Below are 209,029 nucleotides of genomic sequence, written 5' to 3'. Positions count from 1 at the left end.
TGGCAAGGCAAACCGCTATAAAGGGCCTATAGCTCAGTTGGTTAGAGCAGGGGACTCATAATCCCTTGGTCGCTGGTTCGAGTCCAGCTGGGCCCACCACTCTCCCCTACCCCACCCGGACATTTGCTCCAGACGAAAAAAAGCCGGCAAGTACCGGCTATAAAAATTTTGTCCAACAACACAACAATGCAGATCGTCGCAATGTCTGTTATGGATAATATACGTAGCTAATCAGAAGCGGATCAATAAGTATCTTGCGCAATGCCGGAGCGGTTATCCGGCATCTCTGCCGTTGCCCGGGTTTGTGAAGACGCATAGGCCTCAAACCGGGCAATCAGGCTGGTTGCCTCGGGGGTTGGCCGGACGGTATTGAGCAAATATCCCGGGTCCTGCCCTTCTTCCGCCAGGCCTTTGGCCTGGGTGTTCAGGTAGGCGGTCATGACCGCTTCGGTAAATTCCGGATGAAACTGGACGCCCCAGGCGTGGGGCCCAATCCGAAACGCCTGGTGGGGTTCGCCGTCAGACGTTGCCAGCAGCATCGCCCCGGGTGGAAGCTCCAGAACCGATTGAGCATGGGTCAGATGGGCAGGGAAGGAAGGGGGCAGCTGCCCCAGCAGTGGATCCTGTCGCCCTTCCCGGGTACAGGAAACCTCAAAGGTGCCGGATTCACGGCCCCGGGAACGGAAGCCGACCCGACCACCGAGGGCATGGGCCAGCAACTGGTGACCATAGCAGACCCCGAGTACCGGTACCTGCTGGCGCACCGCCTCATGCAGCCAGGCGGCGGTCTTTTCACTCCACGGTTCCTGGTCCGTCACCATGGCCGGAGAACCGGTCACCACAATGCCCTGCCAGTCTGACGGTTCACCGGGAAGTTGTTCGTGGGTGACATCCGTCACGACTGTTTGCTGGCTCTGTTCCAGCCTCGCACAGAACCAGCGGTCAAAGTCACCGTATTGCTGCCGGATATCCGGGTAGGTCGAACCCGTTTTCAGAATCAACATGCCTGCCATGGACCCAGTGCCCTCATCTCGCGGACTGAATACGGCAATGTAGCATGAACGGAACCTTCGGCGGAGCAGGTCGCCCCTGGTATTGCGCCACTTTAATGGCCTAACTGTTACTCGGGTCATAGCCAGCCATGGCCCCGCCCCCTATTATCAGCAGTCAGTGCGACCGGAGTCAGCCATGGGAATTTATGCCCGGGGCGCCCGTGCACATCCTTGCGGCAAAAAACCGGGGTGAGTGTGTTGGACCAGGTCAGATCAAACAGACCAGTGACCCGGGACGGATGGTGGCTGATTGCCTTGATATCCCCCCTACTGCTTCTGGGTGGCTGGATGCTTTGGCCGGACTCGCCTGCGCCCGCCACCGACTGGACATCATCCGGAGCAGTCTCTGGCCCGCCCCGGGAAACCATCGACTCCCGATTGCCGCCCCAGACCACGACAAACCCGCCACTGGCCAACCAATTGCCGGCAACCGGGACCGGACAGCCTGGCCAGGCCGGAACTGCACCCCCCGAAATCAGCCTGGACCGCCTTCAGCATGCCCTTGCCAATATCGCCGTGGACGAGGACGGCAACCTGGCTCTGGATGAAGTGGCCCTGGCCTCGTTACAGCAGGCGTTCCGGGCGGTGCAGAGCCTGGATACAACAACCATTGACGAGCTCCGGCTTTATGTACAGGCGGGCCTGGCCGGAGAAGCCGGCACTCAGGCGGCCCGGCTGCTTGACGACTATATCGGCTATCGCAACAGCCTTGCTGAAGCCAAAAACGCCTGGGCCGCGGGTGATGACCTGTCGCCACGGCAGCAACTCGAACGCACCATTGCACTTCGCCGGGAACACATGGACCCGGTGACTGCCAGCCAGCTGTTTGCCGGCGAGGAGGCCCATCAGCGCTACCTGATCGCCATGGATGACATCCGATCGGACATGCAGCTGAGTGAACCAGAACGGCAGGATGCCCTTGCCAGGGTCAGGGAAGACCTGCGCAGCGGCCGGCTGCTCGTCGATACCAGCGATGGCCAGGTGACGAGCCGGCTAAGACAACAGCGTGAACAATGGCAACAGCTGGGACTGACAGACGACATGCGCCGTCACCTTGCACGCCAGAGCCTGGGACTCGTGGCAGCCCGGGACCTGGCCGGCAGCGATGCGGAGGACTGGCAGAGTCGTTATGGTCAGTTTGAGCGGGAAAGAGATGCCATCCTCAGAGCTGGCCTGGCGGAGGCAGAGAAACGGCGTCAGGCCCGGGCGCTGGAAGAAAGATATTTTACCCCGGAAGAGCGCGAGGCTGCGGAAAACTGGTTGCCCCGTCACCTTCGGACGGAATCCGTCCGCTGACCACTAGACATGATGTTTATTCCGCATCAGTCTCGGGCATCGCCACCAGCCGGAAACCCGCCACATCCTGCCGTGCCACAAAACGGTTGGAGACCCTGGCGTGCACTGCGTGGAAGTGCCAACTACCTCCGCGGAGCACCTTGTACTCCCCGTCCTGCGGGCCGGCGGGATCAACCTGCCTGCCGGGCTCATAGGCGGCATACCAGTCGTCACACATCTCCCAGGTATTGCCGAGCATGTCGTAAAAGCCCCAGGAGTTGGCGGCGTAGCCCATGACAGGCTGCGGGCCGGATGCCCGTGGAAATGGCTGGCACCCCCGCAGTACGGTGCTGCCGGACACGTTGGCCTGATCAGGCCCGAGGCAATCCCCCGTGTGATAGGGGCCGTTGGTGCCGGCCCGGGCGGCATATTCCCATTCGGCCTCCGTTGGCAACCGGTAATCCCAGTCCGGGTCCTGCTCGGAGAGTTTGTTGATGTACCACTGAATCCACTCCAGGCGCAGGCCATCCACGGGACAGTCGTCGCCACATTCAGGGAAAGCGGAGGGATCACCGTCCACCAGTTCTGTCCACTGGCCGCGGGTTACCGGGGTTGTCTGCAGCCAGAAAGGCTGACTGATGATGACCTCGTGGAGCCTTTCGTCGGGCTCATGGCCAGGGGCGTCCGGGGCGCTGCCCATCCGGAAACGGCCTGCCGGTACAAGGTTGAAGGTCATGCCAAGGGCATTGCTGAAAGACCGGGGCTCAGCACCGTAGCCATCACCGGCCAGCAGCAGAGCCCCGGCCAGCACGCAGACGCACCCGGGCGGGATCAACGGGCCTGACAACATACCCGTGATAGTCCTTAATCCAGCGTATCCAGGATCAGGTCTGCCAGCACCCGCGAACCGGCCTCAGTCGGATGAATGCCATCAGAGGTAATGTAGCGGCTTTCATTACCGGCAAAGGCAGGACGGGTGTCGATGAACTTGACGCCCATCTGCGGATAATTCTCGGCCTTGTAGGTCATGGATACGGTATTGATCTGGTCACGCTCCGGATCGCCCAGGTTGTAGTAACCCAGGAAAATGATCTCATCGATACCATCATTGCGCATATCGTTGTACATGCCGGCGAGGGTCTGCTCGATGCCCATCAGGACTTCCTCAACACAGCTCTCGGTCGTACAGTCGGCCCCGTCACCCAGCAGGAAATCATTACCTCCACCATTCATGATGACCGTCTCAATACCGCTCTTGTCGGCGTTATCGTACTGGTTGGGTATGGTATATCGCCTGCTGCAGATCAGACTGCCGCCATTGACCTGGCACCCGCTGCGGGCATGGGTGTCGATATTCTCGTTCAGGTCCTCTTCCAGGTATTCATGGATATCGCCAGACAGGGCAAAGATGGAATCACCCACAATCATCTTGTCGGCGCTTGAACCGCCGCCACCGATAGACCAGGCGTTGAGGGCCACGCATGAGGCCAGCACCGCCAGCCCGAACCGTTTTACATTGTTGAGCATCACCATGATTCTCCTGCTTGTTGGTCGCTTTATTCTCGCCGCCACGCTTCCGGATGCTGGCTGCGTAACCGCGTTCTCAGGCAGGAAAAGTGTATGGGGTGCACCTCTGAGGTGGCTATGACGTGACCTGCGAAATGCACCGGGTGCCGGACATCAAGGCCCATGACCGGTGCGGGTAACGGGACCCGGATCACAACCCGGTCATCCAGGGTCACGAGCCGGGTGGCGACGACTCAGCCGGACCAGGACCAGGACAATGAGGCCCGCCAGTCCGGCCATCACCGCAAACCATTCAGGCCAGCGGGTGAACCAGGAACGGAACACCTGGCCGGCCGGGGTATAGGGCACATCGATGATCAGCCCAATACGCTCACCGAAAGGGGTAGAGGCAAGGATCCGTCCGGAGGGGGCGACCGCTGTGGAGGGTCCGTTATTGACGGCATGCACCAGGGAAACCCGGCTCTCCACCGCCCTCAACACCGTGGCACCTGCATGCTGCCAGGGCTGCCTGGAATCGCCGAACCAGCCATTGTTGGACAGCACCACCAGCAGCGGGCTTTCCGGCGCCGCCGCCACTGAACGGGCAACATGGCCAGCGAAAGCGCTTTCGTAACAGATCGCCGGTACCAGGTGGACTCCGCCTACCGGAAAGGTCACCCGGTCGCTTCCCGGTGTCAGATTGGCGAAAAAATCACCGAGGTAGTCACTGGCCCAGCTCACCAGCCAGGGAAACTCCCGGGACAGCGGTAGCGTCTCGCCGAAGGCCACCAGCCGATGTTTGCGGTAGCGCCCCGCAAGCTCACCGTCAGCATCCAGGAACAGGGACGAGTTGTATTCCCGGAACCCCTGCCCACTGCCTTGCTGTTCGGCGTCATGGAAAATCAGCGGTACGCCCTGGCGGGCCACACTCCGCCGGAACGCCCCGGGGACATGGTCGACCTCGAAATAGCCCTTGTATCGCGTCTCCGGCCAGATGATGACCTCGGCGCCGGTATCGGCCAGCTGGTGACTGAGGGCCATTTCCGGTGGCCAGGCCCGGCTGTATCCGGGTTCAGGCGCCGGCACCGATGCACTGGGGGACTCGTTGGGCTGAACCAGGCCCACGGCGAGTGTTGGCCAGTGGGCTACCTGGCGATCCCAGCGGTCCAGGGCCCAGACGCCATAGCCAAGCCACGCAAGCAGCGCCAGCATCCCGGCGGCGCCCAGCGCAGGACCGGCCCGGCGGGCGGTGCTCCGGCCCATGGCCCGGAGCACCACTGCCGCGACCAGGGCATTGCTGACCCCGATCATCAGGTCCACCCCGTAGACCCCGGTCAGATCCGCACCCTGGATGGCCACCAAAAAAGCACTCTGGCTTTCGCCAAGCTGCAGCGGGAACAGCACCGGGAACCCGCCGTAAAACATCATGACCAGGACCGGAAACAGCCAAAGGTTGTCCTGACCGGTAAACCGCTGGGACCAGCGCCAGACCAGCATCATAAAGGCGGGCAACTGGGCGGTCAGCAGCCAGAAAACCAACGCCCCGGCCAGTGCGGGGGCCAGGGGATAGTCTTTCAGGCGTTGCAGAAACTCCACCATCCACGGCGTGGCCACCAGGTACATGGACAACCCGGCCAGTAACCCGAGCCAGTAGTGGGCCGCTGCGGAACGGCCATTGACTACCACCAACAAGGGCACAAAGGCCAGCCAGGTCAGCGGGTAAAGGCCGGCGTAGTTATAGGGCAGCGCCAGCATGATCCCGGTGGTCAGCGCGCCCGCTACCGGCCATAGGTGGTCAAGAAGTGGTCGGAGGAATATGGTCATTGCCCCTCCGGATTGTCCTGTCCGGCTACCAGGGCTTCCCGGTGCTGGCGGATCAGGCGCTGTTTCCCAGCTTCGTCCAGGTCGTCTCGCTGCATGACCAGTTGTTGCACCAGGTGCATTTCGGTCATTCGATGGGTCGTGCCATATAGCCGGTTCGCCACGTCCTGGCCAAGAACCGACCGGCGCAGGGCTTCCTGGAAGCGCAGTTGAACCCAGGCGCCTTCCGCTGTGCCCGGACCACCGGGGCTCAGCTCCAGAAGGCTCTGCTCAAGGTGGCGGTACGCCAGGAAATCCGTCAGCACACCGGCAAGGTCCTGTGCAGCACCTTCAGGCAGGCTGGCCCGTAACAGATGGTTCGCCCGGTGGATACCGTCCGCCTGGAATGACAGCGCATTGCTGAGCGCATGGAGGACATCGCCGTAGGCTTCGAACTGTTCGGCTCTGCCGTCTTCCCCCAGGCGCAGGCGGCTGATCGCCCGGTCGACCCGGGCAAAGTCGATCTGTTCACCGGGGGCGAGCCTTTCAGAGCGGAGATACCGCCCGGGACCCGGATCCGGATCGGCCATTACCCCTACCGCGCCCACGCCATTGAACCACCAGGCCAGCAACAGCAGCGCCACCGTCAGCATGGCCTGGGCCATCAGCCAGCGGGGGGCGGGTAGTCGGGCCTGGGATGAGGTGGGCATGGCATGGTCCTTTCGCCAATGGTTCCGGTGCGGTCAGCTGTCCATCATAACCAGTCCGCAAGACCCGGCGGAATGATGAAGTTCACAGCCCTGAGGGTTCCGGGCACACCTCAGGGCAGCGCAAATCCGTTACACTATGGCCTGACCTTTCTTACCGGAGCCTGTGTATGCCCCAGTGGTTGCAGTGGAGCCTGATCGTCCTTGGTGTGGCGGCCATTATCATATTGCTGGTTTTCATCGCCAGACATGCCCGCCAGATCCGCGAGCACCGACGTCAGCAAGAGCGTCAGCGAACGTTCCAGATGGAGCGCCGGCAGAACATGATCGAGAGCATCCGCATTCTGGCCATGGCCATCGAGGAAGACCAGGTGGAGTACTCGGAGGCCTGTCTGCGAATAAAGGGCCTGCTTGACCACGTTGATCCGCGGTTACTGGAACAGCCCCCCTATCAGATCTTTCTCGAGATCCACGACAGCATACAACACATGCCGACACACAGGGCACGCCAGCAGACTGACTCGCACTTTGTTCGAAAAATGGATGAAGAGCGTTTCGCCCTGGAAAAACAGCATGCAGACGCGATACGTCGTGCCGCTACAGCCATTCGGCACCGGGAATTTGATTGACAACCATCACGATTTTGTAATTTTTTGTAACCAGCTGACCTGCCGGCTTTAATTGAAAATCAAACATTTGGTGTGCTTTGTAACCGATAGCATGCTGGACGCGTCAGCTTGTCCGACCGGTCACAGGAAATTTCCGGTCAGTGGACTAAAGTCTAAGTAACCCCCTCAATCAGGTGAGAACAGCAGTCAGCGGTGAAGAAGTGGTTGGTGCGCCAGACTCGGGCGCACCCTGATCTGCAACAAGCGGGTGAGCTTGCCGGCCTCAGGGCCGGCTTTTTTGCGTGCGAACCGGGGGCCTCAGCTGTTGCCCATCATTCCTGCCATCGCCGCGACCGCGTCCTTCGATGCCACCAGGTCATCGAAGGCAAGGGCGGTGCTTTCCGGGTCAAGCCCGAGTTCGCTATAGAGCGCTTCCGGAATGGGTGCACGGGCACCGATTCCCAGGCCCCGCTCGTTCAGTAGCTGGCGGCCCAGCCAGAGCAACCGTGGGTAGGTATCATGCTTGCCGTGGTAGCCCGGGCTTTTCTGATATCGCAGGGCAACGATCACCTCATCCGGCATTCCCCAGTTGTGCATCAGTTCAGCTGCCAACTGCTCCCGGGTAACTCCCAGCAGATGTTGTTCCACCACCGAGGTATCGATATGGGGATTGACCTCCCAGTTGCGGCAGGCCAGCCGGAAATGGGGCGGGAAAACGTGTGCCAGCACCAGGTAACCGAAGTTGTGAAGCAGCCCGGACAGATAGGCCAGCCCGAATATCGGACGTTGCCCCCTGGGCATCATGGTGGCCAGCACTCCCGCCGCCTGGGCCTGCCAGATCGCCTGTTGCCAGTAACCCACGAACCCCTGCGGGTGCTCCTCCGGCTGCTTCAGCGCCCGCCCCAGGGACAGCCCCATGGCCAGGTTCATGACCAGATCGAATCCGAGAATCCTGGACACCGCATCATGCACCGAGCTTACCTGGCCGGCAGCCGCGTAGAAGGATGACGAGGCCCAGCTGACGACCTGCGCAGCCAGGCTGGGATCGCTTTCAACAATATCCACCAGGTCCCCCATATTGGCGTTGGGATTCACCCGCAAATGGATGATGCGCTGTGCGGTTTCAGGTAACGGGGGCAACTCGAGGGTATCTTCCAGCCGTTGACGGATTCTCAGGTTGGTGAAGCGCTCGATAGCCGAGAAGACCTGCTGCTGATCCCTTTCCGGCGACCGTGGTGTGACATCAATGGCGGCCAGGGGAACGCAGAAGGACCGCTCCTCCACCTGCCCGGCCAGTGCGCGGAAGTCGGCCTGATTCAGCGTTATCCGTGCATCGACCCCCACGGGCTCAAGTACCAGGGTTTCGGCCTGGCCAACACGCTGGTCTACCAGGGTGGGCCAGCCGGTCAGTCCCGGCATGGCGGGCAGACCGGGCAGGCCGGTCTGTTTCAGAAAGCGCCCGTAGTCAGAACGGGCCACCAGGCGCAGTTCACGCCCCAGCTGCTTGTTCAGGCCGACCAGGTCAAGCAGGTCATCCTGAAGACAGATGACCTGAAGATGGCCCTGATCATCCGCCAGCAGCACCATGCGTAACCGGGCACCTGAAGCGGGTCCGTTCAAGGCTTCCGGATCGGGAGTGATGGAGGCCTCGTTCAGAAGTTTCCGGACAGCACCGGACATCTCCATGTTTTTCTCCTGCTATGAAACGTGGTTAACCTGTCTGCCAGTGTGGCTCAAAGTGTGCCCGAACGCAGACCGGTTTGGTCAATTAAAGGTAGCAATACGGAATGGCTCCGGATTCAGACGTCACCATAACGAACCCGTTCTCCCAGCCAGCGGCGCACCAGTGCTTCGGTGGCACGGGGGTCCTTCAGGATTTCTGGTGCCATGGTGCGCACACTTTCGATCCAGTGCCGGTCCCGCTCGAAGTCCGCAAGCCTGAACTGCATCATGCCGGTCTGGCGGGTACCCAGCACTTCCCCCGGCCCGCGGATCTCCAGGTCCTTCTCGGCGATCACGAAACCGTCCTGGCTGTCGCGAAGGGCCTGCAGGCGCGCCCGGCCATTCCGGGACAGGGGTGCCTGGTACATCAGCACACAGAAGCTGGCCTGCTCACCCCGCCCTACCCGCCCCCTGAGCTGGTGCAGCTGGGCCAGACCGAGGCGCTCGGGGTTCTCGATAATGATCAGTGATGCATTGGGCACATCCACGCCCACTTCTATTACGGTAGTGGCCACCAGCAGATCCAGCGCACCCTCCTTGAACCGGTCCATGACCGCGGCCTTTTCGGCCGCCTTGAGACGGCCATGAACCAGCCCGACCTGAAGCTCCGGCAGTCTCTCCTGCAGGTATACCGCGGTCGCCTCCGCTGCCTGGCACTGCAGGGCCTCCGATTCCTCGATCAGGGTACAGACCCAGTAGGCCTGACGGCCGGACTGGCAGGCCCGGCGGACTCGCTCTATCACTTCATCACGGCGACTGTCCTGGATGACAATGGTTTCAATGGGTTTGCGCCCTGGCGGCAATTCATCGATCACCGAGGTGTCCAGATCCGCGTAGGCGCTCATAGCCAGGGTACGGGGTATGGGGGTTGCGGTCATGATCAGCTGGTGGGGCGCCAGCCGCCCCTCTGCCCCCTTGTCCCGCAGGGCAAGGCGCTGGTGGACCCCGAAGCGGTGCTGTTCATCCACAATCACCAGACCCAGGCGTTCAAACCGCACATCTCCCTGGAATAACGCGTGGGTGCCGATGACCAGCCGGGCCCGGCCCTCCGCCAGCCGGGTCAGGGCCTCTGTACGGGCCTTACCCTTGACCTTGCCGGACAGCCAGACCATTTCCAGGCCCAGTGGCTCCAGCCACTGCCGGAAATTCTGGTAGTGCTGCTCGGCCAGGATCTCGGTGGGCGCCATCAGCGCCACCTGGGCACCGGCCCCGATAGCCTGCAGTGCCGCCATCGCAGCCACTACGGTCTTGCCAGAGCCCACATCCCCCTGAACCAGTCTGAGCATTGGTAACGGCTGACTCAGGTCCTGGCGGATATCCGCGACCACCCGGGCCTGTGCCGGGGTCAGACTGAAAGGCAGCTGATCAAGGAAACGCTCCGTCAGGTCACCCCCGGGGAGCAGTGCCAGCGCCTGCCGCTGCTGGATCTGCTGGCGTACCAATAGCAGGCTCAGCTGGTGGGCGAGCAGTTCCTCCATTACCAGCCGTTGCTGGGCCGGGTGACGCCCCTCCATCAGCAGGTGCACCGGCGCATCTGCCGGCGGGGCATGAACAAGGGCAACGGCCGCTGTAATATCCGGCAGCTGATAGTCCGAAAGCACCGACGGAGGGAGCCAGTCCGGGATCGGATAACGTTTCAGGTAGGTCAGCGCCTGTCGGCACAGGCTGCGCACCCGCGGCTGCTGTATGCCTTCGGTCAGGGGGTATACCGGCGTGAGTGTCGCTTCGCCCGGCGGGGGCATGGGTGGGGGATTCACCTGGTATTCCGGATGGTAGAACTCGAACCCGGCCCGGCCGGGGCGCACTTCGCCGTAACAGCGCACCCGCGCCCCTTCGGTCAGCTGGTTCTTCTGGGCTGCGGAAAAATGGAAAAAGCGCATAACCACAAAGCCGGTATCGTCCCTGAGCGTCACCTGCAGGCTACGTCGCCGGCCCATGACCATTTCAGAGCGCACGACTTCACCCTCCACCACCCCGGTATCTCCCAGCCGCAGGCTGCCCATGGGGATTATTCGGGTACGGTCTTCATAGCGATGGGGCAGATGGAACAGCAGGTCTTGTAGCGAATGGATTCCAAGTTTGGCCAGGGTGCCGGCAAGGGCGTTACCGACACCCTTTAGGGTGGTGACAGGCAGGTCTTCCAGTGACGCCATAAAGCGACCGTCAGCTGCCGGCAGCCAGGGCCGGCTTCTGCTTTTCTGCCTTCTCGATCACCCGGCACTGACTGGCCGCAAGAGACAGTACGTCAATGGCCTTCGGCCGGGGGAAGGTCACCCGCCAGGCCAGGGCGACAGTGCGGAAAGGCACCGGGGGCGCAAAAGGTCGTACCGCCAGGATATCCTCGTCATAGGGCATTGACGTTGCCGCTGATAGCGGCAATACGGTAATACCCAGGCCGGAAGCCACCATGTGACGGATGGTTTCCAGGGAGCTGCCCTCGGTGACCAGGCTGGGCCCGGCCCCGGTATTCTGTCGCTCGGTCACGGTTTCCACCAGTGGCGGGCAGGACTCGAGCACCTGGTCACGGAAGCAGTGCCCCGGCCCCAGCAGCAGCAATTGCTCACCGGCCAGCTGCTCGGCTGTCAGCGCCGACTCCTTCGCCAGCGGGTGCCCTCCCGGCAACAGGATCACAAAGGGTTCGTCGTAAAGCGGCAGGGTTACCACCTCCGGCTCTTCAAAAGGCAGCGCGATAATGATGGCGTCCAGGTCGGACTGGCGCAGCTTCTGGCGCAAATTGCCGGTATAGTTCTCTTCAATGTAGAGCGGCATCTCCGGCGCGGCCCGGCGAAGCTCCGGCAGCAGATGAGGAAACAGATACGGGCCAATGGTGTAGATCGCGCCGACCCGCAACGGCGAATTCAGCTGGTTCTTGCCATCCTGGGCCATGTCACGGATCACGCCGACCTGATCCAGTACCCGCTGTGCCTGCTCGATGATCCGGTGGCCGGTTTCCGTGACGCGGATGCTGCTTTTGCTGCGCTCGAACAGGGGAACACCGAGTTCTTCCTCAAGCTTCTTGACCGCGACACTGAGGGTCGGCTGGCTGACATGACAGCGCTCGGCGGCCCGCCCGAAATGCTTTTCCCTGGCAAGCGTGACAATGTAACGTAGTTCGGTCAGGGTCATGACAGGCTCCAATTGCTCTTTATGGGCTCAAGCATAAGGATTGAAATAGACTATGGCAATCTCTGCAGACCAGCCCCGCCCCCATGTTCTGGTCGCCGGCTGTGGTGCCCTCGGTGGTGCCATTGCCAGCGCCCTGACCCATAACGCCGAAGTCTGGGGTATCCGCCGCACCGCCAGCGCCATTCCCAAGGGGGTACACCCTGCCCCGGCGGACCTGATGGACAGGGCCTCCCTGGCGAAGGTCGTGCCGGAGGCACCGGATATCATGATCTACTGCCTGACCCCGTCAACCTACGACGACGCAGGTTACCGTGGCGCCTACGTGGACGGCCTGGCCAACCTGCTGGCGGTAACCGACACCAGCAATCTCAAACGGCTGTTCTTTATCAGCAGCACCAGCGTCTATGGCCAGGATGATGATTCGGAAGTTGACGAAACCAGCCCGGTCGCACCCCGGCGGTTCAGCGGCCAGCGGGTCCTGGAAGGAGAGCGGCTGGCCCTGGCCAGTGGTGTTCCCTCAACCGTTATACGCTTCAGCGGAATTTACGGGCCCGGGCGGGGGCGATTCCTGGAGTCCGTCATGGAAGGCGAGCTGAATCCGGATTCACCGGGCCCCTACACTAACCGTATCCATGAGCAGGACGCCATGGCAGCCTGCGTCCACCTGGTGCATCAGGCACTGGAGGGAAAACCGCTGGATGACTGCTATCTCGCCAGTGACTGCGAACCGGTTCGGCTGGACAGGGTGGTGGCCTGGATTCGCCAGCAACTGCCCTGCAAGCCCCCTCTCAGTGACGGTCGGCGAGGCGGCCGCGGAGGCAGCAAGCGCTGCAACAACCGGCGCTTGCTGGCGACAGGGTTCGAGTTCACCTACCCGGATTTTCGTAGCGGTTATCGCCCGATGATCGAGGCGATCAGGCGGGGACGGCTCAGCTGATAACCATCACCGCATCCATCTCCACCGGAACACCCTTGGGCAGGGCGGCAACGCCGATGGCGGCACGGGCCGGGTATGGCTCCTGGAAATAGGTGGCCATGACTTCGTTGACGGTGGCAAAGTTTGCCAGGTCGGTCATGTAGATATTCAGTTTGACGATGTCCTGCAGACCGCCACCGGCGGCCTCGCAGACGGCTTTCAGGTTCTCGAATACGCGGCGGGTCTTGTCCGCAAAATCGCCAGCGACGACTTCCATGGTTTCCGGGTCCAGGGGAATCTGACCGGAGAGGTAGACGGTATCGCCGGCCTTGACGGCCTGGGAGTAGGTCCCGATGGCTTCCGGCGCGGCATCAGTCTGGATAATGGATTTATTGCTCATGTCAGGTTAATCCTGCGTTGCGGTTAAACGAACATGCTGCCGCCGGGGCGATGACGCTGTCAATACTCCCCGGCGGCAATCAATGGTTTGCGGGAATCAGTTTCGGACGCGGCTTATATGGGTAACCGCGCGGATGTTACGCACCCGGCGCATGACCCGTGCCAGGTGACGGCGGCCGTTGACGTGGACCACCAGGCTGACAATGCTCAGGCGGGCGTTCTGCTCTTCCACATTGATGCGCTCAATGTTGCCATCCGCCATGGCAACGGCATTGGCCACTTCGGCAATCACGCCCCGCTGGCGCTCCAGCTCCACCCGTAACTCGACCGAGAATTCGTCGGTGATGTCCTTGGCCCACTTCAGGTGGGTCAGGTGAGCCCGGTCTTCAGAGCTTTCCGGCAACCGGCTGCAGGTATCGCTATGAATCACCAGGCCGTGACCGGAGTCCATGACCCCAACCACCGGATCGCCGGGTATCGGCTTGCAGCAGCTGGCAAAGCGCACCAGCAGGCCTTCCGTGCCGCGGATGGTGACCGGGGTACCCTTGCGGTCGCCCGCCTCGGCCACCGTGCCCACATCAAGCGAACTGGTTTCGGTACCCGTTTCACCGGCCACCAGCTGACGGGCGATCAGGTACGCCATACGGTTGCCCAGTCCAATCTCGCTCAGCAGGTCATCGAAGCTGGCCACCTGGTTATGGCTGACCACCGAACGGATCTGCTCATCGCCCAGTTCGGAGAGCTTCTGGCCAAAGCCATGGAGGGACTTCTTCAGCAGCGTCTTGCCCAGCTCCACCGACTCGGTGCGACGCTGAACCTTGAGCGCGTGCCGGATACTGCTGCGTGCCTTGCCGGTGACCACGAAGCTGAGCCAGGCCGGATTGGGCCGGGCATTGGGCGCTGTAATGACCTCCACAGTCTGGCCGCTTTGCAGGGTCTGGCTCAGGGAGCCCAGGTTTCGGTTGATGCGACAGGCGACGCAGGCGTTGCCGATATCGGTATGGATGGCGTAGGCGAAATCCACCGGCGTCGCACCCGAGGGCAGCTCGAGAATCTTGCCCCTGGGAGTGAATACGTAGATTTCATCCGGAAACAGGTCCGTCTTGACGTGTTCAATGAACTCAAGGGAGTCATCGGCCCGCTCGCGCATTTCCATCAGGCCCTGGACCCAGCGATCCACCCGCTTCTGATTGGCGGAGCTGACCGGTGACTGGTCATGCTTGTACATCCAGTGAGCCGCAATGCCGTCATTGGCGATCTGCTCCATTTCCTCGGTACGGATCTGGATCTCGATATTTACATGCATGCCGAACAGCGTGGTGTGCAGGGACTGATAGCCATTGGCCTTGGGCATGGCGATGTAGTCCTTGAAACGCCCCGGCAGCGGCTTGTAAAGGCTGTGAACCGCGCCGAGGATGCGGTAGCAGTCATCTTCGGTGTCGGTGATGATCCGGAACGCATACACGTCCATGATCTCGTGGAAGGATTTGTGGCGGAACTTCATCTTGTTGTAGATGGAATTCAGGTGCTTCTCGCGCCCCACGATGCGGCCTGGAAGTCCGCGTTCCTGTAGCTTGTCCTCCAGCTTGCCGCGAATGTCTTCGATGATCTCCCGGTGACTGCCGCGCAGCTTGGATACCGCCTTGGAGATGTATTTCGCCCGCATGGGATAAAGGGACGCAAACCCCAGGTCCTCCAGCTCGGTACACACGCGGTGCATGCCGAGACGGTTTGCGATAGGTGCGTAGATATCCAGGGTTTCGTTGGCAATACGCTGGCGCTTCTCATAGGGCATGGGGCCCAGGGTGCGCATGTTATGGAGCCGGTCCGCCAGCTTGACAATGATCACGCGGATATCCCGGGCCATGGCCAGGGTCATCTTCTGGAAGTTCTCGGCCTGGGCCTCGGCACGGGAGCGGAACTCGATCTGGGTCAGCTTGGACACGCCGTCCACCAGGTCTGCTACCGACTCACCAAACTGCTCACTCAGGGCGTCCTTGGGAATGCCGGTATCTTCGATAACATCGTGGAGCATGGCCGCCATCAGACTCTGATGGTCGAGCTTCATTTCCGCAAGAATGGTGGCAACCGCCAGGGGGTGGGTAATGTATCGCTCGCCGCTGCGCCGCATCTGGCCTTCGTGGGCCTGTTCGGCATAATAGTAGGCCCGGCGCACCTGGTTGATGCGGCCAGAATCCAGATAATCTCCAAGCGTGGTCGTCAGGTCTTCGACCGTCCGTTCACGCTCTGCAACAGCAGCCTCTTGCGACACCGCGCCTCCATCAGATTATTCAGGGGGCGGAGATAAAAAAACCCGAATGCGAACATTCGGGTTCTTCCTGTACCCCGCCGGGAAAGCCTGCGCAAATAATTCACGCTCTCCTTTCCACTATAAATCCATCGGGGCGAAATTCAATGGTCTTTTTGTGGCCCCCGGCGTTGCCGGCAGCCTGGAGGAATCAGTCTTCCTCTTCCTCGCGCAGCAGATCACGGGTGACCTTGCCTTCGGCAATCTCACGCAACGCAATCACCGTCGGCTTGTCGTTCTCTTCCGGCACCAGCGGCTCGTAGCCCTTGGTGGCAATCTGGCGGGCGCGCTTGGTCGCCAGCATAACCAGCTGGAAACGGTTGTCGACGTTTTCCAGGCAATCTTCAACGGTAACTCGTGCCATATCTTCCCCGACTGAGTAACGATTAGGAGGTGAATTCCAGCGCCCGGACAACCGGACATTTCAGCAGACCGGCTAGTTTAGCGCCGGGCGATCATAATGTACACAGCTCAAAGGGCTCCGCGCGACTGGGTTGCCAGCTCAGCCGCCGTCTCCGCCCATCAGAGATGACAACAGGCCAGCATGACGGACTTCCTGCCGGTCCATCCGCAGGCGCTGACAGGTTACGATGGACAACAACTGACTGAGCGCATCGGCAAAGTCATCATTGACCACCAGGTAATCAAACTCCAGGGCATGGCGGCACTCTTCCGCGGCCTCCCGCAGGCGACGCTCCACCACCTCCGGCGCATCGGTACCCCGGCCCACAAGGCGCTCCCGCAGTACCTCGGCGGAGGGGGGAACAATAAAGATGCTGACACAATGCGGCATCAGCCGCCGCACCTGGGTGGCGCCCTGCCAGTCAATTTCCAGGATGACGTCTCGCCCCTGAGCCAGCGTCTGCTCGACCCATACCTGGGAGGTGCCATAGTAATTACCAAAGACATCGGCATGCTCCAGGAACTCGTCCCGGCGGATCATGTCCTCGAAGGCTTCGCGAGAGACGAAGTGGTAATTCACACCGTCCTGCTCGCCGGGCCGCATGGGGCGAGTGGTATGGGACACAGAAACGCCCAATCGGGCATCTGCCCGGATCATCTCTCCCACCAGGCTGGTCTTGCCGGCACCGGAGGGCGCGGAGATCACGTACAGGGTACCCTGCTCACCGGTCTGGCTCATGATTCACTGACTCCCGAGAACTTTCTATGGCCGGGCGTCCCGGCCAGAAAGCGGCAAATTATACGGGGTTTGACCTGGCTCCGCATCCCGGGTGGCCGGCAACTGGTAACATTCCCGAAAACCATCGGACAAGTGACGGAAACACCGAATGAAAAAACTGCTGATAGTTATGGACCCGGAGCACAAACACCAGATGGCACTGAGCCGGGGCATCGAACTGGCCAGGGCCACCGGGGCAAGCCTGGAAGTAGTCGCCTTCGCCCACGAATACCTGGAGGCCATCTCCGATGAAACCGAGACGCAGGAGGCCGCCAGAAAGGCCGTCACCGATCAGCGCCAGCGCTGGCTTGAGCAGGTACTGGCACTCTGTGCGTGTGACGACCTGGAGATTGAATCAACCACGGTATGGACGAAACGGATCCATGAATGGCTTATCCGCCGCTGTGCGAGGGCGCCGGTGGATGCCGTGATCAAGACCGGGAACCGGTCCGAGACCTTTCTGTACACTCCGACCGACTGGCACCTGATCCGCGAGTGCCCTGCCCCTGTCATGCTGGTGGCAGAAAACAAGTGGAACAGGGCCCGGCCGATACTGGCCGCGGTGGACCTGGGTTCCGACAAGCCCGCAAAGAAGGCCCTGAACCACCGCATCATTGCCCAGGCAAGGCAACTGGCTGATGCGCTGGAGACCGACCTGCAGCTGGTGCACGCACTGCACACCTCCGTAATCCTGGCTGACATGGACCTGGTGGATACCGAGGCCCGCGACCGCAAGCGGAAAGCGGCCCTGAAACCCCAGGTTGAACACCTCTGCCATACCTGGCACCTGAAACCGGAGCACGTCCACATCGTCTCTGGCCCGGCCCAGAAAGTGATCCCCAGCGTCGCCAACCGGATCAAGGCCGACATGGTTGTTATCGGCACCAGCGGAAAGACCGGCCTGGCGGCCATGGTAATCGGCAATACGGCCGAGAAAGTGCTCACCCACCTGAGAACCGATCTGCTGGCGATCAAGCCGTCCGCGGACTGAGGCGCCGGATCAGCATGGGCAGGTCTGCCTGCCCCTTACGGTGTGTGTTACTCGAGGTTCTGCACCTGCTCTCTCATCTGCTCGATGAGCACTTTCATGTCCACGGCCACGCGGGTGACCTCGGCGTCGATGGACTTGCTGCTGAGGGTGTTGGCTTCCCGATTGAGCTCCTGCATCAGGAAGTCCAGCCGGCGGCCGATGGCGTCACTGCGCTGGAGGGTTTCCCGGACCTCGCTGATGTGGGCTTCCAGCCGGTCCATTTCTTCCGCCACATCGGACTTCTGGGCCAGCATCACCATTTCCTGGCTTAACCGGTCGGGGTCCAGCTCCACCGAGGCCTGACGGAAACGCTCCCGCAGGGTCTGCTCCTGGGCACTGATCAATGCAGGCATACGCTCACGCACCCGGGCTACCAGTTCTGCCATGGCTGACAGGCGCTCATCAAACAGGGGCCGCAGGCGCTCTCCCTCACGCTCCCTTACCTGCACCAGCTCCTCGACGGTGCGGCGGAACAACTCATCCGCAGCAGCCTTCATCGGACTCAGATCCGGCTCTTCCCGGTCGAGTACGCCGGGCCAGCGCAATATATCCAGGGCGCTGATATGGGCCGGGTTATCCAGCAGGCGATTGACGTGGTTGATGGCTTCATTCAGGGACGCCGCCAGGCGGTCGTTCACCATCAGGGCGGTATCCGCATCTTCGGAAGACTGCAGACGCATGCCCACATCCACCTTGCCCCGGCCGAGGGTCTTGCGCAGATGCTCCCGGAAGCCGTTCTCCAGCTCCCGAAGCGCCTCAGGCAGGCGGAAAGAGGGCTCCAGGTAACGGTGATTCACCGTGCGTATCTCGCAGGTCAGCACGCCCCACTCGGCCTGTGTCTGCTGGCGGGCAAACGCTGTCATACTTCTGATCATGGTGGCTCCAGAGTTCTTCCGTAGAATACGGCTTCAGTCTACCAGTTTGGCCGGCGGGAAATCCCGTGTCCGTTCGGCAGGCCGGGCTCAGCCGTCCCGTGTTATACTGCGACCCCTTTTTTCAGTGGCCGTCACTCGTTACCATCCGGCCCCTGTTCATTTCCGGACTCACAAGGATCAGCTATGCGACCCAGCGGCAGACAGCCCGAACAGCTCAGAGACGTGCGGCTCACCCGCCACTTCACCCGGCATGCGGAGGGTTCCGTGCTGGTGGAGTTCGGCGACACCCGCGTCATCTGCACCGCATCCGTGGAAAACAAGGTACCACCCTTTCTCCGCGGCGAAGGTCAGGGCTGGATAACCGCCGAATACGGCATGCTGCCGCGCTCCACAGGCAGCCGCATGGGCCGGGAAGCCGCCCGGGGCAAACAGGGGGGTCGTACCGTGGAAATCCAGCGACTCATTGGCCGCTCCCTGCGTGCCGCAGTCGATCTGGAAGCACTGGGCGAGCACACCATCACCATCGACTGCGATGTTATCCAGGCGGACGGCGGTACCCGAACCGCCGCCATTACCGGAGGCTGCGTTGCCCTGGTGGACGCACTGAACTTTCTGGTGAAGGAAGGCCGCCTGAAACAATCTCCCCTGAAACAGATGGTGGCCGCACTATCGGTGGGGGTCTACCAGGGCACCCCAGTGGTAGACCTGGACTACCCGGAAGACTCCACCGCGGAAACCGACATGAACGTTATCATGACGGACCAGGGCGGATTTATCGAAATACAGGGCACGGCAGAGGGCGCGCCCTTCGTGCAGGAAGAACTGGACAATATGCTGGTACTGGCGAAGCAGGGTATTGAGCAGCTGTTCGAGATTCAGAAGGCTGCGCTGGCGGAATAACCAACCGCCTATTGGCCAGCTAAAGAAAAAGCGCGGCGGGAGAAACCCGGCGCGCTTTTTGATTTTCAGGGGACGGCATTCCCTCAGAATCCGATATCGATATCGTAATCCATGATCAGCGGAGCATGATCAGAGAACCGGGTGGTTTCGTCGATCCAGCCATCCCGGATGGTCTTGCGAATCCCCGGAGTCAGCAGCTGGTAATCGGCACGGATACCCACGTTCTTGCGCTCTCCGCCGTCCCACTCCGGCCACCAGGTGAACTGGTTGCTCTGCTTGTTGATCTCGCGAAAGGCGTCGATGGCACCCATCTCATCAAACAGCCGATCGAGGAAAGCCCGTTCGTGGGGGAGAAAACCGGACACGTCCAGCTGGTGATAGATGGGGCTGGCGTCGGTGACGTGATGGGCAGTCTGCAGGTTGGCGCAGAAAATGAACTGGCGGCGCTTGCGCAGGGTTTTCTGCATATGCAGCCCGAAAGCGTCCATGAACTCGTCCTTGTGATCAAGCACGGTCAGGTCGTTTTCGTCTTCCAGCAGCTCTTCTTCCCGGCCAAGGGCACAGGGCGCCAGTACGCTGGCTACGCTGACGCGATCAAAGTCCGCCTGGATGAAGCGCCCCTCGCGATCTGCCTGCTCACTGGCAAAGCCATACATGATGGCCTTCGGAAAGTGACGGGTGTAAATGCCCACGCCGCCGTGTTCGTTGAGCTCGCCATCGATAAAGTAGGCTTCGTAACCTTCGGGAATCAGGTTGCGGTCCTCAATTTCATAGACCCGCATGCGGTGGTCCTGAACACAGATTACGTCGGCGTCCTGGTCGGCGATCCAGTCAAAGAAGCCTTTTTCAATCGCCTGTTCCAGGCCATTGACGCTGATTGATACTACACGCATACGTATTCCCTGATTCAGTTTGGGTGTATGATACCGGTTTTACACGTTTTTGAAAGAACCAGACCCCGCCAGAAGCCTTGTCATGCACGACTACCAGCGCGATTTTATCGAGTTTGCCATCCACCGTGACGTCCTGCGTTTCGGTGAATTTACTCTCAAGTCGGGACGCACCAGCCCCTACTTTTTCAATGCCGGCCTGTTCAATAGCGGCAACGACCTGCTGTGCCTGAGCGAAGCCTATGCCGCCGCCCTCACCCGTAGTGGGCTGAATTATGACATGATTTTCGGGCCCGCCTATAAGGGCATTCCCTTGGCCACCACCACTGCCATGACGCTGGCCAGGCAAGGCGACAACCGCCCCTGGGCCTTTAACCGCAAGGAAGCCAAGGACCACGGCGAAGGCGGCAATATAGTCGGCGCTCCGTTGCAGGGCCGGGTCCTGATCATTGATGACGTTATTACTGCCGGTACCGCGATCCGTGAGTCCATGGCAATTATCGAGGCCGCCGGCGCGACACCCGCCGGGGTTCTGATTGCCCTGGATCGCCAGGAGCGAGGCCAGGGCGACCTGTCTGCCATCCAGGAAGTGGAACAGAACTACGGCATACCGGTCATAAGCATTATCCGGCTGGAGCAGGTACTCGAATACCTGCAGACAAAGCCCGGGTTCGCCCGCCATGCGGAGGCCATTACAGCCTACCGCGACCGTTACGGCGTCTGATAATTCTGACGCCTGGCCATGCTGTGACACAGAGCGAAGCAACCGGAAACGCATCTGGTATGCTTCCGGACTGTACACATGATGAGACAAGCCACTTGACCGACAAGGGTGTGACCGGTGCCTGCCACTAGACTGACAACCTGCCTCATCGCCGCCAGCTGTCTGGTGTTCGCTTCTCTGGCGGACGCCAGGATGTATCGCTACAAGGATGACAGCGGGCAGCTGGTGATCAGCAACACTGTCCCCCAGGAGGCCTCCACCCGGGGCTACGAAATCCTCAACAGCCAGGGACGTGTGGTGGACAGGGTAGCGCCAGCGCCCACTGAGGAAGAGCTTCGCCGCCGGGAAGAGGAACAACGCCGCCAGAAGCAGGCCGAGGTCCAGCGTGAACAGGACCGGGCCCTGCTGCGACGCTACAGTCACCCGGATGACGCGGTACGTGCCCTGCACCGCAAGATCGGTGAACTGGAGGGGCTCAACCAGCTCAAACGCGGCAACATTTCGGTAATCGAGTCCCAGCTGGACAGCGAACAGTCCAGGGCAGCCAACCTGGAGCGCTCCGGCCGGGAGATCCCGGAGATGACGTTGCAGAAGATCGATCGCCTGGAAGGCCAGATCCAGGACATCGAGAAGGAAATTGAAAACCAGGAAAAGGAAATTCGTCAGATGCGCGAGCAGTACCTCAAGGATATCGAACGCCTGGAGATCATCACCGAACACCAGCGAACCCTGCCCCTGGAGCCACCGAAGGCGGCTGACGAGGCCAGCGCCCGGTAAGCAAAGTCGTCGTTCCCGGGAGCACGAAAGAGCCACCCCTGGAGGTGGCTCTTTGCGTTGGTGACTCGATGACTTCCGGAGCGGACAGCTGACCGGTCAGGCGTTGGTCGTGCTTTTTTCGCTGGCCGTGCTTTTTTCGCCGCTCGCACCCTTGCTGGCATTATCGGAACCGGAAGAGGACCCGGTGGACGAAGCCCGGGGCGTCCCCGAGGTGTTACTGCCCGGACCTGACTTGCTGGTCCTCCCGCCGGACCTGGCCGTCGTTCTGCTGCCAGAGGCTGCCGCCTTGCTGGTCTCATCGGCCGCTTTCGAAACCTGCTTGCCGGTGCTCCTGGCGGTTTTCGAGACATCCGACGCTGTGGACTGGGCACCGCGGGAAACCCGGTTGGCACCTTTCTGGGCCTTGCCGGACACTCTGGTTGCCGTGGACTTCGCGGAGGATGACACTTCCTCGGCCACCTCATCTGCGGTCTTGCTCACGGCACGGGCGGTATCGGCGGTCTCCTTGTCCAGGCGCGCCACCAGGTCACCAGCGAAACTGCCGACCCGGCTGTTGAAGGTACGTAACTGATCAAAGACGGCACCGCTGGCCCCGTTGTAGCGCTTGCGCAGGTTCTTCACCCGGTACTGGCGCACTTCGCTTTCCAGTTTTTCCGCCGCGTCAAAAGGTTTGGCCGCCAGGTGCTTCTGCGCCTTCTCAGCGGCATCAATGCCCTTGTCTACCATGTCCTGAAGCTGTTCCTGCCAGGTTTTGAGCTTGCTCATAACGACCCTCCCTTCGGGTTCGGTGAAATTCTCTCTGACGAAAAAATACAGGCGGGAAGGTACTCCCGACCATCACCCGATCAGGATAGGGAGATAAGTTAGAGTATTCACACTAATCCCGTTGCGCACCGGAAGGTGATTCAGGCCACCCCCACACAGGCATTTGGTGAGACCTGTGGCAATTTACCAAATAGTCACTTGCGAGCTAAGCGCCCTTCCCCATAATCGCGCCATCGTTTTTGCGCAGTGGCATCCCGGGGGGCCGACTTCCCGATTCCGAAAAGCCTGCCTGGCATTCCCTCAGACGGCTCTGAACCAGCAGGTGACATAAAAATCAATGCGAGGATTGCCATGATGTCTTCATACCAGACGTCGACTTCCCGGAATCTGCTCATTGCCCTGACCCTGGTGCTTGCCGGGTGCGGAGACAACAGTTCAGCCGGCAACGATGTGGCAGGCGGCAGCGTCGCTGATCCGGCAGCCCGGGAAACCCGGGACGCGTTTAACGACGACGTCGGAAACTCTGCCAGCCAGAAATACGTTCAGCCTGCACAGGAACCGGACAGGGGGCCGGAAATCGAAAATCCGATTCTGGCTGCCCCATTACCGGTACCCGTGCCGGAAGGGGAAGGACCTGGTGCCGCCAGCGGTGACCATGCCGACCCTGACCGACCAACGGATGACGAGCCCGGAACAGCAACGGAACAGCGCGGCCAGGATGACACCGGGGCGGTGGCGGGGCGCCCGGTCCTGCACTGGGACAGCCCGATGAGCCGGGAAGACGGCAGCAAGCTCTATCCGGGTGAAATCAGCGGCTACAGGGTGTACTACCGGTTGCGACACCAGGACAGATTTCTGTCCCTGGAGCTGGAAGGGCCGGACACCGACAGCCTGACCCTGGACGAATTCGATCCCGGGGCCTACGAATTCGCTGTCAGCACTGTCGATATCAATGGTATGGAAAGCCGCCGGTCAGAGCCGGTCACCGTGGACCTGATCTAATGTCCCGGGGCTCCTCCGCAGAGCCCGCAGTCGCTACCAGCGAAACAGTACCCAGCTGGGAACAAGCAGGGAGGTCTCGTCCTCCCTGATCCAGCCGCCCCCATCAGCGGGCACCAGGTAATAGGCTGGACCCACGTCCGGCACCACCTTGATCTCCCGCAACTGGCCATTGACGCGATACTCGTAGTACACCACGTCCTCGCCGGGCCGGATGATGATCGCGGAGCCATCTGTCTCTGGCTCATACTCCGGAATCACCACAGGCTCATCCGGCAACTGCGGTTTTTCATCCAGGGGTGAGCTGCTCCCATCCTGCGCCAGAACCGTTAAGGGAGCTGCGAGACAAAGAGCCAACAGCGAGATGACGACTGGTTTCATGGTAACCTCTGTGTTCAGATGGGCCGCTGATACGGCACCCAGTCAAAAGCGTTGCACAAGCCACCCAAACCTTCAACAGATTCCGGATTCCCCTTGCCATGAGTCAAACCAAGACGCCCCCCGTTGTCCTTGTCGATGGTTCCTCCTACCTGTTCCGGGCATTCCATGCCTTGCCTCCGCTGACTACCAGCAAGGGCCACCCCACCGGGGCCATCAAGGGGGTGATCAGCATGTTGCGACGCCTGGAACAGGACTTTCCGGGCTCAAAAGTGGTGGTGGTGTTCGATGCCAAGGGCAAGACTTTCCGTCATGAACTCTACGAAGCATACAAGGCCAACCGGCCGCCAATGCCGGAAGATCTGGCGGTTCAGATCAAACCCATCCACGAAATCGTGGAAGCCATGGGACTGCCCCTGCTGATCATTCCTGAAGTGGAAGCGGACGATGTGATCGGAACCCTTGCCACGGAAGCCACAGCCAAGGGGGTGGACGTTGTGATCTCCACCGGTGACAAGGACATGGCCCAACTGGTGAGTGATCACGTTACGCTGATCAACACCATGACGGAGACCCGCATGGACCGGGACGGGGTGGTGGAAAAGTTCGGCATCGCACCGGAACAGATCGTGGACTACCTGGCGCTGGTGGGCGACACCGTGGATAACATCCCCGGCGTGACCAAGTGCGGTCCGAAAACGGCCGTCAAATGGCTACAGCAATACGGCGACCTGGACAATCTCATGGCCCACGCCGGCGAGATCAAGGGCAAGATTGGTGACAACCTGCGGGATGCGCTGGAACACCTGCCCCTGAGCCGGGAACTGGCCACCATCCGCACCGACGTGGACCTGCATTTTGGTATTGAGCAGGTATCGCCGGAGCCGGAACACCGGGAGCAGCTGCTGAAACTGTTCCAGGAATACGAGTTCAAGGCCTGGATTGCCGAATACTCGGGTGAAGGAACAACGAAGACTGATACCACCGCTGATGAATCGGCCGCACCACCGGAACGCCAGTACGAAACCATTCTCACTGAAGAGCAGCTGGATGCCTGGCTGAATGAACTGGGCAAGGCAGAACTGTTCGCTTTCGACACAGAGACCACCAGTCTCCGGTATAGCGAAGCCGAGGTGGTTGGCGTTTCCTTCGCAATTGAACCCGGCAAGGCCGCCTACCTGCCCCTGGCCCACGATTATATGGGTGCACCGGACCAGCTGGACAGGGATGCGACCCTCGCAAGGCTGAAACCGTTGCTGGAAGACCCGAAGCGCAGCAAGGTGGGCCAGAACCTGAAGTATGACAAGAATGTACTTGCCAACCATGGCATCTGCCTGGAGGGCATCGCCGAGGACACCATGCTGGAGTCCTACGTGCTCAATTCCACCGCTACCCGCCACGACATGAACAGCCTGGCGCTGAAATACCTGGGCGAGAAGACCATCAGCTTCGAGGATATTGCCGGCAAGGGGGCAAAGCAGCTCACCTTCAACCAGGTTGACCTGGAGCAGGCTGCGGAATACGCCGCCGAGGATGCCGATATCACTCTGCGACTGCACCAGGTACTGCGCCCCCAGCTCAGGGAAACCGGGCGCCTGGACGCCGTCTACCGGGACATCGACCTGCCCCTTGTACCGGTGTTGTCCCGCATGGAGCAACGCGGCGCCCTGATCAACGCCTCTACCTTGCGCCAGCACAGCCAGGAGCTGGCCGAGCGCATGGCCGAGCTGGAGCAGGAAGCCCACGAGGAGGCTGGTGAAAGCTTCAATCTGGGCTCCACCAAGCAGCTACAGGCGATTTTCTACGACAGGATGGGCCTGCCAGTCATCAAGAAGACACCCAAGGGGGCACCGTCTACCGCCGAGCCAGTGCTGCAGGAACTGGCCCATGAGCACCGGCTGCCACGGCTGATCCTGGAGCACCGCAGCCTGAGCAAGCTCAAGTCCACCTACACAGATACCTTGCCGGAGCTGATCAGCCCCCACACCGGACGCGTCCATACCTCATACCATCAGGCGGTGACGGCGACCGGCCGCCTGTCGTCCTCCGAGCCCAACCTGCAAAACATTCCGGTGCGCACCGAGCAGGGCCGGCGTATTCGACAGGCCTTTACGGCGCCTGAAGGCTACAAGCTGGTTGCAGCGGATTATTCACAGATCGAGCTGCGGATCATGGCCCACCTGTCCGGCGACAAGGGCCTGCTCGGGGCCTTCGAGCGGGGTGAAGACATCCATCGCGCGACAGCCGCCGAAGTATTCGGAGCAACGGTTGATGACGTTACCCCCGATCAGCGCCGCAGCGCCAAGGCCATCAACTTCGGCCTGATCTACGGCATGTCAGCCTTTGGCCTTGCCCGCCAGCTGGAGGTGGACCGCAAAACCGCCCAGGACTACATCGACCGCTACTTCCAGCGCTACCCCGGCGTGCTGGAGTACATGGACCGTATCCGCAAGCAGGCACATGACGATGGGTTTGTGGAAACCCTGGCAGGCCGCCGCCTGTACCTGCCGGAAATCAACGCCCGCAACAAACAGATGCAGCAGGCCGCCGAACGCACGGCCATCAACGCCCCCATGCAGGGAACGGCGGCGGACATCATCAAACGGGCCATGGTCACGGTGGAAGACTGGTTGCTGGCCGAGCATTCTGACGACGCCCGCATGGTGATGCAGGTCCACGACGAACTGATCCTTGAGGTGAAGGAATCCGCGCTGGAGGTAATCTGCCGGGGCCTTGAGGAACGAATGTCCGGTGCCGCAGAGCTGAAGGTGCCACTACTGGTAGAAGCCGGCGTCGGCGATAACTGGGACGAGGCACACTAAGGTCGATAATGTACCGGGGGAAAGCCGCGGCTCCCCCTTTTCCTGTCACCCTCACCGCTGACTCAGTCGTTCTGGATGGACAGCTTGTCGACCGTGTTTGACAGCTGATCGGAGCCTTTGGCATCCGCGCCCAGCTTGATCATCAGGCGCAGATCGTTGGCAGAGTCGGCATGGGCCAGGGCATCCTCGTAGGTGATTGCCCCTTCCGAATAAAGGCTGTACAGGGCCTGGTCGAAGGTCTGCATACCCGACTCGGTGGACTTGGTCATCAGCTCCTTGAGCTTGTGCACCTCACCCTTGCGGATCATATCGGCTACCAGCGGGGTGTTGATCAATACCTCGATAACCGCCCGCCGGCCCTTGCCGTCCGGCGTCGGGATCAGCTGCTGGGCAACAATGGCCTTGAGGTTCAGGGACAGGTCCATCCAGGTCTGGTTGTGCTGGTCCGGATTGAAAAACTGGATAATCCGGTCCAGGGCCTGGTTGGCGTTGTTGGCGTGCAGGGTGGCCAGGCACAGGTGACCGGTTTCCGCAAACTGCACGGCGTACTGCATGGTCTCCCGGGTCCGGATCTCACCGATCAGGATAACGTCCGGCGCCTGCCGCAGGGTGTTCTTCAGGGCCGTCTCGAAGCTGTCTGTGTCAATACCCACCTCACGCTGGGTGACGATGCAACCCTGGTGCTGGTGAACAAACTCGATGGGGTCCTCGATGGAGATAATGTGACCACGGCTGTTGCGGTTGCGGTGCCCCAGCATGGCCGCCAGCGAGGTGGACTTACCGGTACCGGTGGCCCCCACGAAGATGATCAGGCCCCGCTTGGTCATGGCCAGGTCCTTGACGATGTCCGGCAGGCCCAGATCATCCACCTGGGGAATCTTGGTCTCGATGCGCCGCAGCACCATGCCACACAGGTTGCGCTGGAAGAAGGCGCTGACCCGGAACCGGCCGATGCCCCGGGCACTGATGGCAAAGTTGCACTCGTGGCTCTCCTCGAACTCCGCCTGTTGCTTGGAGTTCATGGCGCCATAGACGAACTCCCGGGTCTGCTCCGGCGTCAGGGCGTTCTTGGTGACGGGCAGTACCTTGCCGTTGACCTTCATGCTCGGCGGAACCCCGGCGGTAATAAACAGGTCAGAGCCGCCCTTTTCCACCATCAGCCGCAGCAGTTTTTCAAATTCCATGGGAGTACTTCCAGCGTTTCAGTCAGGTTTGCCTGCGCCGCCCAACCGTTGAGCGACGCCCGATAGTCCGGATCAGAAGTTGTCGGGAATCTTGGCCTTGGCCCGGGCCGCCTCGCGGCTGATCAGGCCCTTCTGCAAGAGCCGTTGCAGGCACTGATCCAGGGTCTGCATGCCCAGGGAGCCGCCGGTCTGGATGGCGGAGTACATCTGGGCCACCTTATCTTCGCGGATCAGGTTACGAATTGCTGCGGTCCCGATCATGATTTCATGTGCCGCTATCCGGCCACCGCCCATTTTTTTCATCAGGGTCTGGGAGACCACGGCCTGCAGGGACTCGGAGAGCATGGAGCGGACCATGGACTTTTCTTCCGCCGGGAATACGTCCACCACCCGGTCAATGGTCTTGGCAGCGGAGGTGGTGTGCAGGGTGCCAAATACCAGGTGACCGGTTTCAGCGGCGGTCAGGGCAAGGCGGATGGTCTCCAGGTCTCGCAGCTCACCCACCAGAATAATGTCGGGGTCTTCCCGCAGGGCCGAGCGCAGGGCCTCGTTAAAGCCCAGGGTATCCCGGTGCACTTCCCGCTGGTTCACCAGACACTTCTTGGACTCGTGAACGAATTCGATGGGATCTTCGATGGTCAGCACGTGCTCGTAGCGGCTGTCGTTGATGTAGTCGAGCATGGCCGCCAGTGTGGTGGACTTACCGGAACCCGTGGGCCCGGTCACCAGCACCAGGCCGCGGGGAACGGAAGCGATGTCCTTGAAAACCTGGCCCATGCCCAGATCTTCCATGGTAAGCACTTTCGAGGGAATGGTCCGGAAGACCGCACCGGCACCGCGGTTCTGATTGAAGGCGTTAACCCGGAAACGGGCCACACCGGGCACTTCGAAGGAAAAGTCGGTTTCCAGGAACTCCTCGTAGTCCTTCCGCTGCTTGTCGTTCATGATGTCATAGATCAGTCCGTGGACTTCCTTATGCTCCATGGGCGGAAGGTTGATCCGGCGTACATCGCCATCGACACGAATCATGGGTGGCAGCCCGGCGGACAGGTGCAGGTCAGACGCGCCCTGTTTGGCCGAGAAGGCCAGAAGTTCGGTAATATCCATAGGGTTCCTCGGAAGGCGGTTCTTTTATGCCCTGGCCCGCTTGGTTTTTTCCAACCCCGGGGTTAACGTGAGCCCCTTATCAGCACAGCCAGCGGCAGTCAGAAAAATACTATGAGCAGCATAGCAGACAACATCCGGAGCGTAACCCGACGCATACAAAAAGCAACAGAGGCGGCGGGACGCGCTGCCGGGAGTGTGCGTTTGCTCGCAGTCAGCAAGACCCGACCGGCCGAGGATCTGCGCCTGGCAGCCGCCGCCGGACAGCAGGCCTTCGGTGAGAACTACCTGCAGGAGGCCCTGGACAAGATCGAGGCCCTGCATGACTTGCCAGAACTGGAGTGGCACTTCATCGGCCCCATCCAGTCCAACAAGACCCGGGCCATTGCCGAGAATTTCCAGTGGGTGCACAGCGTGGACCGGCTCAAGATCGCCCGCCGGCTCAGCGAGCAACGCCCGGGAGACAAGCCGCCCCTGAACATTTGCCTGCAGGTCAATATCGATCAGGAGGAAAGCAAGTCCGGCTGCCATCCGGACGATCTGGCCGGGCTGGCAGTCGCCATGAGCGGATTGCCTAACCTCAACCTGAGGGGGCTGATGGCCATACCGGATCCGGACCAGCCACAAGACAGCCTGAGGGAGAGTTTTCAGCGCCTTGCAAAAGCGCTGGACAGTCTGCGAGGCAATCCCGACGTAGGCGGCTCGCTGGATACCCTGTCCATGGGTATGTCCGGTGACCTGGAACTGGCCATTGCCGAGGGGGCAACCCTGGTGCGGGTGGGTACCGCCCTGTTCGGGCCCCGGGACTACCAGCACTGACCTTTCCGGGTCTGGATTACCGGGCAACCCGTTTCGGACAGGGCCAGCTTGCCGCGCCCCTGGAAGTAAGCGCAGGATTTAGCTGGTATGATTTGCCATCACAACTTTCTGATGCGGAGTGAACTGTGAGTACTTCACCGACGATTGGCTTTATCGGCGCCGGCAACATGGCCAGCGCCATTATTGGCGGCATGCTGGACAGCGGTTTCCGCGCCGGCAGCATCTGGGCCAGCGCCCCGGACGATGAGCACCTGCAGACCATCCGCCGCAAGTTCGGGGTGAGCGTTACCACCGACAACCGCTACTGTGCGCAACAGGCGGATGTGGTGATCCTGGCGGTCAAGCCACAGATAATGGCGGATGTTTGCCGCGATATCGCCCCGGTAGTCCAGAATACCCGCCCCCTGATGGTGTCCATTGCCGCCGGCCTGACCTCCGCGACCCTGGACGAGTGGCTCGGTGGCGGTCTGCCGCTGGTCCGGGTGATGCCCAACACGCCGTCGCTGGTGGGCAAGGGGGCGGCGGGCCTCTATGCCAACGATGCCGTGACCGACGACCAGAAAAAGACCGTCGAATCCATTTTCAACAGCATCGGCAAGGCACTCTGGCTGGATGACGAAGAAATGCTGCATGCGGTCACCGCCCTGTCCGGCAGTGGCCCGGCCTACTTCTTCCTGATGCTCGAGTCGCTGGAAGCCGCCGCTACCGAAGCCGGCATTGAAGCGGATACTGCCCGGGCGCTGGCGATCCAGACCATGGCCGGCGCCGCTGAAATGGCCGCGCGCAGCGAACACGACCCGGCGCAGCTCAAGCGTAATGTCATGTCTCCGGGTGGCACCACAGAACAGGCCGTGCTGACCTTCGAGGACGGCGGCATGCGCGCGCTGGTGGAGAAGGCCTACAAGGCTGCGATGACCCGCTCGCGGGAGATGGCGAAAGAACTGGCTGATCCTGACAGCTGACACGCTCAATCCATACATTGTTCATAACGGAGACAACGCTCCAATGCTCGCTGACATCTTTATCACCGTGCTGCAGTTTGTGGCCATGTTCTACCTCACGCTGGTCCTGCTCCGATTTCTGCTGCAGCTGGCGAGGGCTGACTTCTACAATCCCATTTCCCAGTTTGTGGTAAAGGCGACCAATCCACCCCTGCGCCCTCTGCGCCGGGTCATACCGGGTATTGGCGGCGTCGACGGCGCGTCACTGGTTCTGGCGATCCTGGTGAGTGCCCTGTTCTTCACCCTGCTCTGGGTTGCCAGCGGCTTCCCGCTGACCGGTCTTAACCCCATTGCCCTGCTGGCATGGGCCGGGGTCCATGTACTGGGCCTGATCATCGAGATCTACTTCTGGGCGATACTGGCGGTGGTGATTATCAGTTGGGTGGCACCCCAGAGTAACCACCCAGCCATCATGCTGGTTGCACAGATCACCGAGCCGGTCATGCGTCCGGTCCGCAATATTGTTCCGCCCCTCGGCGGCTTGGACCTGTCACCCATCTTCGTATTCCTGATCCTCAACGTGTTGCGGGTGATGGTAGACCACCTGGGAGCGGCCGTGGGCCTGCCGGTCTGACCCCCCCCGGCTCACTGACCACCGACACCGGATCACAGGAACCGCCCCCTCCATGGCTCCTGTGATCCCGTTAACAGACCTGACAACAAAATCGACATACCCTAGGCTGATCTTTCTGTCATAGCGCCAACTCCACCCAGCACCCGCCTGAACCTTTCCGGAACGGAAACCCGGGCGAGCAGCGAACAGGGTCAGTACCATGAACGGACCAGCCATCCTGGCGAACCAGGTTGAAGCCTACCATCAGTGGAAGAAGGAACTCATCCGGCAGATCAGCCGCTACCGACTCTGGCTGCAGGACAATGACCTCTATTCGGAGGATGTCAGCGAGCGCATCCGCCGGGGCGTGGAGCTACTGATCGAAGACGAGCTCACCATCGCCTTTGTCGGGGAGTACTCCCGGGGCAAGACCGAACTGATCAACGCCCTGTTCTTCGCCGAGTACGGTCAGCGCATGCTGCCCTCGGAGGTGGGCCGCACCACCATGTGCCCCACTGAACTTTTCTTCGACCGTGCCACCGGCAGCAACTATCTTCAGCTACTTCCCATCGAGACCCGCGAAGGCGATCTTTCCCTGCAGGAGCTGCGGCGCCACCCTGAGCACTGGGTCCGTCACGAGCTCAGCGAGGACGACCCGGAGACCATGCGTGCAGTACTGGGGGAAGTCGCACGGGTACGTAGCGTCAGTCCCCAGGAAGCCCGTCACTATGGCTTCAGCGAGTCCATGCTGGAAACAGATACACAGAATCCCGGCCAGGTGCTGATCCCGGCGTGGCGCAGCGCCCGCATCAGCATTCGCCACCCGCTGTTCGAACGGGGCCTGCGGATTCTCGATACGCCAGGACTCAATGCCCTCGGATCGGAGCCGGAGCTGACCGTCAGCCTGCTGCCCTCGGCCCACGCCATCCTGTTCCTGCTAAGTGCTGACACGGGTGTTACCGCCAGTGACATGGCCATCTGGAAGGAACACATCGACACAGAGGATGCCGACCACCGGGCCGGCCGGTTTGCGGTGCTGAACAAGATCGACTCCCTGTGGGACGAGCTTCGGCCCCAACGGGAGGTGCAGGAGAGCATTGAGCGGGTGCGGCACAATACAACCAGCCAGCTGGGCCTGCGGGACGACGAGGTTATCCCCATTTCCGCCAAGCAGGGCCTGACCGCCAAGGCCAGGGACGACAGCAGCCTGCTGGACCGCAGCCAGCTGCCGCGACTGGAACGATTGCTGATCGACCGCATTCTCCGCCAGAAAGAAGAGCTGATCACCCAGAGCCTGATCAATGACCTGCTGGGCATGTTGCAGAACAGCCAGGCTGCCATGCAGGCCCGCCTGCTCAGCCTGGAAGAAGAGCGGCGGGCCTGCTCCGGCCAGGCCGTGGACCGTGAAGCCCTGCGCCGCCTGGCGGACCGGGCCCAGACCGATTACGATTTTTACTACCGCAAACTGATTACCCTGCGCTCCAGTCGTCGGCTGATGCAGTCCCAGGGGGATATCCTGACGAACATGGTCAGTGAGTCCCGCTTCAATGCCCATGCCGCCACCGTTCGCCAGATGATGAGCAAAAGCTGGACATCGGCCGGCATGAGCCAGGCCATGGACCACTTCTTCGAATTGCTGGAAGGCGACCTGCAGAATCTCCTGGCTGAGGGGCGTCTGGCGGAGCGCATGGTGGAGGCCATCTACCGCCGCTATAACGAGGACACCCGCGGCCGGCACCTGGAGCCTATCCCCCTGCGGGCCGGGCGCCACGTCATCGCCATTCGCGAGCTGCGTAAACGGGCCACCCGTTTCCGCCGTGCCCCGGGCAACCTGCTGCGAGAGCAGAAGTGGCTGATCCGCCGTTTCTTCCAGGTGATGGTCACCGAGGCCCGCACACTTCACGAGCGCGTCCGCCGTGACGTGGAGCGCTGGCCGGGGGAGGCACTGCTGCCCATCATGCAGTTCTCCATGGAGCAGAAGCAGTTGCTGGAACACCAGGTGCGCCGTATCCGCGACATGGTCCGCCACGACCGTGACAGCAAGGCCGAACGCGAACGACTGACCAATACCATCAGCGACCTGCGCCGTCAGCTGGAGCTGGCCGACGCCATGCAGCGCCAGATCCGCCGACCGGCACCGACACTCAGCCAGCAGAAAGTGGTCAATATCTCCGGCATTGCCTGAACAATAACCGTCGACAGTGCGGGGACTCCCGGAGCGTTGCCTGAACCCTCTGCCCCGGCACTGCCAACCTCTCCCCCCCGGGCCGGTTGCAGCTCCGACGCCCCCCCTTTAAACTGCATGACCTGTGCCAGCCCGGTTACGGCTGGATTTACGACGAACGATGACCAATCAAGGATTCCACCGCGTCGATGCCCGATTCCCTGCCTTCGGATTCTGTGGGCCTGGTTACCCCGCAAACCCTTCACTTCGACGAGCCGTTGCAGCTCGCCTGTGGCCAGACCCTGAAAAGCTGGGATCTGGTAGTGGAGACCTATGGGACCCTGAACCAGCACTGCACCAATGCGGTGCTGATCTGCCATGCGCTCAGCGGCCACCACCACGCCGCCGGCTATCACTCTACGGATGACCGCAAGCCGGGCTGGTGGGATGCCTGCATCGGCCCCGGCAAGCCCATCGACACCGACCGTTTCTTCGTGGTCAGCATCAACAACCTGGGGGGCTGCCATGGCAGCACCGGCCCCAATACCGTGAACCCGGAGACCGGCGAACTCTACGGCCCGGATTTCCCGGTAGTGACCGTACAGGACTGGGTCAACAGCCAGGCGGTACTGGCCGACCGGCTGGGTATCGACTGCTGGGCTGCGGTAGTGGGCGGATCCCTGGGGGGTATGCAGGCACTGCAATGGAGCATCAGTCATCCTGATCGCCTGAAGCACGCAGTGGTCATTGCCTCAACACCGCGGCTGACGGCCCAGAACATTGCTTTCAACGAAGTGGCCCGGCGGGCCATCACCTCCGACAGCGACTTCCACGGTGGCCGCTACTACGAACACAACACCCTGCCCCGGCGGGGCCTCATGCTGGCCCGCATGGTGGGCCACATCACCTACCTGTCCGATGCCTCCATGGGTGAGAAGTTCGGCCGTGAGCTGCGTGAACAGGCCTACCAGTTCGGCTACGACGCCGAGTTCCAGGTGGAAAGTTACCTGCGCTACCAGGGCGAACGCTTCTCGGAGACCTTTGACGCCAACACCTACCTGCTGATGACCCGCGCCCTGGACTATTTCGACCCGGCCTATGAGACCGACAATGACCTGGTCAAGGCGATGGCACAGGCACGCTGTGAGTTCCTGGTCCTGTCCTTCAGTACCGACTGGCGCTTTACCCCGGCCCGCTCGGAAGAACTGGTCAATGCCATGATCGCCGCCCGGCGCAAGGTCAGCTATGCTGAGATAGATGCCCCCTGGGGCCACGACGCGTTCCTGATCCCGACGCCCCGGTATAACGCCATATTCAGTACCTATATGGCCCGCGTGGCCCGGGAGGTGGGTGCATGAGAGCCGACCTGGAAATCATTCAGCAATGGATCAGTCCCGGCAGCCATATACTCGACCTGGGATGCGGCGACGGCACCCTGCTCCATTACCTTCAGCAGGAGCGACAGACCACCGGCTTTGGGCTGGAAATCAACCCGGACCACATCACCGAGTGCATGAACAAGGGTGTGGCGGTCATCGAACAGAACCTTGACACCCAGGGCCTGTCCAACTTTGATGATGACAGCTTCGACACAGTACTCATGACCCAGGCCCTGCAGGCGGTAAGACGGCCGGATATCGTGCTGGACGAAATGATGCGGCTCGGCCGGGAAGGCATTGTGACCTTCCCCAACTTCGCTTACTGGCGCCTGCGCTGGTATCTGATGTCCCGTGGCCGGATGCCGGAGTCGGAAACCCTGCCCCACAAGTGGTACAACACGCCCAACATCCACCTGTGTACCTTCAGGGATTTTGAGGCCCTGTGCAGGGAGAAGAATTTCCGCATCTGCAACCGCACCGTGGTGGACGGTGAACACCAGGACCGCTGGCTCAGCCGCCTGTGGCCAAACATGCTGGGCCAGATTGCCATTTACCGAATTACCCGGGGAGACTGACCATGAAGCCCATTACCCTGCTGATGCTGCTCTGCCTCGCCCTTGCCGGTCTTGCCGCTCCGGCACTGGCCGACGACAAACAGGTCCGCTTTGGTGACTACGAAATCCACTACAACGTCTTTCCCAGCACGTTTCTCAGCCCGGAGGTCGCTGCCGCCAATAACCTCAACCGCAGCCGGGGCATCGGTGTTGTCAACATTGCCATTATGAAGCGCAGTGATGACGGTTCCCTGAACACCGTGCCCGGCCAGGTGGAAGGTCAGGTTCTCAATGATGTCCGCCAGGCGAAGTTCCTGGCGTTTCGACGGATTCAGGAAGGGGATGCGGTCTACTTCATCGCCGAGTATCAGTACACCGGCGGTGAACTGATGACCTTCCAGATCACCGCCCGCCCAAGCGGCCACGACCGGGAAATGCCGGTGCGCTTTTCCCAGGCTCTGTTCAATGACTGATCCTGACAACGGAGGCACTGTGACACGCCAACTCGTCCTCGCCAGCAACAACCAGGGCAAGCTGCGGGAACTGGGGGAGCTGCTGGCGCCGCTGGGCCTGCAGCCGGTGGCCCAGGGCGAGCTGGGGGTTGGCGAGGCCGAGGAACCGGCCGTCACCTTTGTCGAGAACGCCCTGATCAAGGCCCGCCATGCCGCCCTGGAAACCGGGTTGCCCGCCCTGGCGGACGATTCCGGCCTGGCGGTGGACGCCCTCGGTGGACAACCCGGCGTACGCTCGGCCCGATACGCCGGAGCCGGCGCCAGCGACGAAGACAACGTACAGGCACTGCTGGCGGCCCTGAGGGAGGTGCCGGAGGCCGACCGTTCCGCGCAGTTTCACTGTGTGCTGGTGTACCTGCGCCACGCGGAAGACCCCACCCCGGTCATCTGCCATGGCCGCTGGCCGGGGCGGATACTCGAACACCCCCGCGGTAAAGGCGGCTTTGGCTATGATCCGGTCTTCTTCGCTCCCGAGTTCGGCTGCAGCGCCGCCGAACTGACCCGCGAGCAGAAAAGCAGCGTGAGCCACCGCGGGCGTGCCCTGCGCCTGCTGGTGGAGCAGCTGGGCACCCGCTGATGGCTACCGCAGACGAAGCCGTCCCGGGCAGCCCTTGCCCACCCCTGGGGCTCTACATCCACGTACCCTGGTGTGTTCGCAAGTGTCCCTACTGCGACTTCAACTCCCATGCGTTCAGCGGTGAGCTGCCTGAGCAGGCCTACCTCGACGCCCTGCTGGAAGATCTCCAGCACGACCTTGAGCTGGCTCGCGATCGGCCAGTCGAGACCGTCTTTATCGGAGGCGGGACCCCTTCACTGATGTCCCCGGACTTCTACCGGACCCTGTTCCGGAAGCTCCGTGAGCAGCTCACGTTCAGTCCGGATGCGGAAATCACCCTGGAGGCCAATCCCGGCACTGTTGAACAGAAGCGTTTCCATGGTTTTCGTGAAGCCGGAATAAACCGGCTTTCCATCGGCGTTCAGAGTTTCCAGCCGGAACATCTGAAAAAACTCGGTCGCATTCATGACGACAACGACGCTCACCGGGCCATAGAAGCGGCGCTGAACGCCGGGTTCAGCAACTTCAACCTGGACCTGATGCACGGCCTGCCGGGCCAGACCCCGGAACAGGCCCTGGCAGATCTGAACACCGCCCTCAGCTGGCAGCCACCGCACCTGTCCTGGTACCAACTGACCCTGGAACCCAACACCGAATTCTACAGCCGGCCCCCGGCCCTGCCTGAAGACGATGACCTCTGGGCCATATGGCAGGCCGGACGGGAGAGGCTGCTCGCCGCTGGCTTCCGGGACTACGAGGTGTCCGCCTGGGCCCGGCCGGGCATGGCGTCTCGCCACAACCTGAATTACTGGACTTTCGGGGATTACCTGGCCATCGGGGCCGGTGCTCACGGCAAGGTATCGCTGGTTGACGGCACTATCCGCCGCTACTGGAAAACCCGACAGCCCGACGCCTATCTGGCGCGCATTGGCAGTCGCACTGCCGGAGCCCAGTCGGTGGAAAGGGACGAACGCCCCGTGGAGTTCATGATGAATGCTCTGCGATTGCAGCAGGGTGTGGATGAGTCGTTGTTCACGGCCCGTACGGGTTTACCCCTGACAGTCATTGCTGCAATACTTGCTGACCTGAGGGATCAGGAACTGCTGGAGCCCAACCGCCTGCAAGCCACCGCCCTGGGACGGCAGTACCTGAACAGTGTGCTGGAGCAATTTCTGTCATGAACGACATCGCCAGAAAACCCATCCCCCCCGGCATCCGGTGGGTTGGTGGCATCACCGCCGTCATACTCGTTGCCCAAGTGGGATTCAATCAACCCCTGCAGACCAGTGCCGCCCCCCAGGGCATGCTGAGCTTTCAGCTGGCCACCACCGGCGAGGGCGCCGCGGCCATCGTGGCAAGCTGGGGCGAATCCGTCTGGGCCCAGGCCTCGCTGTGGAGCGGCTTCCTGTTTGCGGCCCTTTATACCATTTTGCTGATCCTGCTCACCAATCATCTGCTGGTGGACCGCCCTGGTGTCCGTGAACGCAAGACCGGCCGCTGGGTTCGCGGGCTGTTCGTAGTGGCCGGGCTGAGCCATGTGGTGGAGTATGCGGTGTTGCTGGCCAATCTGGATGCACCGAGTGACCGCCTCAGCCTGTCCGCCACGCTGTTGGCGCTGGCGAATTACACGGCGCTGCTCGTGGGCCTTGCCGGGCTGGTGGTCATCCGCGCGGCCCGCCGCCACCCACTGAGTCCCTCCGGGGCCTAGTGTCCCGGCCACTGAGGCCCGGCCCCGGCGCAGAACCGGTCAGTTGGTACGGCGATATACCAGGTCCCAGACGCCATGGCCCAGGTTTTCACCCCGCTTTTCGAACTTGGTGATGGGCCGGTCCTCGGGGCGTGGCGAGAATCCGCCTTCGTCCCGGGCGTTAACGAACCCTTCGGATTCGTCCATCACTTCCAGCATGTGTTCCGCGTAGCTCTCCCAGTCTGTTGCCAGATGCAGGATGCCGCCCACTCTCAGCTTGTGTCGCAGGCGCTGAACAAATTCATGCTGGATCAGCCGGCGTTTATGGTGCTTCTTCTTGGGCCACGGGTCCGGAAAGAAGACCATCACCCGATCAATGGAGGCATCCGGCAGGCACAGGTCAATCACATCGTTGGCGTCGATGGCGTAGATCCGCACATTCTCCAGCTTCCGCTCCTCGATTTCCTTGAGTAGCGCGCCGACACCCGGCGAGTGCACTTCCACACCGATGAAGTCCTGCTCCGGTGCAGCATCCGCCATCTCGGCCAGGGAATGCCCCATACCGAAGCCAATTTCCAGGTTCAGCCAGGCCTCGCGCCCGAACACCTCACGGGGGTCGATCACGCCCTGCTCCCGGGTCAGTCCGTAGACCGGCCAGAGCCGGTCATAGGCTTTCTTCTGACCTTCGGTCATCCGCCCCTGGCGAATAACGAAACTGCGCACGCCACGGCGGGTGGTAATGCTTTCACCGTTATCCGGTGTCTTGTCTGAATCAGTCATGGTTTCCCCGGTCTGGTCGATGCAATAACTGGTTACAGTCTACCAGAGCCCGCCGTATTCGTGACCTGCCTGGCCGGTTTCCGGTCCAGCTTGCGATACCCAAGGGCCTCCACCAGGTGCTCCCGGCGGATGCCTTCAGCATCTGCCAGGTCGGCAATGGTTCGTGCCACTCGCAGGATCCGGTGCAGAGCCCTCGCCGACAAGCCCAGCTTTTCCATGGCACCGACGAGCATCCCCTTGCTGTCGTCGTCCACCGCGCAGTGTTCATCGAGGGCCCGCCCCGATAACGAAGCGTTGGCGCCACCCCGCGCCACCGCCCTGGCACGTACCCGTGCCACCCGTTGCCGGACCTGCTCGCTGGTCTCACCAGCAGCACTACTCTGCATCAAGACCTCGCCGCCCTGAACCGGAACCTCCACATGCAGATCAAACCGGTCCAGCAATGGGCCGGAGAGCCTGGACTGATACCTTGCCACCTGAACGGGCGAGCACTGGCAATCGATGGTGGGGTGCCCCTGATAGCCACAGGGGCACGGGTTCATGGCCGCGACCACCTGGAACCGGGCGGGGTAGGTCACCTGGCTGGCGGCCCGGGAGATGACAATCTCGCCGGACTCCATGGGTTCCCGCAGCACTTCCAGCACCTTGCGATCAAATTCCGGCAACTCATCCAGGAAGAGCACGCCGTTGTGGGCCAGGGAGATTTCACCGGGGCGGGGACTGCTGCCACCCCCGACCAGGGCGATGGCCGAGGCCGTATGGTGGGGTGCCCTGTAGGGAGGCTGGCGCCAGCCATCGGCACGGATCGGCAGACCCGCTACCGAATGCACGCTGGCCACTTCCAGCGCCTGCTGATCATCCAGTGCCGGTAAAATCCCCGGTATGCGGCTTGCCAGCATGCTCTTGCCGGTGCCTGGTGGACCGAAAAGCAGCAGGTTATGGCCCCCGGCGGCGGCAATCTCCAAAGCCCGCCTGGGTACATGCTGCCCCCGCACATCCGCCAGGTCCGGAGCTTCGGCCGGGCGACTGGCCGGCTCCATGGCGGCAACCGGGAGCAGCGTGGCAGTACCGGCGAGGTGTTCGCAGACCGCCAGCAGGTGGCCGGCAGCCAGCACGTCGTCGTCCCCGGCCAGGGACGCTTCATCGGCATTGTCCTGGGGCACGAGAATGCGCCGCCCGGCTTCCCGCGCGGCCATGACTGCGGGCAGTATGCCCCGGACCGGACGGAGGGTGCCGTCCAGCGCCAGCTCGCCCAGGCACTCCAGCTCGCCAAGGGCCTCCGGAGGGAGCTGCCCCGAGGCGACCAGGATGCCCAGGGCAATGGCCAGGTCAAAGCGACCACCTTCCTTTGGCAGGTCGGCGGGGGCCAGGTTGATGGTGATGCGGCGGGCTGGAAACTCGAAGCCTGCGTTCATCAGGGCACTGCGTACCCGGTCCTTGCTTTCGCGGACGGCCGTTTCCGCCAGCCCTACGATGGACAGTGAAGGCAGGCCACTGGAGAGGTGAACTTCGACGGTGACAGCAGGCGCACTAACGCCCAACCGCGCACGGGTATGGATGGTGGCGAGCATAGGGTCTTCCCTGACATTCAGTTATTCCCGGCGGGCGGTACTGCCTGTACCGCCCGGGAGTCCGTAAGCGATCAATCCTTCCAGGTTCCGGACACTCCGGAACCGCTTCAGTTATCCGGCTGGCTGACCTGCGCTTCCAGTTCGGCAACCCGCTTTTCAAGCTGTTCCAGCTTCTCACGGGTGCGCAGCAACACGGCCTGCTGGGCGTCGAACTCCTCGCGGGTGACCAGTTCCAGCCGGGAGATCACTGACATGACGGTGGCCCTGGCGTGGTTTTCCACATCCTCCCGGGCGGCCCGGGCCATATCCGGAACAAACTGGCCAAACTGCTGCTGTACCTGTCCTAGCAGGTCACTGGGAATCTTCACCACGTCAGTCTCCACAATTCCAAAGGCTTGCGCGTGCCAACCGGAGTCACGCGTTAACGGCCGGAGAGTGTAACACAGCGTGGTCCCTGCCATACTAGGAGGGTGACCAGCCCTATCGGCCATGGTATCCGACTGATAGCTGGTCACGGCGGATGCACCATTGTGGTTCTTGCCCGACCACGCTGCGCTATAATGGCGCACGGTCTGGACCCATTTTGGTTCACCGCGACATCAAGACACTGATTATTATAGATATTTTTGCGTTGGCACACACGATGCTTTGAACCCCGTACGCAATCCGCACAATTGGTGTGCGAGGTGGCAGCATCCCGAACCCGGTCCATCCACAACGTCGTGGGCAGAAAACCGGGACGGCAAACTCCAAGGAGACAGCAATGAAACTTGTGACAGCGATCATCAAGCCTTTCAAGCTGGATGATGTCCGTGAGGCACTATCCGAGATTGGCGTTCAGGGCGTAACCGTGACCGAGGTAAAAGGCTTCGGGCGTCAGAAGGGGCACACCGAACTCTATCGCGGTGCCGAATACGTGGTGGACTTCCTGCCCAAGGTCAAGGTGGAAGTTGCCATTGGCGACGGCCTGCTGGACCAGGTCATTGAGTCCATTACCAAAGCCGCCAATACCGGCAAGATCGGTGACGGCAAGATCTTTGTAACCGAACTGGAACAGGCCATCCGGATCCGGACCGGGGAAACCGGCGAAGAAGCCGTCTGACCCCGGACGCTTAAGCAGTCAGGCCAACGCAAAAATTTCAATACCTGTTAAGCCTCGTGCGGAGGGCTTTTTATGGAAAACAGTGTCTTTCATTTACAGTACGCTATAGATACCTTCTATTTTCTCGTTTGCGGCGCATTAGTCATGTGGATGGCGGCAGGCTTTGCCATGCTGGAATCCGGACTGGTCCGTGCCAAGAACACCACTGAAATTCTCACCAAGAACGTGGCCCTGTTCGCAGTGGCCTGTACCATGTACCTGGTCTGTGGTTACGCCATTATGTATGGCGGCAATATCTTCCTGAGCGGCATGGGTGACGTGGATGTCGCCGGCGTGCTGGGCGAATACGGCGAGCGGGGCGACTTCGAGGGTGGCTCCATCTACTCCGGTGCTTCCGACTTCTTCTTTCAGGTGGTCTTTGTGGCCACGGCCATGTCCATCGTCTCCGGTGCGGTGGCAGAGCGCATGAAACTGTGGGCTTTCCTGGCCTTCGCGGTGGTCATGACCGGCTTCATCTACCCGATGGAAGGGGCCTGGACCTGGGGCGGTGCCGATGTGTTCGGCATGTACAACCTGGGCGACCTGGGCTTCAGTGACTTCGCCGGCTCCGGCATCGTGCACATGGCCGGTGCCGCTGCGGCCCTTGCCGGTGTGATCCTGCTGGGCGCCCGTAAGGGCAAGTACGGCCCCAATGGAGAAATCCGCGCCTTCCCGGGTGCCAACATGCCGCTGGCTGCGCTGGGTACCTTCATCCTGTGGCTGGGCTGGTTCGGCTTCAATGGTGGCTCGGTGCTTAAACTGGGCGATATTGCCAGCGCCCACTCTGTGGCCATGGTTTTCCTCAACACCAACGCCGCGGCCGCCGGTGGTGCGATCGCAGCACTGATCACCGCCCGCATCATGTTCGGCAAGGCCGACCTGACCATGCTTCTGAACGGTGCCATTGCCGGCCTGGTGGTCATTACTGCCGAACCGTCCACACCGAGCGCACTGGTTGCCACAATCTGGGGCGCACTGGGTGGTGTGCTGGTGGTACTGAGCATTGTCACCCTGGACAAACTGCGCATTGATGATCCGGTGGGTGCCATCTCCGCCCACGGCGTCTGCGGCTTCCTGGGCCTGATGCTGGTACCGGTCACCAATGATGGTGCCGCGTTCAGTGGGCAGCTGATCGGTGCCCTGACCATCTTCATCTGGGTGTTCGTTGCCAGCCTGATCGTCTGGGGCATCCTCAAGGCCGTCATCGGCATCCGGGTCAGCGAGGAAGACGAGTACGAAGGCGTCGACCTTTCAGAATGTGGTATGGAAGCCTACCCGGAGTTCGTCTCCAGCAAGTAACCGGCTCACGGTTGAGCACCCCCGGGCAACCGGGGGCACAGAAACAAAGAGGGCAGCCCGCGGGCTGCCCTCTTTTATTGCACGACCACGACAGCCGGCGTCAGCCTTCCGCAGGCCGCACGGGATCATCCAGGGTTTCCAGCATGAACTGGGGCATGGCCAGAGCCCCGCGGTGCACGCCTTCATTGTAATAGCGGGTCACAAACGGCCGGTCCGCCGCGTCCTCTTCCCGGAAATAGCTGGTATGTACACCCTTGCCTCCCATGGTGCAGCTCCACCAGCCGGTGGGATAGACCGGTTGCGGAAAGGGCAGCGTCTGCACGTGATCAAAACCCGCCTCTTTCATGTCCTGGTGTATGTCACGGATAATGGAGTCCGTATGCAGCAGTGGCGACTCGCTCTGCTGGACCACAATGCCGCCATCACGCAGGGCGATCATGCAGTCACGGTAGAAGTCCAGTGCGAACAGCCCTTCCGCCGGTCCTACCGGGTCGGTGCTGTCGACAATGATCAGGTCCACGGAGCCCGGGGGCTGGTCCCGCATCCACTGGATACCGTCACCAAAGAAGAAATTGGCCCTGGGGTCCTGGTTGGACTCACACAGCTCCGGGAAATATTTCTCCGATACACGGGTGACCCGTTCATCGATTTCCACCTGCCAGGCTTCCTCTACCCCGGGGTGTTTCAGAACTTCCTTGAGGGTGCCGCAGTCACCGCCACCGATGATCACCACCTTTCTCGGGTCCCGATGGGTGAACAACGCCGGGTGCGTCATCATCTCGTGGTACAGGAAATTGTCCCGGCTGGTAAGCATCACGCACCCGTCCAGTACCATCAGGTTACCGAACGTCTCCGTTTCCCACACCTCCAGCTTCTGGTACTGGGTCTGTTCCTCATGCAGCTTGCGCTTCACCTGCAGGGAAAACGCCGTACCCTGGTCCTGGAAGACTTCGGTGAACCAGTTGTTATCCAGTGAACTCATCGTCAAAAACCTCCCGTGATCGTTGGCGCCATTGTAGGGGCAGGTGGCTGCCAGCCAAAGACTTTGTTGATGGCAGGCGGCCGCTTTTGCGGTTCCCATGAGTTACCCATGCGGCCTACAATGGGCGCGCCCGGCAAGAATGCCCCGTCTGCAATTCAGGATACCAGTATGACCCCCAGAACCACCGCCAGCCAGGTCTACAACATCGCCCACTGGAGTGATGGCTATATTGATGTCAGCGCGGGTGGTGACGTCGTGATCCGGCCCCACCGGGGCACTGACGGTGACACCATCAACCTGCCCGAGCTGATCGGCCAACTCAGCGGCAAGGGCACTGCCCTGCCGGTCCTGTTGCGTTTCACCGACATTCTCCATGACCGGGTCAACACCCTGTGCCAGGCCTTCAACGACGTCGCCGGTGAGCATGGTTACCAGGGTCGCTATACCGCCGTTTACCCGATCAAGGTAAATCAGCAGCGGGGCGTGGTGGAAGAACTGCTGCAGGCGCAGCCGGCAGCGGGTAACGGGCAGATTGGCCTCGAGGCGGGCAGCAAACCGGAACTGATGGCGGTACTGGCGCTGTCAACGGCCCGGGGCGCCGTGATCGTATGCAATGGGTACAAGGATCGGGAATACATCCGCACCGCCCTGATTGGCCAGAAACTGGGCTTCCGGGTGTTTATCGTGGTGGAGAAACCTTCCGAGCTGAAACTGATCCTGGCAGAGGCGAAGCTGCTGGAGGTACGCCCGCTGATCGGTGTACGGGCGCGGCTGGCCACCATTGGCAAGGGCAACTGGCAGAATACCGGTGGCGAGAAGTCCAAGTTCGGTCTGTCGGCGGGCCAGGTGCTGGACGTGGTGGAGCGCCTGCGGGCCGCCGATGCCCTGGACTCCCTGCAACTGCTGCACTTCCACCTGGGCTCCCAGATTGCCAACATCCGGGATATCCAGACCGGACTGAGGGAATGCGCCCGCTTTTACAGCGAACTGCGGCACCTGGGCGCGCCTGTGGGTACGGTGGATATCGGCGGCGGGCTGGGGGTGGACTATGAAGGCACCCGCTCCCGCAGCAGCTGCTCCATGAATTACAGCATGCGGGAATACGCCTGGAACGTGGTGCACACCCTGCAGGCCGAGTGCGACCGGTCCGGGGTACCCCATCCGGACCTGATCAGCGAATCCGGTCGCGCCCTGACCGCCCATCACGCGGTGCTGGTCACCAATGTGATCGACCGGGAACAACCGGAAGCCCGCATACCCACAGCTCCCGCCGCCGATGCCCCGGGGCCCCTCCACGACCTCTGGCGGGACTATTGTCATCTGACGGATACCAGCAGCCCCCGCTCCCGTATCGAGATCTACCACGACCTGCTTCATGCCATGGGTGACGTCCATGCCCAGTTTGCCCACGGCGTACTGACCCTGGGCCACCGGGCCGATGCCGAGCGCATCTACACCGCCAGTTGCCGGCAGCTGCAGCAACAGCTCAACAGTGCCAACCGGGCCCACCGGGAAATCCTGGACGAGCTGAACGAGAAACTGGCGGAGAAACTGTTCGTGAACTTTTCCCTGTTCCAGTCACTGCCGGATATCTGGGGCATCGACCAGATCTTCCCGGTACTGCCCATTGCCGGGCTGGAACGGGCCATCAGCCGGCGGGCAGTGATCCAGGACATTACCTGCGACTCTGACGGGCGCATCGACCGGTACGTGGACGGTCAGGGCATCGAAACCACCCTGCCCCTGCCGGAGCATGACGACAGCCAGCCGCTGCTGATCGGTTTCTTCATGACCGGGGCGTACCAGGAAATCCTGGGCGACATGCACAACCTGTTCGGCGATACCCATTCCGTGGACGTCCGGCTGGACGGCAACGGCCGCTACCAGGTCAGCGAGCCCACTGAGGGAGATACCGTGGCCGATATCCTGCGCTACGTGAATTTTGACCCCCAGGCGCTGGTCGAGGCGTACCGGGCCAGCTTTGCTGGCAGCGACCTGCCGGTTGATGAACAGCATCAGCTGTTGCAGGAGCTCGAGGCCGGCCTTGAGGGCTACACCTACCTGGAGGAATAACCTGAGAGCATAAGCAGCCCTCGATCTCACTGAAATTGATCTGAATCAATACGCCGACAACAGATCCGTTCAGCTCACCGTAGCGTAAATCCCGTGACTGACAATCGCTGGACGAGTGCTACAATCATGACGAACAACATCTCAGCTCATGCCGCTGTCAAGGAGCGCCCGGTGACCACACTGGACCAGAAGCCCTCGCGGGCAGAGGGGCGAAAAGACCCCTGGAGCCAGCTGCTCGAGAAGGTCGGCAAGAACCAGGACCGTCAGGCGTACCATGCGCTGTTCGAGCACTTCGCCCCGCAAATCAAGTACTACGCCATGGCCAACGGCATGTCGAGCCACGCCGAGGAACTGGTACAGGAAGTGTTCGTCTCAATTTGGCGTCGTTCCTGCCTTTACGACTGGCGCAAGGCCGCCGCCTCCACCTGGATCTTTACCATCGCCCGGAACCAGCGCATCGACATGCTGCGCAAGATGCAGCGCACCAGCGCCGAAATGCAGGTGGAAACCGAGGATTTGTGGCAGATTCCCGGCGAGAATGAAGACGAACCGGTAACCTCACTGCACAGACTTATGTCCGAGCGCCGGGTGCGGGAGTCTCTCCGCCACCTTCCGGAAGAGCAGATCACGGTGATCGCCAAGGTCTATATGGAGCACAAGTCCCACCAGATGGTGGCTGACGAGCTGGAGATTCCGCTTGGCACCGTCAAGAGCCGGGTTCGACTGGCACTCAACAAGCTCAAGGTAATTTTGCAGGACCAGAACGTATGACCCATCACCACCCCGACAGCCTGATGCTGATGGAATACAGCGCCGGCAACCTGAGTGAGCCCCACGCCCTGTGCGTCCGGCTTCACCTGGACAAGTGCGCGCATTGTCGCAGCCGGGTGGATACCCTGGACAGCCTGGGCGCTGTGATGATGGAGCAACAATCCCAGGTGGCTGTTGAAGCCTCCACCTTTGACAGCATACTGGCCCGTATTGACAGCGAGCCGGCTCCCGAGCCGGCAACCCCCAGGATGCATCGCAGTCCCCTGAGCAAGTTGCTGGGTGACGACCTGAACGGTCTGCCCTGGAAGCGGCAACTTAAGGATGTCAGTGTGCTGGACATCAGTGACCGCTTCCCCGGCCAACAGGATCGGGTGGTACTGCAGAAGCTCTGTGCCGGAGGCAGGGCGCCGGCACACACCCACCGGGGCGATGAGACCACCATCGTGCTGCAGGGTGCTTTCTCCGACAACAAAGGGGTATTCAACCAGTGGGATTTCGTGGTGCTGGGTCAGGACGACGAGCACAAGCCCGTCGCCCTGGAAGGCGATGACTGCATCACCCTGTCGGTGCTGAGCGCCCCCCTGAAGCTGACCGGAACCTTTGGCCGACTGCTCAACCCCTTCATTCGCTGAAGTCTGACCCGGCCGGCAAACACCCGGCCGGGTCCGTGCAATTCCTTTCTTATCTGGTCCGCCCCTTGCTGTAGAATATCCCGCTTTACGACTTTTTCTGGTGTGGCAGTTCCATGAGCACTGATGACTATGCTTTCCGCTTTGGCGGCATTGAGCGACTTTACGGCCGCCGGGCCAGCCTGGCGTTCCGACAGTCCCATATCGCCGTCGCCGGTCTCGGCGGCGTCGGTTCCTGGGCCGCCGAGGCACTGGCCCGCAATGGTATCGGAACGATTACCCTGATCGATATGGACGATGTGTGTGTCTCCAACACCAACCGTCAGCTCCACGCCCTGGAAGGCCAGTACGGCCGCACCAAGACCGACGTCATGGCGGAGCGCCTGCGGGCCATCAACCCCCAGGCGGACATCAGGGTGCACTTCGGCTTTGTAACCACCGGAAACGTGACGGACCTGCTCACGGAAGATATGGATGGGGTGGTGGACGCCATCGACAGCATCAAATCCAAGGCCGCGCTGATAGCCCACTGCCAGCGCCGGAAGATTCCCCTGGTGGTGGCCGGCGGCGCCGGTGGCCAGATTGACCCTACGAAAATCGAAGTGGCGGATCTGAGCCGGACCACCCAGGACCCGTTGCTGGCCAAGATCCGCAACCTGCTGCGACGGGAGTATGGTTTCTCCCGCAACCCGAAACGCCGGTTCGGCATCGAAGCGGTGTATTCCACGGAACAGCTGATCTATCCGGCGGCCGACGGAGAGGTCTGCCACCAGAAACCGGATACCGGAGGACCCGTGCGGCTGGACTGCGCCACCGGCTTTGGTGCGGCCTCACCGGTGACCGCCAGCTTCGGGTTTATCGCCGCCTCCCGGCTGATCAACCGGATCGCCCGCAAGGCGGCAAAGCACTCTCAGTCTTCCTGAAGATCCAGCACCAGCTTGCCCCGCACATGGCCGCCCTCCAGCAGATGGTGGGCGGCAGGTGCGTCTGGCAGGGCGAATACCCCGTCCACATGAACCTTTACGTCGCCATCCTCGATCAACTCGAGAATTTCCTCCAGCTGGAACACATCCGGCCGCACGGTCATGCCGTGGGCTTTCAGGCCCATGCGCTCGGCTTCACTGACAATCTCGTCGGCGGTAATGGTGGGAATGGTGACCAGTACCCCATGCTCACTCAGGGTATGCAGGGACCGCTTGCCGGTGTCACCCCCTACCAGATCCAGCACCAGGTCAAGGCCGTAGCATTCGTCTGCGAAGTCCACCTGATGGTAGTCGATCACTTCATGCACGCCGAGGCCCGCCAGGAAATCCCGGTTATCAGCGGAAGCGGTGGCAATCACATGGGCGCCACGCACCAGGGCAAACTGTACGGCCAGGTGTCCGACGCCACCGGCACCGGCATGGATCAGCACTTTCTGGCCGGGCTCCAGCTCGCCCATGTCGAACAGGGCCTGCCAGGCGGTCAGGCCGGCCAGGGGCAAGCCTCCGGCCGCCAGCAGATCCAGTTCCTCCGGCACAATGGCCAGCTCCGCCGCCGGTGCGGTCAGATACTGGGCACAGGCACCGCCCCGGGTGGGAAAGCCCACCATGCCCATCACGCGGTCACCCGGCACCAGAGTGGCCACCTTGTCGCCCACTGCCACCACTTCACCGGCCATGTCGTAGCCGGGGGTCCAGGGTAGCCGGTCGCTGATCTGGCGGGCCGCAAAACCCAGGCCCCGGCGGGTCTTCCAGTCAATTGGATTGAGGCCGGCGGCACGGACCCGTACCAGTACCTCTTCAGGACCGGGCTCAGGCACGGCGGCCTCGGTTACCGTCAGCACATCCGGTTCACCAAATTCCTTGTAGACCAGGCGTTTCATGGTGGATACCTCTCGTTGTTCCATGACCTACTCCCCCGATGAATACGACCATACCGGACACAGGGTATGGGTATGGCGACTGATCCGTTTAGTGTAGTGCGTCGACGACCGCTGTCACGTCCGTGTTCTTGGTAAAACCACATGGATCGCCCGGCAGGGCCACTACAGCTTGTAGCCACCCTCAACCCGTATGCGATGAAAGATATCTGCGAACTCCGCCGGCACCCGCGCAGGGCGCTGGGACTTCATGTTGACGCAGGCATGGTTGGAGATCGCCCGCATCAGGGTCTTGCCGTCTGCCGGGCGCACCAGCTGGAACTGCCGGGCGGAGCGGATGCGGCCGTCAAAGTCAGTAAACCAGGTGGCCAGCACGAGCCGGTCACCGGCATTGGCGGCCGCCAGGTAGTCAATCTCGGTACGGGTGATGGCCATGGCCTTGCCAGTCTGCTCGTGCAAGGCCCAGGTCATGCCCGCGCTTTCGATATGGGCCCAGCTGATGTCTTCAAGCCAGCGCACGTATACCACGTTATTGGCGTGGCCGAGGCGGTCGGTGTCTTCGGCACGCACCTTGATATCCAGGACGAACGGGTCCGGCAGGTCCCAGTGCTGGAACCCACTCTGCTGGTCGGTCTTCAATCCGCTACTCCTTCACTGATCCATTGTTCGTTACAACACCATGCCCGTGAACGCGGTTCAGTGGGCCGATCCCATGCCGGGGATAGCGTCCAGGGGCAATCGCCCGAGGCGATCGGTATACAGACTGCCAAAATACAGGGCGTCACCGTGAACCCGGGCGGACGTGAGTCCCCAGAGATAGTCGCCCCGGGTGTCCTGCAGGCTGGTGATGATGTCACCCTCCTGGTTCAGGGCAACCACCAGCCCGTACCGGCCCGGCCCCGGACGCAGCCAGGACGGCAGGCGCGCCACCAGGTTTTTCAGCCAGGAATGGCGGTGCAGGAAGTCCAGGGAAGTCCGGCGCAGGGCCGGCATGGCAACCCAGTAGCGACCCGCCGCGTCCACGTCGAGATTGTCCGGAAAGCCCGGCAGGTTGTCAGCAAACACCTCCGCCCGGCCACGCTCCGGGCCACTGAGCCAGTAGCGGAGAATGCGGTAACGGGGTGTTTCCGCCACCAGCAGGTAATCACCATCCGGCGACGCCACCACACCATTGGCAAAATACAGGTTTCGCAGCAAGACGGTAGTCTGGCCGGTGCCCGGATGATACCGCAACAGGCGGCCATTGGGGCGCATTGCCAACAGGTCGAGCTGGTGGTCTGCCAGCCGGTGCCGGCTGCTGGCGTCGGTGAAATAGATACGGCCATCGGGGGCCACCTCCACGCCGTCCGTCAGCCGGAACGGCAGCCCTTCGGCTTCACGGGTGAGAACGCGGATCTCCCCCTGCGCACTGATGGACAACAATCCCCGTGCCGCGTCAGCCACGATGAGATTACCATCCGCATCAAAATCCAGGCCGAGTGGGCGACCGCCGGTCTCCACCCAGGGAATGGCCTCGCCATCCCTGTTGAAACGGACAATCCACCCGTCCGCTGTACCGGTATAGATTCTGCCGGAAGCGTCCATGGCCGTATCTTCCGGTTGCGCCAACTGCCCCCTGCCCAGCAGGTCTGACAGACGCAGACGCTCATTGGGGGCCAGGGGGCCACGCATGGCGGGAGCGGATGGTGGCTGCCAGGATTGACTGTCGACAGGCGAGGGGCTCAGCAGAAAACCACCGAGCAGCACAAACACGATCAACAGCAGTATCAACAGCCATTTCATGGAACAAATCCTGTACCGGTTGCCTGCGGTGAGCCTGGGCCGGGCGGTTCAGTCCTCCAGAAACTCCCGGCAGAGACGGGCAAATTCATCCGGCTTCTCGGCGTGCAGCCAGTGGTCCGTACCCTCGATTTCCTCGATACGCGCCTGCGGGAACAGGGTATCGATGCGCTCCCGGTGCTTACGCTGGATATAGGCGGACTCCGCGCCCTTGATGAAAAGAACCGGCCCGTCAAAAGGGCCTTCTCCTTCCGGTGCGTCGGCCAGGTTCTGATAACAGGCCTCGATAACCGGCAGGTTCAGGCGCCAGCGGAATACATTCGGATTGCCGGCCTTTTCCTCCTCCGGCACCCGCACCAGGTTCTTCAGCAGGAACATGCGCACTTCCGGCGTTTCCACGTACTCCTGGAGGGCCTTGTCCGCCTCGCCACGGGTTGTCACAGCTGACAGGTCGAGGCTCTTCATGCCCTCCAGGATCGCATCGTGGCGGGGATGGTAGGTTACCGGTGCAATATCAGCGACGATGATCCTCTCCACCCGGTCCGGGTAGCTCAGCGCCACCTGCATGGCGGTCTTGCCCCCCATGGAGTGCCCGAGCAGGCTGGCCTGCTCCATGCCCTGCTCATCCATATAGGCGATGACGTCTTCCGCCATGGCGGGATAGTCCATGGTGTCGGTATGGGGGGAGCGGCCATGGTTGCGCAGATCCAGTCCGTGGATTTCCCGGACATCCTGCAGCCGCTGGTTGACACCCCCGAGGTTCTCCAGGGAACCAAACAAGCCGTGGAGCAACAGCAGGGGTTTGCCTTCACCGGTAATCCGACGATGTAACCTGACGCTCATGAATACCTCGCTTCGTCTGTTTTTATGGGACCGATGGCAGCGGGCAACCATCTGATCGCCGCCATACTGTGAAACGTCCGGGTTTGCTATTGTTGCAGGGTCTGTTTGCAAGAGTACAGCACATGCCGGATTTTTCACTGCTGGCGGTCGCGGTCGCCGGACTCTACCTGATCGCCCTGTTCTGCGTGTATCGCGTATTGCTCAGCTATCGCACCGCCCAGGGGGCCATCGCCTGGATCATCAGTCTGATCGGCCTGCCATGGATAGCGGTGCCCCTGTTCGTGCTGTTTGGCCGCAACCGTTTCTCCGGTTACGTGCTGGCCCGGCGACTGAATGACCGCACCCTGGAACCGCTGCTGTCCCAGTACGAACAACAGGCTGAAACCCTGCCCTGCACCAGCGACAACGGTACACCTGACGAACTGAATGTACTGGCCACACTGGGACGGCAGCCGTTTACCGGCGGCAATCACTGCACATTACTCCGCAACGGTGATGTCACCTTTGAGGCCCTGTTCGAGGCCATGGAAAACGCCACTGACTACATCCTGCTGGAGTTCTACATTGTACGCTCCGACCGGGTCGGCAACCGGATACTTCACATTCTCAAACGCAAACTGTCCCAGGGTGTACGGGTGTACTTCCTTTACGACGATATCGGCAGCGTCTGGCTGCCTGGCCGCTACCTGAAAGCGCTGAAGAGAGCCGGCGCCCGGGTGGCCTCCTTCGGTGACGGCAATGTGCGCCGGCGACGCCTGCAGATCAACTTCCGCAATCACCGGAAAATCCTGGTCTGCGACGGCAAGGTCGGGTTCGTGGGAGGGATCAACCTGGGGGATGAGTACCTGGGCACCGGGGTGGGTGTCGAGCCCTGGCGGGACACCCACTGTCGCATCGAAGGCCCTGCAGTGCTGGGGCTTCAGCTGGCCTGGCTGGAAGACTGGCACTGGGCGGCAGGAGACAAACCGCAACTGAACTGGCAGCCCTGCCCGTCACACAGGGGCGACCAGCAGGTGCTTATTCTGCCCAGCAGTCCGGCGGACCGATGGGAAACCTGCACGCTGTTTTTCCTCAGCTGCATCAACAATGCCCGGGAGCGCCTGTGGATCGCCTCCCCCTACTTTGTGCCGGATTTCCAGATCATGAACGCCCTGCAACTGGCGGCCATGCGGGGTGTTGATGTACGGATCGTGATTCCGGAGAAGCCCGACCATGTGCTCATCGGGCTGGCCGCCTATTCCTACCTGGTGAATGCCAACGAATGCGGTATCAGTATCTGCCAGTACCATGCCGGTTTCATGCACCAGAAGGCCATACTGGTGGACAGCCGGTATGCTGCTGTGGGTACCGCCAACCTGGATAACCGCTCCATGCGTCTGAACTTTGAAATCACGGCACTCTCAACAGCGGCGGATTTCGTCAGCGAGGTGGAATCGATGCTGGAAGCCGACCTGGCCAACAGCCGCGTCCTGAAGCGCTCCGACTACGAGGACCGGTCTCTGCTGTTCCGCCTGGCCTGCCGTTCGGTCCGGCTGATGGCGCCCCTTCTGTGACACTCACTCAGTCGAACAGCTGACGCAGGGAGTACCCCACGTTCAGGTAGACTCCCCAGCGATCGTCATTATTGTAGGCCAGGGCTGCCTGCACCGGGCCGATAACCGTGTCGAAACCGGCAAAGAGGGTACCGGAGGTCAGTACATCATCCCAGCGGGCATCGCCGATGTCCTCCCAGGCATTACCCGCTTCCACACCGGCCCCGGCAAAGAAGGGCACCACGGGGCCGCCGAACTTGTGGTACAGCACGGCGGTTCCCAGCAAGGCATCCTGCCCGGTGACCTCCCCCTGGCCGTAGGCGGACAGGCGGCGGAAGCCACCCAGCAGGACGTTGTTTTCGATACCAGCCTCACCGTCAGTCACCACACTGGCGAAGAACTCGCCCGACGCAACCCAGTCGCCCTGATGACCCGCTTTCGCCAGGCGCAGAACCGTCCGGTCAAACCGGCTGTCCGCTCCCAGGGCTGGCCGCTCGAAACGTCCGCGGACACCTGCGAAAGAGCCACTTTCCGGCAGGAAGGGGTCGTCCAGGGAGTCATAGACCAGTCGCAGGTTCCAGCTGCCCTGCTGGATCCGGTCGCCGGTTACCGGGCTGTCGCCAATACGATCATCCACCCGGGCATAGCCCCGCTCCACCGTGGCCCGAAGCTCTGCATTGGCTCCCAGCTCGGTACCGATAGCCAGGTCCAGTCGCCGACTGGAGACATCCACCTCGGCCACCCGTTCTCCGTCCGGGTCAAAGACACTGTAGCGGTCTTTCTCGTATTCCGCGCCTGCGACCGCAAACCGCCGATAACCATAATCCAGGGGCTGGAACCACTCGGTACGCACCCAGGGCTGGGTGCCCAGCTGTACGCCTGTCTGCCATTCCGCACCGAGGCGGTTGAGCTGGGTCATACGTAATGAGGCGGCCACATTGAATCGGGTATCGCTCTCGAAGTTTTCCTCATAGCCAAGCCCGAAACTCAGGTAATTCGGCCCCCAGCTTTTTTCCCGCACCAGGATTTCCAGCACTGAGCCCTCCTCCCCTGGACTCAGGCTATAGCTGACATTCTCGTAGTAACCCAGGCCATAAATACGCTTCAGGTCCTCCTCGAGCTGCTGCGGGTTCAGCGGCTCTCCTTCCTTCTGGCGGATGCGGTCCCGCAGGAAGCGATCCGCCAGGCGGCTGTCCTGACGAATGACCACTTCCGAGATGACTTCCGGCTCAAAGCCGCGGTAGGTGCGCATCGCCATTTCCTGCTGCCACCGCTCGTCATCCGCCGTCAGCCGGTTGAGGCCGGAGGACTGCTCCCGGGCCGCCGTCGCCCCGAGCTCCATCAGCGCGGCCCCCTGGAAAAAATCCGCCGCGCTCAGCCCGGACAAGTCCGGCGTGATCAGCACATCTCCCTCCCGCAAGGAGGCCAGCTGCTCTTCCACACTGCGCCGGGTCATCAGGGTCGTCAGCTGACGAACCACGGAAAACGCCTGGGTCAGGGTTTCCCCCTGCCCGGGCTCGTCGGAGATATCCACAACGATAACCACATCAGCCCCCAGCGCCCGGGCCACGCTGACCGGCAGGTTATTGGCCACACCACCATCCACCAGCAGGCGGCCATTGCGATTCACCGGGGCATAGACGCCGGGGATACTCATACTGGCCCGGATGGCCTCCGACAGACTGCCATCCGCCAGCACCACTTCCTCGCCGGTTTCCAGGTCCGTGGCCACGGCCCGGAAGGGTATGGGTAGCTTGTCAAAATCTCGTACCAGGGCGGCATCACGGGTCAGGTCGTTGAGGATCAGCCCCAGGTTCTGACCCGAAATCAACCCCCGCCCGACGCGCAAGCCGTCCAGCCCCACACCGAGCCCGGGACTGGCCGGAAATCGCCAGCCATCTTCCTTGCGACGAACCGGCTGGTAACTTCGACCCGGTGTATCCTGGAAACTGGAGAGCCAGTCCATGGCCAGCATGCGGTCCTCGATCTCCTCCACCGGCATGCCCTGGGCATAGAGCGCCCCCACCGCCGCCCCGGCGCTGGTACCCACGACCAGGTCCACCGGTACGCGGATTTCTTCGAGCACCCGCAGCACACCAACATGGGCCAGCCCCTTGGCACCGCCGCCACTGAGCACCAGCCCGACCACCGGACGTTCTGGAGGCCCTTCGGACTGGATGGATGCGCCGGCGGACGAATGCAGGCCGGGGAGGATATACAGCACGGTGACCAGCAGCAGCCAGCCCCCGGCCGACAGACGGGCAGAGTGAATCACAATGTCGCTCCCTGATGGTCAGGCAGTCCGGACCCAGGCGTATCAGCGCTTCCCGGACTCCGGCGCGTCCTCCAATGACAGGTGACTGACGTCGGGTACCACCGGGGGCGGCAGGTCCCGCTCCACACCCAGGTCGGTGCCGGCCGGTGCGACGGTCCACTCATCGAGGTGTTCGAACATCGGCTGCGGCTCTTCCTTTTCATCCGCCAGGCGGGTTCCTACCGGATCCAGGCCGAGGCTCGAGCCGGCCAGTACTTCATCCGCCCTTTCCCCGGCGACGGGGAGGCGGTCGCCAGGCTCCAGGCGGGGGCCCGGGCCACCCGCTGCCGGAGTTTGCGGCCGTGCCTTCGGTTCCTGTGCCTTTGCGCGGGGCTCCGATTGCTGCGCTGATGGCGACGGGGCCGGGGCATCAGGTGCCATGGGTTCCACGTAAGCCACCATGCCATGGCGGGCGAGGACGGCACGGTATTTCTCGGCCTGGTCCTCTTCCAACCGGTTCCGTATGACTACCGGGCGACCACTGAACATCCGGTCGACCTGCTCCACGGACGCCTTGAACAGGGTCCGGGCATTGTTCCGCGCTGTCTGTACGTCGGTGCCGGGCTGGCATTCACCCCGGAATATCAGTTGGTACATGATTAATCCTTCCAAATCCCGTAACTACCTGTAGTCTAGCGCCCGTCGCCATAAATCGCATGTGCTGGAGCGCGCCGGGCGCGCACAAGCTCATTCCACCGCCGATTACCGAGAGGCAATCGAAATTCCGGGCACGATTTTGTAAAAACTTGAAAAATGCACAAAAAAATGACGGCGCCCGGTATCAGCTTCTGCAATACTGCCTGTAACAGAATGTAACACGCGTTATTCCCCGAGGAGATTCACGAATGGTCCGCCATTCCCTGCTGCTCACCCTGGCCAGCCTGCTGTCGGTTTTTTCCGCTGCGCCTGTCCATGCGGAGAATATCGACCTGCTGATGACCCGGCTGTTTCCGCAAAATGAACTCACCTACATCGGCTTTGACAGCGTCGAGCGAGAGGATATTCCGGCGGCCTCCGGTGCGGACCGGAAGTACCTGATCGTGGATTTCCGCAGCGACGGCGACGATACCCGGGAACAGCAGATCGCCAGGGTTCACCGCATCTGCACAACCCTGCTGACCAACACAGACCTGATCAGTGACCTGTCACAACAGGGCTACGACATGATTTCCGTCGCCTTTGACCGCCACTACCAGTACGACTGCATGCCCTGAACCGGGTCGCACCTACCGGCCCGCAGACGGCTCGCTGCCAAGCAGTTCCGGAAAGGCTTCCAGGGCATCGTTGATAGCATCCAGGTTAAAGGCATCCACATCCGCCATCAGTTTCTCGGCGTAGCGGGTCACCGCCCGGGACCGGTAACGCTGGCCCCAGCTCAGTACCCGCGCGGCGAAGTAACGCATCTGTTCCGGATCACCGCTTTCACGAACGGTATACCACTCATCACCAAAATCTTCCCTCAGCTGCTCCTTGAGCCAGCTGCGTTCCTGCATGTCCAGGGTTTCTGTCATCGGGGTCTGGTCAAGCTGGGGCTGCTCTTCCGGCTCATCCTCCATGGGAACCACCTCAACGTCTGGTAGCACCACGGTAAAGGTGGAGCCTTCGCCTTCGCGACTTTCAACCGTAAGCTCCCCGCCCATCATGCGGACCAGCTTGCGGCTGATAGCCAGGCCCAGCCCGGTGCCCCCATACTTGCGGCTGCTCTGCCCTTCCTGCTGCTCAAAGGCATCAAAGATCCGTTCCTGCTGGTCCTCGGCGATACCGATGCCACTGTCCGATACCGCGATACGAAGGGTACACAGCTCCTGTTCACCCTCCTGCCGGGAATCCGCCACCGAGGCCCGCACCGTTACCCCGCCCTCATGGGTGAACTTGATCGCGTTGCCCACCAGGTTGAACAGCACCTGGCGTAACCGTGTTTCATCCAGAACCATGCCGGCAGGCATGTCCGCCTCAACGCTCACCTCAAGGCTGACATTGTGCTCCCTGGCCCGGAGGTCAAAGATATGCCGCACATCCTGCAGCATCCGGCGCAGGCTGACCGGCCCGAATTCCAGGCGCATCTTGCCGGCCTCGATACGGGACAGGTCCAGGATGTCGTTAATCAACATCAGCAGGCTGCGACTGCTGGCGCGAATGGCATCCAGATAGTGTTTCTGCTGGGGGTCGCTCACAGTCTTGCTGAGCAGGTCGCTGTACCCGATCACCGCATTCATCGGGGTGCGGATTTCGTGGGACATATTGGCCAGGAATTCACTCTTGGCCCGGTTCGCGCCCTCGGCCTCACGGGCAAGGCGCTCTGCCTCCAGCTTGGCCGCCCGCAACTCGTCCTCACTGCGGCGCAGGGCATGTTCAGAGCGGATGCGCTCGTCTACCTCCCGGGACAGTTTGCGGTTCCAGTACAGGAAGATCAGCACTACGACCACAGCGATCAGCACCACGCGCTTGATGGCGGTGTAGTCCTCGTCCTGCTCCAGGTCCAGGTAAACCCAGCGATTATAGATTTCGTCCTTCTCGGCGGTACCGATGTTGCCCAGCCCCTTGTTGAGGATCCGCACCAGTTCACCCCGATCGCGGTTCACCGCCATACGGAACTCATATTCATAGGGGGTGATGCTGGTGATTCGCAGGTTGGGCAGTCCCAGCTCAGCCACCGTGTAGCTGACCCCCGGGATGTGGGTCACCATAACTTCAAGGTCGCCATTGGACAGGGCCAGCAGTCCGTCCTGCACGGTATTGACCGGATAGATATTCAGGTCCGGGTGGTTGATCAGCAGGTAATCGTGGGCCGCATGCTGGCTTACCACACCCACCCGCTCATCGCGCAACTCCCTGAGATCGCCAATAAAACGGCCATCCTCCCGGATCACAACCACGATGGGCAGGGTCAGGTAGGTACGGGTAAACAGAAAGTCTTCCTCCCGGCGCGGGGTACGGGGCAGTGCCGGAAGAATATCGATTTCACCATTACGGAGCATCCGTTCGGCCTCGGCCCAGTCACTCACTGTGCGCTTTTCCAGTCGGGTTCCCAGGTTCTCCCCCAGGCGCTGGACCAGGTCCGGCACCAGGCCGCGGGCACTGTCATTCTCAATGAATTCAAAGGGCGGCCAGTTCTCCCGGTGAGCAACACGCAGGGGGCCGTGCCTGCGCAACCATTCCTGTTCGATGGCACTCAGGGTCAGGCCATCGGGAGTAGCCGCTTCCACAACCGCGTCCGGCAACCAGGCCGAGCGAATGCGGCGATGATCGGCGTGGGAAATGGTCTCGATCGTCTTGTCCAGTATCGGCAGCAGCGCCTGCTGTTGCTGCCGGACTTCCAGCACCACATCAACCGGGTCCTGGTTCAGCAGTGCCACCAGGGCAACGCCATTGATCAGGGCCGATTGCAGGTAATCCACCACCACCGGGACTGGCCCGACAAAAGCATCCGCCTGGCCGGAAAGCACCATGGAAACCGCCTCACTGACCGAGGTGACCGGCACCGGAGTGAAGCTGTTGACCGAATCCAGCAAGGCAAACTGATTGGCGTCCTTGCCGACCAGCGCCACCCGACGACGCTCGAGGTCACCAAGCTTGCGGATACCGGCATCACCGGGGTCAGAAAAAATGCCATAGGTCAGCTCCATGAGAGGCTGGCTCCGCAGCCAGCCCTCCGGTACCGGCGCGCCGGGGCGCCGGGCAGCGACCCGGATGGCGGGATCGCCCTCAGACCATTCCGTCGTCGCCCCACCCGCGGGCAGCGGTTCCACCTCAAGACCGACTCTCAGCCTGGCGGCGATCAGGGTCAGGTAATCCACGTAGGTACCGGCAAGCCACCCCTCCGCAGTGGTGAAGGCCAGGGGTGTCTGGTCGCTGCGCACGCCCACCTCCAGGGTTCCGATCTCCTCGAGCAGGGCAAGCTGATCGGCGCCCAGCACCGGCCAGGCCACCGGTTGTTCCGGGTCCGCCAACGCCGAAGAGGCAATGCCCAGTGCCAGTACAATGGTAATCAAAAGCCGCACGCTCATCAGGACATCAGCTCCCTGGCGCTGGCTACCCGGTTGCGTCCGCTGGACTTGGCCCGGTAAAGCGCCTTGTCCGCCTCGTCAAAGACATGGTCCGGGGGACTGCCTTCCCGGAACCAGGAGACCCCGGCCGAGAAGGTCACCGCCACCGGCTCCTGCTGGAAGTGGAAAGGCATTGCCGCCACGTGCTCCCGCAGCTTGTCAATTACCCGCAGAGCCTGGTCCAGGGAGGTTTCCGGCAGCAGCACCACAAACTCCTCGCCGCCGTAGCGTGCGACAAAGTCTGTGGTTCTCAGCTGGTCCCGCAGTGACTTTGCCACCAGCTGGATGACCCGGTCACCGGCCTTGTGGCCAAAGGAATCATTGACCTGTTTGAAGTGGTCGATATCCAGCACCGCCAGCGCCACCGGATGACCATAGCGCTGCCAGCGCTCGTATTCGAATCGCAGACGCTCATCCCAGGACTCCCGGTTGGGTAACTGGGTCAGGATGTCTGTCAGTGCCCTCGCACGTTCCTGTTCCAGCTTCTCACGGACCTGCTCACAGTGCGTCTCCATGGCCACCAGCTTCTCCCGCATGGCTTCCACCTGGCCGGCCAGCCGCTCGTCCCGTTCCTGTTCCCGCACCCGGTAGGCCTGTACCGTTCCGGCAATGCGCTCGATGTGGCCCGATACCGAACGGCGCAACCCGTCCAGGTCAGAGTGCTGCTCCAGTGACTGGCCCAGCTCGCTGAGTTCCCCCTGTACCGCCTGTTCCATTTCCTCTGCCGCCGACTGGCGGCCGACCATGGCATCGGCCTGGTCAGTGACGTGCCCATGCAAGGACGATAGCCGTTCATCGAGACGTTGCAGGAAGCCCTGGAACTCCCGCTGGCTGTGGCTGACCACGGCAATCACAAGATCGGCGGTTTCATCCAGGCTCTGGCGCAGCAGTGCCCAGTCCTGCTGATCCGACAGTCTGGCCCTGAGTAGGGCGGCCCGGCGGTGGGTGTCCGGTGGCAGTTCAACCTGCTGCATCACACGGCCCATCAATTCGCCCACCCTGCGAGCTATTCGCAGTCGCTGGGAGACCTCCCCATCATCCATGGATGGAGCAGGGGTCTCACCATCGAGATCCAGCGCTTCTTCGTCGTGTCCAGTGCCCTCAGTAGCGTTCCGGCCGGACTCCGTTGTCCCTCGTTTGAAGAATCGCCCCAGCAGCCCCGGCGATTGGTTGCCGTCAGCGGCATTTGCACTCAGGGCACGCTCGGCCACGTCGGCGAACGACTCCAGCCAGGGCAGTAACTGGTCCCGGGACAGTCCCCGGGGGCCCAGTTCCCGGGACAGGCGTTTCAGCTCACTGCCGGCCCGGAAGCGCTCACTGCGGCCGGCGGCATCCAGCAAGCGACCCAGGACCCGGGCGGTCTGCCGCGTCTCCTGCCCGGCCAGGTCATCAAGGCGCTCAAGGTCACTATCGAGCCTTTCCTGGAACGCCCGCAGGTGCCCTGGATGCCGCTCCCGGCCCCGGAGATACTGGCGCAGTTCCGAGAGCAGATCGTCGAGCTGACTGTCCTGCCCCTGGGCGGCCAGGCTGGCCCGGGCCAGCAACCGTTCCACCAGGTAGCGAAGCTCGTCTTCGTCACCGGTGTCAGAGGGGGGCTGGTGGGTGTTCGATGTCATGGGTAATCCTGTGTTGCCAAATACCGGGGGTTGCCGTCTGTCGATGGGATCAACAGGGTTCACAGCGGCCGGGGACTATCCGGAATCCGGATCACCCCTCGCGGTCTGGCGTGCGGACGACCGGCGGGCGCGGGGATGGGCCCGGTCATAGACCTGGGCAAGGTGCTGGAAGTCCAGGTGAGTATAGACCTGGGTGGTGGCGATATCCGCGTGGCCCAGCAACTCCTGGACGGCCCGCAGATCTCCGCTGGATTCCAGCAGGTGGCTGGCAAAGGAATGTCGCAAAAGATGGGGGTGCAGATGCTGGTCTGCGCCACACCGCTGCCCCCAGCGGTCAAGGCGTTGCTGGACGCTGCGGGAACTGAGCCGGGTGCCACGCTGGCTGACAAACAGCGCGGACTCACCATTTGACGCCAGTACCGGACGCAGTCCCAGCCACTGGCGAATGGCCTGCCGTGCCTTCCGGCCCACGGGCAATAACCGCTCCCGGCTGCCCTTGCCGAGCACCCGGACTTCACCGGTCTTCAGGTCAAGGTCCCGCAGGTCCAGCCCGGTCAGTTCCGATAACCGCAGACCGGAGGAGTAGAACAGTTCGAACATGGCCAGGTCCCGCACTTCCAGTGGGTCCTCCGGACTGGTATCCAGCAAATGGCCCAGCTGGTCGGCGTCCGCCGCCACCGGTAGACGCCGACCACTGCGAGGCGCCCGGACATCCAGGGCCGGGTTGCTGCGCAGGCGGTGTTCGCGAATGAGGTAGTCGAAAAAACGCCGGATGGCCGACAGGGCACGGGCGATGCTGCGGCCGGCCAGCCCCTCGCGGTTGAGGGTGGCGGCATACCGGCGCACATCCGCCACCGCCAGGTCATCCCACCGGGCCAGGGGCGGGGCCTGGTCCGTCAGCCAGTTGACCAGCCGGTTCAGGTCACGCTGATAGGCACTGCAGGTGTGGGTCGAGTGCCGGCGTTCGGCAGCCAGGTAGTGGAGGAAGGCGTCCACCGGCTCGGTCAGGGTGTCCGGTGGGGGAGTCTGTGGTTCCCTGCCAGTCATCATTGGGTTCCCGGGGTTAGTTGCGCCCGACCGCCCCCCATCAGCGGGATTCGGCCACCGCGTCAAGCACAGGCTCCACCTGGCGGTGGCGCTGGAGCATGGGCGGCAACAGGCGACTGAGGGTATCACTGATATAGGACAGGAACAGGGACCCCATGCTCTGGTCAAAATAACCCGGCTGGCAGCTGCCTACCGCGAACACCCCGATCAGCCGGTCCGTGCGCAGGGGCACCAGCGCCACCGACGCCACCGGCTCATCACGACCGGGGAACAGGAAGTTACGGTCTGCCTCACGGAACTGGCCGCAGACGGCCCGGTCACCATCAAGGAGGGCACCGAGGTTTTTCTCAGCATCTGCCTCGGAGACTACGTGCAGTACGCCGGTGGTGCTGCCGGCCGGCAGCTCGCCGCCCACCAGCATCACTGAGGCCGCATCCAGGCCAAAATCACCCCGGATGCTGTCATCGATGGCTGCGGCCATCTCGGTAAGGTTGCGGGCCTCAATGACCTGCATCAGCAGGCGCTTGCTCTTCTCGAACAGTCGATCATTCTGGCGCGCAATGGAAACCAGCTCCACCAGTTCGTGACGCAGGGTGTCCCTCTGCTCCCGGTACAGATGCACCTGGCGCTCCACCAGGGAAATCGCACGCCCGCTGTCGTGGGGCAGGGTCATTGAGCGCAGCAGCTCATCCCGGCCGACGAAGAAGTCCGGATTATTCCGCAGGTAGTCAGCGACCTGCTCGGCGGTCATGGTTGCATCCACTGAAGGTTCCCCTGTTGTTGCGACGGCCTTCTGGCGGGCCGGTGACTGAGTATCGACCAACCGGGCGTACCGGTTTCCGGGCTACCTGCGCTCTGGCTGGCGCCCCGAAGGCCGGCGGTTGCGCCGCCGCTGGTGCGGTTCGGCTGGCAGGCGGAGCTGTCCGTCAAACACCCGCGCGGTCGGTCCTTCCATCATAACAGGGGCCCCTTCCCCCTGCCATTCGATGACCAGATCGCCCCCCGGCAATGTGATGCGAACCTGATTATCCAGCAAGCCCCGTAACTGCCCGGCCACCACGGCGGCACAGGCACCGGTACCACAGGCCAGGGTCTCCCCGGCGCCGCGCTCGAATACCCTCAGCCGGGCCCGGCTCCGGTCGAGTACCTGCAGGAAGCCAATATTGGCCCGTGCCGGGAATCCCGGATGCCGCTCCAGCAAAGGGCCCAGGGTTTCCACCGGGGCTGTATCCACGTCATCCACCAGCAGCACGCCATGGGGGTTGCCCATGGACACAGCAGACAGCTCCACACACTGGCCGTTCACATCGACGGAATACACCACCCGGCGCTCATCAGCAGCAAAGGGAATAGCTGCCGGGTTGAGTTCCGGCACTCCCATATTGACGGTCACCCAGCCATCACGGCCGACTTTCAGTTCAATCACTCCACCGGCGGTCTGCACCCGGATCACCCGGCGATTGGTCAGTCGCTGGTCGCGCACAAAGCGGGCGAAGCAACGGGCGCCATTGCCGCACTGCTCCACCTCGGAGCCATCCGCATTGAAAATGCGGTAGCGAAAATCCACATCCGGCAGCCCGGGAGGCTCCACCACCAGCAGCTGGTCAAAGCCGACGCCGAAGTGCCGGTCCGCCAGTTTGCGGATCATCTCCGGGCGCAGGCGGAACGGCTGGCTGATGGCGTCCACCACCATGAAGTCGTTACCCAGGCCGTGCATCTTGGTGAAAGACAGCAACGGACCCTGGCCACGTCTCGCTCCGCTCATCGCATCCTCACTCATCCGGCAGGCAATGTTCGTGGCGAAGCTGGTCGTCCAGGGTTTCCCGCTCGCGGATTACATGGACCCGGTTGCCGTCCACCATCAGCTCCGGTGGACGATTACGGGTGTTGTAGTTGGAACTCATAACAAAACCATAGGCACCAGCGGAGCGAACCGCCAGCAGATCGCCGGGAGCCAGGGCCAGGCACCGGTCCTTGCCGAGGAAATCGCCGGTTTCACAGACCGGACCTACCAGGTCCCAGTTCTGCTCGGGCACGTCGGTGCGTGGCTGTACCGGCACGATAGCCTGCCAGGCGCTGTAGAGCGCCGGGCGGATCAGGTCGTTCATGGCTCCGTCAATAATGGCGAAGTTACGGTGCGCGGTACACTTGAGGAACTCCACCCGTGTCAGCAGGATGCCTGCATTGGCGGCAATGGAGCGGCCAGGCTCCAGCACCAGTTCCAGTTCACGGTCACCCAGCCGTTCCAGCATCGCTGCGATATAGGTTCCCGGTGATGGTGGCTGCTCCTGGTCATAGGTCACGCCCAGCCCACCGCCCATGTCCAGGTGGCGGATCACGATGCCGTCCGCCGCCAGCTGGTCCACCAGTGCCAGCACCCGGTCCAGCGTATCCAGGAACGGGGCCACGGTAGTGAGCTGGGAACCGATGTGGCAGTCCACTCCCTGAACTTCCAGGTGGGCCATGGCAGCCGCCCGGGCGTAGACCCGGGGTGCATCGGCAATATCAATACCAAACTTGTTCTCTTTGAGCCCCGTGGAGATATAGGGGTGCGTGCCGGCATCCACATCCGGATTTACCCGCAGCGATACCGGTGCCTTCCTGCCCAGTTCTCCGGCCACCTCATTCAGGCGGTCCAGCTCGGTGTCCGACTCCACGTTGAAGCAGCGAACCCCCACTTCCAGTGCGCGACGCATCTCGTGGGGCTGCTTGCCGACACCCGAGAAGACCACCCGGGAGGGGGCACCGCCGGCCCTGAGAACACGTTCCAGCTCGCCCACCGAGACAATGTCGAACCCCGCCCCCAGGCGGGCCAGTACATTCAGTACCGCCAGGTTACTGTTGGCCTTTACCGCATAGCAGACCAGGTGCGAGTGCCCGGCAAGGGCGTCATCATAGGCGCGGTAGTGGCTCTCGAAGGCGGCACGGGAGTATACATACGCAGGTGTGCCGTAATCCCGGGCGATGTCTGCCACGGCCACCTGCTCGGCAAACAACTGGCCGTCGCGATAGCTGAACTGATCCATGAAAGGGTCCTGTTAACGGTTATCGGTGTCGTCGTCGGCCGGCGACTCTACAGCAGCCGGTTCGGCAGGGGGACGCTCCAGCGGGCCTTTCTGGCCACAACCGGCGCCAAGCCCTGTGGCAAGGGCCAGTAACATCAGGCAGATTGCGGTTCTCGGCATCGGGATGGTCCTGCGTCATCGGGCGGTGGACCTGCCATCAACAGGGCCTGACCACACCTTGAAATTAACGGGCAAGTATACCTGACAGCCAGCGGCCAGGGCGAGTCTCCCGAGGCCCGACCGCCGTCAGGTTTGGGCTGCCGCCTCGTCCAGCAACTGCTGGAGCTGATGACGGTACCAGACGTACTGACAGGTCTGCAGTTCCTGCTGCCACGCCCGGGGGTCAAGGTCGTGGGGCAGGTGCAGGTCGGTGATATAGACGGGATAGGGTTCGGCACTGCGGCGCCGCTGGCGGATATAGTCCACGACCGCGCGCATCTGGCGATCTCCATAGCCTTCAACGGTAAAGGCCTCTTCGTCACAGAACAGGTCGAACCCGAGGCTGCCATCCCCTTGCTGAACCCCCACGGCATGCAGCTCCAGGCCCCCGACTGACAGGGAATCAGGTGCCAGCGGGGTGCGCTCGAGACGGCATTCACCATCTTCCAGCCTAACCTCTGTGCACAGCAGTTCGGCCTCCTGACGGGATCCGCCGGCCATCTGCCGCAGGCGGCGGCGTTCTCCCAGATTCTCCAGGAAGCGCATCAGCGGCAGTAGCGCCTGACGGCGACTTCCGGCGCGACGCTGGCGCCAACCGTAGAGTGACCCGGTCTCATCCGATACCCAGAAACGGGTCCAGTCTCCGGCCTGCTGCCAGAACATCTGGATCAGGTCGGGCTGACAGGCGCGGCAGACCTCCCGGAACGCCGGATCTTCCTGCAGGGCGTAACGATCAGGGACCACCGGGGAATAGACCTCCTGGGGCCTGGCCAGGTAGTCCATCAATGCCTGGTCTGTAGCCAGGCCGATGAATCCCGGCTCATGCCCGTCAAAGCGCAACACGAACCAGCGCTGATCCACCTTGAGCAGGTAACGAAGCGGGTGCGACCCGAACCCGCCGGCAAAGAACTGGCGGATCACATCGTCCACCAGCTCCCGGATACGGCGGGTGATGGCCGCGGCATGGCTGCCACCGGCACACCACACCTCAACCCGGGGCGGACGGGCGGGATCCCTTGCCACCAGGGCCAGCATGTTCTTGAGGCATTGCACCAGGGCGTCACCGGTCACATAGCGCTGCAGACTGACCTCATGCCAGCTGTTCAAGGATACCTGTTCAATGGTGGCCACCAGGTTGTCACGCCCGCCACTGAAACCCAGGGAATCATGCCGTCCGCTCAGCTTGTGCAGCCCCCGCTCGGTCAGGCTCGCCTGGGGATCAACTCCCACGTTCACCAGGAGCAGGTGAACCAGCGGCTGCGCCGGCACCATCAGGGCATCCCGGTCGGCCGGCGCCAAGGCACCCAGGTGAGTGCCGATAAACCCGGCCATGCTCCGCAGATCACTGACGGTCAGCCGGTTACCGCCATTGTCCCCCTCGGCGACGTCCTGGCGCAGACTGAGCCGGGTGGCAGGCGCCAGCAGGCCATTGCAGTGACACCACACCACCAGTTCAACCAAGCTGCCCGCTCGACGAATGGCTGCCTGCGCACCTTTGTCCGCAAGGCTGTCCAGATTCCGGAACAACCGCCACTCATCGGTCACCGAGCGCCGGGAACCCCCATGCCAGAACGCCAGGTTTTCTTCCATCAGGGTGGGAGCGATACCGGGATTGACCATCTCCACCTTGCCGGCCTTGCGCTGGAAGGCGGCATAGAGCTTTCGTCCGAGCAGGTTCAGGTCCATGGCACTGATGGTGGCGCGGACATTGCCACTTCTGGCCATACGGGACAGCAGGCGATAGCTGTGGGTCAGCTCGGACACCACCCGCCGGCGCAGCACCATGACCCGCTCTACCCGCCACTGATGACGACTATCCAGGTCGACAAGGGTACTGCGGTCCCAGCCCCACTCGGTGACCAGCTGATGGAGGATCTTCCCCTGCCACCGCCCTGAAACCTCTGCTGCCCGGGTCAGCGGCAGGCCGCTTTTCAGATACAGGGCCCGGCGCACCAGATCCAGCCGCCCAGGGGCCTCCATTGCCAGCAACCACTGTTCCAGGCGGCGGTAGAGCATCACATAGGGGTCCATTTCATCCACGCTGGCGCGTCCTTCATAGACCGCCTTCTTGAACCTGGCTGACAGCAGGCCATGGTCCCGGTCCCGGGCATAGCACTCAATCAGTAACAGCTTGAGCAGGGATTTCCAGGGTGACTCGATCCCCTTGTACAGCTGCCAGATCCCCGCCCCCAGGAACTCTGCCACCGGCACGGAGGGTATCTCCCCGAAATCCAGGTACTCGTCGGAGCGGACAAAACGGTTCTCCAGCAGGAACCGGGTCAGTTCCCCATAGCGGCCCTCTTCCTGCACGGGTATCAGCCACCACAGCGGATAACGCCCGCCCAGATGGATAGCGGTACGGTAAAACTCATCCAGCAGCAGGTAGTGCTGGGCGCTGCCGCAGTCTTCACTGCTCACCTGCGCCGTCTCACGGCCCTGGCGGAAATCCTCGGCACTGAAAACGAAAAGGTTCAGCTCCAGGCCGAACTGGGCCGCCCACTCCGTCACTCTCAGCGCTTTTTGCCGCAACGCTTCAAGCCGGTGAGGCGGCAGCTCCGGATGGTGGCAGACCCAGACATCGAGGTCACTGGCTACGGAATGCCCCAGTGAACCGGGGCTGCCAATCAGGAACAGGCCGGCCAGCTCCGGCACCAACTTGCGCCCCCCGGGCCTGAACGAGCGCGCAACCTGCTGTGCGGCCTGCAGGGTCCGCTCGGAAGGCTCATACCGGTCCAGTCCATGGGCGCACTCGCCGGCGTAATAGCCGGGCAGCGCCGGGTGATTGAGATGGAACACCAGGGGCAGCAGGTCGAGCACGATCTGCTGCCGCCAGGCCAGTGCGGAACGGGCGCGATCCAGCCGGACACGGTTCAGCGTAATGAAGCGCGCAGCGATCGCTTTCAATAGCTTGCGATCAACACCTTCGGAAAAATCGATAAAAACAGGCCGCTCCTGCACTCTTTGACTACACTCCAGAACTGAGACGTTTTCTTTCCGCGTTTAACCTGTACAATGTGACGGGTTTGGCACTTGGATAGCCTACCAGACTACGGACAGCCTGGGTCAGGATTGACCAGTACCGGTACCCGGCAATGGGCGCCAGAGAATAATAAGAGAAGATCTGACAGGAGTACTCTGACGTGAATGAGCTCGTCATCTGCCGCCACCGCCCCGGTGCCGGCGAAGGTGTGACGACCGTTCTGACCATCGGCCAGGACGGCAATGTGACGGGAACGGACCCCAACCTGTCGCTGGTGCTGGGTTACAGCAGCAGCGAGATAGAAGGTCGCCCCCTCAAACAGTTGATAGCCTCCGCCGAGGACAATCCCCTGTGCCCGGATTATGCCAGCTACCATGACAGCGGTCGCCCCATTACTGTCACGTTCCGCCACAGCGGCGGGCATTTCATGGCAGCCCGGGTTATTGTCCGCAAGGCTGCCCGCAACCGGCCTTCGCCCCTGGCAAGTGGCGCAAGCGCCACAGCGTCACCCAGGGCGCCGGCGCAGACCCGCCCCCTCCGGACCGAACGGGATGATATTGCCCGTACCAAGGCGCTGCTTGTGCATATCCGGGAAAGCCTGGCCCAGGGTGGCCTGCCCCTTGAATACCAGCCTATCCGGGCCATGAACCACTCCGATAACGGTCTGTGCCTGGAGGTGCTCGCCAGGTTGCGGGGCGCAAATGGTGACGACAGGGACATGACCCCGAAGGACTTCCTGCCCCTGATCGAGCGGTTCGAACTGTCCCGCCGGCTGGATCGCCAGGTTATCAGGCAGGCACTCTGCCACCTCTACCGCCACCCCGATGTCGCCGCTTCGCTGAGCTACTGTGGCTTTAACCTTTCCCGCGGTTCCCTTCAGGACCGCACCCTGCCCATGTTCATTGCCCGTGCGCTGGAAAAGACCGGCCTCAACCCTGGCAGCCTGTGTTTTGAAATCCCCGCCCGGCATGCCATCACCTACACGGCGGACTGCCGCCAGTTGTGCCGCATGCTGCGGCTGCTGGGCTGCAAGACCGCGCTGGATGGTACGGGAACCAGTATGGAAAGCTACCGGCTGGCAGGTCGCCTGCCGGTGGATTACATCAAGCTGGCACCGGAACTGATGAATGGCCTTCACGACGAACCCACTCACCTGGTCATGGCCGAAGCACTTCAGCGTATTGCCAACACCACCGGCAAGATGACCATCGCCACCAGCGTGGAAAATGACATTGCCCGTCGCCGGGTTCAGACCCTGGGCATCCACTTTATACAGGGGCGCCAGGTAAGTCCGCCGCAACCACTGAAAGAACTGGGAGTCACCGGCTGGGGCAGCCAGTCTGCCGGCGCCATTGCCTGATGCACCGGGGCATCCCTGCCCCGATAACGAAGATTCCCGCCAGGCTCAGCCCAGCCTTGCCTTCGCCCGGGCAACAGCGGCCCTGACCTGAGCCGGCGCGGTACCGCCCAGGTGGTCACGGGCCTGAACCGAGCCTTCCAGGGTCAGCACATCAAACACATCCTCAGCAATGGTGTCAGAGAACTGTTGCAGCTCTTCCAGGCTCATTTCTGACAGATCCTTCTTCTCTGCCACACCCAGCGCCACTGCCTTGCCGACAATTTCATGGGCGTCCCGGAAGGCGACACCCTTCTTCACCAGGTAGTCCGCCAGGTCAGTGGCGGTTGAGAAGCCCCGACGGGCCGCCTCACGCATGTTATCCGCCTTTGAGGTGATGGCCGGCACCATATCGGCGTAGGCCCGCAGGCAGCCCTTGACCGTGTCCACCGTGTCGAACAGCGGCTCCTTGTCTTCCTGGTTGTCCTTGTTATAGGCCAGCGGCTGGCTCTTCATCAGGGTCAGCAGGCTGATCAGGTGACCGTTGACCCGGCCGGTCTTGCCCCGCACCAGTTCCGGCACGTCGGGATTCTTCTTCTGGGGCATGATGGATGAGCCAGTGCAGAAGCGGTCCGGCAGGTCGATAAAGTCGAACTGGGCAGAGGTCCAGAGCACCAGCTCTTCGCTGAAGCGGGACAGATGGGTCATCAGCAGGGCGGCAAAGCCGCAGAACTCGATGGCAAAGTCCCGGTCACTGACCGAGTCCAGCGAATTTTCGGTAGGCCGATCAAAGCCCAGCAGCTGTGCGGTCATCGCCCGGTCGATGGGATAGGTGGTGCCGGCCAGGGCAGCAGCACCCAGGGGCATGACGTTGACCCGTTTCCGGCAATCCTGCAGACGTTCGGCGTCCCGCTCCAGCATTTCTGCCCAGGCCAGCAGGTGGTGGCCAAAGGTAACCGGCTGGGCGGTCTGCAGGTGGGTGAAGCCCGGCATGATAGTGTCAGCCTCCCGCTCCGCCAGGTCCAGCAGACCAGCTCGCAGGCGGGTGAGCTCCTCGGCGATGGCATCAATCTCGTCGCGCAGATACAGGCGGATATCCGTGGCCACCTGGTCATTACGGCTGCGGCCAGTGTGAAGTTTCTTGCCGGTGATACCGATACGGTCAGTGAGCCGGGCCTCGATGTTCATGTGCACGTCTTCAAGGCTGACGGACCAGGGGAACTCGCCCCGCTCGATCTCGGCACGGACCGCTTCCAGGCCCTCAATGATCTGGCCCTTCTCCTCCGCGGTCAGTACGCCCACCTCCGCCAGCATGGTGGCATGGGCAATGGAGCCGCGGATGTCGTGGTGGTAAAGGCGCTGATCAAAGCCCACGGAAGCCGTGAACTTCTCCACAAATGCGTCGGTCGGCTCACTGAAACGGCCGCCCCAGGGCTTTTCGGAACTCTTGTTCGGATCGGTCATGGTGTATCTTTCCTGCTGACTGCCCGGCAGAATGGTCCGGGTGCGAAAAAATGTGAGCGGATTATAACACCCCGGCGAGGACTCTCACCCGCATGACCACCGGCCGTAGTAAAAACCTGGGCCAGGACGACACCCATGGAGGTGTTTCCGGCTTTTTCGTGCCGGACCTGTGCCGGGTCCGCTCCGTGTTCATGCTGGTGGTCAGCAGTGAACTGATGGTGCTGCTGTTGGCCATGGCCCACGCCCGGGGGCAGTGGATCGACTGGAACTATTTCGGCCTTGTGTCATTGCTGGTGCAGTGGACCGTGCTTACCAGCGCCGCCCTCATCTGCCTGGCGCGGCCCTGGCTCACCCGCCTGACCACGGCCCGCGCCACCCTCGCCATGGTGAGCCTGGTACTGGCGGATGTGCTGCTGTTCAGCGGCCTTGCGAGCCACTTCCTGTATCCGGACGAGCCCGCGACCCAGTGGCAGGCAACCGGAAAGAGCTTGCTGGTTGCACTGATCGCCACCCTCATGGTGCTGCGCTACTTCTACTTGCAGCACCAGTGGCGCCAGCAGAAACAGGCTGAAATGACCTATCGCCTGACCGCCCTGCAGGCCCGCATTCACCCCCACTTCCTGTTCAACAGCATGAATACCATCGCCAGCCTGATCAGTACCCGCCCGGAGCAGGCGGAAGACGCCGTGCTCGATCTGTCCGAGCTGTTCCGTGCATCGCTGAACACCACCGAACGGCTGGTTCCGCTGCGGGAGGAACTGGCCCTGTGCCGCCGTTACCTGGCCCTGGAGCAGCTGCGCCTCGGCGATCGACTGAAGGTGGACTGGCGCACGGACGATGCCCTGGGCGACCAGGCGATTCCGCCCCTTACCCTTCAGCCGCTGGTGGAAAATGCCATCTACCACGGCATCCAGCCCCGCCCGGAAGGCGGCACCGTGGTCATTGAAAGCCAGCGTAGCGGACAGTACGTTTACCTGCTGGTACAGAACCCCAGACCGGACAGTGGCGCTCGCCAGCACCAGGGCAACCGGGTGGCGCTCGGCAATACCGAGGCCCGTATCCAGGCCCTGTTCGGTGAAACCGCGGTACTCAAGCACAGTCACCAGGGCGACCGCTACACGGTGACCCTGCGACTGCCCTGGCAAACCACAGGACTGACCCGATGACCCGGCGACGCGTACTGATTGCCGACGACGAGCCCCTGGCCCGGGAAAGGCTGGGACGTATGGTTGACGAGCTTGAGGGCTACCAGGTAGTGGCGGAGGCAGCCACCGGCACCCAGGTGCTTGCGGCAGTAGCCGACCGGACGCCGGACCTGGTGCTGCTGGACATCCGCATGCCCGGGGGTGACGGCCTGGATGTTGCTAAACAACTGGCCGCCCGGGCTGATCCGCCGGCCATTATCTTCTGCACCGCCTACGACGAATACGCCATTCGCGCCTTCGAGGTGCAGGCAGCGGCCTACCTGCTCAAGCCCGTACGCCGGCAGGCACTGGCGGAGGCCCTGAGCCGGGCGGAACGCCTGAACCGGGCTCAGCTGCAGGCGCTGCGGAGCCGCCCGGAGGAGAACACTCACCACCTGACAGTAACCAGTGCCCGGGGCACCGAACTGGTGGATATGACCCGGGTGAGGTATTGCGAAGCAGACCAGAAGTACGTCACCCTCCACTATGATGAGGGCAACACGCTGACCGACCTGAGCCTCAAGGCCCTGGAGCAGCGGTTCCCGGACCACCTGCTGCGCATCCATCGCAATACCCTGGTGGGCACCCGGTATGTCCGCGCCCTGGAGCGGCTGGACGACGGTGCTTGCCAGCTCAGGGTTGCCGACGTACCCGACGCACTGCCGGTCAGCCGACGGCATGTTGCCCGGGTGCGGCAACGGCTGCGGGAGCTCTGAACACGGGACTTTTCCCGGCTGGCGCGTTAGGCTTGTGCTCAGCTTGTCATTGGCTTCGGATCAACCGCGCAGCCACGAATTCTCACCGCTCAAGAACACGGACATCATGGCAAAACGTACTCTGCGTATCGCAACCCGTAACAGCGCCCTCGCCCTCTGGCAGGCGGAATTCATCAAGGCCGAACTGGAACGTCTGCACGACAACGTGGAAGTGGAGCTGATCGGCATCAAAACCCAGGGTGACAAGATCCTGGATGTCCCGCTGGCGAAGATCGGCGGCAAGGGCCTGTTCGTCAAGGAACTGGAGGAAGCCATGCTGGATGGCCGGGCTGACCTGGCGGTGCACTCCATGAAAGATGTACCCATGGAATTCCCCGAAGGCCTGGGGCTGGTGGCCATCTGTGAGCGGGAAGACCCTACCGACGCCTTTATCAGCAACGACTTCGAGACTGTCGATGCCCTGCCCCATGGTGCAGTGGTGGGCACCGCCAGCATGCGCCGCGAGGCCCAGTTGCGGGCCTACCGGCCGGACCTGGACATCCGCACGCTGCGTGGCAACGTCAACACCCGCCTGGCCAAGCTGGATGCCGGCGAATACCAGGCCATCGTGCTGGCGTCCTCCGGCCTCAAGCGCCTGGGATTCCATGAACGCATTCGCTACACCCTGCCGGATACCCTGTCGCTGCCTGCAGTGGGTCAGGGCGCCCTGGGTATCGAGTGCCGCCTGGATGACCAGGAGCTGATCGATCTGCTGGCGCCCCTCAACCACAAGGACTCCTGGGACCGGGTCAGCGCTGAACGCGCTCTGAACCGCCGACTGGAAGGGGGCTGCCAGGTACCCATCGCTGCCTACGCGCTGCTGGAAGACGATGACACCCTGTGGTTACGGGGCCTGGTAGGTGCCGTCAACGGCGAGCAGATCCTTCGAGCGGAGGGCCGTTGCCGCCGGGCAGACGGTGAGAAGCTGGGCCGGGAGCTGGCAGAGGACCTGCTCAGCCAGGGCGCTGACCGGATTCTTGCCGATATTTATGGTCACACTCCGAAATAAGGCAGGGCATGCCCTCCAGGGCGCCCGGGTACTGATCTGCCGGCCGGAACCGGAAGCCAGCCGGCTCGCGGCAGCCTTCGAGGCCGTGGGTGCCAGCACCCGGGTCCTGCCCGCTATCGAACGGGTGCCCCTGCCGGAGACGCCCGAAGCCCGCCAGGTCATTCTCGACCTGGACCTGTACCAGCATGTCATTGCGGTCAGCCCTTACGCGGCCCGGCAGTTACTGGAGCGCATCGATACCTGGTGGCCCCAGCTACCCCTCGGCATTCGCTGGTATGGTGTCGGCGCCGGAACCGCAGCGGTGATGACCCGGGCCGGTCTGGCCCCGGAACACCCGGCCGCCGGCTTTACCAGCGAGGCCCTGCTGCAACAGCCCACCCTTCAACACCTGGCCAACGAAAAGGTCCTGTTGGCCCGGGGTGAACAGGGCCGGGAACTGCTGAGGGAAACCCTGGAACAGCGTGGCGCGCGGGTAACGGTGCTCCCCCTGTATAGGCGCCAGATGCCCTCGCCTTCCGCCGACCTTGTCGAAGCCTGCCTGGACCAGTTCCAGCCTGATGTTGTCGTGGCCCTGTCGGGGGAAACATTGAACAATTTCATCGCGCTGAGTGAGAATAGCAGCCATAATTGCCATGACAGCCTGCTCCTCGTACCCGTGGACCGCGTGGCCCGGCAAGCCCGGGAGGCGGGTTTCACCCGGGTGGTTTGCGCCACCGGCATGGCCGACGGGGAGATCGTGGACCGGGTGATTCACTGCTATCCTCGTCAACAGGCCGGCACCACCTGCCACCCGGAATGCCCTGACCGTCAGTAAGGATACCCGTGACAGAATCCAACAATCAGCTGCCCGCAACCGTTCCCGACAACAACCCGGCGTCCCGGGGCAAGACCTGGCCTCTATGGATTTTCTGCCTGGTCCTGCTGGCCGGTGTGATCGCCCTGGCACTGTGGAGCTGGCAACAGTGGCAGACCCAGCAGTCGCTGGAGCAATCCCTCGGGCACGTCAGTGAACTGAACCGGCAGCTGGATCAGCGGCTCGATGAGGGCAGCAGCGACCGCAGCGAGCGCCTCCAGTCCCTGGAAAGCACGCTCCGCGACCAGCAGCAGCGTCTTGGCGAACAGCAGCGACAGATCGACCACAATGCCCGGGAACTGCTGGACGCCGGCAACCGTACCCGCACCGACTGGCTGTTGGCAGAGGCCGAATACCTGCTGCGCATTGCCAACCAGCGTCTGCTGATCGAACAGGATATCCGCGGTGCCCTCGCGGCCCTCAACTCCGCTGACGAAGTGCTCCGGGAGACCGACGATGTGGGCGTCTACCCGGTACGCGAGCAGCTGGCCAGGGAGATCATGGCCCTGCGCAGTGTGACGGATGTGGACCGGACCGGGCTCTATCTGACACTGGAGGCGGCCCGGGAAACGGTCACCGGGCTCACCGACCAGGCCCTGATCGAGGACCGGGCCCCCGGCGCGGATCGCGATGAGGTTGGTCAGGAGGGCACGTCAGAGGAAGATCAGGGTGCGGCTGCCAGAGCCTGGCAGCGCGCAACCGAAAGCCTTAAAGAGGTAGTTTCCATCCGCCGTCTGGACGAACCGGTGAAGCCCCTGCTATCACCGGACCAGAGCGCCTGGGCCCGGCTGAACCTCCAGCTGATGCTGGAGCAGGCCGAACTGGCAGTGCTGCGCGGCCATGAAGACCTTTACCAACAGGCACTGGAGAAGGCGGTAACCTCTCTGGAAACCTGGTACGACGGCACCGATAACCGGGTAACCGCCCTGCGGGACACCCTGACAGAACTCAGGGACAGGGATATCAACCCAGACTTGCCGGATATCAGCCAGTCCCTCACTCTGCTCAAGGGTCGTATTGCCGGCCGCCACGCCAACAACGAGGCGGAAATGAACGGCGAGGCGAGCGGCAGCGGCGACGAGGGCGATGAATCATGATACGGCTGGCGGTCATCCTTGTCGTTGCGCTGCTGCTTGGCCTTGGCCTGAGTCTCGGCCTGCAATATGACCTGGGGTACATCCGCATCAGCCTGGGTAACTACCTGGTGGAAACCAATTTCTGGGTCGGAGTGGTTCTGCTGGTTACCCTTACCCTGGTGTTGATGCTGTTGATCTCGGCCATTCGCCGGCTGACCCGGGGCACCGGCGCGGTCACCCACTGGATCGCCCGCAGCCAGAAGCGCCGTGCACGGCGTCGCACCACCGAGGGCCTGCTGGCACTGGCGGAGGGCAACTGGCCCCACGCCCGCAAGAAGCTGGAAGCCTCCGCCGGGCAGGCAGACACCCCCCTGATCAATTACCTGGCCGCAGCTCAGGCGGCATCGGAATCCGGCGACCACGATGCCGTGGATGAACTGCTGCGCAAGGCTTTTGAAAGCACACCCGGATCCGACCTGGCTGTGGGCATTACCCAGGCCCAGCTTCAGCTGAATGCCAACCGCCTTGAGCAGGCCCTGGCCACCCTGGTCCGGTTGCGCAAGCAGGCCCCCCACCACCCGTTTGTGCTCAAACTGCTGAAGAATACGTACCTGCGACTGGAAGACTGGCGGGAGCTGTCAAAGCTGTTGCCCGAACTGCGCAAGCGCCAACTGGGGGATCCAGCAGAGCTGGATCGCCTGGAACGAACAGTGTGGCACAACCTGCTCCACCGGGCGGCCGATGAGTGCCGGCGGCAAGGTAACCAGGATCTTTCCACTTTGACCCGGTTGTGGGACGAGCTGCCGAGCTCCATGCGCCGAGACGAGCATACCATCCGGGTGTATACCGAATTGCTGGCGAAAGCCGGTCAGGAGGCCCAGGCAGAGACGCTGCTGCGGAAAGTACTGCGCAATCACTGGAGCGACGATCTGATTCACCTATATGGACGCATCTGTGGTTCCAAGCCGGATGAGCAATTGCTGGCAGCGGAGCGTTGGCTGCAGGACCGGCCCAACAATCCGGAGCTGCTGTTGGCCCTTGGACGCCTTAGCCTGCGCAATGAACTCTGGGGCAAGGCCCGGGAGTATTTCGAGACCAGCCTGCATTTGCGTCGCAGCCAGGAGACCCTGGCCGAGCTGAGCCGTTTGAATGCCCACATGGGGGATGAGGACGCCAGCCGGCGGCTTATGCAGGGTCTGGTCAGGGAGACCGGGTTGCCTGAGTTGCCTATGCCGAAGGCCTGACTGGTGGTTTAGCCTGGACTGGTTTTTGTAGGCGATCTGAGTTGGGTGCCTGGGGCTGCGGTGGGGGACCTTTTTCCGCTGCAATTCACGGTACGTCCTGTACCGACCTTGCACCGCGCCATCCATGGCGCTGCTCCAAAAGGTCCCCCACCACATCCCCGTGCGAACTGCAGTTATCTCAGCGAAAAGCATCTCAAGGCGATAAAGGTTTCCAGCATCCCGAAATAAGACGCTAACCTTTTCGCTGCCAGGCCGTCAGTTCAGCAATAGTATGCTGATATTTGCGCGCCGTCTCGCGGATAACGAAGGGCACGTCCACCGGTTCGCCAAGCAGGTCAAAGTGCGGCGCCAGTACGTCCTTCATGCCGTCCAGCACCGTGAACGGCTGGCCGTGGCGTTCGAATCCGCCGATCCACTTCGCCCGGGGCGTGAACTCCTCCAGCAGGGTATAGGGTGAGCTGATGACCAGTACGCCCTTATTATTAAGAAGCTTGTGGACACCGGAGAGGAAGGCGCCCGGATCCTGCAGGCGGTCGATGAGGTTGCCCGCAAACACCAGGTCAAAGTCCCCATAGGCCGGGCCCAGATTGCAGGCGTCCGCCACCTCGAACTGAACCCGGTCGGCACGATTCGCCAGTTGGTGACTCGCCAGTGAAGCCGTTGCCTGGCTGCCCAGTTCACCCTGCTCCCGCAGAAAGTAATCCATCTCGCCGTCCCGTTTCAGTGTGTTGGCTGCGTCGATGAAACGGTTCGAGAGATCCAGTGCCACCACCTCATCGAAGGCCCGGGCCAGCTCGAAGCTGGTGCGGCCTACCGCACAACCCAGGTCCAGCGCCCGCTTTTTCTCTCTCCCGGCCATATGTTCCAGACAGACGCTGGCGCACCGGGCCGGATAATTGCCAACGCCGAAGTAACTGTCGCCGTAATGGAACGCCAGGTACTGGCCCAGCAGTTCGTCGGTTTCATACACGTTCATGGTCGCTCTCCCCGGGTGGAGCGGTTATAGGGCACAGGTCCGGAAACCCGTGTAGACGTCATTTCGTTGTGGCAGGTAAGCCTGGCGGTAGGTGCCCCGGATGAGCACGGATGACGTGGCACATCCCCCGCCCCTGGTCACCTTGTGATCCCCGAACTGAAGTGTGGACATGAACGGGTACATATCCACCTTGAAGCCGTCATAGGGCAGGAACTGATCACTGGTCCACTCCCAGCAGGTACCAATCATCTGCCGACAGCCGAACGGACTCTCACCAGCCGGCAGCGCACTGACCGGCTGCCGCGCCATTATCGTGGCGTTCATGTCCGCACGTTCCGGGGTCGGTGGTTCATTGCCCCAGGGGAAACGGCGGAAGGGCTGGCCAGGGCGATTGCCCAACGCCGCCACCTCCCATTCGGCTTCCGTGGGCAGCCGCCGGCCCGCCCAGTTGCACCAGGCCTCGGCTTCCCAGTATGAAACGTGAAGCACCGGAGCATCCGGATCCAGCGGGCGCCACTGGTCGAAAAGCCGCTCCTGCCACTCACCGTTATGCAGGCGCCAGTACAGCGGATGCCGTGGCGCCCGCATGACTGGCTCACGTTCTCCAAAAACCAGGGCCACGTCTGTTTCGGTCTGAAGCCACTTGCGACCGCCGAAGGACCAGAGTTCCGGGCGCCGGTAGCCACCGGCTTTCACAAAGGCCAGGAATTCACCGTTGCTCACCGGCGCACGGGAAATACTGAAACCATCCAGGGCCACTTGGTGGCGTGGTTTTTCGCCATCGAACGCAAAGTCTTCACCGGCATAGTCGGCGGACTCCCCGGGCATGCCGATCAGCCAGGTGCCAGCCGGAATCTGCGCATCGCCCAGATGCTCGCCCTCGGCGGAGCCAGGCTTCACCATCCCCGGAGGCGCAGGGTAGCCCACGGTCTGGCGGCACCAGGTCATGGATTCGATGTGCATGTGCTGGTGGTAGATGGCGTAGCGATAGAGGTACCGCGACCGGTCATCCAGCGGTTTTTCACGGATCCGTCGGGCTATCCGGTCGTAGATGGTGAGCATGTATTTCCGGGTCTGCTCCCGGCCCGGAAAGTAATCCCGGTTCCAGCGGTCCCGGTGATCAATATGGAACGAGTCCCAGAGGTCGTCCATGGACGGGTCATAACTCGGGGTGCCGTCCAGCAGGTTCAGTACAAACACCTCGTAGAAGAACGATGAGTGTCCCATCTCCCAGAGTGGTGGGTTGACCCCCGGGTGCCAGGGCACCTGCAACTGATCGTCATTCAGAGTGTCCACCAGCGCCAGGGTGCGTTGCCGGGCGTCCTCCAGCAGGGCCAGCAAATCTTCTTTCAGGGCTGTCTCACTATCTGCCATGTCTGTCCTTTCAATGCTTCCGCCAGGGGCTGTGGTCAACGGGGAAGGCCGGCCATCAGCTGCACCGGAAACGAAACACCGAAGTTCTCCGCACCTGCCCCAAACGTCCGGATATTTTACACGCCGCTACATACGGCATTTTTGTGATGCCGTTAACGTCATGAGAGTGCACCAGTTCTCAATTTATGGCACGCAACCTGTTTGTGGGGTCCCCAGGCCCCGCTGGATTCCCCGATCAACAGCCACGGGAAAGCTCATCGGGCCAGCTTAAGTCCGGCATCTTCCAAACACAATGCGTCGGGCCCCGGCACGCTGACCTGGACGGTAGCATAATGGACTCCAAACGCGCCCTGACCTGGCTGACCCATGGCACCCAAGCCGTCTCGGTACCGGGTGCCCTGACCTCCGGTTGGCAGGTTCGCCAGTTCGATTATACGGTTCCACCCCGGTTTGGACTGCCCGAGGGGCACCAGGGCCATGTGGGCATCCTGGACCTGAGCCGTTATCCGAAGGACGGCGCCCCCCACCTTGGCCGCTGGCTGGAACAACTACGGATTCCTTTCTGGATCGGCATCTTGCCGGAAGCACCCGCCCTGAACCGCCAGCTGGCCTACCTCACGTCCCTGTACTGCTCCGATTACCACACCCAGCCGATCGACTGGGAACGGCTGGCCATGGTCACCGGACATTTCTGGGGTATGGCAGAACTCCACCAGGAGGCCATGCCAGCCTCGGGGGATGACTATCAGCAGATTGCGTTGACCGGCGAATCCGCCGGGATCCGGCATGTCATTTCCCGGCTGCGTCGCTTTGCCGGAACCACAGAACCGGTACTGATCTATGGCGAAAGCGGCACCGGGAAGGAAGCCGCGGCGCAACTGGTTCACGAGCAGTCCCTGGTGCGCCATGGCCCGCTGGTTATCATCAACTGTGCCGCCCTGCCTGCCTCGCTTACCCAGAGTGAGCTGTTCGGCCACGAGAAAGGGGCGTTCACCCATGCCACCAGCCAGCGGATCGGACGCCTCGAAGCCGCCGACGGCGGCAGCCTGCTGCTGGCGGGTATCGACGAACTTTCTCTGGTACAGCAATCCTACCTGCTCCGGTTCCTGCAGGAAGGGGTGGTAGAGCGTGTCGGTTCCAACCGCCCTGTGCGGATTCATACCCGGCTCATTGCGACCGCGTCCACGCCATTGTCCGAGCTGGTACGTCACGGCGCCTTCCGCCAGGACGTCTTTTTCAGGCTGGGGGAAATGTCGGTGGAGCTGCCGCCGCTGCGGGAGCGCCCCGAAGATATCCCCCTGCTGGTGGAAGCCCTGCTCCAGCGCCTTCCGCCCCACCTGTCAGCAAAGCCTGTCAGCCAGGCCACCATGCAGCGACTGCTTTCCCATAACTGGCCCGGTAACCTGAGGGAGTTGCAGAACCGGTTGCGTCAGGCCCTGCTGCTGGGTGAGAACCCGCAAATCGAGCCCATGGACCTGGGGCTGTACGGGGTTCCCGCCAATGTCCACGATCAATACGACCTGAGCCTGGCCCAGTTCCGGGCCAGGGCTGAACGCCAGGCCCTGCACTGTAGCCTGGCGTTGACGCGCCACAACATTTCAGCCGCCGCCCGGCTGCTCCGCATTTCCCGTGCTTCTTTCTATCGTCTGATCGACAAGTACCAGTTGCCGGTATCAGACACCATCCATTCGGCCAACACTCCCGGACGTCAAACCCGCCGGTAAGGAATGACCATGCGCACAGCCCGGATACTGCTACCCCTGACAACCGCCCTGGCCCTTCTGCCGGTTACGGCGCTCAGCCAGCAACCCACCCCGGACACTACCGTAGGCTCCGAAGCCCGTGAAGCTGCCTCAAACCAGGCCACCGAGGTAGCTTCCATCACCTACGACCGGGGCATTGTGACCTCCCCGGGGCGGATCACCATTGAGCCTTCCTTCTCCTATGCCCACAGCAATTCCACCGTGGTGGCCGTAGAAGGTTATACGGTCATACCCGCGTTGCTGGTGGGGCTGATCAATATCTCGGAAGTGCAGCGGGATATATTCACCGGCGCCCTCGCCATGAAATACGGCTTTACCAGCCGATTCGAGGCCGGAGTGCGTGTGCCCTACCTGATCATCAATGAAGACCTGCGGGAGCGTGAGGTCTTTCAGGGCACCCCCCTGGACACCATTCGCGAATCATCGGGTGATGGCCTGGGCGACGTAGAGGTGTCGGCCCGCTATCAGATCAATGACGGCCTGGGCGGCTGGCCATACCTGATAGGCAGCCTGCGGGTAAAGGCACCCACCGGTGAAGGCCCCTATGACGTGGGCCAGAGGATTATCTACGACAGCAACAACAACCCCATCGGTGTAGAGCTCAGGGAACGCCCTACCGGGTCGGGCTTCTGGTCCATCGAACCCGGCATCTCGTTTATCTACCCCACCGATCCGGCAGTGCTGTTCGGCAACCTGAGCTACGTCTGGACCATGGAGGAGGATGAGGGTGAACGTAACGGGGGCACCATCGACCCGGGTGACGTTATCCGGTTCGGCTTCGGTATGGGCTTTGCCTTTAACGAGCGTACGTCATTCAGCCTCGGCTATGACCATTCGATTATTGGTGAAACCGACTACGAGTTTGACAACAGCCTGTTCGACACCCGTTTTGAAAGGGTACATGTGGGCTCACTGACCTTCGGCCTTTCCCAGCGGCTGACCCGGGACACCAGCCTGAGCACCTCGGTCAGCGTTGGCGTGACCGACAACGCGCCGAACGCCGAGATTACCCTGCGGTTGCCAATCAACCTGTGACGGTGGCACTGCGCTGACGCTCAGTGCCCCAGCAGACTGTTGAGGTGTTCGCCCAGATGCAGCGGTACCTGTTGGTGGGCAGCCAGGTTATTCAGCTCTATATTAAGCCGTTGAATGTTCTGGATCACCGTGGAATTCAGGCTGTTCTGGATGACGGTGGTCCAGCCGCCTCCGCCGGCACCGGGTCCCACGGCCACCCGGGCACCCGCTGGCTGGTCGGGCTGCATGACCTGCACCACGGTTTCCATGTGATGGGCCACGTCCCCACGAACCTTCTGGTTCAGGTTTGGAATGGTGAGACGGTTCACGATCAGCTCCTGGCCGTTCACGGCAACGATCTGGTCGAGGCCGATGGAAATTTCCAGCCCATCCTGGAAGAACCCACCTCGCAACCGATCCAGTTCCTCATCGGCCAGGGCCGGCCCGGCCAGGTTCAGTACCCCGCTGCCGGACTCCCCGGCCAGTACAACGCCCGGGGAAAGCAACACCGCGGCCAACAACCTGCAGGTCTTGTTCATGATCACCACTCCCTTGAAGAAGGCCAGTAGGGCAAGGTATGGGCCCCGGGCAACTCCCGGATGCCGGTTCCTACCGGCGCACGGGCGAGTGCCGGCCAGTCCTCTTCGCTGCGAAACGTTGCCCGCCCCTCCTGCAGATGGCTGCGTATGACAAAGGCCGTGCCGTCCCAATATTCCCCGAATTCGCTGTGGCTATAGGCTTTCAAGCCCCGGGCAGGATCGCCCACCAGCACTTCCTGGTCGCTGATGCCCTTGATCAGCACGAAATGGCGAAACCCCCGGATATTGATAAGCACGATCACCGGCAACCGCACCTGCTCCCGCAGACCGGCCAGGCCCATGCGGAAGCCATCCGCCTGGTAACCCTCCAGTTCCAGGTAGCGTTTCATGTCCAGCATGGAGAACCCCTCGCGCCGGACCTTTTCCTCATCCGCCAGGGCGAACATGGAACGGAACACCTCCTGTTCGGTCACTTCATGCCCATAGTGATAGGACAAGAGCGAAGCCACCGCAGCGGACCCGCAGCTGAAGTCGTATTGCTGGCGAATCACCTCTCTGAAGGTTTTCTCACGATAGCTTTCCACCGGTATGGCCAGGTCTCCGCCTATGCCCGGCACAACCACCGAGCCCGCTTGGACCTGGGGCCAGAGCAGGCTGCACATCAGCCCCGTTGCCAGCACTGCGAACCTGCCCATACCCCACCTCCGGTTACTGATTGATGAGTATATTGATCTGGGTGCTGTCCTGGATGACCACCTGGTTGCCGGTGTTCTGGATTACCGTGGCGATGCCGTTCATGTGCCCGAAGGCACTGTCCGACAGATGGTTGTCGCCAGTGACCACATTACCGGACAGCACATTGTCGGCGACTGACGCGTTCTGTTCTGTGTCATTCATCTGCCACTGCATGGTGACGGCCTGGCGGCCACTGGCCCCCGCCAACTGCTCGTCCGTCAGAGGCGAGGCATTCATCCACTGCTCTGCCACCGCCGGCGACAGCCCACACAGTAACCCCACTAACACAGATGCCTGCAGAATCCTTCTGGTGACATTACCCATGGCCTTTCTCCCGAAAAACGGGCCGCCTGCCCCGAGGCAGACGGCCTCATTTCCCTAGTTGCCAGTGGTCAGGTTCGACATGACACTGACATTGGCCTGGGTAACAGACCCGGTACCCACGTTCTGGGCGAACGCACCCACCCCGGTGAAGTTCGCAGAACCACCTGAGACTTCGTTGCTGTTGCTGACCCAGGTGTAGGACCCGTCATCGGCACTACCATAGGTGGTGGTGATTCCAGACACCTCTCCGTCCAACTCCGCTGTGTTCATGAACATACTGACGCTCATGTTCAGCGTGTTGGTACTGCTGTCGCTGTTATAGGAGTCCTCGTTATACATACTGTTATCAGTATGAGTCTCCGTATCAGTGTTGTTGGAATCCGCAGTCCTCACACTGTTATCAGTGGTGGTGTTGTTCGAGTCGTCGTTGTCCACACTGTTGTCAGTAGTGGTCTCCGTGTCGGTGTTGTTGGAGTCCGCTGTGTTCACACTGTTGTCAGTGTTGGTTTCAGTGTCGGTATCCGTGTTGTTGGAATCCGCAGTATTTACGCTGTTGTCAGTAGTGGTTTCCGTGTCGCTGTTGTACGAGTCATCGGTATCGACACTGTTATCAGTGCTGGTCTCCGTATCAGTGTTGTTGGAGTCCGCCGTGTTGACGCTATTGTCGGTATTGGTCTCCGTGTCGGTGTTGTATGAGTCATCGTGATCCACACTGTTATCAGCGCTGGAGGCCGAGTTATTCGAATCGGCGGTGTTCACGCTGTTGTCCGTGTTGGTTTCCGTGTCGGTCGCTGAATTATTGGAATCTGACGTGTTCACACTGTTGTCAGTGTCGGTATCCGTATTATTGGAATCCGCTACTGAGGAGTTGCTTGAACTATCGTTTCCAGAGTTGGTGTTGCTGGAACTTTCGTCCGCGTTGACGTTGGGGTTACCATCTCCCCCCAGGTCTGCCAGGGATGCACCGGAAAAGCCCAGTCCAAGGGCGATGGCCATAGCAAGCATGCTCTTCTTGGTATTCATGATTTCGCTTCCCTTTACGTTATTGGCTCTTGGTTATTCGGGGCCCCGACACCTGAGCGCTCACAGGTACTCCATGCACCAGGCCCGCAGAGGGAAGAAGTGCGATTCCTGTGCCAGATCTCTGATTAACTTTCAGTCAACTGTTTTTAATGAGGTTTTCCTGGATCGTTGGGAGGGGTGCGAGCGGTGCAAACAGAGTTTATGTCGCACCGATGAGACAGGCGGGGGCCGCCGGCGGCGCCAAAAACCCATTATTAACGCCAATTCATACACATAGACCGAAATCCTGACTGTAAAGAGGATCTACAGGTTTCAAGCCAGGAAAACAGAAACACAAAAGCCCGGCGGACCGGGCTTTTGTGGACGTGGTGAGAAGGGAGCTAGGCCCCTGTGGGCCGCTTGCGGCTTTGCCGCCAGTCACCAAAATCTTCAATGAGCTTGAAGAAAAGCGGCACAAAGAACAGCGCCAGTGTACTCGCGACGATCATGCCACCGACGACCACGGTGCCGATTTCCTGCCGGCTGGCCGCGCCGGCCCCCGTACTGAAGGCCAGCGGCATGGAGCCAACGATAAATGTCAGCGCCGTCATCATGATGGCACGGAAGCGCTGGCGGGCGGCCTCACTGGCGGCCTCGGTGCTGCTCATACCGGCACGACGGTTCTGGGCCGCAAATTCCACAATCAGAATCGCGTTCTTGGCCGCCAGGCCGATCAATACCAGCAGTCCTACCTGGAAGTAGATGTCGTTGGGGAAGCCCCGCAGCAGGGACGCGGCGGCTGCCCCGAAGACACCGAAAGGCACCGCCGTGGCCACCGCCAGGGGCAGACCCCAACGCTCATACTGGGCGGACAGGATCAGGAACACCAGCAGCAGGCCCAGCCCAAAGGCAATAGCACCGGTGTCGGCGCCGGCCTGGAGCTGATAGGCCTCACCCGTCCAGCCCAGCTGGGTGTTACGGTCAAATACTTCGTCGCCCACCTCCCGCAGTGCCTGCAAGGCGTCACCGGTGGTGAAACCGGGGCCCGGATCAGCCAGCAGTTTTGCTGACGGGTACAGGTTGAACCGGTTGAGAATATCCGCTCCGGCATTGCGCTCCAGGTCCACCAGGGAACTAACCGGGATCATCTCACCATACTCGGACCGTACAAAAACCCGACGGAGGTCATCCGGGTGACTGCGGAACTCACCTTCCGACTGCAGGTTCACCTGCCAGTTACGCCCCAGCAGGGTGAAGTCATTTACGTACAGTGAACCGAACGTACTTTGCATGGTGGTGAAAACCTGGTCCACCGGCACGCCGGCGGCCTGGGCCTTCTCTCGGTCGACGGAAGCCTCGTACTTGGGAATACCGGTATCCAGGGTGACCCGCACATTCTGCAGCTCGGGGCGCTGATTCGCCGCCTGGGCAAACTGGTCAGAGATCTCCTTGAGTTCAGCGGTCGTGCGGCCGCCCCTGACCTGGACATAGCCTTCCACCCCACCGGTGGTTGAAAGCCCCTGGATGGGCGGGGGCGTAAAGGCCATGACCTGGGCATCGGGCATGCCGGCGCCAATGCCCATGATCTTGCCGGCCACGGCATCGGCACTCTGGCCGGGCCCCTCACGTTCCGACCAGTCTTCAAGGGTGACAAACGAAACGCCGGCATTGGTGCGCAGCGCACTGGCGATAATATCGTAGCCGGCAAAGGCCACCGCATTGGCGATTTCCGGCACTTCCATCATCTGGCCCACCAACTCATCCCGCATCTCCACGGTGCGGCTGAGGGATGAGGCCGCCGGCAGCGAGGGAGCTACCAGAACGAAGCCCTGGTCTTCCTTGGGAACCAGTCCCGACGCCATGTTATCAAGCAGGAACATCGTACCGGCCAGCATGGCCACAAACAGGAATACCCCGAGCACCACGTGCCGGAGCAGGAAGTCCACCACCTTGACGAACCCGTTGGTGATGACATCAAATCCCTTGTCGAACCAGCGGAACAGGATCATCTGCTTTTTTGGCTGGCCGCCCAGCAACATGGCACACATGGCCGGCGTCAGGGTCAGGGCAACCACGCCCGAAATCACTACGGAAACGGCGATGGTTATCGCAAACTGCCGGTACAACTCCCCACTGAGGCCACCAAGGAAAGCAACAGGAGCAAACACCGCCACCAGCACCAGGGTCGATGCCACCACCGCGCCGGATACCTGCTTTACGGTTTCCACCGCGGCATGGTAGGCCGACATGTTTTCTTCCTTCATCAGGCGCTCGGCGTTCTCCATGATGATGATGGCATTGTCGACCACCACACCAATCGCCAGGATCAGCCCGAACAGGGTCAGCAGGTTTACGGAAAAACCCAGCGCCTGCATACCGGCGAAGGTACCGATCAGAGATACCGGTATCGCCACCAGGGGAATCAGCGTAGCCCGGAAGTGCTGAAGGAACAGGAAGGTGACCACCACCACCAGCAGCACGGCAACGATAAAGGTACTGATGACCTCCTGGATGGAAATGTCGATAAAGCGGGTAGTGTCGTAGGGCACACTGTAGGACAGGCCCTCCGGGAAACGACTGCTGATGTCCTCCATGGCTTCCCGCACGGCGTCCGCGGCGTCCAGCGCGTTGGCTCCCGGTTGCAGGTAGACACCCACGGGGACCGTCGGTTCGCCATTGAAGGTGGCGTCAAAATCGTAGTTCTGGGCACCCAGTTCAATGCGGGCAACGTCTTTTAACCGCAGGCTGGCGCCATCCTCATCACTACGCAGGATGATATTGCCAAACTCTTCGGTACTCTCCATACGCCCCGGTACCGAGACACTGTAAGTAAAGGCCTGGCCTTCCGGGGCTGGCTCGGCACCGATGCGCCCGGCGGCAAACTGGGCATTCTGGGAGCGGATGGCCCCGGCCACATCGGCGGGGGTGAGCTCATACTGGGCCAGCTTGTCCGGCCGCAGCCAGATCCGCATGGAGTAATCCTGGGCACCAAACAGGGAAGCGTTGCCCACCCCGGGCACCCGCACCAGTTCATCCAGTACGTTCAGCAGGGCATAGTTGGAGATCTCCACCACATCCATACTGCTGTCAGGAGATGACAGAGCCAGCACCTGCAGGATTGAGGTGGAGCGGGCTTCCACGGTAACGCCCAGGTCCCGCACCGCCTGGGGCAGACTGGCGGTGGCCTGCTGCACCCGGTTGTTGACGTTGATGGTGGCCTGATCCGGGTCGGTGCCGATCTCGAAGGAGACGGTGATCCGGAAGCTCCCGGAGTCAGTGGCGTTGGACTCCAGGTAGATCATGTCGTCAACGCCGTTGATCTGCTGTTCCAGTGGCGCCACCACGGCATCGGAAATCACCTCGGCGCTGGCGCCCGGGTAACGGCCATCGACCACCACCTGGGGCGGTACCACGTTGGGATACTGCTCCACTGGCAGGCCGAACAGGGAAATGGCGCCGCCAAGCAGGATGACAATGGAGATAACCGACGCAAAGATGGGCCGGTCGATAAAGGTGCGCAGCATTACTCGGCTCCCTTCCCGTCTTGCCCGTTTTCGTCTTCTCCATCCTCTCCGGCCACTTCGACTTCTACACCATCCCGCAGGGCAACCATACCGCTGATCACCACCCGGTCGCCGGACTGCAGGCCATCGGTAATCACCTGGCGACCGTCCACGACAGGCCCCAGCGTGATATACCGGTTTGCCACCTGGTTGTCGTCACCAACCACGAATACCCGTGCGCCTTCAGGTCCCTGGCCGACGGCACTTTCCGGAACCGTGAACACATCCTCCAGGGTTTGCAGCTGGATACGCACCCGTACAAACTGCCCCGGCACAATGTGGTAGTCCTCATTGGGAAACACCGCCCGGGCCATCACCGTGCCGGTACGAGGATCCAGCGTGCTGGCCGTGAAGTCCACCGTACCTTCGTGCTCGTAGGCTTCACCATCCACAGTGATCAGGACAGCGGACAGGGTGCTGTCCTCGTCGCCCGAGGCGGCCATGGCCTCCCGGGCCCGGCGCTGGATCGTGGCGTCGTTCTCGGGCAGCGCAAAACGCACATGAATGGGGTTGTGCTGGACGATAGTGGTGAGCAGAGTGCCCTGCTGAATCAGGCTGCCTTCCGGCAGGTCTTCAAGGCTGGTAGCGCCGGAGACGGGTGCTGTCACTTCCGTATAGTCCAGGTCCAGCTGAGCCTGGGCCAGGCCGGCCTCGGCGACGGCCTGGTTCGCCCGGGCCAGCTCCAGGGCTGACCGGGCCGAATCCCGCTCCCGCTCACTGATCGCACCGCGGTCATACAAGGAAGAGATCCGGCTCCATTCCCGCTGGGCCTGGCTCAACTCCGCCCGGGCCACCTGCAGTCTGGCCTCGGCTCCCTGCACTGCAGCCTCAGCGGGAGCCCGGTCGATGCGGAAAAGGGCATCGCCTTCCCGCACCAGCTCACCCTCGTCATACAGCCGTTCCTCCAGGATACCCTGGGTTCGGGCCCGCACCTCGACCTCCCGTGCGCCCCTGGCCCGCCCTGCGTATTCTTCCTTCACCTCCACCCGGGTGGGCTCGGCGGTTTCAATACGAACCTCTGGTGGCGGCTGCTCTCCCCCCGGCCCGCCCTGTGACGACGATGACTTATCATCATTGCTGCAGGCCGCGAACAAAAAGGCAGCGACAACAATCAGTGCGCCAGTCTTTGCGGACTTCGACCGGTTTTGAGACAGCATGGAGGAACTCCCGTGAATTTGAGAAAAGGCAAGGCAGATAAAAATACATTCATGGTTGTATGTATGCAACGAAAAACTGGCTACAATGCCCCGTTTATACCGCCCTGAGCCGGCGGCTCGCTCTTGTTACCACCCAGGACCATCATGGCCAGAAAAACCAAGGCGGAAGCCGAAGCCACCCGGGAAGCCATTCTCGACGCAGCAGAGCTGGTCTTCTTTGAAAAAGGCGTTGCCCGCACATCCCTGGAACAGATTGCGTGCGCCGCCGGCGTGACCCGGGGCGCTATCTACTGGCACTTCAGAAACAAACAGGACCTGTTTGAAGCGATGCTGGGCCGGGTCAGCAACCCGATGACCGCGAGGCTCGAAGACTTGCTTGAACAACAGCGCGACCTGGCAGCACTGCGGGAAATCTGCATCGACTCCCTCCGTCAACTGGCCACCAGTGAGCATCACTTCCGGGTATTTTCCATCCTGTTTCTGCGCACCGAGTCCGATACCGGGCTGGCCGCCCTGGACCGGTTATCCGGGCGGTCTGTCGAGCTCCTCAGGCAGTACTTCAGCACCCCCGGGATTCAAACGTTGCTGTTTAACGGCGTGAGCCCGGAACTGGCAGCCATGTCCATACACACCTATTTCACGGGGATATACTTCGACTGGCTGCAGGCTCCCAGTCAATGGGACCTGGCAGAACAGACACCGGCGCTGGTGGATGTGATCCTGCGCGGGCTTTTGCGGCCAGGTGCAAGCGTGGCAGACCAGCCCTGAAAACGCCCGCTCCTGCGCCGGGTCACGCCCAGACCAGCAGGATCACCGGAACCGAGATAGCCACAACCAGCACCGATAGCGGCAACCCCAGGCGCCAGTAATCGCCGAACCGGAACCCGCCCGGTTCCATGACCAGGGCGTTGGACTGGTGACCGATGGGCGTCAGGAAAGCACAGGAGGCGCCGACCGCTACCGCCATCAGGGTGGCATCCGAGGCGATCCCCAGCTGTGACGAGAGGCTCAGGGCAATGGGCGCCACCAGAATGGCGGCCGCGGCGTTGTTGACCACGTTCGACAGCAACATGGTACCGGTGACCAGCACCGCCAGCAGCAATGCGGGGGACAATCCCTCGCCCACCACCATCAGTCCGCTGGCAATAAGCCCGGCGCCACCGGACGACTCCAGCGCGCCTCCCACTGGAATCATGGCCCCAAGCAATACAATGATCGACCAGTCAATGGCCTGGTAGGCTTCGGTGGTATCGAGGATCTCCGCCAGCACCATGGCAACGGCGGCACCAACCAGTGCAACCGGCGCCGCCAGCCATCCGGCCAGTATCACCGCGATAGCCCCCATGAAGATACCGCCGGCAATCCAGGTACGGCGCTGGGTATCGAACCTCAACCCCCGCTCGGCCAGCGGCAGGCAGCCAATATCCCGCAGCGCCCCATTGAGCGTCTCATCCCGCCCCTGCACAAGCAGGATGTCGCCGGCCCGCAAGGCAATCTGCCCCACGCGCTCCTTCAGCCGGTGCCCCTGGCGGGCCACCGCAATGATGTTCAGGCCGTTTCGTTCCAGTAACCGCATCCGGTTGGCAGTATGGCCAACCAGCCCGGACTCCGGCGTAATCACCGCTTCTACAATGCGATAATCCTCCTGGTCCAGATCTTGACTGCTCTTACCATTTTCTTCACCCAGTTCAAGGCCGGCCTTGTCCACCACCGCCTGCAGGCTGTCGGTATCCGCCTGCACCAGCAACAGATCACCGGCCTTCAGTACCCGGTAGGTGGACGGCACCAGCTGACGATCACCATCGCGGATCAGACCCACCACGGCCAGGTCGGCGTCATCGCGACTGTCCGCCAGCAGGTCATGGAGAGGACGGCCAACATAGTCTGACTCCTCGGGTAGCCGTAACTCGGTCAGGTAGTCCCCGACACTGAACAGCTTTTCGCCGTCGTCCGCCTCCCCCCGCCGGGGTGTCAGCCGCCATCCAATGAGGGAAATAAACGCCACCCCCACGATGGTGATGGCCGCACCCACCGGAAGAAAATCCAGCAGGCCGAAGTTGCTCCCTCCTTCCCGGTACGAGGCAATAATGATGTTTGGCGGGGTACCGATCAGCGTCATGGTGCCACCGAGCAGCGAACCGAAGGCCAGTGGCATCAACAGGTACGACGGGGAGCGCCCGGACTGCCGCGCCATCCACACAGCCACGGGCATAAGTAGTGCCAGGGCACCCACGTTGTTGATGAACCCGGAACACAGCGCCACCACACCGGTCAGGGTCGCCACCTGCAGTGCCGGCCGGTCTCCGACCCGTCCCAGCACCCTGGCGATGCTGTCCACCACACCGGCGTTCACCAGCCCCTGACTGATCACCAGCACTGCCGCCACGGTGATGACGGCGGGGTGACCGAAACCGGCAAAAAGCTCCTCCGCTGGCACCAGTCCGGCGACCGCCACCACCAGCAACGCCAGCATGGCCACCAGGTCGAAACGTATCCGGTTCCAGATGAACAGGCCGAGGGTAACCAGCAGTACGCCAAACACGATGCCCTGATCTGTCGTCAACTTTCCTGATCCTTCCCGATTTGTCCGAAAAACAGCCGTTTATGCCCGAAGCATGTCAGAAAACTGTGCCTGACATCACAGCTCATTTATGACGGTGAGTTAATATATCGTTCATCATACGGGGGTTAGCTTCTTCCCTTCCAACAAAATCTATCCCGTCAGAGCCTGGCCCAAACCACCAAGGAAGGAAATGCCATGTCAGACCAGCAGTACAAGATCGTGTTCGACGGACGCGTTGCAGACGGCTTCTCAGTTAACCAGGCCCGGGACAACATACAGTCCCTGTTCAATCTCCCCGACTCAAGGCTGGAACAGCTGTTCTCGGGTCAGCCTGTGGTCATGAAGTCCGGCCTTGCTCCGGATGCAGCAGACAATTACCTCAACCGCCTGCAGCGGGCCGGCATTGTAGCTACCCGCGTAGCCATGAAAGCCCCGGCAGCTGCAATTCCGCCGGCGCCCCCGGAAAAGCCAGTGGATCGTGCCGGAGCAGACCCTGAAAGAGATGGACCACGTATCGCTACCTTTCTGTTCAATGGCAACGGCAAGGAATACTTCGGCATCTGGATCGTCAATATCCTGCTGACCATTGTGACCCTCGGCATCTATTCCGCCTGGGCCAAGGTACGCAACCTGCAATATTTCTATGGCAATACCGAACTCGATGGTGCCAGCTTCCAGTTCCTGGCCAGCCCGGTCACCATCCTCAAGGGGCGGCTGATTGCACTGGCAGCTCTGGTACTCTACTCGGTAGCCTTTACCTTCTTCCCGGCGCTGGGTCTGTTGCTTCTGGTGCTGCTGGTGTTCGGGACACCGTGGATCATTATCCGGTCACTGCGGTTCCATGCGGTCAACACCGCCTATCGTAACGTCCGCTTCGACTTCCAGGGCCGCTACCTGGATGCACTGATGCTCACCCTGATCTGGCCGGTGCTGAATGCCCTCTGCCTGTTCCTGCTGACGCCGCTGATTGCCCGCAAGGGGCACCGGTTCGTTGTGGAAGGCAGTCGCTATGGCACAACACCCTTCCAGTGGCATGGCAGCACCGGCACCTACTATCGCTTCTTCGGGATTGGCCTGCTGATCGCCATTGGCGTGGTCGGGGCCGCCATCCTGCTGTCGATGATCAACCCGATTATCGGACCGGTCATCGGGGCCCTGGGATACCTGGCTCTGTTCGGCTATTTCAAGGCCGGGCTGGCAAACCTGATGATCAACCACGCGGAACTGGCAGACCACCAGCTTGCCTCCGAGCTTGAGCCCATCCAGCTGGCCTGGATTTTCGTCAGCAACAGTTTCCTCACCGTGATCACCCTGGGGCTTTATCTGCCCTGGGCCCGGGTACGCCTGGCCAGCTATCGGGCCGGTTGCACCAGCATGGCCATACAGGGCGACCTGGATCACTTCGTGGCCGCCGAGAGCCGTCGCACCAGCGCTCTTGGCGAGGAACTCGGGGAGGCATTTGACGTTGGTTTCGCCGCAATCTGAGGCTGACCTCACCATTCATGGCCGGTTTTATACCGGCACCGACTCTCGCAGCCGCCCCGCCCGCCTGTCCCTGGCTGAGGGGCAGCTGCGGCTCGATACGGGGTCGCCGGATGACTACCGCGAGCTGACCTCACGGGAGATCACCCTCAGCCCCCGGGTAGGCAATACGCCCCGATATCTTTACCTGCCCGGCGACGGGGTATTCGAAACCATCGAGAACGACCAGGTGGATGCCCTCTCCCGCCGGATCCACCAGGGGCTTGGCGCACGGCTGATCCATCAGCTGGAGAACCACCTGGGACTCATCCTGGCAGCCGCAGTAGTCACCATACTGGTGACTCTGCTGACCTTTACCCACGGCATCCCCGCACTGTCCTCACTGGTGGCTCATGCCCTGCCGGACGAGCTGGCAACCCGGGTGTCCCGGGAAACCCTGCAACAGATGGACGATTTCATGCTGTCCCCCTCGGGACTGTCTGAGGAGCGGCAGCAATCGCTTGAGGCCCGATTCGCCCCACTGCTGGCCAGCCAGCCGGACCACCGTTTCCGGGTGCTATTTCGCAGTGGTGAAGGCATCGGCGCCAATGCCTTTGCGCTGCCAGACGGCACCATTGTCTTTACCGATGAAATGGTGGAGCTGGCGCAACACCCGGACGAACTTTCGGCGGTACTGGCCCACGAAATGGGGCACGTGGTGGCCAACCATGGCCTTCGGGGCGTTGTGCAGTCGTCGCTGACAGGCTGGATGATCGTGATGATGACCGGTGATCTGTCCGCCGCCTCGGACATGGTGGTGGTTGCTCCGGCAGTGCTGATGAACTTGTCCTACTCACGGGGGATGGAGCGGGAAGCGGATGCCTACGCCCTGGACCTGATGCTGACACGGGGCCTGGAGCCAAGTCATTTCAGCAACCTCATGCTCCGCCTGGAGGCTGCCCACCAGCAAGACGCCACGGAAGATTCAGGGACTGGTGGCTGGAGCGAACGCATTGGCGGCGCGCTGTCGTCTCACCCACTGACCCGCGAGCGAATCGAGCAGTTCGAGCGGGCATCGGCCCGATAACCGCCGTCACAGAACGCAAAAAGGCCGGCGGGATCATCTCCCGCCGGCCTTTTTGTCAGGTGGTACCGGGTCCCCTAAGGTGCCCGGACCGGACAACAAACCGTTCGATCAGAACTGGTTCATGGTGTTGTCTTTACCACCGGCCTTCAGAGCCGCGTCACCTGCGAAGAACTCCTTGTGGTCATCGCCGATGTTGGAGCCGGCCATGTCCTGGTGCTTCACGGTTGCAATACCCTGACGGATTTCCTTGCGCTGTACGCCAGCAACATAGGCCAGCATGCCTTCGTCACCGAAGTAACCCTTGGCCAGGTTGTCGGTAGACAGGGCCGCGGTGTGGTAAGTCGGCAGGGTGATCAGGTGGTGGAATACACCCGCTTCGCGAGACGCGTCACGCTGGAAGTTCTGACACCACTCGTCGGCCAGCTGCGCCAGCTCGGTGCTGTCGTACTCTTCGCTCATCAGGTTGGCGCGGTCGTAGGCGGATACGTCCTTGCCTTCTTCCTTCCACGCGTCGAACACCTGCTGACGGAAGTTCAGGGTCCAGTTGAAGGACGGGCTGTTGTTGTAGACCAGCTTGGCGTCAGGTACCACTTCCTTGATGCGGTTAACCATGCTGGCAATCTGGCCAACGTGGGGCTTCTCGGTTTCGATCCACAGCATGTCAGCGCCGTTCTGCAGACTGGTGATACAGTCCAGAACAACACGGTCTTCGCCGGTGCCCGGACGGAACTGGAACAGACCGGAAGCCAGACGCTTGGGCTTCATCAGCTTGCCGTTGGACTTGATCACAACGTCGCCGTTGTTGATTTCAGACGCGTCCTCGATGTAGTCGCCATCCAGGAAGCTGTTGTACTGGTCGCCCAGGTCGCCCGGCTCGTCGGTAACAGCCAGCTTCTGGGTCAGGCCAGCACCCAGGGAGTCGGTACGGGCCACGATCACACCGTCGTCAACACCCAGTTCCAGGAACGCCAGACGAACAGCGTTGATCTTGGACAGGAAGTCAGCGTGCGGAACAGTTACCTTACCGTCCTGGTGGCCACACTGCTTCTCGTCAGAAACCTGGTTCTCGATCTGGATGCAGCAGGCACCGGCTTCGATCATCTTCTTGGCCAGCAGGTAAGTCGCTTCAGCGTTACCGAAGCCAGCGTCGATGTCGGCGATGATCGGCACAACGTGGGTTTCGTGGTTGTCGATCTGCTTGATCAGCTCTTCAGCCTTGGCAGTGTCGCCAGCCTGCTCGGCTTCGTCCAGGGCGCGGAACAGATGGTTCAGTTCCCATGCATCAGCCTGGCGCAGGAAGGTGTACAGCTCTTCAATCAGGCTGGAAACCGCGGTCTTCTCGTGCATGGACTGGTCCGGCAGCGGACCGAACTCGGAGCGCAGGGCGGCAACCATCCAGCCGGACAGGTACAGGTAACGACGCTTGGTGTTGCCGAAGTGCTTCTTGATGGAGATCATCTTCTGCTGGCCGATGAAACCGTGCCAGCAACCCAGGGACTGGGTGTACTGAGAAGTGTCCTTGTCGTAGTTCGCCATGTCTTCGCGCATGATCTTGGCGGTGTACTTGGCGATATCCAGACCTGTCTTGAACTTGTTCTGGGCGCGCATGCGGGCAGCGTGCTTCGGGTTGATAGCGTTCCAGGTCGGGTTCTGCTTCAGGATAGAAGCAATCTGGTCAACGTCTTTTGCGTAAGGCATGGTCTCAGTCCTTGCAGTTTAGGGTTGAGGATCTTGCAGTGAACCAGCGTCCCGCTCAAATTTTGAGCAGATCACCGAAGAGTGAGGCCTACTTTAGTCACTCAATCCGCATAATTGAAATTTATATTATCTATTTCCGGCATTTTTCCTATGAATATCTGGATCGCCGCCATAACACGCTGATTTACAAGATACCAGGGCCTGGTGCATCAGCACTGACAGCCAGCGCCACCAGGCGGTCGCCCGGCTTCAGCTCCAGGTAGTCCCGCCGGGGCGGGTTGAGCTGCAACCGGTGGCCCCGTTCATCGGCCTGGTTACGATAGATGCCCAGCGCCACCTCCCCTTCCGCCGCCAGGGTTTTCTCCAGAAGCAGGAAATCGGCACTGGCCGGCAGGGGGTAATCAGCCGGGTCGCGGAACTGAATCTCCGGGCCGCCCACGGTGAACAGCTCGTCCAGAACCACTCGCAGCTCCCGTCGCAGGGCAACCTGGGCCAGGACGTGGCTGAGTATCATGGAGCTGATCATCATCTCGCTCTGGTGGCCATAAAGCAGCTGACGGTTATCCGGATCGCTCAGTTCCATGATCAGCTGCGGGCGGCGCTCCCCTTCCGCCAACAGGTCCTCCAGCTGCAGGTAGCCCACCATGGCACGTGCATCCGCTTCTTCCCCGGACGCCAGGCGGTCACTGCTCACCAGTACGATGGCGCCATAGTCTGCCGGCGCGACCTGACGCAGATCTTCCTCTACCATGTAGTCCGCTTCCAGGTGACGGCAGCTAACACCCCCGCTCACCCCGGGATAGCGACTTATCGCCTGTTCCCGCTCGCTGGCCGGCACCACCGAGACCACATCCAGCGCGAACTCACATTGGCCATAACTGGCCATTTCCGCAACCAGGCTCGGCACCCGGCGGTTCCAGCCCAGCACCAGCACCCGGTGTGACTTGCGTGGATGCACCCTGGCCTTGGTTGCAGACCGGCGCACCACCTCCGGCAGGCCCGGCGTATGGGTATCGGCTTCCGTTTCACTGTAGGCGCGGGCCAGGTAGACCACCCGGTCCCCGGCTCCGACCCGGATGTCGGACGGCGCCGCCAGGTGCACCCGCCAGCTATGCCCGTCGGGCTCAAGCAGGCCAAGCACAATGGCCCCCGGGCGCTGGGCGGCCAGTTCCCCCAGGGTCAGCCCGGCGACCGACTCACCACTGCGGACATAGAGCTCGTTTCCACCCTCACCCGCCAGCAGCTCGTTGTAGACCTCGGACAACCCCGGGTGAAGGATATTCTGGACCATCAGGCGACTGATGGTGACATCGCCGGCGACCACTTCCACGGCGCCGGGATACGCCCGCTCGATTACCGGCAGCTTGCGCACATCCTGCAGCTCAGCCACCACAAACGGCAGCGGCGACTGATAATGGCGGGCCTGGGCGGCGATGGACAGTAAAGCCTTCACCGTCTCTACGTCGGAAGTCACCAGGCTGCCAGCCTCATGGGCGGAACTGGGCACGATCACTGCAGCCGCATCCAGGCACGCTACCCGGTGAAGGGCATCTGGCTGAATTGCCAGGCCGGACCGGAGAATCACCTGCCGGGCCCGTGACCCGATGCCTGGTTCCGTTCGTAGCTCATGCACCTGCTCGGCACTGGCCTCTTCCGCCAGCACCACCAGGTTGAGCCGGGAAGCCTCGTGCTTCTCGAGGAACCGCCGCATACGTCCGGTGGAGCCCAGCAGTTCTGACAGCAAGGGCAGTGTCTGGCTGGTCCAGCCAAGTACGACGATATGGTTTTTCAGGGTTACCGGTGTCAGCCCGCGCTCCAGTTCATCCATGCGGGCAATCAGCCAGCGGGTCAGGATCGCCACCAGGGTACCCATGAACACCACGTAGCCACTGACCGTCAGCAGGGTTGAGACAAAGCGTTGCCAGGCGCCGACATCGTCACCCAGGTAGCCCGGGTCCGTCAGCCTCAGGAAAGCCCACCAGATGGCGTTGCCGACGTGGTCAAAGTCGCCGTCCAGCGGCACCACCAAAATGCCTCCCACGAGGGAAATAATGGCGATAAACGCTGCCACCACCAGCAACTGGAAACCAGCGCCCTTGACCAGTTGGCGCTCGACAAGAAATTTCACACGATCGACAATTCGAAATGGCAACATCAGGGGCCCCGGCAGATCGGAAAACAGACGTGGTAACAGAATAACTCAATATCAGCCCTGCACTCTTCCCTTCCGGCAGTCCGTGAGTCACCAGGCGACCCGGCCGGTCCGCTGGCATCCTGCCAGCTGGATGGCCTAACCTGACTGAATCAGGCGATATGAAGGGGAAGGGCCATGCACCTTCGCAACATATATTGGTTCTTGGCGGCGCTGCTGATCGCCGAAAACAGTCTTGCTCATACCAATCACCTGCCGCACCCATGGAGAGCCGAGGCGGTAGTCGAGGGGCGCAACGAGAACTATGACGAAGAGCGCTTTGTCGACCTTTACAGTTTCCGTCACAGTCAACGTCGCCCACGGGTAACCGAGACGGGATTGCGGGGTACGGGGGGCAGTGTCGGGAGCAGTCGTCTCTATTTTGACAGCCGCTTCCGGCAGGACTTCGGGTTCAACGACAACCGCCAGGCTTTCATGCTGGATATTCAGCGCTCAGAGGATTTCGATGGCACCTACCAGCGGCAGCTGGTGGGTTTCAGGCACCAGATGACTGACCGGCTGCAGGTCTGGCTTCAGGGCGATGTTTTTGCTGACAAGTCAGAGATCGATGTCTACGCCAGTGCGCGTTACGCTCTGCCCCATGGCGGCTGGGTGCATGGCAGCTGGATACAGCCTGACGCCTGGTTCAACGACAAGTCAGACACCGATGACCGGATTCTTGATGAACCTCACAGCTATTTTATTCAATGGCATCAACCCTGGCGGGACAACCGGCACCGTACAACCATTTCGGCAACCCTCAACCCCGAATCGGAGTTCGACAGCCGACAGCAGGCTCTGAAAGCGGTAAGCCGGAATTTCCGCGGAGCGATTACCCAGGAGCTTTTTCTGGGAGCCTGGCATTACCAGGTGGAGTACGCCGGCGAATACACCGCCCGGACTTACCGGCTGGATGAAGCTGACGCTTCAACATCTTTCCGCCGCCAACACCATCAATTGACGGTCGAAGCCATGTGGACGGAACACAAGAACCAGCCGTCTATTGGTCTGAGTTATATCTATCTCAATGAAAAAGGTTATTTTGGCAGGGCCATGGATACGCACGGCGACGTTCAGCGGCGAGAGCCAATAACCTTTGCCAGCGTTGCCACCCGGCTGGGCCCCCGCTCAACGCTGCGGCCGGCCGTCTATCTCGGACACCCGGATGTAAGCCAGCGCTTCACCAGCGAAGACGAACGAGACCTCAACAGTAACAGCCTGCGCGCCAAGCTCACGCTACCATTGGAAATCACCTTGTCCCGCCAGGAGCCTGCGGTATTGACCATCGCCCCCACCTTCAAGCTCCACGAAGTCGCTTTCGGTGGCGGCAACGTACAATTGCATTGGCCTCTTTAAGGAACCGCTGAAAGATGACTTCTCTGAACCGGGTCGTGAGCAGAGTAACTGTCATGGCCGCTGTGCTATTTTCCGGGTGCGCCGCAGTGCCCCCCGCCGCCATCATGAAGCCGGCAACACTTTACGAGGCCTCTTTGGTGAATACCGCCAATAACCAGCCCGCCACACCGGCTGCCCTGGCCACGCAACTCGCAGGAGCCGATGTGATTGTGATCGGCGAATACCACGGCCATCAGGCCGCCCACCTGTTGCAGTCCCGGCTTCAGGCAGCGCTTCACCGAATACGGCCAGAACAGGTCCTGGCGCTGGAGGCTTTCGATGTTGATCGCCAGGCGGTTATTGATGATTACCTGGCGGGAAAACTGGGTGAAGATGAGCTGATCGAGGATGCGGCGGCGTGGGACAACTACAAGGCCTCCTACCGTCCACTGCTGGAATTCGCGCGGCACCGGCAGGCCCCAGTCATCGCTGCCAATGCCCCCGCGGACGTTGTACGCTGCGTTGGCCGACACGGTCCGGAATACCTGGACTCCCTGTCTCCGTCCCGACGAGCCCTGTTACCGGAATCACCATTCCGCGACGTACCCGGGTATCGCGAGAAGTTTTTCGACCGTCTGGGCCACAATGCCCATGGGGAGGAATCAGGGGCCACTCGCAGCCGACTTGAGAACGCCTACCAGGCCCAGTTGCTGCGAGACAACACCATGGCCGACCAGGTTCTCCGCTCCCTGCAGGATTATCCCGGATACCAGGTTCTGATGGTTACGGGGACCTTCCACAGTGAACAGCGGCTGGGGATAACGGCGATACTTGAACAGCGGGCCCCCGGGCTTGAGGTTGTAGTCATCAGCCCGGTGATCCTCACCGACGATGATCAAGCGCCGGCGCCGGCGGCATACCGCGATCAAGGCGACTACATCTACTTTATTCAACCGCTCCCGGAAAGGTTCCTGGATGAACAGCGGAGAAATGCGGCGATAAAGCACCAGTTCAGTAAGGCCCGCCAGCAGGAGTGCCGGTAATCACGCTTGCTGGATGATTACTGGGTCTGAACCATCTCGTCTGTGACCTGGTACTCACCCGCCAGCCAGCGCAGTATCTCCCGGGCCGCTGGCTGGTCGAAGCCGTCGTAGGTGTCCCTCAGCGCCTCCAGCCGTTGCGCACTGATACGGTGCAGGCCGGTATCCTGCAGCACCAGCAGGTCGTTCACCAGTTGCCGTGCCATGGACTCCCCCACCACGGTCCGTGCGGCTTCCCGGAAAGCCTCCCCATAACAATAGTTCTCGCCATGCTGGTAACTCAGGGCCAGGGTGAGGGCCGGTATGGCGGTCAGTTGTGGTTGCAAGGCAGGGTTGATGGCATGGCCGCTGACCAGGCCGGCATTGGCCGCCGGGCGGCCGGTAAAGCCCCTGAGGTGCAGGTGGCGGGACATGCGGTCACCGTCGTTCACCGGGTAGTTGTCCCACAGTAGCGGTTTGCGCCCCAGCTGGCCGGCCACACGCCGCAGGTGACCCGGAGCAATCTCCCGGGAGCAGACTTCTTCCCCGGTCCAGAATACATCCACCCGGGGATCCAGGGCCCGGCCGAGGTCTTCCAGGTAACCCGGGGGACGCTGGCCAAACACCCGGTCCAGTACCGGGTCGTCGGAATAATAGGATGGGCATACCGCCAGTTGCCGGAAGCCGGTGCGCTGGTCGACCCAGTCAATGATTTCCCCCTGCCGGGATGCCAGGTCCGGAGTATCCGCCTTCATGTCATCAAACAGGATGGCCAGGCGACTCACGCCCACAGACTCCAGGAACGTCAGCTTGTTCGCCAGGGCGCGCCTCGAGGCCTCATCGAACTGATTGAACACCTCCCAGGGGCTCAGCCCTACACCGAACGCGATCCCCCGGTTATCACACCAGCGGGCGAACCCGGCGATCGCCTCGGCTGCTTCCGGCGGATGAGGCTCCTTCCATTGCCGGCGCAGATAGCGGTCGGCCTTGGGGGCGTACCAGTAGAAGTTGTAGCCGTGGGGCTGCAATCGTTCCATCAGCGCTCGGCGGTCCGCCCATTGCCACACGGGACCGTAGAACCCTTCCATTATTCCAAGATCTGGAATCATCCGCCCATCCCCGGTTCATGGTGATCGTTTCAGCAAGGCCGGACCTTACGCCGGCGTAAGCCGCAGGCAACCGGATCGTATAGCCAGGCTGTTCGGCGCCCAGAGCGCCTCCGATATACTGCATTAATCCAAGGGAGGATAACGATCATGGGTGACTCTCAGCAACGGTTGCAGGCCCTGGATGCCCTGCGGGGCATTGCCGCCCTGGCCGTCGTGCTCTTCCATTACCTGCCCTATTACCATCAGCTCTATGGGCACAGCTTTGCACCCTGGCGCTTTCTTGAGTTCGGCCGTTATGGGGTGCACCTGTTCTTTATCCTCAGCGGCTTTGTGATTTTCATGACCCTGGAGCGTACCCGCTCCGCCAGCTGGTTTGCCATGGCCCGGTCAGTGCGGCTTTTACCCGGGCTCTGGGCCGGCATTGCTATCACCTGGCTGTTCGTTGCGGCCCTTGGTCCCGAAGACAGGACGGTGGGCCTTGGCAGCGCCTTGCTTAACACCACACTGCTGCACGAATACCTGGGTTTTCCCCATGTGGATGGCGCCTACTGGAGCCTGGTTATCGAGGCGACCTTCTACGTCTGGATCGGTCTGATGTTCTACGCCCTGCGCCAGTGGACCCGTATTCGACCACTGTTGTGGGGCTGGGTCGCCGTCAGCTATCTCGGGGTTCTGTGGTGGAAGGACATTCCCTCAGCCCTGGAATTCCTTGCGAAGGACCTCCTGTTCGCCCGTTATGCGCCGCTGTTTGTGACCGGCATGCTGCTCTACCGATGGCACCGATACCGTCAGCTGTCCCCGGCAGACAAGGTTCTGCTGGCGCTGGCCATTGGCCATTGCCTGGTGGCCTACAAGGCACCGTTCAGCTACTTCGTGCTGGGCTGCCACGGGGTGTTTGCGCTCGCGTTGAACGGTTACCTGGAGCGGCTGGCGGCTCGCCCCCTGTTGTGGCTGGGCAGCCTGTCCTATGCCCTGTACCTGGTACACCAGAACGTGGGCTACGGCGTTATCGGCTGGAGCTACGATCAGGCCTTACCGGGGTGGGCTGGTGTCGGCATGGCCCTCTTTACCGCATTCAGCCTGGCCGCTGTGATCCATTACGGCATCGAGAAACCGGCGCTACGCTGGTTCCGGGGGGTTCGCAAGCGCCGGGAAGCATTACCCGCGGCCCCTTTGCCCCTGATCGCGGCCAGGGCGCCTGAATCCCTGCCCTGAACACGATGCCGGCCCCGGCCGTTACCGGGGGGCCAGCTTTTCCAGTCCCTGGCGCAGCGTGGCCCGGGACAGTTCACCGGTATGGCTGTCCACCAGCATGCCATCGGCGTTGTAGAACAGGGTAGTTGGCAGCACATGGGCACCCGTGATGGCGCCCAGGCGGTTATTTCGGTCCAGCAGTATGTTGTCCAGCGCGAGGGATTCCGTGCCGAGGAAGTCGTTGATGGTTTCCGGCTCTTCACCCACGTTCACAAACACAAAGTCGATATCTTCCTGCTCGGTCTGGGCCTCGGCCAGCACCGGCATTTCCCGGCGGCAGGGTGGGCACCAGGTCGCCCAGAGGTTGACGACCATCGGCCGCTCCGCACCCGCCTGAAACGCGCGCAGGTTGACGGGATCGTGCTCCATGGAGCTCAGCTCCACCTCGGGTACCGGCCTGGCCTCATTGTCCATCAGCAGGATCAGGCCACTCAGACCGCCCCAGGCTACGACGGCGGACAACACCGCGGCTGCCAGCGGCCGACGCAGGGGCTGGCTCCGCCAGCTGCGCCAGCAAAGCCATAACAGGGCCGCAATCACACCAGCGGTAATATCAAAGCCCCCGTCCCGGATGTCGATCATGGCGAGCAGGCTGTCGTAGCTTTCGTGGTACCGCAGAATGAACACCACCCGGGCCGCGGCAAACGCCACCAGGATCAGGGTGAACAGGGCATCACTGACCACTACCCGGTGCCGGCGTCCCAGCAGGGCGCCCACGGCCAGGGCCACCACCAGGGCGAGTACCATCAACAGCTGGGAAAGGGTAAAGCCAAGGGGACCAAGGGATACCGTCTGGGACAGAATGGACATACGCGCCTCGAGGTTGGAGCGGGTTGAGATTGTTCACCATGAGGCCGCTGTGACCGGATCCGGCCCGCCAGGTTCCCTGGCACCCGCGGGCCAACGGGAATCAGATCAGATCCCGGTGGGCGTAGAGCGACTGCCAGTGGCTGCCGGGGCGCTCGGCAATCTCGGTATCAAAGTAGTGTTGCAGGCGGCGCCTGTCTTCCGGATGGTCCTTGAGGGCCGAGCCAAGAATGAAGTGCATCAGGCTCTCCGGGGTCACCACTCCATCACTGTAATAGAAGGCGTTGACGCAGACTGCATGGGCTACGTTGACCGCTTCTGCCGTGGACATTGCCGCTCCGGCGAGCCGGTCGGTACTGCGACCGCTGAGGGATTGCCCTGTGCGAAGCTCATGGAACACCGTCACCAGCATTTCGGTAATTTCCGGCGGGAGCCGGACGTCGATTCCGCCCTTGCGGTTGAGCTTGTCGGTTTCACGAACCACTACATCCAGCTCATCGCCGAGGCGGTTGATGGGCTGGATGGTTTCGAAGTTCATACGCCGCTTGAGGGCGGCGCTCATGCGGTTCACCCCTTCATCCACGCTGTTGGAGGTGGCGATGACATTAAAGCCTTCACTGGCATAGATGACTCCGCCCTCCCCCTCCAGCTCGGGAATGGTAATGACCCGGTCGGACAGCAGCGCAAGCACTGAATCCTGCAATGGCTGCGGGCAGCGGGCGATTTCCTCGAACCGCACGAACCGGCCCTGCTGCATACCCCGCAGCATGGGGCTTGGCACCAGTGCCTCCACGCAGGGGCCGCGATCGCGGACGATGGCCTCGTTCCAGGTGTACAGCAGCTGGCTGATGTTGCTTACCGCACCGCCCTGGATGATCAGCGAGGAATCGCCACTGACGGCGGCGGTAATCAGTTCCGACAGCCAGGACTTGGCCGTGCCCGGCTCTCCCACCAGCAAGGCGCCGCGGTTGGTGCAAAGGGCAACCACAATGCGTTTGATGACCCCTGGCGGACAGATGAACTTGCGGGCGATGCCCAGGGCATCATCTCCCTGAACGAAGGTTTCCACCGCCACCGGTGACATTCGCCAGCCCGGTGGCACCGGGTGCTGGTCCTGCTGTCGCAGGCGCTCCAGTTCTTCATGGAATTCCTGCTCGGCCGGCAGTTTCTGTTTGCGCTTGTTGCTCATGTCAGCGACGCCCTCCCCGCTTCTCCGGGCTCATCCGGTCTTCCGGCAGAATACGGGGAAGCTCCGACAATGGAATGTTGCCCTGAATAACATGGTCCAGGGCGCTGTCACGCATGGTGATAAGTCCGGCGTCCAGGGCCAGGCTGCGCATCTCGCCCACAGGCGGCTGCAGGGAAATACCATTGCGGATGTCCCGGTTCACCTGGAGGAACTCCACCACCGCGATGCGCCCCCGGGTACCACGGCCCTTGCACTGGGGGCAGCCAGCGCCCTCGAAGCAACGGAAATCCGCCGGCGCCCCTTCCGGGAACAGCTCCGCCATCACTGTGGGGTCCGCGGTAGCCGGTCGGCGGCAGTCCGGGCATATCCGCTTGGCCAGGCGCTGGGCGATCACCGCCAGCAACTCACTGGCGATGGAGTTGGGATGAATACCCAGATCGTAGAGTCGCTGCAGGGCATCCACGCTGTCATTACAGTGCAGGGTGGAGAGCACCACATGGCCGGTCTGGGACGCGCGGATCGCCTCCAGTGCCGTCTCCTGGTCGCGGATCTCCCCCACCAGGATCACATCCGGATCCTGGCGCACGAACGAGCGCATGGCGTCGGCAAAACTGAAACCAATCTCCGGCCGCACCCGGGTCTGCTGGATATTGTCGATGGAGTACTCGATGGGATCTTCCACGGTGATGACCTTGCGGCGGCCGTCATCCGCCAGCTCCTGCAGCCCGGCGTACAGTGTGGTGGACTTGCCCGAGCCAGTGGGGCCAACCACCAGCACCAGGCCCGCCGGATTATCCAGTAACCGCTGGTACTTGCGGGCCAGCTTTGGAGACATGCCCAGCTCCTGCATGGTCATGGCCCGGCCGGTCTGACGCAGCAGCCGGATCACCACGTGTTCCCCGTGGAGCGAGGGCTGGGTCTGCACACGCAGGTCGAAGCTGACATCGCCGAACCTGAGCCGCGACCGGCCACCCTGGGGCAACCGTCGCTCTGCGATATTCAGCTCCGCTCTCAGCTTGATAACGTTGACCACGCCCAGCAGCTGGGCCGGCGTCAGCCGGTAGTGGTCCAGGTCATGAAGCTCCCCGTCAATTCTCAGCCTGACCCGTACCCGCCTTCCGTAACGTTCGATATGAATATCGCTGGCCTGCTGGCTCACGGCCTCCAGCAGAATCCCTTCGTACAGTGATACCAGGTAAGGGGTAACCTCACCCTCGCGGCCGGCCTCAAGGGACTCGCCCATGCTGCGGTCCGCCTGGGCCTGGGCTGCGGCCGAAACCTCATTGCCCCGCTCCGAAATGGACAGGTGGGACCATAACCGGCGGAAGTCCGTGGGCGTGACCAGGAGCGGGGAAATTCCGGCGTCGGTCAGGTGGGCAATCGCATCCAGGTGCGCATCCGGATTGTCACTGGCGACGAACAGCTGCCGTTCCCGTTGATACACGGGGATCAGCCGATGGTGTTCGAGGAACGAACGGGAAAAGCGGGCAAACAGGGCCGGGTCCACGTCCGGCAACAAGGCATCCAGCTCAACCAGGGTCAGCCCCCGCCGGGTGGCCGCCAGCTTGCGGTAGACCTCACGTTCGGTCACCGCCGGGTTTTTCAGCGCCTGGCGCAGGGGTGTGGTGCCCGCGGGAGCCTGAAAACCGGCCTCGCCTTCCTGCAGCAGTCCCAGGTCGATCAGTGCCTCTTCGGTATTGCGGCGAAAATCCACCCGGCACAACTGGCCCTGCCGCTGCAGGATGCCGGACCGAACCTGGTAGTGAATCAGCGCAGGTGGACTCTCCGGCACGGACTCCAGGCAGAACAGCGATCCACCCTCCCGCAGCAGCGGCACCAGCGCGTCCGTCGAGCCGAGAAAGGTGGTAACCAGTATGACGTCGAACCCGTCCGACAACGCCAGGCCCACTTCCGCATCGCCGTGGCAAAACGTCAGGTTGTCGAGGGCGAGGTCATGGCTATGGTGGGCGGCCAGTTCTACCATGGCCGGGTCCCGGTCAACCGCCACCACCTGATCAAACAGGCGGGCCAGTACAGCCGCCATGTAACCCGAACCGGAGCCTATGTGCAGTACCCGGCTGTGGGGCGGCAGTGGAGGCAGGGATTCAAGTATCTGCCTGACCGTTGCGCGGCCGGGAATGCTGTGGCCGGACAGTTGCGGCTCCAGGTCACCGGATGACACGAAGGTCTGGCGGGGAACGCGCCGCAGCGCTTCAGCTATGCGGGAAGTGGTGGCTGTCACTATATACTCCGGACAATACGATACCGTGGACCGATAACAGAACGGAACAAAGGCGGTGGTGCCAGATTCACGGAAGACGCTCACATCCGTTATGCTTGCACAGAACGGAAGGGTGGGCACCCCGGCGCACCAACACCGGGCCAGATAATCCGAGACTATCACGCACCGCCCGGAATCCCGATAAGCAATTTCACCAGACCGGACCTGGCTCACCGTGGATGATGTCGCAAGCTCTTTCCTGAACAACAACGAAATCGCCATTCAACTGGCGGTGGCGCTGCTGCTGGGCGCGCTGATCGGCCTGGAGCGGGGCTGGGAGGCCCGGGCCAGGGCACCCGGCAAGCGTATTGCCGGTATCCGTACCCATGCCCTTACCGGCCTGCTGGGCGCGATCGCCGCCCTGCTCAGCCAGACCCTGACAGCCTGGGCCTTCCCGGTCATGTTGCTGGGACTTGTCGGGGTCACCCTGGTGTCCTACCGGGCCCGTGCCCCGGAAACCGGCGACTACAGCATTACTGGCATCATCGGCCTGCTGCTCACCTTCTGCTTCGGCGCCATGGTGGTCGCAGTAGACATGGCCCTGGCAGCGGCCGCGGCAGTTATTACCGCGCTGATTCTCGACAACAAGGACGAGATCCACGGTGCCCTGAACAAACTGCAGGCCCACGAGCTGGACGCGGCCCTGAAACTGCTGTTGATCACCGTAGTCATGCTGCCTCTGTTACCGGACCAGGGCATGGGACCGGGTGATGTGCTCAACCCCTACGAGATCTGGTGGATGGTGGTACTGATTGCATCGGTGTCGTTCGTGGGGTACTTCGCCATCCGGGTCGGTGGCACAGAGAAGGGCATTCTCTTCACCAGCCTGTTCGCCGGCCTGAGCTCGTCCACCGCGCTGACCCTGCATTTCGCCCGCCAGTCCAGGCACAGCCCCGCGCTCGCTCCCATGTACGGCGCCGGCATTCTGATTGCCTGCGGCACCATGTTCCCGCGCATTCTGATCTATGGCGCCATCATCAACCGTAATTTGCTGCCCGCCCTGACCTGGCCGGTGGTCACCATGGCCGTCATCCTGTACCTCGCCGCGGCACTGATCTGGGTCACCCACCGGCACGATATCCGTGTGGAACAGCCCGAGCTGAACCAGAACCCGCTGGACCTGAAGTCCGCCCTGGTGTTCGGGGTATTGCTCACGGTGATTCTGGTGCTGGGGGAATGGCTCAGGGAATGGCTGGGGAATCTGGGCATCTATGTGCTGGCGGCGACATCCGGCATTACAGATGTAGACGCCATTACCCTGTCGCTGACCCGCATGTCCCTGGAGAATGTTGCCGGGGCCACGGCGGTGCTGGGCATTGTGATCGCCGCATCGGTGAACAACCTGGTCAAATCCCTGATGGCTGCCTCTATTGGCACCGGCCGCCTTGGACTGCTGGTGGGAGGCCCCATGGCAGTCTCGCTGGCGGCCGGCCTGGCGGTAGCCTGGACCCTGGCCTGAACAAACAGGTGACAAATTCCGATCATTTTCTATACTGTTGGAGCGTTAACGAAAGTTAAGGCAACATCAAAACACCAAGAACAATAAAGCTGGAGCCAGCCACATGCTGACATTGCGTCTGCCATGCCACGGGGCCCGTTGAGATGGACTACTACGACCTGATTATCGTCGGGGGTGGTCCAGCCGGTTCAACCCTGGCCTGGGCCCTGCAGAATACCGGCAAACGAATCCTGCTGATCGACAAGGCCCGCTTCCCCCGGGACAAAAGTTGTGCTGGCTGGGTAACGCCGGCGGTGTTCGATGCGCTCCAGATCACCCCGGGCGACTATGGCCGCGACCACGTGCTGGAACCCATTCGCGGCTTCCGCATCGGCATGATGGGCCGCCGGGCCGTGGAGAATGACCACGGCGAAACCGTCAGCTATGGTGTACGTCGTTCCGAGTTCGACCATTACCTGCTCAGCCGTACCCGCACGGACCAGGCGCTGGACACCGCCATCAATTCCATCTACCAGGCCAATGGCAACTGGGTCATCAACCACCGCTGGGAAACCCCGTTACTGGTGGGAGCCGGCGGCCACTTCTGCCCGGTCGCCCAGCATATTGGCGCCGGCCCGGGAAGCCGGGAAAGCGTGGTGACCGCCAAGGAGATGGAGTTCGAGATGACCCCGGAGCAGGCGTCCGTCTGCCAGGCCCGGGGCGACCGGCCCGAACTGTGGTTTTGCCGTGACCTGCGGGGTTACGCCTGGATTTTTCGCAAGGCCAACCACCTCAATGTAGGCCTGGGGCGGGAAGACCCGCGCAGCCTGTCCCGGCACCTGGAAAAATTCATCGCCCATATGCAGCAGCAGGGCCGCATTCCCGTTGATCTCCCCGGCCGTTTCAAAGGCCATGCCTACCTGTTATACGACCACGCCGAACGCCCGCTGGTAGACGACGGCCTGATGCTGATCGGGGACGCGGCCGGCCTGGCGTTCGGTCAGAGCGGTGAAGGTATCCGACCAGCGGTGGAATCCGCCCTGATCGCGGCCAATGTAATCCGCTCGGAACCTGATCTGACCGCCCGCAGCCTGCAACCCTACGGCGAGGCCATTGCCCGCCGCTTCGGTACCCGTTCCATGAACCCCGAGGGCGGCGCGCTGGTGCCCGACTGGGTCAAGGTTCCCCTGGCTGCCAGCCTGATGAGATCACACTGGTTTACCCGCAGGGTCGTGGCCGAGCGCTGGTTCCTGCACCAGCAGGTGCCCCCCCTGGACCTGCCCACACCGGCCCCTGCGGGACGCGAGACCGCCTATTGGCGCCCTGCCTGAAACAAAAAAGCCGGCCCAGGGGGCCGGCGAAGCGTCGTCAACTCAAACTCAAGTCAGATGTAAAAGGCACAAACCGGTTGAAGCTCCGGAATCAGAACTTCACCCGCATACCGGCGAGGTAGCCCAGGTCGGTATCATCTTCATCTGTGTCAGCGATCTCTGCAAAGACGCTGACGTTCTTCTGGGACGGGAACTTGTAGGTTACGTTGGCGTACCAGCCTGTTACGTCATCTGAGTTATCTTCTTCCTGGTTCTGCATACCGATAGCAACACCGGTAGTGCTGGTGACGTCAAAGGTAGCGGCCACGTTGTACAGCGTGGTGTCCAGGTCGGTGTTACCGTCGTCGGTGACACTGTAATCAGCGGCGAGACCGAAAATTCCAAAGTCGTAGCCGGCGCTCAGACCCCAGGTATCCAGTGATTCGGCACCCAGCGGGGTGTGCTTCTGGTAGCCGCCACCCAGTTTCAGCCCGGCAATGTCGGTGAAGGCAAAGATGTCGAAGAATTCACCTTCGGTACCGCCCTTACCTTCAGCCTCCAGCTCGTAAGTGGATACCAGGTAAACCTGGTCCAGCTCCACATCAACACGGAAGGCATCATCACCACTGGTGCCTACCGCATCAAACTGGTCCTCATCCAGGGGAGCCTCGTAGGCTTCCTCAACGCCGAACTCGTCAGAAGCGAAGTTCTGTTTGCCCACGGAAAAGGAGGTTACACCGTAGCGAAGACCGACATAGGCTTCTTCCAGCGGGGTAACGTTATCCTTGCCATTGGCCTGATCCTTGAAGTCGAAATCAACGCGACCAAACGCTGTCAGGTCGGTACCGAGGTCATAGGCGATGTAGTTCTTGATCTCCAGGTCGTCATAGTCCACGTATTCGTTGGTGTCATCACCAATATCCTTGCGCAGCTGAACCTGGAAGTCACCATTGACCTTGTAGGTCAGGCCGTTGGCGTCATAGACGGTTGCTGCACTGGCGGAACCAGCGGCGACAGATACAGCAGCGGCCAGAAGAAGTTTTTTCATTTGCTAACACTCCATTTTTTGGTACGTCGGTTTATTTATTCACCGGAACGAATCCAGCGTTTCATTTCACTTTTTGTGTTCTCATCGGCTTTCAGATACCAGTAGCGAAGCATCTGCCTGACCATATGCTGATCATTGGCAGTATCACCGGAAGATATTGATTCATTATTCCGTGCGGCAGGATCAGACCCGGCATGCCTTATATGCAGCGCTGCCGGGGAATCCGTCTTATTGAACCTCGAAAGCTCTCTTTCATAATCACGAACCAGCTGGAAACCCTCTTTCTCAAGAACATCCAGCTGGAAATCATGGCGATTTCCGCCTTTGTCCATCAGTTTCCAGAGCGGATTGTCATTGAATTCGTCAAGCTCTCTCTGAGTACCTACCGAAGGCGCGGAAAGCACCAGATCCCTGTCTTCTGTCTCGAACAGGATGACAAACGAATCTGAACGTTCGATGACACTGTCGTCTCGGGTACGACCGATTTCGACCTGATAGTCGACAACAATCTGATGAACACCGTTATCCAGAGAGACGCCGCTGCTTCCGGACAAAAATCCCTTGTTTGAATGGGACTTACCGTTAACCGCATGAAGACTGACGCCCTCACCCAGTCGCAGGTTCACTTCGGCCTGAACATGTGCCGGGATGGTTATCGCTGCCATCAGGACCGGAAATAATATGAGCTTCACTAAAACAGCACCTGCTATATGAATCGTTTTATCTAACCTGCTCCGATACTAGAAAATATTTATTAAGATAATATTACATAGCGGCAAGAGAGCAGCTTATCCATGAACTTTTTTATTCACGCACACGGCATATCCCGGAAACAGAAATGACTCATAAGAATATTTAATTACTATTAATGAAATATTTCATTTTTATTGCATATAATCGGATAAATAATGACCATTATCAGAACAAGGCTTGAAACAAAAAGAGCGGATCATGGCCAGGACCTGGCCAGGGACGGCAAATGAAGAGCATATTTGAGAGAAGTCGTAGGGGGTACAGGTCAGATAACCCGTTTTCGAATCTGTGAAGAAAGCTGTTCAAACGCGATTACCACCACCAATATCAGCAGGATAATGGCCAGAGCCCGGTCGTAGTTGAACAACCGCATGGCAGCGGCCAGCTCCACACCGATGCCGCCGGCACCCACCAGGCCCAGGGTAACCGCAGAGCGCAGCGCCTTCTCGACACTGTAAAGGCTGGTCGCGGTCATGGACGCCAGCGTCTCCGGCATGATTGCTCCGCCAATGACAGACAGCCGCCCAGCCCCGGTGGCGGTAAGCGCCTCTGAAGGTCCGGGATGCACCTCCTCAATTCGCTCCGAAAAGAAACGGGCGGCAAAACCGATGGTGTCCATCATGATGGCAAACACCCCCGCCAGCGGACCCAGCCCGACAGCAACCACAAAAATGAGCGCCCAGATCAGGTCCGGAATGGTGCGCATGGTCGCAATGGCCAGCCGTGCCAGCGTACGCACCCAGATGGCCGGCGCCGTGTTACGGGACGCCAGCAAGGCAAAGGGTACGCTGAGAATGACCCCGATGGTAACGCCGACAACGGCAATATTGAGGGTTTCCAACAGAGACCTTGCCAGCACATCCATGTCGCTGAAGTTTGGTGGGAACGCCCTGCCAATGAAGTGCGTCAGATTGACCGCACCGCGCAGCAGCCGCTCCAGAGTGAGGTCTGTGGCCATGATGCCCTGAATCAGGAAGGCGAGAAACGCCAGCGTAATTCCCCAGACAAAGGGTGACGGCATCCGCAGTCGCGGTGGCAGATGACGAACAGGCTCGGATGACATCGGTAGCTCCATGGTTACTGCGTTTCAGGAAGCAAGAAGGGAGGGGGCCTGATCGACACGAACCTCACCACGGTAGAGTCTCTGTATGGCGTGGGAAGACGCCTGCACGCGGGGCTGATCCAGCACAATCGTGCCGGCTTTCATGCCTACAATACGGTCCCCATAGGCCTCCACGAGCTCAAGCTGATGGAGGGTGCAGATAACGGTAATCCGGCGCTCGCTGGCAACATCCATCAGCAGGTCCATGATTTCCCTACCAGCACGAGGATCGAGGCTTGCCACCGGCTCGTCGGCGATAAGGATATCCGCGTCCTGCATGAGGGTGCGCGCGATGGCAACCCGTTGCTGCTGTCCTCCCGACAGCTGACGACACTCCATGGCAGCCTTCTCCGCCAGTCCAACCCGTTCCAGTGCCGCCATGGCCTGCTGACGCAGGCTAGCACTGGCAATGCAGGACCAGGTATTCAGCAGACCGAAACGCTGACGTCCGAGAGCGCCGTACAGAACGTTCTGGAGCACGCTGATGTTCTGTACCAGATTGAACTGCTGAAACACCACACCGATGTTGCAACGGAGCCGGCGCAACTGGCGGCGACTCAAGGTTTCGAGGCTCTGCCCCGCCATGGTGATGCGGCCTTGCTCGTAACTGGTCAGACCATTCAGGCATCGCAACAAGGTTGATTTGCCACAACCGTTGGCACCCAGCAGGATGACGCTCTCACCCCTGTCGACCGTCAGATCGATGCCGCGCAGCACGTGCAGATCACCGTAGTGCTTGTGCAGTCCTCTGACCTGTATACCGGCCATCAGCAAACCTCCCGGGGACAATGCAGCAGGTCAGGCGTATCAGTCAGTTTCATGAAAACTCGCTTACTAACAGGATCACTGGCTGCGTCCCTGCAACGTCTTTCCGTGGTTCCGCTGGTGGCGGTCAAATCATCATCAGCGCCGTTACCGGATCACAGTTCGATTCCGGCGGCCTCATAAGCCCGCTTGATGACCTCATAGTCCGCAGCGGTCCGATCAAAGCCCAGGGAGGAGTCGCGGTTCAGGAACTTGTCCTCGTTACGCTCGGTGGCAACAAGAGCCTCCCACAGAACGTCCGAGTTATCCTCGAGGGTTTCCCGAAGGGCGGTCTTGCAGTCGCTGTCGAGGGATCCCCGCATGACCACCGGGTCGCCAGGCAGGACATCGCTGGAGGCGATAACGCGATAGTCGCCGTCCGGGTCCATCTCTTCGATTTCCTCGATGTCGCGGTTGCCGCCGCCCATGGCCGCCACATCACCATTGACCAGAGCGGCAATGCGCGCATCCCCCGCCATGATGACTTCAACATCACGCTTAATATCCAGCCCCGCGTCCACCATCATCTGGCTGGGAAAGATATGACCACTGGTGGAACCGGTGTCCTTCAACGCAACCCGCTTACCCTTCAGGTCTGCCAGCGACTCGATATCGCTGTCGGCGGGGACGTAAAAGCTGCTGCCGTAGTGGGGGCGTTCGATGGCAAAGAGAATTTCGATATCACTGTCGCGGTCGAACAGTACAAACTCGGATGGACCGGCGAAGACCAGTTCGACGTCATCGTACTGCAGGGCGGTGCCTGCTGCCGTGCGGTTGCTGAGACTGAACATTTCCAGCGTCAGCCCGGTGGTTTCCTTGAAGGCATCAGCAAAGGGGCCGAACGCTTCCTTTAATGGACCCATTCCCTCAATGCCGGTATCGGCCATCCTTATGGGATTCGGACAAACATCAGCGAGGTCATCACTGGCCTGAACACCGGGCGCTGACAGGGTGGCGACTGCCGCTCCAGTAATAGCAAGACTGAACATCAGATGGCGCATGTCGATATCCCTCAAATTCAATAAACAGTGAATGGCGGCGCATTTCCGCAACCGGGTACTATGAACCCGATTTAGCCTGACGGCCTGAGATGACAATGTGGTTTCACGGATATGACGATTGCTTGACCAAAAGATGACTGCCACTGAGCGGTTTCACTTTGCTCTGTCACATAAGCCTGTTCTCGGAAGAATTCGCAAAGGCGGGCGTGGGGGGGGCTGTGTCAGGAAAAAAAAGGCGGCCAGTGGCCGCCAGAGAAGGGGGGTTACGAGAAGCCGTCAGACTGATTACTGACCGAGGTAACTGCGATACATCCAGACGGTCTTTTCCTGCTGGGAAATATAGTCACTCATCAGAGCCACCGTACCTTCATCGTCCGCTTCGCCGGCCAGTGCCAGCAGGTCGCGCTGCTTGCCGATCAGCTTGGCGAAACTGTCGACGATATTACCTACCGCTTCCTTGCCATCGGAGACATCCTTGCGCTCAGGTACGCTGGATAGCTCGATGTAGGTGCTGTAGGCGTGGGCCGGACGATGGCCCAGGGTCAGCACCCGCTCGGCAATCTCATCAATTTTCAGCAGCAGGTCGTCATAGAGCTCCTCAAACTTGGCGTGCAGCTCGAAGAAGTTCTCACCCTTGATGTTCCAGTGGTATCCGCGCACGTTCATGTAGAAGATCTGGTAGTTGGCCAGCAACTCGTTCAGTGCCGAGGCCAGGCTTTCCGTCTTGGCGGTGTCCAGACCGATAAAATTGGTACCCATAGTGCTAACTCCTTGATCCAGATGTGATCGATTTAACAACTTGCGCTCAATATAACCTGCGGGCGCACCGGAAAAAAGCAAGGCCTGCCAATGTCAGCAATAGTCCTGGTAAATGCTTTACCGGTGATGCCATAAACCTGGCCTCACAATCATCCTGACTTCCAGGCCTGAAAGCCGGTCTCATCAGCCACTGTCGATACACTGTGGCTATGGTTTCAAGAGAGGTAATTTACTTAACAATATTTCTCACTTGCGTTTCAATGAGCCTAACGCCACCGGGATTCTGGAGTTGACCATGAGTGCCCTGAAACTGTTTGTTCACAAACACCACAAAGAGGGTGATGATTCGCTGCTCAAGACAGTGACCTTTGCGATAACTCACTTTACCGTGGCTTTTACCGTGGCATACCTGCTCACCGGAGATATTCTGATCGGTAGCCTCATCGCCATGGTCGAACCGGCCATCAACACCGTGGCCTATTTTTTCCACGAAAAACTGTGGGCTCGCCGGCAGCAGCGCCGGCAGGCTACAGCCGGCCTGTTGGCGACTACCGCTCGGCAGGCGAATACCAGTCCGATAAAGGGTGCCACCAGTTTCCGACCGGTGGGTTGATCAGGCGCAATCCGCACCCTCAAAAGCCCGGTGACGGTCAACCACCGGGCCCGCAATCGAGACAGTGACTGTCTTCTCTCGGGCCAAGGCTGAGCTGGTGACTCAAGTCACGCAACGCCGTACGTAGCCCTTCTTCGATCACAGGGTGGTAGTAAGGCATATCCAGCATCTGGGAGACTGTCAGTCTCTGCTGCGCAGCCCAGGCCAGCAGGTGGCCGATATGCTCCGCCGCCGGCCCGAACATCTCGGCGCCCATGAACAGCCCGCTACCGTGCTCACCGTAGACCCGCAAAAGTCCCCGGTTCTTGCCAATCACGCGGCTTCGCCCCTGGCCCTCGAAGGAAACGGAACCCACCGCAAAACAGCCCCGGCAGTCTTCGTTCACCTGCTGGATGGTCTTGCCCACCGTGGCGATCTGCGGATCGGTAAACACCACTGACAGAGGCACGCGGCGTAACCCGGCCCGCACCTCCGGATACTGCCCTGCGTTGTTACCCGCGATCCGCCCTTCATCCGCCGCCTCGTGCAGCAACGGCAGTGCGGCGTTGACGTCACCGGCGATAAAGATATGGCTGCCACCACAGCGCATGGTGTAGGCATCAAACACCGGAGTTCCCCGGTCATCCAGCTCCAGGTCTGTATTCTGTATATCCAGGCCGTCAATGTTCGGCTTGCGCCCGGTTGCAGCCAGAACATAGTCGAACGTTTCAGTCACTTCACCACCGTGTGGGTCGACAAAGGTGATGGCGACCCCATCGTCCGTGCGCTCGATGGTTCGGGTGTCCGCATCCGGGTCCAGGGGAAACTCGTCATTGAAGATTCCGAGGGCACACTGACGGATTTCCTCGTCCTGAATGGGGCCCACTGCGCCACCGACTCCGAACATTCGTACCCTGACGCCCAGCCGACTGAGCGCCTGCCCCAGCTCCAGTCCGATAACACCGGGCCCGAACACTGCCACGGATTGCGGCAGGTCTTCCCACTCAAACAGGTCGTCGTTGACCACCAGACGATCTCCTGCCGCTTTCAGGAAACCCGGAATATTAGGTCGCGAGCCGGTGGCTATGACCACCCGGTCTGCCTCGATCTCCAGATCATCACCTACCTTCAACCGGTGGGGGGAGAGGAACCTGGCGTGGCCCCGCACCCGGTGATCTTCCGGAAGGTTTTCCACCGCGTCCAGCACGAAGCCGACAAAGCGGTCCCGTTCGTCCCGGACCCGTTTCATCACGGCGGCGCCATCCACGGTCACATCACCGGTGCGAATGCCGAAGAGGTCCCCATGACGGGCATGGTGAGCTGCGTCGGCAGCCGCAATCAGCAGCTTGCTGGGCATGCACCCTACCCTGGCACAGGTGGTGCCATAGTGAGATGCCTCGATCATCACCAGGTTATCTGTGTGTTTGCGGGCGGCCCGGTAGGCCCCCATGCCGGCGGTACCGGCGCCAAGAATCGCAACATCCACCTTGCGCTTGTCCACAGGTGCCCTCCTTTTTCAGAAATGAACGGTTATAAGGTTAGACGGTTCATGGGTCCGGTGCCTCCCCCACTGGTCAGGCCCCGGATTTCTTTCTATGCTGCTCACCTCGCTGCTTTTCAAACAAGGGGACCCCACCGTGACCACGCTTTGGGCCGAATTCGCCACCGTTGCCCTGGTGCACCTGCTGGCCGTTGCCAGCCCGGGACCAGACTTCGCCGTCATGCTGCGCCAGGCCCTGACCCAGAGCCGGCGCAATGCCCTGCTGAGCGCAGTGGGTATCGGGCTGGGCATACTGGTGCACGTAACCTACTCGCTGTTGGGTATCGGGCTGCTGATCCAGCAATCCCTTGTTTTATTTACGTTGCTGAAGGTGATCGGTGCACTGTACCTGACATGGATTGCCATCCAGTGTCTCAGGTCAAGGGCGGGAGGCGTTCATGTAGAGACACAGGGAGTGAGTGCCCAGTCAGGCCCGGGGGCGTTTCGCCTTGGCTTCCTGACCAACGCCCTCAACCCGAAGGCAACCCTGTTCTTCGTGTCTCTGTTCTCGGTGGTGATCAGTCCCGCGACGCCGGTGGGCGTCCAGGTGGGATACGGGCTTTATATGGCAGTGATGACGGGCGCCTGGTTCGCCGGCGTTGCCCTGTTTTTCACCCTGCCCCAGGTCCGGCGGGTGTTCAACCGGTTTGGTTACTGGCTCGACCGGCTCATGGGCGGGGTACTCCTGCTACTGGCCGGGCGACTGCTTTTCTCGACCCTGTCCGGTGACCATTCCCAGCCATCTGAGTAAGCCCCACCGGGCAACCCGGCAGCGCTCAGAGTGAGCGCAGCAGGGTTTCAGTTTCAGCCCAGCCCAGGCAGGGGTCAGTGATGGAAAGGCCGTAGGTCAGTTCTTCGCTGTCGTCCTGACGACCGTGTTCCAGGAAGCTTTCAATCATCAGCCCGCGTATGGAGCGATTTCCGGCAAGACGCTGGGCCAGCACTTCCCGTGCAATGTCCGGCTGCCGTTCAGGCCGTTTGCAGGCATTGTCGTGGCTGCAGTCCACCATGATAGCGCTGCTGACGCCGGCGGCCTCAAGGGCCTGGACGGCGGCGTTGATACTGTCCGTGTCATAGTTGGTGATGCCCCGTCCGCCGCGCAGCACCAGGTGCGTATCCGGATTGCCCACCGTGATGATCATGGCCGGCTGACCCTCGGCACTGAAACCCAGCCGGTGATGGCCGTGGGCCGCTGATTTCATGGCATTGATGGCCACGCCGACTGAGCCGTCGGTACCATTCTTGAACCCTGTGGGCATGGGCAGGCCACTGACCAGCTCCCGGTGGATCTGGGATTCGGTGGTGCGGGCACCGATGGCGGTCCAGCTGACCAGGTCATCCAGGTAGTCCATGGCCAGGGGGCTCAGGGCCTCGGTGGCCAGGGGCAGACCCAGGTGTGCCAGGTTCACCATCAGACGACGGGATCGGACCAGCCCCTCGCCCAGGTTGCCTTCACCGGTACGTTCCGGGTCGTACAGCAGCCCTTTCCAGCCGACGGTAGTGCGGGGTTTTTCCAGGTAGGCCCGCATGACAATGAGCATGCGGTCACTGACCTCATCCGCCAGCGCGGCCAGCTTCTCGCCGTACTCCAGGGCAGCCACCTCGTCGTGGATCGAACAGGGACCAACCACCACCAGCAGGCGATCGTCATCACCATTGAGAATGTTGCGGATCTGCTGCCGGTGCTGGGCAATCTGCGCGGTCAGGTAGGCCGGTGCCGCAATATCGGACCGCAGGTTCGCGGGCGTGGGCAGGGCGGTGGCGGCGGGCCGTGACGGCTCCGGGTCAGAGATAGTGTCCACGGGTTGGGCCTCCTGAGTGGTCCGGACATCCAGCGGCATATTCATTTTTCAAAATCCTTCTGTTTTCTGCCTGATGAAACGAAAAAGCCCCGGCTGGGAGGCTACCAGTCGGGGCTTTTTCTTGTCCGGTGGCAGCCTGGGGGTGGTGCCGGGCTGCCTTTTCCTGAATCTTTCTTGCGTGTACTACAGGCGGCCTCGGCTCTGGCTAAAATAAAAGCCATAACCAAAAAACCACCAGAAATACACGGTAGCACCCGCCGCCGCGTTTGCGAGGCGTGTCATAACATGACATTGACAGGGTGCGTTAGTCGTCTTCATGCTTTTCAATATACTCTTGGACTTTCCCGGTTTGCAACCGCCACCGCCAAATTTCTGCGGAGTGTTCGATGTCGCCTGTGTCTGGTCGCCTGCTTATCACTGCCCTGCTTGCCCTGTGCCTGCTGCCAACCCTGGTCCTTGGCGCGCCCGGCAACCGTACTTTCACCCTCGAGAACCGGTCAGCACAAGAGGTGGCGGACCAGCTGCGGGCCCTGTACCCCGAGAGCGAGGTTTCCATGGCGGCCCAGGGCAACCGGCTGGTGACCCGGGGCGAGCCCGCGGTGCTCGATGAGATCAGCCAGTTGATTGAAACCATGGACGTCGCCCCGGTCCAGCTGCGCATTACGGTTCGCAGCAGTGACCAGAGCATGGGCAAGCGCCAGGGCGGCGGAGTGAGCAGTGGGCATGGCAATGTAGTCACCATTGGAGGCCAGAGCCGCACGACCACCACCCAGGCCACCCAGCAACGGCATATCGTGGTGCAGGATGGTCAGTCCGCCCATATCAGTGGCGGCCAGGTGCGCACACTGCCGGTGGCCATTCGCGGGGGCCGTAACCCGGCAGCTATCTACCAGCAGGTGGACATTCGCAGCGGCTTTATCGTCACACCCCAGCGCATCTCAGACCAGCAGATCGAGCTCAGTATTACCGCGTTCGAGAACACGCCGGATTCCGGCATGGCAGGTTACGAAACCGATGCGGTGGTGACCCAGCGCCGGGTTGCACCCGGGGAGTGGGTTGAAGTGGGGGGCACAGAGGAAAGCCGGACCGGAGACCAGTCCGGCATTACCTATCAGGTTGGCGGCGAGCGCCGGAATAACCAGAGCTTCACTGTGAAGGTGGATATTCTCTGAACTGACCGTCCTGGTCAGCCGCGCTGCCATACCTCGATCTGGTTGCGCCGGTCCACCGTATACCCCCGGTCACCAGGCAAGGCGCCGGCGAGGCCCCGGGCGGCCAGGGCTTCCCGCACCCGCGCCTGGTCCTGCGCAGGGCTCCCCGCCAGCATGTCATCCGCTTTCCGCAATACATACAGCAGATAGGGCTGCACACCGGCCTGCACTGGCACCCCCCTGAACGCTGTTTCCACTGCGCCAACATAGCGCTGATGGGGCTTCGGGGACACCGGCTGGCCGTCTTCCGGCTGGTGCTCGGCAATAAAACCGTCCATAAAGGCCAGCTTGTCCGTCAGCATGGGGAAAATCTCATCCGCAATCTGCTGCAACAAGGGTTCGAGGGTTTCCGGAACGGCGTCGCCGGACAGGAAGTCATCCCCGTAATCCGGGAATTCCGGTGTGTCCAGGCCCGGCGCTGTCATTCGCTCTACCCAGCGGAAGACCTTCGGTGCCCGGGTTTTCATGAGGTTGGCCGGCACCGGGTCACGGCCCAGGTGAGCAAACATGGGGCCGATCAGGCCATAGTCGGCGATGGAGGGCCGACCACCGAACAGGTAGGGGTGCACGGCGAAGTGGGTATTCAGGGTGTCCAGAAGCTGTTCGAAGGAGGCTTCAATCTCCGGAATCGTGTGATCGGTAACACCCAGTTGCGGCAGGTAGGAATTCATCCGTGACATGATCCTGTCGGCCATTTCGGGGCCAATACCGGCCGCGAACTGATCCCGGAGAAACCCCTCCTGCTGCTCCCGATAGGTCCACCGGTAGTGCATGGCGTGGGGCAGCATGGCCTGGGTGCCATAGTACGCGATAATGACACCCAGTACGCGTTGCAACAGGCCTTGAGGATAGGCGGCATAGCGCACACCCTGCTTCTCGAAATGATCGATGATATCCAGGCTGTCCTGGACGATCTCCCCGTCCGTTGTTTCCAGCACCGGAATGATACTGCGCTGGATCGCCGGCATGATGCGACCGGTAAAGTCCGGGTGGGAAGTGGGAAGCTCCACGTATGGAATTCCCTGGGTTCTCAGGTAGCAGCGGGCAATACCGGTATAGAGCGAATGGGGAACGCCGTAAAGGCGGTGGACAGAAGCCTCGTGTGGCATGGTTGGGTTTCCTCCCTGGTCTTGTTCTGGCTGGCACGAAACCCCACATCATACCGGATTCCGTAGCCGAGCCAGAACAGGCGTCGCCGGGGCTCGTTCCCATTGCCTGTATCAGCTCACTCGCTATCGGGATCTCCCAGCTTCCAGGCCACCACATAGTCCCCCAGGGTGGTGCCGATGGAACCGTGACCGCCGGCCACCTGCACCACCATCTGTTCCCCGTTGCTGTTCAGGTAGGTCATTGGCGTGGCCTGTCCGCCGGCCGGCAGCCGTGCCCGCCACAGCTGCTCCCCGGTGGCCAGGTCATACGCCCGGATATAGTCATCCACCGTAGCCGCCAGGAAGACCACTCCGCCCTCTGTGATCACGGGTCCGCCAATACCGGGCACCCCCAGCCTCAGGGGCACCGGGATGGAGCCCATGTCTTCGACCGTACCATTCTTGCGCTTCCAGACCACCTCACCGGTGCGCAGATCCGCACCCGCCACATACCCCCAGGGTGGCTGCTGGCAGGGAATATCCAGCGGCGACATCAGGGGTTTCAGTTCCACCGAGTATGGCGCGCCTGCGTTGCTGTTCAGGCCCTGCTCACCCTGGTTGACCGGGCCGTCCGGATCACTCCCCTCCTCGTTGGGGACCAGGCGAGAGATGAAGGCCATATACAAGGGCATACCGAACATCACCTGACGCTTCGGGTCTACCGCGATACTGCCCCAGTTGAAGACACCGAAATTGCCCGGGTAGACGATGGTGCCCTGCTCACTGGGCGGCGTATAGCGCCCTTCGTACTTCAGTGACCTGAACCGGATACGGCAGGCCAGCTGGTCCAGCGGTGTGGCCCCCCACATATCCGCCTCTCTCAGCGGGTCGGGATTGAAATTCAGGCCGGAGACCGGCTGTGTGGGCGCGGTGTAGTCACCCTCTATGGCCCCTTCCGGCGCCGGCACCTCCTCCACCGGGATGATCGGCTCGCCGGTTTCCCGGTTAAGTACATACACGTCCCCCTGCTTGGTGGGCACAACCAGCGCAGGCTGACGGCCCCGGTCCGTATCCAGGTCCAGCAGACTGGGTTGGGCCGGGGTGTCCATATCCCACAGGTCATGGTGGACAAACTGCTGTACCCAGGCCACCTGCCCGGTATCCAGTTCAAGGGCAACCACCGAGCTGGCAAAGCGCTCCTCATTCTCGGTACGGTACATACCCAGCTGATCCGGCGTGCGGTTACCCATGGGGAAATAGATCAGCCCCAGTTCCTCATCGGCGCTGGCTACCGCCCAACTATTGGGAGAACTGGTGGAGTAGACCTCGTCTTCCGCGATGGGATCGGTCTGATCCGGATGGGCCGGGTCCCAGTTCCAGCGCAGTGCACCGGTACGGGCATCGTAGGCCCGGATAACGCCGGAGGGAGAGTTGATGTCGTAGTTGTCGTTCACCGAGCCCGCGACGACAACCAGTCCGTTCGCCACCACCGGCGGTGACGTGGAATAGTAGAAACCGGACTGGGTGTAGGGCATGTTGTGCATCAGGTCCAGCTCACCCTGCTCCGCAAAGCCCTCACAGGGGGCGCCGGTTTCCGGATCCAGGGCCAGCAGGCGCGCATCCGCAGTGGGCAGGTAGAGGTGAGCGTCGCAACTGACCGGTGACTGGTCCTCGGCAGGGCCGCCGATACTCTGCACCTCCGGAGCGCTCTCGACACCACCCTCCGGCGCCAGCCAGGACACACCACGGCAGGTCTGATGCTGCCGCTGGCTGTTGGGACCAATACCAGCCTTGTATACCCACTGCTCCTCACCGGTGTCCGCATCCAGGGCCACCAGCCAGTTGTGGGGCGTACACAGGTAAAGGGTGTTGCCGATCTTCAGGGGGGTCGCTTCGTAAGTGGTTTCACCGGTATCGTCCGGCTGCTTGGTGTCACCGGTCTGGTAACGCCACGCTTCCTTAAGCTGGCCAACGTTATCAGGGGTGATCTGCCCGAGGGGCGAATACCGCTGGCCCAGATTGGTCCGCCCCCAGGCGAGCCAGTCTGCGTCGGGGCTATCCCCCAGGCCCGGCTGTTCGTTCACCACCTGCTCGCCCAGGCCGCCTTCGACGGTATGGGGGTCATTCAGCAGACTGCCAAGAAGCACCAGGCCACCCAGGGCCCATACACCGCCGAAAGTGATTGCGGCCCCAAGATGCCGCTTTGACGACGGGATCAGTAGGGGTATGGCCAGCAGCAGGAACCAGCCATTGCGGGTCGCCAGTGGCCACCAGTCATAGCCCGACTCCCAAAAACTCCACAGCAGCGTAGCGACCAGAAAGATGGCATAGAGCCCCTGGGCCGCCACCCGCCGCACCGGCAGCAGGCCGCCGACGGTTATCAGTACAAGACCCGCCACCAGATAATAGAAAGAGCCACCCAGTGTCAGCAGCCAGACGCCCCCCACCAGCAAGGCGAGGCCCAGCAAGACAAAAATTACGGAAAACACCACCATGACGACCATCCCTGATTCCGAGCCTTTCATCTAAACCTAGCCAAGGCTCGGCAGGGTCGCCACCGACGGGAAAACCATGAAGGGAACGTAATGGATCAGACGCCGCGCTTGCCCAGCAGTACAAACTTGGCTTCGTTGACCTTGGCAGCGAGATAGTCATTGCCGCCACGGTCCGGGTGCAGCTTCTGCATAAGCCGGCGGTGGGCAGTCACAATTTCTTCACGGCTACAGCCAGGCGTCACATTGAGAATCTCGCAGGCCTCCTGCACTGACATCTGGCTGGCGGTCGCCGTTGAGCGCTGATGCCCGCCCGTGTCTTCGCCCGGATTACCAGCACCCTCACGATCGCCGAAAATTCGCTGGGCATGGGGCATGAATTTCAGTAAGGCGGGGAGCTTGCGTAGCAACGGAAGCATGGCTGCCACCGCCGCCGTCAGCACGTGAACCCGGCCGGTGAGCACCATGAACACCAGCAGAGCACCAGCGACGCCCAGGACCACTTTCCAGGTGGCAGCTTTTTTCTGTTTCGGGTCCAGCGCGCCCCACTGTTTCAGGAGGTAAAACAGCAACACCGCCAGACCCAGCCCGAGTATCCATTGCATCTTGCATGCACTCCAAAAAAATCTCCCCTGATTTTACACGTGCTGATCTGCCGGGAAATGACAGTCTGTCACGAACCGCCTTCAACCGGCTTCGAGACACATCATCAGGGGACTTTCTGAGCAGCCGGCTGGCTGTATGTCAGCCGCTCTGGCGCGGGCCTGGTTTCGCCATTCGAGGGTCTGGCGCGGATACTCACCAAAATGTCTCCGGTACAGAGCGGAAAATCGCCCGAGGTGAGAAAAACCTTCACTGAGTGCATGCCATGAAACGGTCGGCGCGTCACACTGACAGTCGAGCAGCGCCCTTCGTACTCGTACCAACCGACGGGAGACAAAGAACTGGTAAGGGCTCATGCCGGTGTGCTTTCTCATCAGATAGTACAGGTTTCGCGTACTCACCCCCGCCAGCGCCGAAATCCGGTCGGCATTGAAGTCCCGCTCAGCATCGGAGGCAATCAGCTCGACCATTCGGATAACCCGTCGGTCAACGGCCGGCATGGGAGAGAGGTGCAGCGGGCTCACCTCCGGCGCCTGGCAAAGGTATTGCCGGAGCACTTCCCCAAGGCGATCCGTTTCAGCCAGAGCATGTTGATGGCTGCGGAAGAAATGCGCGCGCCGCAGATAGCAGAGCATGTGACTGACCAGATCCGGGCTCAGGACCGACGCCTCGTCGCTGCATGGCCCATTGCCACACTGACTCAACCTCGCGAGAACCAGTTGAAGGTCCTGGCTTCCACTGATTGTCGCACTGGCATGGGGGGGCAAAAAGAACCCATCGCCGGCACCGGCATCGATTTGGACGTTACCGCAATTCAGGGAAACACGCCCTCTCAGCACGATAATAGTGGCAGGATCCGCAGTATTGGTTCCGTATAGCGTTGCTTCCGCTCCGGCCCCGATAACGGCAACCCCGACAGCCGGACTCGTCAACCAGGAAAGCGTGCCACTAAATCCCTGAGGACGGGTGCACAGGGTCAGATCTGGTCCGCCAGTGAAATGGGCCAGCCCTGCAAGCCATTCCGGCGGCGCGGCATTGACGAGACGCAGGTAATGTTCCAGACCCAGATACTGAAGATTGCCCGCGACCAAAATAACCCCCTTGTTATCAGGGGCTTTATAAACCTTTCAGGAATAACTTAATAGCCAATTCCTGCAAACCTGGAACGGCGCCACTTTTCTGCCGTTATCGCTGCTGATTTAGTGTCAAAAGATCCGAGCTCCATGGCTGCGGACGGGCAAGGAAGTACCCCTGGCCCCGCTTACAGGCCAGCGCCAGCAAAGCATTTTTCTGCTGCAGAGTCTCTATGCCTTCGGCTATCGCCTCAAGGCCAAAAACATCTGCAAGCGCCAGGATGGCGGAGATAACCCGATCCCGGTCCTCAACGGGCAGGGTATCTTCCAGGCATGAGACGAAGTGCCGGTCGATCTTGATGGTCTGGACTGGCAGAGAATGCAGATAGGCCAGCGACGAATAGCCGGTACCGAAATCATCAATTGCGATCCTTACCCCCTCATCCCGCAGGCTTCTCAGGCGTTCAAAGGCCTCTTCGGAAAGGTTCATCAGGTGAGTCTCAGTAATCTCCAGCTCGGGCTCCCAGCCCAACCGCCTGATCTGCTCGAAAAGCGGAGTAAGCAGACCATCCAGCCTCGCATCGGTAATTTGCCTGGCGGAGACGTTAATGGCAAAACGGAGCCCGGGCTCAGGCGGTTTTTCCAGCGACCAGAGGTCACGGAGGATGCACCTGACAAGGTGCTCGGTGAGCTGGTGAATCATGCCCCTGGATTCCGCCATGGCAACGAAACGGGCCGGCGAGACCGGTCCAAACTCCGGGTGCGTCCAGCGGATCAGCGCTTCCAGCCCGTCCACCCGCCCGGTAGCCAGATCGAACTGTGGCTGATATACAACGCTGAATTCCCGGGGAGCGGTTTTCAGCGAGGTCACCAACGCCTTCATCAGTCGCTGGCCCTCGTCCTGATCATTCAGCAACTCCGCCTGGTAGTGACAGAACCGCCCACGCCCTTCCTGCTTGGCAAGGTACATCGCCTTGTCGGCTTTCTGCAGCAGGTCCAGCGCCGACGCACCATCCACAGGGCAGAGAACGCCGCCTACCGAGACCGAGATGAAATGCTCGTTGCCGCCGGCAAGAAAGGGCGCACGAAAGGCATTGAGCAGACGAATGGCCAGTTGCCGGATCTGAGGTTCTTGCGGCACCCCCGGTGCCAGCTCGACAATCGCAGCAAATTCGTCTCCCGAAAGTCGGGCAACCACATCATCTTTCCTCACCACGCCCTGGATACAGAGGGAAACCTGCCGTAACAGCTCATCCCCCACAGAATGGCCGAACAGATCGTTGATATCCTTGAAATAATCCAGGTCAAGAAAGAGCAGGCCAAATGGGTCGTCGTGATCACGGCTACGGGAGACCCTCATCTCCAGCAGTTCAAGGAAAAGCGTGCGGTTGGGAAGCTCGGTCAGTGCGTCGTAATAAGCCATGGACGCCAGTCGTTCCTCAAACGAGGTGAGAGCACCAATATCCATGAACATGCCAGCATAAAACGTTTGATCCGGTTGACCGACCCGGTGAATCATCAACCACTGAGGGTAGGTTTCACCATTCTTGCGCCGGTTCCAGATTACCCCTTCCCAACGGCCATCCTCGGCGAGTGAGGCCCACATATCCCGATAGAATGCCGGGCCGTGGAACCCTGCGCTAAGCACCGCAGGCTTTTCACCGATTACTTCGGCTTCCCGGTAACCAGTAATACTCTCGAACATCCGGTTGACGTATATAATTCTGGGTTCATCCGTCGCCAGCATCATTGCCCGGGGATGACTTTCCACCAGGGCCCTGAAGTGGTCTTCTGCCGGGAGATCCATTACTTCAGTCCTTTTCCGATCAATACACCTCTGTTGCACTTATCATAAGTCAAGCTCAGGAATCCCTTATCCGGATACTGCAAATATGTCGCCTAATGGTGCGGCAAAGCCATTACTTGCCACACTCCGATGTCCGCAATACCAGCTGCAGCACTCTCGGCGCCCGGGGAACACTCGTATTGACGAAGGTTTCTGTGTAGCCTTGAGCCAGCTGATAAGACCGGAATTGCCCTCGTGACACTATCTACCCTGACCTGGTTATTCGCGGCCGGTTTTGCCATCTGGTACTGGTGGCGTGCCAAGGCTATAAAAGATTATGTGCTGGCTACGGCCCGCGACTACTGCAGGCGCATGGACGTTCTTTTACTGGACGACGCAGTCTATCTTCGCGGCCTGTGGTTCAAGCGGGACCGTCAGGGTCGACTGAGGGTATGGCGGCGGTTTATGTTTGACTTCACCACCACCGGCGAGGAACGCTATCTGGGCCGGGTCATCATGCTGGGGCAGCAAGTGGAGCATATTGAACTGGAGGCCCACCGGTTCCAGTAATTGACCCGGCGCCTGAGACGGTTTGCCACAAACCCCGACACCGAATTTTCCGGAACCAAGGCGAGGCTGAACCCATGACCGATGAATCCCGTACTGACGGCGCACTGACCGGCGCCCAGTTGTTTGTGAAGGCCCTGGAGAACGAGGGCGTACGCTACATTTTCGGGGTTCCGGGGGAAGAGAATCTGGACCTGCTGGAAGCCCTGCGGGAGTCCTCCATTGAACTGGTACTGAACCGCCATGAACAGGCAGCCGGCTTTATGGCTGCCACCTACGGCCGTCTGACAGGCCGGGTGGGCGTATGCCTCTCCACCCTGGGCCCTGGCGCTACCAACCTGGTTACGGCTGCCGCCTACGCCCAGCTCGGCGCCATGCCGATGATGATGATTTCCGGCCAGAAGCCCATCAAGTCCTCCAAGCAGGGGTTGTTCCAGATCCTGGACGTGGTGGACCTGATGCGGCCCCTGACCAAGTACACCCGCCAGATCAGCAACGCCAATACCATTCCCGCCAAACTGCGGGAAGCCTTCCGGCTGGCGGCGGAAGAGCGGCCCGGTGCCGTCCACCTGGAACTGCCGGAAGACATCGCCGCTGAGCTGGCCGCACCGGATACCCACATCTTCGACCCCAGTGATGCCCGTCGCCCCACCGCCAGCGAGAAGAGTCTGCAGAAGGCGGCGGACATGATCCGCGCTGCCCGGCACCCGCTGATCATGATTGGTGCCGGCGCCAACCGTAAGCGGGTGTCCCAGGCCCTGATTCACCTGGTCAACACCACCGACATCCCCTTCTTTACCACCCAGATGGGCAAGGGTGTGGTGGACGAGCGCCATCCCCGCTACCTGGGCAATGCGGCCCTCTCCGCCGGGGACTTTATTCACTGCGCCATTGACCATGCGGACCTGGTGATCAACGTGGGGCACGACGTGGTGGAGAAACCTCCTTTCTTCATGCACCCCGGTGGCAAGCAGGTTATCCACGTCAATTTCAGCGGCGCGGATGTGGACCCGGTGTATTTCCCCCAGCACGAGGTGGTCGGTGACATTGCCAATTCGGTGGAATGGCTCGCGGACAACTGCGGTCGTTGCGCCAGCCATGACTTCGCCGAGTTTCTCCGGGTGAAGGAAGCCCTGGAGGCCCACCTGGAAGATCGCTGCGAAGATGACGGCTACCCCGTGATCCCCCAGCGCATCGTGCATGACGTCCGCAAGGTGATGCCGGAAGACGGCATCATCGCCCTGGACAACGGCATGTACAAACTGTGGTTCGCCCGTAACTACAAGGCCTACGACAACAACACGGTGCTGCTGGACAACGCCCTGGCCTCCATGGGCGCCGGCCTTCCCAGTGCGATGATGGCGGCCATGCTGTATCCGCACCAGCGGGTGATGGCTATCTGTGGCGATGGCGGCTTCATGATGAACAGCCAGGAGCTTGAATCCGCCGTGCGCCTGAAGCTGAACCTGGTGATCCTCATCATCAACGACAACGCCTACGGCATGATCAAGTGGAAGCAGGCCCAGGAGGGCTTTACCAACTTTGGCCTGGATTACGGCAACCCGGATTTTGTGCGTTACGCAGAGTCCTATGGCGCTACTGGTCACCACGTCGCTGAGACCGCACAGCTGGAACCGACCCTGGAAAAGGCCATGAAGGCCGGCGGCGTGCACCTGGTGGATGTGCCGGTGGACTACAGCGAGAACGACCGGGTTTTCAACCGGCAGCTGGCGGAACTGACCCGCGACCTGAACACCAATTGCTGATCCCTCTCTACTGTTCGGCCAGTGCCGCTGGCCCGGGCTGCCCTGGGCTTCGGCAATCCCCTACCGGAACTTCCCTCACACATCATCGGGTTCTGCCTATACTGCGGGTGTTACGCACGCTCAAACCACGGTAAAGACAGGCCCATGGAAATCCAGAACGAACACCGTTACGCCATCAATCTTAACGTCCGCGGCATCCAGCCTTCGGCCACCCTGCGCATCAACGAACTGAGCAACCAGCTACGGGCCGAGGGCCGGGATATCATCAAGCTTGGCCTGGGGCAGTCGCCCTTCCCGGTGCCAGCACGAGTGGTAGAGGCCCTGAGAGAGCACGCCCATGAAAAGGACTATCTGCCAGTCAAGGGTCTGAAGGGACTGCGGGAAGCCATCGCCGGCTACATTAACCGGGCGGAACGCCAGCGCTGCAGCTGGGAAGACGTGCTGATCGGCCCAGGTTCCAAGGAACTGCTGTTCATCCTGCAGCTGGCCTACTACGGCGACCTGCTGATTCCCCGCCCCAGCTGGGTGTCCTACGCGCCGCAAGCCCGCATCATCGGTCGGTCGGTACACTGGTTGCCGACCCACGCCGAAAACAACTGGCAGCTGACTGCTGACGAACTGGATATTATCTGCCGCGATGACCCCAGCCGGCCACGTATTCTGATCCTCAACTATCCGTCCAACCCCACCGGTTGCACCTACAGTGACGATCAGCTGCTGGCCATTGCCAATGTGGCCCGCAAGTACCGGATTATTCTGCTGTCCGACGAGATCTACGGTGAGGTTCAATTCGACGGCAGGCACAAGTCCATTGCCCGCTACTATCCGGAAGGCACCATCATCAGCACAGGCATGAGTAAATGGCTGGGTGCCGGTGGCTGGCGCCTGGGGGCGTTTATCTTTCCGCCGGAACTGCGCCCCCTGCAGGACGCCATGGCGATTATTGCCAGCGAAACGTTTACGTCTACCAGCGCGCCAATCCAGTACGCCGGCATTACCGCCTTCAATGGCGGCGAAGACATCGACGACTACCTGAAGCACTCCCGCCGGGTACTGAAAGCCATTGGTGAGTACGTGCATCGCCGGCTGACGGATATGCAGGTGGATGTACGCAAACCGGAAGGGGCCTTCTATCTGTTCCCGGATTTCACGGCCTACAAGGACGCCCTGGCCAGGCAAGACATCAAGACCAGTGCGGCCTTCTGCAAACGACTGCTGGAAGATACGGGCGTGGCCATGCTGCCGGCCAGCGATTTCGGTTTTGTACCGGATCAGATGAGCGCGCGTCTGGCGTTTGTGGACTTCGACGGGACCAAGGCGCTGGAACTGGCGGCGGGGGAGTTTGCCGACCAGGAGCTGGGGGACGCGTTTGTCACTTCGGCCAGTCCCAAGATGGTGACGGCCATGAACAGGATGGAAGGCTGGTTGAAGGCCCTTTAACCGGGCGACCTTCAACAGCGGAAATGACCGGGCCCTGGTAGCGGATGCTACAGGGCCCATTCAGCAACTCATGACGCGTTGCTGTCAGCTTTTTTGTCTGCCTTGGTGTCGGCAGTTTCAGACGCCTGTTTTTGCTGCTCTGCCTTGGCGGCTTTTTCCTGCAGCTGCTGTTCAAGCACTTCTTCCATCCAGTACTGCTGGGCACTGGCGCTGGCCGCACCCATGACACCGGCAACGGCGATGGTAGCGATGGCAACAGTTTTCTTCAGGTTTGCATTGATACCGAACATAAATAAATCCTCGAATACAGTTGGTTTGAACACCTCTGAGATCATTGCCCGTGGGGCTTCGCTGATCTCGATGGGTGCAGTATCCGGGAGTTGGTCAACACAAAAAAATTGTTTAACGGTATCTGACACATCATTTAAAATGATGCATTGAGTAAACCTGAACGGGTTACGGCTCCATCTCTTTCACCAGGTCCTGCCACCGCTCACGAATCAGGTATTCCACCAGCGAACGCATCCAGATAAGCCCCGGCTCCCGGTCGTGGCGGGCGTGCCAGATCAGGTACAGGCTGATCGGGTCCACCTCGATGGGCAGGCGGGTCAGCCATAATCCCTTGCGCAATTGCTCATCCTGCATCATGCCGTCCGGCAGCGCGGTGATCAGATCGGATGTCTGCAGCAAGGCCGGAATGGCGGGAAAGTGGTTTACTGTCACCGCCACCCGACGGCTCAGCCCCATGCGATCCAACGCCGAGTCCACCGGCCCGTGGGTGTCCCCGGACAGGGATATAAGCAGGTGCCGGGCATCCAGGAACTCTTCCAGGGTAATGGGCCGCCCCGCCAGGGGGTGGTCTTCCCGCATGGCAAGTACATAGCCGCTGTCCGCCAGCCAGGTACTGCGCAGACTGTGATCATGCTCCGTCAGCATCCCTATGGCCAGGTCCACATGGGCTTCCCGCAACTGCATGTGGGCGCCGCCGAGGGTATAGGGCACCGCATGCAGGTCAATACCGGGGGCATCCTGCTCCAGCTTGCTCACCAGCGGTGGCCACAACAGGTCCAGCATCATGTCCGCCAGGGCGATGCGAAACTTGCGCCGGGAGGTGGCCGGATCAAACCCTGTCGTCGTGACTGCCCGTGACAGCTCATGCATGGGGCCCCGCACCTGGTCCCACAGGCTGAGCGCGTAAGAGGTGGGCTCGATCTGCCGCCCCTTCTTGACGAACACCGGGTCCTTCCAGGCATGGCGCATGCGGGAGACCGCATTGGAGACTGCCGGCTGGGTCATGTTCAGCCGCTCCGCCGCCCGGGTAATGGACCCTTCCGTCATGATGGCATCAAAGACGTACAGCAGCGTCAGTTCCTGGTTTTTCAAGCACCTGCCCCTGTTCAGCTCAATCGTCAGCTTGCTAAATCGTCGGAACCGACGAAGGCAGCAGACATCCCCGCCCATAACCTGTGTTCTGGGGCCGTGCCCCTGCAGGATCCGCCAGTTCCATGTTCATCCGGAAGTCACATGTCGCAAGTGGAGATGATGTTCCAGCGTTACGGGCCCAAATACAAGTGGCTCGTCACCCTCACCATGCTGCTCGGCCTGGTGGCGCTGGGCATGTCCATTACCATCGTCAACGTGGCCACCCCCTATATCAAGGGCTCCCTGGGTCTGAGTGACGTGCAGGTGCAGTGGATCTCCACCGGCTTCCTGGCGGCCACCACGGTTGCCCTGCTCATTGCACCCTGGCTGGTCAGGTCCTTCGGCCAGCGGGCAACCTTTGTCGGGCTGCTGGCGACGTTTGTGGTCGCCTCCATCATTGGCGGACTCGCCACCAGTATGGCGGCCATTGTGGCAGCCCGGGTGATACAGGGGGCCATGACAGGCCTGATCCGCCCCCTGGCACTGGAGGCCATGTTCTCCGTGTTCCCGGCCAATGAGCGGGGCATGGCCACCGCCATCTACGGCATGTGCCTGGGGCTACCGCTCACCCTGGCCACGGTCATCGGCGGCTGGCTGGTGGAAACCTTCACCTGGCGATATGTGTTCTTTGTGACGCCCCCCATGTGCATCGCCGCAATGGTCATGGGTTATCTGTTCCTGCCCTCCCGCGAGGAGAGCGGCCCCCGCTCGCCCTTCGACTGGACCGGCGCCATCAGTCTTTTCGTCTGTATCTTTGCCCTGCTGGCTGCACTTTCCAACGGCCAGCGCTGGGGCTGGGACAGCAACGCCGTACTGGGCCTGTTCGCCCTTTCCCTGGTTCTGGGCGCGGGATTCGTCTGGTGGGAACGGCAGGTAAAACAGCCACTGCTGGACCTGGGCATTTTCCGCCACCGGGCCTTCCTGGCTGGCTGCCTGGCCATCTTCGTCTTCGGCGGCGCCTTCTACGCCATCATGTATCTGCTGCCGCTGTTCTCCCAGACTATCCTCCACTACCGGCCGGTGACAGCGGGGCTGCTGTTCCTGCCGTCCACCCTGGTGCTGGCCCTGCTGGTGCCGGTGATCGGCAAACTGAGCGACCGCTACCCGGCCCATTATATGACCCTGCCGGGACTGGCCTTTGCCATCTTTGCCGTGTACCTGTTTTCCCGGGCCGACGCCTACACCTCCTTCGGCTACCTGGCCCTGGCCCTGACCCTGATGAGTGCGGGCATGGCGTCGTTCCCGCCCCCTACCCTGTCCAGGGCCATTGGCTCACTACCGGTCCACCTCACCGGCTATGGCTCCGGTGTCATCAACTTCACCCTTCAGATGGGCGGTGCCTTCGGTACGGCTGCACTGGTACTGATGATGGACCGCCGCATCAGCTGGCACGGCGAGCACATCAGCGGCACACTGACCCCGGGCAATGACGTGGCCATGGCCACCGTCGGCCAATGGCAGCAGTGGCTTGCCGGGCTTGGGGTGCCGGAAGCCTGGCAGCAGACGGCGGCCCTGCAGAAACTCGGCGCCACCGAACAGTTCTGGGCCACCGTTATGGCCTACCAGGACGGTTTCTGGCTGGTGATGGTCTCACTCACATTTGTCGTCATCCCCGCCTGGCTGCTCAGCCGGTGGTCAAGGACGCCACAACACGCTTAAGACAGATACAGACTTCGGACAACTTCATGGCTAATGACAACAATAATGACAACACGAAACAGGCCGGGCCCGCCCCGGGGCCCTGGAAGATGGGACGCCTCCTGCTGCTGGTATTGCTGATCATCGCCGGCATTGCCTGGGTTGGCCAGTGGCTCTGGTACCGCCACACCCATGTGGTGGAAGACTACGCCAGCGTCACCACCGACCTGGTAACGGTGTCGTCAAGGCTTCCAGGCCGGCTGGAATCCTTCAGCCTGGAGAACGGCGACCCGTTGGAGCAAGGTCAGACAGTGGCGCGCCTTTACAGCCAGCCGGAAGAACTGGAGCTGGCCCAGCGCCGGGCACGAGTCGCCCGCATGGAGGCACGTCTGGCATTTGAGCAACAACAGATCCAGCAGTCACAAAAACAACTTACCGGCGGTATCGCCAACGCCCGGCAACAGCTGAAAACCGCCGAGGCGGACCTGAAAGTCGCCGAAGTCACCCTGGAAGATGCCGAACAGACCTGGCAGCGGGCGGAACCGCTGTACCAGTCCGGCTCCCTGTCAAAGCAGCAACGGGACCGCAACTACTACGACCTGATGACGGCCCGGGCCCGGGTGGAGACCGCACGCCAGCAGGTTGCCCTGAGGCAGTCGGAGCTGGACAACGCGGACATGGGCCTGTTCACCGGCAGCCCGATGACCCTGCCCACACCGGAATTGCTCGAGGCCCAGAATGCCATTACCCGGGAAGAACTTGAGGAAGCCCGGGCGGATGTGCGCAAGCAGGAGGCGCTGCTCGCCGACATGACGGTGACCAGCCCCGCCAGCGGCGTGGTGGCGCGTACCTTTGTGGAGAACGGCGAGTACCTGTCCGCCGGCCAGCCCATACTGATGATGTACCAACCGGACAACGTGTGGATCGAAGCCCGGGTCAAGGAAACCGATGTCCGCAAACTGGCGGTCGGTCAGGAGGTAAAGATCCGGGTCGACGCCTGGCCCGACCGGAACTATTCCGGCCGCATAGAGGTCATCGGCCGGTCTGCCACCAGCCAGTTTGCCCTGATCCCCAGCTCCAACCCGTCCGGCAACTTCACCAAGATCACCCAGCGCATTCCGGTGCGCATCTCGGTGGAGGAAGGTGACCGCAACCTGCTCAGTCCCGGCATGATGGTGGTGGTCTCCATCGCTTCCAGTAAGGCAGATTGATTCCCGGGGTGCTTCCTGTAATGGTATCGACAACAACCACTGCACGGAGCCCCTATGTCTGACATCGCTGACTTTGCCGAACGCATCGCCCGGGAAGCGGGTGAACTGATCCGCCGGGAGCGGGAGCAGAACACCCTTCGCACCGACTACAAGCACCAGACCGAACTGGTCACCCACGCGGATGTCATGGCAGACGAGTTCATCACCAACGCCATCCGCCAGGCCTTCCCGGACCACCGCATTCTCTCTGAAGAAACCATGCCGGACCTGTCCCAGGCGGAGGAGCTGGAAACGCCCCTGTGGATCGTCGACCCCATCGACGGCACCGTGAACTACGCCTACGGCCACCCCCAGGTCGCCGTCTCCATCGCCTGGGCCGAGAAAGGCCGGGTACAGGCAGGCGTGGTGCACGCGCCCTTCTCGGACGAAACCTTCCGCGCCGAAAAAGGCAAAGGCGCCACCCTCAACGGCCAGCCCATCCAGCACAGCGGCGCCACCGACCTGCGCCAGTCCCTGTTTGCCACCGGCTTCCCCTACACCAAGGACAACCTGGAACCCCTGGTACGCCGCCTGAACGTGATGATCCACCACTGCCGCGACCTGCGCCGCATCGGCTCCGCCGCCCTGGACATCTGCTGGGTCGCCTGCGGCCGGCTCGACGCTTACTACGAAACCGTCAGCCCCTGGGACTTTGCGGCTGCCAAGCTCATTGCCCGGGAAGCCGGAGCCAGGGCTGGGCATTTCAGCGAAGTGCCAGAAGGGTATCCGGAGGATCTTTGGGGGCGGGATAATCTGATAACAGCGCCGGAGATCTATGACGGGATTCGGGCGTTGTTGGCCGGGGCTTGAGGAAGCTTTGGCAGTCAGTTAAGGCAGATGCTAGTCAATTGGATAACCAGTCACTGCACCGGTTGCCAATTCCGCTCCGCTCCATTGCCACCCGTGAGCTCAACGTTGAGGCTGTAGAAAAAGTCCCGAAAATCCCACTCCGGGTTTGATAGCGTTAAGACATCGCAGGCCATCAAGGACCCGGCGCTGGAGCCATGCTGGCTTCAGCGCCCAATGATGGCCTTGCGGCCAGACGCTGAACCTCAGCTCTGTGGTTTGATCAGGAACTTCTCTCCGGTCGCCATCTTGCCGTAAACCGAGATCGCGTCCAGTTGCAGCGCACCGGCCAGGGATACGTCGTGGGTGTAGTGGCTGGCGAACGTGGTTTTGATCTCGGCGGCCACGCGCTTGCGCATGGCGATATTGGTCTCCTTACCCAGCTTTCCTAACGCATTGAACAATAGAAAGCCGTTCACACCCCAGGCAAAACCAAAGCTGCGGTTCAGTGTGATGGGGCCGCGATCAAGGCCGCCGTAGATATAAACCTGTTTGTAGATGTCCGACCCATACACGCTGTAGTCAGTCATGTTGCGCGAGACGGCAGCTTCCATGCAGGTGAGAATATCGCTGGCCAGGCGACCGCCACCGATAGGGTCAAAGGCGATGGTAGCACCGGTGTCGATGAGTGCCTGGGTCAGGTCTGCCATAAAGCTGTCGCTACTGGAGTTGACCACGTATTTGGCACCCTGGTCACGCAGCAGTGCTTCCTGTTCCGGCTTGCGGACGATATTGACCAGGTCGATACCGTCGGCGATGCAGATGCGGTTGAGCATTTGTCCAAGGTTAGAGGCGGCGGCAGCGTGAACAATCGCCTTGTGCCCCTCAGCTCGCATGGTCTCTACCATGGCCAATGCTGTCAGCGGATTAACGAAGCTTGAAGCGCCTTCTACTGCAGTGGTACCCGGCTCCAGTTCCAGACAGCTTTGAACATTCACACAGACGTATTTGCGGTAGCTACCACCGCCAATGAACGCAACGGTTTTGCCCATCAGGTTTTGCGCAGCGGCCGACGAGCCCGCGGCGACAACGGTACCGGCACCTTCGTTGCCCACGGGTATAGCCTTGCCAACCCGCTTTTTAACGGCACCCATGAACCTGGCCGGGACATCGGCACGGATGACCGGCCGATCGGCACTACCGGACTGGCTGGCCGTCGTCATATCAGCCACGCTGAACATCACGCCCAGGTCAGAGGGGTTGATAGGGGCGGCTTCGATGCGGATAACGACCTGATTTTCGCCCGGCTGCGGGATTTCGGCGTCGCGCAAGGCCAGTTCCAGTTTGTTGTCTTCGCTAATGGTGGAAACAAGTTCGATGTTGTTATCTGACACTTTTCTCTCCTGAAAAAGTTGCGTGGTCTGGTACTTCGCTGACTGGTATTACCCGTAAAATGCGGAGCAAGCCTTTCGCGCCTGCGTGATCCGGATCGCCGGACTGTCTGATCGTCGTGATCAATGGGGTTAGAGTAACTGAGTTATTCGATCAGTTCCCCTAAGGAACTGCAGACCATCATACGGGGAGGCATGACGACACGCATAGCCAGAAGACGAAACGCCTGGTAGTCGTGCCGGTTGTCGCCGATCACTTCTCCCCGGGGTCGAAACCGGTTCCCGTGCCCCGGAATCCGGCGTACCGTGCTGTTGACGGACGTTAATCCTTATCTCAAACCGGAGAACTCCATGTATTCCCCCCTCGTGACCACACAATGGCTACAAGACAACCTGGAAAACGAACGGTTGGTTCTGGTTGATGCGAGTATGACCACAGTCATTGGCAAGGAGCCGATCGTTTACGAACGCCCGGTGTGGATACCGGGTAGCCGGCAAATCGATCTGGAGGGAACGCTTTGTGATACCGGATCTTCCCAAGTGCATGCGTTTCCCACAGAGGAACAGGTTACGGGGGAAGCCCGCAGGCTGGGCATTACGCCCGACAGTCTGGTCGTGCTGTACGACAATCAGGGCATTTATTCAGCACCCCGGGCCTGGTGGATTCTGCGTGCGATGGGCGTCCAACAGGTTTTTGTCTTGGACGGCGGCCTGCCCCAATGGTTGGCTGAAGGACGGGAGGTCGATTCCACGACCGTTGCGAATGCGGCCACGTCTGGCTGCGTTGTGGCCAGGCTCGATCGCAGCCGGGTTCGGGATTCAGCGTATGTTTTCCAGCATCTGGAGGACGACAAGGTAACAGTCATTGATGCCCGGTCCCGTGAGCGCTTCATGGCGCAGGCACCGGAGCCTCGCCCCGGGGTACGGGGTGGCCATATTCCCAACTCCCTCAACCTGCCGTTTACCGAGGTACTGAATGGTTATCGGTTCAAGCCGGCCGGCGCGCTGGCGGCAACCTTTAAAAAGCTTGCTCCGAGTCTCCAGTCCTGGGATGGGCAGCAACTGGTGTTTTCCTGCGGTTCCGGGATCACGGCCTGTATCATTCTGCTGGCGGCCGAGCTGGCCGGGTATGAGCAGCTGTCGCTTTACGATGGTTCCTGGGCGGACTGGGGCAGTGACGAGTCGCTGCCAGTGGCATAGGCGGGAAGGTCGATCGGCACAACCCCATGAATTCCAGGACTTAATGTCGCTGCCGGTGAATCGTCCATATCTGCCTGTAGTAATCCACCCCATCCTGGTACCGGGTTGACCGACAGCAAGCCCTGGCAATCGCGACAAGGACCAACCCCACTGAAGAAGCCACCGCAATTTCCGTATCGCCCAGAAATAACGATGCCACAACACCGGTCAAAAGAACGACTATCAAGGCCCCATTTACGATCTCAATAGCTCTCTGCCAGTGAGCCCTGCCCCTGGTTATCATGAACCCCGGGGTAATCACGATGATTGCCAACATAGGTATAAGCGAGACGATAATAAGGCTGACGGTATTTTTCTCAAGTACGAATGACAGACCATACGACAGCAGGATGATGGCAAAAATCAGACCAATAACCGTCAGAACACCCGTTAACATGATCAACAGACTCCCCCGTGGGAATACCTTATACTCAGGCATTTGATGGTTATCGGAATGTTGATCCTGATCCTGCATCATTCGTCCGCAATCACAGCTACCGCGAGTTTGTTAATACCTCCTCCCAGCGCACTGCCAAGATAGGTCATTCCGGCCGAGACAGAATCCTTGATCTGTCGTATTGTGGTGGCCTGGATGGCAACATTCGAATACCGCCGCTCGGCCTTTCCCGCCCGCTCGAGAGCCTTAATCGTACCGTTCGATATACCCGGGTATCGAGAACGCACGATCTCCCTGGACAAGCGTTTCCGTTCCTGGCGATTCAATCCTTCCAAAACCTGCCGCGTGGTAACACCGACATCTTTTGACTGAAGAATCTTCACATTCCGCACCGTCATGAGGCCTGCCGCTGTGGCGCCGCCCAATGAAATCACATCCACTGCAAGTGTCGCGTTTCGGTACCACTCTTGACTATCCAAATAGTCATTCTGTCCCGGATCTTCAACTTCATTATAGACCCGGTACCCACTGTTCAGACACTGGGCCGTACTAGCAGCCAATGCGCCATACGCAAGCACGGTAAAGCCTGTTGAACTACCGGCAGAGAATGGGATCGCGGCGCCGGAAGTGATCAGAACGACCCAGCTGAGCACCATTGCGCCACAAGATAAAGCGGCACCAGTGCTCTCAAGTACCAAATTGCTTTCTCTGTGGCCAGTTTTTACGGAGGCGACGTAATCGAGAGCGGCCATCTGTGCCGGAGGCTCTCTGAGCACCACCTTCAGGGGTTTGAAACTACACATCATCCCCTGCTCTTCCCGCAGTACGACACTGGTCCCGTGCGAATCAATAAATATGACCTTCGCCCCGGTCAGCTCCGGATCCGAGTCAATTGCATTGAAAATCGCCTGTTCGTTCAGCGAATATTGCAGACGTGTTGTGAGCGTGTCTTGTAGAAAGGGGTTATTGCGGGAAGGCAGTCTTAGAGCTTCCATGTCACCATCCTTGGTTTGCAGTAATTCCAGTTTTGACTATTCGTTCCTGAACAGCGGCCAAAAGTATAGGCTTACTATTTCATCGATGGCAAGTGTCAACACGCGAGCGTTGTTCACATTCAGGCCGAGACTTGAGCCCACCTTGGCCAGTTAACCGAATACGAGAGCGGTTCGTAGATAACTCGTGCAAACACCATCCCGCCCACCCCACATTCCGGGTTACACTGCCGCTCTATCCCATTTCCCGAACACGACAAGATATCCATGACACCCGACCACAACGACCTCTGGTTCCTGCCCCTTGGCGGCACTGGTGAAATCGGCATGAACCTCAATCTCTACGGCCACGACGGCCAGTGGCTGATGGTGGACTGCGGGGTGACCTTTCCCCGGCCCGGTCGGGTGATTGCTGACGGTACCGTGCACGGGCGCGGTGAGCCGCCGGTACAGATGGCCGATCCTGCCTTTATTGCTGACCGCCGCGAGCAGCTGGCCGGGCTGGTCATCACCCATGCCCATGAGGATCATATTGGTGCCGTGCCCTACCTGTGGCCACTGCTGCAATGCCCGGTATACACCAGCCGCTTCACTGCCGAAATCCTGCGCCGCAAGCTGGCGGAGTTCGACCTGCTACACCGGGTGCCGATCCACGTAGTGGACGTGGATGAACGACGCACCATCGGCCCGTTCGAGGTGCAATGGCTGGCGCTGACCCACTCCATCCCCGACCCCAACGCCCTGATGATCCGCACCCCGGCGGGCCGGATCTTCCACAGCGGCGACTGGAAGCTGGACGAAGAACCACTGGTAGGACATGGCTATACACCAGGTACGTTCAAGGCCCTGGCGGAGGAGGGCGTGACGGCCATGGTGTGCGATTCCACCAACGCCACGGTAGCGGGGCATTCCATGTCCGAGTCGGCACTGGAGAAGGGACTGCTGGCGGCCACCAAAGGCGCGCCGGGTCGGGTGATCGTGGCCTGTTTTGGCAGCAACATCGCCCGGCTGCACACCCTGGCCAACGTGGCCCGGGCGACTGGCCGTTACATGGGCCTGCTGGGGCGTTCGCTGGTCAACATGAGTGGGGCTGCCAAGGCTGCCGGGGTCTGGAACGCGGACGACCATCTCATTCCTCCTGCCCACCTGGGCTACCTGCCGCGGGAGGAGGTGCTAGCCGTGGCCACCGGCAGCCAGGGGGAACCGCGCACGGCCCTGCGGCGCATGGCCACAGGCTCGCATCCCGACGTGGAGCTGGAGCCGGGGGACCGGGTAATTTTCAGTGCCCGGGCCATCCCCGGCAACGAAGACGCCATCGAAGCGCTGATCCTCAGCCTGAAGGAACGGGGCGTCGAGGTGATCACCGCGGAAGACGCCGACCTGCCCATACACGCCTCAGGCCACCCGGCCCGGGACGAGTTGCGAGCCATGTACCAATGGGTGCAGCCAAATATCGCCATCCCCGTACACGGCGAAGCCGAACACATGGAAGCCCACGCTGGCCTGGCGCGGGAATGCGGCGTACCCAGGGCTCTGCTGGGCCGCAACGGCGATCTCTTCATGATCCGGCCCGTACCCGGGATGCGCCGGCAGGTGGTGGAAACCGGCCGGCTCGGCTGGGAGAAAGGAGAGCTGGTCCGGGTGGTTTGACGCCCGGGCTCCTATTCCTTGAAATAAACCACCTGATGTGTGGTCGCGAGAAGCTCTCCGCCCGGGCTCCAGACTTCCGCACTCTGGTCAAAGAAACCCTGGCCAAAGTGGTTGGCGCTGGCGACCCCCAGCACCGGCTCACTGCCGACCGATGCCAGCTGCTCGCCAGTAACATGGAAGTAGGTAGTCAGCGAGACCGTTCCGATGGGCACCAGCTTTGGCCGCCGGATATAGATGCGGGGAAAGAAGGCATCGCACAGTGCCGACAGGGACAGGAAGTCCAGTGGCCTTGCCGGCTGGTCCTGCAGCCATACCCGGCTCCGTGACGGATAGTCCGGGTGCGGATGCGGCTCTCCCATCAAGGCACCCTCAACGAACCGCATGTCGTAGTTCCGGGTCCATCTCGGCCGGCCTTCCTTTGACGCGTCGCTGAGGTCAGACGCAGGCGGCACCTCCGGAAAGGCGATCTCGGTAGTGGCCCAGGTCTCGCGCCTTCTTGCCGTCACGGCCGTGGCGAAGGCAACGGTCTCCTCACCCTGGAGCAACTCCACCCACCAGTGCTGGGTATTCCGATTGGTCCGCACCGGCCGGGCGATAACCTCGAACTCACCATCCGCCACAGGTGCGGCGAAATTGACCGTCAGCGACACGGGTTCACCCAGCAGTTGCTCGTGGCAAAGCACCCCATTGAGCAGCGTCGCCCCGGTGGTGCCACCGAAGGGCCCGACCATATTGGCATAGGCCGGGCTGGTGGCGCCCCGCCATCGCCCGGTACCGGTTGGTGTCAGGGCAATGGCCTGGTCGAGGGGATGAACAGGGGTCTTGTTGTCAGTCATGGTGGCCTCGTACGCAGATTGAAGGTTGACCGGGGAGCCGGATCTTGACGGCAATAGTTGCATATACAATACTTGCAGCTACAAATACTATCCGGAGCCTCCCATGACCGTCAAATCCCCGGTAACCGAAAAGGCCAGGCCACAAGGCTGCACCAACTACCGCATACGGCAGCTGATGCGGCAGGTGTCCCAGTTCTACGATGCCGAACTGGGGCAGGCCGGGCTGAAGGGCACCCAGTATGCGCTGATGGCCCATGTCATCCAGCTGGGGCCGTTGCGCCCGGGGGATCTCGCGAAGGCCATGAAAATGGACGCGTCCACCCTCACCCGTAACCTGAAGCCGCTGCTGGATGCCGGCTGGCTCTCCCGGTCTCCCGGTCCGGATGGCCGCAGCCGGAGCATTGCCATCACCGACGCCGGCCGGGACAAGTGGCGCCAGGCCAGGGAACACTGGAAGCGGGCCCAGCAGCGCATCAACGGGATGCTCGGTGAAGACCGGGTCATGGCGTTGCACAGCCTGATCGACGAGTCCCTCGACCTGCTCGCACCCCACGAGCCGACCGGGGCAGACTCATGACCGCCTCCGCACCGGGGACAGCCCCGCCAGCCACCATGACACGTACCGAACAGATGCTCAGTCGGCCGGCGCTGCCTCTTATCCTTGCCATGGCCGCCCCCAATGCCATCGCCTTCCTGGTGCAGGGTACCGTGAGCATGACCGAAGTCTGGTTCATCGGGCACCTCGGTACCGCAGCACTGGCGGCCATTGCCCTGATGTTCCCGGGGCTGATGCTGATGCAGATGCTCGCTAACGGCGCCATCGGGGGTGCGTTGAGCAGTTCAGTGGCCCGGGCACTGGGCCGGGGTCGCAAGGACCAGGCCGAGGCGCTGATCTGGCATGGCATCGTGATAGCGGTGGCTGCGGGCGGTTTGTTCTGGCTGCTGTGGTGGCTTGGCGGTGCGGCGCTGCTCAATCAGCTCAACGTCACCCCGGCAGTAATCGGCGACGCGCTTCTCTATGGCCATATCCTGTTTGGTGGCAGTGTCGCCCTCTGGCTTATGGGTATTATTGCCGCGGTTTATCGGGGCATGGGCGAGATGCGCTTTCCTGCCGTGGTGATGGTACTGGGTGCCTTTATCCAGATCCCCCTGTCCGGCGCGCTGATCCTGGGCTGGGCAGGGCTGCCGCAGCTTGGTGTAGCTGGCGCGGCGGTTTCCGTGGTGGCGACCATGGGCCTTATGGCAGCAATACTCCTGGGCAGGCTGACTGGCTGCAGCCAGGTGTTACGCCTGCACCTGTCCGGGATTGCCCTGCAGCGGGCACTGTTCGCAGATATCTTTCGGGTCGGGGCACTGGCCTCGCTCTCCCCGGTACTGACCGTGCTGGCCATCGCTGCGGTGAACGTGATTGTCAGCGGGTTCGGCGCGTCTGCCCTCGCCGGCTATGGCATTGCCGCCCGGCTGGAATTTCTGTTGATTCCGATGGTGTTCGGCATTGGCGCCGCCATGACTGCCATTGTTGGCACCAATGTGGGCGCCGGGCAGGTAGCAAGAGCCGAGCAGGTGGGCTGGACCGGAGGCGCACTTGCGGCGGCACTGACGGGAAGTATCGGCCTGTTGCTGGCAATCGCGCCGGGGCTCTGGGTTGGCCTGTTTACCGATGATCCGGTAACCTTCACCGCCGGTGCCCGCTTCCTGAAGATTGTGGGTCCGGTGTTTCTGTTTCAGGGCCTGGGGCTTGCCCTGTACTTCGGCTCACAGGGGGCGGGCTTTATCCAGTGGCCGGTATTCGCTGCCCTGGTCCGGTTTGTAGTGGCCATTGGCGGCGCCTCACTGGCCGCTTACGGGTTCGGATTGGGGCTGGATGCGGTCTATGCCTGTATCGCCACCGGTATGTTGCTGTTCGGCGCCATTACGGCCAGTGCGCTCCGCCTTGGCGCCTGGCGCCGGGCCTCTCCTGCCCACTGACAGCCCAGGCGCAGAAAAGCCCGCCGGCCGGCCCGACTCGGGCCGGCGCGCCTTGTTGCCCCCACGCCCTTACCCTATGCTCACCTATTAACCTGACAATTCCGACGACTTCTCAACCCTTAACCCGAGGTGCAGCCATGAAACTTGCTACCCTTGCCAAACCCGGCGGACTCGATCAGCTAAAAGTCACCATAGGCGCGGAACCCGGTGACCCCGGCCCCGGCGAAATACGGGTGCGGATTTACGCCAGTTCCCTGAACTACCACGATTACTCGGTGGTGGCCGGTCGCATTCCCACCGACGATGGCCGCATTCCCATGTCAGACGGTGCCGGTGTGGTGGAGGCTGTCGGCCCGGAAGTGAATGACTTTCAGGTGGGCGACCATGTCGTTTCGACCTTCTTCCCCCAGTGGCTGACCGGCCCTGCGTCCATAGCAAATTTCAGCACAACCCCGGGCGACGGGGTCGATGGCTATGCCCGGGAGCTCGTCGTGGCGCCGGAAAGCGCCTTTACCCTCGCCCCGAAAGGCTACAGCCACGCCGAAGCCGCCACCCTGACCACCGCCGGCCTGACCGCCTGGCGTGCCCTGGTGGTCAACGGTGGCCTGAAAGCCGGAGATACCGTGCTCACGCTCGGTACCGGCGGCGTGTCCATCTTTGCCCTGCAGTTCGCAAAGATGATGGGGGCGAATGTCATATCAACGTCGTCGTCTGATGAAAAACTGGAGCGGCTGCGCACGATGGGAGCCGACCACACCATCAACTACAAGTCGACGCCCGAATGGGGCCAGCGCGTGCTGGAGCTGACCGATGGCCAGGGCGTGGAGCATGTGATCGAAGTGGGCGGCCCGGGCACCCTCCCCCAGTCCATTGATGCGGTCTGTATCGGCGGTCACATCTCACTGATTGGCGTGCTCACCGGTCGGGCCGGGGAGGTACCGACGGCAAAGCTGATGGCAAAACAGGCCCGCCTGGAAGGCCTGATTGTTGGCAGCCGCGCCCATCAGCAGGACATGGTACGGGCCATCGAAGCCAACGACCTGCACCCGGTTATCGACTGCTCCTTCGCGCTGGATCAGATCGCGGACGCTTTCCGCCATGAAGAGGCCGGCAAGCACTTCGGCAAGATCTGCCTGGACGTCTGACCTCAAATGCCCTCTGACTGCCCCACACTTGCCAACCGGCGCGCAGCTGACTTTACTTGTTGGAAAGCTGAACGTGCCGGCTGGCCGCCCGACACACAGGGAGGCCAGGACACGGCGGCTCCAATGGGAACCATTCAGAGGGACCTGGATAATGAAACGCATCGCAATCTGTTTCGACGGCACCTGGAACCGGCCGGAGGAAACCCTCGGAGAGGACTTTCCCACCAACGTGCTGCAATTCGCCCGTGCCATTCGCCCCCGGGATGACATCGGTAGGGAGCAGGTGGTGTTCTACGACTGGGGCATTGGCTCCTACCATGACGAACTCCGGGCCGGCTGTACCGGCTACGGCCTGGAAAAGAACGTCATGGATGGCTACCGCTTCCTGGTCCACAACTACGAGCCCGGTGACGACATCTACCTGTTCGGCTTCAGCCGCGGTGCCTATACCGCCCGCAGCCTGGCGGGCATGATCAACAACTGCAGCATCCTGCAAAAGCGTCACGCCAACCGTATTCCTGAAGCCTTCAAGCTTTACAAAACCCGCAAGCACAAGCCCAACGGCGATCATTCCATGGCCTGGAAACGAAAATATTCAGTGGAGGAGCGCACACCTGTCCGCTTCATCGGCGTGTGGGACACCGTCGGTGCCCTGGGGCTGCCCTTCACTTTCTTTGGGATGATCAAGGACAAGGACCTGTTTTACGATCGGGAAATCGGCAGCAACATCAGAGTGGCCCGCCATGCCCTGTCACTGGATGAACAGCGGGAGGATTTCGAACCCACCCTCTGGGAACCCGGGTCCGGTGCCGACCTCGAGCAGGTCTGGTTTGCCGGTGTGCACTCGGACGTAGGGGGCGGTTACGGGCCGGACAGGGAAGGCAGGATACTGGCCGACATTCCCTTGCGGTGGATGTCCCGGGAGGCAGAGAAACAGCAACTGGCATTCCACGACACCCTGCCTGAGACACTTCACCCGGCGGCGGAACAGCACAATGAGTACAAGGGCAAATACCGGCTGCTGGGCAAACTGGTACGGGAGATACCCGCTCCGGAGAGGATTCCCACCCGTCTGCATGACAGCGTGAAGAAACGGTACGAGAGTGGCTACCGCAGTGAAGCGATTGAGCGGTTTGTGAAGCAGCACGGTGAGTGGCCACCACTGTGGCAGTCCTGAGTGCAACGGCTGCCTCACCACCATGCCACCCGTGGGCGCACCAACCACTATGGCCCTCCTGCCAACCCGCGCCAGTGTCCCGTCTGGCAGCCCCGGCGCTGTTTGACTATGTTTCAGGGAGGGCACCGGGAGTCTGCGGTGCATGACAGCCCCTGAGCCGGCCTGAGCCTTCGCCCCTGGTCAAGGGGCTGACCCGGGTCAGACCGGCCCCATCCATGCCGGCGGAAGGACCGCTCGATCATGCCAAAGGCATTGGCCAAAACCCTGAAATGGGGGGCGGCAGGCTTAATCGTTTTGCTCGTCATTGCGATACTCGCAGTCGAGCTGATCCCCTGGAACTTCCTGAAACCTCCGATCACCGACCGTGTGGAGTCGGCCACCGGGCGGGAACTCGAGATACGGGGTGACATAACTCTCGGGCTGCTGCCCCGACCTCACATGACATTCGAGGATGTGGTCTTCGCCAATACGGACTGGGCGGAGGATGCTGCCATGGCCGCAATAGCGCGACTGGAGGTCGTTCCCTCGCTGCGCAGCCTGGTTCGGGGCGAACCGTTGATTGAGCACCTCGCTATAACGGAACCGGAGCTGGACCTCCAGGGCCGGGATGGGGCGCCCGGAAACTGGGTTCTGCCGGCAATGACAAAGGACCAGCATGAGGAGAGCGCCGACAAAGCTGCAAAAGCCGGAACGGCCAGCGACAGTGGCTCCCCGGTCGAAATCCGCGAAATCACCGTAACCGACGGCCTGGTCCGGTACCAGCCAGCGGATAGCCGGGACGTACACCGGCTCGCCCTGACTTCACTCACGGTGACCGAAGATCAGCTGTCGGCAGAGGGTGAGCTCACACCAGCATCCGGAGAGCCCTCCACAAGCCTGCCGTTCAGCATCGAATCCGGACTCACTACGGGCTATACCGACAACGAATGGACCCTGAATGACCTGGAGGCAAGCCTGGCCGACATTCAGCTGGACGGCAGTATGGGACTGGATCTGGGCGAGGGACCACCCGTGCTCAGCGCCGATCTCCACGCCCCGGTTCTGGACGTCCCAGACATATTGGCCAGGCTGCCGGAATCCGGGGAACAGGAGGACACCCGGGAGCTGGCGATACCGGCTCTGCCCGAAATGGCCGGCAACCTGCAACTGAACGTCGACAGGATCATCCTGCCAGATACCACCGTGGATCAGGCCGAAGCCCGCATCACCATGGGCGGGCAGACGATGACACTGGAGCCCCTGAAGTTTGAGGTGGCAGACGGCGAGGTTGAGGTATCCGGGGCTTTGACCAGCACCGTCGAAACGGTATCGGGCGAAGCCCGGGCACAATTGCAGGCTCTCGACCTCCATGACTTCGGCGTGGGCGACCAGCCCGGCCACAGGCTTACCGCCGATCTGGACCTTGCGCTGGCAGAGACTGCCAGGACCCCGGCCCTGGAACCCCGGCGATTACTCAACAACATCAACATCCGGAATGGGACCGCGAACTACCGGACCACCGGACAGGACGAGACCAGTGACCTCGACCTGTCGCTGGCCATGGACGCCCGGCAATCCGGACCGGTGCTTTCTGTAGAGGGGGAGTTTCAGAACGAACCGCTAACGCTGGCCATTGAGGGAGCGCCCCTGGCCAAGCTGGCGGAGGGTCTGGCGGAGTATCCGTTGCAGGCCCGGGCCAGGTCTGGTCAGCTGCGCGCCGGGGCGGATACCCGGCTGGGCGCCCTGCTCAATCCCGGCACCCTCGCCGCCGACCTCACCCTGTCCGGTGACAGCGCCCGGATGCTGAAACGCTGGATCGGTCCGGTGGTGCCCAGGTTGCCGGCGTTCGATCTGGCCGGACGGCTCGAGCGGGAACAGCAACGCTGGTCCGTCACCGGGCTGGGGGGGACCATCGGCGCCAGCAACCTGACCGGTGATGTGCACTACCAACATGGCGAACGGCCACAGGTCAGAGTGGCCCTGGATAGCGATCGCCTCGAGATTGCCCAGTTCATGAACGACGACGGTGACGGCACGCCTAAAGACGACGCCAGCGAGAGCACGGAAAACAACGGCGACGGCTCGCTGACGGTGCTGCAGGACTTCGACGGTGGGCTGGAGCTTGCCGTGGACACGCTGGTGCCCCCGGACGGCCCCTCGCTGGATCGATTCCAGACCAACATGACCCTCAACGCAGGCAAGCTCAACATAGAGCCATTGGCATTTCACGTCGCTGGCGGAGCGCTGACCGCCAGCACCGACCTCAACGCCTCCGATGTGCCGGCGTCCGGTACGGTCACTGTGCAGCTTGACGACATTGCCCTGGGCCAGCTGGGCGACACTTTCTCCGGGCTCGAGGACCGGCTGGGGCTGCTCTCCGGCGAGCTGAACCTGGCCATTACCGGATCGCTGCCCGAGGGTCGTCGGGATGACCTGCTACTGCCGGCTGTGGGACGGGTCGATTTCGAGCCTTCGACGCTACACTTCCGGGACCGGGAAGCGGGCTCGGACATCACACTGGAGCTGGAGACCCACGGCCGGGAGGCTGCCGAACAGCGATTTCACATTGATGGCGAAGGCCAGTACGACGACCAGCCCTTCTCCCTGCGCTTCCGGGGCGATCCGTTGCTGGATGCCCGGGACCCGGACCGTCCCTACGGGCTGCGCCTGTCCACCGATGTGGTGGCTACCCGGATTGTGGTTGAGGGTTCAATGCTACAGCCACTGGCACTGCGCGGCCTGGACCTGGGTCTGTCCGTCGAGGGGCCGGACCCGCAGCGGCTCAGCCGCCTGCTGGGCATACCGATGCCGCAGCTGCCGCCTTACTCGCTCTCCGGCGACCTCTCCCTTGAAGAGCAACAATGGGTCGTCTCCAATATCACCGGCCAGGCGGGAGAAAGCGACCTGGGCGGCCGGATCGCATTGGACACCCGGCAGCGCCCGCCTCACATTGAAGCCGACCTGTCGTCAGAGTCCCTTGTCCTCCGCGACCTTGGCGGACTGGTGGGTACAGAACCCGAAGCCTCCACGGAGGACGAAAGCCAGGCCAAAGCAGACGGAGACGAAAAGGTTCTGCCTGACGAACCCCTGGTTACCCCCAACTGGGACAACGTATCCGCCGATGTCCGCTACCGGGCGGCATCGGTGACGGCGGCAGACATTCCCCTCAGCGATGTGGAAATCGATTTCCGGCTGGAAGACGGGCACGCCCGGTTTGAGCCGGTACGCTTTGGCGTCGGCGACGGCCAGGTGGACTTCAACCTCAACCTCGACTCCACCACAACGCCACCGGAAGGCACACTTCAGCTGGAGGCACGGCAGGTGGACCTGCAGCAGGCACTGCGCAACTGGGATCTGGCGGACGACAGCGTCGGTACCGTGGCTACCCAGGGCAAATTCTGGGTGACCGGCGCCACCATGGCGGAGCTGCTGGCATCGGCCGACGGCGGGCTTGTGGTGCTGATGGTGGAAGGGAAACTGGATGCAATGCTGGTAGAGCTGGCGGGGCTCGACGCCAGCCAGTCGTTCCTGAGCTGGATCAATGCCCGCGACCCCATTCCCATCCGCTGCGCCTATGGCGATCTGCAGGTCCGGGACGGCGAAGGTAGTATCGATACCCTGGCGGTCGATACCGACGATACCACCTTTACCGGAACCGGCACGGTGGATATCAATACCGAACAACTGGACGTTACTATCCTGGCCCACCCCAAGGATGTCAGTGTTTTCTCGGCCCGTACGCCTCTTCACCTGGGCGGTACGTTCAGCAATATGGAGGTCGGGCTCCACGAAGGGGAGCTGGCCATGCGCGCCGGGGGCAGCGCCGTCCTCGCGGCCCTGGCGACACCCGTTGCAGCCCTGCTGCCGCTGCTCGACCTGGGCACCGGCGACGACGTGCCCTACTGCGACGGACTGGTACGCCGCTCCCGGAAAGCCATTGACGGGAGTAACGACAACGGAGACCACAATGATGAAAGCTGACCGACGTTACCTGATCCTGGCCGCCTGCCTTCTGGCTGGCTGCGCCACAACCGACAGCGGCCAGTTCAGCGAATCCTCTTCCCAGGACACCTCTGCGGAAGTCCGCCTTAAGTCCGTGCTGCTGGAAGACGATGACATTGCCGGCTCCGCCATTGATGTCACCATCGACGGGGAGCGCATTGTACTCGAAGGCTTCGTGGAAGATGACAGCCAGCGACAACGGGCGGAACAACTGGTCCGGGAGCACGGCGATGTCAGTGACGTGGATAACCGGATCGAGGTGAAGTGACATAGCCTCCTGACACAAGACACCCCGGATATCCCGTGTCAGCCTCGGGTGATCACCATCACAGGGGACCTCCCATGAATTTTGATTACACCGACAAGGTCCGGGGTCTGCAGGAAAAGCTGCAGGCCTTTATGGACGAACATATCTATCCCAACGAAACCGCCATCATTGAAGAAATCCGTTCGCTTGGGCCCTACAAGGTGTCTCCGAAACTGGAGGACCTCAAGGTTCTTGGCCGGGAGTCGGGACTGTGGAACCTGTTTCTGCCGGAATCCGAGCATGGTGCCGGGCTTACCAACCTGGAATACGCTCCCCTGTGCGAGATCATGGGCCGGGTGGCCTTTGCGCCGGAAGTCTTCAACTGCAGCGCACCGGACACCGGCAATATGGAAGTGCTGGCCCGCTACGGCACCGATGAGCAAAAGAAAACCTGGCTGGAACCGCTGCTGGAGGGCAAGACCCGCTCCTGCTTCGCCATGACCGAGCCGGCAGTAGCGTCAAGCGATGCCACCAATATCCAGTCTTCCATTACCCGGGATGGCGACGAGTACGTCATCAATGGCCACAAGTGGTTCAGCTCCGGTGCCACCGACCCACGCTGTTCCCTGTTTATCTTCATGGGCAAGACCGACCCGGACAACCCGGACCGGCACAAGCAGCAGTCCATGATCATAGTGCCCCGGGATGCCGAGGGCGTGGAGATTGTGCGGCCCCTGCCGGTGTTCGGCTACGACACCCTGGATCGGGTCACCGAGGTGAAATTCAACAATGTGCGGGTGCCCGCCAGCAACATGTTGCTGGGTGAAGGCCGTGGTTTCGAGATTGCCCAGGGGCGCCTGGGACCGGGCCGTATCCACCACTGCATGCGCCTGATCGGCCTGGCCGAGCGGATGCTGGAGCAGATGTGTCAGCGCACACAACAGCGGGTAACCTTCGGCCAGCCGGTGTCCACCCAGACCGTCACCCTGGAGCGGATTGCCGAGTCCCGCATCGCCATCGAGCAGGCCCGCCTGCTGACCCTGAAAGCCGCCTACATGATGGATACCGTGGGCAACAAGGTAGCGAAGGCGGAAATTGCCATGATCAAGATCGCCGCCCCCAACATGGCCTGCAAGGTTATCGACTGGGTCATGCAGGCCCATGGCGGTGCCGGGGTGATCAACGACCACGGCATCGCAGCGGCCTATGCCGTGGCCCGTTTCCTGCGTATTGCCGATGGCCCGGATGAGGTCCATCGCAACCAGCTGGGCCGACTGGAGCTGAAGAAGCATCCCATAGCCAGTCAGTAACATCGCTCCATGCGAAAAGGCCCGCTACCAAGGCGGGCCTTTTTGTTCACCGGTCACCAGAACTCAGCGATTCTTCCACACCGGGGCACGCTTCTCCGCAAAGGCGCGCGAACCCTCGATGGCATCCTCGGACTTCATCACCGGTGCGATCAGCTCGGCCTGGCGATCGAACATCTCGTCCAAAGACCAGTCCTGCTGCTGGGCGATCACATTCTTGGTCGCCTTCAGTGACATGGGCGCATTGACAGCGATGGCGCGGGCCAGTTCCAGGGCGCCGGACATGGCCTCACCCGCATTGACCAGCCGATTGATCAGCCCCAGGTCATACATCCGCTGGGCGTCCGCCATATCACCGGTCAGTGCGAGTTCCATGGCTACCCGGTAAGGCAGCTGACGGGGCAGGCGCAGCAGGCCACCAGCACCCGCTGCCAGGCCACGCTTCACTTCCGGCAGGCCGAACTTGGCGTTGTTGGCGGCGACAATCAGGTCGCAACTGAGGGCCAGCTCGCAGCCACCGGCCAGGGCATAGCCCTCAATGGCAGCGATCACCGGCTTGCTCAGTTTTGCCTGTACGAAACCGGCGAAGCCCTTGTCATCAGTGACAACCTTCTCACCGGCCACAAAGGCCTTCAGGTCCATACCGGCACAGAAGGAGCCGCCGGCACCGGTCAGGATCAGCACGCGTACGTCGTCCCTGGCTTCAAGCTCGTCCAGGGTCTTGTCCATGGTTTCGGCAACCGCCTGGTTGATGGCGTTCTTTGCTTCCGGACGGTTCAGGGTAATGATGGCAACGCCATCTTCGACGTTCAGTTCGATCACGCTCATGATTGTTTCTCTTGTTATTGACGGGAAGTGATATCTCATCACGTCGTAAACCACCACGCCTCGGTCAAACCGACGATCTTTCCCCTACATCAATGCAACCGAAAACCCGCCATCGACCACCAGGTTGGTGCCGCTTACATAGGCGCCGGCATTACTGCACAGATACAGCACCGAGTAACCGATATCTTCAGGCTCACCCAGACGCTTGACGGTGGTTTTCTCGACAATGCGCTTCTTGGTATCGACGTCAAAGGCATCCGCCAGCTTGGTCTGGATGACGCCGGGCAGGACGGTGTTGACCCGGACGCCTTCCCCGCCGAACTCGAGGGCGAATGACCGGCTCATGCCGATCAGGGCGGTCTTGAGGGTGGAATAGAGGCTCAGCATCCGGTCCGGGTGCAGGGCAGCAACGGAAGCCAGGTTGACGATACTGCCACCACCCTTGGAGCGCATCAGTCGCACGGCTTCCACCGACATGAACCAGTAGCCCCTCAGGTCCACCTCGACGGTCTTGGTGAACAGGCCCACCTCCGTGTCCTCAATGGTTCGCCAGGGGCTGAGCACAGCGTTGTTGACCAGGATATCCAGGCCACCATGTTCCTCTTTCAGCCAGGCAGACATGGCTTCAATGTCCTCCATACGGCCGATATGGCAGGCACGCCCTTCCGCACTCAGCCCCTGCTGACGAAAGCCGGCAGCAATCGCTTCGCACTCATCCTGCTTGCGGCTGCTGATAATTACATGGGCACCTGCCTGGGCAAGCACACGGGCGGTCGCTTCGCCAATACCCATGGTCGACCCGGTAACCAGGGCCACCTTACCCTCCAGGCTGAAGGCCGATGCCAGTTCCGGTGGTAGCTGTGCGGTCATGGTTTTCCCCCTTGATGAAAGCAGCTTGTTGTTGCCGGGATGACGTGGGCGGCCTGTTGGCTCACTGATGGAACCTCACGCTGGCCTTCCCCGGCGTAATGACTTCTCCGGCCTCATTCACAATGGCCAGCTCGACGTCGACCTCACTGTCGGCTTCCCGGACTTCCGTTATGCGCCCACGGGCGCGCAGCGTTTCTCCGATATAGGCCGCCTTCCGGTTGCTGTATTCAAAGCCCGAGAGGGCGCCATCTGTGCCCACCCACTCCAGCACCAGCTGGGTCAGGAAATCCCCCTGCAGCGGGCCGTCAATCACGATGCCAGGGTGGCCCTCCTCCCCGGTGGTGTAGGGGTGGTCATAATGGATCCGGTGGTGGTTCCAGATGGCGGCGTTGTACATGAACAACTGCACCTCATCCGGCTTGAAAGCCCGCTCCGGTAATGGGTCGCCGACATGAACCCGCGATAGCTTCATGGTTACCTCGCAATGCGGGTGGAGCGCTCCGTCATGACCGGCTCCCCCGCTTCGGTTTCAACACGGTTCTCAACCACCGCAAAGATCAGCGGCCCCTGCGCCCCTTCCTTTTCGAACAGGTCCAGCAGTGTCTGGCGGGACACCAACACATCGCCGGGATAAATGCCCCGGAACCAGGTCTGCTGCGTGCCCCCGGCCATCACCCGCTTTAGGGGCAGTTCCGGCACCAGCCCGGTGTCCGGTGGCAGGCCATCATGGCCCAGCTGCTCCCGCGGCAATATGGGCAGGAAAAGTCCAAACAAAAACATGGGGGGCGCCTCGTCCCCATCGATAAACCGTTGCAGGCGCTGGCCGGTCGCGGCCGAGTATTTGCAGATTTCGCGGCGGGTCACTTCTGCACGGACGGGGGGTAATTGGCGCCCGACCGCTGCCTTGAGTTCCGATGTCAGCAACGCCATGGTTAAACTCCTCAATGGTCCAGTCCGAGACGGGATCTGGCTTCTGCATCCAGTTTTCGGAAATCGATCTTGCCCTCAGGCGTCACCGGCCAGGCTCCTTCCCATTCGAGAAATTCCTGCGGTATCTCGTAGATCGCCATAACGCCTTTACAGGCCTCCCGGATGTCCCGGGTTGAACCAAGGGCGTGTCCGGCCCGGGGCCTGACAAAGGCAACGATCTTCGAGCCCCAGTAATCGTCCGGCACACCAATGGTCTTGACGTCATCGAACGCTTCCTGGAACACCTCAAGCAGCAGGTTGGTCACCCGCACGGTAGAGACGTTCTCCCCACCGGTTTTCAGCACGCCACCGAGCCGGCCAAGGAAGGTGATATAGCCGTTATCGAAGGTGCCGTAATCGCCGCTGTGGAAGTAGCCTTCCTCGTCAAAGGACTGCCGGGTTTCTTCTTCCTGGCGATGGTAGCCCCGAAACAGGAAGGGGCTGCGGTAACAGATTTCCCCTGGCTGGCCCTGAACCACCCGGTCACCGGTTTCAAGGTCCTTGATAACCACTTCAACCCCGGACAGTGGCCGGCCATGGGTGTACTTCTTGATGCGGTAATCCATGCAGTCATGTTCCGCCAGGGAAACCAGCGGGCCGTTCTCGGTCTGGGCATAGAGATTGTTGATGGTTGCGCCTTCCGGGCACATCTCCTTGACCAGGTCGTAGCTTCGGGGCTCACCGGCAAGCACCGCCTTGGAGATGGTGAAGTCATACCCGGCGAAACCCGGTACACGGAACAGTCCCTGCCAGTGGGAGTCGAACCCGAAGGTCGCCGATACCTTGTACTTGTCGATGATTTTCAACGCCTGTTCCGGCCGGAACTGCTCCATCAGGTGCAGTGTGCTGCCGGCCAGGGTGAGGCTGAGGTTCAGGCCGAACAAACCGCTGTTGTGATAGAAGGGACTGAGATTGATGTAGGAATCCTCCGCCTGGTAACAAAGGTTCCTGGCACCGAAATGGGCCGTCGCCAACGGGGGCCGATGGTCCCAGAGGGCGCTCTTGGAGAGCCCGGTGGTACCGGAGGTCTGGCACATGAACTGGATATCGGTGGGGCGACTCTCCCTGATCAGCCGGTCGAATGTCCCCTGGTCCCAGTCCGCACCACGCTGTTCCAGGTCACTGAAATCCAGGAAACCTTCATGGCGCAGCTGCTGGCGGCTCAGGCACACCATGTGAGTAAGTGCAGGAATTGCCTCGGAGGAAACCCCCTCCCCTTCAACCCGCAGGTCAGGAATTGACTCTTTCAGTGTGCGAATATAATCCCGGTCAGCATAGTGATCGACTGTAACGATCACCCTGGGATTGTTACGGGGCAACACACCCTGGAATTCAAGCACGCCCCACAGCAGGTTCAGGGGATTGATAACGGCTCCCAGCTGAAGCGTCGCAAAGTAAAGGCACGCAAACTCCGGCGTCGGGCTGGGCAATACGGAGACCACATCCCCCTTGCCTACACCAAGACTGATCAAACCCTGGGACAACCGGTTAATTCGTTCCTGCAGGACGCGATAGGTAATCTCCTCACCCTCGAAAACGATGGCAACCTTCTCCGGCTGAGCAGCACAGACTTCGGCAAACAGCGCCTGGGTTGTGCTGTTGTACCAGCGATGGTTGAGAGATCTCTCCGCGAGTGTCATGGGGCACTCCGTTACCAGGTCGATGGGGGGATCAAGGGAAGGACATATGGATGCGTCGTAACTGCTCCCAACCATCCCGACCTTCAAGTTAACAGCCGGAAGACAGCCACACTTGTGCCTACTGGCTGTCTGAGAGGCCCGCCCGGATTCAAAGCAAAACATTTGGATGCTGAACGATTCATAGCCACCTGACGCAAGTCACAGGCAGATCAACCTCCCTATTCTGGCCCAACAGCTGAAGGAGAATTCCAATGGTGAAGCTGATTTTCTGCCTGCGACGAAAACCGGGGATGTCCCCGGAAGCGTTCCGGGAGTACTGGGCCAACCAACATGCGCCCCTGGTGCAGAAACATGCCCAGGCCCTTGGCATCCGGCGCTACGTTCAGAGCTACACCCTTTCCGCCCCCCAGTTCTCGAAGATTGCCGAAGCCCGTGGCGCACCGGAGGCGTTCGATGGCGTTGCGGAATTGTGGTTTTCGGACTTGAATGAAATGGCAGAGAAAGGTGCGTCGCCCGAAGGCAGGGCCGCTGGCAAGGCACTGATTGAAGATGAGGCCCGTTTTATCGACCTGTCCCGGTCACCCCTGTGGATTTCGGAAGAACGGGAATTCATCGGCGACGAGGCCTGACAATAACGACACAACAATAACAACCCATAACCGACTGGCGCGATAACAATAATGACAACAATCCATCAAGACCCGATAGTCACAGGCGTCCCCACTGGCTCACTGAGCTCGGTGGTAGCCCCGTTCTGAGCGAACCCGGTTCCTGATCCCCGGGCACCCAGGTGCCCGGATGGAACGCATAACAAAGCAAAGACGGGGGACAGGCTGTGCTCAACGAATTCCTGCAACTGATACTCAGTGGTATCGCCATTGGCTGCGTGTATGGCCTGGTGGCACTGGGCTTTGTGCTAATCTACAAGGCCACGGAAGTGGTGAACTTTGCCCAGGGCGAACTGATGATGTTCGGTGCGTTCGTTGCACTGACCATGGGCGGACTGCAGTTCATGCCCTTCTGGCTGAGTGTGATCCTGGCTGTGCTGGCCATGGCCCTGATTGGCGGCGCGGTAGAGCGGGCCGTGATACGGCCGGTTCTCGGGCAGCCGATTTTCTCCATCGTGATGATCACCATTGGCCTCGGCTTCTTTGCCCGGGGGCTCGCCAGTCTCATTCCCGGCTGGGGCACCCTGACCCACCGCTTGCCCACTCCCTATGCAGACCAGACCGTTGCCTTCGGTGAGCTGGTACTGTCCGCCGGCCACCTGATGATTATCCTGGTGACTGCGGTGCTTTGCGTACTGCTATTCGCCTTCTTTCGCTTTACCCGTATGGGGGTGGCCATGCAGGCGATATCCCAGAACCAGCTTGCGGCCCACTACATGGGCATTCCGGTGGCCAGGGTCAATACGCTTATCTGGTGCATCAGCGCTGCCGTCGCTGCTATCGCGGGCATTCTGCTGGCTCCGATCACCTTTGTTCACGCCAACATGGGCCTCATTGGTCTCAAGGCGTTCCCCGCTGCGGTCATCGGAGGGTTCGGCAGTATTCCCGGGGCCATCGTTGGCGGACTGATCATCGGCATCGTTGAGGCCGTTTCTGGTCGCTATCTGCCAGACGGCATCAAGGATGTTTCAGCCTACGTGGTGCTGCTGGCGGTTCTGATTATCCGACCAAACGGTCTGTTTGGTGAAAAACTGACCAAGAAAGTCTAGGGCGGGCTGACTGATGCGATTTTTATTCAAGACGTCATACAACCAGGACATCCGCCTGTTCAAGGACCGGATCACCATGGGCTGGTACCTGGCCCTGGGTGTCGTGTTGTTAGTCCTGCCCCTGTTACTTGGGGAGTACTATCTCTCGCAGGCCAGCTTTGTCCTCATCTATGCCATCGTTGGACTGGGGTTGATGCTGTTGTCCGGTTTTACCGGGCAGATTTCACTGGGGCATGCTGCGTTCCTTGCGGTGGGGGCCTACACCGAAGCCGCGCTGTCGGCCCGCGGCGTTCCGTTCCTGGTTTCGCTGCCCATGGCCATGGCCCTGTCTGCCGCAGCCGGACTGGTCGTGGGGCTACCGGCCCTGCGCCTGAAGGGCATCTACCTCGCCATTGCGACCCTGGCTTTCGGCTTTATTGTCGAGGTCACCCTGCAGCAGTGGGAGAGTGTGACGGGTGGCTCCATGGGCCTGCTTCTCGAGCCGGTGACACTGCTTGGCGTTTCCCTGGACTCGGAATCCGGTTTCTATTACCTGGCACTGGCCCTGACTGGCCTGACCCTGCTGATCCTGAAAAACCTGTTGAGAAGTCCCACCGGCAGGGCCTTCGTGGCAATCCGTGACTCGGAAATCTCGGCCCGCAGCATGGGTATCGGCCTGGCCCGCTACAAGACCCTGGCGTTCGTCATCTCGGCCGCCATAACCGGCCTGGCCGGCGCCCTCTACGCCCACAAGCTCCAGTTCATTTCGCCGGAGCAATTTGGCGTCTTCGTTTCCATTGAACTGCTGATGATCATTGTGATCGGCGGCATGGGCTCGCTGCACGGCGCCTTTCTCGGGGCACTGTTCATGACCATGTTGCCGGAGTTTATCGCCATCTTACGGGAGTACCTGCCCTCCAGCCTCGCCTATCAACCGGGCCTGCAGCCCACCATCTTCGGGGCTATTCTGATTCTGTTCGTATTGCTCGAACCTGCCGGACTCTATGGACGCTGGGTAAAGGTACGCACCTGGTTCCAGCTCTTCCCGCTCTATCGCAAGGGACTGATGAAGCGGGAAAAAAGTTACGTTAAATCGGACCGGCTGAGCTAGGAGGACACCATGGCCTTACTGACGGTTGAAAACCTGTCCATGGAGTTTGGTGGCATCCGGGCCGTGGACGATGTGAGCTTCCGGGTCGGGGAGGGTGAAATCTTTACCATCATCGGTCCTAACGGGGCGGGCAAGACCACCATTTTCAACATGATCAGCCTGATCTACCGCAGCTCTTCCGGCCGCATCCGGTTCGATGGTAATGACCTGTCGGCCAGGAAGCCCCAGGACCTCACCCACCTGGGACTGGCCCGGACCTTTCAGAATATCGAGCTGTTCGAACATGAGACCTTGCTCCAGAACCTGCTGGTAGGTCGTCATTGCCATGCCCGCACCCGTCTCTGGCAGGAAATGCTGTTCACGCCCGCCACACGGCGGGCAGAGATCCAACACCGGGAAGCCGTGGAACAGGTGATCGACCTGCTCAATCTCCAGCATTACCGGGACAGCGTGGTGGGCAATCTACCCTATGGCGTCCAGAAGCTGATTGAACTGGGACGGGCATTGTGCGCCCGGCCCCGCCTTCTGTTGCTGGATGAGCCGTCTTCCGGACTCAACGTGGAAGAAACCGATGACCTGAGCTTCTGGATCGAAGACATCCGTAACCTGCTGGGCATTACCGTGGTGATGATCGAGCATGACATGCGCCTGGTCAGCCAAGTGTCAGACCGGGTCCTCGCGGTCAGCAACGGTCGTGTGCTGGCAGAGGGTACCGCCCGGGAAATCCAGGACAATCCGGCCGTTGCAGAAGCCTATCTGGGAACCCGGGAGGACGTCGCGTAATGACCGATACTGTGCTCGAGATCAAGAACCTGGAAGCGTCCTATGGTTCAGTGCAGGCCCTTCGGGGCGTATCCCTCAGCATACAGGAGGGAACCATATCCACCATCCTCGGGGCCAACGGGGCCGGCAAGACCACCATTCTTAAATGCATTTCCGGGATTGTTGACCCTCGCAAAGGCAGCATCCACTACCTGGGTCGGGCCATTGGTGGCAAACGGGCCGACCTGATCGTCCGTATGGGAATCGCCCACGTGCCGGAGGGGCGCCAGGTCTTCCCGCTGCTGTCCGTTCGCGAGAACCTCTGGCTCGGGGCCTATACCCGCACCAGCCGGGTCGAGGCCATAGAGGACCTGGAGGCGGTTTACCGCTACTTCCCGATACTCAAGGACCGGCAGAAGCAGGAAGCCGGCAAGCTCTCCGGCGGTCAGCAGCAGATGCTTGCCATAGGACGGGCCATGATGGCCCGCCCCGCCGTGCTGCTGATGGATGAGCCCAGCCTGGGGCTCTCCCCCAAGCTGACCGAGGAAATCTTCACCATTATCCGGCGCATCAACCGGGATTGGGGCACGACGATTCTTTTGGTTGAGCAAAACGCCAGCATTGCGCTGCAGACGGCCTCCTACGGCTATGTCCTTGAATCGGGACGCATCGTAATGGAGGGCCCCTGCGAAAAGCTGTTCCAGGATGAAGGGGTACAGGAATTCTACCTGGGCCAGAAAGAAGAAACCGGCGTCGAGCGACGCCGCTGGAAGAAGACTCGCAAATGGGCATGAAGACCGACAGCCAGGGGATGGACCGGGCGGTCCAGGCTTCTGGCCAACCAGGAGGTGAAGCCGGCATGCCGGATACCCAAGCCATGGCGATCGGGAACACCCGAACCGTTCCGGAAATGTTCCAGGCGGCCTGTGCAAAACGGGGAGCCGATATCCTGCTGCGCCAGAAGGAATTCGGTATCTGGCAGGAAGTCACCTGGCACGACGCCGAAAACATCGTCACGGACCTCGGCCTCGGACTGATCGCCCTGGGACTCGGCCCGGGGGACCGGGCGTCCATTCTGGCCAATACCGTGCGGGAGTGGCTCTACGCTGACCTCGCCATCCTCGGCGCTGGCGGAATCTGTTCCGGCATTTACCCCACAGACGCGGCCAGCCAGGTGGAATTCCTGATGCAGGACTCCGCCTCCCGCTTCATCTTTGTGGAGGACGAGGAGCAACTGGACAAGGTGTTCCAGGTTCGGCATGCCCTTCCCCTGCTGGCGAAGATTATCGTCTTCGACATGAAGGGGCTCCATGACCTTGACGACCCACAGGTGATGAGCCTGGAAGCTCTGCAGACCCTGGGACAGCAGCAGTCTCCTGAAACCCGGAAACTATGGTGGAGCCGGCAACGGGATATCCAGCCCGACGACACCGCGATACTGGTCTACACCTCCGGCACCACCGGCAAGCCCAAGGGTGCCGAGATCAGCCATCATAATATCCTCGCCAATGTCCGGGCCTGGCTGACGGCGGTGCCCATGTTTGAGGGTGATGAACGCATGGCGTTCCTGCCCATGTGCCATGTGGGTGAACGCATCGCTGGCTGCTATACCTCCATGCACGCAGGGGTTCGTCTGAACTTCGTGGAAAACTTCGAGACGGTGCCGGAAAACGTCCGGGAGATATCACCCACCATGGTCGGGGCTGTGCCCCGGGTATGGGAGAAGTTCTATTCGGCCATCCGTGTACAACTGGCAGAAGCCACGGCCCTGCAGCGTTTCTGCTACCGGCTTGCCATTGACGCCGGTCACCGGATGGCGGCCTGCCGGCTGGAAAATCGGAAACCCGGCCTTGGGCAGGCCCTGTGGTTCCGACTGCTGGACTGGCTGGTGCTCGGCAACGTCAAGCGCATGATCGGCATCGGCCGGGCGCGGGTACTGGTGACCGGTGCAGCGCCCATTTCTCCGGAGCTGATTCGTTGGTACCTGGCACTGGGCGTGGACCTGGTGGAAGGCTGGGGTCAGACCGAAACCTCCGGCTTTGCCACTGCCAACACCCCGGGGCAGTCCCGCCCCGGCACCGTCGGCAAGCCTATGCCGGGAGTGGAGATTCGCATTTCTGACGAGGGTGAGATCCTGGTCAGGGGCGACATTGTCTTCAAGGGCTACCTCAACCTGCCGGAAAAGACCGCCGAAACCATCAAGGATGGCTGGCTCCACACCGGTGACGTGGGCGAGCTGGATGACGACGGCTTCCTGAAGATTACTGACCGGATGAAGGACATCATTATCACAGCCGGGGGCAAGAACGTTACGCCCACCGAGATCGAAAACGAACTCAAATTCAGCCCCTACATCACCGATGCGGTCATTATCGGGGACGCCCGCCCGTACCTGACCTGCCTGGTGATGCTGGACCAGGACAATGCCGAGCACTTTGCCCAGGAGAATTCCATCCCCTTCTCCAGTTACGGCAGCCTGTGCCGGGCAGAGGAGATCGTAACCCTGATTTCCGAAGAAGTTGACAGGGTGAACCAGCGTTTTGCCCGGGTCGAGCAGGTCAAGAAATTCCGCATTATCGACAAGGCCTTGACCGCCGAGGACGAAGAACTGACTCCGACCATGAAACTGAAACGAAAGGTGATCAGCGAGAAATACAAGGAGCTGATCAACAGCATGTACTGACCTGGCAAGACCGCCGGGTCTTCTACCGAGCAACCGCCACTGACGTGGCAGGAGTACTGAACCATGACAACAACAAACGGTATCAAGCTCGCCTGTGCACTCACCGTAGGCCTGACCACCCTGGTCAGTCTGCCGGCCGGTGCCAGGACCCAGGGTGTCAGCGATGACCAGATCACCATCGGCACCATCCAGGACCTGAGCGGCCCACTGGCTGCCCTCAGTAAAAAATCCCTCGACGGGATGACCATGCGTGTTGACGAGATCAATGCCGCCGGGGGGATCAATGGCCGGGAGATACGGCTTGTCGTTGACGACCACGGCTACCAGCCACGCCGTGCCAAGCTCGCCGCTCAGCGCATGATTCAGCGTGACCGGATCTTCGCCATGATGGGTGTCATGGGATCTGCCACCGCCATGGCCACCATCCCCGAACTGACCAAGAACAACGTTCCCAGCCTGTTCCCCTTCAGCGCTGCCCGCCAGACCTATATCCCGATCAACGATCTGCAGTGGGCGTCAGTGGCAACCTACGACGGGCAGATGGAAGCCGGCATCCAGTACATGATGGAAGAGAAAACCTTCGAGCGCCCCTGCGCCATCTATCAGGATGATGAGTTCGGCACCGAGGTGCTCAAGGGCGCTGAAGCCGGGCTCGAGAAACTCGGCAAGGAAATGGTCGAAACCACGTCCTTCCAGCGGGGTTCCACGGACTTTTCTTCCGGTGTCGCCAAGCTCAGGGCAGCCGACTGCGACCTGGTTGTGATCGGTGCGGCCCTGCGTGAACCCGTAGGCATCATGAACGAGGCGCGGACACGGGGCTGGAGCCCCGCCTTCTTTGGCAGTGCAGCCTCCTACACCACCGAATTGCCAAAACTCGGTGGCGATGCTGTCGAGGGCTACTACGCCATGTCCGGCGTCGAAATTCCCTACGCAGAAAGCAGTGAGTCTGAGGATCTGCGCAAATGGGCAATCGCCTATGAAGAAAAGTTCGGCGCCGAGCCGGACGGATTTTCAGTGCTGGGTTACACCATGGTGGAACTGTTCAACCGGGCGGCCAGCGCCGCCGGTGATGACCTGACCGTGGACAGTCTCGTCGCCCAGTTGAAGCAGCTTGAGGCGCCGGACCTGTTCGGTGCTGATTACTACTTTGGCGAGGAAACCCGTAACGGCGCCGCCACCGCCAGCCTGTTCCAGGTGCAGGATGGCCTCTGGATCCGCCAGTCAGAACCACTCGATACACCATGACCCGGCCAGGCCACCAATTCAACCTTATACCTCACGGGAGGGCCTGATCATGTCCAAACAATTCACACAAAAACAGATTGATAACCTCACCCGCCCCTTCGAGGACCGTGCCCTGGAAGCACTAACGGAGGGCGACCTGAATGCTGTCCGGCACTGGCTGGACCAGATGGCCCAGGGCCATGCTGGCCTGGATGCCCTATCCGGCCATGCCCTGGCCCGCAAAATGGGCAAGCTGCGACAGGACTTTGGCGAGGCCGAAGCCCGCCGGCTGCTGGAGGAGATCGGCCAGCAGCTGATGAAAACCTGGCATGCCCAGTTACGTGAAGGCGACGAGAAAGGTGCCTTCGCGGACCTGGTCAGCATCTACCGGTACCAGGGGGACGCCCACCTCAACCCGCTCCGGGAAACCGACGACGAGGTCATTCTGGACCTGGCGCCTTGTGGCAGTGGCGGCAAGCTCGACCGGCAGGGGCTCCCCGATCGTCACCCGGACTGGTACGGGCGCTGGAGCGATGGAATCAGCACTTTCTGTCAGGGCTGCAAGGCCTGCCAGCGGGCCCTTAACGCGTCCCTTGGCGAAGACGTCTGGACCACCGAAAAGGGCGAGGACGGCCATTGCCGGATGCGTTTCCGCAAGCGTCGCAGTCAGGGAGGCAGGCTGTTCACAGACCAGGAGCTCCAAACCCTGCCGAAAACCCGGGTCCAGCTGGCCCGGGAAAAGCTGGACGCCGGCGAGACCGACATCGAACCGCTGCTCAGGGGGCAACGCAAGGAATGGCAGCCATGGCATGACTTCGGCGTGGTCTGGCTGGAGTATTTCTACGCCACGGCGCTCGACAAGGGCGGCGCCGACTACCTGGACGAAATGCTGGCCCAGACCTACGAACCGGCCTTTGATGCCGGATTCCCCCGTTACAGTGCCTTGAGCGACCAGGAGCTGCTCGAAGAAGTGGCCAAAACCTGGAACTACCACTGCGCGGATTTTTCGGTAACGGAAGAAGATGACCGTTTCGTCTTCCGTCTCGACCCCTGTGGCAGTGGCGGGCGACTGTTCCGGGGCGAGATGTGGCGGGATATGTTCCACTATGGGGAGCCACTTTCGCCAACCATGGCCGAACCCCACAACATCAACTTCAACCGCCACCAGGCGCCGACCTACTGCACCCACTGTGCCGCCTCGAACCGCGCCCAGCTCAAGGACGGACCTGAAGGCTCCAACCCCAGATTCTTCGTGATCGACGGACACGCCCAGCAGAGACCGGGCCAGGCCTGCCGCCAGTTCAGCTACAAGAAAAACGCCGACCGGGCCGCCATGGACCCTGCACTGCCGGCGCAGATCGGTCTGGACTGGACATCCTCCGACCGGGCCATACCCGCTCGCAACCTGGAGAACAAGTGATGATATCGATGGAAGGTAAAACCGCCCTGATCACGGGTGGCTCACGAGGGCTGGGCCGTGCCGCCGCAAACCGGCTGGCCGAACTGGGCGCCAATATTGCCATCCTGGACATTGATGACCAGGCCGCCGCCACGGTCGAAGAAGTACGCCTTCTTGGGCGCCGGGCTACCTACCGGAAAACCGACGTGTCCAGCAACGAGGCCGTGCGGGAGGCGGTGGCCTCGGTTGAGGAAGAGCTCGGGCATATCGACATCCTGGTCAACAACGCCGGTATCGTGAAGAACATTGCGCCTATCAGCCGTATGGCGCCGGAAGCCTGGCAGAAGGAACTGGGCGTTAACCTCAGCGGGCCCTTCAACCTGATTCAGGCCATTGCCCCCGGTATGGCCGAACGGGGATGGGGTCGCATCGTGAATATCTCCTCGGCAGCGGCCCGTGGTGGCCTGTTTAACCAGGCCGGGTACGCTGCCTCGAAGGCTGGCGTGCTGGGGCTCACCCAGAATGTGACCCTTGAGTTTGCGAGCAAGGGCGTTACCTGCAACGCCATTCTTCCCGGTGTCATCGGCACCGAAAATGTCATGGCCATGCCACAGGAAATCTTTGACCAGGCCGTCCGTCTGGTCCCCACCGGCCGTGTTGGTGAACCTGCAGAAGTGGCAAACCTCATTGCCTTCCTGTGTTCCGACCTGGCCGGTTACATCAACGGCGTCGACATTCTGATCGATGGCGGCGCTGCACTGAACACCGTGGTTCTGGGGAGCCGTAAAGCCCTGAAATCCTGAACAGGGAAAACCGGACCTGCGGTACAACAACGACAATAACGGAGGCACACCATGCCTGTATCCCCCCGATTCCGAAAAGCACTGCTCCCCATCGCCCTGGCCGGCCTTGCTGTCACCATGACCGGCCAGGCGAAGGAACTCAGCTACGCGCTGGGCTTCCCACCCAACTCCGCGGCCGATGATGCCGCCAAAACCTTTGCCAGCAAGCTGGAACAGGAAACCGGCGGCGAAGTAACCGCCAAGAATTACGCCATGTCACTGCTGAACCTGGCGGAAATGTCCGACGGTGTCCGTGATGGCATTGCCGATATCGGTAATGTGCTGACGCCCTATTTCCCGAGGCAGTACCCGCACGCCAATATGGCAGCGGAGCTGACCATGCTGCTCGCCCTCGACTCCCGGGCGAAGGGACGGCAGGGCATGGCCTATGCTGGCGTCATGGGCGAATTCCTGCTGCTGAACTGTAGTGACTGCGCCCAGGACTTTATCGAGCAGGGCCAGATCTATCTGCCTATGGGCGCAACCCCTGAGTACCAGTTGCTGTGCACCAGCGCCATCAAGACACCTGAAGATCTGAAGGGTAAGCGCCTGAGGGTTGCCGGGGCCCAGTGGTCACGATGGGCTTCACACTTCGGGGCAACCAGCGTCTCCCTGTCCGGTAACGAAGTCTACGAGGCCCTGGAACAGGGCGTGGTGGACTGCACGGTGCAGTCAAATCCGGAACTGGGAAATTTCGGGCTCAAGGATGTGGTAACTGACATCACCGTGGGCATTCCTGGCGGTGTATTCTCCGGTGGCTCACTCAGCGTCGGACTGGGACCCTGGCGCGATCTGTCCCCGGACCATCGCGAGGGCCTTCTAAAAGCGGCCAGTCACCTCATGGCGGACATGACCTGGCGCTACCAGACCTACGGCGATCGGGATTTCGAAGAGGCCAGGGAAAGCGGTGTGACCATTCATGAGCCATCGGATGAGTTGGTCAAAGCCTCGCGGGCATTCGTCGAAGAAGACGTTCCAAGGATCGCCAGTAACTACACGGAACAGTACGACATGGCCGGGGCCGAAGCGAAGATCGAAACCCTTCGTCCTATCGTCGAGAAGTGGGTCAAACTGATGGACGAGGCCGAACTGGAAGACGCCGAGGATCTCGCAGCGATTTACTGGGAGGAGATTCTCTCGAAGGTTGATGTCGGGAGCTATGGTCAGTAAGAGCTCTGGTCAGGGCCGGCATCACCCCGATGCCGGCCCGCCCTGCGGGGGCTCAGCTGGAAGGTTCAATCCGCCCTCGCATGCAGCTTCTGCATACCCCGCAGCCAGCGGTCGATATCCTCTGCCTTGGACTGATAGTAGGTCAGCACTTCCTCGTGGGGCAGGATCAGGAAACGCTCGTCTCGCAGACCATCCACGACGGTCTGGGCAACATCGTCAGCGGTCAGTTCGTGGCCGCCTGACATCAGCTCCCGTCGTATCTCGGAAGCACTGCGCAGCATCGGTGTGTCGACAGCACCCGGGCACAGGCAACTGACACCGATCCCCCGCGCCCCATAGTTGATCGCAAGCCATTCAGCAAAGCTGACGGCGGCGTGCTTGGTGACCGCATAGGGTGCGTCAAACTGGGACAGCAGGCCGGCGGCAGATGCGGTGTTCAGGAGGTATCCACTGCCCCGCTCCAGCATGCGGGGCACGAGCGTACGCGCAGCATGCACATGGGCCATCAGGTTGACGTCCCAGGTCTGGTTCCACACCTCGTCCGGCAGTTCGATACCACCGGGCACCGCGATGCCCGCATTGGAGCAGAAAAGGTCAACCGGGCCATACTGGTCCGTGGCCAGATCCACAACCCGCTCGATATCCGCGGCAACGCTGACATCCACCTGCACCGCCAGGCCGGAGATATCCTTCGCAACATGGCTTGCTGCCTCGATGTCCCGGTCGGCAACCACCACACCCCTGGCGCCTTCTGCCGCAAATCGACGAGCCATGGCTTCGCCGATACCGCTGGCCCCACCCGTGACAACGACGACCTTACCGTTCAGCTCCATGGATCAACCTCCATCACGTCCGCGCTCGGTATAGACAATCAGCTTTCCGGTGGCCCTGCGCTCCTTCAGGTCGATCAGCGCCCTGGCGGTTTCCTCCAGCGGGTAGCGCGCGGTGATCCGGGGGGCAATCCGGCCATCGGCGAGCCAGCCGGTCAGTTCATCCATCAGTTCACGGAACCGTGCCGGCTCCCTGTCCTGGAAGGCGCCATAGAAGACCCCCACCAGTGAGCAGCCCTTGAGCAGGGTCAGGTTCAGAGGCAGTTTCGGGATCTCCCCTGTGGTAAAACCGATCACCAGGAAGCGGCCGTTCCAGGCCATACCCCGCAAGGCCGGCTCGCTGTATTCACCGCCCACCGGGTCGTAGACCACATCCACGCCACGTCCCTCTGTCAGCTCCCGGATGCGGTCACGCAGGTTTTCGCTGCTGTAATTGATGGTTTCGTCGGCACCGTGCTTACGGCAGATTTCCAGCTTTTCGTCGGTGGATGCGGCGGCGATCACACGGGCACCCATCACCTTGCCCAGTTCGATGGCCGACAGGCCGGTACCACCCGCGGCCCCGAGCACCAGCAGGGTTTCACCAGGCTGCAGGTGGGCCCGGTCCTTGAGGGCATAGTGGGTGGTGCCATAGGTGATAACCAGCGCTGCACCAGCGTCCATGCTGACGCCATCCGGAAGTCGCACGACCTTGCTGGCTGCCACAGGGGTCTCCTCGGCAAATCCGCCCCAGCCTGGTATACCGATAACCCGGTCGCCGGGAGCAAAGCCCTCAACACCGGCTCCTACGGATTTGATGATTCCGGCCACCTCTCCCCCGGGAACAAAGGGAAACGCCCTCTTGAACTGGTACTTGCCCTCGATGATCAGGGTGTCGGGGAAATTGGCGGCACAGGAATGTACCGAGACAATCACCTCACCCTCTGCCGGTTCCAGAGAGGGTACGTCCTCTACGGTCAGCGTATCGGGCGGACCGTACTGCTTGCATAGAACCGCTTTCATGTCGTGATATTCCCCTGTTGTATTCGTGAGGTGGTTACGGATGGTCTTCCATGACACTAGCCTGCTATCGGGCCGGGTTCTTGTGCTGACTGGCTGTGCCGGGCAGGAATAAAAAACCCCACGCAGAGGTGGGGTAAGAGTCGCTCAAGAGAACATCCAACAACCTGAACTACTATTGCCTTCCATCAGCGCCCGGGCCAGCTGGGCGAACGTTTTTCATTGAATGCGGCCATCCCCTCTTTCGCATCTTCCGTCAGGGTCATGGTGGCGAGCTGGGTTTCGGTGTAGGCAATGGCCTGCTCGAAACTCATGTCCTCGATGGCCTTCATGGCGTACTTGCCGCGACGGATGGCGGTAGGCGACTTGTCCGTCAGGCGGTTGATCAGCCAGTCCACCTTGTCATCCAGTTCCTCCGGCGCCACCACATGGTTCAGCAGGCCATGCTGCAGGGCCTCGTCTGCGGTGAACGGCTCGCCGGTGAGGGTCCATTCCCGTAGCACACGCCGGGGTACCAGGCGCTGCATCAGGCTGAGAACCTGCATGGGAAACAGGCCCACTTTGACCTCTGGCAGGCCGAACTTTACGTTGCTGTGGGCGACGGCCATATCACCCATGCAGAGCAGGCCCATGCCGCCTGCCATACAGACGCCGTTTACCCGCACGATACAGGGCGTGGTGGTGTTCACCGCCAGCCGGAACAGGTCGGCGTATTCGGCATTCGGCTTTGAGTAGTCAAAGGCAAAGCCCTGACCCGGCTGCAGGTCACCGCCGGCGCAGAATGCCTTCTCTCCAGCAGCCGTCAGCACAATGACGCGGATGTCCGGATCGGACTCGGCTTTCAGATAGCCCTCACGAATAAGGGCAATGACGTCATTGTTGATCGCGTTGCGCTTTTCGGGCCGGTTGATGGTGATCCACAGGGCCGCACCCTTCTGTTCCAGCAACACAGCTTCTTGTTCAGACATCATGGCACTCCTGGTTGATCAGTTGCTTTCGGCCGCTGCAGCACTTTCAGCCGGGGAGACTTCGGCAATCACCTTGCCAGCGGTGACCTGTTCCCCTTCGCTGACCGTGAGAGACACAATCGTGCCTGCCACTGCCGCCACGTGGACGTGTTCCATCTTCATGGCTTCCAGCACAACCACCGGCTGGCCAGCCTCGACCGTATCGCCCTCACCGGCATGCAGGGCTACCACCCGTCCGTTCATCGAGGCCCGGATGACGCCATCACCGGCTTCGTCCCCGGCAACAGCAGCCTCATGGGTATGGTCATCCACACGGTAGGACTGACCGCGGTAGCGCAGGTACAGGCGTGAACCGGCACGAATCATCTCGGCGGTCTCGGACAGACCCTGGCAGGTGAACCGCACCCGGGCGCCGTCCACAGCATCCAGCGTCAGTTCAGCAGCGTCGTCGTCCAGTTGAATCCGGAAGGTGCCATTGCCCTGATTGCTCACCCTGGCATCGGCGGCTTCCCCACCGACACTGAAACGGAAAATAATCGGCAGGCGATGGGTAATGGTGCTGACCGAGCCACCGTAGCTACCCTGTGCGTCGGTGGTATAAAGCAGCACGGCGGCCAGTAACCGGGCGCGGTCATCCGTACCCTGGTCCCTCGCGAGCAGTTCGTCCTGGTGGTTTTCAACGAACGCCGTGGTCGCCTCCCCCTGGATAAAGGTGGGGTGCTCCAGACAGGCACTCAGGAACGCCTGGTTGGTTTCCACGCCCAGCGCCGTCGCGTCCTTCAATCCACTGACCAGGCGACGGCGGGCCTCTTCCCGGTCCGCCCCGGTGCTGATCAGCTTGGCGATCATGGAGTCATAGAAAGGCGGAATCTCGGAACCGGACTCCACCGCATCCTCTACCCGCAGGGTGTCAGGCATGTGCCACAGCGCCATGGTGCCACTCTGGGGCATAAACCCTTCACTGGGGCTTTCTGCGCACAGCCGCACTTCAATGGAATGGCCTTTCAGGACAATGTCGTCCTGGCTCAGGGGCAGTGGCTGACCAGCGGCGACCCGCAACTGCAGCTCCACCAGGTCCAGTCCGGTGATGGACTCGGTTACCGGGTGCTCCACCTGAAGCCTGGTGTTCATCTCCATGAAATAGAAGTTGCCATCCTGGTCCAGCAGGAATTCCAGGGTGCCGGCCCCTTCGTAATGGATGGCCTTGACCGCGGTCACGGCGGTCTCGCCCATCCGCACCCGCAACTCCGGCGACACCGCCGGTGACGGCGCTTCTTCCACTACCTTCTGGTGACGGCGCTGGATGGAGCAGTCCCGCTCTCCGATATAGACCGCGTTGCCGTAGCGGTCCGCCATAATCTGGATTTCGATATGGCGCGGATTGATGATGGCCCGCTCCAGGATCACCTCCGGGTCGCCGAAGGCACTTTCCGCCTCGGACCGCGCGCTGCGCAAGGCGGCAGGAAAGTCCTCCGCTTTCTCGACAAGGCGCATGCCCCGGCCACCGCCACCGGCGGTGGCCTTGATCATGATGGGGAAGCCCACATTGTCCGCTTCCCTTATGAGGCGTCCTTCATCCTGGTCTTCACCCTGGTAACCGGGCACACAGGGCACCCCGGCATCCATCATCAGTTGCTTGGCACCCGCCTTGTGTCCCATGGAGACAATGGATTCGGCAGACGGGCCCACAAAGATAATACCCGCCTCTTTACAAGCCTTCGGCAGCCCCGGGTTTTCTGCCAGGAAGCCGTATCCGGGATGGATCGCATCGGCGCCGCTGAGCCTTGCCGCCTCGATAATCCGGTCAATACGCAGATAAGAGTCCGCTGGCAGGTCGCCGCCTATGGCCACGGCCTGGTCGGCCGCCCGGACATGGCGGGCATTTCTGTCAGCGGAGGAATAGACCGCTACGGTCCGGTAACCCAGTTCACGGGCGGAGCGGATGACCCGGAGCGCGATTTCGCCCCGGTTGGCTACCAGCACCTTGGTAAAGGGGGTCGGTTTGATTGCTGTTGTCGTGGTCATGATAGTCAGACACCGTTCTCATTCTTGGGGCGGCCGGAAATGCCGGCCGGGTTCCGGGATTCCATCAGGGTCAGGGACGCGCCACACCAAACTGCATCTTGTGGGGCTCACGCCGCTCTGCGTCACGACAGACCGACAGCACGTAGGACAGTACCGAGCGGGTCTCACGGGGGTCGATCACGCCATCATCCAGGAGCCGGGCACTGGTGGTGAACACATCCATCTGGCTCTCGAAGGTGTCTACGATCTTCTTTTCCATGGCGGCGAGCTTGTCGTGGTCCACCTCGCCGGTCTTGCGCTTCATAGCCGCCTCGGTGACGTTGGTCATGGTCTTGGCAGCCTGTTCGGCGCCCATGACGGCGGTCTTGGCATTGGGCCAGGAGAAACAGAACCGGGGCGCAAAACCTCGTCCGCACATGCCGTAGTTACCTGCCCCGAAGGAGGCACCGCAGTAGATGGTGATCTGGGGTACCGTGGCGTTGGTCACCGCCTGGATCATCTTGGAGCCGTGCTTGATGATGCCGGCCTGCTCGTATTCCTTGCCAACCATGAAGCCGGTGGTGTTGTTCAGGTACAGAATCGGCGTCTGGGACTGGCAGCAAGCCTGGATAAAGTGGGTAGCCTTGGTGGCACCGGCCGGGTCGATGGGACCGTTATTGGTGATAATACCCACCGGCAGGCCCTCAACCTTGGCATGGCCACAAACCGTGGATGAGCCATAGTTGGCGCCGAACTCCAGGAAGTAGGAGTCATCCACGATGCGGGCAATCACCTCTTTCATGTCCACCGGACGTTTGTAGTCCATGGGCATGACGCCCAGCAGTTCTTCCCGGTCATAGCGAGGTGGCTGGAAGGAGCGCGGCTTGTCTTCCGGCAGTTCACCATCCCAGTCCAGCTGGGCGACAATCTCGCGCACCATGCGCAGGGCGTCGCGGTCATCTTCTGCCAGGTAGTCCCCAAGTCCGGAGATGCTGGTGTGCATCTCGGCGCCACCCAGCTCTTCTTCAGTGGCGATCTCACCCGTCGCCGCCTTGAGCAGGGGAGGCCCGGCCAGGAACGCCCTGGAGCGGTCACGAACCATGATGATGTAATCTGACAGGCCAGTCTGGTAGGCACCGCCTGCGGTGGACGAACCGTGGGTAACGGTGACCACCGGCAGCCCGGCGGCTGACAGGCGGGTCAGGTTGGCAAACAGGGTACCGCCGTGGATAAACTGGTCCACCTTGTATTTCAGCAGGTTGGCGCCCGCACTCTCCACCAGCTGGACGTATGGCAGTTTGTTCTTGAGGGCCAGTTCCTGGACCCGCAGCTGTTTTTCCAGGCCCATGGCCTGCAGCGCGCCGGCATCAATGCCCGAGTCGTTGGCCGCAATCATCACCCTGACTCCGGAAACGTAGCCGATACCGGCCACCACACCACCGCCAGGCACACTATGGTCCGGGTCCGGGGTATCAAGGCCGTAACCGGCCAGGGTAGACAGTTCCAGGAAGGGCGCACCCGGGTCCAGCACCAGGGCGATACGCTCTCTTGGCAACAGTTGGCCCCGTTTCTCGAACCGCTCCTTGGAGGCCTCGGACTTGGTCCGGGTGCGATTTTCCAGTTCGCGGATGCGCTCCAGCAGAGACAGCATGCCCTGCTGGTTTTCCCTGAAGGTGTCGCTGCCAACGGATAGTTTGGACTCGATGACTGCCATACTTGGTATTCCAGGTTCGTGAATTCCCCACTGGCGACGAACACCAGCGCTTTTTATCGGGCTATGCTGAAAGAATCCTGTGCGCCCGTCTTGTGTGAACTGGCTGGCGCGATTCCACAGTGGCCTTTTCTTCAACATAAATTTGATCAAGCGATTGGTCAATACTAGAATCACAAAAAACCAACAAACGGAAAGAAACCTATGATCAAGCTGTACCACTGCATGAGTGCCCGTTCGTTCCGGGCGTTATGGGCACTGGAAGAACTGGGCCTGGACTACGAACTGATGATGCTGCCGTTTCCGCCCCGGATGTTCAAAAAGGAGTATCTGGGTATCAACCCCCTGGGCACCATCCCGGCCATGTTCGACGGTGACACCTTCATGACGGAGTCATCCGCCATTGCCCAGTACCTGGCGGAGCGCTATGGCCAGGGCAAGCTGAACGTCCCGGTGGACGATGCCCGTTACGGGGCTTACCTGAACTGGCTGCACTTTGGCGAGGCCACGCTGACCTTCCCCCAGACCCTGGTGCTGCGCTACACCCGCCTGGAACCGGAAGAGCGGCGGGTACCGCAGGTTGCCGAGGACTACAAAAAATGGTTCCTGGGCCGGCTGCGGGGGGTAGAGGCGTCCCTGGAAAAGACGTCGCCGTGGATTCTGGGGGACACCTTCACCGCGGCGGATATTTCAGTGGCCTACGCACTGATGCTGGCGGAAAACCTGAACATGGAAAACGAGTTCGGCCCCAACACACGGGCTTATTGGGAGCGGGTCCAGCAGCGTGATGCGTTCAAGCGTGCGTTGGAGAGCCAGGAGGAGGCGGCCACAGCCCAGGGTATTTCCTGAACCCCGTTCAGGACAGGGAGGGTCAGAAGCCCTCCCGGATCGTTTTCCTGTCAGTCAAAGAGGTAACGGACAGAGTCAGGCTGTGGTGCCGCAGCGGCCGGCATCCTGGACTTCCGCCAGGAACTCCAGGATGGCATCGTTGAAGACATCATTCTGGTCGCCGGACACCATATGCCCTGCCCCGCTCACATCAACCGCACGGGCACCGGGAATCAGTTGCAGGAAGTCCCTTACCCCTTCCTCGCTGACCACGTCACTCATCTTGCCCCGTACCAGGAGTGTGGGAACGTCAATCCTCCGGGCCGCGTCCCGCAACCGCTCAACGTTACGGACTGAACCCGGTGTGCGGTCGCCATTGATGAACGCCGGATCCCAGTGCCAGTAGAGGCGATCGTCCTCTCCCACCCTCAGGTTCTTGCGCAACCCTTCACTGGAACGGGGTTTGGCCTTGCGATGGGGCATGTAGGCATTGACCGCCTCCACCACCTCTTCATAGGAGTCGAAACCGCCAATGTGCGCCGACATGAACTGACGGATGCGCTGCACCCCTTCCGGCTCGACCCTGGGCACAATATCCACCAGTACCAGCCCGTGGATGGGCAGGTGTGTCGCCTCTCCTGCAGCCAGCAGGGAACTGATGCCGCCAAGGGAAGCCCCGATCAGTACCGGAGGCTGCTCCAGGTCAGACAGAATACCGTGCACGTCCTCCACGAAGCGATCGAGGGTGTAGTCCCCTTCCGGACACCAGTCGCTCTCACCATGGCCCCGCATATCCACGGTCATGGCCCGATAACCGTTGCCGGCCAGGGTACGCGTCAGCTCGCCCCAGGAGTGCCGGGTCTGGCCGCCTCCGTGGAGCATCACCACGGGCTGGTCTTCCGGGTGGCCGGCCACATCGGCAGCCAGTCTCAGCCCCGACGCGCCATTGAGGTAAATGCGTTCCATAGTTTCTCTCCGGTGTTGCGACCCCACCCGTGACACGGCAGGGTATCGGTCATCACTGCAAGCTTATCGAGCGCTTGCTATCAAACCCATGATGATGCCTCACTTTCCATCAAAAATGCCAGATAGTTTTGCAACTACCTGGCACCATCGTTCAGCAATGAAGCCCAGAACCCTTACATGCCGTGGGTGGTCACATCAATTTTCGAGTAGACCTGGTCCCAGTAAAGCTGGGCCAGTTCATCGTGGGAGTCCACCTCGGTCACGAGGCCTGACCACTTCTCCAGGATCTCTTCAAAGCGTTCCAGCATCTCGGCGCTGTTTTCGACGCCGCGCTCTTCCCGATAGAATTCAGCCATCTTCTCAAGATCACCCCGGACGAACTCGCGAATTTCGGCCAGCAGTTCCGGGTCTGCCTCATGGAGCTCGGCGCCCCTCTCTTCCTGGATACGCTCCAGCACCTTCTGCTCGCGGTTGTGGTAAACGTACGGAATCTCCGCTGCCAGGCGGCTGCCTGCCTTGAGGATCGCCTGACGCTGGCTTTCACTGAGAGACTGCCAGGTATCCCGATTCATGTTGGTGGTGGCAGTGCCGGCAAAGATTCCGCCAGGAATCGACATGGTGATATCGGTGACGTGTTCAAACAGGCCCAGGTTGGTCAGTTCCGGGGCCGAGATCACCACGCAGTCCACCACGCCCTGACTCAGGGCTTCAGCCGCCTCATTGGACGACAGGGTTACCGGTGTGGCGCCGAAAGCCTCTGCCCAGCGGGACCAGTGTGATCCGGCGACGCGCAGCCGGGCACCGTCAAGCTGCTCCCGGTTGGTGACCGGCTTGGTGCAGGTCAGGCCATAGGGTGAACTGCCCGCGTTACTGGTCATGACCTGGTTTTCCTTCTCCATATCCGCCAGGCAGTCCGGGCAGTTGAGCAGGACAAACTCCGCCATGGCACCCACGTAGGCGTAACCCTCACGACCGCGCAGGGACTCGTCCATCAGGTTGATCAGCATGGAGGCTTCCGCCACCAGGTTCATGTGGGGAAACTGGTTCGGAAAATAGGGCGTCAGCACGTAGCCCATATCGGCCATGCCATCCCTGACACCGCCGGGGGTCTCTGCGAAATTGAGCAGCGACAGGGCGAATACCTTGACGGTAAGCTCACCGTCGGTCAGTTCCGATACCGTTTCAGCAAAGTTCTGCCCGGCAATGTCCGAGTCCGAGTTGGGCGGAAAGCCCATGGCGTAGGTCAGCTGGCGAGCCTGCGCCTGGCCGGCCATGAGCATGCTGGCAGACAGGACGGTGGCCAGTGTAGCCCGGGCCAGTGTTTTCATTTTCATGATCCATACCTCGTTGTTATTTTCAGCCCCTGGCAACCAATGTCCCCGGGGATATCAGATCAAACCCCAGTTACGGGCATCCTGTTCCGGCACCGGAATCTCCAGTTCCAGCAGTACCTGGGAGTAGGTTTTCCCCTGTGGATCGAGATGGAGGGAGCTGACGCCCCCACCATCCAGGGACTCCGCCAGCAGGAAGTTGATGCCGTGGATACCCGGCAGCGGATACGCCGTCACCTCGCCCCGGGTCAGTCCGCTGAAGCAGGCTTTGACACGCTCGGAAGTCAGGGCGGCACGGATGACATCGAAATAACGGGGGTCGCGGGCGATTACGCCAATATTGGCGTAGTTGCCCTTGTCGCCACTGCGGGCGACGGCAAGATCAATCAATGGCAGGGCAGTCGTCCGGCCCTCCGACACCCGGGGCGGCTCCACCGGCGCGGCAGCTTGTGGCTGGTCCTGGCCCCGAAGGCTGGCCACCTGCAGGGCAATGGGCTCGCCGCCGACCTTCACCGTTACCGGCACCTGGTCCTTGTCGATCAATCCTGAGAACAGGCTGACGACCGGGCTGGGTCGCGGGCGCCCGGGCGTTACGCCGGTAACGGCTGGTGACATGGATAACGCAGCGCCGACGAACTCCTTGGAGAAAAGTTCCACACCTTCCTTGCGTGGGTGATGCACACCCAGACGGAGAACGACCTCACGGGCCTGACTTGCTTCCGGCCTCGCCTGGTCGCCGAACATGGCCTCGGCCCCAATCACCTGCAGGTCGCTCTTGGTAAACGCCGGCAAGCCCTCTTCTTCCAGCATTGCGGAGGTTCGATTGCGGATTGCCTCGCCCATACGACGGGCCTTGGCCGCAGCATCCCGGCCGACGATCACGAAACTGCCGATACAGGTGAAGCCGCCCATATAAGTGGCGCTGACCTTGTAGGTGGAGGTGGGCTCACGGCCCCGGGCACCCTTGATCAGAACCCGGTCCTCACCCACCTGTTCCATGGTGACCCGGGTGAAGTCACAGATCACATCCGGCAGCACATAGCTGTGGGCGTCGCCGATCTCGTACAGCATCTGCTCACCTGCAGTCAGTACTGATACCAGGCCACCCGTCTCCGGCGGCTTGGTCAACACGAAGCTGCCATCAGCGGACACCTCGGCAATGGGGAAACCCGTGTTTTCCCAGCCGGCCTGGGTATCCTCCCAATCGGTGAAATTGCCGCCACTGGTCTGTGCACCACACTCGATCAGGTGACCCACCAGGCCACCGGCCGCCAGCCGGTCATAATCCTCGGGTCTCCAGCCAAATTCATGGATGAGGGGGCCTACGGCGAGGGCGCTGTCAACACACCGACCCGTCACCACTATATCGGCACCGGCATCCAGGGCCGCAGCAATGGGGAAGGCGCCCAGATAGGCATTCACGCTCATGACCTTGTCTGGCATGGGCGCACCGGTTTCCATCTCCCGCAGGTCCTTTGCCCGGAGCTCGTCGGCCCGGTCCAGCAGGTTGTCCCCCTCCACCGTACCAATCTTCAGGGTGACACCGGCCTCCTCCGCTACGGCTTCCAGCGCCCGGCGGCAGGCTTCCAGGTTGACACCACCGGCGTTGGCGATGACCTTGATGCGCTTGTCAGCAATGTCCCTTACCCAGGGCTTCATGACCCGGTCAATAAAGTCCGTGGCATAGCCGGCCTCGGGGTCGCGGGAGCGGGCCTTGGCGAGAATCGACATGGTGATCTCCGCCAGGTAGTCCAGGATCAGGTAATCCACGCCACCGTAGCTGATCAGCTGTTTCGGCCCCAGTGCTGTGTCACCCCAGTACCCGGAGGCACCACCGATTTTGATAACCTTGTCTGACATCTCAACCTCGAATGACTTGATGAAACGGCCGGCCCCTTACAGGCCCAGCTGCCGGGACGCCAGGTCCCGCATGATTTCCTCGGCACCGCCACCGATGGCGTTAACCCGAACTTCCCGATAGATACGCTCCGACTTGGGCCCGCGCAGATACCCGGCACCACCCAGGGTCTGCACCGCTTCCCGGGCGCAATACTCCATGGTCAGGGTGCTCTGGTTCTTGAGCAGGCACACATCGGCTACCGGGTTGTCCCCGTGATCGATACGCCAGGCGAGTTTTTCCAGGTAGGCCTGGCTGGCCTCGATCTTCATGTACATATCCGCGAGCTTGTGGCGAACCACCTGGTGCTCGATCAGCGACTTGCCAAAGGTCTGGCGCTGGCGGGCGTAGTCCACCACTTCCTCGTAGCAGGCCCTCGCAAAGCCGATGCAGCCAGCGGCCATGAAGATGCGCTCGAAGTTGAAGTTGTTCATGATCATCTTCGAACCCTGGTTTTCCTCCCCCAGCAGGTTGCCAGCCGGCACGCGGCAATCGTCGAAGTACAGGGTGGCAGTGTCGGAACACCACCAGCCCATCTTCCGGTCCAGGGGCGTGCGGGTGAAGCCCGGAGTATCCCGGTCGATCACCAGCAGGGAAATGCCCTTGTGACCCGCCTCACCGGTGCGTACAGCGACGGTGTAGGTGTCTGCCCGCATGCCGGAAGTAATGAAGGTCTTTGAGCCGTTAACAATGTAATGGTCACCATCCCGTTTCGCCGTGGTTTTCAGTGCCGCCACATCCGAACCGCCATCGGGCTCGGTGATAGCAAGGGCACTGATGGCCTCACCGGCGTAGATGGGTGGCAGCACGCGCTGCTTCAGCGCCTCCGAGCCATATTTGACGATGGGCGGAGAGCCAATACCGTGGCTCATCAGGCTGGCAGAAAGACCGCCGCAGCCGGCCATGGCCAGTTCCTGGGCGGCAATGATCATGTAGAACAGGTCCGCCTCGATACCGCCGTACTCTTCCGGATAGCCAAGGGGAATCAGGCCAATGTCGGCTGCTTTCTTGTAGAGCTCTCGCGGGAAGGTACCGGCCTCGTCCCACTCGGTGACGAAGGGCTCGATTTCCTTGCGGACAAAGGCACGGACCGAATCCCGGAAGGCTTCGTGTTCGGCGGTATAAAAGGGACTGCTGGTCGTCATGGATCTTCCTCGGTTGTTTCTGTTCAGGCGAATTACTGGTACTGCTTGCGCAACTCCCGCTTGAGTACCTTGCCGGTGGCTGTGCGGGGCAGCTCTTCCAGTACCGCCAGGTGCTTTGGCACCTTGAAACGGGCCAGGTGTTCGCCGCAGTAGGCCTGGATTTCCTCAAGTGTTGGTTCGTCACCCTCTTCGGGTACCACCAGCGCCATGGGCACCTCACCCCACTTCTCATCGGGCACACCAATCACCGCCACATCCCGGACTTTGGGGTGACGGTAGAGCACCTGCTCCACCTGGGTGGGATAGACGTTCTCGCCACCGGAAATCAACATGTCTTTCTTGCGATCGACGATGTAATAGAAGCCCTCGTCATCCTGTCGGGCCAGGTCGCCACTGTGGAACCAGCCGTTACGCCATTCCTCGGCCGTGGCGTCGGGACGATTCCAGTACTCCCGGAACATGCTGGGGCCACGCAGCACCAGCTCGCCGGTTTCACCAGGCGCCACGTCGTTATCGTTCTCGTCCACGATGCGCATCTGCACGTGGATCAGCGGCTTGCCCACCGATCCGTTCTTGCGTACCGCGTTTTCGTTATTAAGCACACAGGCCGAGGCACAGGTTTCCGTCATGCCGAAGCCTTCCAGGAACTGGAACCCCCGCTTCTGGAAGAATTCGATCACCGGAATCGGACAGGGTGCGCCACCCGACAGCAACACCTTGAGGGCCGACAGGTCATAGTCATCGAATCCCTTGTGCTGACTGAGCATCAACCACATGGCCGGGAGCACGAACAACGTGGTGATGCGCTCCTTCTCAAGGGTTTTGAGCAGGTTTTCAGGCTCGAACTGCGGCTGCAACACGATGCGGGCGCCGCAATAGAGCATGGGCAGCGTGTAGATAGCGAGCCCCCCGATGTGGAACAACGGGGCGACGGTCAGGGTGCTGTCCGAGGTATTGAAAGCCAGCGGGCTCATCTGGGTGTTGATGGCCACCCAGGTAGGGTTGGCATGGGTCAGCAGGGCGCCCTTGGGCTTGCCGGTGGTTCCGGAGGTGTACATCATCATCAGCGGATCGTCCTGCCCGACCAGCACATTGCGGTCGGTGGCATCCGCACCGGCGAGGCACTCCCGGTAGTCCGGGTCCCCTTCGGCACCCTTGACGCCATCGCCACACTCTCCGTTTACCACGATGGCGTACTGCAGGGTGGTGTCGCCGCGAATGGGTTCCAGCAATGGCAGGAAACGCGCGTGGTAGACGATCACCGAGGCTTCCGCGTCATTGATGATGAACTCCAGCTCCTTCGCACTGAGCCGGAAGTTCAGGGGCACGGCGATGGCGCCCAGCTTGGCACAGGCAAAGAAGGTTTCGAGGAAGGCGGTGCTGTTGATCATCAACAGGCAGACACGATCACCCTTGGTAATCCCCTTGCCGGCAAGCACGTCAGCAGCCAGGTTTACCCGGTGATCCAACTCCCCATAGGTGACCCGGTCATCGTTATAGATCAGGGCCTCGGTGTCCGGACGGTACCAGGCATGGTAACGCAACCAGTCACCGATACCGCCGATGTAGTGGGAGCTGAGGCCGGGGTCAGTCTGTTGTATTTGTTGTTGGGTCATGATGCACCTCTGATCATCGTATTGCTCATGCGAACGCAGAGCCCTGAACCATAACAGCGGCACCGGAAGGCAGCTTGCGTGAACTGGCTGCCGGTGATATCTGACCGGCACCGGAAACCTGCAGCCGCACTCTCAAGCGTCGCGAACCGCTGACAATATCCCTGGGTGGAAGGCCATAGATACGCCGTATGGAATGACTGAAATGGGTGGAATCGGGATAGCCGGTTTCCAGCGCAATATCTGTCAGCGTAGACGGGGAACGAACGTGGTACAGCAACGTCCTCGCACGGCGCCAGGCCCGATATTTCCGCAGGCACACCCCGGTTTCCGCCTTGAAAAGGTGGAGGAACCGGGAGAGGGACAGCCCCTCGCTGTCGGCAAGGCAAGAGGCACTGCAGGGGTCAGCCGTATTTTCACAGATGCGGTCCACCACGTGGCTTACCCTCGAATCGAGCAGCCGTCTCGGCAAGGGCTGGCCGAACAGCAGGTCATCAAACTCCGCATCCGAAAGCCGGGCGCTGGTAGCTACCTGCTGCAAACGCATAACACCCTCGAGGATCCTCACCCTTACCGCCGAAGCGTTTTCCTGCAACTTCCGTTGAATGCAGGCACCGGCCATCACCGTATCCGTGTACTCAGGCTCAAGCATCACAACGGCCAGATGCCGGTCTGCCGTACGAACACGGTGGGGGGTATAGGGGGGCACCCACGCGATATGGCAGGTACTCCAGCCATTGCCAACATTGACCTGCAACGGCTCCAGATCGGAAACATACAGCGTCGCACACCCGAAGTTCCGGACCCCGGGCCTGCCCAGCAGGCCGTAGTAAAAAACCCGGTGCGGACCAATCAACATCAGCCGGCTATTTTCTTGTTCTTGGCTGGGGGTAAAACTCATTGCGTTACCCTCTCGGTTATCAACACCCCAAGGTTAGACCTAACACTTGGTCAAATTCAAGATTGGGGCTAGAATAATTTGACCGAGTGATTGGTCTCATGTCTGAATAACCCTGTCCACCGATCAACTGGCACCGCTCCCTGCCTACACGGAAACCTGATCCACACGTGAGCCGTGTCAGTAACAATAACTGAAAAGAAGGCCATATACCGCCTTTGACCAATGGAGAGCAGCATGCGTTACACCACCGAGCACAAGAGCCTCTACGACTCCGTCAGCAAATTCGTTGCAGAGGAAATCAATCCTTACGTGGACGAGTGGGAGAAAGAAGGCATCTTCCCGGCCCGCGAACTTTTCCGGAAGATGGGCGCCAAGGGCTTCCTCGGCATCACCAAGCCCGAGGCTTTTGGTGGCATGGGACTCGACTGGAGCTATGACCTCGCCTTTTGCGAAGCCATGGGTGAAACCAACTGCGGCTCCATACCCATGGCCGTCGGGGTACAGACCAATATGGCCACGCCCGCCCTGGCCAAGATAGGCTCCGATGAACTGCGCAAGGAATTCCTGGCACCCGCGATCTCCGGTGACTACGTGGCCTGTATCGGCGTATCCGAACCGGGGGCGGGCTCCGACGTTGCCTCCATCAAGACCACCGCCCGCAAGGACGGTGACGATTACATCATCAATGGCGGTAAGCTGTGGATCACCAACGGCACCCAGGCAGACTTCATGTGCCTGCTCGCCAACACCGGCGACGGCCCGGTGCACAAGAACAAGTCGCTGATCGTTCTGCCCATGGATACGCCGGGCGTCACCGTAGCCCGCAAGCTGGACAAGCTGGGCATGCGCAGCTCCGACACTGCCCAGATCTTCTTTGAAGACGTGCGGGTGCCCCAGCGTTATCGCATCGGTGAAGAAGGTATGGGGTTCATCTACCAGATGCAGCAGTTCCAGGAAGAACGCCTGTGGGGTTCCGCCAGCCTCATTCGCTCCCTCGAGAAGTGCATCGAAGACGTTGCTGAATATACCCGCCAGCGCGTCGCCTTCGGCAAGCCGCTACTGCACAACCAGAGCATTCATTTCCGCCTGGCCGAACTGCAGACGGAAGTGGAGCTGCTGCGGTCGCTGGTTTACCGGTGCACTGAAGGGTACATCAACGGAGAGGACATGACCCGACTGGCTTCCATGGCCAAGCTCAAAGCCGGACGGCTTTCGCGGGAAGTGACTGACAGCTGCCTGCAGTATTACGGCGGCATGGGCTTCATGAACGAAACCCTGATCACCCGCTTCTACCGGGACCTGCGCCTGGTCTCCATCGGCGGTGGTGCCGACGAGGTCATGCTGGGCATTCTGTCCAAGTTCATGGGAACCCACCCCGGCGGCCAGTAAAGCGGGTGAAGAAGCTACGGGGCGTCAGGGACGATGACCCGTGGCGAGTTGCCAGACCCGGTCGGTGAGATCCTCCAGGGAAAGACCTCCCCCATGGCGGAACCAGGTCGGCGTCCAGTGCAGGGAACCCGCCAGCAACTTACGAAGAATGTCCGGCTCCATGGTGACCACGCCGGCCTGGTGAGCCTCCCGCAGCACGTCCAGCCAGATACCCTCGTACTCTTCCCGCAGCCGGAGAATGGTTGCCTTGCCCTCCTCTGACAGATTGCGCCACTCGTCCACCATGACACTCCAGGCTTCGCCGGTTTCACCATTCATGGCGTACAACTCGACAGAAATCAGGGTGCGTAGCCGATCCTCCAGTGCCGGACGACTTTCCAGCGCCCGCTTCAGGCGGCCCAGGTTGAGAACGATGCTCTCTTCCATCACCGTGCGCAGGATTTCGTCCTTGCTGCGGTAATGGTGAAAGATACTGCCCGGCAGGATACCCGTCTCACGCCCGATATCACGTACCGTTGTCTGTAGATAACCCTTGCGGCGGAACAGGCGGGCAGCCGTATTGAGCACCACCCCGCGGGGACTTTTGGGGTCGGTGATTTTCCCGCTCTCAATCAGTTCTTTGCGGATCTCTTCGCTGAATTCCAAGGTTCCGGCTCTCTCTCGACAGGGTTGGGAAAGGGTTAGAAACGGGCTGCATTCTATAGCAAACCCGATATCGCCGGCCACCAGACAAGCTACCGGGGCTGTTGGGAGACCTTATCTGCATTGTAGACCAAACGCTTGCTCAAATTCGCGCTGTCCGCTAAATTTGTCGGAACAACAACAACGCACCCCCGACATGCGGAGGCTTATTATGGCCAGGCAACCACAGCACGAGACTGACCCCACCATGAACATGATCGACCGGGTATGCACCGGCGATATTCTCACCCGGGCAACTGACCTCTACCCGGACAATGTCGCCATGGTAGATGGTGGCCGAACCCTCACGTACCGTGAGTTTGAAGACCAGTCAAACCGCCTGGCTCACAGCCTGCTCGGGCTTGGCCTCAAGGCCGGGGAACCAGTGGGTATCCTGGCCCGCAACTGTCTGGAGCTGATGGTGAGCTACATGGCCTGCGCCAAGGCCAACCTGGTATTCGCACCGGTCAACCTCGGGCTGAAACCCCATGAGATCGCCTATTGCCTGAAAGACTGCGGCGCCCGGATCCTCATCGTCGAGGACGCTCTCGTCGAGGCCGGGCAAGCCCTTCCGGAACAACTGCCGGACCTGGAGTTCCTTTACTGGACCGGCGCCAGCACCCACTCCGCGGCAGGACATACCTGGCTGCCGTTGCAACAGCTCATTGACAGCGGTGACAGCAGCCCAATTGAGGTGGTAGTAGGCGACCGGGACCCGGTACAGCTCCTTTATACGTCCGGTACCACCGCCAACCCCAAGGGTGTAGTAACCAGCCACCTGGCCGTCACCATGGCTGCGATGGCCAATATCATCGCCAACCAGTTACCCCCTGAAGCCTCCATGCTGTGCCAGCTGCCGCTGTTCCACTGCACCGCGGTGAACTGCCTGGCCGTACCCACCTGGATGATGGGTGGCAAGCTGGTTCTTGCGAAGGGCTTCGATGCCCGGGAGTGCGCAAGGCTGATCGAGGAACACAAGGTCTACATGTGGGTGGGCCTGCCGATGATGTACAACGAGATACTCACCGACCCGGAAGCGAGCCAGCGGGATTTCTCATCAGTACGCCGGGCACTTTACGCCATGGCACCAATGGCAGAGTCAAAGCTCCAGGCCATTCATGACGCCTTCCCCAACGCGGATGTCGTGCTGGGGTCCGGACAGACCGAATTCACCCCGGCCACCTGCCTGATACGGCCAGAACACCAGTGGAGCAAGGCCGGCTCGTGGGGCACCACCACGCCCATGACCCGGGTCGCCATCATGGACGACCACGGCCGCTTGCTGCCGCCGGGCGAACCCGGGGAAATCGTCTATCGCGGTCCCCAGGTGATGACCGAATATCTGAACCAGCCAGACAAGACAGAAGACTCCTTCAAGTACGGCTGGTTCCACAGTGGTGATATCGCGTCTATCGATGAGGATGGCGCGATCTGGTTTACCGACCGCAAAAAGGATGTGATCAAGACCGGCGGTGAGAACGTGGCATCCCTGGAAGTGGAGCGCTGCCTGATCGGCCATCCCAAGGTGGCCGAAGCCGCGGTCATCGGGCTTCCCCATGAGCGCTGGGGCGAGGCCATCACCGCCAATGTCATTCTGATGCCGGGTGAAGAGGTGACCGCAGACGAGCTGATCGAGTACTGCCGGGAGCACCTGGCGGGCTTCAAGGTGCCCAAGGCCATTGTGGTGGTGGAGGAGTTCCCACGCACCGGCACTGGCAAGATCCAGAAGCACATGATTCGCAAGGATATGGAAGGGTACTTTTCGGATTAAGGCTGTCAGACAGCCTTGTCAGCTATTTCCAGTGAAGGACTACGATCTGGCCTGCCAGTCTGGCTGCAGGCCCCCACAAGTCGATAAGGCTTTCCGGAACACGCGGTAAATACGTCCATGTACGCTCGACGAAAACATCCCTGTTTTCGACGGTTCCGGAAAGCCTTCTCAACTCGTGGCGACCCAAACCTCACAGTCGCCTGAAAGTACGAATTATCAGGCAAAAAGCCTTGATCAGACGTTATAAGCCTTAAGCAACTGCCGCGACAACGCCGCCCGGTGTACCTGGTCCGGACCGTCGCCAATGCGAATGTAACGGGCATACATCCAGGCTTCCGGCAGGAAGGTGTCCTGGCAGACGCCGGCCCCGCCGTAGACCTGGATGGCCCGGTCGATGACCCTGGCGGCCATGGCCGGTACCACGATCTTGGCGGCGGCGATCAGGTCCTTCGCTACCTTGTTGCCTTCCCGGTCCATCTTGTCCGCCGCTTTAAGCGTTAGCAGGCGGGCCTGTTCGATTTCGCAGAAGGATTCGGCAATCTCCTCTCGCACCGAATCAAACTGTGACAGCTTGCGTCCAAACGCTTCCCTCTGCTCTGCCCGCTGGCACAGCATCTCCAACGCCCGCTGGGCACAACCGATAAGCCGCATGCAATGGTGGATCCGGCCAGGGCCCAGTCGTCCCTGGGCAATCTCGAAGCCACGCCCTTCACCCAGCAGCATATTTGACGCAGGCACACGCACGTTTTCGTACACGACTTCCGGATGGCCAACCGGTGCCTCGTCATAGCCGAACACCGTCATATCCCGGACGATACGCACGCCTGGCGTGTCCTTCGGCACCAGTATCATGGACTGCTGGCGGTGACGGTCAGCGTTGTCCGGGTCCGTCTTGCCCATCACGATCAGCAGCTTGCAGGCCTCGTTCATGGCCCCGGAGGTGAACCATTTACGGCCGTTGATCACATACTCATCGCCTTCACGCCGGATTTCGCACTGGATATTGGTAGCGTCACTGGAGGCCACCGCCGGCTCGGTCATGGAGAATGCTGAACGGATTTCACCCGCCAGCAAGGGCTCCAACCACTGTTTTTTCTGCTCAGGGCTGCCGAACATGGAGAGGATTTCCATATTGCCGGTATCCGGTGCCGAGCAGTTGAATACTTCCGAGGCCCACAGCACCCGGCCCATTTCCTCCGCCAGGGGCGCGTATTCCAGGTTGGTCAGCCCGGCACCATGGCCCCCCGGAAGAAACAGGTTCCACAAACCGGCGGCTCTCGCCTTCGCTTTCAGATCCTGGACAATGGCCGGTGTCCGGTAACGATTTTCACCGCTGGCCTGCTCACGATACAGGTGCTCCACCGGACAGACTTCGTCAGTCATGAATTGCCGGACCCGGTCCAGAAGGTCAGAAGCCTTTTCAGAACTTGAAAACAACATAAAACAGCCCTTAATTGATCAAATGGTACCCGGAGCCTTCAAAGACCATGGGAGGCTGGATCAACCTTCGAAAAAATATGCTCCCAGTAGAGGTTTGCCAGTTCCTCCTGGCTATCCACCTGGGCTACCCTGGCTGCCCAGTCCGACAGGATCGGACGAAACGCGTCCAGCATGGCCTTTGCGTCTTCGAGCCCGTAGCGCTCTTCGTACTGTTTCGCCAGGGTTTCCATATCTGCGGCGATAAAGTCACTAGTTGCTTTCACCAGCGATTCGTCAGCTTCGTGAAAGCGCGCGCCCTCCTCACGGACCAGCTCAAAGCTTTTCTCGGCAGCGCCAACGTATGTCCACGAAATAGCAGCATTACCTTCTGCAGCACCCCTGAGCAACAGCGCTCTTTCTTCATTGGATAGTGACCGCCAGACATCCTCATTGGTCTGGAAGGAGGCAAAGGGAAACACGCCGCCAGGCACCGCCATCGTCAGATCCGTCACCAGGCCAACCAGTCCGAAGTTCTGGATTTCAGGACTGGAGAGGGCAATACAGTCCACGATGCCCTGGGAAATGGCTTCCCGCATTTCGTTGGCAGACATTGTGACAGGCGTAGCGCCCATAGCCTCCGACCAGCGTGCGAAGTTACCGGCCCCGACCCGGACCCGCTTGCCACCGACATCCTCCAGTGACATAACAGGCTCATCACACATCAGGCCATAGGCCGTGCCTGCCGCATGTCCCAGATAGACCTGGTTCTGCTGTTCAAACCGGTCGATACACTCGGGGCAGTGAAACATCATGAATTCTGACAGGGCCGCTCCGAACGCAACGCCCTCTTTCCCGGCCTCCAGCTCTTCCTCCAGCGTCAACAGCATGGAAGACTCCGCCAGCAGGTTAATGGGGGGAAACTCACCGGCGTGGTATGGGGTCAGAATCAGGCCCATATCAGCAATGCCGTCCCGGATTCCGGATGACATCTCCGCAAAACTCAGCAGGGACAATGGGAAGACCTTTACCGTAAGGTCGCCGCCGGACAACTCCACCACCTTGTCAGCGTAGAACTCGAGGGCTTCATGGGCCGGTGTCCCGGGGGGCGCGCCCAGTGCATAGTTGAGCTCACGGGCGTCAGCAACAGAGGACATCAACACTGCCGAAGCCAGCGTGGCCATTGAAAGGATTCCGGTGCGGTTTCTTGTTTTCATTGTTTGCTCCTCATGATCATCACCCATTCCGGGCAATTATCTGGCAGGCTTGCCAGATGGTCTCAGCGAGCCATGCCATAGAACTCGGCATTGGGTCGCATGGCGGTGTGGGCGGCGAGGCGGTTGGACATGGCGAACAGGCCGGTGATGGCACCGATGTCCCAGATTTCATCCTGGGAGAAACCCGCCTGCTCCAGCGCACGGATATCGCTCTCTCCCACCAGCCAGGGGGTCTGGGCAAGCTTGACGGCATAGTCCAGCATGGCGCGCTGTCGGTCGCTGATTTCAGCATCCCGGTAATTGGCAGCCACCTGGTCTGACAGCCAGGGCTGTTTTGAACGAATCCGCAGGAAGGCACCGTGGGATACCATGCAATACAGGCACTGATTGGTGCTGCTGGTGGCTACCACGATCATTTCCCGCTCCGCCCGGCTCAGGCCCTCATCGGATTCCATCAGGTCATCATGCATGGCCAGGAAAGCCCGCAGCTGGTTCGGACGGTGGGCATGGCCAAGGAACACATTGGGGATGAAGCCCATTTTTTCCTGCAGGGTTTCGATGCGCGTGCGCAGGTCCTCCGGCAGGGTGGAAACATCAGGAATCGGGAAGCGGGAAATGGGGTGGCGCTCAGACATGGCAGGGTCTCCGGATTATGGGAATACCTGCCACGCTAGTCCACCCTGTACCACAAGTCTTGTGTGAGGTGGCTACCCGCGCGTTACTCTCCGGACCAGAGGTTTCGGGACAGCATCGGCCACCGGTCTTCAAACTCAGCCGACGGCAGGCGGGTGAAGCCGGAGCGTACGAACCGCTGGATGCGCCCCTCAATGAAGGTCATCAGCCAGTCGGCGCCGCGGGGCGCGCTGGGCTGGGGGCGCATTCCCTGGCGGATCTCCCCTTCCTTGAGAATCTGGCGGGCCTGGGTTTCCAGGCGCTCGAAGAACTGGCTCGCCCGTTTGCGGAGAGCCTCGTTCTCGCCACTGAGGGCCTCGCCGGTCAGCACCCGGCAAAGCCCCGGGTTGCGTTCGGCGAATACCAGTACCAGCCGGACAAGCTGTTTCAGGCGCATCTGCACATCCTCCTGCTCCTGGAGGATCAACTGGCAGCGGGAAAACACCGTGTCCTCGGCGAAGTCCACCAGCGCCTCAAACATCTTGCGCTTGCTGGGAAAATGCCGGTACAGCGCCGCCTCAGTGACGCCCACCGCCCGGGCCAGGCCGGCGGTGGTGATACGGGCCCCCGGATCCGTCTCGAGGATTTCCACCAGGGCCTGGAGGATGGCTTCCTTGCGACTGGGCTTGGGATTGGTCATGACAGGACTGCACTGCTCTGTTATTGGGTGACTGGTCCGGAGTGGCCCTTCCTTCAGAAAAACGTGCCGTCAATGGGCGATGACGCACTGGCGTAGGCCTTCTTCGGCATGCGACCCGCCAGGTAAGCTTCGCGGCCGGACTCGATGGCCAGTTTCATGGCCCTGGCCATGCGGATCGGGTCCTGGGCCTGGGCGATGGCAGTGTTCATCAGTACCCCGTCGCAACCCAGCTCCATGGCAATGGTGGCATCGGATGCGGTGCCGACCCCGGCATCCACCAGCACCGGCACATTGGCGTTCTCGACAATCTGGCGGATGTTGTAGCGGTTCTGGATCCCCAGCCCAGAGCCAATGGGCGCGCCCAGGGGCATGATGGCGATGCAACCCATCTCTTCCAGGCGCTTTGCCAGCAGCGGGTCGTCCGAACAATACACCATGACCTGGAAGCCGTCGTTGATCAGTTCCTCGGCGGCCACCAGGGTTTCTGTCATGTTGGGATAGAGCGTCTTCTCTTCCCCAAGTACTTCCAGCTTCACCAGGTCGTGGCCGTCAAGCAGCTCCCGGGCCAGCTTGCAGGTGCGTACCGCGTCTTTCGCGGTAAAGCAGCCGGCAGTGTTCGGCAGGATGGTGTAGCTTTCCGGCGAAATCACATCGAGAAGGTTGGGCTCGTCCGGGTTCTGGCCCAGGTTGGTGCGGCGCACGGCGACGGTCACAATTTCGGCGCCACTGGCTTCGATAGCGTGGCCGGTTTCCATCAGGTCCCGGTATTTACCGGTGCCCACCAGCAGTCGGGAGCGGTAAATACGGCCAGCGATTTCCAGGGGTCTGTCTTCCGGCAGTTGGATAGGGTTCTGGTCAGTCATTGGAATCCTTGGAGGTCTGGTAAGGCTGCACGAACGGGGAGCGGCCGGGCATCAGCCGCCGCCGATGGCGTGGACGATCTCGACCCGGTCACCTTCATGCAGCCGGAATTCATTATGCTGACTGCGGGGCACGATATCCTCGTTCACCTCCACCGCCAGGCGCTTTCCGGTCAGGCCAAGTTCATCAATCAGGGTCTGCAGGGTATACGGATCCGGAAGTTCACGGGATTCCCCGTTGAGCATGACATTCATAACGGACTCACTTACGAACAGGACGACGCATCGCGGCTGCCACTACCATGGCCCAGCCCACCATGAAACAGACGCCTCCCAGAGGCGTTACCGGGCCAACCCAGCGGATTTCCGTCAGCACCAGCAGATAGAGACTGCCACTGAACAGTAAGGTGCCCGCCAGAAAAAAGCCCGCTGCGACGCCCAGCAGGCGGCGTGACAGGCCGGTGGCGGCAAGCAGCGCAACCAGCACCAGCGCAATGGCATGGTACATCTGATAGGTGACGGCCGTCTGGAAAACTTCAAGGCCCCGTTCACTGACCATCCCGCGCAAACCGTGGGCGCCAAAGGCTCCGGCCATGACCGCAAGCAGGGCCAGTAGCGCCCCGCCGGCCAGCCAGGTCCGTTCCACGGCAGCAACCAGCCGACTCTCAGCAGTCACAATGAATCCTCTCGCCAGTATCCAGGTTCATAACCGTCAGCTTGCCCCCCCAGACACAGCCGGTGTCCAGGCCGATGTAGCGGTCACTGCCGGTTTCCCCTTCCAGCGCCGCCCAGTGTCCGAAAATGACACGGACATCATCGGGTCGCGGATAGCTGAACCACGGGGCGTAACCCGCAGGAGCATTGCCGGCGGCTTCCTTGGTGGCCAGCTCCAGGGTGCCGTCAGCGGCAATAAACCGCATCCGGGTAAAGTAGTTGGTAATCATGCGCCAGCGATCCATACCCTGCAGGTCATCACGCCAGCACTCCGGGTAGTTGCCGTACATTTCACGGAAGTAGTCTTCCACATCTGCCCCCCGCAGAACTGCTTCCAGCTCCCGTGCCAGGGCAACACCCTTGTCGACACTCCAGATATGGGGCAGCCCGGCATGGGCCATGACAAAATTCCGCCGGCTGTCATGAACGCAGATGTTCTGTTGCAGCAGCCAGTTGAGCAGGTCGTCATGATCAGGTGCATCGAGAATGTCGTGCAGGGTGTCCTTCTTCTTCACCCCGTGGCCACCCAGGGCCACGGCCAGCAGGTGCAGGTCGTGGTTGCCCAGCACCACCACCGCGGAACTGCCAAGATTACGGATGTAGCGCAGGCTTTCCAGGGAGGACGGCCCCCGGTTGATAATATCCCCGGCCACCCAGAGCCGGTCCCTGGAGGGGGAGAAGTCCACCTTGTCGAGAACATCCAGCAGTCGCTCGTAACAACCCTGGATATCACCAATGGCATAGTCAGTCATGATCTGCCTCGTGTACGGTGTCGGCCTGGGGCCGGTTCTCCACCAGGAAATCGGCAATAGCGACGAACTCGGCCAGACTCAGGTTTTCAGGTCGCAGGCCGTCATTGATGCCCAGCGCCTGTAGTTCCTCAACGCTGATCAGATTACCAAGGGACTTCCGCAGGGTCTTGCGCCGTGCGCTGAATGCGGTTCGCACCACCATCTGCAGGGTGGCCAGGTCCCGGGCCGGGTGGGGAAGGCTGTCATGGGGGACCAGCCGGACGATGGCGGAATCCACTTTCGGCGCGGGCCGGAAAGCCCCGGGGCCCACCTCGAACAGGGGCTGAACCTTGCAGAAGTACTGGGCCATGATACCCAGGCGCCCGTAGTTGTTATCCCCCGGACCTGCGGCCAGACGCTGGACCACTTCTTTCTGCAGCATGAAGTGCATGTCTTTCACGACTCCCGACTGCTCCAGCAGGTGGAAGATCAGCGGCGTGGAGATGTTATAGGGCAGATTGCCCACGATACGCAGCGGCCCGTCCTGGGCCAGTTCGCTGAAATCGAATCTGAGGGCGTCCGCCTCATGGATGCGGAAATCGGGATAGTTGAAGAATTTCGTGCGCAGCACCGGGATAAGGTCCCGGTCCAGCTCCACAACCTGCAGGCGCGGATTGACCGCCAGTAACTCCTCCGTCAGCGCTCCCAGCCCCGGCCCGATTTCCACAATCTGGTCATCAGGTCTCGGGTTAATCGACCGGACGATACGCTCTATCACACCGGGATCATGTAGGAAGTTCTGCCCGAAGCGTTTACGGGCCTGGTGGCCGGCTTTGCTGCTCACTGACCCGCTCCTGTTGCTGACTGGTGTTCACGGCGATAACGGGCCATCTGTTCGCCCACGCGAATCGCCGTATGAAGGCTGCCGGCGTCCGCCTTGCCGGTGCCCGCCAGGTCCAGCGCTGTGCCATGGTCCACCGACGTCCGCACAATGGGCAGCCCGAGGGTAATATTCACCGCCCGGCCAAAGCCCTGAAACTTCAGTACCGGCAAGCCCTGGTCGTGATACATGGCCAACACCGCATCTGCATCATCCAGCCAGTGGGGCGTGAACAGAGTATCGGCCGGTAACGGCCCGGTCAGGTCCATGCCTTCGCGGCGCAGGCTGTCCAGGGTCGGCTCAATAACGTCGATCTCCTCCCGGCCGAGATGCCCCCCCTCCCCGGCATGGGGGTTGAGGCCTGCTACCAGGATGCGGGGCCGGGCAATACCAAAGAAGGTTTTCAGGTCCTGGTTCAGGATACGGGCCACCTGGGTGATACGCTCTGCGGTAATCGCCGCCGGCACATCCTTCAGGGGCAGGTGGGTAGTCACCAGGGCAACCCGCAGCTCTTCCGTGGCCAGCATCATGACGACCCGCTCCACACCACAGAGCTCCTGCAGAAACTCGGTATGGCCACTGAAGGCAATACCGGCCTCGTTGATCACCCCCTTGTGAACCGGGGCCGTAACCATGCCGTCGAAGGTGCCATCCAGGCAACCCCGGGCTGCAATAGTCAGTGTGTCCAGGACATACTGGCTGTTCCCCGGGTCCAGCCTGCCTGCGGTGGTATCCGCAATACCGGCCACATCCAGTACCGACAACTCACCTGCCCCGGTCAGGACCCGGCCCCCCGGTTGCCAGGCATGCAACCCCACGTCGAGGCCCAGCAGGGCCTTCCTGTGTTCCAGCAGTTTCAGATTGGCTACCACAACCACCTGCTGCGAGCGCGTTTCGGTGGCCAGTTGCAGGCAGAGTTCAGGACCGATGCCGGCAGGCTCACCCGCTGTCAGTGCCAGAGTGACCGGGGCGGTCATGAGTTCTTGATCTCCACATAGGCCTCGTCACGGATTTCCCGCAACCAGTTCTGCAGTTCCGTCTCGTACTTGCGGCGATACAGGGCCTGCTGGGCCTCAGACCGACGCACCTGGTCACTGACGTCCTGATCACGACGTTCCTGGACCTCCAGGATGTGCCAGCCGAACCGGGACCGGAACGGGCGGGTCACCTCGCCCACCTGCGCGTTCATCATCGTCTCTTCGAAAGCCGGCACCATCTGCCCCGGGCTGACCCAGCCCAGGTTGCCGCCATCAGAGCCGGAACCCGGGTCATCCGAGAACTCCCGCGCCAGGGCGGCAAAGTCCGCGCCGTCCTGAAGTTGCTGGTATAGCTCGTTGATCTGCTGCTCTGCACGGGCGTCGGAGACCACTTCGGTGGTACGTACCAGGATATGGCGCACCCTGGCCTGCTCAATCACGTTGCGGGCTTCGCCACCACGGCGATCCAGCACCTGCACAATGTGGAAACCGCTGCCGCTCTGCAGCACTTCGGAAGGCTGGTTCACCGGCAACTCAGGGACAACGTCAGTTACCAGGGAGGGCAGGTCAGACCGGCTGCGCCAGCCCATAACACCCCCTTCAAGGGCATTGCTGGCATCGGATTCAGCAACCGCGGCGGACTGGAAGTCGCGACCGTCGGCAATCTCCTGACGCAGCCGTTCCGCCTTCTCACGGGCCCTGGCCACTTCCTCATCGTCGGAGAAATTGTCCACGGACACCAGGATATGACCCAGCTGGTATTCCGTCGTGGTATCCGCGTCGCCACCCTCTTGTTGCAGGTGATTGTCCACTTCCCTGTCGGTGACCCGTACCCGACTGTCGACCCGTCGTTGCTGAACACGACTGACCAGCATTTCCCGACGGATCTGCTCCCGGGCTTCCTGGTAGGTAACGCCTTCGGCCGCCAGCTGGTTCTCGAACTCCTGCACCGTCATGTTGTTGCTCTGGGCGATGCGGCCGATGGTTTCATTCAGCTCGTTGTCGCTGACCCTCATACCCATGTTGTCAGCCATCTGCAGCTGGATGTTCTCGGTAATCAGCTGGTCCAGCACCCGCTCCTCCAGTACCTGGCGCGGTGGCAGCCCGGTCCCCTGGGCCTGCAGCCTGGAGCGGATGGTATTTACCCGGGCATCCAGTTCCGACTGGAGGATCACCCCGTCGTCAACAATGGCGATAACCCGGTCCAGCAGCTGCCGTTCCGCCTGGGCGCTGGTTGCCAGCAGCAGCATTGCCGCCACCAGCCACGTCTTGAATCCTGTCAGGCCACGGTTTGCCTGCATATGTACCTCGTTCATGGGTTGATGTTCTGTGTACCGAAGCGTCGGCGCTCCCGCTCGTCGTAGCCCAGGAAAGCATCAGACAGGGTACTGCTGGTACCTCCTGAGCCGCCCAGTCCCTTGAGCTGTATCTGGAAGACTATGCGGTTATCCATCTCCCCTTCGGTCTCGTCACTGTCGCCGGTCAGGTACCTCTGGTTGACCAGCTGGAAGCTCCAGCAGCAGTTGTTGTACTCGAACCCTGCCAGTGTACCTACGGTCTGCTCCAGCTGTGAATCGTAGACCCACCGGCCAATCAGGCTGATGTTGTCTGTGACCGGGAAAATGGCGCCCAGATCCATCTGCTCAAAGCGGTCGTCGGGGTTATCTCCCCTGGAGTAGGTGTGCCCTGCACTGACCAGATAGCGATAATCCGGCGAGTGGTAGGCCAGCACACTGCGACCTTCCTGGGTATGGTTCTCGCGGGGATCCCACAGTCCCGACACCCGGATATCCAGCGTATCCAGCGGGCGCAGCACCGCCTCGCCGGCGTAGGGAGATTCGCTGCGGGTTTCCGCACCGCGTCCGAACAGGGTGACCTCACGGTCATCATGGTAATACACCTGCCCCACGCTGAAGCGGGCGCTCTCGACCCCGGTTACCATATCGTTGAAACGACTGGTCAGGGCCACCACGGTCTGGTTGGCATCACCAATACGGTCGCCGCCGACAAACCGGTTCGGCTGGAACAGGTTATCGAAGCGGAACGAGCGCAGGCCCGCATCAAAGTTGGGGATGTAGTTCTGGTCTTCCTCGGCGTCCGCCCAGGCATGGTACAGGCGCGGTTCCAGTGACTGGTTGTAGCTGCGGCCAAACAGACTGGTCTCACGATCCAGATAGATACCGCTGTCCCATTCGGCCACGGGCACGGTACGGTCGAAAGAGCTGTCGCCCAGCTCATAGTCATCCAGTTCGTACCAGGTCTGGTCAACGCTGACCGACGGCCGGACGTATCCCCAGATTGTCCTCAGCGGCAGCGCCACTTCTGGCACCGCACGGGTTCGCTGCCCGACGGCGCGGTCAAGACCGGTAAGGCTGATATTGTCCCGGTCGAACCAGGTGTACTGGCTTTCGATACCAACCTCCAGCGGCCCCAAAGGAGCAACCGCGCCGTAAAGTATCTCCGGCAACTGATCGTAGGGAACATTGCGGTCGGCCACGGTGTCAGTGATCGTCTGGTAGCCTGACAGATAGGCCTCGAACAGCTGCCACTCATCCTGGTAGCGGATTCCTCCACGCCGGCGCAGGTGGGTCGCATTGCCAATATCCAGTGTCTGGTTCAGATCACTCAGGTAATCATCGTCCGATACCGCCGCGTAATCCACATACCCGTTCCAGCCACTGCCGAAATTGGCCCGGGTCTGGAAGTCCACCCCCCAGCGCTTGCCGGATTCTCCGGGAAACTCACGTTCGTATTCGCTGTCGTCATCAATAAAGCCCACCCGCAGGACGGACTCGCCCAGCTCGCTCAGGTAACGGCCTTCCACCTCATTGAACAGCCCCCGGCCGTGAATGTACTGGGGGTAAAGCGTGGCATCGTAGTGGGGTGCCAGGTTCAGGTAGTAAGGCGCAGACAGGTACATACCGCTGCCTGCATTCGAGGTACCGAACGTGGGGTACAGGAACCCGGTCTTGCGCCGGTCATCGATCGGGAAACTCGCCCAGGGCCAGTAGAACACCGGCACATCCCTGACCTGCAGCCGGATATTGCTGGCGGTACCAAAGCCCTCGGCCTGATTCAGGCGGATGTCTGAGGCCACCAGGGACCAGTCGTTACGATCCGGGGCGCAGGTGGTCAGATAACCCTGTTCGATCTCGATAACCTGGTTTTCCGGACGGCGAATCTGTGACGCCTGGCCCCGCATTTCTGATTCATGGAACAGGAACGTGGCGTCGTCAATGGTGAAAAATCCGGAGTTTACGTCATAACGGGCCTGCTGCCCGGTCAATAACATGCCGGAACTGCGACTGGTCATGGGCCCGGCAATATCCACCTGCCCGGCCACCTGGTCATACACGGCTTCGTTTCCGGTCATGGCCATACCGGCCTGGTCGAGGCGCACATCGCCCTGAAGCTGCAGGCGGGTATCCATTTCATAACGTGCTGACAGGGCGCTGGCGTTCACCGGTGCGCCAGCCTCCGGCGAGCCCTCTACAGTAGCCACGGGCGGCTGCAGATAGCCTCCGTCACAGAAGCGGGGCAACCGGTCCCGGACATCCGCAGGCAGTTCCGACCGCGGGCGCCAGTCCATCTCTGCCGCAGTGGAGGACTGGGCCAGCGCAGGCACGGCAAGGGTGAACAGGCCAAAACCGGCGAGCAATGCAGTCAACGGCCTGGGCCGTGCCGCGACAACGAACTGTGTCAGGCCAGTAATTCTGGCGTATTGATCTTGTGGCACCGGATCGGGATCCTGTTGATGATCGGCGTGGCAAGGCAGAGCGCCCGGCAAACTGGGGGCTAGTTTACACGGCTGAGTGAGGCTTGTTAACGCGCCAGGCCGATGGTTCCATAGTCCTGCTGCAAAGGTATACTCTGCCTTGCATGGGTCCGGGTGTACCGCAGCGATTCATGCCAATGGACCGGACACCGTACAATCTGACCAAAAGGCACCGAAAGCATGGACATTCGCCTGGAGAAACTCACCACCTGGGTCCACCGGCACCCGGGCTTTGAACGAGCCCACCTGACGCCGGTGAGTGGCGATGCCAGTTTTCGCCGTTACTTCAGGGCCAACGGCAAATCCGGCACCGGCAAGGCCATCACCGCGATCGTCATGGACGCCCCCCCGGAGCATGAGGACTGCCACCCGTTCGTTGCCCTGGCACGACACTGGCACCAGCATGGCGTATCGGTGCCCGAAGTCTACGCTGAAGATCTGGAACAGGGTTTTCTGTTACTGGAAGACTTTGGCGACCGGCTGATGCTGGGTCGCCTCAACGGCGTCACCGCCGACGAGCTCTACGGCGAAGCCATGGCCGAGCTGATCCGCATACAACAGGTGCCCTCCGGCGGCGATTACACGCTGCCACCCTATGATGAGGCGCTGCTGGACCGGGAGATGAACCTGTTCCCGGACTGGCTGCTGGAAGGTCTGCTGCAGATGGAACTCGCCAATGGCGAACGCTGCATGCTGGAAACCACCTTTGCCTTCCTGAAGGAAAGCGCACTCGCCCAGCCCCGGGTTCCGGTTCACCGGGACTATCATTCCCGCAACCTGCTGGTACGCCATGACACCCCGGTGCCCGGAGTCATCGACTTCCAGGATGCGGTGGAAGGCCCCATTACCTATGACATCGTCTCCCTGCTCAAGGACTGCTATATCGAATGGCCGGCCGCGCGACGCAACAGCTGGCTGGAAGATTTCCGCATCCTGGGCAAGGAAGCCGGCCTCCACCAGGCCGATAGCGATACCTTCCGCCAGTGGTTCGAGCTGATGGGCATGCAGCGCCACCTGAAAGCTGCCGGTATCTTTGCGCGGCTGTACCTGAGGGATGGCAAAAGCGGCTACCTCGCCGATATTCCCCGTACCGTGAACTACCTGGTGGAGGCGAGCCGGCCACTGCCGGCCCTGCGCCACTTTCATCAATGGCTGACGGACGATGTGGTACCTGCCATTCACCACAAGCTCGGCACTGCACCGGACCACCCCACCGGAGCCCCCCGTCTGTGAAGGCGATGATTCTGGCAGCCGGCAAGGGTGAGCGCATGCGCCCCCTGACCCTGCACACGCCCAAGCCACTGCTGAGGGCCGGGGGCGAGCCATTGATTGTTCACCACATCCGCAAGCTGCGGGCAGCGGGCTTCCGGGAGCTGGTCATCAACCATGCCTGGCTGGGCGAACAGCTGGAGCAGGCGCTGGGCAACGGGGAAGCTCTTGGTGTCTCCATTTCGTGGTCCCCGGAAGGCGTCCCCCTGGAAACCGCAGGCGGCATTATTCAGGCGTTACCCCTGCTTGATGCGGATGAAGGCTGGTTCGCCGTTATCAACGGGGATATCTGGCACGACCTGGACCTGCGCCAGCTGAGGCCCCCCCGGCAGGGCCGCGCCATGCTGGTGCTGACCGACAATCCGCCCCACCACCCGGAAGGCGATTTCGCCCTGGACGCCAATGGCCAGGTGCGGGACACCGGTAGCGACCGCCTGACCTTCACCGGTATCAGCCTGCTGCACACATCCCTGTTCGAGGGCTTGCGCCCCGGTGCCCGCAGGCTGGCGCCGGTTCTGCGTGAGGCCATGGCTCGTGGCGAAGTCTACGGCCTGCATCACCGTGGCCACTGGATGGATATCGGCACCCCCGAACGACTGGCAGAACTCGACCGACTGCTGGCACAATCCCGGCAGGCGTGAAGGCATCATGAGCGGACGTGACCCTCAACACCTGCAACCGCGCACCCAGGCCCTGCTGGAAGAGCTGGTGTCTGACTTTATCGCGTGCCGTCACCGTCCCAGCGAACTGATCAGCCGCCACCGGGTCGGACGAGGGGCCCGCAACGCACTTTTTTACTGCCTGGGCTACCTGGCAAAAGCTGATGGTCGCGTCACCGAAGACGACATCCGCTTTGCCGAGCACCTGATGACCGGCCTGGCACTGCCCCCCCGACAGCGCAGCAAGGCCATACGGCGCTTCCATCAGGGCCGTGACAGTGCGGAGCTTTCCGCACTGAAACTGACCGGATTCCGGCTGCTGGGCCCCTGGCCCCAGCATACGAGCCTGCTCATTGGCCTGTGCGTGTGTCATGGTGCCCAGCTATTCGGTGCACCCGGAAAACCCCGCCGCTATCGCTGCGAAGATGCCTTCTACCAGCTGGGTCTCCCGCTGGCAGCCATGGACCGCATTTTCCGGCTGTACCGGCAGGAAGTCTGGATCAGCGCCCCACCGCCGAAGCCGGAGACCCTGCAGGACGCCTACCACATCCTCGGTGTCCAGGCCGGCGACAGCTTTGCCCATATCAAGCGCCGCTACCGCCGTGAGGTTTCCCGCTATCACCCGGACAAACTTAGCGACGAACTGACGAGTGCAGAAAGGACCCACGCCCGGGACCAGCTGCTGCGATTGCAGCAGGCCTGGGAAGTGATCAAGCGCCGGGAACGCCTGACCCGCTGAAACCCACTTTTACCTGTCACAAAACATAACGCACCGGCGCTGGCTTTTTATCCGGGCGGCCACCAGAATCACCTGCAAAGCGTGATGCAGATCTCATTTCGTTACCCATCCCGGGCGCCATTGATGCAAGACATTATCCATCGCAACCACGTGCAGATTCTCGGTGAAGGTGACCACACCCTGGTGCTGGCCCACGGTTTTGGCTGCGACCAGCTCATCTGGCAACCGGTAGCGGAAGCGCTTGCACCGGACTTTCGTCTGGTGCTGTTTGACCTCACAGGCTGCGGCCGCTCCGACCTCCGCGCCTGGAACCGTGACCGCCACGCTTCCCTTCATGGCTACGCCGAAGACCTGATTGAAGTGCTTGCCGCCACTACCCGTGCGCCCGCCACCCTGGTTGGTCATTCCGTATCCGGTGTCATCGGCATGCTGGCGGCACGAAAGGCTCCGGAACGATTCCGCCAGATCGTCGCCATCGGTCCCTCACCCCGTTACGTCAATGACCCGCCGGATTACCACGGCGGCTTTGAGGAAAGCGATATCCATGCCCTTCTGAACATGATGGAGCATAATTATTTTGAGTGGGCCGGTTACCTGTCCCCCCTTGCCATGGCCAACAGCCATCGACCGGAACTCGCAGACAGGCTGCGCCGCAGCTTCGCCGCGGCAGACCCGGTGATTTCACGCAAATTCGCCGAGGCCACCTTTTTCACTGATATCCGGGATCTGCTGTCGTCCGTTCCCGTACCGGTGGACATCCTTTACACAGAGCAGGATGTGATCGTGCCGCCAGAGGTAGTGCATTACCTTGCCAGGCACCTTCCGGACTGCCGTATCACCAGGCTGAACGCCACCGGTCACTACCCCCACATGAGCAATCCCGGGGCGGTGGTAGAGGGCATCCTGGCCAGCCTTCGTACGGGGCCGGCCACCGGGCCCCTGGAGACCTGAGCCATGCCCTCTGCCCCGGCTGACATTAACCAGCTCCCCTGTGGCCTGCTGAGCCTACAGACGGACGGGGTTATTCTCTGGATCAACAGTACCCTGGCCCGCTGGCTGGAATTCGAACCCGGGGAGCTGATCGGCGCCCATATCGACGAACTCCTGTCTCCCGCTGCACGCATGTTCTACCTGACCAGCCTGCTGCCGTTACTGCAGCACCAGGGCCACGCAAGCGAAGTCTACCTGCGGCTTCGCAACCGCAACGGTATCGACATGCCGATGCTGATCAACGGCGACGTTAACGACGACAAGGGAGCCGTGCGCTACGACCTGTCGGTGATGGCCATCCACAAGCGCCATGTGTTCGAAGAGCAACTGCTGTCAGCCCGGCAGACGGCGGAACAGGCAGTAGCCGAACAGGAAAAGGCCTACGCCGAACTGGAGCAGGTTCGGCAGGCGCTGGAAGCGAAGCAGGACGAGTTACTGGCCCTGAACCGCAAGCTCGAGCACATGGCTACCACCGACGCCCTGACCGGCCTGGCTAACCGACGGGTATTCGAGCGCACCCTGAGTCACCAGCTGGCTGTACTGAAGCGCAACCGGAGACCGGTATCCCTGGTGCTCATCGACGTGGACCACTTCAAAAAGATCAACGACACCCATGGCCACCAGGATGGCGACAGGGCGCTCAAGGCGGTGGCCAGCGCGCTGACGGAAAACATTCGTGAGATCGACGTAGCAGCGCGGGTTGGCGGGGAAGAGTTCGTCATCATCATGCCGGATACCCACCAGGCCGAGGCCGCCGAAGCAGGCGAGCGGTTGCGGGAACGCGTCGCAGCACTCACCGGCACACCCGCGCCGGTAACCATCAGTGTCGGTGTCGCCGAGGCCATACCCGGGGAAGAGGCAAGCGACCTGTTTGGCCGTGCGGACCGCGCCCTTTTCGAAGCCAAGACCGGCGGTCGCAACCAGCTGTTCCAGGCCGCGGCACCCGGCAACCCCTGAACCGTCAGTCCCCGTCAGCCCAGCCCGCCAGGCGACTGGCTATGGCCCCCGCAGACTCGCCGCCCCCAAACGGCACTTTCAACGCCCTGTAACCCTTAACGCCGGCCCGGCGGAACGCAGCCTGCCGCACCGGCCCCGCTGACGAACGGGATGGGTACATGTCCAGCAGCCTGACGTTCGCACCCCTCAGTTCTGATACCAACTCATCCGGCGTCCGTTCGCCAAACTCGGGGGCGACCCAGGCCACTGCGGACACAGCGTCCTGCGCCCCGGGCAGAAAATCATTGATCGCCGCTGCACCCCGGCCCACCCCCACCAGCACAACCGGGGAATAGTCCCGCTCGGTGAACCATGCAACGGCAGCTTCCAGCCGGGCGTTCATTTCGTCCCGGTGGGCCTCCAGCAGCTCCTCGGCGGCCTGATCATTCACATCGATCATCACCGGCTGACCCTCCGGCGAGCTCCCGCCGGGACGCGTTGCGCCTGGCACCAACTCCCGCTGACGGGCCAGTTGCAGTGCAGGGCTGACCTGATCGTTCCCCATGGACATGGCCGCCCAGCCAGCTTCCGTGAGGCGGCGACGCAAACCCTCGATCAGCACATGATTGGCGGTCTGCCCCTCGTCCGCCAGGATCACCATCGCCCCCTCAGGTGTGTCAGTTGCTTCCCGCTCCACCAGCGCCAGGGCCCGGGGTGCGCCGTCCGGTTCAAGCCAGACAGCCAGGTGGGGATAGCGCTGGGCGAGTCTGCCGGAATCACCGGCAGAACGAATAAAATAGCGCTCGGTGGCGTTGCCCGCCGTATCCTGCGAAGCATCTTCACCGGCAGTGGTGTTGGTATTGCCAGATTCGCCGGCCGGAGCCTCATCCTGTGCGATGGCCGGGCTGGCCAGGGAGAGGGCTGCAGCCACCAGGACCGCAAGCCATCGGGCTGTAATGAGATAATGCATTTCCGCAGAGGCCACGGACATTCCCCGTTCAGAGCTGTTAGAATAACGTCCGTTTTCCACCGGACTCCCCGGTGCCCGACACCGACATCCGGCAGCCGCCCGTGTAGGCGAGGATTGCCGGATCCGTTCAGGCAAGGTGTCGGAAAATCTTATCACAGGGAGCCTGGTGCCTCTTCCATGCCGGATTCAGCCGTTTGACGAGACCATCATGAAACAGCCCGCACTGATTGCACCGTCCATCCTCTCCGCCGATTTCGCCCGCCTGGGGGAAGAAGTGGATAACGTCCTGGCCGCCGGTGCCGACATCGTCCACTTTGATGTCATGGACAATCACTATGTGCCCAACCTCACCATCGGGCCCATGGTGTGCGAAGCCCTGCGCAAACACGGGATTACCGCGCCCATCGACGTGCACCTGATGGTATCCCCTGTGGACGACCTGATCCGCATGTTTATCGACGCCGGCGCCAGCTATATCACCTTCCACCCGGAAGCCAGCAACCACATCGACCGATCATTGCAACTGATCCGCGACGGCGGCTGCAAGGCCGGCCTGGTATTCAACCCGGCCACGCCCCTGAGCCACCTGGACTACGTAATGGACAAGGTGGACATCGTGTTGCTGATGTCCGTCAACCCGGGCTTCGGAGGCCAGAAATTCATTCCGGGCACCCTGGACAAGCTGCGGGAAGCCCGCAAGCGCATTGACGACAGTGGCCGCGAGATCCGCCTGGAAATCGACGGTGGTGTAAAAGCCGACAACATCCGGGAAATCGCGGAGGCCGGTGCCGACACCTTCGTGGCAGGTTCAGCCATCTTCAACACCGATGACTACAAGACCACCATCGACGCCATGCGCGCCGAGATCGGGAAAGCGGGATAACCATTACCGTGGAACCCAGACGACGCTTCACCTCCCTGTGGCCCGGCGTGGCCCTTTTCGACCTGGACGGCACCCTGGTAGACAGCGCTCCGGACCTGGCCGCAGCTATTGACGACATGCTGACCTCGCTGGGCAGACCTCCGGCCGGACAAGAGAAGGTTCGCCAATGGGTGGGCAACGGAGCGCAGATACTGGTACGCCGGGCGCTGACCGGCCGGGCAGACTGGGAAAACGGCGAACCCATTGACGAATCCCTGTTCCGGGACGCCAGCGAGCAGTTCTACCGCTCCTACGACACCCTCAACGGCAGCTGCTCCACGGTATTCGACGGGGTGGAATCCTGCCTGCAACGGCTGCAGGAGACCGAATGCCGGATGGCGGTGATCACCAACAAGCCGGAACGGTTCGTGCGCCCACTGCTGGAGCGAATGGGACTGGAACACTGGTTCGAAATGATCATCGGCGGCGATACCCTGGCGGTGAAGAAGCCCGACGCCGAACCCCTGCTGCTGGCCATGCGTACCCTGGGCGGCACCCCCGGCACCACGGTAATGATCGGCGACTCCCGGGCCGATGCCGAAGCCGCCCGCAACGCCGGCCTGCCCGCCGTTCTGGTCCGCTATGGCTACAACTATGGCCCGCCGGTGGATGAACTCGGAGCCGAGGTAGTTGTTGATTCGCTGACGGAGCTTTTGTAACCTCTCAAGGGTTTACCAAGATCCAACCGTACTTGATTTCGGGAGATTCCTGCCGTGCAGGGACTGAATCTGACTGCATCACGCGGGGTGCTGACAACCCGCGCAACACGATGGTGGCGATGGCGTACCGGCTGACAGGCCCGGCGACGCAACCGACCTGCGCGCCACAATAACAACGCTGCTGCCCGGCTGAACCGGGGGCAACCGCAGATCAGATTTCAGGACGACACCATGACACCCGAACAGTTCGACCGGCTGGCTAATGCTGGCTTCAACCGCATTCCTGTGTACCGCGAAGTTCTCGCGGACCTCGACACACCTCTGAGCACCTATCTCAAGCTCGCCAGCGGGCCATACTCCTACCTGTTCGAGTCGGTTCAGGGGGGGGAGAAATGGGGCCGTTACTCCATCATCGGCCTGCCCTGTCGGGAAGTGCTGAAGGTATACGGAGACAAAATTTCCGTTACCCGTGATGGCCAGGTGATCGAAGACGACGAGCGGGAAGACCCGCTGACCTTCGTTGAAGAGTACCAGGCCCGCTTCAATGCCCCGGACCTGGACGACCTGCCCCGCTTCAATGGCGGTCTGGTGGGTTACTTTGGTTACGACACCGTGCGCTATATCGAAAAGCGCCTGCGCAACACCTGCCCGCCGGACAAGATCGGCACGCCGGACATCCTGCTGATGGTGTCCGATGAAATCGTGGTGTTCGATAACCTCCGTGGCAAGCTACACCTCATTGTCCACGTGGACCCGGCCGAAGCCGGAGCCTATGACCGGGCCCTGGCCCGTATCGACGAACTGGAAGCCCGCCTGCACCGCCAGACTGCCAACGCCCCACGCACCCCGGAACATCTGCGGGGCAAGACGGTAGACGAGAGCGACTTCATCTCCGGCTTCACCCAGGACCGGTTCGAGGAAGCGGTAGACCGCATCAAGGGCTACGTACTGGACGGTGACGTCATGCAGACGGTGATCTCCCAGCGCATGACCATCCCCTTCGAGGCGCCCCCCCTGAACCTGTACCGGTCACTGCGGGTACTCAATCCGTCACCCTATATGTACTTCCTCGACCTGGAAGACTTCCACATCGTGGGCTCGTCCCCGGAGATCCTGGCAAGGGTGGAAGACGATGAAGTCACCGTGCGCCCCATCGCCGGCACCCGCAAACGAGGCGCCACCGACGCCGAGGACAGGGCGCTGGAGAAGGAACTGCTGGCAGACCCGAAAGAGATCGCCGAACACCTCATGCTCATTGATTTGGGCCGCAACGACGCCGGCCGCGTGTCCGAAACCGGCACGGTAAAGCTGACCGACAAGATGATCGTGGAGCGCTACTCCCACGTCATGCACATCGTCTCCAACGTCACCGGCCGCCTGAAGAAGGATACCTCCTGCCTGGACGTACTGCGCGCAACCCTGCCCGCCGGCACCCTGAGCGGTGCCCCAAAGATCCGGGCCATGGAGATTATCGATGAACTGGAACCGGTGAAACGGGGCGTCTACGGCGGCGCCGTGGGTTACCTGTCGTTCAATGGCAATATGGACACCGCCATCGCTATCCGCACCGCAGTCATCAGGGACAAGACCCTGCACATCCAGGCCGGGGCAGGCATCGTGGCAGATTCAGTACCACGCCTTGAGTGGAAAGAAACCATGAACAAGGGCCGTGCGATTTTCCGGGCCGTTGCCATGACCTACAACGACTACGACCACTGAGGCGGGGGACACAATCATGCTGCTGATGATCGACAACTACGACTCCTTCACCTACAACGTGGTGCAGTATCTGGCAGAGTTGGGAGCGGATGTCCAGGTTCACCGTAACGACGAGATTACGGTGGAGGAAATCGAGGCCCTGAACCCGGAGCGCCTGGTGATTTCGCCGGGACCCTGTACGCCCAACGAAGCCGGTATATCCATGGCCGCGATCCGCCACTTTGCGGGCAAGCTGCCGATTCTGGGTATCTGCCTTGGGCACCAGGCCATCGGTCAGGTCTATGGTGGGAATATTGTGCGCGCCGGCCAGGTGATGCACGGTAAGGTTTCACC

Annotated in this window: 185 protein-coding genes and 1 tRNA gene (1 of these 186 running past the window's edge); 85 read left to right on the top strand and 101 right to left on the bottom strand. The window is 61.3% G+C overall.

Annotated elements, in window-relative coordinates:
• The first annotated feature begins 22 nt into the window (after window positions 1-22).
• Window positions 23-99: transfer RNA gene (locus ACESMZ_RS01675), tRNA-Ile, on the top strand.
• Between the two features lie 143 nt (window positions 100-242).
• Here the strand turns inward: ACESMZ_RS01675 and ACESMZ_RS01670 are convergent.
• Complete coding sequence (locus ACESMZ_RS01670) at window positions 243-1,013, bottom strand: glutamine amidotransferase (protein WP_372957987.1); 771 nt, start codon at window positions 1,011-1,013, stop codon at window positions 243-245.
• A 294-nt stretch (window positions 1,014-1,307) separates the two neighbouring features.
• On the opposite strand from ACESMZ_RS01670, the gene ACESMZ_RS01665 reads away from it, so the two are divergent.
• Window positions 1,308-2,348 carry a lipase secretion chaperone gene (locus ACESMZ_RS01665; protein WP_372957988.1) on the top strand — a complete coding sequence of 347 codons (1,041 nt, stop codon included), beginning with the start codon at window positions 1,308-1,310 and terminating at the stop codon, window positions 2,346-2,348.
• Window positions 2,349-2,364: 16 nt separating this feature from the next.
• On the opposite strand, the gene ACESMZ_RS01660 is transcribed toward ACESMZ_RS01665, so the two are convergent.
• The 4 genes from ACESMZ_RS01660 to ACESMZ_RS01645 form a co-directional block, all read right to left on the bottom strand.
• Complete coding sequence (locus ACESMZ_RS01660; RefSeq protein WP_372957989.1) at window positions 2,365-3,177, bottom strand: formylglycine-generating enzyme family protein; 813 nt, start codon at window positions 3,175-3,177, stop codon at window positions 2,365-2,367.
• 14 nt (window positions 3,178-3,191) lie between these two features.
• Window positions 3,192-3,854: an SGNH/GDSL hydrolase family protein gene (locus tag ACESMZ_RS01655; RefSeq protein ID WP_372957990.1), complete on the bottom strand. Its 663-nt coding sequence runs from the start codon at window positions 3,852-3,854 to the stop codon at window positions 3,192-3,194.
• Window positions 3,855-4,055: 201 nt separating this feature from the next.
• Window positions 4,056-5,657 carry an apolipoprotein N-acyltransferase gene (gene lnt, locus ACESMZ_RS01650; RefSeq protein WP_372972110.1) on the bottom strand — a complete coding sequence of 534 codons (1,602 nt, stop codon included), beginning with the start codon at window positions 5,655-5,657 and terminating at the stop codon, window positions 4,056-4,058.
• A complete protein-coding gene (locus ACESMZ_RS01645) occupies window positions 5,654-6,343 on the bottom strand; it encodes a lipase secretion chaperone (protein ID WP_372957992.1) in 690 nt (229 codons plus the stop codon). The genes lnt and ACESMZ_RS01645 overlap by 4 nt, the downstream gene beginning before the upstream one ends.
• A gap of 167 nt (window positions 6,344-6,510) precedes the next feature.
• Between ACESMZ_RS01645 and ACESMZ_RS01640 the strand changes: the two genes are divergently transcribed.
• Window positions 6,511-6,969 carry a DUF2489 domain-containing protein gene (locus ACESMZ_RS01640; protein ID WP_372957993.1) on the top strand — a complete coding sequence of 153 codons (459 nt, stop codon included), beginning with the start codon at window positions 6,511-6,513 and terminating at the stop codon, window positions 6,967-6,969.
• A 297-nt stretch (window positions 6,970-7,266) separates the two neighbouring features.
• On the opposite strand, the gene ACESMZ_RS01635 is transcribed toward ACESMZ_RS01640, so the two are convergent.
• The 3 genes from ACESMZ_RS01635 to ACESMZ_RS01625 all read right to left on the bottom strand — a co-directional run bounded on the left by ACESMZ_RS01635 (window position 7,267) and on the right by ACESMZ_RS01625 (window position 11,796).
• Window positions 7,267-8,634, bottom strand: coding sequence for an HDOD domain-containing protein (locus tag ACESMZ_RS01635; RefSeq protein WP_372957994.1), 1,368 nt, complete (start codon window positions 8,632-8,634; stop codon window positions 7,267-7,269).
• A gap of 113 nt (window positions 8,635-8,747) precedes the next feature.
• Entirely contained in the window at window positions 8,748-10,823 is a 2,076-nt protein-coding gene (recG, locus tag ACESMZ_RS01630) for an ATP-dependent DNA helicase RecG (RefSeq protein ID WP_372957995.1), read from the bottom strand.
• Window positions 10,824-10,833: 10 nt separating this feature from the next.
• The gene (locus ACESMZ_RS01625; RefSeq protein ID WP_372957996.1) at window positions 10,834-11,796 is read right to left on the bottom strand and encodes a hydrogen peroxide-inducible genes activator; all 963 of its coding nucleotides are present in this window, start codon (window positions 11,794-11,796) and stop codon (window positions 10,834-10,836) included.
• Window positions 11,797-11,848: 52 nt separating this feature from the next.
• Here ACESMZ_RS01625 and ACESMZ_RS01620 point away from each other — a divergent pair, with 52 nt between their 5' ends.
• Complete coding sequence (locus tag ACESMZ_RS01620; RefSeq protein WP_372972109.1) at window positions 11,849-12,733, top strand: NAD-dependent epimerase/dehydratase family protein; 885 nt, start codon at window positions 11,849-11,851, stop codon at window positions 12,731-12,733.
• On the opposite strand, the gene ACESMZ_RS01615 is transcribed toward ACESMZ_RS01620, so the two are convergent.
• The 4 genes from ACESMZ_RS01615 to gmk all read right to left on the bottom strand — a co-directional run bounded on the left by ACESMZ_RS01615 (window position 12,726) and on the right by gmk (window position 16,560).
• Window positions 12,726-13,112: a RidA family protein gene (locus ACESMZ_RS01615; protein ID WP_372957998.1), complete on the bottom strand. Its 387-nt coding sequence runs from the start codon at window positions 13,110-13,112 to the stop codon at window positions 12,726-12,728. The two genes, ACESMZ_RS01620 and ACESMZ_RS01615, sit on opposite strands and share 8 nt — an antisense overlap.
• A gap of 96 nt (window positions 13,113-13,208) precedes the next feature.
• On the bottom strand, window positions 13,209-15,383 hold the full coding sequence (locus ACESMZ_RS01610) for a RelA/SpoT family protein (protein ID WP_372957999.1): 2,175 nt from the start codon (window positions 15,381-15,383) through the stop codon (window positions 13,209-13,211).
• Between the two features lie 187 nt (window positions 15,384-15,570).
• Window positions 15,571-15,783 (bottom strand): DNA-directed RNA polymerase subunit omega, encoded by a 213-nt coding sequence (rpoZ, locus tag ACESMZ_RS01605; RefSeq protein ID WP_091852602.1) that lies wholly within the window; start codon window positions 15,781-15,783, stop codon window positions 15,571-15,573.
• Window positions 15,784-15,921: 138 nt separating this feature from the next.
• Window positions 15,922-16,560: a guanylate kinase gene (gmk, locus tag ACESMZ_RS01600; protein WP_372958000.1), complete on the bottom strand. Its 639-nt coding sequence runs from the start codon at window positions 16,558-16,560 to the stop codon at window positions 15,922-15,924.
• 148 nt (window positions 16,561-16,708) lie between these two features.
• Between gmk and ACESMZ_RS01595 the strand changes: the two genes are divergently transcribed.
• Window positions 16,709-17,590: a universal stress protein gene (locus tag ACESMZ_RS01595; protein ID WP_372958001.1), complete on the top strand. Its 882-nt coding sequence runs from the start codon at window positions 16,709-16,711 to the stop codon at window positions 17,588-17,590.
• 47 nt (window positions 17,591-17,637) lie between these two features.
• Here ACESMZ_RS01595 and ACESMZ_RS01590 read toward each other — a convergent pair whose 3' ends face one another.
• Entirely contained in the window at window positions 17,638-18,504 is an 867-nt protein-coding gene (locus tag ACESMZ_RS01590) for a YicC/YloC family endoribonuclease (RefSeq protein WP_372972108.1), read from the bottom strand.
• A gap of 183 nt (window positions 18,505-18,687) precedes the next feature.
• On the opposite strand from ACESMZ_RS01590, the gene rph reads away from it, so the two are divergent.
• On the top strand, window positions 18,688-19,404 hold the full coding sequence (gene rph, locus ACESMZ_RS01585) for a ribonuclease PH (RefSeq protein WP_372958593.1): 717 nt from the start codon (window positions 18,688-18,690) through the stop codon (window positions 19,402-19,404).
• A gap of 83 nt (window positions 19,405-19,487) precedes the next feature.
• Here the strand turns inward: rph and ACESMZ_RS01580 are convergent, their stop codons facing one another.
• Window positions 19,488-20,297 carry an exodeoxyribonuclease III gene (locus ACESMZ_RS01580; protein WP_372958594.1) on the bottom strand — a complete coding sequence of 270 codons (810 nt, stop codon included), beginning with the start codon at window positions 20,295-20,297 and terminating at the stop codon, window positions 19,488-19,490.
• A gap of 82 nt (window positions 20,298-20,379) precedes the next feature.
• Here ACESMZ_RS01580 and pyrE point away from each other — a divergent pair, with 82 nt between their 5' ends.
• Window positions 20,380-21,018 carry an orotate phosphoribosyltransferase gene (gene pyrE / locus ACESMZ_RS01575; RefSeq protein ID WP_372958595.1) on the top strand — a complete coding sequence of 213 codons (639 nt, stop codon included), beginning with the start codon at window positions 20,380-20,382 and terminating at the stop codon, window positions 21,016-21,018.
• Between the two features lie 117 nt (window positions 21,019-21,135).
• On the top strand, window positions 21,136-21,795 hold the full coding sequence (locus ACESMZ_RS01570; protein WP_372958596.1) for a DUF4124 domain-containing protein: 660 nt from the start codon (window positions 21,136-21,138) through the stop codon (window positions 21,793-21,795).
• Window positions 21,796-21,891: 96 nt separating this feature from the next.
• On the opposite strand, the gene ACESMZ_RS01565 is transcribed toward ACESMZ_RS01570, so the two are convergent.
• The gene (locus ACESMZ_RS01565; protein WP_372958597.1) at window positions 21,892-22,560 is read right to left on the bottom strand and encodes a hypothetical protein; all 669 of its coding nucleotides are present in this window, start codon (window positions 22,558-22,560) and stop codon (window positions 21,892-21,894) included.
• A gap of 351 nt (window positions 22,561-22,911) precedes the next feature.
• Between ACESMZ_RS01565 and ACESMZ_RS01560 the strand changes: the two genes are divergently transcribed.
• Window positions 22,912-23,562 (top strand): fibronectin type III domain-containing protein, encoded by a 651-nt coding sequence (locus ACESMZ_RS01560; protein WP_372958598.1) that lies wholly within the window; start codon window positions 22,912-22,914, stop codon window positions 23,560-23,562.
• A 33-nt stretch (window positions 23,563-23,595) separates the two neighbouring features.
• Here the strand turns inward: ACESMZ_RS01560 and ACESMZ_RS01555 are convergent, their stop codons facing one another.
• Entirely contained in the window at window positions 23,596-23,940 is a 345-nt protein-coding gene (locus ACESMZ_RS01555; protein ID WP_372958599.1) for a DUF2782 domain-containing protein, read from the bottom strand.
• 98 nt (window positions 23,941-24,038) lie between these two features.
• Between ACESMZ_RS01555 and polA the strand changes: the two genes are divergently transcribed.
• Window positions 24,039-26,759: a DNA polymerase I gene (gene polA / locus ACESMZ_RS01550; protein WP_372972107.1), complete on the top strand. Its 2,721-nt coding sequence runs from the start codon at window positions 24,039-24,041 to the stop codon at window positions 26,757-26,759.
• A gap of 62 nt (window positions 26,760-26,821) precedes the next feature.
• Here polA and ACESMZ_RS01545 read toward each other — a convergent pair whose 3' ends face one another.
• On the bottom strand, window positions 26,822-27,943 hold the full coding sequence (locus ACESMZ_RS01545; protein WP_372958602.1) for a PilT/PilU family type 4a pilus ATPase: 1,122 nt from the start codon (window positions 27,941-27,943) through the stop codon (window positions 26,822-26,824).
• A 72-nt stretch (window positions 27,944-28,015) separates the two neighbouring features.
• The gene (locus tag ACESMZ_RS01540; protein WP_091852634.1) at window positions 28,016-29,050 is read right to left on the bottom strand and encodes a type IV pilus twitching motility protein PilT; all 1,035 of its coding nucleotides are present in this window, start codon (window positions 29,048-29,050) and stop codon (window positions 28,016-28,018) included.
• 111 nt (window positions 29,051-29,161) lie between these two features.
• Here ACESMZ_RS01540 and ACESMZ_RS01535 point away from each other — a divergent pair, with 111 nt between their 5' ends.
• The 10 genes from ACESMZ_RS01535 to ACESMZ_RS01490 all read left to right on the top strand — a co-directional run bounded on the left by ACESMZ_RS01535 (window position 29,162) and on the right by ACESMZ_RS01490 (window position 38,293).
• A complete protein-coding gene (locus tag ACESMZ_RS01535) occupies window positions 29,162-29,866 on the top strand; it encodes a YggS family pyridoxal phosphate-dependent enzyme (protein ID WP_372958603.1) in 705 nt (234 codons plus the stop codon).
• Window positions 29,867-29,991: 125 nt separating this feature from the next.
• Window positions 29,992-30,828, top strand: coding sequence for a pyrroline-5-carboxylate reductase (gene proC, locus ACESMZ_RS01530; RefSeq protein ID WP_372958604.1), 837 nt, complete (start codon window positions 29,992-29,994; stop codon window positions 30,826-30,828).
• Between the two features lie 43 nt (window positions 30,829-30,871).
• Window positions 30,872-31,441 carry a YggT family protein gene (locus ACESMZ_RS01525; RefSeq protein ID WP_372958605.1) on the top strand — a complete coding sequence of 190 codons (570 nt, stop codon included), beginning with the start codon at window positions 30,872-30,874 and terminating at the stop codon, window positions 31,439-31,441.
• Between the two features lie 199 nt (window positions 31,442-31,640).
• Entirely contained in the window at window positions 31,641-33,605 is a 1,965-nt protein-coding gene (locus ACESMZ_RS01520; protein ID WP_372972106.1) for a dynamin family protein, read from the top strand.
• Window positions 33,606-33,793: 188 nt separating this feature from the next.
• Window positions 33,794-34,942 (top strand): homoserine O-succinyltransferase MetX, encoded by a 1,149-nt coding sequence (locus ACESMZ_RS01515; RefSeq protein WP_372958607.1) that lies wholly within the window; start codon window positions 33,794-33,796, stop codon window positions 34,940-34,942.
• The gene (gene metW, locus ACESMZ_RS01510; RefSeq protein ID WP_372958608.1) at window positions 34,939-35,538 is read left to right on the top strand and encodes a methionine biosynthesis protein MetW; all 600 of its coding nucleotides are present in this window, start codon (window positions 34,939-34,941) and stop codon (window positions 35,536-35,538) included. Before ACESMZ_RS01515 ends, metW begins: the two co-directional genes overlap by 4 nt.
• A gap of 2 nt (window positions 35,539-35,540) precedes the next feature.
• Window positions 35,541-35,990: a DUF4426 domain-containing protein gene (locus ACESMZ_RS01505; RefSeq protein ID WP_372958609.1), complete on the top strand. Its 450-nt coding sequence runs from the start codon at window positions 35,541-35,543 to the stop codon at window positions 35,988-35,990.
• Between the two features lie 19 nt (window positions 35,991-36,009).
• Window positions 36,010-36,606 carry an RdgB/HAM1 family non-canonical purine NTP pyrophosphatase gene (rdgB, locus tag ACESMZ_RS01500; RefSeq protein WP_372972105.1) on the top strand — a complete coding sequence of 199 codons (597 nt, stop codon included), beginning with the start codon at window positions 36,010-36,012 and terminating at the stop codon, window positions 36,604-36,606.
• The gene (gene hemW, locus ACESMZ_RS01495) at window positions 36,606-37,766 is read left to right on the top strand and encodes a radical SAM family heme chaperone HemW (protein ID WP_372958611.1); all 1,161 of its coding nucleotides are present in this window, start codon (window positions 36,606-36,608) and stop codon (window positions 37,764-37,766) included. The genes rdgB and hemW overlap by 1 nt, the downstream gene beginning before the upstream one ends.
• The gene (locus ACESMZ_RS01490) at window positions 37,763-38,293 is read left to right on the top strand and encodes a hypothetical protein (RefSeq protein WP_372958612.1); all 531 of its coding nucleotides are present in this window, start codon (window positions 37,763-37,765) and stop codon (window positions 38,291-38,293) included. The genes hemW and ACESMZ_RS01490 overlap by 4 nt, the downstream gene beginning before the upstream one ends.
• Window positions 38,294-38,332: 39 nt before the next feature.
• On the opposite strand, the gene trmB is transcribed toward ACESMZ_RS01490, so the two are convergent.
• The 3 genes from trmB to ACESMZ_RS01475 all read right to left on the bottom strand — a co-directional run bounded on the left by trmB (window position 38,333) and on the right by ACESMZ_RS01475 (window position 40,991).
• Entirely contained in the window at window positions 38,333-39,052 is a 720-nt protein-coding gene (gene trmB, locus ACESMZ_RS01485; protein ID WP_372958613.1) for a tRNA (guanosine(46)-N7)-methyltransferase TrmB, read from the bottom strand.
• 32 nt (window positions 39,053-39,084) lie between these two features.
• Window positions 39,085-40,623: a YifB family Mg chelatase-like AAA ATPase gene (locus ACESMZ_RS01480; RefSeq protein WP_372958614.1), complete on the bottom strand. Its 1,539-nt coding sequence runs from the start codon at window positions 40,621-40,623 to the stop codon at window positions 39,085-39,087.
• A 107-nt stretch (window positions 40,624-40,730) separates the two neighbouring features.
• Window positions 40,731-40,991, bottom strand: a complete 261-nt coding sequence (locus ACESMZ_RS01475) for an accessory factor UbiK family protein (protein ID WP_372957484.1) — start codon at window positions 40,989-40,991, stop codon at window positions 40,731-40,733.
• 395 nt (window positions 40,992-41,386) lie between these two features.
• On the opposite strand from ACESMZ_RS01475, the gene glnK reads away from it, so the two are divergent.
• A complete protein-coding gene (gene glnK, locus ACESMZ_RS01470) occupies window positions 41,387-41,725 on the top strand; it encodes a P-II family nitrogen regulator (protein WP_091852668.1) in 339 nt (112 codons plus the stop codon).
• Between the two features lie 72 nt (window positions 41,726-41,797).
• Window positions 41,798-43,063, top strand: a complete 1,266-nt coding sequence (locus tag ACESMZ_RS01465) for an ammonium transporter (RefSeq protein WP_372957483.1) — start codon at window positions 41,798-41,800, stop codon at window positions 43,061-43,063.
• 100 nt (window positions 43,064-43,163) lie between these two features.
• Here ACESMZ_RS01465 and speE read toward each other — a convergent pair whose 3' ends face one another.
• On the bottom strand, window positions 43,164-44,045 hold the full coding sequence (gene speE / locus ACESMZ_RS01460; RefSeq protein WP_372957482.1) for a polyamine aminopropyltransferase: 882 nt from the start codon (window positions 44,043-44,045) through the stop codon (window positions 43,164-43,166).
• Window positions 44,046-44,213: 168 nt separating this feature from the next.
• Between speE and speA the strand changes: the two genes are divergently transcribed.
• From speA to tcdA, 4 genes are all read left to right on the top strand, one after another.
• Window positions 44,214-46,118, top strand: a complete 1,905-nt coding sequence (speA, locus tag ACESMZ_RS01455) for a biosynthetic arginine decarboxylase (RefSeq protein ID WP_372972104.1) — start codon at window positions 44,214-44,216, stop codon at window positions 46,116-46,118.
• 171 nt (window positions 46,119-46,289) lie between these two features.
• The gene (locus ACESMZ_RS01450) at window positions 46,290-46,889 is read left to right on the top strand and encodes a sigma-70 family RNA polymerase sigma factor (protein ID WP_091852827.1); all 600 of its coding nucleotides are present in this window, start codon (window positions 46,290-46,292) and stop codon (window positions 46,887-46,889) included.
• On the top strand, window positions 46,886-47,521 hold the full coding sequence (locus tag ACESMZ_RS01445; RefSeq protein ID WP_372972103.1) for a ChrR family anti-sigma-E factor: 636 nt from the start codon (window positions 46,886-46,888) through the stop codon (window positions 47,519-47,521). The genes ACESMZ_RS01450 and ACESMZ_RS01445 overlap by 4 nt, the downstream gene beginning before the upstream one ends.
• Window positions 47,522-47,634: 113 nt before the next feature.
• Window positions 47,635-48,441 (top strand): tRNA cyclic N6-threonylcarbamoyladenosine(37) synthase TcdA, encoded by an 807-nt coding sequence (tcdA, locus tag ACESMZ_RS01440; protein WP_372957479.1) that lies wholly within the window; start codon window positions 47,635-47,637, stop codon window positions 48,439-48,441.
• Here the strand turns inward: tcdA and ACESMZ_RS01435 are convergent.
• The 4 genes from ACESMZ_RS01435 to ACESMZ_RS01420 all read right to left on the bottom strand — a co-directional run bounded on the left by ACESMZ_RS01435 (window position 48,429) and on the right by ACESMZ_RS01420 (window position 52,001).
• Window positions 48,429-49,406, bottom strand: coding sequence for an NADP-dependent oxidoreductase (locus ACESMZ_RS01435; protein WP_372957478.1), 978 nt, complete (start codon window positions 49,404-49,406; stop codon window positions 48,429-48,431). The two genes, tcdA and ACESMZ_RS01435, sit on opposite strands and share 13 nt — an antisense overlap.
• 138 nt (window positions 49,407-49,544) lie before the next feature.
• On the bottom strand, window positions 49,545-50,018 hold the full coding sequence (locus ACESMZ_RS01430) for an acyl-CoA thioesterase (protein ID WP_372957477.1): 474 nt from the start codon (window positions 50,016-50,018) through the stop codon (window positions 49,545-49,547).
• 57 nt (window positions 50,019-50,075) lie between these two features.
• The gene (locus ACESMZ_RS01425) at window positions 50,076-51,161 is read right to left on the bottom strand and encodes an SMP-30/gluconolactonase/LRE family protein (RefSeq protein ID WP_372957476.1); all 1,086 of its coding nucleotides are present in this window, start codon (window positions 51,159-51,161) and stop codon (window positions 50,076-50,078) included.
• A 48-nt stretch (window positions 51,162-51,209) separates the two neighbouring features.
• Window positions 51,210-52,001, bottom strand: coding sequence for an alpha/beta fold hydrolase (locus tag ACESMZ_RS01420; RefSeq protein WP_372957475.1), 792 nt, complete (start codon window positions 51,999-52,001; stop codon window positions 51,210-51,212).
• 122 nt (window positions 52,002-52,123) lie between these two features.
• On the opposite strand from ACESMZ_RS01420, the gene cls reads away from it, so the two are divergent.
• Complete coding sequence (gene cls, locus ACESMZ_RS01415; protein ID WP_372957474.1) at window positions 52,124-53,554, top strand: cardiolipin synthase; 1,431 nt, start codon at window positions 52,124-52,126, stop codon at window positions 53,552-53,554.
• 7 nt (window positions 53,555-53,561) lie between these two features.
• Here the strand turns inward: cls and ACESMZ_RS01410 are convergent, their stop codons facing one another.
• Together ACESMZ_RS01410 and ACESMZ_RS01405 are read right to left on the bottom strand one after the other, a co-directional pair.
• The gene (locus ACESMZ_RS01410; protein ID WP_372957473.1) at window positions 53,562-55,808 is read right to left on the bottom strand and encodes a patatin-like phospholipase family protein; all 2,247 of its coding nucleotides are present in this window, start codon (window positions 55,806-55,808) and stop codon (window positions 53,562-53,564) included.
• 42 nt (window positions 55,809-55,850) lie between these two features.
• Window positions 55,851-56,444, bottom strand: a complete 594-nt coding sequence (locus tag ACESMZ_RS01405; protein WP_372957472.1) for a hypothetical protein — start codon at window positions 56,442-56,444, stop codon at window positions 55,851-55,853.
• A gap of 248 nt (window positions 56,445-56,692) precedes the next feature.
• On the opposite strand from ACESMZ_RS01405, the gene ACESMZ_RS01400 reads away from it, so the two are divergent.
• A complete protein-coding gene (locus ACESMZ_RS01400; protein WP_372957471.1) occupies window positions 56,693-57,061 on the top strand; it encodes a hypothetical protein in 369 nt (122 codons plus the stop codon).
• Window positions 57,062-57,073: 12 nt separating this feature from the next.
• Here the strand turns inward: ACESMZ_RS01400 and ACESMZ_RS01395 are convergent, their stop codons facing one another.
• From ACESMZ_RS01395 to ACESMZ_RS01360, 8 genes are all read right to left on the bottom strand, one after another.
• Window positions 57,074-59,854: an ATP-binding protein gene (locus tag ACESMZ_RS01395; protein WP_372957470.1), complete on the bottom strand. Its 2,781-nt coding sequence runs from the start codon at window positions 59,852-59,854 to the stop codon at window positions 57,074-57,076.
• A complete protein-coding gene (locus tag ACESMZ_RS01390; protein ID WP_372957469.1) occupies window positions 59,854-61,509 on the bottom strand; it encodes a GGDEF domain-containing protein in 1,656 nt (551 codons plus the stop codon). Before ACESMZ_RS01390 ends, ACESMZ_RS01395 begins: the two co-directional genes overlap by 1 nt.
• Window positions 61,510-61,584: 75 nt before the next feature.
• Entirely contained in the window at window positions 61,585-62,556 is a 972-nt protein-coding gene (gene xerC, locus ACESMZ_RS01385) for a tyrosine recombinase XerC (protein WP_372957468.1), read from the bottom strand.
• Window positions 62,557-62,596: 40 nt separating this feature from the next.
• Window positions 62,597-63,307, bottom strand: a complete 711-nt coding sequence (locus ACESMZ_RS01380) for a DUF484 family protein (protein WP_372972102.1) — start codon at window positions 63,305-63,307, stop codon at window positions 62,597-62,599.
• Window positions 63,308-63,400: 93 nt separating this feature from the next.
• Window positions 63,401-64,321 (bottom strand): diaminopimelate epimerase, encoded by a 921-nt coding sequence (dapF, locus tag ACESMZ_RS01375; RefSeq protein ID WP_372957466.1) that lies wholly within the window; start codon window positions 64,319-64,321, stop codon window positions 63,401-63,403.
• A gap of 7 nt (window positions 64,322-64,328) precedes the next feature.
• Window positions 64,329-65,582, bottom strand: a complete 1,254-nt coding sequence (gene lysA, locus ACESMZ_RS01370; protein ID WP_372972101.1) for a diaminopimelate decarboxylase — start codon at window positions 65,580-65,582, stop codon at window positions 64,329-64,331.
• Window positions 65,583-65,594: 12 nt separating this feature from the next.
• Window positions 65,595-65,741: a lipoprotein gene (locus ACESMZ_RS01365; RefSeq protein WP_372957464.1), complete on the bottom strand. Its 147-nt coding sequence runs from the start codon at window positions 65,739-65,741 to the stop codon at window positions 65,595-65,597.
• Window positions 65,742-65,867: 126 nt separating this feature from the next.
• The gene (locus ACESMZ_RS01360) at window positions 65,868-68,738 is read right to left on the bottom strand and encodes a class I adenylate cyclase (protein ID WP_372972100.1); all 2,871 of its coding nucleotides are present in this window, start codon (window positions 68,736-68,738) and stop codon (window positions 65,868-65,870) included.
• Between the two features lie 182 nt (window positions 68,739-68,920).
• Between ACESMZ_RS01360 and ACESMZ_RS01355 the strand changes: the two genes are divergently transcribed.
• Entirely contained in the window at window positions 68,921-70,120 is a 1,200-nt protein-coding gene (locus ACESMZ_RS01355; RefSeq protein WP_372957462.1) for an EAL domain-containing protein, read from the top strand.
• Between the two features lie 45 nt (window positions 70,121-70,165).
• Here ACESMZ_RS01355 and argH read toward each other — a convergent pair whose 3' ends face one another.
• Entirely contained in the window at window positions 70,166-71,560 is a 1,395-nt protein-coding gene (gene argH / locus ACESMZ_RS01350; protein ID WP_372957461.1) for an argininosuccinate lyase, read from the bottom strand.
• 92 nt (window positions 71,561-71,652) lie between these two features.
• Between argH and ACESMZ_RS01345 the strand changes: the two genes are divergently transcribed.
• The 6 genes from ACESMZ_RS01345 (at window position 71,653) to ACESMZ_RS01320 (ending at window position 77,681) form a co-directional block, all read left to right on the top strand.
• Entirely contained in the window at window positions 71,653-72,726 is a 1,074-nt protein-coding gene (locus tag ACESMZ_RS01345) for a sensor histidine kinase (RefSeq protein WP_372957460.1), read from the top strand.
• A complete protein-coding gene (locus ACESMZ_RS01340; RefSeq protein WP_372972099.1) occupies window positions 72,723-73,460 on the top strand; it encodes a LytR/AlgR family response regulator transcription factor in 738 nt (245 codons plus the stop codon). The genes ACESMZ_RS01345 and ACESMZ_RS01340 overlap by 4 nt, the downstream gene beginning before the upstream one ends.
• Window positions 73,461-73,566: 106 nt before the next feature.
• On the top strand, window positions 73,567-74,508 hold the full coding sequence (gene hemC / locus ACESMZ_RS01335; protein ID WP_372957458.1) for a hydroxymethylbilane synthase: 942 nt from the start codon (window positions 73,567-73,569) through the stop codon (window positions 74,506-74,508).
• Window positions 74,489-75,322: a uroporphyrinogen-III synthase gene (locus tag ACESMZ_RS01330; protein WP_372957457.1), complete on the top strand. Its 834-nt coding sequence runs from the start codon at window positions 74,489-74,491 to the stop codon at window positions 75,320-75,322. Before hemC ends, ACESMZ_RS01330 begins: the two co-directional genes overlap by 20 nt.
• An 8-nt stretch (window positions 75,323-75,330) precedes the next feature.
• Window positions 75,331-76,458 carry a uroporphyrinogen-III C-methyltransferase gene (locus tag ACESMZ_RS01325; RefSeq protein WP_372957456.1) on the top strand — a complete coding sequence of 376 codons (1,128 nt, stop codon included), beginning with the start codon at window positions 75,331-75,333 and terminating at the stop codon, window positions 76,456-76,458.
• Window positions 76,455-77,681 (top strand): heme biosynthesis HemY N-terminal domain-containing protein, encoded by a 1,227-nt coding sequence (locus ACESMZ_RS01320; protein WP_372957455.1) that lies wholly within the window; start codon window positions 76,455-76,457, stop codon window positions 77,679-77,681. The genes ACESMZ_RS01325 and ACESMZ_RS01320 overlap by 4 nt, the downstream gene beginning before the upstream one ends.
• A gap of 232 nt (window positions 77,682-77,913) precedes the next feature.
• Here ACESMZ_RS01320 and ACESMZ_RS01315 read toward each other — a convergent pair whose 3' ends face one another.
• Entirely contained in the window at window positions 77,914-78,657 is a 744-nt protein-coding gene (locus tag ACESMZ_RS01315) for a putative 4-mercaptohistidine N1-methyltransferase (protein ID WP_372957454.1), read from the bottom strand.
• Window positions 78,658-78,681: 24 nt separating this feature from the next.
• Complete coding sequence (gene senA, locus ACESMZ_RS01310) at window positions 78,682-80,031, bottom strand: selenoneine synthase SenA (protein WP_372957453.1); 1,350 nt, start codon at window positions 80,029-80,031, stop codon at window positions 78,682-78,684.
• Between the two features lie 332 nt (window positions 80,032-80,363).
• Here senA and ACESMZ_RS01305 point away from each other — a divergent pair, with 332 nt between their 5' ends.
• Entirely contained in the window at window positions 80,364-81,755 is a 1,392-nt protein-coding gene (locus ACESMZ_RS01305; protein ID WP_372957452.1) for a sigma 54-interacting transcriptional regulator, read from the top strand.
• Window positions 81,756-81,764: 9 nt separating this feature from the next.
• Window positions 81,765-82,829, top strand: a complete 1,065-nt coding sequence (locus ACESMZ_RS01300) for a transporter (RefSeq protein ID WP_372957451.1) — start codon at window positions 81,765-81,767, stop codon at window positions 82,827-82,829.
• 20 nt (window positions 82,830-82,849) lie between these two features.
• Here ACESMZ_RS01300 and ACESMZ_RS01295 read toward each other — a convergent pair whose 3' ends face one another.
• From ACESMZ_RS01295 to ACESMZ_RS01270, 6 genes are all read right to left on the bottom strand, one after another.
• The gene (locus ACESMZ_RS01295; protein WP_372957450.1) at window positions 82,850-83,347 is read right to left on the bottom strand and encodes a hypothetical protein; all 498 of its coding nucleotides are present in this window, start codon (window positions 83,345-83,347) and stop codon (window positions 82,850-82,852) included.
• 2 nt (window positions 83,348-83,349) lie between these two features.
• Window positions 83,350-84,042: a C39 family peptidase gene (locus ACESMZ_RS01290; RefSeq protein ID WP_372972098.1), complete on the bottom strand. Its 693-nt coding sequence runs from the start codon at window positions 84,040-84,042 to the stop codon at window positions 83,350-83,352.
• A gap of 13 nt (window positions 84,043-84,055) precedes the next feature.
• Window positions 84,056-84,406, bottom strand: coding sequence for a hypothetical protein (locus ACESMZ_RS01285; RefSeq protein ID WP_372957448.1), 351 nt, complete (start codon window positions 84,404-84,406; stop codon window positions 84,056-84,058).
• A 54-nt stretch (window positions 84,407-84,460) separates the two neighbouring features.
• Window positions 84,461-85,429 (bottom strand): hypothetical protein, encoded by a 969-nt coding sequence (locus ACESMZ_RS01280; protein WP_372957447.1) that lies wholly within the window; start codon window positions 85,427-85,429, stop codon window positions 84,461-84,463.
• 380 nt (window positions 85,430-85,809) lie between these two features.
• On the bottom strand, window positions 85,810-88,932 hold the full coding sequence (locus ACESMZ_RS01275; protein ID WP_372972097.1) for an efflux RND transporter permease subunit: 3,123 nt from the start codon (window positions 88,930-88,932) through the stop codon (window positions 85,810-85,812).
• Complete coding sequence (locus ACESMZ_RS01270) at window positions 88,932-90,128, bottom strand: efflux RND transporter periplasmic adaptor subunit (RefSeq protein WP_372972096.1); 1,197 nt, start codon at window positions 90,126-90,128, stop codon at window positions 88,932-88,934. The genes ACESMZ_RS01275 and ACESMZ_RS01270 overlap by 1 nt, the downstream gene beginning before the upstream one ends.
• Before the next feature lie 144 nt (window positions 90,129-90,272).
• Here ACESMZ_RS01270 and ACESMZ_RS01265 point away from each other — a divergent pair, with 144 nt between their 5' ends.
• The gene (locus tag ACESMZ_RS01265) at window positions 90,273-90,896 is read left to right on the top strand and encodes a TetR family transcriptional regulator (protein ID WP_372957444.1); all 624 of its coding nucleotides are present in this window, start codon (window positions 90,273-90,275) and stop codon (window positions 90,894-90,896) included.
• Window positions 90,897-90,918: 22 nt separating this feature from the next.
• Here ACESMZ_RS01265 and ACESMZ_RS01260 read toward each other — a convergent pair whose 3' ends face one another.
• Window positions 90,919-92,691 carry an SLC13 family permease gene (locus ACESMZ_RS01260; protein WP_372957443.1) on the bottom strand — a complete coding sequence of 591 codons (1,773 nt, stop codon included), beginning with the start codon at window positions 92,689-92,691 and terminating at the stop codon, window positions 90,919-90,921.
• Window positions 92,692-92,886: 195 nt separating this feature from the next.
• On the opposite strand from ACESMZ_RS01260, the gene ACESMZ_RS01255 reads away from it, so the two are divergent.
• Together ACESMZ_RS01255 and ACESMZ_RS01250 are read left to right on the top strand one after the other, a co-directional pair.
• Complete coding sequence (locus ACESMZ_RS01255) at window positions 92,887-94,176, top strand: YjgN family protein (protein ID WP_372972095.1); 1,290 nt, start codon at window positions 92,887-92,889, stop codon at window positions 94,174-94,176.
• On the top strand, window positions 94,151-95,239 hold the full coding sequence (locus tag ACESMZ_RS01250; protein WP_372957441.1) for a M48 family metallopeptidase: 1,089 nt from the start codon (window positions 94,151-94,153) through the stop codon (window positions 95,237-95,239). The genes ACESMZ_RS01255 and ACESMZ_RS01250 overlap by 26 nt, the downstream gene beginning before the upstream one ends.
• Window positions 95,240-95,347: 108 nt before the next feature.
• Here ACESMZ_RS01250 and ACESMZ_RS01245 read toward each other — a convergent pair whose 3' ends face one another.
• The gene (locus ACESMZ_RS01245) at window positions 95,348-96,937 is read right to left on the bottom strand and encodes an isocitrate lyase (RefSeq protein WP_372957440.1); all 1,590 of its coding nucleotides are present in this window, start codon (window positions 96,935-96,937) and stop codon (window positions 95,348-95,350) included.
• 184 nt (window positions 96,938-97,121) lie between these two features.
• Window positions 97,122-99,092: a CASTOR/POLLUX-related putative ion channel gene (locus ACESMZ_RS01240; RefSeq protein ID WP_372957439.1), complete on the bottom strand. Its 1,971-nt coding sequence runs from the start codon at window positions 99,090-99,092 to the stop codon at window positions 97,122-97,124.
• Window positions 99,093-99,266: 174 nt separating this feature from the next.
• On the opposite strand from ACESMZ_RS01240, the gene ACESMZ_RS01235 reads away from it, so the two are divergent.
• Together ACESMZ_RS01235 and ACESMZ_RS01230 are read left to right on the top strand one after the other, a co-directional pair.
• On the top strand, window positions 99,267-100,484 hold the full coding sequence (locus ACESMZ_RS01235; protein WP_372957438.1) for a hypothetical protein: 1,218 nt from the start codon (window positions 99,267-99,269) through the stop codon (window positions 100,482-100,484).
• Window positions 100,485-100,537: 53 nt separating this feature from the next.
• Window positions 100,538-101,506 (top strand): ChaN family lipoprotein, encoded by a 969-nt coding sequence (locus tag ACESMZ_RS01230; RefSeq protein ID WP_372972094.1) that lies wholly within the window; start codon window positions 100,538-100,540, stop codon window positions 101,504-101,506.
• A gap of 17 nt (window positions 101,507-101,523) precedes the next feature.
• On the opposite strand, the gene ACESMZ_RS01225 is transcribed toward ACESMZ_RS01230, so the two are convergent.
• Entirely contained in the window at window positions 101,524-102,591 is a 1,068-nt protein-coding gene (locus tag ACESMZ_RS01225) for a beta-N-acetylglucosaminidase domain-containing protein (RefSeq protein WP_372957436.1), read from the bottom strand.
• 147 nt (window positions 102,592-102,738) lie between these two features.
• Here ACESMZ_RS01225 and ACESMZ_RS01220 point away from each other — a divergent pair, with 147 nt between their 5' ends.
• A complete protein-coding gene (locus ACESMZ_RS01220) occupies window positions 102,739-103,806 on the top strand; it encodes an acyltransferase family protein (protein ID WP_372957435.1) in 1,068 nt (355 codons plus the stop codon).
• A gap of 21 nt (window positions 103,807-103,827) precedes the next feature.
• On the opposite strand, the gene ACESMZ_RS01215 is transcribed toward ACESMZ_RS01220, so the two are convergent.
• From ACESMZ_RS01215 to ACESMZ_RS01205, 3 genes are all read right to left on the bottom strand, one after another.
• On the bottom strand, window positions 103,828-104,655 hold the full coding sequence (locus tag ACESMZ_RS01215; RefSeq protein ID WP_372957434.1) for a prolipoprotein diacylglyceryl transferase family protein: 828 nt from the start codon (window positions 104,653-104,655) through the stop codon (window positions 103,828-103,830).
• A 100-nt stretch (window positions 104,656-104,755) separates the two neighbouring features.
• Window positions 104,756-105,841, bottom strand: a complete 1,086-nt coding sequence (locus ACESMZ_RS01210) for an ATP-binding protein (RefSeq protein ID WP_372957433.1) — start codon at window positions 105,839-105,841, stop codon at window positions 104,756-104,758.
• A 1-nt stretch (window position 105,842) separates the two neighbouring features.
• On the bottom strand, window positions 105,843-108,083 hold the full coding sequence (locus ACESMZ_RS01205; RefSeq protein ID WP_372957432.1) for an ATPase, T2SS/T4P/T4SS family: 2,241 nt from the start codon (window positions 108,081-108,083) through the stop codon (window positions 105,843-105,845).
• A 214-nt stretch (window positions 108,084-108,297) separates the two neighbouring features.
• Here ACESMZ_RS01205 and ACESMZ_RS01200 point away from each other — a divergent pair, with 214 nt between their 5' ends.
• Both ACESMZ_RS01200 and ACESMZ_RS01195 read left to right on the top strand, forming a co-directional pair.
• Window positions 108,298-109,581: an MgtC/SapB family protein gene (locus ACESMZ_RS01200; protein ID WP_372957431.1), complete on the top strand. Its 1,284-nt coding sequence runs from the start codon at window positions 108,298-108,300 to the stop codon at window positions 109,579-109,581.
• 143 nt (window positions 109,582-109,724) lie between these two features.
• On the top strand, window positions 109,725-110,891 hold the full coding sequence (locus ACESMZ_RS01195) for an NAD(P)/FAD-dependent oxidoreductase (RefSeq protein ID WP_372957430.1): 1,167 nt from the start codon (window positions 109,725-109,727) through the stop codon (window positions 110,889-110,891).
• A 91-nt stretch (window positions 110,892-110,982) separates the two neighbouring features.
• Here the strand turns inward: ACESMZ_RS01195 and ACESMZ_RS01190 are convergent, their stop codons facing one another.
• From ACESMZ_RS01190 to ACESMZ_RS01165, 6 genes are all read right to left on the bottom strand, one after another.
• Window positions 110,983-111,918 (bottom strand): porin, encoded by a 936-nt coding sequence (locus tag ACESMZ_RS01190; protein WP_372957429.1) that lies wholly within the window; start codon window positions 111,916-111,918, stop codon window positions 110,983-110,985.
• Window positions 111,919-111,953: 35 nt separating this feature from the next.
• A complete protein-coding gene (locus tag ACESMZ_RS01185; RefSeq protein ID WP_372957428.1) occupies window positions 111,954-112,610 on the bottom strand; it encodes a DUF2057 family protein in 657 nt (218 codons plus the stop codon).
• A gap of 326 nt (window positions 112,611-112,936) precedes the next feature.
• Window positions 112,937-113,734, bottom strand: a complete 798-nt coding sequence (gene phnE / locus ACESMZ_RS01180) for a phosphonate ABC transporter, permease protein PhnE (RefSeq protein ID WP_372957427.1) — start codon at window positions 113,732-113,734, stop codon at window positions 112,937-112,939.
• Window positions 113,735-113,758: 24 nt separating this feature from the next.
• The gene (gene phnC, locus ACESMZ_RS01175) at window positions 113,759-114,541 is read right to left on the bottom strand and encodes a phosphonate ABC transporter ATP-binding protein (protein ID WP_372957426.1); all 783 of its coding nucleotides are present in this window, start codon (window positions 114,539-114,541) and stop codon (window positions 113,759-113,761) included.
• A gap of 152 nt (window positions 114,542-114,693) precedes the next feature.
• Window positions 114,694-115,578 (bottom strand): phosphate/phosphite/phosphonate ABC transporter substrate-binding protein, encoded by an 885-nt coding sequence (gene phnD, locus ACESMZ_RS01170; RefSeq protein WP_372957425.1) that lies wholly within the window; start codon window positions 115,576-115,578, stop codon window positions 114,694-114,696.
• A gap of 285 nt (window positions 115,579-115,863) precedes the next feature.
• Complete coding sequence (locus ACESMZ_RS01165; protein ID WP_372957424.1) at window positions 115,864-116,337, bottom strand: Dps family protein; 474 nt, start codon at window positions 116,335-116,337, stop codon at window positions 115,864-115,866.
• Window positions 116,338-116,632: 295 nt separating this feature from the next.
• Between ACESMZ_RS01165 and ACESMZ_RS01160 the strand changes: the two genes are divergently transcribed.
• Window positions 116,633-116,950 (top strand): DUF2061 domain-containing protein, encoded by a 318-nt coding sequence (locus ACESMZ_RS01160; protein WP_372957423.1) that lies wholly within the window; start codon window positions 116,633-116,635, stop codon window positions 116,948-116,950.
• A 37-nt stretch (window positions 116,951-116,987) separates the two neighbouring features.
• On the opposite strand, the gene ACESMZ_RS01155 is transcribed toward ACESMZ_RS01160, so the two are convergent.
• Complete coding sequence (locus ACESMZ_RS01155) at window positions 116,988-118,430, bottom strand: dihydrolipoyl dehydrogenase (RefSeq protein ID WP_372957422.1); 1,443 nt, start codon at window positions 118,428-118,430, stop codon at window positions 116,988-116,990.
• Between the two features lie 94 nt (window positions 118,431-118,524).
• On the opposite strand from ACESMZ_RS01155, the gene ACESMZ_RS01150 reads away from it, so the two are divergent.
• Window positions 118,525-119,220 (top strand): LysE family translocator, encoded by a 696-nt coding sequence (locus ACESMZ_RS01150; RefSeq protein ID WP_372972093.1) that lies wholly within the window; start codon window positions 118,525-118,527, stop codon window positions 119,218-119,220.
• A gap of 25 nt (window positions 119,221-119,245) precedes the next feature.
• Here the strand turns inward: ACESMZ_RS01150 and ACESMZ_RS01145 are convergent, their stop codons facing one another.
• Window positions 119,246-120,316, bottom strand: a complete 1,071-nt coding sequence (locus ACESMZ_RS01145) for a 3-deoxy-7-phosphoheptulonate synthase (protein WP_372972092.1) — start codon at window positions 120,314-120,316, stop codon at window positions 119,246-119,248.
• Between the two features lie 341 nt (window positions 120,317-120,657).
• Between ACESMZ_RS01145 and ACESMZ_RS01140 the strand changes: the two genes are divergently transcribed.
• Window positions 120,658-121,443, top strand: coding sequence for a secretin N-terminal domain-containing protein (locus ACESMZ_RS01140; protein WP_372972091.1), 786 nt, complete (start codon window positions 120,658-120,660; stop codon window positions 121,441-121,443).
• A 14-nt stretch (window positions 121,444-121,457) separates the two neighbouring features.
• Here ACESMZ_RS01140 and ACESMZ_RS01135 read toward each other — a convergent pair whose 3' ends face one another.
• From ACESMZ_RS01135 to ACESMZ_RS01115, 5 genes are all read right to left on the bottom strand, one after another.
• A complete protein-coding gene (locus ACESMZ_RS01135) occupies window positions 121,458-122,591 on the bottom strand; it encodes a glutathione S-transferase family protein (RefSeq protein WP_372972090.1) in 1,134 nt (377 codons plus the stop codon).
• 116 nt (window positions 122,592-122,707) lie between these two features.
• On the bottom strand, window positions 122,708-125,065 hold the full coding sequence (locus tag ACESMZ_RS01130; RefSeq protein WP_372972089.1) for a glucose/quinate/shikimate family membrane-bound PQQ-dependent dehydrogenase: 2,358 nt from the start codon (window positions 125,063-125,065) through the stop codon (window positions 122,708-122,710).
• A gap of 95 nt (window positions 125,066-125,160) precedes the next feature.
• Window positions 125,161-125,667 (bottom strand): DnaJ domain-containing protein, encoded by a 507-nt coding sequence (locus ACESMZ_RS01125; RefSeq protein ID WP_372972088.1) that lies wholly within the window; start codon window positions 125,665-125,667, stop codon window positions 125,161-125,163.
• A gap of 81 nt (window positions 125,668-125,748) precedes the next feature.
• The gene (locus ACESMZ_RS01120) at window positions 125,749-126,756 is read right to left on the bottom strand and encodes an AraC family transcriptional regulator (protein ID WP_372972087.1); all 1,008 of its coding nucleotides are present in this window, start codon (window positions 126,754-126,756) and stop codon (window positions 125,749-125,751) included.
• A gap of 94 nt (window positions 126,757-126,850) precedes the next feature.
• Window positions 126,851-128,545, bottom strand: coding sequence for a putative bifunctional diguanylate cyclase/phosphodiesterase (locus ACESMZ_RS01115; RefSeq protein ID WP_372972086.1), 1,695 nt, complete (start codon window positions 128,543-128,545; stop codon window positions 126,851-126,853).
• Window positions 128,546-128,779: 234 nt separating this feature from the next.
• Between ACESMZ_RS01115 and ACESMZ_RS01110 the strand changes: the two genes are divergently transcribed.
• The 3 genes from ACESMZ_RS01110 to ACESMZ_RS01100 all read left to right on the top strand — a co-directional run bounded on the left by ACESMZ_RS01110 (window position 128,780) and on the right by ACESMZ_RS01100 (window position 132,297).
• Window positions 128,780-129,094 (top strand): DUF3301 domain-containing protein, encoded by a 315-nt coding sequence (locus tag ACESMZ_RS01110; RefSeq protein ID WP_372956258.1) that lies wholly within the window; start codon window positions 128,780-128,782, stop codon window positions 129,092-129,094.
• A 74-nt stretch (window positions 129,095-129,168) separates the two neighbouring features.
• Window positions 129,169-130,857: an acetolactate synthase large subunit gene (locus ACESMZ_RS01105; protein WP_372972085.1), complete on the top strand. Its 1,689-nt coding sequence runs from the start codon at window positions 129,169-129,171 to the stop codon at window positions 130,855-130,857.
• A gap of 144 nt (window positions 130,858-131,001) precedes the next feature.
• Window positions 131,002-132,297 carry a pyridoxal phosphate-dependent aminotransferase gene (locus ACESMZ_RS01100; RefSeq protein WP_372972084.1) on the top strand — a complete coding sequence of 432 codons (1,296 nt, stop codon included), beginning with the start codon at window positions 131,002-131,004 and terminating at the stop codon, window positions 132,295-132,297.
• Window positions 132,298-132,365: 68 nt separating this feature from the next.
• On the opposite strand, the gene ACESMZ_RS01095 is transcribed toward ACESMZ_RS01100, so the two are convergent.
• Together ACESMZ_RS01095 and ACESMZ_RS01090 are read right to left on the bottom strand one after the other, a co-directional pair.
• Entirely contained in the window at window positions 132,366-132,716 is a 351-nt protein-coding gene (locus ACESMZ_RS01095; RefSeq protein WP_372972083.1) for a hypothetical protein, read from the bottom strand.
• Between the two features lie 37 nt (window positions 132,717-132,753).
• On the bottom strand, window positions 132,754-133,680 hold the full coding sequence (locus ACESMZ_RS01090) for a LysR family transcriptional regulator (protein WP_372972082.1): 927 nt from the start codon (window positions 133,678-133,680) through the stop codon (window positions 132,754-132,756).
• A 141-nt stretch (window positions 133,681-133,821) separates the two neighbouring features.
• Here ACESMZ_RS01090 and ACESMZ_RS01085 point away from each other — a divergent pair, with 141 nt between their 5' ends.
• The 3 genes from ACESMZ_RS01085 to ACESMZ_RS01075 are packed head-to-tail and all read left to right on the top strand — an operon-like array spanning window position 133,822 to window position 137,417.
• Window positions 133,822-135,378: a DHA2 family efflux MFS transporter permease subunit gene (locus tag ACESMZ_RS01085; RefSeq protein WP_372956253.1), complete on the top strand. Its 1,557-nt coding sequence runs from the start codon at window positions 133,822-133,824 to the stop codon at window positions 135,376-135,378.
• A gap of 26 nt (window positions 135,379-135,404) precedes the next feature.
• Complete coding sequence (locus tag ACESMZ_RS01080; protein WP_372972081.1) at window positions 135,405-136,568, top strand: HlyD family secretion protein; 1,164 nt, start codon at window positions 135,405-135,407, stop codon at window positions 136,566-136,568.
• Between the two features lie 54 nt (window positions 136,569-136,622).
• Window positions 136,623-137,417 (top strand): inositol monophosphatase family protein, encoded by a 795-nt coding sequence (locus ACESMZ_RS01075; RefSeq protein ID WP_372956251.1) that lies wholly within the window; start codon window positions 136,623-136,625, stop codon window positions 137,415-137,417.
• Between the two features lie 242 nt (window positions 137,418-137,659).
• Here the strand turns inward: ACESMZ_RS01075 and ACESMZ_RS01070 are convergent, their stop codons facing one another.
• Entirely contained in the window at window positions 137,660-138,787 is a 1,128-nt protein-coding gene (locus tag ACESMZ_RS01070) for a zinc-binding dehydrogenase (RefSeq protein WP_372956250.1), read from the bottom strand.
• A gap of 348 nt (window positions 138,788-139,135) precedes the next feature.
• Between ACESMZ_RS01070 and ACESMZ_RS01065 the strand changes: the two genes are divergently transcribed.
• Window positions 139,136-139,984, top strand: a complete 849-nt coding sequence (locus tag ACESMZ_RS01065; RefSeq protein WP_372956249.1) for a sulfurtransferase — start codon at window positions 139,136-139,138, stop codon at window positions 139,982-139,984.
• A gap of 40 nt (window positions 139,985-140,024) precedes the next feature.
• On the opposite strand, the gene ACESMZ_RS01060 is transcribed toward ACESMZ_RS01065, so the two are convergent.
• Both ACESMZ_RS01060 and ACESMZ_RS01055 read right to left on the bottom strand, forming a co-directional pair.
• Window positions 140,025-140,501, bottom strand: coding sequence for a hypothetical protein (locus ACESMZ_RS01060; protein ID WP_372972080.1), 477 nt, complete (start codon window positions 140,499-140,501; stop codon window positions 140,025-140,027).
• Window positions 140,498-141,415 (bottom strand): NAD synthetase, encoded by a 918-nt coding sequence (locus ACESMZ_RS01055; RefSeq protein WP_372972079.1) that lies wholly within the window; start codon window positions 141,413-141,415, stop codon window positions 140,498-140,500. The genes ACESMZ_RS01060 and ACESMZ_RS01055 overlap by 4 nt, the downstream gene beginning before the upstream one ends.
• A 264-nt stretch (window positions 141,416-141,679) precedes the next feature.
• Between ACESMZ_RS01055 and ACESMZ_RS01050 the strand changes: the two genes are divergently transcribed.
• Window positions 141,680-143,062 (top strand): ribonuclease J, encoded by a 1,383-nt coding sequence (locus ACESMZ_RS01050; protein WP_372972078.1) that lies wholly within the window; start codon window positions 141,680-141,682, stop codon window positions 143,060-143,062.
• Between the two features lie 11 nt (window positions 143,063-143,073).
• Here the strand turns inward: ACESMZ_RS01050 and ACESMZ_RS01045 are convergent, their stop codons facing one another.
• A complete protein-coding gene (locus ACESMZ_RS01045; protein WP_372956246.1) occupies window positions 143,074-143,898 on the bottom strand; it encodes an acyl-CoA thioesterase in 825 nt (274 codons plus the stop codon).
• 103 nt (window positions 143,899-144,001) lie between these two features.
• Here ACESMZ_RS01045 and ACESMZ_RS01040 point away from each other — a divergent pair, with 103 nt between their 5' ends.
• The 7 genes from ACESMZ_RS01040 to ACESMZ_RS01010 all read left to right on the top strand — a co-directional run bounded on the left by ACESMZ_RS01040 (window position 144,002) and on the right by ACESMZ_RS01010 (window position 153,726).
• Window positions 144,002-144,475, top strand: coding sequence for a MarR family winged helix-turn-helix transcriptional regulator (locus ACESMZ_RS01040; RefSeq protein WP_372956245.1), 474 nt, complete (start codon window positions 144,002-144,004; stop codon window positions 144,473-144,475).
• A complete protein-coding gene (locus ACESMZ_RS01035) occupies window positions 144,472-145,866 on the top strand; it encodes an MATE family efflux transporter (protein WP_372956244.1) in 1,395 nt (464 codons plus the stop codon). The genes ACESMZ_RS01040 and ACESMZ_RS01035 overlap by 4 nt, the downstream gene beginning before the upstream one ends.
• A 137-nt stretch (window positions 145,867-146,003) precedes the next feature.
• Window positions 146,004-147,011, top strand: a complete 1,008-nt coding sequence (locus ACESMZ_RS01030) for a zinc-dependent alcohol dehydrogenase family protein (RefSeq protein ID WP_372972077.1) — start codon at window positions 146,004-146,006, stop codon at window positions 147,009-147,011.
• Window positions 147,012-147,162: 151 nt separating this feature from the next.
• The gene (locus ACESMZ_RS01025; RefSeq protein WP_372956242.1) at window positions 147,163-148,188 is read left to right on the top strand and encodes a DUF2235 domain-containing protein; all 1,026 of its coding nucleotides are present in this window, start codon (window positions 147,163-147,165) and stop codon (window positions 148,186-148,188) included.
• Between the two features lie 240 nt (window positions 148,189-148,428).
• Window positions 148,429-152,148, top strand: a complete 3,720-nt coding sequence (locus ACESMZ_RS01020) for an AsmA family protein (RefSeq protein WP_372956241.1) — start codon at window positions 148,429-148,431, stop codon at window positions 152,146-152,148.
• Complete coding sequence (locus tag ACESMZ_RS01015) at window positions 152,135-152,437, top strand: BON domain-containing protein (RefSeq protein WP_372956240.1); 303 nt, start codon at window positions 152,135-152,137, stop codon at window positions 152,435-152,437. Before ACESMZ_RS01020 ends, ACESMZ_RS01015 begins: the two co-directional genes overlap by 14 nt.
• 74 nt (window positions 152,438-152,511) lie before the next feature.
• The gene (locus ACESMZ_RS01010; RefSeq protein ID WP_372956239.1) at window positions 152,512-153,726 is read left to right on the top strand and encodes an acyl-CoA dehydrogenase family protein; all 1,215 of its coding nucleotides are present in this window, start codon (window positions 152,512-152,514) and stop codon (window positions 153,724-153,726) included.
• A gap of 63 nt (window positions 153,727-153,789) precedes the next feature.
• Here the strand turns inward: ACESMZ_RS01010 and ACESMZ_RS01005 are convergent, their stop codons facing one another.
• From ACESMZ_RS01005 to ACESMZ_RS00985, 5 genes are all read right to left on the bottom strand, one after another.
• Window positions 153,790-154,551 (bottom strand): crotonase/enoyl-CoA hydratase family protein, encoded by a 762-nt coding sequence (locus tag ACESMZ_RS01005; RefSeq protein WP_372956238.1) that lies wholly within the window; start codon window positions 154,549-154,551, stop codon window positions 153,790-153,792.
• An 84-nt stretch (window positions 154,552-154,635) separates the two neighbouring features.
• On the bottom strand, window positions 154,636-155,421 hold the full coding sequence (locus ACESMZ_RS01000; protein WP_372972076.1) for a glucose 1-dehydrogenase: 786 nt from the start codon (window positions 155,419-155,421) through the stop codon (window positions 154,636-154,638).
• Between the two features lie 61 nt (window positions 155,422-155,482).
• Window positions 155,483-155,893 (bottom strand): hypothetical protein, encoded by a 411-nt coding sequence (locus tag ACESMZ_RS00995; RefSeq protein ID WP_372956236.1) that lies wholly within the window; start codon window positions 155,891-155,893, stop codon window positions 155,483-155,485.
• Window positions 155,894-155,895: 2 nt separating this feature from the next.
• Window positions 155,896-156,351 carry a MaoC family dehydratase N-terminal domain-containing protein gene (locus ACESMZ_RS00990; protein ID WP_372956235.1) on the bottom strand — a complete coding sequence of 152 codons (456 nt, stop codon included), beginning with the start codon at window positions 156,349-156,351 and terminating at the stop codon, window positions 155,896-155,898.
• A gap of 11 nt (window positions 156,352-156,362) precedes the next feature.
• Window positions 156,363-158,030 (bottom strand): class I adenylate-forming enzyme family protein, encoded by a 1,668-nt coding sequence (locus ACESMZ_RS00985; protein ID WP_372956234.1) that lies wholly within the window; start codon window positions 158,028-158,030, stop codon window positions 156,363-156,365.
• 251 nt (window positions 158,031-158,281) lie between these two features.
• On the opposite strand from ACESMZ_RS00985, the gene ACESMZ_RS00980 reads away from it, so the two are divergent.
• From ACESMZ_RS00980 to ACESMZ_RS00935, 10 genes are all read left to right on the top strand, one after another.
• Window positions 158,282-158,659, top strand: a complete 378-nt coding sequence (locus ACESMZ_RS00980; RefSeq protein ID WP_372956233.1) for an EthD domain-containing protein — start codon at window positions 158,282-158,284, stop codon at window positions 158,657-158,659.
• 206 nt (window positions 158,660-158,865) lie between these two features.
• Window positions 158,866-159,747: a branched-chain amino acid ABC transporter permease gene (locus ACESMZ_RS00975; protein WP_372956232.1), complete on the top strand. Its 882-nt coding sequence runs from the start codon at window positions 158,866-158,868 to the stop codon at window positions 159,745-159,747.
• A 13-nt stretch (window positions 159,748-159,760) separates the two neighbouring features.
• A complete protein-coding gene (locus tag ACESMZ_RS00970) occupies window positions 159,761-160,837 on the top strand; it encodes a branched-chain amino acid ABC transporter permease (protein WP_372956231.1) in 1,077 nt (358 codons plus the stop codon).
• Between the two features lie 9 nt (window positions 160,838-160,846).
• Window positions 160,847-161,620, top strand: a complete 774-nt coding sequence (locus ACESMZ_RS00965) for an ABC transporter ATP-binding protein (RefSeq protein ID WP_372956230.1) — start codon at window positions 160,847-160,849, stop codon at window positions 161,618-161,620.
• Window positions 161,620-162,393: an ABC transporter ATP-binding protein gene (locus ACESMZ_RS00960; protein WP_372956229.1), complete on the top strand. Its 774-nt coding sequence runs from the start codon at window positions 161,620-161,622 to the stop codon at window positions 162,391-162,393. Before ACESMZ_RS00965 ends, ACESMZ_RS00960 begins: the two co-directional genes overlap by 1 nt.
• A 65-nt stretch (window positions 162,394-162,458) precedes the next feature.
• On the top strand, window positions 162,459-164,282 hold the full coding sequence (locus ACESMZ_RS00955; protein ID WP_372956228.1) for an AMP-dependent synthetase/ligase: 1,824 nt from the start codon (window positions 162,459-162,461) through the stop codon (window positions 164,280-164,282).
• Window positions 164,283-164,345: 63 nt separating this feature from the next.
• Window positions 164,346-165,527 carry an ABC transporter substrate-binding protein gene (locus tag ACESMZ_RS00950; RefSeq protein ID WP_372972075.1) on the top strand — a complete coding sequence of 394 codons (1,182 nt, stop codon included), beginning with the start codon at window positions 164,346-164,348 and terminating at the stop codon, window positions 165,525-165,527.
• Window positions 165,528-165,576: 49 nt separating this feature from the next.
• Window positions 165,577-166,926 carry a hypothetical protein gene (locus tag ACESMZ_RS00945; RefSeq protein ID WP_372956226.1) on the top strand — a complete coding sequence of 450 codons (1,350 nt, stop codon included), beginning with the start codon at window positions 165,577-165,579 and terminating at the stop codon, window positions 166,924-166,926.
• Window positions 166,926-167,708 carry an SDR family NAD(P)-dependent oxidoreductase gene (locus tag ACESMZ_RS00940; protein ID WP_372956225.1) on the top strand — a complete coding sequence of 261 codons (783 nt, stop codon included), beginning with the start codon at window positions 166,926-166,928 and terminating at the stop codon, window positions 167,706-167,708. The genes ACESMZ_RS00945 and ACESMZ_RS00940 overlap by 1 nt, the downstream gene beginning before the upstream one ends.
• 51 nt (window positions 167,709-167,759) lie before the next feature.
• Window positions 167,760-168,917 carry a C4-dicarboxylate TRAP transporter substrate-binding protein gene (locus ACESMZ_RS00935; RefSeq protein ID WP_372956224.1) on the top strand — a complete coding sequence of 386 codons (1,158 nt, stop codon included), beginning with the start codon at window positions 167,760-167,762 and terminating at the stop codon, window positions 168,915-168,917.
• A 65-nt stretch (window positions 168,918-168,982) separates the two neighbouring features.
• On the opposite strand, the gene ACESMZ_RS00930 is transcribed toward ACESMZ_RS00935, so the two are convergent.
• The 5 genes from ACESMZ_RS00930 to ACESMZ_RS00910 form a co-directional block, all read right to left on the bottom strand.
• On the bottom strand, window positions 168,983-169,750 hold the full coding sequence (locus ACESMZ_RS00930) for an SDR family oxidoreductase (RefSeq protein WP_372956223.1): 768 nt from the start codon (window positions 169,748-169,750) through the stop codon (window positions 168,983-168,985).
• A 3-nt stretch (window positions 169,751-169,753) separates the two neighbouring features.
• Window positions 169,754-170,749, bottom strand: coding sequence for an NADPH:quinone oxidoreductase family protein (locus tag ACESMZ_RS00925; protein ID WP_372956222.1), 996 nt, complete (start codon window positions 170,747-170,749; stop codon window positions 169,754-169,756).
• 185 nt (window positions 170,750-170,934) lie between these two features.
• Window positions 170,935-171,717 (bottom strand): enoyl-CoA hydratase/isomerase family protein, encoded by a 783-nt coding sequence (locus tag ACESMZ_RS00920; RefSeq protein WP_372972074.1) that lies wholly within the window; start codon window positions 171,715-171,717, stop codon window positions 170,935-170,937.
• Between the two features lie 15 nt (window positions 171,718-171,732).
• Entirely contained in the window at window positions 171,733-173,739 is a 2,007-nt protein-coding gene (locus tag ACESMZ_RS00915) for an acetyl/propionyl/methylcrotonyl-CoA carboxylase subunit alpha (protein WP_372956220.1), read from the bottom strand.
• Window positions 173,740-173,809: 70 nt separating this feature from the next.
• Window positions 173,810-175,432 (bottom strand): acyl-CoA carboxylase subunit beta, encoded by a 1,623-nt coding sequence (locus tag ACESMZ_RS00910; protein ID WP_372956219.1) that lies wholly within the window; start codon window positions 175,430-175,432, stop codon window positions 173,810-173,812.
• Between the two features lie 201 nt (window positions 175,433-175,633).
• On the opposite strand from ACESMZ_RS00910, the gene ACESMZ_RS00905 reads away from it, so the two are divergent.
• The gene (locus ACESMZ_RS00905; protein WP_372956218.1) at window positions 175,634-176,278 is read left to right on the top strand and encodes a glutathione S-transferase family protein; all 645 of its coding nucleotides are present in this window, start codon (window positions 175,634-175,636) and stop codon (window positions 176,276-176,278) included.
• 75 nt (window positions 176,279-176,353) lie between these two features.
• On the opposite strand, the gene ACESMZ_RS00900 is transcribed toward ACESMZ_RS00905, so the two are convergent.
• The 6 genes from ACESMZ_RS00900 to ACESMZ_RS00875 all read right to left on the bottom strand — a co-directional run bounded on the left by ACESMZ_RS00900 (window position 176,354) and on the right by ACESMZ_RS00875 (window position 184,068).
• Window positions 176,354-177,223: an alpha/beta fold hydrolase gene (locus tag ACESMZ_RS00900; protein WP_372956217.1), complete on the bottom strand. Its 870-nt coding sequence runs from the start codon at window positions 177,221-177,223 to the stop codon at window positions 176,354-176,356.
• A gap of 173 nt (window positions 177,224-177,396) precedes the next feature.
• Window positions 177,397-178,557: a C4-dicarboxylate TRAP transporter substrate-binding protein gene (locus ACESMZ_RS00895; RefSeq protein WP_372956216.1), complete on the bottom strand. Its 1,161-nt coding sequence runs from the start codon at window positions 178,555-178,557 to the stop codon at window positions 177,397-177,399.
• A 54-nt stretch (window positions 178,558-178,611) separates the two neighbouring features.
• Window positions 178,612-180,414: an acyclic terpene utilization AtuA family protein gene (locus ACESMZ_RS00890; RefSeq protein ID WP_372956215.1), complete on the bottom strand. Its 1,803-nt coding sequence runs from the start codon at window positions 180,412-180,414 to the stop codon at window positions 178,612-178,614.
• Between the two features lie 36 nt (window positions 180,415-180,450).
• Complete coding sequence (locus ACESMZ_RS00885; RefSeq protein WP_372972073.1) at window positions 180,451-181,596, bottom strand: acyl-CoA dehydrogenase family protein; 1,146 nt, start codon at window positions 181,594-181,596, stop codon at window positions 180,451-180,453.
• 32 nt (window positions 181,597-181,628) lie between these two features.
• Window positions 181,629-183,212: an o-succinylbenzoate--CoA ligase gene (gene menE / locus ACESMZ_RS00880; protein WP_372956214.1), complete on the bottom strand. Its 1,584-nt coding sequence runs from the start codon at window positions 183,210-183,212 to the stop codon at window positions 181,629-181,631.
• A gap of 25 nt (window positions 183,213-183,237) precedes the next feature.
• Complete coding sequence (locus tag ACESMZ_RS00875; RefSeq protein WP_372956213.1) at window positions 183,238-184,068, bottom strand: helix-turn-helix transcriptional regulator; 831 nt, start codon at window positions 184,066-184,068, stop codon at window positions 183,238-183,240.
• A gap of 276 nt (window positions 184,069-184,344) precedes the next feature.
• Between ACESMZ_RS00875 and ACESMZ_RS00870 the strand changes: the two genes are divergently transcribed.
• The gene (locus ACESMZ_RS00870; protein WP_372956212.1) at window positions 184,345-185,499 is read left to right on the top strand and encodes an acyl-CoA dehydrogenase family protein; all 1,155 of its coding nucleotides are present in this window, start codon (window positions 184,345-184,347) and stop codon (window positions 185,497-185,499) included.
• 24 nt (window positions 185,500-185,523) lie between these two features.
• On the opposite strand, the gene ACESMZ_RS00865 is transcribed toward ACESMZ_RS00870, so the two are convergent.
• Entirely contained in the window at window positions 185,524-186,144 is a 621-nt protein-coding gene (locus ACESMZ_RS00865; protein ID WP_091853123.1) for a TetR/AcrR family transcriptional regulator, read from the bottom strand.
• A gap of 208 nt (window positions 186,145-186,352) precedes the next feature.
• Here ACESMZ_RS00865 and ACESMZ_RS00860 point away from each other — a divergent pair, with 208 nt between their 5' ends.
• Entirely contained in the window at window positions 186,353-187,951 is a 1,599-nt protein-coding gene (locus ACESMZ_RS00860) for a class I adenylate-forming enzyme family protein (protein WP_372972072.1), read from the top strand.
• A 234-nt stretch (window positions 187,952-188,185) separates the two neighbouring features.
• Here ACESMZ_RS00860 and ACESMZ_RS00855 read toward each other — a convergent pair whose 3' ends face one another.
• The 12 genes from ACESMZ_RS00855 to ACESMZ_RS00800 all read right to left on the bottom strand — a co-directional run bounded on the left by ACESMZ_RS00855 (window position 188,186) and on the right by ACESMZ_RS00800 (window position 199,647).
• A complete protein-coding gene (locus tag ACESMZ_RS00855; RefSeq protein WP_372956210.1) occupies window positions 188,186-189,391 on the bottom strand; it encodes an acyl-CoA dehydrogenase family protein in 1,206 nt (401 codons plus the stop codon).
• A gap of 38 nt (window positions 189,392-189,429) precedes the next feature.
• Window positions 189,430-190,584 carry a C4-dicarboxylate TRAP transporter substrate-binding protein gene (locus tag ACESMZ_RS00850; RefSeq protein ID WP_372956209.1) on the bottom strand — a complete coding sequence of 385 codons (1,155 nt, stop codon included), beginning with the start codon at window positions 190,582-190,584 and terminating at the stop codon, window positions 189,430-189,432.
• Window positions 190,585-190,646: 62 nt separating this feature from the next.
• Window positions 190,647-191,219: a peroxidase-related enzyme gene (locus ACESMZ_RS00845; RefSeq protein WP_372956208.1), complete on the bottom strand. Its 573-nt coding sequence runs from the start codon at window positions 191,217-191,219 to the stop codon at window positions 190,647-190,649.
• An 83-nt stretch (window positions 191,220-191,302) separates the two neighbouring features.
• Window positions 191,303-191,896 carry a nucleoid occlusion factor SlmA gene (slmA, locus tag ACESMZ_RS00840; protein WP_372956207.1) on the bottom strand — a complete coding sequence of 198 codons (594 nt, stop codon included), beginning with the start codon at window positions 191,894-191,896 and terminating at the stop codon, window positions 191,303-191,305.
• A gap of 53 nt (window positions 191,897-191,949) precedes the next feature.
• Window positions 191,950-192,759 (bottom strand): thiazole synthase, encoded by an 810-nt coding sequence (locus ACESMZ_RS00835; RefSeq protein ID WP_372956206.1) that lies wholly within the window; start codon window positions 192,757-192,759, stop codon window positions 191,950-191,952.
• Window positions 192,760-192,810: 51 nt separating this feature from the next.
• Window positions 192,811-193,011 (bottom strand): sulfur carrier protein ThiS, encoded by a 201-nt coding sequence (gene thiS / locus ACESMZ_RS00830; protein WP_372956205.1) that lies wholly within the window; start codon window positions 193,009-193,011, stop codon window positions 192,811-192,813.
• A 7-nt stretch (window positions 193,012-193,018) separates the two neighbouring features.
• Window positions 193,019-193,351 carry a DUF423 domain-containing protein gene (locus ACESMZ_RS00825; protein WP_372956266.1) on the bottom strand — a complete coding sequence of 111 codons (333 nt, stop codon included), beginning with the start codon at window positions 193,349-193,351 and terminating at the stop codon, window positions 193,019-193,021.
• Between the two features lie 70 nt (window positions 193,352-193,421).
• Window positions 193,422-194,222 carry a symmetrical bis(5'-nucleosyl)-tetraphosphatase gene (locus tag ACESMZ_RS00820; RefSeq protein ID WP_372956204.1) on the bottom strand — a complete coding sequence of 267 codons (801 nt, stop codon included), beginning with the start codon at window positions 194,220-194,222 and terminating at the stop codon, window positions 193,422-193,424.
• Entirely contained in the window at window positions 194,215-195,045 is an 831-nt protein-coding gene (gene rsmA / locus ACESMZ_RS00815) for a 16S rRNA (adenine(1518)-N(6)/adenine(1519)-N(6))-dimethyltransferase RsmA (protein ID WP_372956203.1), read from the bottom strand. The genes ACESMZ_RS00820 and rsmA overlap by 8 nt, the downstream gene beginning before the upstream one ends.
• The gene (gene pdxA / locus ACESMZ_RS00810) at window positions 195,042-196,058 is read right to left on the bottom strand and encodes a 4-hydroxythreonine-4-phosphate dehydrogenase PdxA (RefSeq protein ID WP_372972071.1); all 1,017 of its coding nucleotides are present in this window, start codon (window positions 196,056-196,058) and stop codon (window positions 195,042-195,044) included. The genes rsmA and pdxA overlap by 4 nt, the downstream gene beginning before the upstream one ends.
• Window positions 196,055-197,374, bottom strand: coding sequence for a peptidylprolyl isomerase (locus ACESMZ_RS00805; protein WP_372956201.1), 1,320 nt, complete (start codon window positions 197,372-197,374; stop codon window positions 196,055-196,057). The genes pdxA and ACESMZ_RS00805 overlap by 4 nt, the downstream gene beginning before the upstream one ends.
• Window positions 197,371-199,647 carry an LPS-assembly protein LptD gene (locus ACESMZ_RS00800; protein WP_372956265.1) on the bottom strand — a complete coding sequence of 759 codons (2,277 nt, stop codon included), beginning with the start codon at window positions 199,645-199,647 and terminating at the stop codon, window positions 197,371-197,373. The genes ACESMZ_RS00805 and ACESMZ_RS00800 overlap by 4 nt, the downstream gene beginning before the upstream one ends.
• Before the next feature lie 366 nt (window positions 199,648-200,013).
• On the opposite strand from ACESMZ_RS00800, the gene ACESMZ_RS00795 reads away from it, so the two are divergent.
• From ACESMZ_RS00795 to ACESMZ_RS00775, 5 genes are all read left to right on the top strand, one after another.
• Window positions 200,014-201,066, top strand: coding sequence for an aminoglycoside phosphotransferase family protein (locus ACESMZ_RS00795; protein WP_372956200.1), 1,053 nt, complete (start codon window positions 200,014-200,016; stop codon window positions 201,064-201,066).
• The gene (gene murU, locus ACESMZ_RS00790) at window positions 201,063-201,743 is read left to right on the top strand and encodes an N-acetylmuramate alpha-1-phosphate uridylyltransferase MurU (RefSeq protein WP_372956199.1); all 681 of its coding nucleotides are present in this window, start codon (window positions 201,063-201,065) and stop codon (window positions 201,741-201,743) included. The genes ACESMZ_RS00795 and murU overlap by 4 nt, the downstream gene beginning before the upstream one ends.
• 7 nt (window positions 201,744-201,750) lie before the next feature.
• The gene (locus ACESMZ_RS00785) at window positions 201,751-202,500 is read left to right on the top strand and encodes a DnaJ domain-containing protein (RefSeq protein WP_372956198.1); all 750 of its coding nucleotides are present in this window, start codon (window positions 201,751-201,753) and stop codon (window positions 202,498-202,500) included.
• A gap of 123 nt (window positions 202,501-202,623) precedes the next feature.
• Window positions 202,624-203,451: an alpha/beta fold hydrolase gene (locus ACESMZ_RS00780; RefSeq protein ID WP_372956197.1), complete on the top strand. Its 828-nt coding sequence runs from the start codon at window positions 202,624-202,626 to the stop codon at window positions 203,449-203,451.
• Between the two features lie 3 nt (window positions 203,452-203,454).
• A complete protein-coding gene (locus tag ACESMZ_RS00775; RefSeq protein ID WP_372956196.1) occupies window positions 203,455-204,447 on the top strand; it encodes a GGDEF domain-containing protein in 993 nt (330 codons plus the stop codon).
• Window positions 204,448-204,451: 4 nt separating this feature from the next.
• Here the strand turns inward: ACESMZ_RS00775 and ACESMZ_RS00770 are convergent, their stop codons facing one another.
• Complete coding sequence (locus ACESMZ_RS00770) at window positions 204,452-205,411, bottom strand: DUF3530 family protein (protein WP_372956195.1); 960 nt, start codon at window positions 205,409-205,411, stop codon at window positions 204,452-204,454.
• Window positions 205,412-205,604: 193 nt separating this feature from the next.
• On the opposite strand from ACESMZ_RS00770, the gene rpe reads away from it, so the two are divergent.
• From rpe to ACESMZ_RS00750, 4 genes are all read left to right on the top strand, one after another.
• On the top strand, window positions 205,605-206,279 hold the full coding sequence (rpe, locus tag ACESMZ_RS00765) for a ribulose-phosphate 3-epimerase (RefSeq protein ID WP_372972070.1): 675 nt from the start codon (window positions 205,605-205,607) through the stop codon (window positions 206,277-206,279).
• 8 nt (window positions 206,280-206,287) lie between these two features.
• Entirely contained in the window at window positions 206,288-206,977 is a 690-nt protein-coding gene (locus tag ACESMZ_RS00760) for a phosphoglycolate phosphatase (RefSeq protein WP_372956193.1), read from the top strand.
• Window positions 206,978-207,208: 231 nt separating this feature from the next.
• Window positions 207,209-208,696 (top strand): anthranilate synthase component I, encoded by a 1,488-nt coding sequence (trpE, locus tag ACESMZ_RS00755; RefSeq protein ID WP_372956192.1) that lies wholly within the window; start codon window positions 207,209-207,211, stop codon window positions 208,694-208,696.
• A 16-nt stretch (window positions 208,697-208,712) separates the two neighbouring features.
• Window positions 208,713-209,029, top strand: the 5' portion of a protein-coding gene (locus tag ACESMZ_RS00750) for an aminodeoxychorismate/anthranilate synthase component II (protein ID WP_372972069.1). Its footprint extends 262 nt past the window's final position; 317 of the gene's 579 nt are visible here — the first part of the coding sequence; the start codon lies at window positions 208,713-208,715; its stop codon lies beyond the right edge, outside the window.

The organism is Marinobacter sp. (assembly GCF_041690615.1).
In the GTDB taxonomy this organism is placed as follows: Bacteria; Pseudomonadota; Gammaproteobacteria; order Pseudomonadales; family Oleiphilaceae; genus Marinobacter.
This window is presented reverse-complemented; position numbering and strand designations above follow the sequence as displayed.

Bases quoted from the DNA above. Each gene is read 5' to 3' on its own strand.
- ACESMZ_RS01670 (WP_372957987.1), bottom strand. From the start codon at position 1,013: ATGGCAGGCATGTTGATTCTGAAAACGGGTTCGACCTACCCGGATATC.
- ACESMZ_RS01660 (WP_372957989.1), bottom strand. From the start codon at position 3,177: ATGTTGTCAGGCCCGTTGATCCCGCCCGGGTGCGTCTGCGTGCTGGCC.
- ACESMZ_RS01655 (WP_372957990.1), bottom strand. From the start codon at position 3,854: ATGCTCAACAATGTAAAACGGTTCGGGCTGGCGGTGCTGGCCTCATGC.
- lnt (WP_372972110.1), bottom strand. From the start codon at position 5,657: ATGACCATATTCCTCCGACCACTTCTTGACCACCTATGGCCGGTAGCG.
- ACESMZ_RS01645 (WP_372957992.1), bottom strand. From the start codon at position 6,343: ATGCCCACCTCATCCCAGGCCCGACTACCCGCCCCCCGCTGGCTGATG.
- ACESMZ_RS01640 (WP_372957993.1), top strand. From the start codon at position 6,511: ATGCCCCAGTGGTTGCAGTGGAGCCTGATCGTCCTTGGTGTGGCGGCC.
- ACESMZ_RS01635 (WP_372957994.1), bottom strand. From the start codon at position 8,634: ATGGAGATGTCCGGTGCTGTCCGGAAACTTCTGAACGAGGCCTCCATC.
- recG (WP_372957995.1), bottom strand. From the start codon at position 10,823: ATGGCGTCACTGGAAGACCTGCCTGTCACCACCCTAAAGGGTGTCGGT.
- ACESMZ_RS01625 (WP_372957996.1), bottom strand. From the start codon at position 11,796: ATGACCCTGACCGAACTACGTTACATTGTCACGCTTGCCAGGGAAAAG.
- ACESMZ_RS01620 (WP_372972109.1), top strand. From the start codon at position 11,849: ATGGCAATCTCTGCAGACCAGCCCCGCCCCCATGTTCTGGTCGCCGGC.
- ACESMZ_RS01615 (WP_372957998.1), bottom strand. From the start codon at position 13,112: ATGAGCAATAAATCCATTATCCAGACTGATGCCGCGCCGGAAGCCATC.
- rpoZ (WP_091852602.1), bottom strand. From the start codon at position 15,783: ATGGCACGAGTTACCGTTGAAGATTGCCTGGAAAACGTCGACAACCGT.
- gmk (WP_372958000.1), bottom strand. From the start codon at position 16,560: ATGAGCCAGACCGGTGAGCAGGGTACCCTGTACGTGATCTCCGCGCCC.
- ACESMZ_RS01595 (WP_372958001.1), top strand. From the start codon at position 16,709: ATGAAAAAACTGCTGATAGTTATGGACCCGGAGCACAAACACCAGATG.
- ACESMZ_RS01590 (WP_372972108.1), bottom strand. From the start codon at position 18,504: ATGATCAGAAGTATGACAGCGTTTGCCCGCCAGCAGACACAGGCCGAG.
- rph (WP_372958593.1), top strand. From the start codon at position 18,688: ATGCGACCCAGCGGCAGACAGCCCGAACAGCTCAGAGACGTGCGGCTC.
- ACESMZ_RS01580 (WP_372958594.1), bottom strand. From the start codon at position 20,297: ATGCGTGTAGTATCAATCAGCGTCAATGGCCTGGAACAGGCGATTGAA.
- pyrE (WP_372958595.1), top strand. From the start codon at position 20,380: ATGCACGACTACCAGCGCGATTTTATCGAGTTTGCCATCCACCGTGAC.
- ACESMZ_RS01565 (WP_372958597.1), bottom strand. From the start codon at position 22,560: ATGAGCAAGCTCAAAACCTGGCAGGAACAGCTTCAGGACATGGTAGAC.
- ACESMZ_RS01560 (WP_372958598.1), top strand. From the start codon at position 22,912: ATGATGTCTTCATACCAGACGTCGACTTCCCGGAATCTGCTCATTGCC.
- ACESMZ_RS01555 (WP_372958599.1), bottom strand. From the start codon at position 23,940: ATGAAACCAGTCGTCATCTCGCTGTTGGCTCTTTGTCTCGCAGCTCCC.
- polA (WP_372972107.1), top strand. From the start codon at position 24,039: ATGAGTCAAACCAAGACGCCCCCCGTTGTCCTTGTCGATGGTTCCTCC.
- ACESMZ_RS01545 (WP_372958602.1), bottom strand. From the start codon at position 27,943: ATGGAATTTGAAAAACTGCTGCGGCTGATGGTGGAAAAGGGCGGCTCT.
- ACESMZ_RS01540 (WP_091852634.1), bottom strand. From the start codon at position 29,050: ATGGATATTACCGAACTTCTGGCCTTCTCGGCCAAACAGGGCGCGTCT.
- ACESMZ_RS01535 (WP_372958603.1), top strand. From the start codon at position 29,162: ATGAGCAGCATAGCAGACAACATCCGGAGCGTAACCCGACGCATACAA.
- ACESMZ_RS01525 (WP_372958605.1), top strand. From the start codon at position 30,872: ATGCTCGCTGACATCTTTATCACCGTGCTGCAGTTTGTGGCCATGTTC.
- ACESMZ_RS01520 (WP_372972106.1), top strand. From the start codon at position 31,641: ATGAACGGACCAGCCATCCTGGCGAACCAGGTTGAAGCCTACCATCAG.
- ACESMZ_RS01515 (WP_372958607.1), top strand. From the start codon at position 33,794: ATGCCCGATTCCCTGCCTTCGGATTCTGTGGGCCTGGTTACCCCGCAA.
- metW (WP_372958608.1), top strand. From the start codon at position 34,939: ATGAGAGCCGACCTGGAAATCATTCAGCAATGGATCAGTCCCGGCAGC.
- ACESMZ_RS01505 (WP_372958609.1), top strand. From the start codon at position 35,541: ATGAAGCCCATTACCCTGCTGATGCTGCTCTGCCTCGCCCTTGCCGGT.
- hemW (WP_372958611.1), top strand. From the start codon at position 36,606: ATGGCTACCGCAGACGAAGCCGTCCCGGGCAGCCCTTGCCCACCCCTG.
- ACESMZ_RS01490 (WP_372958612.1), top strand. From the start codon at position 37,763: ATGAACGACATCGCCAGAAAACCCATCCCCCCCGGCATCCGGTGGGTT.
- trmB (WP_372958613.1), bottom strand. From the start codon at position 39,052: ATGACTGATTCAGACAAGACACCGGATAACGGTGAAAGCATTACCACC.
- ACESMZ_RS01480 (WP_372958614.1), bottom strand. From the start codon at position 40,623: ATGCTCGCCACCATCCATACCCGTGCGCGGTTGGGCGTTAGTGCGCCT.
- glnK (WP_091852668.1), top strand. From the start codon at position 41,387: ATGAAACTTGTGACAGCGATCATCAAGCCTTTCAAGCTGGATGATGTC.
- ACESMZ_RS01465 (WP_372957483.1), top strand. From the start codon at position 41,798: ATGGAAAACAGTGTCTTTCATTTACAGTACGCTATAGATACCTTCTAT.
- speE (WP_372957482.1), bottom strand. From the start codon at position 44,045: ATGAGTTCACTGGATAACAACTGGTTCACCGAAGTCTTCCAGGACCAG.
- speA (WP_372972104.1), top strand. From the start codon at position 44,214: ATGACCCCCAGAACCACCGCCAGCCAGGTCTACAACATCGCCCACTGG.
- ACESMZ_RS01445 (WP_372972103.1), top strand. From the start codon at position 46,886: ATGACCCATCACCACCCCGACAGCCTGATGCTGATGGAATACAGCGCC.
- tcdA (WP_372957479.1), top strand. From the start codon at position 47,635: ATGAGCACTGATGACTATGCTTTCCGCTTTGGCGGCATTGAGCGACTT.
- ACESMZ_RS01435 (WP_372957478.1), bottom strand. From the start codon at position 49,406: ATGGAACAACGAGAGGTATCCACCATGAAACGCCTGGTCTACAAGGAA.
- ACESMZ_RS01425 (WP_372957476.1), bottom strand. From the start codon at position 51,161: ATGAAATGGCTGTTGATACTGCTGTTGATCGTGTTTGTGCTGCTCGGT.
- ACESMZ_RS01420 (WP_372957475.1), bottom strand. From the start codon at position 52,001: ATGAGCGTCAGGTTACATCGTCGGATTACCGGTGAAGGCAAACCCCTG.
- cls (WP_372957474.1), top strand. From the start codon at position 52,124: ATGCCGGATTTTTCACTGCTGGCGGTCGCGGTCGCCGGACTCTACCTG.
- ACESMZ_RS01405 (WP_372957472.1), bottom strand. From the start codon at position 56,444: ATGTACCAACTGATATTCCGGGGTGAATGCCAGCCCGGCACCGACGTA.
- ACESMZ_RS01400 (WP_372957471.1), top strand. From the start codon at position 56,693: ATGGTCCGCCATTCCCTGCTGCTCACCCTGGCCAGCCTGCTGTCGGTT.
- ACESMZ_RS01395 (WP_372957470.1), bottom strand. From the start codon at position 59,854: ATGAGCGTGCGGCTTTTGATTACCATTGTACTGGCACTGGGCATTGCC.
- ACESMZ_RS01390 (WP_372957469.1), bottom strand. From the start codon at position 61,509: ATGACATCGAACACCCACCAGCCCCCCTCTGACACCGGTGACGAAGAC.
- xerC (WP_372957468.1), bottom strand. From the start codon at position 62,556: ATGACTGGCAGGGAACCACAGACTCCCCCACCGGACACCCTGACCGAG.
- ACESMZ_RS01380 (WP_372972102.1), bottom strand. From the start codon at position 63,307: ATGACCGCCGAGCAGGTCGCTGACTACCTGCGGAATAATCCGGACTTC.
- dapF (WP_372957466.1), bottom strand. From the start codon at position 64,321: ATGAGCGGAGCGAGACGTGGCCAGGGTCCGTTGCTGTCTTTCACCAAG.
- lysA (WP_372972101.1), bottom strand. From the start codon at position 65,582: ATGGATCAGTTCAGCTATCGCGACGGCCAGTTGTTTGCCGAGCAGGTG.
- ACESMZ_RS01365 (WP_372957464.1), bottom strand. From the start codon at position 65,741: ATGCCGAGAACCGCAATCTGCCTGATGTTACTGGCCCTTGCCACAGGG.
- argH (WP_372957461.1), bottom strand. From the start codon at position 71,560: ATGACCGATCCGAACAAGAGTTCCGAAAAGCCCTGGGGCGGCCGTTTC.
- ACESMZ_RS01345 (WP_372957460.1), top strand. From the start codon at position 71,653: ATGACCACCGGCCGTAGTAAAAACCTGGGCCAGGACGACACCCATGGA.
- ACESMZ_RS01340 (WP_372972099.1), top strand. From the start codon at position 72,723: ATGACCCGGCGACGCGTACTGATTGCCGACGACGAGCCCCTGGCCCGG.
- hemC (WP_372957458.1), top strand. From the start codon at position 73,567: ATGGCAAAACGTACTCTGCGTATCGCAACCCGTAACAGCGCCCTCGCC.
- ACESMZ_RS01330 (WP_372957457.1), top strand. From the start codon at position 74,489: ATGGTCACACTCCGAAATAAGGCAGGGCATGCCCTCCAGGGCGCCCGG.
- ACESMZ_RS01320 (WP_372957455.1), top strand. From the start codon at position 76,455: ATGATACGGCTGGCGGTCATCCTTGTCGTTGCGCTGCTGCTTGGCCTT.
- ACESMZ_RS01315 (WP_372957454.1), bottom strand. From the start codon at position 78,657: ATGAACGTGTATGAAACCGACGAACTGCTGGGCCAGTACCTGGCGTTC.
- senA (WP_372957453.1), bottom strand. From the start codon at position 80,031: ATGGCAGATAGTGAGACAGCCCTGAAAGAAGATTTGCTGGCCCTGCTG.
- ACESMZ_RS01305 (WP_372957452.1), top strand. From the start codon at position 80,364: ATGGACTCCAAACGCGCCCTGACCTGGCTGACCCATGGCACCCAAGCC.
- ACESMZ_RS01300 (WP_372957451.1), top strand. From the start codon at position 81,765: ATGCGCACAGCCCGGATACTGCTACCCCTGACAACCGCCCTGGCCCTT.
- ACESMZ_RS01295 (WP_372957450.1), bottom strand. From the start codon at position 83,347: ATGAACAAGACCTGCAGGTTGTTGGCCGCGGTGTTGCTTTCCCCGGGC.
- ACESMZ_RS01290 (WP_372972098.1), bottom strand. From the start codon at position 84,042: ATGGGCAGGTTCGCAGTGCTGGCAACGGGGCTGATGTGCAGCCTGCTC.
- ACESMZ_RS01285 (WP_372957448.1), bottom strand. From the start codon at position 84,406: ATGGGTAATGTCACCAGAAGGATTCTGCAGGCATCTGTGTTAGTGGGG.
- ACESMZ_RS01280 (WP_372957447.1), bottom strand. From the start codon at position 85,429: ATGAATACCAAGAAGAGCATGCTTGCTATGGCCATCGCCCTTGGACTG.
- ACESMZ_RS01275 (WP_372972097.1), bottom strand. From the start codon at position 88,932: ATGCTGCGCACCTTTATCGACCGGCCCATCTTTGCGTCGGTTATCTCC.
- ACESMZ_RS01270 (WP_372972096.1), bottom strand. From the start codon at position 90,128: ATGCTGTCTCAAAACCGGTCGAAGTCCGCAAAGACTGGCGCACTGATT.
- ACESMZ_RS01265 (WP_372957444.1), top strand. From the start codon at position 90,273: ATGGCCAGAAAAACCAAGGCGGAAGCCGAAGCCACCCGGGAAGCCATT.
- ACESMZ_RS01255 (WP_372972095.1), top strand. From the start codon at position 92,887: ATGTCAGACCAGCAGTACAAGATCGTGTTCGACGGACGCGTTGCAGAC.
- ACESMZ_RS01245 (WP_372957440.1), bottom strand. From the start codon at position 96,937: ATGCCTTACGCAAAAGACGTTGACCAGATTGCTTCTATCCTGAAGCAG.
- ACESMZ_RS01240 (WP_372957439.1), bottom strand. From the start codon at position 99,092: ATGTTGCCATTTCGAATTGTCGATCGTGTGAAATTTCTTGTCGAGCGC.
- ACESMZ_RS01235 (WP_372957438.1), top strand. From the start codon at position 99,267: ATGCACCTTCGCAACATATATTGGTTCTTGGCGGCGCTGCTGATCGCC.
- ACESMZ_RS01230 (WP_372972094.1), top strand. From the start codon at position 100,538: ATGGCCGCTGTGCTATTTTCCGGGTGCGCCGCAGTGCCCCCCGCCGCC.
- ACESMZ_RS01225 (WP_372957436.1), bottom strand. From the start codon at position 102,591: ATGATTCCAGATCTTGGAATAATGGAAGGGTTCTACGGTCCCGTGTGG.
- ACESMZ_RS01220 (WP_372957435.1), top strand. From the start codon at position 102,739: ATGGGTGACTCTCAGCAACGGTTGCAGGCCCTGGATGCCCTGCGGGGC.
- ACESMZ_RS01215 (WP_372957434.1), bottom strand. From the start codon at position 104,655: ATGTCCATTCTGTCCCAGACGGTATCCCTTGGTCCCCTTGGCTTTACC.
- ACESMZ_RS01210 (WP_372957433.1), bottom strand. From the start codon at position 105,841: ATGAGCAACAAGCGCAAACAGAAACTGCCGGCCGAGCAGGAATTCCAT.
- ACESMZ_RS01195 (WP_372957430.1), top strand. From the start codon at position 109,725: ATGGACTACTACGACCTGATTATCGTCGGGGGTGGTCCAGCCGGTTCA.
- ACESMZ_RS01190 (WP_372957429.1), bottom strand. From the start codon at position 111,918: ATGAAAAAACTTCTTCTGGCCGCTGCTGTATCTGTCGCCGCTGGTTCC.
- phnE (WP_372957427.1), bottom strand. From the start codon at position 113,734: ATGTCATCCGAGCCTGTTCGTCATCTGCCACCGCGACTGCGGATGCCG.
- phnC (WP_372957426.1), bottom strand. From the start codon at position 114,541: ATGGCCGGTATACAGGTCAGAGGACTGCACAAGCACTACGGTGATCTG.
- phnD (WP_372957425.1), bottom strand. From the start codon at position 115,578: ATGCGCCATCTGATGTTCAGTCTTGCTATTACTGGAGCGGCAGTCGCC.
- ACESMZ_RS01165 (WP_372957424.1), bottom strand. From the start codon at position 116,337: ATGGGTACCAATTTTATCGGTCTGGACACCGCCAAGACGGAAAGCCTG.
- ACESMZ_RS01160 (WP_372957423.1), top strand. From the start codon at position 116,633: ATGAGTGCCCTGAAACTGTTTGTTCACAAACACCACAAAGAGGGTGAT.
- ACESMZ_RS01150 (WP_372972093.1), top strand. From the start codon at position 118,525: ATGCTGCTCACCTCGCTGCTTTTCAAACAAGGGGACCCCACCGTGACC.
- ACESMZ_RS01145 (WP_372972092.1), bottom strand. From the start codon at position 120,316: ATGAATATGCCGCTGGATGTCCGGACCACTCAGGAGGCCCAACCCGTG.
- ACESMZ_RS01140 (WP_372972091.1), top strand. From the start codon at position 120,658: ATGTCGCCTGTGTCTGGTCGCCTGCTTATCACTGCCCTGCTTGCCCTG.
- ACESMZ_RS01135 (WP_372972090.1), bottom strand. From the start codon at position 122,591: ATGCCACACGAGGCTTCTGTCCACCGCCTTTACGGCGTTCCCCATTCG.
- ACESMZ_RS01130 (WP_372972089.1), bottom strand. From the start codon at position 125,065: ATGGTGGTGTTTTCCGTAATTTTTGTCTTGCTGGGCCTCGCCTTGCTG.
- ACESMZ_RS01125 (WP_372972088.1), bottom strand. From the start codon at position 125,667: ATGCAATGGATACTCGGGCTGGGTCTGGCGGTGTTGCTGTTTTACCTC.
- ACESMZ_RS01115 (WP_372972086.1), bottom strand. From the start codon at position 128,545: ATGGATCTCCCGGCAGAAGACCACTTCAGGGCCCTGGTGGAAAGTCAT.
- ACESMZ_RS01105 (WP_372972085.1), top strand. From the start codon at position 129,169: ATGACCGATGAATCCCGTACTGACGGCGCACTGACCGGCGCCCAGTTG.
- ACESMZ_RS01100 (WP_372972084.1), top strand. From the start codon at position 131,002: ATGGAAATCCAGAACGAACACCGTTACGCCATCAATCTTAACGTCCGC.
- ACESMZ_RS01085 (WP_372956253.1), top strand. From the start codon at position 133,822: ATGTCGCAAGTGGAGATGATGTTCCAGCGTTACGGGCCCAAATACAAG.
- ACESMZ_RS01080 (WP_372972081.1), top strand. From the start codon at position 135,405: ATGGCTAATGACAACAATAATGACAACACGAAACAGGCCGGGCCCGCC.
- ACESMZ_RS01075 (WP_372956251.1), top strand. From the start codon at position 136,623: ATGTCTGACATCGCTGACTTTGCCGAACGCATCGCCCGGGAAGCGGGT.
- ACESMZ_RS01065 (WP_372956249.1), top strand. From the start codon at position 139,136: ATGTATTCCCCCCTCGTGACCACACAATGGCTACAAGACAACCTGGAA.
- ACESMZ_RS01060 (WP_372972080.1), bottom strand. From the start codon at position 140,501: ATGATGCAGGATCAGGATCAACATTCCGATAACCATCAAATGCCTGAG.
- ACESMZ_RS01055 (WP_372972079.1), bottom strand. From the start codon at position 141,415: ATGGAAGCTCTAAGACTGCCTTCCCGCAATAACCCCTTTCTACAAGAC.
- ACESMZ_RS01050 (WP_372972078.1), top strand. From the start codon at position 141,680: ATGACACCCGACCACAACGACCTCTGGTTCCTGCCCCTTGGCGGCACT.
- ACESMZ_RS01045 (WP_372956246.1), bottom strand. From the start codon at position 143,898: ATGACTGACAACAAGACCCCTGTTCATCCCCTCGACCAGGCCATTGCC.
- ACESMZ_RS01040 (WP_372956245.1), top strand. From the start codon at position 144,002: ATGACCGTCAAATCCCCGGTAACCGAAAAGGCCAGGCCACAAGGCTGC.
- ACESMZ_RS01035 (WP_372956244.1), top strand. From the start codon at position 144,472: ATGACCGCCTCCGCACCGGGGACAGCCCCGCCAGCCACCATGACACGT.
- ACESMZ_RS01030 (WP_372972077.1), top strand. From the start codon at position 146,004: ATGAAACTTGCTACCCTTGCCAAACCCGGCGGACTCGATCAGCTAAAA.
- ACESMZ_RS01025 (WP_372956242.1), top strand. From the start codon at position 147,163: ATGAAACGCATCGCAATCTGTTTCGACGGCACCTGGAACCGGCCGGAG.
- ACESMZ_RS01020 (WP_372956241.1), top strand. From the start codon at position 148,429: ATGCCAAAGGCATTGGCCAAAACCCTGAAATGGGGGGCGGCAGGCTTA.
- ACESMZ_RS01015 (WP_372956240.1), top strand. From the start codon at position 152,135: ATGATGAAAGCTGACCGACGTTACCTGATCCTGGCCGCCTGCCTTCTG.
- ACESMZ_RS01010 (WP_372956239.1), top strand. From the start codon at position 152,512: ATGAATTTTGATTACACCGACAAGGTCCGGGGTCTGCAGGAAAAGCTG.
- ACESMZ_RS01005 (WP_372956238.1), bottom strand. From the start codon at position 154,551: ATGAGCGTGATCGAACTGAACGTCGAAGATGGCGTTGCCATCATTACC.
- ACESMZ_RS01000 (WP_372972076.1), bottom strand. From the start codon at position 155,421: ATGACCGCACAGCTACCACCGGAACTGGCATCGGCCTTCAGCCTGGAG.
- ACESMZ_RS00995 (WP_372956236.1), bottom strand. From the start codon at position 155,893: ATGAAGCTATCGCGGGTTCATGTCGGCGACCCATTACCGGAGCGGGCT.
- ACESMZ_RS00990 (WP_372956235.1), bottom strand. From the start codon at position 156,351: ATGGCGTTGCTGACATCGGAACTCAAGGCAGCGGTCGGGCGCCAATTA.
- ACESMZ_RS00985 (WP_372956234.1), bottom strand. From the start codon at position 158,030: ATGACACTCGCGGAGAGATCTCTCAACCATCGCTGGTACAACAGCACA.
- ACESMZ_RS00980 (WP_372956233.1), top strand. From the start codon at position 158,282: ATGGTGAAGCTGATTTTCTGCCTGCGACGAAAACCGGGGATGTCCCCG.
- ACESMZ_RS00970 (WP_372956231.1), top strand. From the start codon at position 159,761: ATGCGATTTTTATTCAAGACGTCATACAACCAGGACATCCGCCTGTTC.
- ACESMZ_RS00965 (WP_372956230.1), top strand. From the start codon at position 160,847: ATGGCCTTACTGACGGTTGAAAACCTGTCCATGGAGTTTGGTGGCATC.
- ACESMZ_RS00960 (WP_372956229.1), top strand. From the start codon at position 161,620: ATGACCGATACTGTGCTCGAGATCAAGAACCTGGAAGCGTCCTATGGT.
- ACESMZ_RS00955 (WP_372956228.1), top strand. From the start codon at position 162,459: ATGCCGGATACCCAAGCCATGGCGATCGGGAACACCCGAACCGTTCCG.
- ACESMZ_RS00950 (WP_372972075.1), top strand. From the start codon at position 164,346: ATGACAACAACAAACGGTATCAAGCTCGCCTGTGCACTCACCGTAGGC.
- ACESMZ_RS00945 (WP_372956226.1), top strand. From the start codon at position 165,577: ATGTCCAAACAATTCACACAAAAACAGATTGATAACCTCACCCGCCCC.
- ACESMZ_RS00940 (WP_372956225.1), top strand. From the start codon at position 166,926: ATGATATCGATGGAAGGTAAAACCGCCCTGATCACGGGTGGCTCACGA.
- ACESMZ_RS00935 (WP_372956224.1), top strand. From the start codon at position 167,760: ATGCCTGTATCCCCCCGATTCCGAAAAGCACTGCTCCCCATCGCCCTG.
- ACESMZ_RS00930 (WP_372956223.1), bottom strand. From the start codon at position 169,750: ATGGAGCTGAACGGTAAGGTCGTCGTTGTCACGGGTGGGGCCAGCGGT.
- ACESMZ_RS00925 (WP_372956222.1), bottom strand. From the start codon at position 170,749: ATGAAAGCGGTTCTATGCAAGCAGTACGGTCCGCCCGATACGCTGACC.
- ACESMZ_RS00920 (WP_372972074.1), bottom strand. From the start codon at position 171,717: ATGATGTCTGAACAAGAAGCTGTGTTGCTGGAACAGAAGGGTGCGGCC.
- ACESMZ_RS00915 (WP_372956220.1), bottom strand. From the start codon at position 173,739: ATGACCACGACAACAGCAATCAAACCGACCCCCTTTACCAAGGTGCTG.
- ACESMZ_RS00910 (WP_372956219.1), bottom strand. From the start codon at position 175,432: ATGGCAGTCATCGAGTCCAAACTATCCGTTGGCAGCGACACCTTCAGG.
- ACESMZ_RS00905 (WP_372956218.1), top strand. From the start codon at position 175,634: ATGATCAAGCTGTACCACTGCATGAGTGCCCGTTCGTTCCGGGCGTTA.
- ACESMZ_RS00900 (WP_372956217.1), bottom strand. From the start codon at position 177,223: ATGGAACGCATTTACCTCAATGGCGCGTCGGGGCTGAGACTGGCTGCC.
- ACESMZ_RS00895 (WP_372956216.1), bottom strand. From the start codon at position 178,557: ATGAAAATGAAAACACTGGCCCGGGCTACACTGGCCACCGTCCTGTCT.
- ACESMZ_RS00890 (WP_372956215.1), bottom strand. From the start codon at position 180,414: ATGTCAGACAAGGTTATCAAAATCGGTGGTGCCTCCGGGTACTGGGGT.
- ACESMZ_RS00885 (WP_372972073.1), bottom strand. From the start codon at position 181,596: ATGACGACCAGCAGTCCCTTTTATACCGCCGAACACGAAGCCTTCCGG.
- menE (WP_372956214.1), bottom strand. From the start codon at position 183,212: ATGACCCAACAACAAATACAACAGACTGACCCCGGCCTCAGCTCCCAC.
- ACESMZ_RS00875 (WP_372956213.1), bottom strand. From the start codon at position 184,068: ATGTTGATTGGTCCGCACCGGGTTTTTTACTACGGCCTGCTGGGCAGG.
- ACESMZ_RS00870 (WP_372956212.1), top strand. From the start codon at position 184,345: ATGCGTTACACCACCGAGCACAAGAGCCTCTACGACTCCGTCAGCAAA.
- ACESMZ_RS00860 (WP_372972072.1), top strand. From the start codon at position 186,353: ATGGCCAGGCAACCACAGCACGAGACTGACCCCACCATGAACATGATC.
- ACESMZ_RS00855 (WP_372956210.1), bottom strand. From the start codon at position 189,391: ATGTTGTTTTCAAGTTCTGAAAAGGCTTCTGACCTTCTGGACCGGGTC.
- ACESMZ_RS00850 (WP_372956209.1), bottom strand. From the start codon at position 190,584: ATGAAAACAAGAAACCGCACCGGAATCCTTTCAATGGCCACGCTGGCT.
- ACESMZ_RS00845 (WP_372956208.1), bottom strand. From the start codon at position 191,219: ATGTCTGAGCGCCACCCCATTTCCCGCTTCCCGATTCCTGATGTTTCC.
- slmA (WP_372956207.1), bottom strand. From the start codon at position 191,896: ATGACCAATCCCAAGCCCAGTCGCAAGGAAGCCATCCTCCAGGCCCTG.
- ACESMZ_RS00835 (WP_372956206.1), bottom strand. From the start codon at position 192,759: ATGACTGACCAGAACCCTATCCAACTGCCGGAAGACAGACCCCTGGAA.
- thiS (WP_372956205.1), bottom strand. From the start codon at position 193,011: ATGAATGTCATGCTCAACGGGGAATCCCGTGAACTTCCGGATCCGTAT.
- ACESMZ_RS00825 (WP_372956266.1), bottom strand. From the start codon at position 193,351: ATGGCCGGAGCCTTTGGCGCCCACGGTTTGCGCGGGATGGTCAGTGAA.
- ACESMZ_RS00820 (WP_372956204.1), bottom strand. From the start codon at position 194,222: ATGACTGACTATGCCATTGGTGATATCCAGGGTTGTTACGAGCGACTG.
- pdxA (WP_372972071.1), bottom strand. From the start codon at position 196,058: ATGACCGCCCCGGTCACTCTGGCACTGACAGCGGGTGAGCCTGCCGGC.
- ACESMZ_RS00805 (WP_372956201.1), bottom strand. From the start codon at position 197,374: ATGAACGAGGTACATATGCAGGCAAACCGTGGCCTGACAGGATTCAAG.
- ACESMZ_RS00800 (WP_372956265.1), bottom strand. From the start codon at position 199,647: ATGGACTGGCGCCCGCGGTCGGAACTGCCTGCGGATGTCCGGGACCGG.
- ACESMZ_RS00795 (WP_372956200.1), top strand. From the start codon at position 200,014: ATGGACATTCGCCTGGAGAAACTCACCACCTGGGTCCACCGGCACCCG.
- ACESMZ_RS00785 (WP_372956198.1), top strand. From the start codon at position 201,751: ATGAGCGGACGTGACCCTCAACACCTGCAACCGCGCACCCAGGCCCTG.
- ACESMZ_RS00780 (WP_372956197.1), top strand. From the start codon at position 202,624: ATGCAAGACATTATCCATCGCAACCACGTGCAGATTCTCGGTGAAGGT.
- ACESMZ_RS00775 (WP_372956196.1), top strand. From the start codon at position 203,455: ATGCCCTCTGCCCCGGCTGACATTAACCAGCTCCCCTGTGGCCTGCTG.
- rpe (WP_372972070.1), top strand. From the start codon at position 205,605: ATGAAACAGCCCGCACTGATTGCACCGTCCATCCTCTCCGCCGATTTC.
- trpE (WP_372956192.1), top strand. From the start codon at position 207,209: ATGACACCCGAACAGTTCGACCGGCTGGCTAATGCTGGCTTCAACCGC.